At 69.6% G+C, this 227,912-nt stretch carries 211 protein-coding genes, 8 pseudogenes and 1 riboswitch (2 of these 220 only partly in view); of the genes and pseudogenes, 131 read left to right on the top strand and 88 right to left on the bottom strand.

Features of this window, described 5'->3' with window-relative positions; all coding sequences use genetic code 11:
• Positions 1–284, bottom strand: the 5' portion of a protein-coding gene (locus tag NV348_RS34760) for an AraC family transcriptional regulator (RefSeq protein WP_447150721.1). 718 nt of this gene lie to the left of the window's left edge; only the first 284 of its 1,002 coding nucleotides appear in the window; its start codon is at positions 282–284; the stop codon falls past the left edge of the window.
• Between the two features lie 458 nt (positions 285–742).
• Entirely contained in the window at positions 743–1,981 is a 1,239-nt protein-coding gene (locus NV348_RS34755) for an IS110 family RNA-guided transposase (RefSeq protein ID WP_280188929.1), read from the bottom strand.
• 245 nt (positions 1,982–2,226) lie between these two features.
• Between NV348_RS34755 and NV348_RS34750 the strand changes: the two genes are divergently transcribed.
• Both NV348_RS34750 and NV348_RS34745 read left to right on the top strand, forming a co-directional pair.
• A complete protein-coding gene (locus NV348_RS34750; RefSeq protein WP_447150720.1) occupies positions 2,227–2,643 on the top strand; it encodes a hypothetical protein in 417 nt (138 codons plus the stop codon).
• A 415-nt stretch (positions 2,644–3,058) separates the two neighbouring features.
• The gene (locus NV348_RS34745) at positions 3,059–3,964 is read left to right on the top strand and encodes a hypothetical protein (protein WP_447150719.1); all 906 of its coding nucleotides are present in this window, start codon (positions 3,059–3,061) and stop codon (positions 3,962–3,964) included.
• Here NV348_RS34745 and NV348_RS34740 read toward each other — a convergent pair.
• Positions 3,952–5,013: a fatty acid desaturase family protein gene (locus NV348_RS34740; RefSeq protein WP_447150718.1), complete on the bottom strand. Its 1,062-nt coding sequence runs from the start codon at positions 5,011–5,013 to the stop codon at positions 3,952–3,954. The genes NV348_RS34745 and NV348_RS34740 overlap by 13 nt on opposite strands.
• Before the next feature lie 219 nt (positions 5,014–5,232).
• Here NV348_RS34740 and NV348_RS34735 point away from each other — a divergent pair, with 219 nt between their 5' ends.
• Positions 5,233–5,538, top strand: coding sequence for a DUF4333 domain-containing protein (locus NV348_RS34735; RefSeq protein WP_447150717.1), 306 nt, complete (start codon positions 5,233–5,235; stop codon positions 5,536–5,538).
• Between the two features lie 2 nt (positions 5,539–5,540).
• Here NV348_RS34735 and NV348_RS34730 read toward each other — a convergent pair whose 3' ends face one another.
• Genes NV348_RS34730 through NV348_RS34705 form a run of 6 tightly spaced genes read right to left on the bottom strand, consistent with a single transcriptional unit; the run spans position 5,541 to position 11,198 of the window.
• On the bottom strand, positions 5,541–7,151 hold the full coding sequence (locus NV348_RS34730; protein ID WP_447150716.1) for an acyl-CoA synthetase: 1,611 nt from the start codon (positions 7,149–7,151) through the stop codon (positions 5,541–5,543).
• A 25-nt stretch (positions 7,152–7,176) separates the two neighbouring features.
• On the bottom strand, positions 7,177–8,427 hold the full coding sequence (locus NV348_RS34725) for a hypothetical protein (RefSeq protein WP_447150715.1): 1,251 nt from the start codon (positions 8,425–8,427) through the stop codon (positions 7,177–7,179).
• Entirely contained in the window at positions 8,421–8,972 is a 552-nt protein-coding gene (locus tag NV348_RS34720) for a Cif family virulence factor (RefSeq protein WP_447150714.1), read from the bottom strand. The genes NV348_RS34725 and NV348_RS34720 overlap by 7 nt, the downstream gene beginning before the upstream one ends.
• Positions 8,972–9,193 (bottom strand): ferredoxin, encoded by a 222-nt coding sequence (locus tag NV348_RS34715; RefSeq protein ID WP_447150713.1) that lies wholly within the window; start codon positions 9,191–9,193, stop codon positions 8,972–8,974. Before NV348_RS34715 ends, NV348_RS34720 begins: the two co-directional genes overlap by 1 nt.
• Entirely contained in the window at positions 9,190–9,993 is an 804-nt protein-coding gene (locus NV348_RS34710) for an SDR family oxidoreductase (protein WP_447150712.1), read from the bottom strand. The genes NV348_RS34715 and NV348_RS34710 overlap by 4 nt, the downstream gene beginning before the upstream one ends.
• Entirely contained in the window at positions 9,993–11,198 is a 1,206-nt protein-coding gene (locus NV348_RS34705; RefSeq protein WP_447150711.1) for a cytochrome P450, read from the bottom strand. Before NV348_RS34705 ends, NV348_RS34710 begins: the two co-directional genes overlap by 1 nt.
• A 301-nt stretch (positions 11,199–11,499) precedes the next feature.
• On the opposite strand from NV348_RS34705, the gene NV348_RS34700 reads away from it, so the two are divergent.
• The 9 genes from NV348_RS34700 (at position 11,500) to NV348_RS34660 (ending at position 20,040) form a co-directional block, all read left to right on the top strand.
• Positions 11,500–12,399, top strand: a complete 900-nt coding sequence (locus NV348_RS34700; RefSeq protein ID WP_447150710.1) for an ABC transporter permease — start codon at positions 11,500–11,502, stop codon at positions 12,397–12,399.
• Positions 12,399–13,265, top strand: a complete 867-nt coding sequence (locus NV348_RS34695; RefSeq protein WP_447150709.1) for an ABC transporter permease — start codon at positions 12,399–12,401, stop codon at positions 13,263–13,265. Before NV348_RS34700 ends, NV348_RS34695 begins: the two co-directional genes overlap by 1 nt.
• Positions 13,266–13,269: 4 nt before the next feature.
• A complete protein-coding gene (locus tag NV348_RS34690; RefSeq protein ID WP_447150708.1) occupies positions 13,270–14,184 on the top strand; it encodes an MlaD family protein in 915 nt (304 codons plus the stop codon).
• Between the two features lie 129 nt (positions 14,185–14,313).
• Entirely contained in the window at positions 14,314–15,312 is a 999-nt protein-coding gene (locus tag NV348_RS34685) for an MlaD family protein (protein ID WP_447150707.1), read from the top strand.
• 86 nt (positions 15,313–15,398) lie between these two features.
• A complete protein-coding gene (locus NV348_RS34680; protein ID WP_447150706.1) occupies positions 15,399–16,322 on the top strand; it encodes an MlaD family protein in 924 nt (307 codons plus the stop codon).
• Positions 16,316–17,422 (top strand): MlaD family protein, encoded by a 1,107-nt coding sequence (locus tag NV348_RS34675; protein ID WP_447150705.1) that lies wholly within the window; start codon positions 16,316–16,318, stop codon positions 17,420–17,422. The genes NV348_RS34680 and NV348_RS34675 overlap by 7 nt, the downstream gene beginning before the upstream one ends.
• The gene (locus NV348_RS34670) at positions 17,419–18,495 is read left to right on the top strand and encodes an MlaD family protein (protein WP_447150704.1); all 1,077 of its coding nucleotides are present in this window, start codon (positions 17,419–17,421) and stop codon (positions 18,493–18,495) included. Before NV348_RS34675 ends, NV348_RS34670 begins: the two co-directional genes overlap by 4 nt.
• Positions 18,492–19,448, top strand: a complete 957-nt coding sequence (locus tag NV348_RS34665; RefSeq protein ID WP_447150703.1) for an MlaD family protein — start codon at positions 18,492–18,494, stop codon at positions 19,446–19,448. Before NV348_RS34670 ends, NV348_RS34665 begins: the two co-directional genes overlap by 4 nt.
• Positions 19,449–19,464: 16 nt before the next feature.
• Complete coding sequence (locus NV348_RS34660; protein ID WP_447150702.1) at positions 19,465–20,040, top strand: hypothetical protein; 576 nt, start codon at positions 19,465–19,467, stop codon at positions 20,038–20,040.
• 5 nt (positions 20,041–20,045) lie between these two features.
• Here the strand turns inward: NV348_RS34660 and NV348_RS34655 are convergent, their stop codons facing one another.
• Positions 20,046–20,192: a DUF1059 domain-containing protein gene (locus NV348_RS34655; protein WP_447150701.1), complete on the bottom strand. Its 147-nt coding sequence runs from the start codon at positions 20,190–20,192 to the stop codon at positions 20,046–20,048.
• An 86-nt stretch (positions 20,193–20,278) separates the two neighbouring features.
• Here NV348_RS34655 and NV348_RS34650 point away from each other — a divergent pair, with 86 nt between their 5' ends.
• On the top strand, positions 20,279–20,935 hold the full coding sequence (locus tag NV348_RS34650; RefSeq protein WP_447150700.1) for a class I SAM-dependent methyltransferase: 657 nt from the start codon (positions 20,279–20,281) through the stop codon (positions 20,933–20,935).
• A 7-nt stretch (positions 20,936–20,942) separates the two neighbouring features.
• Here NV348_RS34650 and NV348_RS34645 read toward each other — a convergent pair whose 3' ends face one another.
• The 6 genes from NV348_RS34645 to NV348_RS34620 form a co-directional block, all read right to left on the bottom strand.
• The gene (locus tag NV348_RS34645; RefSeq protein WP_447150699.1) at positions 20,943–21,965 is read right to left on the bottom strand and encodes a prenyltransferase/squalene oxidase repeat-containing protein; all 1,023 of its coding nucleotides are present in this window, start codon (positions 21,963–21,965) and stop codon (positions 20,943–20,945) included.
• Positions 21,962–22,684, bottom strand: a complete 723-nt coding sequence (locus NV348_RS34640) for a class I SAM-dependent methyltransferase (protein ID WP_447150698.1) — start codon at positions 22,682–22,684, stop codon at positions 21,962–21,964. The genes NV348_RS34645 and NV348_RS34640 overlap by 4 nt, the downstream gene beginning before the upstream one ends.
• Entirely contained in the window at positions 22,678–23,934 is a 1,257-nt protein-coding gene (locus NV348_RS34635; protein ID WP_447150697.1) for a glycosyltransferase family 4 protein, read from the bottom strand. Before NV348_RS34635 ends, NV348_RS34640 begins: the two co-directional genes overlap by 7 nt.
• Positions 23,934–25,190, bottom strand: a complete 1,257-nt coding sequence (locus NV348_RS34630) for a cytochrome P450 (RefSeq protein WP_447150696.1) — start codon at positions 25,188–25,190, stop codon at positions 23,934–23,936. Before NV348_RS34630 ends, NV348_RS34635 begins: the two co-directional genes overlap by 1 nt.
• Before the next feature lie 43 nt (positions 25,191–25,233).
• Positions 25,234–26,586: a lanosterol 14-alpha demethylase gene (locus NV348_RS34625; protein WP_447150695.1), complete on the bottom strand. Its 1,353-nt coding sequence runs from the start codon at positions 26,584–26,586 to the stop codon at positions 25,234–25,236.
• Between the two features lie 90 nt (positions 26,587–26,676).
• On the bottom strand, positions 26,677–27,270 hold the full coding sequence (locus NV348_RS34620; protein WP_447150694.1) for a TetR/AcrR family transcriptional regulator: 594 nt from the start codon (positions 27,268–27,270) through the stop codon (positions 26,677–26,679).
• 117 nt (positions 27,271–27,387) lie between these two features.
• Between NV348_RS34620 and NV348_RS34615 the strand changes: the two genes are divergently transcribed.
• The 5 genes from NV348_RS34615 (at position 27,388) to NV348_RS34595 (ending at position 31,550) form a co-directional block, all read left to right on the top strand.
• Positions 27,388–28,857, top strand: a complete 1,470-nt coding sequence (locus NV348_RS34615; protein WP_447150693.1) for an aldehyde dehydrogenase — start codon at positions 27,388–27,390, stop codon at positions 28,855–28,857.
• Between the two features lie 31 nt (positions 28,858–28,888).
• The gene (locus tag NV348_RS34610; protein WP_447150692.1) at positions 28,889–29,638 is read left to right on the top strand and encodes an SDR family oxidoreductase; all 750 of its coding nucleotides are present in this window, start codon (positions 28,889–28,891) and stop codon (positions 29,636–29,638) included.
• On the top strand, positions 29,635–30,522 hold the full coding sequence (locus NV348_RS34605) for an NAD(P)-dependent oxidoreductase (RefSeq protein WP_447150691.1): 888 nt from the start codon (positions 29,635–29,637) through the stop codon (positions 30,520–30,522). Before NV348_RS34610 ends, NV348_RS34605 begins: the two co-directional genes overlap by 4 nt.
• Positions 30,519–30,890 carry a carboxymuconolactone decarboxylase family protein gene (locus tag NV348_RS34600; protein ID WP_447150690.1) on the top strand — a complete coding sequence of 124 codons (372 nt, stop codon included), beginning with the start codon at positions 30,519–30,521 and terminating at the stop codon, positions 30,888–30,890. The genes NV348_RS34605 and NV348_RS34600 overlap by 4 nt, the downstream gene beginning before the upstream one ends.
• Before the next feature lie 75 nt (positions 30,891–30,965).
• Positions 30,966–31,550 carry a TetR/AcrR family transcriptional regulator gene (locus NV348_RS34595; protein WP_447150689.1) on the top strand — a complete coding sequence of 195 codons (585 nt, stop codon included), beginning with the start codon at positions 30,966–30,968 and terminating at the stop codon, positions 31,548–31,550.
• A 286-nt stretch (positions 31,551–31,836) separates the two neighbouring features.
• Here the strand turns inward: NV348_RS34595 and NV348_RS34590 are convergent, their stop codons facing one another.
• Positions 31,837–33,048, bottom strand: a complete 1,212-nt coding sequence (locus NV348_RS34590; protein WP_447150688.1) for an oxygenase MpaB family protein — start codon at positions 33,046–33,048, stop codon at positions 31,837–31,839.
• Positions 33,049–33,123: 75 nt separating this feature from the next.
• Here NV348_RS34590 and NV348_RS34585 point away from each other — a divergent pair, with 75 nt between their 5' ends.
• A complete protein-coding gene (locus tag NV348_RS34585) occupies positions 33,124–33,747 on the top strand; it encodes a TetR/AcrR family transcriptional regulator (RefSeq protein ID WP_447150687.1) in 624 nt (207 codons plus the stop codon).
• Positions 33,748–33,873: 126 nt separating this feature from the next.
• Here NV348_RS34585 and NV348_RS34580 read toward each other — a convergent pair whose 3' ends face one another.
• Positions 33,874–34,248: a helix-turn-helix transcriptional regulator gene (locus NV348_RS34580; protein ID WP_447150686.1), complete on the bottom strand. Its 375-nt coding sequence runs from the start codon at positions 34,246–34,248 to the stop codon at positions 33,874–33,876.
• Positions 34,249–34,438: 190 nt separating this feature from the next.
• Positions 34,439–34,861, bottom strand: a pseudogene (locus NV348_RS34575) (AraC family transcriptional regulator ligand-binding domain-containing protein); the annotation flags it as partial.
• Between the two features lie 177 nt (positions 34,862–35,038).
• On the opposite strand from NV348_RS34575, the gene NV348_RS34570 reads away from it, so the two are divergent.
• The 7 genes and pseudogenes from NV348_RS34570 to NV348_RS34540 form a co-directional block, all read left to right on the top strand.
• Entirely contained in the window at positions 35,039–36,520 is a 1,482-nt protein-coding gene (locus NV348_RS34570; RefSeq protein WP_447150685.1) for a flavin-containing monooxygenase, read from the top strand.
• 56 nt (positions 36,521–36,576) lie between these two features.
• Positions 36,577–38,358, top strand: a complete 1,782-nt coding sequence (locus tag NV348_RS34565; RefSeq protein WP_447151213.1) for an AMP-dependent synthetase/ligase — start codon at positions 36,577–36,579, stop codon at positions 38,356–38,358.
• 73 nt (positions 38,359–38,431) lie between these two features.
• A complete protein-coding gene (locus NV348_RS34560; RefSeq protein WP_447150684.1) occupies positions 38,432–39,937 on the top strand; it encodes an aldehyde dehydrogenase family protein in 1,506 nt (501 codons plus the stop codon).
• 96 nt (positions 39,938–40,033) lie between these two features.
• Positions 40,034–41,155, top strand: coding sequence for an AI-2E family transporter (locus NV348_RS34555; protein ID WP_447150683.1), 1,122 nt, complete (start codon positions 40,034–40,036; stop codon positions 41,153–41,155).
• Between the two features lie 162 nt (positions 41,156–41,317).
• The gene (locus NV348_RS34550) at positions 41,318–42,424 is read left to right on the top strand and encodes a glutamate--cysteine ligase 2 (protein ID WP_447150682.1); all 1,107 of its coding nucleotides are present in this window, start codon (positions 41,318–41,320) and stop codon (positions 42,422–42,424) included.
• A gap of 116 nt (positions 42,425–42,540) precedes the next feature.
• Complete coding sequence (locus NV348_RS34545) at positions 42,541–42,714, top strand: CsbD family protein (protein WP_447150681.1); 174 nt, start codon at positions 42,541–42,543, stop codon at positions 42,712–42,714.
• Between the two features lie 72 nt (positions 42,715–42,786).
• A pseudogene (locus NV348_RS34540) lies at positions 42,787–43,185 on the top strand (DinB family protein); the annotation flags it as partial.
• Positions 43,186–43,251: 66 nt separating this feature from the next.
• Here NV348_RS34540 and NV348_RS34535 read toward each other — a convergent pair.
• Positions 43,252–43,632: a winged helix-turn-helix transcriptional regulator gene (locus NV348_RS34535; RefSeq protein ID WP_447150680.1), complete on the bottom strand. Its 381-nt coding sequence runs from the start codon at positions 43,630–43,632 to the stop codon at positions 43,252–43,254.
• Between the two features lie 81 nt (positions 43,633–43,713).
• On the opposite strand from NV348_RS34535, the gene NV348_RS34530 reads away from it, so the two are divergent.
• Positions 43,714–44,124: a RidA family protein gene (locus NV348_RS34530; RefSeq protein ID WP_447150679.1), complete on the top strand. Its 411-nt coding sequence runs from the start codon at positions 43,714–43,716 to the stop codon at positions 44,122–44,124.
• An 85-nt stretch (positions 44,125–44,209) separates the two neighbouring features.
• On the opposite strand, the gene NV348_RS34525 is transcribed toward NV348_RS34530, so the two are convergent.
• The 3 genes from NV348_RS34525 to NV348_RS34515 form a co-directional block, all read right to left on the bottom strand.
• Positions 44,210–44,860, bottom strand: a complete 651-nt coding sequence (locus NV348_RS34525) for a cyclase family protein (protein WP_447150678.1) — start codon at positions 44,858–44,860, stop codon at positions 44,210–44,212.
• A gap of 120 nt (positions 44,861–44,980) precedes the next feature.
• Positions 44,981–46,066, bottom strand: a complete 1,086-nt coding sequence (locus NV348_RS34520) for an NAD(P)H-dependent amine dehydrogenase family protein (protein WP_447150677.1) — start codon at positions 46,064–46,066, stop codon at positions 44,981–44,983.
• Positions 46,067–46,076: 10 nt separating this feature from the next.
• Entirely contained in the window at positions 46,077–46,868 is a 792-nt protein-coding gene (locus NV348_RS34515; RefSeq protein ID WP_447150676.1) for an SDR family oxidoreductase, read from the bottom strand.
• A gap of 90 nt (positions 46,869–46,958) precedes the next feature.
• Between NV348_RS34515 and NV348_RS34510 the strand changes: the two genes are divergently transcribed.
• The 6 genes from NV348_RS34510 to NV348_RS34485 all read left to right on the top strand — a co-directional run bounded on the left by NV348_RS34510 (position 46,959) and on the right by NV348_RS34485 (position 51,108).
• The gene (locus NV348_RS34510) at positions 46,959–47,837 is read left to right on the top strand and encodes a helix-turn-helix domain-containing protein (protein WP_447150675.1); all 879 of its coding nucleotides are present in this window, start codon (positions 46,959–46,961) and stop codon (positions 47,835–47,837) included.
• 113 nt (positions 47,838–47,950) lie between these two features.
• Positions 47,951–48,268 carry a hypothetical protein gene (locus NV348_RS34505; RefSeq protein WP_447150674.1) on the top strand — a complete coding sequence of 106 codons (318 nt, stop codon included), beginning with the start codon at positions 47,951–47,953 and terminating at the stop codon, positions 48,266–48,268.
• A 105-nt stretch (positions 48,269–48,373) separates the two neighbouring features.
• Positions 48,374–48,904, top strand: a complete 531-nt coding sequence (locus NV348_RS34500) for a VOC family protein (RefSeq protein WP_447150673.1) — start codon at positions 48,374–48,376, stop codon at positions 48,902–48,904.
• A 16-nt stretch (positions 48,905–48,920) separates the two neighbouring features.
• Positions 48,921–49,427: a nuclear transport factor 2 family protein gene (locus tag NV348_RS34495; RefSeq protein ID WP_447150672.1), complete on the top strand. Its 507-nt coding sequence runs from the start codon at positions 48,921–48,923 to the stop codon at positions 49,425–49,427.
• Between the two features lie 5 nt (positions 49,428–49,432).
• Positions 49,433–50,239 carry an SDR family NAD(P)-dependent oxidoreductase gene (locus NV348_RS34490; protein WP_447150671.1) on the top strand — a complete coding sequence of 269 codons (807 nt, stop codon included), beginning with the start codon at positions 49,433–49,435 and terminating at the stop codon, positions 50,237–50,239.
• Positions 50,236–51,108 (top strand): TIGR03619 family F420-dependent LLM class oxidoreductase, encoded by an 873-nt coding sequence (locus NV348_RS34485; protein ID WP_447150670.1) that lies wholly within the window; start codon positions 50,236–50,238, stop codon positions 51,106–51,108. Before NV348_RS34490 ends, NV348_RS34485 begins: the two co-directional genes overlap by 4 nt.
• Here the strand turns inward: NV348_RS34485 and NV348_RS34480 are convergent.
• Positions 51,048–51,686, bottom strand: a complete 639-nt coding sequence (locus NV348_RS34480; protein ID WP_447150669.1) for a TetR/AcrR family transcriptional regulator — start codon at positions 51,684–51,686, stop codon at positions 51,048–51,050. The genes NV348_RS34485 and NV348_RS34480 overlap by 61 nt on opposite strands.
• An 80-nt stretch (positions 51,687–51,766) precedes the next feature.
• Here NV348_RS34480 and NV348_RS34475 point away from each other — a divergent pair, with 80 nt between their 5' ends.
• A complete protein-coding gene (locus NV348_RS34475) occupies positions 51,767–52,528 on the top strand; it encodes a 3-hydroxyacyl-CoA dehydrogenase (protein ID WP_447150668.1) in 762 nt (253 codons plus the stop codon).
• A gap of 424 nt (positions 52,529–52,952) precedes the next feature.
• On the opposite strand, the gene NV348_RS34470 is transcribed toward NV348_RS34475, so the two are convergent.
• Positions 52,953–54,011 carry an alpha/beta fold hydrolase gene (locus NV348_RS34470; RefSeq protein WP_447150667.1) on the bottom strand — a complete coding sequence of 353 codons (1,059 nt, stop codon included), beginning with the start codon at positions 54,009–54,011 and terminating at the stop codon, positions 52,953–52,955.
• A gap of 130 nt (positions 54,012–54,141) precedes the next feature.
• Here NV348_RS34470 and NV348_RS34465 point away from each other — a divergent pair, with 130 nt between their 5' ends.
• Entirely contained in the window at positions 54,142–54,960 is an 819-nt protein-coding gene (locus NV348_RS34465; protein ID WP_447150666.1) for a cyclase family protein, read from the top strand.
• A gap of 196 nt (positions 54,961–55,156) precedes the next feature.
• Here the strand turns inward: NV348_RS34465 and NV348_RS34460 are convergent, their stop codons facing one another.
• From NV348_RS34460 to NV348_RS34450, 3 genes are all read right to left on the bottom strand, one after another.
• Positions 55,157–55,519 (bottom strand): hypothetical protein, encoded by a 363-nt coding sequence (locus NV348_RS34460; protein ID WP_447150665.1) that lies wholly within the window; start codon positions 55,517–55,519, stop codon positions 55,157–55,159.
• Between the two features lie 189 nt (positions 55,520–55,708).
• A complete protein-coding gene (locus tag NV348_RS34455) occupies positions 55,709–56,800 on the bottom strand; it encodes a PE-PPE domain-containing protein (protein WP_447150664.1) in 1,092 nt (363 codons plus the stop codon).
• 410 nt (positions 56,801–57,210) lie between these two features.
• On the bottom strand, positions 57,211–57,525 hold the full coding sequence (locus NV348_RS34450; RefSeq protein ID WP_447150663.1) for a DMT family transporter: 315 nt from the start codon (positions 57,523–57,525) through the stop codon (positions 57,211–57,213).
• A 10-nt stretch (positions 57,526–57,535) separates the two neighbouring features.
• A riboswitch (guanidine-III (ykkC-III) riboswitch) is annotated at positions 57,536–57,602 on the bottom strand.
• A gap of 6 nt (positions 57,603–57,608) precedes the next feature.
• Between NV348_RS34450 and NV348_RS34445 the strand changes: the two genes are divergently transcribed.
• Entirely contained in the window at positions 57,609–58,094 is a 486-nt protein-coding gene (locus tag NV348_RS34445; RefSeq protein ID WP_447150662.1) for a M48 family metalloprotease, read from the top strand.
• Positions 58,095–58,408: 314 nt separating this feature from the next.
• Complete coding sequence (gene ligA / locus NV348_RS34440) at positions 58,409–60,403, top strand: NAD-dependent DNA ligase LigA (protein ID WP_447150661.1); 1,995 nt, start codon at positions 58,409–58,411, stop codon at positions 60,401–60,403.
• 73 nt (positions 60,404–60,476) lie between these two features.
• Here ligA and rph read toward each other — a convergent pair whose 3' ends face one another.
• From rph to NV348_RS34415, 5 genes are all read right to left on the bottom strand, one after another.
• Complete coding sequence (gene rph / locus NV348_RS34435; RefSeq protein WP_447150660.1) at positions 60,477–63,107, bottom strand: rifamycin-inactivating phosphotransferase; 2,631 nt, start codon at positions 63,105–63,107, stop codon at positions 60,477–60,479.
• A 117-nt stretch (positions 63,108–63,224) separates the two neighbouring features.
• Positions 63,225–64,655, bottom strand: a complete 1,431-nt coding sequence (gene rox, locus NV348_RS34430; protein ID WP_447150659.1) for a rifampin monooxygenase — start codon at positions 64,653–64,655, stop codon at positions 63,225–63,227.
• A gap of 363 nt (positions 64,656–65,018) precedes the next feature.
• Positions 65,019–66,029 carry a glutathione S-transferase family protein gene (locus tag NV348_RS34425; protein WP_447150658.1) on the bottom strand — a complete coding sequence of 337 codons (1,011 nt, stop codon included), beginning with the start codon at positions 66,027–66,029 and terminating at the stop codon, positions 65,019–65,021.
• On the bottom strand, positions 66,026–67,324 hold the full coding sequence (locus NV348_RS34420; RefSeq protein WP_447150657.1) for an MFS transporter: 1,299 nt from the start codon (positions 67,322–67,324) through the stop codon (positions 66,026–66,028). Before NV348_RS34420 ends, NV348_RS34425 begins: the two co-directional genes overlap by 4 nt.
• Positions 67,325–67,378: 54 nt before the next feature.
• Complete coding sequence (locus tag NV348_RS34415) at positions 67,379–67,795, bottom strand: hypothetical protein (protein WP_447150656.1); 417 nt, start codon at positions 67,793–67,795, stop codon at positions 67,379–67,381.
• A 154-nt stretch (positions 67,796–67,949) separates the two neighbouring features.
• Here NV348_RS34415 and NV348_RS34410 point away from each other — a divergent pair, with 154 nt between their 5' ends.
• The 5 genes and pseudogenes from NV348_RS34410 to NV348_RS34390 form a co-directional block, all read left to right on the top strand.
• Positions 67,950–68,348 (top strand): TOBE domain-containing protein, encoded by a 399-nt coding sequence (locus NV348_RS34410; RefSeq protein WP_447150655.1) that lies wholly within the window; start codon positions 67,950–67,952, stop codon positions 68,346–68,348.
• 11 nt (positions 68,349–68,359) lie between these two features.
• Positions 68,360–69,139 carry a molybdate ABC transporter substrate-binding protein gene (gene modA / locus NV348_RS34405; protein WP_447150654.1) on the top strand — a complete coding sequence of 260 codons (780 nt, stop codon included), beginning with the start codon at positions 68,360–68,362 and terminating at the stop codon, positions 69,137–69,139.
• A complete protein-coding gene (gene modB / locus NV348_RS34400; RefSeq protein ID WP_447151212.1) occupies positions 69,139–69,948 on the top strand; it encodes a molybdate ABC transporter permease subunit in 810 nt (269 codons plus the stop codon). The genes modA and modB overlap by 1 nt, the downstream gene beginning before the upstream one ends.
• Complete coding sequence (locus NV348_RS34395) at positions 69,945–70,994, top strand: sulfate/molybdate ABC transporter ATP-binding protein (RefSeq protein WP_447150653.1); 1,050 nt, start codon at positions 69,945–69,947, stop codon at positions 70,992–70,994. Before modB ends, NV348_RS34395 begins: the two co-directional genes overlap by 4 nt.
• Positions 70,995–71,009: 15 nt before the next feature.
• Positions 71,010–71,930: pseudogene (locus NV348_RS34390) on the top strand (crotonase/enoyl-CoA hydratase family protein); the annotation flags it as partial.
• Here the strand turns inward: NV348_RS34390 and NV348_RS34385 are convergent.
• Positions 71,921–73,204, bottom strand: coding sequence for a sigma-54-dependent transcriptional regulator family protein (locus NV348_RS34385; RefSeq protein ID WP_447150652.1), 1,284 nt, complete (start codon positions 73,202–73,204; stop codon positions 71,921–71,923). The pseudogene NV348_RS34390 and the gene NV348_RS34385 overlap by 10 nt on opposite strands.
• A 109-nt stretch (positions 73,205–73,313) precedes the next feature.
• Here NV348_RS34385 and NV348_RS34380 point away from each other — a divergent pair, with 109 nt between their 5' ends.
• The 3 genes from NV348_RS34380 (at position 73,314) to NV348_RS34370 (ending at position 78,214) form a co-directional block, all read left to right on the top strand.
• Entirely contained in the window at positions 73,314–75,140 is a 1,827-nt protein-coding gene (locus NV348_RS34380; RefSeq protein WP_447150651.1) for an NAD(P)-binding domain-containing protein, read from the top strand.
• Between the two features lie 167 nt (positions 75,141–75,307).
• On the top strand, positions 75,308–76,513 hold the full coding sequence (locus NV348_RS34375) for a glycoside hydrolase family 76 protein (RefSeq protein WP_447150650.1): 1,206 nt from the start codon (positions 75,308–75,310) through the stop codon (positions 76,511–76,513).
• 36 nt (positions 76,514–76,549) lie between these two features.
• Complete coding sequence (locus NV348_RS34370; RefSeq protein WP_447150649.1) at positions 76,550–78,214, top strand: bifunctional 3'-5' exonuclease/DNA polymerase; 1,665 nt, start codon at positions 76,550–76,552, stop codon at positions 78,212–78,214.
• A 6-nt stretch (positions 78,215–78,220) separates the two neighbouring features.
• On the opposite strand, the pseudogene NV348_RS34365 reads toward NV348_RS34370, so the two are convergent.
• Positions 78,221–78,435 (bottom strand): annotated as a pseudogene (locus NV348_RS34365) (aldehyde dehydrogenase family protein); the annotation flags it as partial.
• A gap of 302 nt (positions 78,436–78,737) precedes the next feature.
• Here NV348_RS34365 and NV348_RS34360 point away from each other — a divergent pair.
• The 3 genes from NV348_RS34360 to NV348_RS34350 all read left to right on the top strand — a co-directional run bounded on the left by NV348_RS34360 (position 78,738) and on the right by NV348_RS34350 (position 83,021).
• Positions 78,738–80,537 (top strand): multicopper oxidase family protein, encoded by a 1,800-nt coding sequence (locus NV348_RS34360; RefSeq protein WP_447150648.1) that lies wholly within the window; start codon positions 78,738–78,740, stop codon positions 80,535–80,537.
• A gap of 166 nt (positions 80,538–80,703) precedes the next feature.
• Positions 80,704–81,942 (top strand): oxygenase MpaB family protein, encoded by a 1,239-nt coding sequence (locus NV348_RS34355; protein WP_447151211.1) that lies wholly within the window; start codon positions 80,704–80,706, stop codon positions 81,940–81,942.
• 17 nt (positions 81,943–81,959) lie between these two features.
• The gene (locus NV348_RS34350; RefSeq protein ID WP_447150647.1) at positions 81,960–83,021 is read left to right on the top strand and encodes a lipocalin-like domain-containing protein; all 1,062 of its coding nucleotides are present in this window, start codon (positions 81,960–81,962) and stop codon (positions 83,019–83,021) included.
• A gap of 7 nt (positions 83,022–83,028) precedes the next feature.
• Here NV348_RS34350 and NV348_RS34345 read toward each other — a convergent pair whose 3' ends face one another.
• Positions 83,029–83,655 carry a TetR/AcrR family transcriptional regulator gene (locus tag NV348_RS34345; RefSeq protein WP_447150646.1) on the bottom strand — a complete coding sequence of 209 codons (627 nt, stop codon included), beginning with the start codon at positions 83,653–83,655 and terminating at the stop codon, positions 83,029–83,031.
• Positions 83,656–83,758: 103 nt separating this feature from the next.
• Between NV348_RS34345 and NV348_RS34340 the strand changes: the two genes are divergently transcribed.
• Positions 83,759–84,145 carry a VOC family protein gene (locus NV348_RS34340; protein ID WP_447150645.1) on the top strand — a complete coding sequence of 129 codons (387 nt, stop codon included), beginning with the start codon at positions 83,759–83,761 and terminating at the stop codon, positions 84,143–84,145.
• 5 nt (positions 84,146–84,150) lie between these two features.
• Here NV348_RS34340 and NV348_RS34335 read toward each other — a convergent pair whose 3' ends face one another.
• Positions 84,151–85,794 carry an FAD-dependent monooxygenase gene (locus NV348_RS34335; RefSeq protein ID WP_447150644.1) on the bottom strand — a complete coding sequence of 548 codons (1,644 nt, stop codon included), beginning with the start codon at positions 85,792–85,794 and terminating at the stop codon, positions 84,151–84,153.
• A 427-nt stretch (positions 85,795–86,221) separates the two neighbouring features.
• Between NV348_RS34335 and NV348_RS34330 the strand changes: the two genes are divergently transcribed.
• A complete protein-coding gene (locus tag NV348_RS34330; protein ID WP_447150643.1) occupies positions 86,222–87,364 on the top strand; it encodes an AMP-binding protein in 1,143 nt (380 codons plus the stop codon).
• On the opposite strand, the gene NV348_RS34325 is transcribed toward NV348_RS34330, so the two are convergent.
• The 4 genes from NV348_RS34325 to NV348_RS34310 form a co-directional block, all read right to left on the bottom strand.
• Complete coding sequence (locus tag NV348_RS34325) at positions 87,256–88,098, bottom strand: acyl-CoA thioesterase domain-containing protein (RefSeq protein ID WP_447150642.1); 843 nt, start codon at positions 88,096–88,098, stop codon at positions 87,256–87,258. The two genes, NV348_RS34330 and NV348_RS34325, sit on opposite strands and share 109 nt — an antisense overlap.
• Positions 88,099–88,270: 172 nt before the next feature.
• A complete protein-coding gene (locus NV348_RS34320) occupies positions 88,271–88,552 on the bottom strand; it encodes a TetR/AcrR family transcriptional regulator C-terminal ligand-binding domain-containing protein (protein ID WP_447150641.1) in 282 nt (93 codons plus the stop codon).
• A gap of 36 nt (positions 88,553–88,588) precedes the next feature.
• Positions 88,589–89,386, bottom strand: coding sequence for an SAM-dependent methyltransferase (locus NV348_RS34315; protein WP_447150640.1), 798 nt, complete (start codon positions 89,384–89,386; stop codon positions 88,589–88,591).
• A gap of 301 nt (positions 89,387–89,687) precedes the next feature.
• Positions 89,688–90,845: an AI-2E family transporter gene (locus tag NV348_RS34310; protein WP_447150639.1), complete on the bottom strand. Its 1,158-nt coding sequence runs from the start codon at positions 90,843–90,845 to the stop codon at positions 89,688–89,690.
• 519 nt (positions 90,846–91,364) lie between these two features.
• On the opposite strand from NV348_RS34310, the gene NV348_RS34305 reads away from it, so the two are divergent.
• Positions 91,365–92,993: an alpha/beta hydrolase gene (locus NV348_RS34305; RefSeq protein WP_447150638.1), complete on the top strand. Its 1,629-nt coding sequence runs from the start codon at positions 91,365–91,367 to the stop codon at positions 92,991–92,993.
• A gap of 31 nt (positions 92,994–93,024) precedes the next feature.
• Here the strand turns inward: NV348_RS34305 and NV348_RS34300 are convergent, their stop codons facing one another.
• Positions 93,025–94,569: an acyl-CoA carboxylase subunit beta gene (locus NV348_RS34300; RefSeq protein WP_447150637.1), complete on the bottom strand. Its 1,545-nt coding sequence runs from the start codon at positions 94,567–94,569 to the stop codon at positions 93,025–93,027.
• A gap of 128 nt (positions 94,570–94,697) precedes the next feature.
• Between NV348_RS34300 and NV348_RS34295 the strand changes: the two genes are divergently transcribed.
• Both NV348_RS34295 and NV348_RS34290 read left to right on the top strand, forming a co-directional pair.
• Positions 94,698–95,189 carry a hypothetical protein gene (locus tag NV348_RS34295; RefSeq protein WP_447150636.1) on the top strand — a complete coding sequence of 164 codons (492 nt, stop codon included), beginning with the start codon at positions 94,698–94,700 and terminating at the stop codon, positions 95,187–95,189.
• 93 nt (positions 95,190–95,282) lie between these two features.
• Positions 95,283–96,872, top strand: coding sequence for an FAD-binding protein (locus tag NV348_RS34290; protein WP_447150635.1), 1,590 nt, complete (start codon positions 95,283–95,285; stop codon positions 96,870–96,872).
• Positions 96,873–96,889: 17 nt separating this feature from the next.
• Here the strand turns inward: NV348_RS34290 and NV348_RS34285 are convergent, their stop codons facing one another.
• Positions 96,890–97,222: a plasmid stabilization protein gene (locus NV348_RS34285; protein WP_447150634.1), complete on the bottom strand. Its 333-nt coding sequence runs from the start codon at positions 97,220–97,222 to the stop codon at positions 96,890–96,892.
• Between the two features lie 205 nt (positions 97,223–97,427).
• Between NV348_RS34285 and NV348_RS34280 the strand changes: the two genes are divergently transcribed.
• Both NV348_RS34280 and NV348_RS34275 read left to right on the top strand, forming a co-directional pair.
• Positions 97,428–98,063, top strand: a complete 636-nt coding sequence (locus tag NV348_RS34280) for a TetR/AcrR family transcriptional regulator (protein WP_447150633.1) — start codon at positions 97,428–97,430, stop codon at positions 98,061–98,063.
• 183 nt (positions 98,064–98,246) lie between these two features.
• Entirely contained in the window at positions 98,247–98,690 is a 444-nt protein-coding gene (locus NV348_RS34275; RefSeq protein ID WP_447150632.1) for a hypothetical protein, read from the top strand.
• 81 nt (positions 98,691–98,771) lie between these two features.
• On the opposite strand, the gene NV348_RS34270 is transcribed toward NV348_RS34275, so the two are convergent.
• Positions 98,772–100,439, bottom strand: coding sequence for an FAD-binding dehydrogenase (locus NV348_RS34270; RefSeq protein WP_447150631.1), 1,668 nt, complete (start codon positions 100,437–100,439; stop codon positions 98,772–98,774).
• 86 nt (positions 100,440–100,525) lie between these two features.
• Here NV348_RS34270 and NV348_RS34265 point away from each other — a divergent pair, with 86 nt between their 5' ends.
• Positions 100,526–101,152 carry a TetR/AcrR family transcriptional regulator gene (locus NV348_RS34265; RefSeq protein WP_447150630.1) on the top strand — a complete coding sequence of 209 codons (627 nt, stop codon included), beginning with the start codon at positions 100,526–100,528 and terminating at the stop codon, positions 101,150–101,152.
• Positions 101,153–101,311: 159 nt separating this feature from the next.
• Here NV348_RS34265 and NV348_RS34260 read toward each other — a convergent pair.
• The 3 genes and pseudogenes from NV348_RS34260 to NV348_RS34250 form a co-directional block, all read right to left on the bottom strand.
• A pseudogene (locus tag NV348_RS34260) lies at positions 101,312–101,635 on the bottom strand (DNA alkylation repair protein); the annotation flags it as partial.
• A gap of 4 nt (positions 101,636–101,639) precedes the next feature.
• Positions 101,640–104,117, bottom strand: coding sequence for an aminopeptidase N (pepN, locus tag NV348_RS34255; protein ID WP_447150629.1), 2,478 nt, complete (start codon positions 104,115–104,117; stop codon positions 101,640–101,642).
• 71 nt (positions 104,118–104,188) lie between these two features.
• Entirely contained in the window at positions 104,189–105,346 is a 1,158-nt protein-coding gene (locus tag NV348_RS34250) for an acyl-CoA dehydrogenase family protein (RefSeq protein ID WP_447150628.1), read from the bottom strand.
• A gap of 187 nt (positions 105,347–105,533) precedes the next feature.
• Here NV348_RS34250 and NV348_RS34245 point away from each other — a divergent pair.
• The 9 genes and pseudogenes from NV348_RS34245 to NV348_RS34205 all read left to right on the top strand — a co-directional run bounded on the left by NV348_RS34245 (position 105,534) and on the right by NV348_RS34205 (position 115,587).
• Positions 105,534–107,034, top strand: a pseudogene (locus NV348_RS34245) (CoA-acylating methylmalonate-semialdehyde dehydrogenase).
• A gap of 7 nt (positions 107,035–107,041) precedes the next feature.
• Positions 107,042–108,181 (top strand): acyl-CoA dehydrogenase family protein, encoded by a 1,140-nt coding sequence (locus tag NV348_RS34240; protein ID WP_447150627.1) that lies wholly within the window; start codon positions 107,042–107,044, stop codon positions 108,179–108,181.
• Complete coding sequence (locus NV348_RS34235; RefSeq protein WP_447150626.1) at positions 108,178–109,248, top strand: enoyl-CoA hydratase/isomerase family protein; 1,071 nt, start codon at positions 108,178–108,180, stop codon at positions 109,246–109,248. Before NV348_RS34240 ends, NV348_RS34235 begins: the two co-directional genes overlap by 4 nt.
• Positions 109,245–110,141, top strand: a complete 897-nt coding sequence (gene mmsB / locus NV348_RS34230; protein WP_447150625.1) for a 3-hydroxyisobutyrate dehydrogenase — start codon at positions 109,245–109,247, stop codon at positions 110,139–110,141. Before NV348_RS34235 ends, mmsB begins: the two co-directional genes overlap by 4 nt.
• Complete coding sequence (locus NV348_RS34225) at positions 110,138–110,914, top strand: enoyl-CoA hydratase (RefSeq protein WP_447150624.1); 777 nt, start codon at positions 110,138–110,140, stop codon at positions 110,912–110,914. The genes mmsB and NV348_RS34225 overlap by 4 nt, the downstream gene beginning before the upstream one ends.
• 31 nt (positions 110,915–110,945) lie before the next feature.
• Entirely contained in the window at positions 110,946–112,157 is a 1,212-nt protein-coding gene (locus NV348_RS34220; RefSeq protein ID WP_447150623.1) for an acetyl-CoA C-acetyltransferase, read from the top strand.
• A 29-nt stretch (positions 112,158–112,186) separates the two neighbouring features.
• Positions 112,187–114,352 (top strand): 3-hydroxyacyl-CoA dehydrogenase NAD-binding domain-containing protein, encoded by a 2,166-nt coding sequence (locus NV348_RS34215; RefSeq protein WP_447150622.1) that lies wholly within the window; start codon positions 112,187–112,189, stop codon positions 114,350–114,352.
• A gap of 5 nt (positions 114,353–114,357) precedes the next feature.
• Entirely contained in the window at positions 114,358–115,050 is a 693-nt protein-coding gene (locus NV348_RS34210) for a TetR/AcrR family transcriptional regulator (protein WP_447150621.1), read from the top strand.
• 39 nt (positions 115,051–115,089) lie between these two features.
• Positions 115,090–115,587, top strand: a complete 498-nt coding sequence (locus tag NV348_RS34205; RefSeq protein ID WP_447150620.1) for an SRPBCC family protein — start codon at positions 115,090–115,092, stop codon at positions 115,585–115,587.
• A 416-nt stretch (positions 115,588–116,003) separates the two neighbouring features.
• Here the strand turns inward: NV348_RS34205 and NV348_RS34200 are convergent, their stop codons facing one another.
• Entirely contained in the window at positions 116,004–116,762 is a 759-nt protein-coding gene (locus tag NV348_RS34200) for a uracil-DNA glycosylase (RefSeq protein WP_447150619.1), read from the bottom strand.
• Positions 116,763–116,842: 80 nt separating this feature from the next.
• Between NV348_RS34200 and NV348_RS34195 the strand changes: the two genes are divergently transcribed.
• Positions 116,843–118,372, top strand: coding sequence for a carboxylesterase/lipase family protein (locus NV348_RS34195; protein ID WP_447150618.1), 1,530 nt, complete (start codon positions 116,843–116,845; stop codon positions 118,370–118,372).
• Entirely contained in the window at positions 118,369–121,869 is a 3,501-nt protein-coding gene (gene car, locus NV348_RS34190) for a carboxylic acid reductase (RefSeq protein WP_447150617.1), read from the top strand. Before NV348_RS34195 ends, car begins: the two co-directional genes overlap by 4 nt.
• An 832-nt stretch (positions 121,870–122,701) precedes the next feature.
• On the opposite strand, the gene NV348_RS34185 is transcribed toward car, so the two are convergent.
• The gene (locus NV348_RS34185; protein WP_447150616.1) at positions 122,702–123,310 is read right to left on the bottom strand and encodes an FAD-dependent oxidoreductase; all 609 of its coding nucleotides are present in this window, start codon (positions 123,308–123,310) and stop codon (positions 122,702–122,704) included.
• Between the two features lie 200 nt (positions 123,311–123,510).
• Here NV348_RS34185 and NV348_RS34180 point away from each other — a divergent pair, with 200 nt between their 5' ends.
• Complete coding sequence (locus tag NV348_RS34180; protein ID WP_447150615.1) at positions 123,511–124,149, top strand: TetR/AcrR family transcriptional regulator; 639 nt, start codon at positions 123,511–123,513, stop codon at positions 124,147–124,149.
• Between the two features lie 13 nt (positions 124,150–124,162).
• Here the strand turns inward: NV348_RS34180 and NV348_RS34175 are convergent, their stop codons facing one another.
• The gene (locus NV348_RS34175; protein WP_447150614.1) at positions 124,163–125,086 is read right to left on the bottom strand and encodes an oxygenase MpaB family protein; all 924 of its coding nucleotides are present in this window, start codon (positions 125,084–125,086) and stop codon (positions 124,163–124,165) included.
• Positions 125,087–125,216: 130 nt separating this feature from the next.
• Here NV348_RS34175 and NV348_RS34170 point away from each other — a divergent pair, with 130 nt between their 5' ends.
• Positions 125,217–125,876 (top strand): TetR/AcrR family transcriptional regulator, encoded by a 660-nt coding sequence (locus NV348_RS34170; protein WP_447150613.1) that lies wholly within the window; start codon positions 125,217–125,219, stop codon positions 125,874–125,876.
• A gap of 2 nt (positions 125,877–125,878) precedes the next feature.
• Here the strand turns inward: NV348_RS34170 and NV348_RS34165 are convergent, their stop codons facing one another.
• From NV348_RS34165 to NV348_RS34155, 3 genes are read right to left on the bottom strand one after another with little or no spacing between them, the layout of a single operon-like run.
• Positions 125,879–126,487, bottom strand: coding sequence for a GDSL-type esterase/lipase family protein (locus NV348_RS34165; protein ID WP_447150612.1), 609 nt, complete (start codon positions 126,485–126,487; stop codon positions 125,879–125,881).
• Positions 126,488–126,520: 33 nt separating this feature from the next.
• Positions 126,521–127,099 (bottom strand): VanZ family protein, encoded by a 579-nt coding sequence (locus tag NV348_RS34160; protein WP_447150611.1) that lies wholly within the window; start codon positions 127,097–127,099, stop codon positions 126,521–126,523.
• A 21-nt stretch (positions 127,100–127,120) separates the two neighbouring features.
• Positions 127,121–127,684: a TetR/AcrR family transcriptional regulator gene (locus NV348_RS34155; protein WP_447150610.1), complete on the bottom strand. Its 564-nt coding sequence runs from the start codon at positions 127,682–127,684 to the stop codon at positions 127,121–127,123.
• Positions 127,685–127,777: 93 nt separating this feature from the next.
• On the opposite strand from NV348_RS34155, the gene NV348_RS34150 reads away from it, so the two are divergent.
• From NV348_RS34150 to NV348_RS34140, 3 genes are read left to right on the top strand one after another with little or no spacing between them, the layout of a single operon-like run.
• Entirely contained in the window at positions 127,778–128,248 is a 471-nt protein-coding gene (locus NV348_RS34150; RefSeq protein WP_447150609.1) for a DUF4334 domain-containing protein, read from the top strand.
• Positions 128,248–129,336, top strand: coding sequence for an NAD(P)-dependent alcohol dehydrogenase (locus tag NV348_RS34145; RefSeq protein ID WP_447150608.1), 1,089 nt, complete (start codon positions 128,248–128,250; stop codon positions 129,334–129,336). Before NV348_RS34150 ends, NV348_RS34145 begins: the two co-directional genes overlap by 1 nt.
• A gap of 28 nt (positions 129,337–129,364) precedes the next feature.
• A complete protein-coding gene (locus NV348_RS34140; RefSeq protein WP_447150607.1) occupies positions 129,365–130,003 on the top strand; it encodes a TetR/AcrR family transcriptional regulator in 639 nt (212 codons plus the stop codon).
• Positions 130,004–130,016: 13 nt separating this feature from the next.
• Here the strand turns inward: NV348_RS34140 and NV348_RS34135 are convergent, their stop codons facing one another.
• Positions 130,017–130,676 (bottom strand): TetR/AcrR family transcriptional regulator, encoded by a 660-nt coding sequence (locus NV348_RS34135; RefSeq protein ID WP_447150606.1) that lies wholly within the window; start codon positions 130,674–130,676, stop codon positions 130,017–130,019.
• A 141-nt stretch (positions 130,677–130,817) separates the two neighbouring features.
• Here NV348_RS34135 and NV348_RS34130 point away from each other — a divergent pair, with 141 nt between their 5' ends.
• From NV348_RS34130 to NV348_RS34110, 5 genes are all read left to right on the top strand, one after another.
• Positions 130,818–131,618, top strand: coding sequence for an alpha/beta fold hydrolase (locus NV348_RS34130; RefSeq protein ID WP_447150605.1), 801 nt, complete (start codon positions 130,818–130,820; stop codon positions 131,616–131,618).
• Positions 131,615–133,063, top strand: coding sequence for a flavin-containing monooxygenase (locus tag NV348_RS34125; protein ID WP_447150604.1), 1,449 nt, complete (start codon positions 131,615–131,617; stop codon positions 133,061–133,063). Before NV348_RS34130 ends, NV348_RS34125 begins: the two co-directional genes overlap by 4 nt.
• A complete protein-coding gene (locus NV348_RS34120; RefSeq protein WP_447150603.1) occupies positions 133,060–134,724 on the top strand; it encodes a GMC oxidoreductase in 1,665 nt (554 codons plus the stop codon). The genes NV348_RS34125 and NV348_RS34120 overlap by 4 nt, the downstream gene beginning before the upstream one ends.
• Before the next feature lie 20 nt (positions 134,725–134,744).
• Positions 134,745–135,278: a DUF4334 domain-containing protein gene (locus NV348_RS34115; RefSeq protein ID WP_447150602.1), complete on the top strand. Its 534-nt coding sequence runs from the start codon at positions 134,745–134,747 to the stop codon at positions 135,276–135,278.
• 79 nt (positions 135,279–135,357) lie between these two features.
• Entirely contained in the window at positions 135,358–135,681 is a 324-nt protein-coding gene (locus NV348_RS34110) for a hypothetical protein (protein ID WP_447150601.1), read from the top strand.
• A gap of 58 nt (positions 135,682–135,739) precedes the next feature.
• Here the strand turns inward: NV348_RS34110 and NV348_RS34105 are convergent, their stop codons facing one another.
• Complete coding sequence (locus tag NV348_RS34105) at positions 135,740–136,384, bottom strand: TetR/AcrR family transcriptional regulator C-terminal domain-containing protein (protein ID WP_447150600.1); 645 nt, start codon at positions 136,382–136,384, stop codon at positions 135,740–135,742.
• Positions 136,385–136,479: 95 nt separating this feature from the next.
• On the opposite strand from NV348_RS34105, the gene NV348_RS34100 reads away from it, so the two are divergent.
• The 4 genes from NV348_RS34100 (at position 136,480) to NV348_RS34085 (ending at position 139,946) form a co-directional block, all read left to right on the top strand.
• A complete protein-coding gene (locus tag NV348_RS34100) occupies positions 136,480–136,851 on the top strand; it encodes a nitroreductase family deazaflavin-dependent oxidoreductase (RefSeq protein ID WP_447150599.1) in 372 nt (123 codons plus the stop codon).
• 93 nt (positions 136,852–136,944) lie between these two features.
• The gene (locus NV348_RS34095) at positions 136,945–138,195 is read left to right on the top strand and encodes an MFS transporter (protein WP_447150598.1); all 1,251 of its coding nucleotides are present in this window, start codon (positions 136,945–136,947) and stop codon (positions 138,193–138,195) included.
• Between the two features lie 25 nt (positions 138,196–138,220).
• On the top strand, positions 138,221–138,403 hold the full coding sequence (locus NV348_RS34090; RefSeq protein WP_447150597.1) for a hypothetical protein: 183 nt from the start codon (positions 138,221–138,223) through the stop codon (positions 138,401–138,403).
• 85 nt (positions 138,404–138,488) lie between these two features.
• Complete coding sequence (locus NV348_RS34085) at positions 138,489–139,946, top strand: hypothetical protein (protein WP_447150596.1); 1,458 nt, start codon at positions 138,489–138,491, stop codon at positions 139,944–139,946.
• Here NV348_RS34085 and NV348_RS34080 read toward each other — a convergent pair.
• Positions 139,876–140,355 carry a MerR family transcriptional regulator gene (locus tag NV348_RS34080; RefSeq protein ID WP_447150595.1) on the bottom strand — a complete coding sequence of 160 codons (480 nt, stop codon included), beginning with the start codon at positions 140,353–140,355 and terminating at the stop codon, positions 139,876–139,878. The genes NV348_RS34085 and NV348_RS34080 overlap by 71 nt on opposite strands.
• A gap of 50 nt (positions 140,356–140,405) precedes the next feature.
• Between NV348_RS34080 and NV348_RS34075 the strand changes: the two genes are divergently transcribed.
• Complete coding sequence (locus tag NV348_RS34075; RefSeq protein WP_447150594.1) at positions 140,406–141,275, top strand: NAD(P)-dependent oxidoreductase; 870 nt, start codon at positions 140,406–140,408, stop codon at positions 141,273–141,275.
• 46 nt (positions 141,276–141,321) lie between these two features.
• On the opposite strand, the gene NV348_RS34070 is transcribed toward NV348_RS34075, so the two are convergent.
• A complete protein-coding gene (locus tag NV348_RS34070) occupies positions 141,322–142,425 on the bottom strand; it encodes a glycosyltransferase (RefSeq protein ID WP_447150593.1) in 1,104 nt (367 codons plus the stop codon).
• A gap of 247 nt (positions 142,426–142,672) precedes the next feature.
• Complete coding sequence (locus NV348_RS34065; protein ID WP_447150592.1) at positions 142,673–143,398, bottom strand: SIR2 family NAD-dependent protein deacylase; 726 nt, start codon at positions 143,396–143,398, stop codon at positions 142,673–142,675.
• A gap of 129 nt (positions 143,399–143,527) precedes the next feature.
• On the opposite strand from NV348_RS34065, the gene NV348_RS34060 reads away from it, so the two are divergent.
• A complete protein-coding gene (locus NV348_RS34060) occupies positions 143,528–144,265 on the top strand; it encodes an SCO6745 family protein (protein WP_447150591.1) in 738 nt (245 codons plus the stop codon).
• Here the strand turns inward: NV348_RS34060 and ppk2 are convergent.
• Positions 144,262–145,197, bottom strand: a complete 936-nt coding sequence (gene ppk2, locus NV348_RS34055; RefSeq protein WP_447150590.1) for a polyphosphate kinase 2 — start codon at positions 145,195–145,197, stop codon at positions 144,262–144,264. The two genes, NV348_RS34060 and ppk2, sit on opposite strands and share 4 nt — an antisense overlap.
• Before the next feature lie 206 nt (positions 145,198–145,403).
• Here ppk2 and NV348_RS34050 point away from each other — a divergent pair, with 206 nt between their 5' ends.
• Entirely contained in the window at positions 145,404–146,888 is a 1,485-nt protein-coding gene (locus NV348_RS34050; RefSeq protein ID WP_447150589.1) for a sugar porter family MFS transporter, read from the top strand.
• Here the strand turns inward: NV348_RS34050 and NV348_RS34045 are convergent.
• Complete coding sequence (locus NV348_RS34045) at positions 146,885–147,844, bottom strand: AraC family transcriptional regulator (protein WP_447150588.1); 960 nt, start codon at positions 147,842–147,844, stop codon at positions 146,885–146,887. The genes NV348_RS34050 and NV348_RS34045 overlap by 4 nt on opposite strands.
• A 278-nt stretch (positions 147,845–148,122) precedes the next feature.
• On the opposite strand from NV348_RS34045, the gene NV348_RS34040 reads away from it, so the two are divergent.
• Positions 148,123–149,349, top strand: coding sequence for a hypothetical protein (locus NV348_RS34040; protein ID WP_447150587.1), 1,227 nt, complete (start codon positions 148,123–148,125; stop codon positions 149,347–149,349).
• A gap of 167 nt (positions 149,350–149,516) precedes the next feature.
• The gene (locus tag NV348_RS34035; RefSeq protein WP_447150586.1) at positions 149,517–150,482 is read left to right on the top strand and encodes a metallophosphoesterase; all 966 of its coding nucleotides are present in this window, start codon (positions 149,517–149,519) and stop codon (positions 150,480–150,482) included.
• Between the two features lie 10 nt (positions 150,483–150,492).
• On the opposite strand, the gene NV348_RS34030 is transcribed toward NV348_RS34035, so the two are convergent.
• Positions 150,493–151,497, bottom strand: coding sequence for an AraC family transcriptional regulator (locus NV348_RS34030; RefSeq protein ID WP_447150585.1), 1,005 nt, complete (start codon positions 151,495–151,497; stop codon positions 150,493–150,495).
• 108 nt (positions 151,498–151,605) lie between these two features.
• On the opposite strand from NV348_RS34030, the gene NV348_RS34025 reads away from it, so the two are divergent.
• The 10 genes and pseudogenes from NV348_RS34025 to NV348_RS33980 form a co-directional block, all read left to right on the top strand.
• Positions 151,606–152,580, top strand: coding sequence for a quinone oxidoreductase family protein (locus NV348_RS34025; protein WP_447150584.1), 975 nt, complete (start codon positions 151,606–151,608; stop codon positions 152,578–152,580).
• A 25-nt stretch (positions 152,581–152,605) separates the two neighbouring features.
• Positions 152,606–153,472: a TauD/TfdA dioxygenase family protein gene (locus NV348_RS34020; RefSeq protein WP_447150583.1), complete on the top strand. Its 867-nt coding sequence runs from the start codon at positions 152,606–152,608 to the stop codon at positions 153,470–153,472.
• Positions 153,473–153,516: 44 nt separating this feature from the next.
• Positions 153,517–154,569: a beta-keto acid cleavage family enzyme gene (locus tag NV348_RS34015; RefSeq protein WP_447150582.1), complete on the top strand. Its 1,053-nt coding sequence runs from the start codon at positions 153,517–153,519 to the stop codon at positions 154,567–154,569.
• 80 nt (positions 154,570–154,649) lie between these two features.
• Positions 154,650–155,942 (top strand): MFS transporter, encoded by a 1,293-nt coding sequence (locus NV348_RS34010; RefSeq protein WP_447150581.1) that lies wholly within the window; start codon positions 154,650–154,652, stop codon positions 155,940–155,942.
• Positions 155,943–155,969: 27 nt separating this feature from the next.
• Positions 155,970–156,560 (top strand): RBBP9/YdeN family alpha/beta hydrolase, encoded by a 591-nt coding sequence (locus tag NV348_RS34005; protein ID WP_447150580.1) that lies wholly within the window; start codon positions 155,970–155,972, stop codon positions 156,558–156,560.
• Positions 156,557–157,300: a CoA transferase subunit A gene (locus NV348_RS34000; RefSeq protein WP_447150579.1), complete on the top strand. Its 744-nt coding sequence runs from the start codon at positions 156,557–156,559 to the stop codon at positions 157,298–157,300. The genes NV348_RS34005 and NV348_RS34000 overlap by 4 nt, the downstream gene beginning before the upstream one ends.
• 35 nt (positions 157,301–157,335) lie before the next feature.
• On the top strand, positions 157,336–157,941 hold the full coding sequence (locus tag NV348_RS33995) for a 3-oxoacid CoA-transferase subunit B (protein WP_447151210.1): 606 nt from the start codon (positions 157,336–157,338) through the stop codon (positions 157,939–157,941).
• 17 nt (positions 157,942–157,958) lie between these two features.
• The gene (locus NV348_RS33990; RefSeq protein WP_447150578.1) at positions 157,959–158,645 is read left to right on the top strand and encodes a DUF8020 domain-containing protein; all 687 of its coding nucleotides are present in this window, start codon (positions 157,959–157,961) and stop codon (positions 158,643–158,645) included.
• Positions 158,646–158,723: 78 nt separating this feature from the next.
• Positions 158,724–159,335 carry a class I SAM-dependent methyltransferase gene (locus tag NV348_RS33985; RefSeq protein WP_447150577.1) on the top strand — a complete coding sequence of 204 codons (612 nt, stop codon included), beginning with the start codon at positions 158,724–158,726 and terminating at the stop codon, positions 159,333–159,335.
• A gap of 393 nt (positions 159,336–159,728) precedes the next feature.
• Positions 159,729–159,848: pseudogene (locus NV348_RS33980) on the top strand (OsmC family protein); the annotation flags it as partial.
• A gap of 14 nt (positions 159,849–159,862) precedes the next feature.
• On the opposite strand, the pseudogene NV348_RS33975 reads toward NV348_RS33980, so the two are convergent.
• The 5 genes and pseudogenes from NV348_RS33975 to NV348_RS33955 form a co-directional block, all read right to left on the bottom strand.
• Positions 159,863–160,684 (bottom strand): annotated as a pseudogene (locus tag NV348_RS33975) (STM4011 family radical SAM protein); the annotation flags it as partial.
• A gap of 2 nt (positions 160,685–160,686) precedes the next feature.
• Positions 160,687–162,024 (bottom strand): STM4012 family radical SAM protein, encoded by a 1,338-nt coding sequence (locus NV348_RS33970; RefSeq protein ID WP_447150576.1) that lies wholly within the window; start codon positions 162,022–162,024, stop codon positions 160,687–160,689.
• Positions 162,021–162,857: an STM4013/SEN3800 family hydrolase gene (locus NV348_RS33965; RefSeq protein WP_447150575.1), complete on the bottom strand. Its 837-nt coding sequence runs from the start codon at positions 162,855–162,857 to the stop codon at positions 162,021–162,023. Before NV348_RS33965 ends, NV348_RS33970 begins: the two co-directional genes overlap by 4 nt.
• A complete protein-coding gene (locus tag NV348_RS33960) occupies positions 162,854–163,918 on the bottom strand; it encodes an STM4014 family protein (protein WP_447150574.1) in 1,065 nt (354 codons plus the stop codon). The genes NV348_RS33965 and NV348_RS33960 overlap by 4 nt, the downstream gene beginning before the upstream one ends.
• Before the next feature lie 6 nt (positions 163,919–163,924).
• Positions 163,925–164,905, bottom strand: coding sequence for an STM4015 family protein (locus NV348_RS33955; RefSeq protein WP_447150573.1), 981 nt, complete (start codon positions 164,903–164,905; stop codon positions 163,925–163,927).
• 155 nt (positions 164,906–165,060) lie between these two features.
• Here NV348_RS33955 and NV348_RS33950 point away from each other — a divergent pair, with 155 nt between their 5' ends.
• Positions 165,061–165,387 carry a DUF8820 family protein gene (locus NV348_RS33950; protein ID WP_447150572.1) on the top strand — a complete coding sequence of 109 codons (327 nt, stop codon included), beginning with the start codon at positions 165,061–165,063 and terminating at the stop codon, positions 165,385–165,387.
• A 17-nt stretch (positions 165,388–165,404) separates the two neighbouring features.
• Entirely contained in the window at positions 165,405–166,406 is a 1,002-nt protein-coding gene (locus tag NV348_RS33945) for a DUF6745 domain-containing protein (protein ID WP_447150571.1), read from the top strand.
• Between the two features lie 6 nt (positions 166,407–166,412).
• Here the strand turns inward: NV348_RS33945 and NV348_RS33940 are convergent, their stop codons facing one another.
• Entirely contained in the window at positions 166,413–167,267 is an 855-nt protein-coding gene (locus tag NV348_RS33940) for an alpha/beta fold hydrolase (protein ID WP_447150570.1), read from the bottom strand.
• Between the two features lie 55 nt (positions 167,268–167,322).
• Here NV348_RS33940 and NV348_RS33935 point away from each other — a divergent pair, with 55 nt between their 5' ends.
• A complete protein-coding gene (locus NV348_RS33935) occupies positions 167,323–167,928 on the top strand; it encodes a TetR/AcrR family transcriptional regulator (protein ID WP_447150569.1) in 606 nt (201 codons plus the stop codon).
• 9 nt (positions 167,929–167,937) lie between these two features.
• Here NV348_RS33935 and NV348_RS33930 read toward each other — a convergent pair whose 3' ends face one another.
• Positions 167,938–168,891: an endonuclease/exonuclease/phosphatase family protein gene (locus tag NV348_RS33930; protein ID WP_447150568.1), complete on the bottom strand. Its 954-nt coding sequence runs from the start codon at positions 168,889–168,891 to the stop codon at positions 167,938–167,940.
• 145 nt (positions 168,892–169,036) lie between these two features.
• Between NV348_RS33930 and NV348_RS33925 the strand changes: the two genes are divergently transcribed.
• Both NV348_RS33925 and NV348_RS33920 read left to right on the top strand, forming a co-directional pair.
• A complete protein-coding gene (locus tag NV348_RS33925) occupies positions 169,037–170,398 on the top strand; it encodes a M20/M25/M40 family metallo-hydrolase (protein WP_447150567.1) in 1,362 nt (453 codons plus the stop codon).
• Positions 170,399–170,425: 27 nt separating this feature from the next.
• A complete protein-coding gene (locus tag NV348_RS33920; RefSeq protein ID WP_447150566.1) occupies positions 170,426–170,953 on the top strand; it encodes a YbhB/YbcL family Raf kinase inhibitor-like protein in 528 nt (175 codons plus the stop codon).
• 58 nt (positions 170,954–171,011) lie between these two features.
• Here NV348_RS33920 and NV348_RS33915 read toward each other — a convergent pair whose 3' ends face one another.
• From NV348_RS33915 to NV348_RS33905, 3 genes are all read right to left on the bottom strand, one after another.
• Positions 171,012–172,838 (bottom strand): AMP-dependent synthetase/ligase, encoded by a 1,827-nt coding sequence (locus tag NV348_RS33915; RefSeq protein ID WP_447150565.1) that lies wholly within the window; start codon positions 172,836–172,838, stop codon positions 171,012–171,014.
• A gap of 132 nt (positions 172,839–172,970) precedes the next feature.
• Entirely contained in the window at positions 172,971–173,657 is a 687-nt protein-coding gene (gene ribA / locus NV348_RS33910; RefSeq protein WP_447150564.1) for a GTP cyclohydrolase II RibA, read from the bottom strand.
• A 73-nt stretch (positions 173,658–173,730) separates the two neighbouring features.
• Positions 173,731–175,224, bottom strand: a complete 1,494-nt coding sequence (locus tag NV348_RS33905) for a PfkB family carbohydrate kinase (protein WP_447150563.1) — start codon at positions 175,222–175,224, stop codon at positions 173,731–173,733.
• A gap of 226 nt (positions 175,225–175,450) precedes the next feature.
• On the opposite strand from NV348_RS33905, the gene NV348_RS33900 reads away from it, so the two are divergent.
• Positions 175,451–175,849: a hypothetical protein gene (locus tag NV348_RS33900; RefSeq protein WP_447150562.1), complete on the top strand. Its 399-nt coding sequence runs from the start codon at positions 175,451–175,453 to the stop codon at positions 175,847–175,849.
• 4 nt (positions 175,850–175,853) lie between these two features.
• Here NV348_RS33900 and NV348_RS33895 read toward each other — a convergent pair whose 3' ends face one another.
• From NV348_RS33895 to NV348_RS33885, 3 genes are read right to left on the bottom strand one after another with little or no spacing between them, the layout of a single operon-like run.
• The gene (locus tag NV348_RS33895) at positions 175,854–176,933 is read right to left on the bottom strand and encodes a quinone-dependent dihydroorotate dehydrogenase (protein ID WP_447151209.1); all 1,080 of its coding nucleotides are present in this window, start codon (positions 176,931–176,933) and stop codon (positions 175,854–175,856) included.
• Between the two features lie 8 nt (positions 176,934–176,941).
• Positions 176,942–177,196 carry a DUF5703 family protein gene (locus tag NV348_RS33890; RefSeq protein WP_447150561.1) on the bottom strand — a complete coding sequence of 85 codons (255 nt, stop codon included), beginning with the start codon at positions 177,194–177,196 and terminating at the stop codon, positions 176,942–176,944.
• Positions 177,196–178,206 carry a YncE family protein gene (locus NV348_RS33885; protein ID WP_447150560.1) on the bottom strand — a complete coding sequence of 337 codons (1,011 nt, stop codon included), beginning with the start codon at positions 178,204–178,206 and terminating at the stop codon, positions 177,196–177,198. Before NV348_RS33885 ends, NV348_RS33890 begins: the two co-directional genes overlap by 1 nt.
• Positions 178,207–178,368: 162 nt before the next feature.
• Here NV348_RS33885 and NV348_RS33880 point away from each other — a divergent pair, with 162 nt between their 5' ends.
• The 4 genes from NV348_RS33880 to NV348_RS33865 are packed head-to-tail and all read left to right on the top strand — an operon-like array spanning position 178,369 to position 182,029.
• A complete protein-coding gene (locus NV348_RS33880; protein ID WP_447150559.1) occupies positions 178,369–178,725 on the top strand; it encodes a hypothetical protein in 357 nt (118 codons plus the stop codon).
• A 6-nt stretch (positions 178,726–178,731) separates the two neighbouring features.
• Positions 178,732–179,265, top strand: coding sequence for a WKL family lipoprotein (locus NV348_RS33875; RefSeq protein ID WP_255588263.1), 534 nt, complete (start codon positions 178,732–178,734; stop codon positions 179,263–179,265).
• Between the two features lie 20 nt (positions 179,266–179,285).
• On the top strand, positions 179,286–181,364 hold the full coding sequence (locus tag NV348_RS33870) for an MMPL family transporter (protein ID WP_447150558.1): 2,079 nt from the start codon (positions 179,286–179,288) through the stop codon (positions 181,362–181,364).
• A gap of 44 nt (positions 181,365–181,408) precedes the next feature.
• Positions 181,409–182,029: an alpha/beta hydrolase gene (locus tag NV348_RS33865; RefSeq protein ID WP_447150557.1), complete on the top strand. Its 621-nt coding sequence runs from the start codon at positions 181,409–181,411 to the stop codon at positions 182,027–182,029.
• A 42-nt stretch (positions 182,030–182,071) separates the two neighbouring features.
• On the opposite strand, the gene NV348_RS33860 is transcribed toward NV348_RS33865, so the two are convergent.
• The 6 genes from NV348_RS33860 to NV348_RS33835 form a co-directional block, all read right to left on the bottom strand.
• Positions 182,072–182,860: an SDR family oxidoreductase gene (locus NV348_RS33860; RefSeq protein ID WP_447150556.1), complete on the bottom strand. Its 789-nt coding sequence runs from the start codon at positions 182,858–182,860 to the stop codon at positions 182,072–182,074.
• Between the two features lie 71 nt (positions 182,861–182,931).
• Complete coding sequence (locus NV348_RS33855; protein ID WP_447150555.1) at positions 182,932–183,507, bottom strand: TetR/AcrR family transcriptional regulator; 576 nt, start codon at positions 183,505–183,507, stop codon at positions 182,932–182,934.
• A gap of 48 nt (positions 183,508–183,555) precedes the next feature.
• Positions 183,556–184,455: a heme ABC transporter ATP-binding protein gene (locus NV348_RS33850; RefSeq protein WP_447150554.1), complete on the bottom strand. Its 900-nt coding sequence runs from the start codon at positions 184,453–184,455 to the stop codon at positions 183,556–183,558.
• A complete protein-coding gene (locus NV348_RS33845) occupies positions 184,452–185,573 on the bottom strand; it encodes a FecCD family ABC transporter permease (protein WP_447150553.1) in 1,122 nt (373 codons plus the stop codon). The genes NV348_RS33850 and NV348_RS33845 overlap by 4 nt, the downstream gene beginning before the upstream one ends.
• Positions 185,570–186,583 (bottom strand): heme/hemin ABC transporter substrate-binding protein, encoded by a 1,014-nt coding sequence (locus NV348_RS33840; RefSeq protein ID WP_447150552.1) that lies wholly within the window; start codon positions 186,581–186,583, stop codon positions 185,570–185,572. The genes NV348_RS33845 and NV348_RS33840 overlap by 4 nt, the downstream gene beginning before the upstream one ends.
• A gap of 17 nt (positions 186,584–186,600) precedes the next feature.
• Positions 186,601–187,578 (bottom strand): aldo/keto reductase, encoded by a 978-nt coding sequence (locus tag NV348_RS33835; protein WP_447150551.1) that lies wholly within the window; start codon positions 187,576–187,578, stop codon positions 186,601–186,603.
• A gap of 229 nt (positions 187,579–187,807) precedes the next feature.
• Between NV348_RS33835 and NV348_RS33830 the strand changes: the two genes are divergently transcribed.
• The 5 genes from NV348_RS33830 (at position 187,808) to NV348_RS33810 (ending at position 191,399) form a co-directional block, all read left to right on the top strand.
• Complete coding sequence (locus NV348_RS33830) at positions 187,808–188,749, top strand: undecaprenyl-diphosphate phosphatase (protein WP_447150550.1); 942 nt, start codon at positions 187,808–187,810, stop codon at positions 188,747–188,749.
• A 31-nt stretch (positions 188,750–188,780) separates the two neighbouring features.
• Complete coding sequence (locus NV348_RS33825; protein WP_447150549.1) at positions 188,781–189,491, top strand: histidine phosphatase family protein; 711 nt, start codon at positions 188,781–188,783, stop codon at positions 189,489–189,491.
• A gap of 50 nt (positions 189,492–189,541) precedes the next feature.
• On the top strand, positions 189,542–190,129 hold the full coding sequence (locus NV348_RS33820; protein ID WP_447150548.1) for a DUF3090 domain-containing protein: 588 nt from the start codon (positions 189,542–189,544) through the stop codon (positions 190,127–190,129).
• Between the two features lie 4 nt (positions 190,130–190,133).
• Positions 190,134–190,931, top strand: coding sequence for an SCO1664 family protein (locus NV348_RS33815; RefSeq protein ID WP_447150547.1), 798 nt, complete (start codon positions 190,134–190,136; stop codon positions 190,929–190,931).
• Positions 190,932–191,129: 198 nt separating this feature from the next.
• A complete protein-coding gene (locus NV348_RS33810; RefSeq protein ID WP_447150546.1) occupies positions 191,130–191,399 on the top strand; it encodes a hypothetical protein in 270 nt (89 codons plus the stop codon).
• Between the two features lie 68 nt (positions 191,400–191,467).
• Here NV348_RS33810 and NV348_RS33805 read toward each other — a convergent pair whose 3' ends face one another.
• Positions 191,468–192,307 carry an alpha/beta fold hydrolase gene (locus NV348_RS33805; protein WP_447150545.1) on the bottom strand — a complete coding sequence of 280 codons (840 nt, stop codon included), beginning with the start codon at positions 192,305–192,307 and terminating at the stop codon, positions 191,468–191,470.
• Complete coding sequence (locus NV348_RS33800) at positions 192,304–192,732, bottom strand: helix-turn-helix domain-containing protein (protein ID WP_447150544.1); 429 nt, start codon at positions 192,730–192,732, stop codon at positions 192,304–192,306. The genes NV348_RS33805 and NV348_RS33800 overlap by 4 nt, the downstream gene beginning before the upstream one ends.
• A 295-nt stretch (positions 192,733–193,027) precedes the next feature.
• Between NV348_RS33800 and mshC the strand changes: the two genes are divergently transcribed.
• From mshC to NV348_RS33770, 6 genes are all read left to right on the top strand, one after another.
• Complete coding sequence (gene mshC / locus NV348_RS33795; protein ID WP_447150543.1) at positions 193,028–194,266, top strand: cysteine--1-D-myo-inosityl 2-amino-2-deoxy-alpha-D-glucopyranoside ligase; 1,239 nt, start codon at positions 193,028–193,030, stop codon at positions 194,264–194,266.
• A 114-nt stretch (positions 194,267–194,380) separates the two neighbouring features.
• A complete protein-coding gene (locus NV348_RS33790) occupies positions 194,381–196,792 on the top strand; it encodes a heavy metal translocating P-type ATPase (RefSeq protein ID WP_447150542.1) in 2,412 nt (803 codons plus the stop codon).
• Between the two features lie 47 nt (positions 196,793–196,839).
• Positions 196,840–197,538, top strand: a complete 699-nt coding sequence (locus NV348_RS33785) for a dienelactone hydrolase family protein (RefSeq protein ID WP_447150541.1) — start codon at positions 196,840–196,842, stop codon at positions 197,536–197,538.
• 84 nt (positions 197,539–197,622) lie between these two features.
• Complete coding sequence (locus NV348_RS33780; protein WP_447150540.1) at positions 197,623–198,408, top strand: universal stress protein; 786 nt, start codon at positions 197,623–197,625, stop codon at positions 198,406–198,408.
• Positions 198,409–198,521: 113 nt separating this feature from the next.
• A complete protein-coding gene (locus tag NV348_RS33775; RefSeq protein ID WP_447150539.1) occupies positions 198,522–199,940 on the top strand; it encodes a DUF445 domain-containing protein in 1,419 nt (472 codons plus the stop codon).
• 3 nt (positions 199,941–199,943) lie between these two features.
• The gene (locus NV348_RS33770) at positions 199,944–200,786 is read left to right on the top strand and encodes an Abi-alpha family protein (RefSeq protein ID WP_447150538.1); all 843 of its coding nucleotides are present in this window, start codon (positions 199,944–199,946) and stop codon (positions 200,784–200,786) included.
• Between the two features lie 6 nt (positions 200,787–200,792).
• Here the strand turns inward: NV348_RS33770 and NV348_RS33765 are convergent, their stop codons facing one another.
• Positions 200,793–201,449: an enoyl-CoA hydratase-related protein gene (locus NV348_RS33765; protein ID WP_447150537.1), complete on the bottom strand. Its 657-nt coding sequence runs from the start codon at positions 201,447–201,449 to the stop codon at positions 200,793–200,795.
• A gap of 13 nt (positions 201,450–201,462) precedes the next feature.
• Positions 201,463–202,071, bottom strand: coding sequence for a TetR family transcriptional regulator (locus NV348_RS33760; RefSeq protein WP_447150536.1), 609 nt, complete (start codon positions 202,069–202,071; stop codon positions 201,463–201,465).
• Positions 202,072–202,285: 214 nt separating this feature from the next.
• Here NV348_RS33760 and NV348_RS33755 point away from each other — a divergent pair, with 214 nt between their 5' ends.
• Positions 202,286–202,852 (top strand): TetR/AcrR family transcriptional regulator, encoded by a 567-nt coding sequence (locus tag NV348_RS33755; RefSeq protein WP_447150535.1) that lies wholly within the window; start codon positions 202,286–202,288, stop codon positions 202,850–202,852.
• Here the strand turns inward: NV348_RS33755 and NV348_RS33750 are convergent.
• A complete protein-coding gene (locus NV348_RS33750) occupies positions 202,828–204,693 on the bottom strand; it encodes a Na+/H+ antiporter (RefSeq protein ID WP_447150534.1) in 1,866 nt (621 codons plus the stop codon). The genes NV348_RS33755 and NV348_RS33750 overlap by 25 nt on opposite strands.
• Before the next feature lie 48 nt (positions 204,694–204,741).
• A complete protein-coding gene (locus tag NV348_RS33745) occupies positions 204,742–205,470 on the bottom strand; it encodes a histidine phosphatase family protein (protein WP_447150533.1) in 729 nt (242 codons plus the stop codon).
• Between the two features lie 173 nt (positions 205,471–205,643).
• Between NV348_RS33745 and NV348_RS33740 the strand changes: the two genes are divergently transcribed.
• From NV348_RS33740 to NV348_RS33695, 10 genes are all read left to right on the top strand, one after another.
• The gene (locus NV348_RS33740) at positions 205,644–206,357 is read left to right on the top strand and encodes a DsbA family oxidoreductase (protein WP_447150532.1); all 714 of its coding nucleotides are present in this window, start codon (positions 205,644–205,646) and stop codon (positions 206,355–206,357) included.
• A complete protein-coding gene (locus tag NV348_RS33735) occupies positions 206,323–206,790 on the top strand; it encodes a zinc-binding dehydrogenase (RefSeq protein WP_447150531.1) in 468 nt (155 codons plus the stop codon). The genes NV348_RS33740 and NV348_RS33735 overlap by 35 nt, the downstream gene beginning before the upstream one ends.
• A gap of 70 nt (positions 206,791–206,860) precedes the next feature.
• A complete protein-coding gene (locus tag NV348_RS33730; protein WP_447150530.1) occupies positions 206,861–207,646 on the top strand; it encodes an N-acetylmuramoyl-L-alanine amidase-like domain-containing protein in 786 nt (261 codons plus the stop codon).
• Between the two features lie 28 nt (positions 207,647–207,674).
• A complete protein-coding gene (locus NV348_RS33725; RefSeq protein ID WP_447150529.1) occupies positions 207,675–208,232 on the top strand; it encodes a cysteine hydrolase family protein in 558 nt (185 codons plus the stop codon).
• Positions 208,233–208,249: 17 nt separating this feature from the next.
• On the top strand, positions 208,250–208,810 hold the full coding sequence (locus NV348_RS33720; RefSeq protein WP_447150528.1) for a class I SAM-dependent methyltransferase: 561 nt from the start codon (positions 208,250–208,252) through the stop codon (positions 208,808–208,810).
• Entirely contained in the window at positions 208,807–209,271 is a 465-nt protein-coding gene (locus NV348_RS33715) for a MerR family transcriptional regulator (protein ID WP_447150527.1), read from the top strand. Before NV348_RS33720 ends, NV348_RS33715 begins: the two co-directional genes overlap by 4 nt.
• Positions 209,272–209,284: 13 nt before the next feature.
• Positions 209,285–209,725 carry a helix-turn-helix transcriptional regulator gene (locus NV348_RS33710; protein ID WP_447150526.1) on the top strand — a complete coding sequence of 147 codons (441 nt, stop codon included), beginning with the start codon at positions 209,285–209,287 and terminating at the stop codon, positions 209,723–209,725.
• Between the two features lie 10 nt (positions 209,726–209,735).
• Positions 209,736–210,146, top strand: a complete 411-nt coding sequence (locus NV348_RS33705) for a VOC family protein (RefSeq protein ID WP_447150525.1) — start codon at positions 209,736–209,738, stop codon at positions 210,144–210,146.
• A 57-nt stretch (positions 210,147–210,203) separates the two neighbouring features.
• On the top strand, positions 210,204–212,588 hold the full coding sequence (locus NV348_RS33700) for an ATP-binding cassette domain-containing protein (protein WP_447150524.1): 2,385 nt from the start codon (positions 210,204–210,206) through the stop codon (positions 212,586–212,588).
• Positions 212,589–212,968: 380 nt separating this feature from the next.
• Entirely contained in the window at positions 212,969–213,751 is a 783-nt protein-coding gene (locus tag NV348_RS33695; RefSeq protein WP_447150523.1) for a carbonic anhydrase, read from the top strand.
• Between the two features lie 9 nt (positions 213,752–213,760).
• On the opposite strand, the gene NV348_RS33690 is transcribed toward NV348_RS33695, so the two are convergent.
• Complete coding sequence (locus NV348_RS33690; RefSeq protein WP_447150522.1) at positions 213,761–214,351, bottom strand: TetR/AcrR family transcriptional regulator; 591 nt, start codon at positions 214,349–214,351, stop codon at positions 213,761–213,763.
• Between the two features lie 78 nt (positions 214,352–214,429).
• Between NV348_RS33690 and NV348_RS33685 the strand changes: the two genes are divergently transcribed.
• Complete coding sequence (locus NV348_RS33685; RefSeq protein WP_447150521.1) at positions 214,430–215,737, top strand: YhgE/Pip domain-containing protein; 1,308 nt, start codon at positions 214,430–214,432, stop codon at positions 215,735–215,737.
• Between the two features lie 41 nt (positions 215,738–215,778).
• The gene (locus tag NV348_RS33680; protein ID WP_447150520.1) at positions 215,779–217,572 is read left to right on the top strand and encodes an AMP-dependent synthetase/ligase; all 1,794 of its coding nucleotides are present in this window, start codon (positions 215,779–215,781) and stop codon (positions 217,570–217,572) included.
• Positions 217,573–218,468: 896 nt separating this feature from the next.
• On the opposite strand, the gene NV348_RS33675 is transcribed toward NV348_RS33680, so the two are convergent.
• On the bottom strand, positions 218,469–219,707 hold the full coding sequence (locus tag NV348_RS33675; protein ID WP_447150519.1) for a PucR family transcriptional regulator: 1,239 nt from the start codon (positions 219,705–219,707) through the stop codon (positions 218,469–218,471).
• 258 nt (positions 219,708–219,965) lie between these two features.
• On the opposite strand from NV348_RS33675, the gene NV348_RS33670 reads away from it, so the two are divergent.
• On the top strand, positions 219,966–227,912 hold the 5' portion of the coding sequence (locus NV348_RS33670) for a non-ribosomal peptide synthetase (protein WP_447150518.1). The gene runs 8,247 nt beyond the window's last position; the window shows 7,947 of its 16,194 coding nt (coding positions 1–7,947); it begins with the start codon at positions 219,966–219,968; the stop codon falls past the right edge of the window.

The raw sequence follows: 227,912 nt of genomic DNA, 5'->3' as shown, positions 1-227,912 counted from the left end.
GCCAACCCGGCGCCCAGCGTCGGTGCGGAGGCGAACAGGTAGTCGTACAAGCCCAGGCTGGACAGCTGGTAGCGACGAGCGACCTGCAAGGCGACGTCCGGGCCGAGGCGATGTTCGCCGATCTCCCACAGCCGGGAGAACACCGCACTGGGCAGATGCACGTCCTGGCCGGTCATCGACCAATCCGGGACCCCGGCATCGCGGATCAGCTGCGCGCGATCGAGCCCGGCCGCATCGAACTGTGAGATGACGAAACGGTGCAGCAAGCTCTGGTCGGTAGCCAAGACGTCTCCTCATGGCGGCAGGCCGATCCGCGGACCGGTCGCGGCTACGTCAGCCGCCGACGTCGACCGATTCGGCGAATCCGAGCTGGTCAGGATTTCTCCATGCAGGAGAATACGCCGACGGGCGGCGGGCGGGCTCGGACCACGATCCGGGCTCGGACCACGATCAAGGAAGCGCCCCGATAGTGGCTGAGTGGATGGGAACGCGGGAGACCGGGCCGGTAGACAGCACTTGCTCTTGCCGCACCTCGACCGGGCCGCTTCCGCTCGGCCGACAGCGATATCCGGGCGATGGAGCGGATCACGACCGAACTTGTGCCGATCCACCGGTGGCAGGTAGACGTGTCGATCTCCAGGGCTCCCGTTCGACCTAGGAATGAGATGGCCTGATAGGGGCCGGACACACCATCCGAGGGAGGAAGCGCATGACACCCTCTGTGTCAACCCAAGGTTTGGAATCAGGCCGCTGTGGCGGTGTGCAGGTGTGGTTGCGCGCCGTTGTGGCGTGCCGGGTCGTAGGGTGTGTTGGTCTGCCAGCAGCGCCAGATGACGCGCACCCAGGCGCGAGCCAGGACGCGCACGGCGTGGGGGTGGTCCTTGCCGGAGGCGCGGGCTCGCCGGTAGACCTCTGCCGCCCACGGGTTTTGGTGGCGGGAGTTGTCGGCGAAGGTGGTGATCGCCACCCGCAGGCGTTTGTTGCAGGCCCACCGGAAATGCACCGCCCGGTGTTTGCCCGAGGCTTTGGTGACCGGCACCAGCCCGGCGAGCGCGGCGACGGCTTCCGGGCTGGTGAATGCGGCGCGGGCGTCGCCCCATTCGGCGAGGATCTGGGCGGCGTTGACGGTCCCGGCGCGGGGGAACGACGCGAACACCTCACCGTCGGGGTGTTCGGCCAGGTGCGCGGCGACCGACCGATCGAGATCCTTGATCGCGGTGCCGAGCGCGGTCAGGACGGTGACGTGGGCGATGACCGCGTCACGCAACGCCTCGGTAAGCGCGGGACCGGTGACCCCGGCCGGAGCTGCCCGGAGCCTGTCGAGCAGGGCCTGTGGGCTGCGGCGGCCGCAGTAGCCGTGTTTGACGCAGAAAGCGGCCATCCGTTTCACACCCAGGTGCGCGGCAGCGGCCGGGGTCGGGTAGCGGGTGAGGAACGCCAGGCTGATCGGGCTGGTGAGGTCAGCGAAGATCTCCTTCGCGCCGGGCCAGTGCGCGTCCAGCAGCGCCGCCAGCTGGTTGCCGGCGGCCACCCGGGCTTCGACCAGGTCCGAACGGGTGCGCGAGACGGTGCGCAATGCCTTGGTCTCGTCGCTGTAAGGCGTTGCGGGACGCAGTTTCCTGGCACGCAGCCGCAGGTATTCGGCGATCACTTCGGCGTCACCGGCATCGGACTTCGCGCCCGAGATCACCTCACCGTCGCGCCAGGTTTTGATCGCGTTCGGTTTGACCGGCACCACAGGATGCCCCGCTTCCAGCAAGGCGTCGACCAGCCGGCCGTCCGGGCGTTCGATCGCGATCGGCACCCCGGATGGATCATCGGCGAGCCTGTCCAGCTTCGCGGCCAGCGCGGCGAACCCGGCGGCTGTGTGCTCGACGGTGAACGCCGCTACCTTCCGGCCCGTCGAGTCCAGCACGCACACCGCGTGAACCTTTGCCGCCCAATCGATCCCGACGAAGAACAACGCTTCGACCAAAGACAACACGAACGCCTTTCACCACCCGATCCCGAGCAGGGACGCGACGGGCGTGGAACCGGCTGCCGAGTGGTCACTCACCGGCGCTGCCGGACGCATCCCTCTGTTGTCGGTCGGCCGATTCCGAGGAGCCGGGGGCGGCAGTGTCATGCAAGCCCTCCAAGGGCGACCACATCGGGCCGTCACCCCGGCTCCCGTCCCATCCCTACCACAGACGCTCTCTTCGCGTCCGCAAGACAAGAGGTACAGGAGTGACCGTCAACGATCTCGATGTACTGCTCGGTTCCTGGGAACTCACCGGGCGCACCCACACGTCGGACCACGACGACATCACCGGGGTTCTCACCGCGACGCGCGTCCTGGACGGCGGGCTTGTGCAGCTCGACGGCAAAATGGTGATCGGGGACACCGAGATCCTCAGCCTGGAACTTGTCTGGCCGGACGACACCGCCTCGGGCTTCGCCGCGCACGTGTACTCCGGTTCCGGTGCCCCGCTGAACTACCGGTGGAGCCGTCGGGGAGACACGCTCGTCCACGCCGGTCTCGGCATGACCTACACCGGCACCATCAGCTCCGACGGTGCCACGATCACCGGTACCTGGTTGCCCGACCCGGATCGTCCGGATATGGCCGAGGCCGCCTACGACGCCACCATGCGCCGGGTCTGAACGGGTGCGAGTAGGTCCGGCGGCTGACGGTCGCACCCTTGATGCTGGCGTGTTCGGCCGGTCCTGCCCCCAGTGCGCCCGCGACCGATTCCTGCCGGCCCGGGTAGCCGCCGCTGAACAGCGGGGGGTCGGCCGTCGACACTGGGATCGAGGTCGAGGAACCGGTGCCGATATCGCGCAGCAAGGTTCGGTCATGGCTCACCACGGCCACCGCCGAGGTGGGCAGGCGGCCGCTCGGTGAGGAAGTCGAGACCGGCGCGGTCCAGGTGGTTCGTCGGCTCGTCGCGCCGCCCCGGGCGCCGGCAAGTCGGGATACTCCTCGCGAACTGTCGCGGGGTTGACACGGCGACGACCACGGCTTTGACTGACTGGGGAGCTGGTTTTACCTCGTTCGACAATGTCTGAGGGGTAGACAATGCGCAGCATGTGGTTGGCGGGTCCTCGGCATCGGCGGTCGACTGTCCGTCACGGTTTCAGCCTGGTACCGGCACTGATCGGTGCGTTCGTACTCGCATTGGCCGGTACCCACACGGTGTCCGCCCAACCTGGGGCGAACACCGACGGCACCGGATTCGCCATCCCCTTCTCCGGTGCGCCCGCCTACGAATACTTGGCGCCGCCCCAGATGGCCAGTCCGGACCAGCTCAACCAGCCACTCGGTCAGGAGCGGGCCGACACGATCGCCGGTCAGATCGGTCTCGGCCGGGCCGACGCGTTGACCGAGCAGCAGTATCTCGACCTCACCTCCGGGGGTGGCGTCGGTGGGAACCTCGAGGCGGCCGAGGTGATCGTCGCGTGCGTCGAGATCCTCACCAACACGGTGGGCCGCCCCCTCTACTCCCAGGTCGACGGGCAGAGCATGTCCTCCGTACTGGGCAGCTACGGACTGTATGTGAACCCCGGCGGGTTGCTGGAGAGCCCGGCCAACGCGGACGCGCCGACCCGGCAGGTGAACACCCTGATCGCGCCCGGCGGTTTCGTCGGCACCTGGTTGCGGGACAACGGTGCGGTGCACGCCCTGGCCGCGCTCTACCGGTCGGCCTACACGGTGCAGGCCGTCTACGGATTTGCGGCGCAACAGATGTCGGGCGCTGCCCAGCTGGTGACCAACACCAAGGGCGGTGTCAGCACCACGGTCGGCATGTCGATGGCGCCGCCGTTGTGGATCGTGAACTTCGCCCTGATCTACGTCCTGAATCCCGCTCAGGCGGCCGAGATGCCCGCCTACTGGGCTCCGATACCGGCGCCGGTGGCCGACGCCATCAAGGCGAGTCCCACCGGCCAGGTACCGTTCGGCGACTACGCGGCCTACTTCGGGTGACGGTCGGGGGTGCGTAGGGGTGCGCCGACCCGATGTAGGTGTGTGAGTGCCTCGCGGTAGGAGGAGATCAGCCCGGTCTCGTGGTACGCGACGCCGATGTCCGCGCAGTAGTCGCGGACGATCACCTGGGCGTGACGCAGGTTCGGCGTCGGCATGCTCGGGAACAAATGGTGCTCGATCTGATAATTGAGCCCGCCGAGCGCGAGGTCGGTCACCGCGCCGCCGCGCACATTGCGGGAGGTCAGGACCTGGCGACGGAGAAAGTCGGGGCGGTCGTCACCGGTCAGGGTCGGCATGCCCTTGTGGTTCGGGGCGAAAATGCAGCCCATGTACAGGCCGAAAAGTCCCTGGTGGACGGCGATGAAAGCCACGGCTTTGTCGGCCGGTAGCACCGCGAACACTGCCGCCGCGTAGACGGCGAAGTGGCCGAACAGCAGCGCACCTTCCATGACTCGGTGTTTCATCGATCGATTGCTGAGCGCACGGACGCCGGCCAGGTGAAGATTCAAGCCCTCCAGCAGCAGCAGGGGAAAGAACAGGTACGCCTGCGCCCGTCCGATGAGGCGCGGTAGACCGCGGCTGGACCGCGCTTGCTGCTGCGACCAGACCAGAATGTCGGGCGCGACATCGGGGTCGAGTTCCTCGTGGTTGGGGTTGGCGTGATGGCGGGTGTGCTTGTCCTGCCACCAGCCGTAGCCCAGGCCGATGCCGGCATTGCCGACGAGTCGTCCCACCAGCTCCGTCGGCTGCCGGAGCCGGAAGACCTGGCGGTGGGCGACGTCGTGCATGACGAGGGCGATCTGCGCGAACGTCACCGCCAGGAAAACGGCGACCAGCAGGGTCCACCACGAATCGCCGACGAGGACGAAGGCCGCCCAGCCGGCCACGAACGCGACCCCGACGAGGCCGAGCCGGACAGCGTAGTAGCCGGGACGCCGGTTCATCAGCCCGGCGTCGGAGATCCGGCGCAGCAGGCGCGCGTAGTCACCGTCGGCGCCGCGCCGCGGTGTCGGTGGAGAGGGTGCGGGGACCAGGGAGGGCGTCGTCATGATTCCGAAGCTATCGGCGGAATTCTCGCCGCTGGTAGTCCTCCGGTAGGGCATCGAATAGGACTGCGGAGTGATCTTTTCGACGTCCCCCGCAAACCGCACGGTTCGGCAACAGCGGTCCCGAATTGCCTCCAGGAAGGAAAATCCGGGAGTAACTTTACAGCTAACCTGCTTTTCCCTCGGCAATAGTGAGGTTCGATCATGAGGACAATCCGCACTATGCCCGTCGTGCTCGCGGCATTGGCGTCGGTGGCCGCGATATCCGCCGGATGCTCGGTATCGGTCGGTACCGCCACCGTCGACAAGGACGCGGTGGCCGAGCAGATCAGCACCCAGCTCCAGGCCCAGGTGGGGGAGACACCGGACGAGGTCACCTGCCCCGAGGACCTGAAGGCCGAGGAGGGTGCCACGATGACGTGCACCCTCACCGAACAGGGCGCCACCTACGACGTGAAGGTCACCGTGACCTCGGTCGAAGGCGACAACACGAAGTTCGACATCGAGGTCGCCGACACACCCAACTAGGCTCAGTCGGCCGCGTGATCGGGCGCGCGCCCGGCGACGTACTCCGTGGCCCAGCGATAGTCGGGTTTGCCGCTGGGGGAGCGGGAGATGGTGTCGGCCACCCAGATCCGTTTGGGCACCTTGTATCCCGCGAGGTGGGCACGGATGTGGGCGCGCAGTGCGTCGAAGTCCACAGACAGTTCCGGGCCGGTGGCGATCACGGCGGCGACCTGCTGGCCCCACCGCTCGTGCGGGACCCCGACGATGACCGCGTCGTAGACGGCGTCGTGGGATTTCACGACGGCCTCGACCTCCTCCGGGAACACCTTCTCGCCACCGGTGTTGATCACCATGTTGCCGCGCCCGATCAGGGTGATCGAGCCGTCGGACTCGGCGCGGGCCCGGTCGTCGGTGACCACGACGCGGGCGCCGTCGACCGTCTTGAACAGCCGCGCGCTGCGTTCGGGGTCCTTGTAGTAGCCGAGCGGCACCGCGCCGGTCTTGGCCAGCCAGCCTTCCTCGCCCGGCGCCACCGGTCGGCCGTCGGCGTCGACGACCACCGCGCCGCGACCGGTCTGGACCCGGGGTCCCCGGGCGGGGTTGTCGTCCTTCTGCGCGAAACCGATACCACCGAAACCGGTTTCGGAGGACCCGATCGAATCCGAGACCATCGTCGACGGAAACTTTTCCAGCAGCGCGTTCTTCACCGGCTGCGACAGCAATGCTGCCCCGGAGGCGATGACCAGCAGTGAGGACGTGTCCACCGGGGTGTCGTCGAAGGCGTCGATGAGCGGACGGGCCATGGCGTCGCCGGTGATCACCATGACGTGCGGATGGTGGGTGCCGACGGCCCGCCACACCGCGGCGGGGTCGAAGCGTGGTTCGAACATCACCGCGTTGCCCGACCACAGAGCGGTGAAGGTCGGCATCATCGCCGCGGCGTGGATCAGCGGCGGGAGGACGAACCAGATGGCAGGCTCCGCCTGGGCGCCGGTCTCGGACTGCTGATACTCGTCGCGCACCGGCTCGCCGGTATAGAAGTCGACGCCGCCGCCGAGGACCCGCCACATGTCCTCCTGGCGCCACATGACACCTTTGGGTAAGCCGGTGGTGCCACCGGTGTACATCATGAACAGGTCGTCGCCGGTGCGATGCACCGTGGGACGGAACGGTTTTCCGGTCTCGACCAGCGCCTCGTAGGCGAGGGTTCCTGCGCCGGGCGCGCCGGGGAACCGGTCGTCGTCGACGCAGATCGACTGCCGCACGGTCGGTGTGCGGGTGAGTGCCGCGCCGACGGCGTCGGCGTAGCTCGCGTGGTACACCAGCACGTCGAGGTCGGCGTTGTCGTAGACGTAGGCCAGCTCGGCAGGCCCGTACCGGTAGTTGATATTGATCGGGACGGCGCCGAGCTTGAAGCAGGCGATCAGCGTCTCCATGGTCTCGATGCTGTTGTGCATCTGGAAGCCGATATGGGTGCCGCGGCGCACGCCCGTCGTGGTGAGCTGATCGGCCAAGCGGTTGGCCCGGATGTCGAGCTCACGGTAGGTCAGCCGGCGATCGCCCTGGATCAGCGCGATCCGATCGGGCATGGCGTCGGCGGAGTGCTCGAACAGGTCGGCGAAGTTGTTGGCCATCTCAGTCCATCTCTGTGCGGTCCGCTCACACGACGGTGAGCGGCAAGGGTTTCCCGCGGTCGGTGAAGGCGAAGCCCGCGCCGGTGCTGAAGCGGGTCACGGCCACCTCGGAGGCTTCCCGGAAAGGGCGGTCGGCCAGGTCGATCTCGGCGGTCCAGCCGTCCTCGTCGACCGCGGCCACCCGGGCGACGAACCGGGCATCGACGCCCCGGATCAGGGCATCGAGGGGACCCAGATCGTCCGGTGTCAGCAGGGCGGGCCACGCGCCGTCGTCCAACGCTCCACTCGCCGACGGAAAGCGCAGGCGCACACCGGAGCTCGCGACTGTGATGTCGATTCCCGTGTAGCTCAGCGGGTTCAGCGCGGGATGAACCCGCAGCACCGTGGCGAGCGCGTCCGGATCGTCACCGAGCGACAGGCAGCGGCGGAGCCGTTCGGAAGTGAGTCCGGCGATCCCGGCGAACTGTTTGCGCCCGATGTCGGCCGCGGTCGCCGGGTCGGTGCGTTCCCGGATCGCGACCAGGAAGCCGAGCGTCAGCAAATGGTGCTGCAGGCTGATCTCGTCGGCCAGCCGGCGCAGGGCCGAAGGGGAGAAGTCGGCGAAGCGCAGATCGCTGAGCAGCGGTCCGGCGTAGTCGCCCATGCCCTCCTCGGTCGGATCGATCGCGGCCAGTTCGAGGCCCGCTGCCACGGAATTCGCCACGATGGCGGCATTGCGCGGGGCGGCGGGCGGAACATGGGACGGATCGATGACGACCGTCCACGCGCATACCGGCGTGCGGTCGGCCGGCACGCGGGGTGGTCGGTGCACCGGCCGCACCTGGGCGTGCGGATTGGTGGCCAGTGCCGTCGCGTCGAAGGTGGGGTCCTCGATGTCGTGGCACATCGCGACCACGAACTCCTCGCCCATCGGCTCGACATCGGCCAGCGCGCCACAGTGATCGAGCCAGAACTCACCGTGATCGTGGTCGTCGACCCGGAAGCGGAAGTCCATGAACTGCGGTGGTGCGCCGATGTCGAGCTGCAGCCCTTTGAAGATCGTCTCGACGCCGTCGCCGGTGATGCCGAGGGCGCGCCGCATGCGCCGGGTGTAGACGGGACTGGCCAGCTGCCACTCCTCGATCGCGACCTCGGTCATGCCCGACCGCCCGAACGCGGCGATGGTGTGCGCCATGCCCGACCGGTCGATGAGGTGACCGCTCAGCAGCAGCTCCGGGATCAGCGCCGCCAGCTGGTCCCGGGACAGTGCGTCATATCTACTCACGGATGTCACCACAGTGCGGCGGGTGATTCGCCGACGGGGTACCAGCCCGGCAGCGGGTCGCTCGACACCGAGCGCTCGATGCGCTTCTGCATGCCCGGTGAGAGTGCCCGATCGGTGATCATGTCGAGGAACATCGCGGAGACATTGCCGAAGTCGAAGAAGTCACGCTGCCACGACCATCGGTAGTCGCCGCCGTACCGGAACCAGCTGCCGCCGATGCCTTCGGGCGAGTAGGGGCGCCCGTCGGCGCGCGTGCCCTCGTTGATCTGCTTCCAGAACCCGATGACGGTGCCGCTGCGATCGTCGACGACGAACTCCTGGTACGGGTAGGTCCAGCCCTCGAGACCCGCCATCTCCTGGCCGAGGGCCAGTTCGCGGATCTCCTCGCGCCCCACCGCCATGAATTCCTGTGTGGGGCCGTAGTTCCAGCCGTAGGTCGCGTCGATGGTGTACATCTCGGCGAGGGGCTTCCAGTCGCCCTTCTGCTCGCACCGCTGGTTCTCCACGACCCAGCGCCGTACCATCTCGTCGAGTTCGGCGCGCTCGAAACCTGCCATCAGTCCGTGCCTTTCGGTGGGGAGTCGGCATCGCCGGCGATCGACAATGCTCGGGTGGGGCACCAGCGGATCGCGGCCTGGACGGCACTGTGTTCCGACGGGGCGGGAGTGGGATCGGTGATCTGGACCGTGCCGCGCTTGGGCACGGTGAAGACCGCGGGCGCCTCGTCCTGGCACACGCCGTGCCCTTGGCACAGGTCCGCGTCGACGACGATTCTCATGACGAGCTCCCGCCCTCGGCGGGGAGCGGGCGCAACGGCGCCTCCGGCTGCACCTCGACCAGCACCATGTGCGCGCCGCGCGGCACGGAGACCACCGTGGCGACCGCGTCGGCCAGGTGCTCGGGCCGCAGCATGTACGGATGCCGGGCGAAGCCCCAGTCCTTCCAGTCCTGCAGCAGCGGTCCGACGACCTCGGGGGTCGAGTCCATGCCCATGCCGGTCAGTGTCGGGCCGGGGCGCACCAGCGATGCCCGGATTCCGCTGCCCTCCAGCTCCATACGTAGCTGTCCGACCATCGCTTCCAACCCGTTCTTGGCCGCGCTGTACGCGCCACTGCGTGGGCGTGGGTTGTCCGCGCAGTCGGAACTGATCACCACGAGATCGCCGCGGCGCCGGGCCGTCATCCCGGGCAGCACCCGGTGGATCAGCCGTTGCGCGCCGACCAGATGCACCTGCACCTGGTGCAGGAACCGTTCGGGGTCCATCTCGCCGACGAGCGCGAATTCGATATCGCCCGCACCGGAGACGAGGATCTCGGTCGGGCCGAGCGTGCTCTCGGCGGCGGTCACGAACGCGTCCACGGACACGGGATCGGTGACGTCGAGGTGATGGGCGAAGGCCTCGCCGCCGTCCGCGCGGATCTTGGCGGCGAGGTCCTCGCACCGCTGCACGCGGCGTGCGCCGAGGGCGACCGGATGGCCGAGGGCGGCCAGGGCGACGGCCGTCGCGGCGCCGATGCCGGACGACGCGCCCGCCACCAGTGCCGGCCTGCGTTCGGGGTTGGGTTCGAATCGGGGCACTAGCGGACCTCTACTGTGACGGGGAGTGTGGCGAAGCCACGGACATTGGTCGAATGCACGCGTTCGATGCCGCGCGGGTCGACCGCATAGGTCGCCACCCGCCGCGCGAACTCGCCGAGCACGATGCTCGCTTCGAGCCGGGCCAGATGCGCGCCGAGGCAGAAGTGCACGCCCGCACCGAAACTCGCGAGCGTGCCGCCGTCGTTGCGGTCGATCCGGTAGGTATCGCCGTCGGCGAACGCCGCCGGATCCCGGTTGGCCGAGCCGATCAGCAACAGCACCTTCGCCCCGGCCGGGATGGTGCCGCCGTGGTAGTCGAGGTCGACCGCCGCCGTGCGGGCGACGAGCTGGCTCGAGGTGTCGTAGCGCAGCGTCTCCTCCACCCAGTCCGCGACCAGATCGGGGTCGGCGGCGACCTTGGCGTACTCGGCGGGGTTGACGCCCGCCCAGTAGAGGGCATTGCCCAGCAGCTTCGTGGTGGTCTCGTTTCCGGCGACGACCATCAGGAACAGGAAGCCGATGATCTCGTCGTCGGTGAGGGTGTCGTCGTCGATCTCGGCGTCGAGCAAGGCCGAGGTGAGGTCGTCGCGGGGGTCGGCCCGGCGCTGGGCGACCATGTCGGCGTAGTGCCCGAACAGCCGGATCGAGGCGTCGATCGCGTCGGCGGGCACATCGAGGACGCCGTCCTCGCGGTGCACCACCAGATCGGCCAGCCGCCGGATCTCGGCGCGGTCCGGCTCCGGCACCCCCATGAGTTCGGAGATGACGTCCATCGGCAGCTTGCCCGCGACGTCGTCGATCCAGTCGAAGCGCCCCCGCGCGAGGGCGGGTTCGAGATGGTCGAGGGTGATCTGCCGGATCCGGTCTTCCATCTCGGCGACCCGTTTCGGGGTGAATCCCTTGTAGACGAGCCGACGCATACGCATGTGCCGTGGATCGTCCATGGCCAGGAACGACATCACCCGATGCGCGTGCGGCCCCCATGCGGCCGGGTCGAGCGAAACACCGTTGGCGCTGGAGAGCCGATTGCTGTCGCGGAAAGCCGCGATCACATCGGCATGCCGCGACAACGCCCAGAAATCGAGATCGGGATTGTGGTAGAGCGGCGCCTCGGTGCGCAATCGGTGATACGTCGGATACGGATCCTCGTGGAATCGATAGTCGTACGGATCGAAATACACGGGCTCCACAGCGGCGCTGGTCATCGCGAACACCCCGGTTCCGATCGGACGTCTCCGACAGCATCGGGACGGTGCTGACCCGAAGGAGACACGTAGCTGGACATGTGTCTGGACGGTATCACCGACGCGCACCCGGCACAACGCTTTCGTGGATGATCGGGGCGCGGCCGGCCGAGCGCCCCGCGTCGGCGAATGTCATCAAAGTTGCTGGTAATGAAGATTTTCAGACCAATGGGTCGAGCTCAGTGAGAGCCGGTCGAGAGCTGGGCAGGAATCTGGAACACTGTCTGGAATGTGGTCTAGATCATATGGTACGGTCACCCGCATGGCACGCGTAGACGGCGAAGTCGCACCGGCCGTCGGCGGTGCGGCGGGGGCCGGCGGCCTGGAATTCCCGGAGCCGGAACGGGCCGGTGCCGCGCAGATCCTGCGCCGGAATTTCTCCGACACAGTCCTTTCCAGCGTGGCCACCCTCGGGCGGGCATTGCGTATCGGCGCGAGCGCCGTCTATATCGGCACCACGGACGCTGTTCGGGGGCGATTCCAGATCCACGAAACGCTCGCCCAGGCGTGGTTTCTGATCAGGGTCACCGCGGTGCCGAGTATTTTGATGGCCATTCCGTTCGGCGTCATCGTGTCCGCGCAAGTCGGCAATATCGTGTCCGAACTCGGCGCCGATTCGATGATCGGCGCGGCGGGCGGGCTCGGCGTCATCAAACAGGGTGCGCCGATGGCGACCGCCATGCTGCTCGGCGGGGCGGGCGCGGCCGCCATCGCCGCCGACCTGGGCGCACGGACCATCCGCGAGGAGGTCGACGCACTGCGGGTCATGGGCGTCGACCCGGTGCAACGCCTGGTCGTGCCACGGATCGCGGCGATGATGCTGGTGGCGCCGCTGCTCAATATCCTGATCATCTTCATCGGCGTCGCGTCCGGATTCGTGGTGGCGGTGTCGGCGCTGAATGTCACTCCGGGCAGTTACTGGTCGTCGTTCGGTGCCTTCACGACGCCGATCGACCTGTGGGTCTCGCTGGTCAAGGCACTGATCTTCGGGTTCCTGGTCGTGGTCATCGCCTGTCAGCGCGGGCTCGAGGCTACCGGTGGGCCGCGCGGTGTGGCCGACGGTGTCAATGCCGCGGTCGTGATGTCCATCGCGGCGGCGGTCGTCCTGAACACCGTGATCACCCAGGTGGTCACCATGTTCTTCCCGGTCAGGATGGCGTGATGACGGCGGCTCCGTACTATCCCGTCGGGCTGCGCTGGGTGGGCCGGCTGCGGCGCGGCCGCCTGCACCCCCTCGGCCCGATCGACTCGCTCGGGTTCGTTCTCGGATTCGCCTGGCAGGTCATCTCGTCGGTGCCTTACACGCTGGTGCGCTACCGCCGTCAGACGGTGACGATGGTGACGGACATGACCTGGGGCCGCGGCTCGGTGATCATCGGTGGCGGGGTGGTGCCGTTGATGCTGCTGCTCGGTGCGGCCATGGGCGCCTCCATCGGCATCGAGGCCTTCAGTGCGCTGAATCTGCTGTCGCTGGGTCAGCTCAGCGGTCTGATCTCGGCCTTCGGCGTGACCCGCGAACTCGCGCCGATCGCGGCCGGGATCGGTTTCGCGGCGCAAGCCGGATGCCGGATGACCGCCGAGATCGGGTCCATGCGCATCTCCGAGGAGATCGACGCGCTCGAATCGCTCGGCATCCGGTCGGTGCCCTTCGTCGTGACCACCCGGGTGATCGCCGGGATCATCGCCGTGGCACCGGCTTTCGTCGTCGCGCTGATCCTGAGCTACACCTCCTGCGCACTGATCGTCACCACGATCCACGGCACCCCGTCGGGGACCTACGACCACTACTTCGACCAATTCGTGGTGGGCTGGGATGTCTTCGCCGCGACCGTGAAGGTGATGGTGTTCGCGGTGGCCGTCGTGCTGATCCACTGCTACCAGGGCTATTTCGCCACCGGCGGCCCCGAGGGGGTCGGCATCGGCTCGGGGCGGGCGATCCGCGCCAGCCTGGTGGCGATCATCGCTCTCGACATGGCGGCCACCATCGTGCTGTGGGGATTCCAGTCTCCCGTGACCTTCACCGGGTGACGCCGTGCCTGCCTACACACTGCCGGGAACCGACGTGGGGCCACGTCGTGCTCGCCTGCTCGGTGCGATTGCCGTCGTCCTCGCGTTGCTGGCCCTCGTCGGCTGGCGCGCCCTGCCCGGCGACCGGACCGACGGTGCGATCCGGGTGGAGCTGCTGGTCGGCCAGGTGGGCGCCGGAGTCGGGCCGGGGACCGAGGTGCGCCTCGACGGCGTGCGGGTCGGGTCGGTCGAGACGATCGACTTCGCGGGCCGGGGGACGCAGCGAATCGGCCTGACACTGAACGGGTCCCAGATGTACGGACTGTCGAACACGCTGAGCGTCGACTACGCCCCGGGCAATCTCTTCGGCATCAGCGCCCTCGAACTCCACTCCGGGGCCGGCGGTGTCGCCCTCACCGAGGGCTCGACGGTCGACCTGACCGACCGCGCCGCCGACCGGGTACACGACGCCACGCTCTCGGCCCTGCTGACCGCCACCGGCGCGCTCACCGACGAGGTGCTGACGCCCCGGCTCGCCGAGTTGCTCGGCACGATCTCCCGCGACCTCGCCGCGTTCAGCCCCCTCCTGGAGGCCATCGGCGCGACCGCGCGCTCGTTCGCCGACACCCAGCAGCTGCCACCGTCGGTGCTGTTCGACCAGTTCGGATCGGCGCTCACCGGCCTGCCGCCGATGCTGACGGGCAGTCTGACGCTGCTCTACGCCGACTACACCAACGAATACCTCAGTACACCTGAGCATCTGGAGAAGTTCGGCCGGATGTTCTCCGACATTCCAGTACCAGCTGTTGCCGACCGTCACCGAGCTGCTCAGTACGTCGCGGCAGTACTTCGGTGGGTTACTGCCGATGACGAGCCTCGTCCTGGACCAGCTGTCCGGCGCGATCAGCTCGCCGGAACGGTCCGGGCAGCAGCTGAGTGAACTGCTCGACCGACTCGACTCCGCCTTCGTCGACACCCCACAGGGTCCGGTACTGCGCGCCGCTGTCGACCTCGAGGTGGTGCCGGGACTGGCCGGGCCGCTGGCTGCTCTGCTTCCGGGGGGTCGCTGATGACGACACGGTCACTGCTCCTGCGGGTGCTCCTGGCGACGGTATCGATGGGCCTCGTGCTCGTCGGTGTGCTCCGGGTGATCGAGCGCCCGGTCGACGGCGAAACCGCCACCTACACAGCGATGTTCACCGATGCCAACGGCCTGCGTCGCGGCGACGACGTGCGTCTGCACGGTGTGCAGGTCGGCAAGGTCGGCGAGGTCGAACTGGACGGCGCGCTGGCTCGGGTCCGTTTCACGGTCGTCCGCGACCGCGCGCCCGACACCGGCACCACGATCGCGATCCGGTACCAGAATCTCACCGGGTTCCGGTATCTGGAGGTCCGGCCGCCCGACGCACCCGGAACTCCTCGCGATCCGGCTGCGGTCTTCGGGACCGGGGAGACGGTGCCCGACTTCGACATCACCCGATTGTTCAAGGGACTGCAACCCGTCCTGGCACAGCTGTCGCCCGACGACCTCAACCGGTTCGCGACCAGCATTCTCGCCGTGATCCAGGGTGATGGCACCGGCATCGGTCAGGCGCTGGGCGCCATCGACACGTTGAGCCGCTACGCCTCCGATCGGCAGGCCGTCTTGTCGACGCTCGCCGCGAATCTCGCGCAGGTCGCCGATCACCTGGGCGGGAGATCGGGCAACGCGATGAGACTGCTGACCAATCTGACCAACCTCTTCGTCACGATCACCGAGAAGCTGCCCGGTCTCGTCGATTTCGCCAACGGCATTCCGGTGGTCCTCCAGCCGCTGCGGAGCATGCTCACCGTGTTCGGGGTCACCGGTGAACGGGATCGCGATCTCGACGCCGCGTTACGGCGCGCGTTCCCCGACCCGGCCGACGCGGTGGCCGCGTTCGAGAACCTGCCCGGGCTGATCCAGGCGATGGCGCAGGCCGTTCCGGAGACCGGGCCCGGCCTGGTCTGTACCCACGGCGCGACCGACGCACCGGAACCGTTGCGCGTGCTGCTGACCGGACAGGGAGTTGTGCTGTGTCGCCGATAGTGTTGCGCGGGAACGTTATCCGGCGAAGAGTATACGATTCACGGGCCGCCGATCTGCGCTGGGGTGTCGCGGGAATCTGCGCGGCCGTGCTCCTGCTGATCGCGATCGGCGCGGTGTATGTCACCGGGACCTCGCCCGAACGGACCTATTCGGCCGAGCTCATCCAGGCCGGCTCGGTCCGTCCGGGCGACGACGTGCGCATCGCCGGTATTCCCGTCGGCAAGGTCAGCGCGCTGACGCTGCTCGCCGACCGGGTCCGGATGGATTTCACCGTGACCGCGGACGCGTTCCTCGGCGATCAGACCACCCTCGACATCCGGATGCTGACCTTCGTCGGCGGCTACTACGTCGCCGTCCTGCCCGCCGGAACGCGGCCGCTCGGCGACGCGGTCATTCCGCAGGAGCGAGTCATCGTGCCCTACAACCTGACTCAGGCGTTCCAGGACGCGATCCAGCCCGTCCGCCGGATCGACGGTGACGTCGTTCGGCAAGATCTCGGGGCGCTGTCCACCGCGCTCGAGAAGAGCCCGGACGCTGTACGCGCGGCGGTGCGGGCCGCAGGCGACGTGGTCGACATCCTGAACGAGCAGAACGCCGACATCTCGCGCACCCTGGCCATCGCCGACGAGTATCTGACGGCACTCGACGCGAACGCCGAGGTACTGGCGAGGCTGCTGACGACCCTGGGCACGCTCGAGCAGATCATCCAGACCAACAAGGTGCAGGTGGCGCAATCCCTGCGTGACCTCGCCGTGGTGTTGCGGGATGTGACGCCGCTGGGCCGGGCGTGGGACGCCTCGTTGAAGCAGCGCGCCCAGCCGCTGGCCGACGCGATTCCCTCGCTCGAGCAGCTCGGCGGCCGGCTCGGCGCGTTGCTGGATGCCGTTCGCTCGCTCCAGCAGCGGCTGGCGCCGCTGCTTCCCGCGGGTGGTGGGATCGCGATCGACCACTCCGGAGCCACCATTGAGCTACCCGCGGTGTGCATTCCGCTACCGGGAGGCGCGTGTTGATCAAGTCGATCCTGGGGTCGCGGGGGCTGATGTCGGCCGCGGTCGTGGTCCTCGTCGTGCTGGCGGGCGCACTCGGTCTGCGGCTGAGCACACCGAATCCGCCGATGCGCGCCTATTGCGCCGACATGCCCGACAGCATCGGCCTCTACGAAGGCAGCGCGGTGACCGTGCTCGGCGTCCCCGTCGGTCGCGTCACCGGGATCAGCGTCGCGGGTGCGTCGGCGCGGGTCGAGTTCACCGTGCGGGCCGACCGCAGGCTGCCGCCGGATGTGGGGGCGGTCACGGTGAGCGACACCCTGATCGCCGATCGGCGGCTCGCCCTCATCGGGGCCGAACAGGCCGGACCCGGCCTGCCCGCGGGCACGTGCATCACGAAAACCCTGACACCCAAGAGCCTCTCCCAGACCTTCGACGCCCTCGCCGGCCTCGCGGATCAGCTCAACGGTGCGGGTGATCCCGCGCAGCGGACCGCGGTCGGCGCTGGACTCGGCGCGCTCGATCGCGCCACCGCGGGCACAGGTGACGAGCTCAACGACATGATTCTGGCGCTCAGCCGGGCACTGTCGGCGCCCGATGCGGCGATCGGGCACATCGGCCGGCTCCTCGACGCTCTCAGCGCACTCGCCCAGCGCGCGCGCCACGGCTGGGCGCAGGTGGAGACCACGGTGTCGGGGCTGCCGCAGACCTTCGACGACATCGTCACCATCGCGTTCCCGCCCATCATCCAGATCGTCGCGACGCTGGCCGAGCTGCTGCCCCAGCTCAACGACGTCGTCATGATGTTCGGCTCGCCCGCGCTGCGCGCCCTGGACTCCGTTCCTGATCTGTCCCGCATGATCGCGGCCGGTGTCGCCTCGCTCGCCGACGTGATCGCCATGACTCCCGTGCTGGCCGCCGGATTCGCCGGGGCGGTCGACCCGGTCAGTGGACAACTGACCATCGGCTACGCGCCGCCGGAACTCGCACTGGCCCAGCCGGACTCGGCGCGGATCTGTGCGGCGGTACAGGCCGTCACCGGGCACGGCTGTCAGACGTCCGCCGACGGCGCGGTCACGATTCCGGCACTGCCGGTCCTACTCGCGGGGGTGAGCACACGATGACACGAGCTCCGCGCCGTGCCCTCGGCGGTCTGCTGATGGTGGGGATGACACTTGCGGGCGGGTGCGGCTTCCAGCCCGCCGACCTGCCGGTGCCCGGCACCGGTGTCGGCGGCCCGACCTATCGCCTGCGGATCGAGTTCACCGACGTACTGAATCTGCCGCAGGGCGCCAAGGTGATCGCGGCGGGTGTGCGGGTGGGCAGGCTGACGGGGGTCACGTTGGTCGACCCGGTGGCAGCCGCCCCTGACCGGGCGGCTCGACCGGGGTACGTGGTGGCCGATGTCGAGATCCGGCAGTCGGTCCGGCTGCCGGTGGGTACTACCGCCGTGCTGCGGCAGGAGACACCGCTCGGGGACGTCCACATCGCGCTGAGCGAGCCGGCCGACGCCACCGCGGCCACGCTGACCGACGGCGGAACCATCCCGCTGGCCGCCACCACCCAGGCGCCGCCCATCGAAGACATCCTGGCCGGACTGTCGACCTTCCTCGGCAGCGGCGCGGTCACCGACTTCCAGTCCATCCTGCGCACCGCCAACGGGCTGCTGCCCGAGGACCCGCGCGACACCGCCCGGATCGCCGGCGTTCTCGGCGCCGATCTGTCGGATCTGGGGGCGCACCTCGACTCGGTGGACGCTCTGCTCGACGGCATGGAGGCCACGGTCGAGGAGGGCCTGCGGCAGAACCTGCCGATGCTCGACGAACTCCTCACGCCCTACGGCGTCGACCACACCACCGACGCGGTCAACGCCCAGATCGGCGTCATCTTCGTGCTCACCGCCCTCGGTCCGGTCGCGCCCAGCGCGCAATGGCTCGGGCCGCTGCTGTCCTCGCTCGACGACGCCACTCGTGCCGTGGTGCCCGTGCTGTTCGGCAGCAGCCCCCTCGACACCACGGCACCGTCGACTATGAAGACCCTCGTCGATCTGATCAACACGAAGCTCGTGCCGTTCGCGACGCGCGGGCCGAAGGTGGATCTGGTCGACATCGGCATCGCCGGGCCGACCGCGATCACCGGCGAGGAACGCACCGGCCGCATCGTCGACACCCTGCGGATGATCGGGGCGGTGCGATGAATATCCGTGCGGCGGTGTCGCTGTCGGCGATCGCAGCGGTCCTGATCCTCGGCGTCGGCTATATGTCGGTCGGGGTGCTCGGATTCGACCCGCGGCGGGATTTCCTCACCGTCGAGATGAACCTGGACCGCACGGGCGGATTGGGGCCGAACGCGCCGGTGCTGCTCGCCGGGGTCCGGGTCGGCCGGGTCGAATCGGTGCGCAAGCAGGCCACCGGCGTGCGGGTGGGGTTGCGGATCGACAGCAGGCAGCGGATCCCGCTGTCGTGCACTGTCCGGATCGAGCAGCTGTCGGCGCTGGGGGAGCCCTACCTGGCATTCGCGCCCGATTCCGGTGCCGGGCCGTATCTCGAAGACGGGCAGGTGATCCCGACCGACCGGATCCACCTGCCGATGACGATCACCGCCCTGTCCACGAAACTGGTCGCGTTGCTCGAGCAGATTCGGCCGGAAGCGATCGCGCATCTGGTGGACACCTTCGATCGCGCGCTCGCGGGCACCGACGCGGCGCGGCAGACGCTGCAACGGTCCTCGACCCTGCTCGCCGCGACGCTGCTCAGCCGCACCGAGGCCATCCGCGCGCTGTTCGCCGACATCCAGGCACTCGGCGGCGACATGGACTGGCTGGGACCGTCGTTGGGCGCCGCCGGTCCGAAGTTCGGCGAGTTCGGCGTCACCTTGAGCGCGATCGTCGAGTCGGGATCGGCGCTCGTGGAAAGCCGTCCACTCGACGACTACGTCACCGGCGACGGTCTCGTCCCGTTCCTCGCCCGTCTCACCGAGCTGCTCACCGAGATCGGGCCGAGTATCGAACCCCTGGGTCAGGTGCTCGGCCCGGTGGTGGCCGACGCCGTGCGGCGCGCGCCCGCGATCGACATCAGCACCCTGATCGACCAAGCCCTGCAGAGCGTGGGCCCCGACGGCACGGTGCACTTCCGCATCGCCGTCAAGTAGCGACGAAGGACAGCGCATGAGCACAGCGACAGCGGAAGCCACCACGACGGACAGCGGCGAGCGGTCGCCGCGCACGGTGTCGCTGCGGCTCTCGAGCGTCCTGACCGCCGCCACGATCGGGATACTCGCCGTCGCGACGGTCACCTTCGGGGTGCTGTACTTCGCCGCCCGGTCGACGATCGCCGACCGCGACGCCCGCGCGGCCGACGATCGGCACGCCGAGCGGATCGCGACGGACTACGGCGCGGGCGCGTCGACGATCGACTACCGCGACGTCGACGCCTGGTTCGCCCGGCTGCGCGCCGGTACCGCGCCGCAGCTGACCGCGAAGTTCGACGCCACCGCGCCGCAGCTCGAGCAGATCCTGCTGCCGCTGCAATGGACCTCCACCGCGACCCCGCTCTCGGCGACCGTGATCTCCGAATCCGGGGGAATCTACAAGGTGAACGCGTATTTCACAGTCGTCTCCACGAGCGCTCAGAATCCCGGCGGAGCCGCGACCACCGTCACCTATTCGCTGACCATCGATCGGAACGCGGGCTGGACGATCACCGAAGTGGGCGGGCTGCAGAACACCTTGCCGACGAAGTAGTCCGGTCAGTAGGCGATGAAGAGGATCTCGTCGCGGGTGTAGTCGTGATCGGGATGGTTCTCGGCCAGGTGCGCCTGGGTCTGGGCGACCAGGTCGTCCTCGTCGGAGGCGTTGATCTGGGTACCGCAGGGGCAGTTGAGGCGAGTCTTCATCGAGGTTTCTCCTGTGCCGCTCACTGTCCGGCGATCTGCTGGACAGTAGTCCGGAGTCTATTCCAATTGCTGTGTTAGCGTGAGTCATGGGACCCGTAGACGAGCTCTCCGCCGAGGCCGATGCGCTGTTCGCGCTCGCCGAGCAGGTCACCGGATTCATGCCGGCGGACGAAGGGCGCGCGCTCTACGCCGCCGCCCGCGACTACGCGGGCACAGGAACCATTGTGGAAATCGGCACCTACTGTGGCAAGTCGGCGATCTATCTCGGCGCCGCGGCGCGCGAGACCGGCGCCACCGTCTTCACCGTCGATCATCACCGTGGTTCGGAGGAGCACCAGCCGGGCTGGGAGTATCACGACACCGGTCTGGTCGACCCCGAGACAGGGGTGTTCGACACGGTGACGGCCTTCCGGCGCACCATGATCCGGGCCGGGCTGACCGACACCGTGGTCGCGATCATCGGATCCTCCACCGCCGCCGCACGGATCTGGCGTACCCCGCTGAGCATGCTCTTCGTCGACGGCGGCCACACCGAGGAGGCCGCCCAGCGCGATTACGACAACTGGGTGCACTGGGTCGCGGGCGGCGGCCTACTGGCGATCCACGACGTCTTCCCCGATCCCGCCGACGGCGGGCAAGCCCCGTTCGGCATCTACCGCAGGGCCCTGGACAGCGGCAAGTTCCGTGAGCTCTCGGTAACCGGCTCGCTGCGCATCCTGCAGCGGGTCGCCGCGTGCGGCTGAGCCTGGGTCAGTGGTCGACGGCGTCGCGGAAGATGCCGTTGGCGGCGCTGGTGCGGTTCAGGGCGTCGGCGGCGAGCACGACGGCGGCCGCGGTCCAGGTGGTGCGTTCCTCCGGCCAGCGCTTGCCGTCGGTGAACACCAGTCCGGTCCAATAGGACCCGTCGGAGTCGCGCAGATGCTGCATCGCGGTGAACAGGGCGGTGGCCGTGGCGGTGTCGCCGATGGCGTCGAGCGCGAGGACCAGTTCGCAAGTCTCCGCGCCGGTGACCCAGGGCGCGTCGGCCACGCAGCGGATGCCGAGATCCGCGACCACGAACTCGTCCCAGTGCCGCGCGATCCGCGCGTGGGCGGCTGGACCGCGTAGCGCGCCGCCGAGAATCGGGTAGTACCAATCCATGGAGTAGCGGCTCTTGTCCAGGAAGACCTCGGGGTGGTGACGCAGGGCCCGGCCGAGCTTGCGGCGAGCGAGGATCCAATCCGGGCGGGGGTCGCCCACCCGCTCGGCGAGGGTCACCGCGCAGCCCAGGCTGTGATAGATGCTGGCGCATCCGGTCAGCAGCGCTTCGCCGGAGGTCCCCGATTCGCCTGCCGACCAATGGATCTCACCGTGCGCGCCCTGTTGCAGGCCGAGTACGAAATCGATACCGGCCCTGACCGTCGGCCACAGCTCGGCGGCGAAGCCCGTGTCGCCGGTGATGGTGAGCGCGTGCAGGACACCGGTGGCGAGGTAGGCGCAGAAGTTGGCGTCGGCGTCGTGGTTCTCGATCACCCCGCCACGAATCTGCATCGGCCACGACCCGTCCGAACGCTGGGACTTGGCCGACCAGATGTAGGCCTCGCGCGCCTGCTCCCAGAGCCCGGCCACGGTCAGCGCCATCGCGGATTCGACGTGGTCCCACGGATCGGTGTGACCGCCGGTGAACCAGGGGATCGCCCCGTCGGGTTCCTGTGCGGCGGCGATGGTTTCGGCGGTGAGCCGCAGCGCGCGCGCCGACACGACGCCCGGGACGGCGGGTAGAGCTGTGGTCATCGGCGCACCGCGGGCTTCGTGAAGTAGAGGGCGACGGACTTGCCGACGAGCGGGTTCAGCAGGCGTTCGGCCGTGCGGGTGAGCGCGGGGGCCGACATCATGTCCCACACCAGCAGGCGGTGGTAGGCGCGCACCAGCGGATTGTCGTCGTCCCGCACGCCCACAGCGCATTTGAGCCACCAATAGGGCGAGTGCAGGGCGTGCGCGAACTCCTGGTGGACGTAGCGCAGACCACGCGCGGTGACCTTGTCGCGGAGTTCGTCGGCACGATAGATCCGCACGTGGCCGCCCTCGTTGGCGTGGTACTCGTCCGAGAGCGCCCAGCAGATACGTTCGGGCAACCAGCGTGGCACCGTGACCGCCAGCGCCCCACCGGGTTTCACGATCCGGGCGAGCTCGGCGATCACGCGATCGTCGGCGGGGACGTGCTCGAGGATTTCCGAGGCGATGACCACGTCGAATTCGCCGTCGCCGTAAGGCAGATCGAGAGCGTCACCGCGCACGGTCTCGGCCTTGGCGTACACGGGCGCCTCGCCCGCCGTGGCCATGGCCTCGAACATGGCGTCGACCTGGGCCAGATCGTCCGCGTTCTGGTCGAAGGCCACGATGTCGGCGCCGCGGCGGTAGGCCTGGAACGCGTGCCGTCCGGCTCCGCAGCCGACATCGATCACCCGGGAACCGGGTCCGACGCCCAGGCGGTCGAAGTCGACGGTCAGCATGGGTCCTCCTGGTGATGGCCGAAGCCGGGGGAGTGGAAGCGTTCGATCGCCCGCTCGTAGACCGCGACGGTCTGTGCGGCGACGGCGGCCCAGCTGAACAGGTCGACGGCGCGCCGCCGCCCCTGCTCACCCATCCGGTGCCGACGTCGAGGGTCCGCGAGCAGTTCGCCCAGGACCTGGGTCAGCGCGTCGATATCGCCGGGTGCGGTCAATTCCGCGCAGTCGCCGACCACCTCCGGCAGCGCCCCGGCCCGACTGGCGACCAGGGGCGTGCCGCTGGCCATGGCCTCGACCGCGGGCAGCGAGAACCCTTCGTACATGGACGGAATGCAGGCGACCTCGGCCGAGGCGAGCAACGCGGCCAGCTGTTCGTCGCTCAGCCCGCTGACCGGCGTCACGATATCGGCCAGGCCGAGTTCGGCGATGAGTTTCTCGGTGGGCCCGTTCGGTTCCAGCTTGGCGACCAGGCGCAGCTCCACCTCGTGGTGATGGCGCAGCCGCGCGAGCGCGTGGAGCAGGTGCGCGATGCCCTTGAGCGGCTTGTCGGCGCTGGCGACCGCCACGATCCGCCCACGGACCCGGGGTGTCTCGCGGGGCCGGAACAGTGCCGTGTCCACGCCGAGGGGGACAGTGCGCAACTGTCCGGGCGCGACGCCGAAGTCCGCGGCGATATCGGCGGCCGAGGAGGCGGACACCGTGATCAGGTCCGGAATCCGGCGGGCCACCCGCTGCTGCATGCCGAGGAATCCGTACCAGCGCCGGACGAAGGGCCGGCGCCGCCACGGTGCCGCGGCCAGATCCACCGCGCGATCACGGGTGATCGGATGGTGGATCGTCGCCACCAGCGGCAGTACACGAGCGATGTCGAGCAGTCCGTAGCCGAGGCACTGATTGTCGTGCACGACATCGAAATCCGCTGCGCGCGCGGCCAGTAGCCGGGCGGCCCGCACGCTGAAGGTGCGCGGCTCCGGGAATCCGGCCGTCCACATGGTGGCGAGTTCGAGCAGGTCGATCCGGTCCCGGATCTCGCGGGGGTGCGGGGTGCGGAAGGGGTCGTCGTCGCGGTAGAGGTCCAGGCTCGGCACCTCGGTCAGTCGCACCCGCGGATCGAGGTCCTCGGGATAGGGCTGGCCGGAGAACACCTCGACCCGATGACCCAGCTCCACGAGCCCCTGACTCAGATACCGGACATACACTCCCTGCCCGCCGCAGTGGGCCTTGCTCCGGTAGGACAGCAGCGCGATCCGCATCAGCGCACCCCGGTCCCGTAGTCGACCTGCCAGTGTTTGATGCCGTTGATCCACCCCGAACGCAGCCGCTGTGGCTCGCTCACCTGGGACAGCCTCGGCATCACCTCGGCGATGGCGCCGAAGACGAGATCGATCTCGAGCCGGGCCAGATTGGCGCCGACGCAGAAATGCGGGCCGGTGCCACCGAAGCCCAGATGCGGATTGGGGTCGCGCAGGATGTCGAAGCGGAACGGCTGCTCGAAGGCGTCCTCGTCGAAATTGGCCGAGCTGTAGAACAATCCGACGCGATCGCCGGCCCGGATGCGCTGCCCGCCGAGCTCGGTATCGGCGGTGGCGGTGCGCTGGAACACCGTCACCGGCGTCGCCCATCGCACGATCTCGTCGGGCGCGGTGGCCGGTCGGCGCGCACGGTAGAGCTCCCACTGCTCCGGGTGATCGACGAAGGCCTTCATGCCGTGGGTGATGGCATTGCGGGTGGTCTCGTTGCCCGCGACCGCGAGCAGGATGACGAAGAACCCGAACTCGTCCGAACCGAGTGCCTCACCGTCGAGGTCGGCGTGCACGAGCTTGCTCACGATGTCCTCGCGCGGGTCGACGCGACGCTGCTCGGCCAGGTTCCAGGCGTAGCCGAGGATGCCCGCCGCGGCGGCCGAGGAGGCGTCGGTGGTGGTGGCGTCACCATACTCCGGGTCGTCGTAGTTGAGCATCTGATTCGACCAGTCGAACAGCTTGCGACGATCCTCCTGCGGCACCCCGACGAGTTCCGCGATCGCTTGCAGGGGCAGCTCGCACGCCACCTGCTCGACGAAGTCGCCACCGCCGGTCGCAGCGGCCGCGTGCACGATGGCGGCCGCCCGCTCGGCCAGTGCCGCGCGCAACCCCTCGACCGCGCGCGGCGTGAATCCCTTGGCGATGATGCGCCGGATCTTGGTGTGCTTGGGCGGGTCCATGTTCAGCAGCAGCGCCCCGGTCAGCTCGATCTGCTCGGGCGTCACCTCCCCGGGCAGCCGGATGACCGAACCCTTGCGCTGCGAGGAGAACAGCTCGGGATTGCGCGAGATCTCCTTGATGTCCTCGTGTTTGGTGACGACCCAGTAGCCGCCGTCCCGGAAGCCGCCCGACTGCGCGTCGGTCTGCGTGTTCCACCACACCGGCGCGGTCCGGCGCAGTTCGGCGAATTCCTGGACGGGGTTACGGGCTTGCCAGAGAGCGGGATCGGTGAAATCGAATCCGGCTGGTAGCGATGGCGCTGACACGGGTTCCTCCTGGATGCCGACGGCGGTGTGGGGCCCGGGATGGTCAGCGATGCCGGCGACGGTAGCGGACGCGACAGGGCTGCTGCAGCTGGACGACCATCTTCGAATGGTCGTTGCGATAGGTTCGCGACGGCTGCGCGAGTTCGAACTCCCAGTCCCGCAGCAGGATCGAGAAGATCGCTTTGAGCTGCATGAGCGCGAACGGCGCCCCGACGCAGCGATGCCTGCCCGCACCGAAGGGGATCCAGGTCCAGCGGTTGACGATGTCGTCCTGGCGCGGATCGAGGTAGCGGGCGGGATCGAAGGCGTCCGGGTCGGGGAAGTCCTCCGGGATCCGGTTGGAGATCGCGGGCGTGGCGGCCACCATGTCGCCGGGTGCGATCCGGTGCCCGCACACCTCGAACTCACCGCGCGCCAGGCGCATGAGCACGATCAGCGGCGGATGCAGGCGCAGCGTCTCCTTGAGCGCGGCTTCCAGCTGCGGGATCTGGCGCAGCGCGTGGTGGCTGACCTCCGAGCCGTCGGTGAACAGCTCGTCGAGTTCGGTGACCACGGCGCGCAGCGTGCCGGGGTGGCGCAGCAGCTCGATGATGGTCCAGGCCGCGGTGCCCGAGGTGGTGTGGTGGCCGGCGAACATCATCGAGATGAAGATGCCGGTGATCTCGGTCGCCGGGAACCGCGGTTCGCCGTGCTCGTCCTGGACGGACATGAGGACGTCGAGCATGTCGCGGTCGTCCTTGCCCGCGGGCGGATTCGCCGCGCGCTGATCCATGATCGCCTGCACCAGCTCGACCAGCGCGGCCCTGGCGGCGTCGCGCCGGGCGAAACTCTCGATCGGTGCGTACGGGTCGACGTAGGCCAGCGCGTCGGTGCCCTGCTCGAGCTCGTGATAGAGGTGCGCGAAGCGGGCGTCGAGCTGGTCGCGGAACTTCACCCCGATCAGGCAGGCCGAGGAGGTGTAGATGGTCAGCTCCGCGAAGAACTCGAGCAGGTCGATCTCGCCCTCGTCGTCCCAGCTCGCGATCATCCGGTCGACCTCGCGGGCGATGGTGCCCGCGTGGGCGCGCATGTGGTCGGCCCGCAGCGCCTGATTGTGCAGCATCTCCTTGCGGCGCTCCGGCGGCGCGTCGAACACGACGCCTTCGCCGAAGATCGGCTTCATGAACGGGTAGGCCGCTCCCTGATCGAGGTCGTCGTCGGCGGCCCGGAAGAAGAACTCGTTGGCTTCGGCACCGGAGAGCAGGACGACAGTGCGTCCCGCGAGGTCGAAGGTCCCGACATCGCCGCATTCGGCGCGGACGCGGTGCATCAGCGCGATCGGATCGGTGCGGAATTCGGTGAGGTGCCCGTGGCTGTCGTCGCCTCCGGACACGCGCCGCGGTATGGCCAGCGTCATGGGGAATCCTTCCCGGAATACTGTCCAGACGTCATATGGACATGTGTCTGGACAGTACTACGGTTGGCGCCGCGCGACAAGGAGGAGCTGTCAGCCGTCGAGTGCCGGATCGGCCAGCATGCGTCGCGCGCACACCTCGAGCAAGTCGGCGACCTCGGCGTAGGACAGCAGTCCCATGCCGCCCTGCAGCAGTGCTCCGGAGTACAGGAGTTCCAGCGCCGCAAGCTGTTCGGGGTCCCTGGTGCCCAGAGCCTGTGCGAGCCGGTGGCGGATCTCCTTGCCGATGCGTAATCGCAGGTGCCGCACATCGGGATCGTCACCGAGCAGGGCGCTGCTGACCGCACCGGCGAGGGCGGGCTCGTCGGCCACCAGCATCGAGACCTCGCGCAGGACGGCGACCACCCGCGTGGTCGGGTCGGCGTCGTGATCGTCGAGTGGGGGCAGGGCGATCAGGCGCCGCCAGAAGACCTCGGAGATCAGGTGTTCCTTGGAGGAGAAGTATGTGTACGCGGTGGCGGTTCCGACGCCGGCCGCCGCGGCGACGAGCCGGATGGTGGTCCCCGAGTAGCCCGCCGTGGCCAGCACCTCGACCGCGGCCACGGTCAGGCGGTCCACGGTGTCGGCCTGTTTCTCCGTCAAGCGTCGTCGAGTTGCTTCGATGCCGGTAGGCGCGATTTCGGACATGTGTCTGGATGCTACTACAGCAAGGTGTATGGACGAATGACGCGCATTCCCTTGCGGCCGTTCCGGAATCCGAACTATATTCCGTACACCTGTCCAGACAAGTATCGGAGACCTGCCATGAACGGCCTCGTCCCTGCCGGCGGCACGCCCCTGCTGATCGGCGGCAAGCTGATCCCGGGCGGCTCCGGCGTCTTCGCGACGATCAACCCGGCGACCGAGGAGGTGCTCGGTCACGCCGCCGATGCCTCGGCCGCCGACATGGACGCCGCCATCGGGGCGGCGCGCACCGCCTTCGACGAGACCGAGTGGTCGCGGGACCCCGCGTTCCGTGCCCACTGCCTGCGTCAATTGCGTGACGTGCTGGGCGAGCACCTCGAGGAGCTGCGGGCGATCACGATCGCCGAGGTCGGCACCCCGGTCATGCTCACCAGCGGGCCGCAGCTCGAGGGCCCGATCGCCGATCTGTCCTACGCGGCCGACCTGGCCGAGAACTACGCGTGGGAAACGGATCTCGGCACGAGGGACCTCATGGGGGTCGCCTCCCGCCGGGTGATCCGGCGCGAGGCCGTCGGGGTCGTCGGCGCCATCACACCGTGGAACTTCCCGCACCAGATCAACCTGGCCAAGATCGGTCCCGCGCTGGCGGCGGGAAACACGGTCGTGCTCAAGCCCGCGCCGGACACACCGTGGTGCGCCGCGGTGCTGGGCCCGCTCGTCGCCGAGCACACCGACATTCCCGCCGGCGTGCTCAATATCGTCACCTCCGCCGATCACGCGATCGGTGCGCAGCTGGTCGACGATCCGCGCGTGGACATGATCACCTTCACCGGCTCGACGCGGACCGGCCGCTCGGTGATGGCGGGTGCCTCGGCCACGCTCAAGCGCACATTTCTCGAACTCGGCGGCAAGTCGGCGGCGGTCGTGCTCGACGACGCCGATATCGCGGCGGCCGCGAGCTATACCGCGTTCACCGTCGCCGTCCACGCGGGCCAGGGCTGTGCCCTCACCACCCGGCTGCTGGTGCCGCGTGCGAACTACGACGCCGCGGTCGCCGCGGCGGCCACAACGCTGTCCGGGCTGGCGGCCGGTGATCCGACGAACGCCGGAACCGTCTGCGGGCCGGTGATTTCCGCGCAGCAGCGGGCGCGGGTGGAGCGATACCTCGAGCTCGCCAGAGCCGAGGGTGGGCACGTCGTGGTGGGCGGTGGCAGGCCGGCGAACCAGGAACGCGGCTTCTTCATCGAGCCGACGCTCATCAGCGGTCTCGCCAACACCGCGACCGTCGCCCAGGAGGAGATCTTCGGACCGGTACTCGTCGTGATTCCGCACGACGGCGACGACGACGCGATCAGGCTGGCCAACGCTTCGCCCTACGGGCTGTCGGGCTCGGTCTGGGGCACCGACCCGGAGCGGGTGGAACGGGTGGTCGCGGGGGTGCGGACCGGGACGCTGAGCGTCAACGGCGGGCTCTGGTACCACGCCGACGCACCGTTCGGCGGCTACAAGCAGTCCGGCATCGGCCGGGAGATGGGCGTCGCCGGATTCGAGGAATACCTCGAGACCAAGCTCGTCGCCACCCCCGCCTGACCGCACCACCACTCACAGGAGCTGAACAACCATGGCACGTTTCACCGGTCGCACCGCGATCGTCACCGGCGCGGCACAGGGCATCGGCGCGGTCTACGCCAGCGCTCTCGCCGCGGAAGGGGCCAATGTCGTCGTCGCCGATCTCAACGCCGAGCGCGGCGCGGAAGTCGCGGCGAAGATCGTCGCCGAGGGCGGCACCGCCGCGTTCCATCGGGTCGACGTCGCCGATCCCGAATCCGCCACGGCGCTGGCGGAGTTCACCGTCGCCGAGTTCGGGGCCATCCACCATCTGGTGAACAACGCCGCGATCTACGGCGAGATGAAGCTCGACCTGCTGCTCACGGTGCCCTGGGACTACTACAAGAAGTTCATGGGCGTGAATTTCGACGGCGCGCTCAATGTGACGCGCGCGGTCTGGCAGCCGATGGTCGCGGCGGGCGGCGGGTCCATCGTCAACCAATCCTCCACGGCCGCCTGGCTGTACTCCGGGTTCTATGGGCTGGCCAAGGTCGGGATCAACGGGCTCACCCAGCAGCTGGCGACCGAGCTGGGCGGGTCGAAGATCCGGGTGAACGCCATCGCGCCCGGCCCGATCGACACCGAAGCCACCCAGACCGTCACGCCGGGAAATCTGGTGAAGGACATGGTGTCCCGCATTCCGATCAAACGGATGGGCACGCCGCAGGACCTCGTCGGCGCCTGCCTGTATCTGCTGTCCGACGAGGCGAGCTGGGTCACCGGGCAGATCCTGAACGTCGACGGCGGGCAGATCATCCGATGACGACCGAAACCGATTGCCTTCCGGTCGGATTCGTCGGACTGGGCAATATGGGTACACCGATGGCCCGGCGACTGCTGGCCTGGCCGGGCGGGCTCACCGTCTGTGACGTCCGCGCCGAGGCCACCGCGCCGTTCGTCGAGGCGGGGGCGCGGGCGGCGGCCGATCCGGCGGCGCTGGCGGCGGACGCGCGCGTCATCTGTGTGACCGTCGTCGACGACGCGCAGGTCACCGAGGTCCTCACCGGGCCGACGGGCATTCTGCGCACCGCGGTGCCCGGCACCGTCGTCGCGGTGCATTCGACCATCGGGGACCGGACCGCCGAGGCACTCGCCACGCGATGCGCGGAGCAGGGGGTCGAGTTCGTCGACGCGCCGGTGAGCGGTGGGGCGCCGGGAGCCACCCACGGCAGCCTGGCCGTCATGATCGGCGGGAGCGCTGCCGCGGTGGACCGGGTCCGGGCGCCGTTCGGCTGCTTCGCCGACCTGATCGTGCACGCCGGGGACGTCGGCGCGGGCACGCGAATGAAGCTGGCGCGCAATCTGTTGCACTTCATCTCCTTCACCGCCGCGACCGAGGCGCAACGGCTGGCCGATGCCGCCGGGCTCAGTCTCACCGCCCTCGGCAAGGTCGTGCGCCACTCCGACGCGGTGACCGGCGGGCCGGGCGCGATCATGCTGCGCGGTACCACCGCGCCGCTGGACCCCGACGACTTCTGGTTCCCGATCCTCGGCCATGTGCGCGATCTCGGTGAGAAGGACCTGTCGCTGGCCCTGGAACTCGGCGACCGGCTCGGCGTCGATCTACCGCTCGCGCAACTCGCCATCGCCCGGCTGGCCGGGGGGCTCGGCGTAGCCGGGTCCGTTCTCGACAAGGAGACATCATGAGCACCACCGACGACAACGTCAGACAGCGCGGGCTGGCCAAGATGAGCGAGGTCTACGGCTGGGACTTCGCCGACGGCCCCGGCGACTACTTCGCGGTCACGGCCGACCACCTGTTCGGCGACATCTGGTCGCGTCCCGCGCTGACCGTGCGGGAACGACGACTGCTGCTGCTCGGCGCGCTGACCGCGCAGGGGCACCTGGATATCGCCGAGATCCAGATCGGGGCGGCGCTGCGCAACGGCGAGCTGTCCGAGGAACAATTGCGCGAGATCGCGCTGTTCCTCTGTCATTACGTGGGCTGGCCCGCCGGCACCAAACTCGACGGCGCCGTCGGCAAGGTGATCGCCCAGGAACGCCGCACGAAGTAGCCGACGGGCGGCGATACACGCCCACCCGGGCGTGGTCGGCGGGCGGGCCGGACCGGCGGAGTAGCATCCAGACGCATGTCCGAAAGCAATTCCATCAGCCTCGAGGCGACCCGGCGGCGGTTGACCGACAAGCAGGCCGACACAGTCGACCGGCTCACCAAGGCGGCACTGCGGGTGCTGGCCCGTGATGGCTTTTCCGGCATGACGATCCGGCTGGTGGCGGCCGAGGCAGGCGTCGGCACGGCCACCGCGTACACCTACTTCTCGTCCAAGGAACACCTGGTGGCCGAGATCTTCTGGCGGCGGTTGCTCGCCTCGCCGTCGCCCGCCAGCCAAGACCCGGATCCGTCCGTCCGGGTGCTGGCCGAACTCCGCACCATCGCGCTGCTGGTGGCCGACGAGCAGGAGCTCTCCGGTGCGGTCACCAGTGCGCTGCTGGGCGGCGACCCGGACGTCGAACACCTGCGCACCCGCATCGGTATCGAGATCCGCGGCAGGATCTCACGCGCACTCGGCCCCGACGCCGACACCGAGGTCGTCGAGTGGCTCGAACTGATCTACGCGGGCGCGCTGGTCCGCGCCGGGATGGGCTACGAGTCCTACGAGAAGATCGCCGACCGCATCGAACGCGCCGCTCTGCGCATCCTGCAGGCCCCGTAGCTCGCGCTGGAATCGGCTGACGTACCAGCGGACCGAGTCCGCTGCCACCACCGGTGGGTTCGCTTCGCGAGGCAATCAGCTGACGAGGGAAGGGGCGGCGCGCGACTATGGCTGACCGGCTTCGACCTCGACGAGGTCACGAGACTGCGCTACTTGCGCGCCGCACTGTTGATCCGCGCGCACCGCGGATCGGACAAGCCCGACGACCGTCACCCCGACAACGAAACACGCTCTCGCGCGGGGTGATTCACCCGATTCCGTCGCCGGGGCAGGGTGGACAGCCGGACTAGGCGGCGTGGGTGAGCTGGGCGGCGGACGCGCCGATGGCCGGGCGGGCGCCGACCAGCGTGCGCATGAATCGATCCTGTTCCCGCGCACCGCGAGTCGCCGCGCGGTCCAGGCCGCCGGGGAGTACGCGGGTGGCCGAGCGTACGAGATTGGTGGGGATTCGCATCGCCGGATACCAGGGGACCACCACCGTCGGGAGGCCGAGCGCGCGCATCGTGTGGCGGCCGAGGAAGGTGCCCGTGACCGACAGGTGCTGGGCGTAGGCGAGCCGGCGGCGCACGGCAGGCAGCCGGTCGTAGTTCCACGACAGCGGATCCCGTGACATCGGGACCGCGAGCTGGCGGGTCGACTCGTCCGGGTCGGCCAGCGCCGACAGCGTGTGCACCAGTACCCGCACGCCGTCGCGGAACGACTGCGGCAGCCAGTGCTCCTCGACGCCGAGCAGGCTGCCGACATAGCGGACGACGTGCGCGACGGCGTCGGCTTCCGACGGCGTGAGCAGCACGCCCATCCCCATCGCCCCGATCGCCGGCGCGATGAAGGCGCCGACCAGCGTGGCGGCCATATCGGTCTGGTTGATCGGCAGGCCCCAGTCCTCGGCTCGCCAGTCCGGCATCGCGGCCACGTGGCGGCGCACGAACGCGTGGATGAGCCGCACCCGGATCGTGGACCGGTAGCCCAGGCCCAGCGGCGACAATCCGTCCTCGGACACGACGTCCATCGCCCACTGCATCGTCTCCGCCCAGCGCTGATTGGAGCCCTTCTCGAGGGCGCCCGTGCGCAACAGGGTCTTGTTGAAGCCGGAGAACTGGTACCCGCCGAGCATGGCGACGTCGCGCGCGATGTACATGCCGTCGGACCCGCTGCTGAGCAGTACTTTGGCGCCGCGCACGAGCTTGTCCGGATCGACCCACGCGGGCACCGTCTCGACCTCGGCGAAGAACTCGCGCAAGGGTTCCGGCGCGTCCGGCACGGCGGCGATGCCGTGGGTGAGTGCCCGATCGAACAGTGGGCGCATCTGCTTGCTGCCGGCGGTGACCATCCACTCGACCAGCCGATCCATCGGGTCGTCGCCGACGAGCAGTCCCTCGCCGAGGCGGCGCCACTGGTCCGCGTCGGGGCCGTGGACACCCAGGGTCGCCGCGAAGCCGCCGACGATCGCCGGGGTGCGGTGGGGACGGTCCGGGTGTCGGGTGGGAACGGTACGCATCGGCACTCCTCGTTGAGCGTCGGAAATTGGATAACAACCGATATCCAAAATAGGCCGCCTGCTAAAGTGCTGTCAATGGCGCGTGCGGAGGTGGTCCGGCCCTACAAGGGGATGAGCGCGGCGAATCGACGGGACGAACGCCGCGACAAGATCCTCGCCGCCGGTCGGCAGGTGTGGGGTGAAGCCGGACTCGCCGAAGTGACCGTGCGCCGCGTCTGCGCCGCATCCGGATTGACCCCGCGCTACTTCTACGAGCAGTTCGCCACCCGGGACGCACTGGTGCTCGCCGTCGCCGAGCAGGTGCACCAGGAACTGGCCGCCACCCTGGTCGAGGCCAGCCAGGCCGAGCCGGGCGGCCTGAAACGCAAGCTGCTGCGGGCGCTGACGACCTACCTCGACGCCATCGCCGCCGACCCGCACCTGCACCGCATCCTCACCAGTGACACCCACGGCACCGCGGGCCTCGAGGAACTGCGTACGCGCTCGGTCGGCATCGTCACCGATCTCGTCGTGCAGTACAGCGCGGAATTCCTCGACGCCCCCGCGACGCCGGAGAATCGGCGTCAGGAAGCGCTGTTCGTCGTCGGCGGGATCAATCAGCTCATCGAGGCATGGCTGCGCGACCCCCGCCAGTCGAGCACCGAATTGGCCACGCTCTGTACCGAACTCGCTCTCGCTGTGGCGACAAGAGCGGGCTGACAGCGGAAGCCGGTCGTCGTTCTGCTCCGGTCGGCGAACGCGTCGGCGAGGGTTCGCGGGCTCTTCGCGGTCGGGACGACCACCTGCCGCACCGGTCGGCGTCGGCGCTCTGACGTGAGGCCGACTTCAGCGGGCGCGCTTGCGTCGGTAGGCCGATGGTGTGGTGCCGGTCCAGCGCTTGAAGGCGTGGATGAACGGCGTCGCCTCGGCATAGCCCAGCCGCACGGCGATGTCGTCGATCGAGAGCGGGGTGCCGGTGAGCATCTCCTCGGCCAGGGTGCAGCGGACCTCGTCCACGAGTGCGCGATAGCCGGTGCCCGCTGCGGTGAGGCGTCGCCGGAGGGTGCGGGGGCTCGTGCCCAGTTCGCGCGCGACGACCTCGATGGTCGGCGGCGAGGGGATGCTCGCGGTGTCCCCGCCGGGCAGGATCAGTTCGCGCACCTCCGCCGTGATGCCGGTGCGGGCGCTGCGCCGTTGCAGCAGATCGGCGCACTGCGCCACGCACAGGCTCCAGGTCTGGGCGTTCGCCTGTGGCAGGGTCTGCGCCAGGACGGCCGGGTCGAGGGTGAAGACAGTGTGCGCGCGGCCGAACTCCGGCGGGACGCCGAGGATCTCGTGCAGGCGGTCGGCGCTGTCGCCGGGCGGCGAAGTCGAACTCGATTCGCGCGACGGCGAGTTCGTGACCGAGCAGGTCGCCCATCACCCGGTGCATGGCGACGATGTCGCGTTCGACGAGGAATCGCGCCACATCCGCGGGAACGAGATCGTGGTGGATCCACGCCAGCACGCCGCTGTCGGTGGATTCGACGACCGGGGTGCAGAAGCCGTAGCCCAGCTGGTAGTAGCGCAGCGCCAGCGATATCGCTTCGCGCAGTGTCGGACTGGTGACGCACGCGAAGCCGAAGATGCCGAAGGTGGACAGTCGGTAGCGGCGTCCCACCTCCACGCCCAGGGCGGGAACATCGGGGAGCTCGCGCACAAGATTGCGCACGACGACGAGTTCGGTCGCGGCCGATACCTGCAGATCGGGAGACGTCAGGGCGGCCGGCGCGAGGTCGGTATCCGCCAGGACGCGGCCGGCGGTGACGCCGTGCTCGGCGGCGAAGTCCGCCATGATCGCGATGCTGGCGATACCGCGCGGGAAGTCCCAGGTCCGGATGTCCGGCTCTTCGACGGTGCGCATCCGCCCATTATGGCCGAAAGTATTGATTCTCTGGCCGTCGTTGTTTGTGATCGGCGTTCGCGCAGGTCGTAGCGTTGACGGTGGCAGCAGCGACAGAGGAGTCCTGGCATGAGCGCACGCACCACCCCGTCGATCGTCATCATCGGGACCGGCTTCGGCGGTCTCGGCATGGCGATGGAACTGCAGAAGGCCGGGTTCGACGTGACCCTCCTGGAACGGGCCGCCGAGGTGGGCGGTGTGTGGCGGGAGAACACCTACCCCGGCGCTGGGTGCGACATCCCCTCGCCGCTGTACTCGTACTCCTATGAACCCAGGACCGACTGGCCCAAGCGGTTCTCCGAGCAGCCGGACATCCTGGCGTATCTGCGCGGGGTCGCCGAGAAGCGCGGCCTGATCTCGAAGATCCGGTTCGGCGCCGAGGTCACCGCCGCGGAGTTCGACGATGCCACGGGCACCTGGACGGTCAGCACGGTGGACGGCGCGACGATCACCGCCGATGTGCTCATCCCCGCGGTCGGTCAGCTGTCGCGCCCGGCCTGGCCGAACATCCCCGGCATCGACGACTTCCAGGGCGAGTCGTTCCACTCGGCCGAGTGGAATCACGACGTCGACCTGACGGGCAAGCGAGTCGCGGTGATCGGGACCGGCGCCAGCGCGATCCAATTCGTGCCCGCCATCCAGCCGAAGGTGCGGCAGCTCACGCTGTTCCAGCGTTCGGCCGCGTGGGTCCTGCCCAAGCCGGATATCGAGTACCGGTCCTGGCATCACACCGTGTTCGCGAACGTGCCGCCGGTCCGGCTGGCGGAGCGGTTCGCGTTCTGGGCGCTGTGCGAGTTCCTGTCGCTGGGCATCGTGGATGTCCCCGCGATCCGGCCGCTGGTGACCGGCATCGCCACCCGGCACTTGGCGAACCAGGTACCGGACCCGACGTTGCGGGCCGCGCTGCTGCCCGACTATCCGGCCGGATGCAAGCGGGGACTGTTCTCCAACAACTACTTTCCGGCCCTCACCCAGCCGAACGTGCACGTCGAGACGAGCGCCATCAGCGAGATCCTGCCCGACGGCATCCGCACGGCCGACGGCGTGGTGCACGGCGCGGACGTGATCATCTACGGCACCGGGTTCAAAGGCACCGAATTCCTGTGGCCGATGCGGATCGCCGGACGTGGCGGTCGCAAGCTGGAGGACGCGTGGGAGGGTGGCGCCCGCGCCTACCAGGGCATGTCCGTGCCCGGGTTCCCGAACATGTTCCTGATCTACGGCCCGAACACCAATCTCGGCGTGGGATCGATCGTGTACATGATCGAATCCCAGGCCCGCTACATCCGCCAGGCCGTCCAGCAGATCGCGCGGCAGCCCGGGCGCGTGCTCGACGTGCGGGCCGAGGTGGCCGAGGAGTACGACACCCGGGTGCAGCGGCGGCTGGAACGGACTCCGTGGACCCGGTGCTCGAGCTGGTATCGCACCGCGGCTGGACGCATCACCAACAACTGGCCGGGCACCGTGTCCAGCTACCGCCGCCGAACGCGCACCTTCGCGTTGTCGGACTACCGGGTGGTCCCCACCGCGGGTGACCGCCCCGGGCTGTGACGAACAGCCGATCGACACCATTCACCGACGAGAACAGCCGGAGCCGACCGATGACCATTGCCCTGCCGCCGACCCTGTGCGCGGCGTTCCAGCGCACCGCCGACCGCATGCCCGACGCCGTCGCCCTGCGCACGCCCGGCGAGACGACCCGGATCACCTGGGGCGAGTACGCGCGCCGCGTCGAGAAGATCGCCGCCGGCCTGGCGAATCTGGGAGTCGCGGCCGGTGACACGGTGGCGCTGATGCTGACCAACCGGCCCGAATTCCATCTCGTCGACACCGCCGCGATGCACCTGGGCGCGATCCCCTTCTCGATCTACAACACCAACCCGGTCGAGACGATCGCCTATCAGCTGGCGAAGACCGAGAGCCGGGTGATCGTCTGCGAGGAGCAGTTCCTGCCGCAGATCGCGGCGGCCCGTGCCGTCGACCGGACCGTGCAGACGGTCGTGGTTGTCGACTCCGGCCCCGCCGACACCGTGTCGCTGGCCGAGCTCGAGTCGAACCCACTGCCCGGCTTCGACTTCCGGGCCGCCTGGGAGCAGGTGCGTGCCGATGACGTGCTGACGATCATCTTCACCTCCGGCACCACCGGAACGCCCAAGGGCGTCGAGCTCACCCACGCCAACATCCTGAGCAATATCGACGGCGTCCGCGCGATGCTCGATCCGTGGTTCGAGCATCGGACCGTGTCCTACCTGCCGGACGCGCACATCGTGAATCGCTGGACGTGCCATTACTTCCCGATGATCGGCGGGGGACCGGTCACCGATCTGGCCGACCCGAAGCAGATCGTGACCGCGCTGGCCGATACCCGGCCGACGGCGTTCGTCGGCGTGCCCCAGGTCTGGTACAAGATCAAGGGCGCGCTGGAAGCGCAGCTCGCCGCCGAAACCAGTCCGGTCAAGCGGACTCTCGCGCACTGGGCCATCGACATCGGCCGGCAGCGAGTGCGCGCCGAGCTGAGCGTGCCCGGCGGCCGGGTCTCGCCGTGGCTGGCCGCCCGGCATCAGGTGGCGGATCGGCTGGTACTGGCCGAGATTCGGCACCGGCTCGGGCTCGACGAGCTGCTCGTCGGAGCGACCGGCGCGGCGCCGATCGCCCCGGAAGCGCTCGAATTCGTCCTCGGGCTCGGGCTGTCGGTCGGTGAGGTGTACGGCATGTCGGAACTGTCGGCCATCGCGACCCTGAACCGGCCCGGCCGGATGCGGCTCGGCACGGTCGGGGTCGCCGCGCGCGGCGTCGAGGTATCGGTCGCGGCGGACGGCGAGATCCTGGTGCGCGGCCCGATCGTGATGAAGGGCTATCTCGGCGACCCGGAACAGACCGCCGAGGCGATCGACGCGGACGGCTGGGTGCACACCGGCGATATCGGCACCATCGACGCCGACGGGTTCGTCTCGATCGTCGATCGCAAGAAGGAACTGATCGTCAATTCCGGCGGAAAGAACATGTCGCCCAGCAAGATCGAGGGCTACCTCAAGGTGGCCTGCCCGCTGGCCGGGTCGGTGGTCGCCATCGGCGACGCGCGACCCTACGTCACCGCGCTGATCGCCCTAGACGCCGATGCCGCCGCCGCGTACGCGACCGCGCACGGTCTGACACCCAGCCCGGCGGAGCTGGCCGAGAATCCGGGGATCCGGGAGATCATCGACGCCGGGATCCGTGCCGCCAACTCGAAGCTGGCCCGAGTCGAACAGATCAAGAAATTCGTTGTCGCGCCGGTCTTCTGGCTGCCGGGTGGCGACGAACTGACGCCGACGGGAAAGCTGAAGCGCAAGCCGATCACGGCAAAATACGCCACCGAGATCGACCTGATGTACAGCGCCGCGCGCTGACCCACCCGAATCGACGGCGAGCAGAACAACAGACCGCACGAGTCGTTCCGTGCGCAGGTGAGTGGAGTGGACTATGAGTACAACCGAGCAAGCGCCGGTCACGGCCGAGGTTCTGGTGTCGCTGGATCCCGCGACCGGTCAGCCGATCGGGGAGTACCCGATCGACGCCCCGGAACAGGTCCAGCGGACGGTAGCGAAGGCGCGCGTCGCCGCGGAATTCTGGGCGGAACAACCGTTCTCGGTGCGGCGCAAGGCGCTGCTGCGGTGGGCGTCGTACCTGACCGGCCACGCCGACGAGTTCACCGCGCTGATCCGGCGGGAGAACGGCAAGCCGCTCGACGACGCCTTCCTCGAACTCACCCTGGCGCTGGGCCACATCGACTGGGCCGCCCGCCACGGGGGGCGGGTCCTGGCGTCCCGGCGCGAGCGTCCCGGCCTGTTGATGGCCAACTTCGCCGCCACGGTCGAATGGCGGCCACTGGGTGTGGTCGGGGTGATCGGGCCGTGGAACTATCCGGTGTACACCCCGACCGGCTCGATCGCCTACGCCCTCATCGCCGGAAACACCGTGGTGTTCAAGCCGAGTGAGTACACCACCGGCATCGGCAACTACTTCGCGACCGCGTTCGCCCTGGCGAATCCCGAACTGCCGCAAGGCATCCTGCAGACCGTCAACGGCTACGGTGCCACCGGCGCTGCCCTGGTGACCGCCGGGGTCGACAAGGTGGCCTTCACCGGGTCGACCGCGACCGGGAAGAAGATCATGGCCGCGGCCGCCGATTCGCTGACGCCCGTGCTGCTGGAATGCGGCGGCAAGGACGCCGCGATCGTCGCCGGTGACGCCGACGTCGAGGCCGCCGCCCGCGACATCGCGTGGGGTGCGTTCGCCAACAGCGGCCAGACCTGCGTCGGCGTCGAACGGGTGTATGTCGTGCAGTCCGTGCGCGACCGGTTCGTCGCGGAGTTGCGCAAGAACCTCGACGGCGTGCGCGCAGGCAGCGATCCCGCGGCCGACTACGGCCCGATGACCATGCCGAGCCAGATCGACGTGGTGCGCGGCCATATCGACGACGCGCTGCGTGACGGCGGCACCGCGGTCGTCGGCGGACCCGACTCGGTCCGGGCCCCCTTCATCGACCCGGTCGTCCTGCTCGACGTCGACGAACAGTCACCGGCGGTGCAGGAGGAGACCTTCGGCCCCACCCTCACCGTGCGATCGGTCGCCGACATCGACGAGGCGGTGACACTGGCCAACGGCACCCGCTTCGGGCTGGCCTCCACGGTCTACTCCCAGCGGCACGGAGTGGAGATCGCGCGTCGCCTGCGCGCCGGAGCGACCTCGATCAACGCGGTCCTCGCCTTCGGCGCCATCTCGTCGCTACCGTTCGGCGGGGTGGGGGAATCGGGCATCGGGCGCATTCACGGCCAGGAGGGCCTGCGCGAGTTCGCCCGTCCGCATTCGCTGGCCCGGCAACGATTCGCGATTCCCGGCATGGCGCTACTGACCTTCGACCGGACGGCGGCGACCATGGCAATCGTCCGGCGCGCGGTCCGGTTCCTCTACGGACGGGAGCGCTGACGGCGGCGCGCGTGTCAGACTGGCGGCGTGAGTGGGCCGGTGAAAGAGACCAGTGAGGCGCGACCGAACGGAAAGCCACCGCGTGACCGCGGGAACGTGATCGGGGGCGGGCTCCTGTGGCTGGCCAAATGGTCACTGTGCATCGTGGCGATCGCGGCGGGGGCCTGGGTGCTCGGTACGATCGCCGCCCGGCTGTGGGTGGTGATCCTGCCGGTCGCGCTGGCGATCGTGGTCGCCACGATCCTGTGGCCGCCGACCCGCTGGCTGACCCGGCACCGGTGGCCGCCCGCGCTGGCCGCGTCGACGACCCTGCTCGGGTTCCTCGCGCTGGTGGCCGGGGTCGTCGCACTGATCGTGCCCTCGGTGGCTGATCAGGCCCCCGAACTCGTCGACAAGTCCACCGCCGGGGTCAATCAGGTCCGCGACTGGATTCAGGGACCGCCGTTGCGGATCCGCGACGAGCAACTCGATTCCGCGGTCGACGCGATCGTGACGCGGCTGCAGTCCAGTGGCGCGCAGATCGCCAACGGCGTGTTCACCGGGGTCTCCACCGCGACATCGGTGCTGATCACCGTGTTCCTGGTGTTGGTGCTGGTGTTCTTCTTCCTGAAGGACGGGACCCGGCTGCTGCCGTGGATGCACGGCGTGTTCGGCAATCGCAGCGGCAGGCACGTCGAGGCCGTTCTGGAACGGGTGTGGGCGACCCTGGGCGGATTCATCCGGACCCAGGCGGTCGTCAGCATGGTCGACGCGCTCCTGATCGGTACCGCGCTGTTCATCCTCGACGTCCCCCTGGCGCTGGTGCTGTCGGTGATCACCTTCATCGGCGGATTCGTGCCGATGGTCGGCGCGTTCGTCGCCGGTGCGCTCGCCGTGCTCGTCGCGCTGGTCGGCAACGGGTTCACCACCGCGGTCATCGTGCTCGGCATCGTCATCGCGGTGCAGCAGCTGGAAGGCAATGTGCTGCAACCGGTTCTGCAGAGCCGCAGCATGGAACTGCACGCCGTGATCGTGCTGCTCGCGGTGACCGCGGGCGGCTCGCTCTACGGCATCACCGGCGCCTTCCTCGCGGTGCCGGTCGTCGCGATGGTCGCCGTGGTCATCCGGTACATCGGCGAGCAGATCGACGCGGCTACCGGAACGCCACCCGTGGAGGCGGAAGAATCGGACAGCGATGAGTCCGCGGTGGTCGCCCCGTCACCCGACCCCGCCACCTGACCGGGCTCCTCGACGATCTTCGTGCGGCCGTCGGGGTTGCCGGCCCGACACCAGGTCATCGGGGTTCACCTCGGCGATGACCTGGTCTACCGTGAAGATGTGCCGCTGTTCCGTGGTCGCGGCGGGAAGTACCTCGTCGAATCTCTGCGAAGGAGGCGGGCGGTGGGCAGGCACGCGGACGTACTCACGGTCGGTGTCGAAGAGGAATTCCTGTTGACCGACCCAGTGACGGGCGCGCCGGTTCCGAAGAACCGCCAGGTGGCCGCCACGGCGCGGCGGGCCGGGATCGACCTCCAGCTGGAGCTGACGCGCTGCCAGGTGGAAACCAGCAGCTGTGTGCACTCCGACATCGGTGAGCTGCTGGGGGAGCTGCGCACGTCCCGGCGGCAGGTCGCCGAGTGCGCTGCCGAGCACGATGCGCGGTTGCTGGCGGTGGCGATCCCGCCGACCGTCCCCGAGCGGTTTCCGGTGACCGATACCCCACGCTATGAGCGGATCGCGCGCACGTTCGGGATGCTCGCCCACGAGCAGGGGCTGTGCGGTTGCCATGTCCACGTCGGCGTGCCGGACCGGGAGACGGCGGTGCTCGTCGGCAACTATGTGCGGCCATGGCTGCCGGTCCTGCTCGCCATGACGGCGAACTCGGCGATCTATCGCGGCAGCGAGACCGGGTACGCGAGCTGGCGCAGCATTCTGTGGCGCCGCTGGCCCAGCGCCGGCCCACCGCCGTATTTCGCCTCGCTCGACGACTACGAGGCGATTGTGGCGACGATGCGGGCCAGCGGCAGCATCCTGGACAACAAGATGATCTATTGGGACATCCGTCCCTCGGAATCGTTCCCGACCGTGGAAGTCCGGGTCAGTGACATCCCGGCCACCGCGGCGGAATCCGCGCTGCTGGCCGCGTTGACCCGGGGGATCGTGAGCTCGGGACTGCGGTCGATCGCCCGGCGTGAACCCGCGCTCACGGTGTCGGGCGAGGTTCTGCGGGCCGCGTACTGGAACGCGGCGCATTCCGGCTTGGACGGCGACGGCCTCGATCTGACCGAAGGTCGGGTGGTCCCGCATCGGGAGCTGCTGGCCCGGCTCGTCGACGACATCGAGCCCGCGCTCTCCGACAGCGGCGACCACGAATTCGTCGTGGCGGCGATCGACGCGCTGATCAGCCGCGGCAACGGTGCGCGGCGCCAGCTCGAGGCGTTCCGCGGACGACACGACATCGCCGACGTGGTCGCCGAATCGGCGCGGGCGACGCTGGAGGGATGCTGACGACGCCCGGCGCATCGTTGTTTGTCGCGGCGCGACCCGGGTAACGCCGCTATGGGTCCCCAGGACGGCCCACGGCCACCGTGGTGGCCGAGCGAACGTCTGAAAGGAATGCCGCGATGAGCTTTGCGGACAAGGCGAAGAACAAGGCCGAGGAATTGGCGGGCAAGGCCAAGGAAGCCACAGGTAAGGCCACCGACGACCGGGATCTGGAGAACGAGGGTCGCGCCGATCAAGCCAAGTCCGATCTGAAGGACGCCGGCGAGAAGGTGAAGGACGCCTTCCGGGACTGACTCCGGTCCGCGGGGCACCGGGCGCGAAGCCGGTGCCCCGCGCTCCGGCTCGCCGCTGTCCCCGCGGTAGCGCGGACTTCGATCGCCGCGAAAGTCGAAGGCGCGCCGGAACCGCAGGTGCGCACGGCCGCCGTCCCCTCGGGCACGAATCTGCTCGGGTTGCTCGAGCATCTGACGTTCGTCGAACGCTCGGTGTTCCTCGGCGACACGGTGACCGACTGGCGGGCGACATTCCAGGTCTCGCCGGACGACGGTGTGGCCGATGTCCTGGCTCGCTACCGCGCCGCGGTCGAGCGCGCGAACGACATCCTCGACGGCTGTCCCGATCTCGGTGCACCGATTCCCCGGGCAGGGAATCGTCCCGCCCCCAGCGTCCGCTGGGCGCTCACCCACATGATCGAGGAGACCGGCAGGCACGCGGGCCACGCCGACATCCTCCGCGAACTGATCGACGGCACCACCGGCCGCTGACGCCCCCCGGACAGGGAGCCCGCATGCATTCCGTGACCGGTGGTAGCGGCTCGCCGGTGGTCGGCGTCACGAACTCGACGTCGCGGCGTCCTCGCGGGCATCGTAGGTGTCGCGGGCGCGGTCGATCGCGGGCATGTGTTCGGCGGCCCATGCCAGCAGTGCGTCGACAGGGCGGCGCAGGGTCTTGCCGAGTGGGGTGATGCGGTACTCGATGGCGACGGGGCGGGTGGCGATGACTTCTCGTGCGATGACACCGTTGCGCTCGAGTCTGCGCAGAGTCGCGGTGAGCGATTTCTGGGTGACCGCGGGGATGGCGCGGCGAAGTTCGTTGAATCGGCACGGGCGTTCGCAGAGTTCGTTGAGCACGCTCAGCGACCACTTGTCGAGTACTTGATCGAGCAGGTCGCGGTGGGCGGTACCGATGCGGATCTCGTCGGTGGTATCCATGCTGAAACCTGGTTTCGTTGAAGTGTCCTCTTGCCACTAAGTATCGTAGCGATACCTAGACGAAATGGAGGAGATTCGATCATGAGTGTCGAGTACTTCACGCCCGAGGGCCTGCCGCAGCCGACCCCGTATCACCATGTGGCCGTAGGCATCGGTTCGCGGCACGTACACGTCAGCGGGCAGGTCGCCCGTCTCGCCGACGGAACGCCGGTTGCGCCCGGTGACCTCGCCGGGCAGGTCGCTCAGGCGCTGCGCAACACGGCGCTCGGATTGGCCGGGGCGGGCGCGTCGTTCGCGGATGTGCTGCGATTGACGTTCTATGTCACCCGATGGAGCCCCGAGCAGATCGGTGACTTCATGGCTGGTGTGGAGTCGGTCGCCGCGGAGATCGGCCTGTCGATGCCGATGCCGCCGGCGTCGCTGATCGGGGTCGACTACCTCTTCGAGGCGGACGTGCGGGTGGAGGTCGAGGCGACGGCGATTCTCGACTGACCCGACGGTCGCCGCGCCGCAGGGAATACGCGGGATCTGGACCGGGGGGGGCAGTGCTGGCGACCGGGTGGCGACGAGCGAATCGCTACCGGTCGCCCACCCGGGCCACCGCCCTGATCGGGGCCCCGTCCGCTGCGCTGAGTCGCAGTGGGAACAGTGAGATCTCGATCGTCTGCCCTGCGGTCTGGGCGGCCAGTAGCCGGTCGAGCCCGGTGAGGTTCTCGGCGATCACCGCGTGCGCGCCGCACAGGATCCGGTGCGCCGGTAGGGCGAGATCGTCGGTCTCGGACGGGTCGATGCTGGGTGCGTCGATCCCGACGGTGCGGATTCCACTGTCTACCAACGCTTGTGCGGCTTCGGGAGACAGGTAGGGGTGGGCGAGATAGTCGCCGGAACCCCAGCGGGCCGACCAGCCGGTGACGATCAATACGACAGAACCGGGGACCGGATCGATGTCGAACAGCTCGACCCCGATCGCGCCCCGCGCCGGGACGGACCGGGCATCGACGATCAGCGCGGGCCCGGTGAAGCGTTCGAGCGGTAGCTCGTCCAGGGTGGGCAGGCTGTCGTCGAGATGAGCCGGCGCGCACGGCGAAAAAATCGTTAGCCCATCACATCGTTCCCGGATAGCCTGGTGAGACCCGCGGATGAGCTCTGGGGAGGGGCGAAACGATGTGGAACTGGGGAAAATCCTTCGCAGAACATGCGGCTGCCGCCGCCTGGACGACCTGGCCACCCGCCGATGCGCGACCGACCATCGTGGACCCGGCGGCATGGGATCAGGAAGCAGTCATCGCCGGACCGGGTGAGGAGAAGTGAGCGGCCGATGGTCGGGTCGGCCGTATTCACCGTGCGGTCAGGGCTTTCGGCCCGGATCGGCCAGACCCACACCGGTGACGAGGGGAAGATCGAGCGTGGTGCGGATGCCCGGCGGTGCGGCGATGACGGCCGGGATGGCATTGACCACCCGCATGGCCGTGCCGACCAGGCTGGCGTGGTTGTGGTCGCCGCGGTCGCTGAACATCGCCAGATCCAGGGTGTAGTTCGGCTCGCCGGTGATCTCGACGCGGTAGGACCCGCCGGCGCGGGCGGGCTGTGGCCAGTCGGGGGCGATGTCGGCGCGCAGGCGGGTGACGTGCTCGAGCACGGTGACGGCCCGGTCGCCGACCATGCCGCGGACCTCGAACCGCAGGGCGGCCGCCGTGCCCGCCGGGATGGTGCCCGAGTCGATATCGAAGGTCTCCGGGGCGGGCAGTCGCTCGAAATGCTCGGTGACGCTGTCGAGTTCGATCTCCAGGCCCGCGGCGAGCTGGCGGACCACGCTGCCCCACGCCAGTGACAGCACACCGGGCTGCAACAGCAACGGGGTCTCGTCCATCGGCCGGCCGAAGCCCATGATGTCGAACATGACCGCGGGATTGTCGTAGGTCGAGTAGTCGACGATCTCGAGGCAGCGCACCTGCTCGACGTAGCGGCAAGTGCCCAGCAGGGCCAGCGGCAGCAGATCATTGGCGAAACCGGGGTCGATGCCGTTGACGAACAGGGAGGCATTGCCCTGCGCCGCGGCCTGTTCCACCGGTGCCAGCAGGTCGGTCGGCAGCACGTGCCACGGGTACTGGAGGAATACCGGTGCGCTGGCCACCACATTGATCCCGGCGGCGAGGAGCGTGCGCAGATCGGCCAGCGCCTCCATCAGCCGGTTGTCGGTCATGGCGGTGTAGACCACGCAGTCGGGCCGCAGCGCGAGGATATCGGCGGTCTCGGTGGTGGCGAGGATGCCGGTGGGGGTCGGTGTTCCGGCGAGTTCGGCGGCGTCGCGCCCCGCCTTGCCGGGCCCGGAGACGTGCACGCCGACCAGGTCGAACCGGGGATCGGCCAGCACTCCCGCCAGCGCGTGCCGCCCGACATTGCCCGTGCCCCAATGCACTACGCGGTGAACCATGATGTCGACCTCACAGATCCGGAAGGGGGATGGTCAGATTCGGCGCGATGAGCCCACCGTCGACCTCGAGCACCTTCCCGGTGAGGAAGGAGCCCGCGGGCGAGGCGAGGAACAGCGCGGCCGCGGCGATATCGGTGGGCTCGCCGAGGCGGTGCAGTGGCGTCGCCTGCTCCATCGCCGTGCGCATCTGCTCGTTGCCCGCGACGATGTCGAGCGCGGAGGTCAGGATCGAGCCGGGCGCGATCGCGTTCACCCGGATCCGTGGGCTGAGATCCATGGCGGCGCTGCGGGTGTAGTGCGCCAGCGCGGCTTTGGCGGTGGCGTACGCGGCGAACGCGCGTCCCGGCAGTCTGCCCATCGTCGAGGTGATGTTGATGATCGAGCCGCCGCTCGCCGTCTCGAGCATCGTGGGCACCGCCGCCCGCACCAGGGCGTGTGCTGTCCCGACATTGAAGGCGAAGGCCTCGGCGAGATCGTCGGGGGAGGTGTCGAGCAACGGTCTCGGCAGCGCCCCGCCCACATTGTTGACGACGATGTCGAGGCGGCCGAACTGCGCGGTCGCGGCGTCGGCCAGCGCGGTGACGGCCTCCGGGTCGGCCAGGTCGGCGACCACGACGTGCGCGCGCCGGCCGGTCGCCTCGACCTGGTCGGCGACCCGCCGCAGGTCGGCCTCGGTGCGCGCGGCGATCACCACGTCGGCACCTGCCTCGGCGAAGCCGGTGGCGATCGCGGCGCCGAGGCCGCGACCCGCCCCGGTGACTATGGCTACCCGGTCATCCAGACGGAACTGGTCGAGGATCATGATCACCTTTCGTTCGTCGAATATTCGACTAATATGTGGCGAATAGTCGAAGCAGTGTAGGGCGGGCCGCACCCGCAGACAAGGGGTGTCATGCCGGAATCCGCGTCGCCGCCGACTCGCCGGGTCGTCGAGGTGATGGAGCTGCTGACCCGCAGCGACCGAGCGCTGACCGCCTCGGAGATCGCGTCGGCACTCTCGCTGGCCCGCGCCACCATCACCGCCGTTCTCACCGAACTCACCGACGCCGGCTGGGTCCGCCGCGACCGCGACCGCCGGTTCGGCCCCGGTCCGGCACTCGCCGCGCTGTCGCCCGCCGACCCCGGGATCCCGGCTGCCACGGTGAGCGCCGCACTGCGGGAGATGGCCGTGGCCGCGCACTGCGGGGTGACCCTGAGCCGAATCGCCGACGGCCGGCTCACCGTGGTGGCCAAGGAATACGCGCTGGGCGCGCGCATCGTGCCCGGACTCGCTGTGGGACAGTCCATTCCACTGGCCTATCCGGCGGGTGCCGCGGTGATGCCGTGGCGCGGGGAGCCCGAACGGCGCGCGTGGCTGGCGACGGCGAACGGCCCGGCCCGGCGGGGCGCACCGGCACTGCTGCGGTTCGTCACCACGCACGGCTGCGCGATCTTCCGTCCCGCCTCCGACGACGCGGGACTGGTCGAGGTGCTCGCGGAGCTGCTCGGCGCGGTCGGTGGCGAAGTGGTCCAGCCGGAACTGCGCGCACGGGTACTTCGGCAGCTGGTACGTCTGACCGCGCGCCCCTATCGGGAAGCCGACCTCGCTGACGAGCAGCCGCTGCCCGTCAGCTACCTGTCGGCGCCGGTGCTCGCCGACACCGGTGCGCCCTACGAGGTCCAGATCGGTCCGCTGCGCTCCACGGTCAGCGAGACCGAACGCGGTGAGTACATCGACACGATCCGCGCCGGGGCCGCGGCGCTGTCGGCGGCGCTCGAGCGGCGCGCATGACCGTCCCCGCGGTGTGGTGAGCTTCCGGCAAGCTGATTACCTTCGTCCATCGTGGTTAAGCCTCCTGTGTCGGGCCCTGGTGGCTCGCATCCGCGACAGGAACGAGAGTGATCATGTATTGGCGAACGACGATCGTGACGACAGCGCTGATCCTGGCCGTGATGGGCGGGTCCACCGGGTGCGCGGAGCTGGAGAAAGCTGTCAACAAGGGCGGTGACACCCGGTGCAGCGAGTACCTCGCCCAGGACTCCGCCAAGAAACACACCACGGTGACGAAACTGCTCGAAGAAGAGGGCCAGGGTGATGCGGCGGCCGATCAGAACGCGGTCGACCTCGCGGTCGCCGCGATCAACCTGATGTGCGGCGCGCAGGCGAATCCGGATACGCCGATCCGGGACGCGGATCTGTCCGGGGTGCTGGTGCCGAAGTGAACTTCCGGTCCGCGTGTCCCACTCGCCGGGCACCCGATATTGCCCGGAGACGGTTCCGTGGGACTGTGAGGGTCGAGAACTGTCCACCCCAGGAGGTCGCCGGGCATGCGGGGAATCAACCACATCGTCCTGTTCGTCGCGGATCTGCCGCGCAGTATCGCGTTCTACGAGGACGTGCTCGGATTCGAGCGGCTCGCCGAAGGGTTCCCCGGCGGCGCGTTCCTGCGCCACCCCGGCTCGGCCAACGACCACGACCTCGGGCTCTTCCAGGCCAGGACGCCCGCGGCGGGGCAGGGCTCGGTGGGGCTCTATCACGTTGCGTGGGAAGTGGATACGTTGTCCGAGCTGGCCGCTGTCCGTGACGGCCTGGTTGCCGTGCACGCGCTGACCGGCGCCGGCGATCACGGGTCGACCAAGGCGCTCTACGCGCGCGACCCCGACGGCATCGAGTTCGAGGTGTGCTGGCTGGTACCCGACGAGCACGTCGAGGACGCACTGGCTCCCGGCACCTCGCTGACCGCGCCCCTGGATCTCGACGCCCAGATCCGCCGCTACGGCGCCGACACCCCGGGCGGTCCGCGCACCGATCCGCAGGTGTGGGCACGCGTCGCGGCGCGTCGGGCCGCACTGTCCTGAACAACGAGAGGCACCCATGACACAGACACCCGGGGACATCGAGGCACTGCTGCGGCGGGTCGAGGTGATGGAGGACAAATGGCAGATCCTCGAGCTGATCGCCGCCTACGGTCCCGCCGTGGACAGTGGATCCGCCGACGGCACGGCCGCGCTGTGGTCCGAAGACGGTGAGTACGACGTCGATTCGGGAATGCTGCGCGGGCGCGAGGAATTGCGCGCGATGGTCGGCAGCGCGCCGCATCAAGGTTTCATCACCAACGGCTCGGCGCACCTGCTGGGCCTGCCCCATATCGAGGTCGACGGGGATCGCGCGGTGGCCATCGGACATTCGCAGCTGGTGCTGAAGGTGCCGGGCACTACCGCCGACTTCCAGGTCGCCCGGATCACCGCGAACCGCTGGGAATTGGTGAAGGCCGACGGGCGCTGGCAGGTGGACCGCCGTGTGGCCCGCCTGCTGGACGGCAGGCCCGACGCCCGTGAGCTGCTCGGTGGCGTCGTCAGCGGATCCGAGGGGCGGAGCTGAGATTGATGAATATCGCCAAGTACGGCCCCTGGGCGGTGATCGCGGGCGGGTCGGAAGGCGTCGGCGCCGAATTCGCCGAGCAACTCGCTCGCGCGGGCATGAATCTGGTTCTGCTCGCCCGCAAGGAAGAGCCCTTGCTGGCGACCGCCGAGGTCTGCCGCGCCCACGGCGTCGAGGTGCGCACGCTGTCGGTCGATCTCCTCGCCCCGGACGCGCTCGACCGCATCGCGGTACTCACCGACGACCTGACCGTGGGCCTGCTCGTCTACAACGCGGGCGCCAACACGTACGGCCACGAGTTCGTGACCGGCGACTTCGACCGATTCCGCGTCGTCGTCGACCTCAATATCACCGCCCAGCTGAGACTGGTTCAGCACTTCGGCGCGCCCATGCGTGCGCGGCGTCGCGGCGGCATCCTGCTGGTCGGCTCGCTCAGCGGCTACCTGGGGTCGGCGCGGATCAGCGTCTACGCGGCGGCCAAGGCGTTCCTGCGCACCTTCGCCGAAGGGCTGTGGCTGGAGATGCGCGACTACGACGTCGACGTCGTGCACCTGGTGCTCGGTGTGACCCGCACGCCCGCTATGGCTCGGGCCGGCCTGCGGATGGACCGCCCCGGCCTGCGGGTGTCCGAACCGCACGATGTGGCCGCGCAGGGGCTGGCGAGTCTCGCCGACGGCCCGGTGGTCGTGGTGGCGGAGTTCGCGGCGGTCGCCGAGAAGAACAGTGGAACCAACCGCGCGGAGCTGCTGCTGGCGGCGAGCGCGGGTACCCGGAAATTGCTGCCACCCGGTCGCCAGGAGGTGGCGCGGTGAGGATCGGGATCGACACTCCGGTGGTCACCCGGGTGCCGGGCGCGCACAGCCCGTGGGAGGAGTCGGCGGGGATCGCCGAACTCGCGCGGATCGCGGTCGCCGCGGACCGGCTCGGGTTCCATCACCTCACCTGCAGCGAGCACGTCGCGGTGCCGACCGCCGTCGCCGCGGTGCGTGGCGCGACGTACTGGGACCCCCTGGCCACCCTGGGCTATCTGGCCGCGCGCACCGAACGGATCCGGCTGGCCACGAAGGTGCTCGTCCTCGGTTACCACCATCCGCTCGAGATCGCCAAGCGCTACGGCACGCTCGATGTCGTGAGCGGTGGGCGGCTGGTCCTCGGTCTGGGTGTCGGCTCCCTGCAGGAGGAGTTCGAGCTGCTCGACGTTCCGTTCGAGGACCGCGGCGCCCGCGCCGACGCCGCGCTGATCGCCCTGCGTGCGGCGCTGTCGCAGCGGGTCCCGCGGCACGACGGCCGGTACCACCGGTTCGCGGACATGGTGGTCGAACCGCACGCGGTCCAGGATGCCGTACCGCTGTGGATCGGTGGCCGCACGGCCCGATCGCTACGGCGTGCGGTGGACCTGGCCGACGGCTGGGTCCCGTTCGGTCTGACCTTCGACGAGATCGGCACGCTGCTCGCCCGCCGGCGGCCTCCCGCCGGATTCGAGGTCGTGCTCTCGGCCGGATCCCTGGACCCTCTCGGAAACCCCACGCGGACCAGGGCGAAGCTCGCGGCGGCGGCCGGCGCGGGCGCGACCGTGGTCGGCGCCGCGCTGACCGCGACCTCGGCCGAGCACTACTGCGATCAGCTCGGTGCGCTGGCCGAGATCCGCGACGAGGACTCCGCGGCGGACGCCGGAAGGTGACCGTCCATCCACCGCAGCATCCGATCGACCGAGTCGGCGCAGTCGTCCACCGCGCCGGACTCGGCCCACTCGATCAGGGCGGCGAAGGTGGCTGACTGGTAGGCGGTCGCCAGCGCCCGGCAGATGGCGGCGGGGGAGCCGGGCAGCCGCCGGGCGAGATACCCCGACAAGGTATCGATCCAGGGCTGATAGATCCGGGGAGCGGTCGCGGCGAGCTCGGGCTCCGAGGAGATCAGCCGCAGCCAATCCCGCGCGAGCTCGTGGATCAGGGGATCACGGGACACCGATTCGACGATCGCTGCCCGGACCACCACGGCGGGCGCTGCGTCGTCGGCCGCGCCGGTGAGTACGTCGCGCAGCCGGTCCGTCGCGGGCGCGACGCCCAGCCACGCGATCTCGGCACGGGAGGAGAAGTGCCGCAACAGCGTTCGCGTGCTGATTCCCGTGGCCTCGGCCAGGTCGTTCCAGTTGGTGGTGGCGAATCCGCGTTCGGTCCACAGGCGCAGCGCCCCCGCGGAGACGGCCCGGGTATCCAGCACCGACGGGCGGCCGGGGCGGCGGGGAGCGGGCTGTGTCACGGCGAAAGCCAACCAGTTTTGGCGAAGTGTGTCAATATTGCGCCGACCACGAGTCATCTCATCGAACAGGAGTAATTGGTATGGATTTCGTCAATGCGTCCGCGATCGTCACCGGCGGTACGTCGGGTCTCGGCTTGGCGACCGTGCGGGAGCTGCACGCCCAGGGCGCGAAGGTCGTCATCGTCGACCTGCCGTCGTCCAACGGTGCGACGATCGCGAAGGAGCTGGGCGAGGGCGCGGCCTTCGCGGCGGCGGACGTGACCGACGAATCGGCGGTGTCCGCGGCGCTCGATGTTGCCGAGTCGCTGGCACCGCTGCGGATCGCGGTGAACTGCGCGGGCATCGGCAACGCGATCAAGACGGTCGGCAAGAAGGGTGCGTTCCCGCTCGCCGACTTCACCAAGATCATCAACGTCAACCTGGTCGGCACGTTCAACGTGATCCGGCTGGCCGCCGAGCGCATGGCCGCCACCGAGCCGGTCGGTGAGGAGCGGGGCGTCATCGTCAACACCGCCTCCGTCGCCGCCTACGACGGCCAGATCGGCCAGGCCGCCTACTCCGCGTCCAAGGGCGGCATCGTCGGCCTGACCCTGCCGGTCGCACGTGACCTGGCGAGCTTCAAGATCCGGGTCGTCACCATCGCGCCCGGCCTGTTCCGCACCCCGCTGTTCGAGACGCTGCCCGAGGAGGCGCTGCAGCGGCTCGGCGCGCAGGTGCCGCACCCGTCGCGCCTCGGCCAGCCCACCGAGTTCGCCGCACTGGCTCGCCACATCGTGGAGAACCCGATGCTCAACGGCGAGACCATCCGCCTCGACGGCGCGATCCGCATGGCGCCGCGCTGATCTGCTCGGTACTCACGATCCGGCCGGGCTCGATGCCCGGCCGGAGGGGCGGGACAGAGTTCGAAGCGAGCCCCAGCCCGCCCGGATCGCGTTTCGCCGTCGCTCTCACCGGTTCGCCACACTGTCCGCGCGAATTCCGCGCGGTGGCGGCAGCGGCAGTGCCGGACGGTGCCGACGACTACTACGGGAGTCCGCTGCCGAGCCACCTGTGTTTCGTGTCGGCGAACTGCAAGGTCGCGGTCATCGGCACCAGCGGGGGGCACCCGGTGCGTTTTGTGCCCGACCATGTCGGAATCCCTGACGGTGCAACGGGTTACGCCCACTTTCGCGGGTCGCCCGGTCCTGGCCCCTACGACGGGTTCGGTGATCCGATCTGCCCGACCGTGGAGCTGTCAGCCGGATGGTGGTGGCTCGGCGGCTGCCCCTAGTCAGCAGGTCGGACGAAGTGGCGAACGTCGGTGGCGAGAAAGTCGCGGATCGCCGCCCAGCTGGAATCGCGGGCACCGGGACCGGCGATGATGCCCAGGTGGCTCCCGTCGACTTCGGCGAAGCGAACCTGCGCACCGGTGAGCACCTCGGCGCCCGCGGCGACGGAGGCAGCCGAGGCGAGTTTGTCGCGGCGGCCGCCGATCAGCAGGACCGGGACCGTGATCGCGGCCAGTTCGATCGCGTGGCGCGGGCTCAGATGCACTGTGCCCTTCCACATCTCGTTGCGCACGATCAGCTGGCGGTAGACCTGCCGGTAGAACCGGCCGGGATATCCCGGCATCTCGTCCATGAACCGGTCGACGGCCTGCATGCGCGCCAGCGCTTCGACATCGCCGGCATTACGGGCGATGTACCACGGTTTGGCCAGCTCGCGGTCCAGCGCCTGGGCGCGGAAACCGGCGCGCACAGCATGTTTCGGGATGCCGCCGAGGAGCCGCACGGGTTCGGTGACGATCCGGCCCGAGGCCAGGCGGCCGACCGAGCGTGCCAGCGCCATCGGACCGTTGCGGCGCTGATCGAACGGCGTGCCGACCGCGGTCAGGGAGGCGAGCGGGAGGCCGGGGTCGGCGGCCGCGGTGAGCAGGCCGATCGTTCCACCGAACGACCAGCCGATCAGATCGACCGGGGCGTGCGCGTGTTCGGCGCTGACCCGGCGGACGGCGGTGGGCACGATGTCGTCGACCCACTCCTCGAAACCGAGGTTCCGGTCGGCGTAGCCGATCTCGCCGTAATCGATGACATACACGTCCCGGCCCAGGTCCAGGAGGTACTCGACGAGGCTCTGACTGGGCCGCAGGTCGTAGCAGGAGACCGTCACCGCCAGCGGCGGTACCAGCAGGATCGGGTTCCCGGTGCTCGCGCCGGTCCGGCGGTAGCGGCGCAACAGCCGATGCGGCTGGTCGTAGACGACGTCCGACGGGGTCGGCACATACGGCTCGATTCCGGGGCCGAGTAGCGCACCCACATTGCGCACCGCGTTGTCCCAGCTGACCATCACATACCTCCACGACCCGTGCCCGGTTGGATATTTTACCTAGACATCGTGTCCGACTAATCTCGGGTGGGCACATCGCGTCGGCGCGTGGATCGGCGCCCGGCCCGGGTCGCTCGGCTATCTTGGGCCGATGTGCTCGCCGGAGATCGTTCGTCTCGCCCATGACGATGCGCCGCGTCCCAGCCGCCGGGCACTGTTCGGTCTCGCGGGACTGACCGCGCTCGCCACCGTGGCGCCCGCGCCCGCGCTCGCCGCACCGGGCGCCGGGGCGGTGGTCGACCTCACCCACACGCTCACCCCGCAGCTGCCGGTCTGGCCGGGCAATCCGCCGATCGCCATGGTGCCGGTGGCGTGGCACGCCTCCGGCGGCTTCGGGCAGTTCTCCCTCGGCTACTGGGAACACACCGGTACGCACCTCGACGCGCCTGCCCATCGGATACTCGGCGGTGCGACGACGGAGACGCTGGCCGTCGATGATCTGGTCGCACCGCTCGTCGTCCTCGACATCAGCGCGAAGGCGGTCACCGATGCCGACGCGGTGGTCACCGTCGCCGATATCGACCGGTGGCGGTCGCAGCACGGTGAGATCCCCGAGCGGGCCTTCGTCGCGATGTATTCCGGGTGGGAGCGGCACCTCGCCGAACCGTCGATGTTCCTCAATCTGGACGGCCAGGACAGGCCGCACGCGCCGGGCTTCTCGGCCGACGCCGCGGAATACCTTGTGGCGCAGTGCGGAATCGTCGGCGCTGGCGTCGATACGCTCAGCCTGGACTGCGGCGCGGACCCCGACTTCGGCGCGCACACCGCGCTGCTCGGCGCGGGCCGCTACGGCGTGGAGATGCTCGCGAACCTCGCGGCGGTCCCGCCGGCCGGGGCGAGGGTGGTCGTGGGCGCGCCGAAACACGAGGGCGGCACCGGCGGGCCGTGCCGGGTACTCGCCCTCACCTGATCGGTGTCACCGGTCCGGTCTGCCGATCGGCATCCTTTCGCCCACCCGACATCGAGTCGAATCTGCTCGGACACCAGCCGAACCCGCTCGCCGCGTACGGGACGCTGCGGAGCGGATCGTCGACGAGAACGAAGCGGCGTGCGCTGTGCGTGGTGATCACCGCACAGCGCACGCCGCTCGTTCGGAGCGGAGTTCGCTAGCCGCGGTAGATCTCGACGTAGGCGTTGGTGGCGGCAGCGACAACGCCAGGGCCCATTCCGGTACAGGCTGCCGAGATGCGCTGGCCCATGGGCTCGAACGGGTAGCTCAGGACGGTGTAGCCGCCGATCGTGTACATCGGGAACGGGCCGTTGGCGTAGAGACCGAAGCAGTCGACGTGCAGGACGTAGTTGCTGCCCCCGTCGGGCTGGCAGGTCGCCGATGCGCCGAAGAGGTCCCGCTCGACGCGGCAATCCTGAGGTGCCGCCTGTGCGGTGCCGGATCCGATGACGGCGACGAACGCCAGACCGGAAACCCCGGCGGCCGCGACGCGGGCGGCGGCGGCGAGTGTCTTCTTCATGGAACTCCTCTGTTCGGGACGATCTTCGGTGGGAAGCGCTGACGTCCTGGCCATGGATGACGTGCGGGTGACCGGTGGTGGACGTGCCGCGCCGGGTTCGTCTCCCGACCGTAGCGCGGGGCGAGTAGCAGTGCCTGGACCAGCGCGGGTCCCGTGCAGTATCAAGCACCAGGCATTTCGGGTGTGCCCTTATGGGGCGGGTGTGAGGAAGTCGTGGAGGAGCGGTGCTATCGGGTTCGGCGGGAGGAGATCGTCGAGATCGGCCAGCGCTGCCGCGGGTGGCAGGGTGCGGTCCGGGGTGTGTGACGGGTTGTCGATTTCTGCGACGGCGTCGGCGATGCCTTGGTCGATGGCGGCGGGCAGGTCCACCGGCAAGGTGGCGGTCTTGCTCGGGTCGAGTGGGTGATCGAACCGCAGCGGCGTCGGCGTCGCGTAGTCGGTGCGGTCGTATCCGGTTTCGATCAGAACCCGCAGTGCCGGTTCCAGCAGGGCGGCGGCGGGTTCGGTGACGTTCGTGGCGTTCGTGTGCTGCCCGACCGCGCGCAGCGGATACAGCAGTGGCAAGGTGCCCTCGGGACTGGGGATCGTCTTGTAGAGGGTGCCACCGTGGATCTGGCAGTTCTCCGGGTATTCATCACAGTTCTGCTGTGCGATGTAGTCGGCCGGGTCCCGGTATCCGTAGATCGCCGCGCCCGCCTCGGGTTCGCTGCCCGCGCCGTTGCCCTTCGGCTGCAGATACGAAGGGTGGATCAGCAGGGTGCCCAGCAGGGCGTTCGCGTCGGCGAGGACATTGAGCGGATAGGCCGGAAAGTCCGAAATGCCGTCGTATTGCATGGCGATATCGGTGGTCGCGATGCCCGTGTCGGTCGGAGTGGGCGGCCCGAAGCTGATGTCGGCGACCGGGATTTCGCCGAAACGCACCGGCCGCTCGATGATCCCGCCGTTGGGGCGGTTCGGATTGGCGATGAGGACGAAGGCCAGCCGGTTCTTGTCCTGGGGCGTCAGCCCCGCCAGGGCGGCTTTCTCCGCGCTGGCAACCGTCCCGCCTTGCGACGAGATGACCGGCCACAGCGACGCGTCGTACGGGACGGGAACGAAAACTACTCCGGGACACGCGTTGTCGGTGCAACCTCGCGCGCCGGGGTCGATGAAGTTCTGATAAGCGTTGCTTTCGAAGTTGTGGGCCACCGACGGGTCGCTGGTGCCGGTGCCGGGAACGATCAGCACCGTCGTCGCGGCCACTGCGACCGCGCCGACACTCTGCACCTCGAGCCATGCCACACCCAGTGCCGTGAGAATCGCGGCAGACGCGCTCCCGCGTGCCGCTGAACGGCGTTTACCGGCTCTTGCCTCGGCCGACCGTGCGGTCTTTCGCGCCTTCGATGTCTGCGGCATGGACTACCCTTCAGCGGGAGGGAAGAGCGAGACCTCGGCAATTTCGGAGCAATTGTGCCAGCGGTTGCGCTGTGCCACAAGGACGCAACGCGGAGACGAATTGCAGTCACTGCAGGAAATGCATGCGATGCGTGATCGAGAAGAACGTGAATTGCTTGCCGACGTGACCGGAATTCGTGGTCCGGGGAATCCGAGCGGATCACTGATCGCGGCGATAAACCCTCTCCCGATGCCGCCCGACCGGTGCCGGCACGGTTCGCGTCGAGGCGGCATCCGGGCAGCCAGGAGCGTCGTGATCAGTGGGCGAGTTTGAGCCCGACCACGCCGGTCACGATCATGGTCAGAAACACGAGCTCGAATATCGTGACGGGCTCTTCGCCGGTGGCCATGGCATAGGCGACGGTGAGGACCGCGCCGATGCCCACCCAGACCGCGTAGGCGGTGCCGATCGGAAGTTCGCGCATCGCGATGGCCAATCCGGCCATACTCGCGAGCAGCGCGGCGAAGAACACCACCGACGGCAGGAGCCGGGTGAAGCCTTCGGATTTGCCCAGAGCGGTAGCCCACACGGCTTCCAGGAAACCGGACACGACGAGCAGAATCCATGACATGACAGCCCTCCTCGGGCCGTCTTGTCGCGCTCCGGGTACGGCACCCCTCGTCCGGAAGCCCGATGTCCGGGCTCGTTTCCACCATGGCACGCCAGTTACTCGGCGGCAAGCGATGGTGGTTCGTCTCACCGCGCGGCGTGTCGATGGGTATCCGTAAACTCGGCCGGGTGGGGAGGATTCGCGAATACACCGGTGGATTTCTGCTGACGCTGCCGAGTGTGGTGCTCAATGGTGTGCTGGTGTACGTCGCCGGAATCGGGGTCGGTCTCTGGGCGGCCGTGGTCGTGCTCGCGCTGTGGTTCGTGATCGGTTGCGCAGTGGCGAGTGCGACGTGGTTCCATCCGAATCGGGGACAAGCGGCGGCACGCTCGCGGTGGGCGGAGTTCGCCGCCGACCGGATGGCGGTCGACCTCGGGTACGGTCGCGATCTCCATGGCGCACTACGGAAGTGGCTTCCGTACGAGTCGTCGCCGGCCTCGACACTGCTCGCGGCGCGGGGCCGGTGGCTGGGCACGCATCCGCCGACAACGGAACGGCTGCAGGCGATTCGGCGCACCGCCCCGGCCTGACCGCATCGAATGCGGGGGAAGAGGCGCACCCGCCAGGGGTTTCGGTCGGCGGGTGCGCCGGATCAGGGGGCCGCGACCACCGAGCGATCCGCACTGCGCGGGCAGCTCGGCAGTGCGGGCCCATGGTGCGCGAGGAGGCGCCATGGGCGTCGGGTTGCTCGGTCAGGGTGGCCGGGCCTTGATCCGCCGCTGATACTGCCGCCCGTACCGTGAGGATTTCGTGAGTGGCCCGCCATGTGGTCGCCGGTCGGCGCGCACTGCTACGAAGCCCTGCTCGTCCGAGGTGTCGGTGGGAATCGGTAGCGTCGCGTGCTGTGGAAACAGGGGAACGTATCCAGGAACTCGCCGATCGCATCGTGGCGCTGCGCGACGCCTACTATCAGGGCTCGCCACTGGTCGCCGATGCCGAGTACGACACGATCGAAGACGAGTTGCGTGCGCTGATCGCGGCGCACCCCGAGCTCACGCCCGACCCGAATCCGCTCGAGGAGGTCGGCGCGCCCGCGGTACTGCATGCGCCGATCCGGCACTCGCGGCCCATGCTGTCGCTCGAGAAGGCCACCAAACCCGAGCAGGTCGAGGCGTTCTTCCAGCGTTTCCCCGGGCAGCCGGTGGTGGTGATGCCCAAACTCGACGGGTTGTCGCTGGCGCTGGTCTTCGAGGACGGACGACTGGTGCGGGCCGTGACCCGGGGCGACGGCACCACCGGTGACGACGTGACCATGCTGGTCCGCGCGCTGGTCGACGGGGTTCCCGAGCGGATCGAGCACCCCGGGCGCGTGGAGGTGCGTGGCGAGGCGGTGATGCTGCGGTCGACCTTCGCCGCCTACAACGCGGCGCACCCGGACAAGCCACTGATCAACCCGCGCAATGCCGCGGCGGGCACGCTGCGGGCGAAGGACCCGGCCACGGTCGCCGCGCGCCGCCTGCAATTCTTCGGCTTCGACCTCGACACCGCCGACGACCGCGCCGCGCACGACCTCGGCGCGGGGTTACAGGCGCTGGGCGTGGAGGGCGCGCGGATGCGCGTATGCGCCGACGCCGCACTGGCGCAGGCGGCGATCACCGAGATCGAGCAGGGCCGCAACGACCTGGATTACGACATCGACGGCGCGGTGCTGCGCCTGGCCGACCGGGATGCCTACGCGGCGGCCGGAACCCGGTCGAACTCGCCCCGCGGGGCGCTCGCGTTCAAGTTCGCCGCCGAGGAGAAGACCACGCTGCTGGCCGACGTCGTCTGGGACGTCGGCAAGACCGGCAAGATCGTGCCTGTCGCGTGGCTGGAGCCGGTGTTCGTCGGCGGCACCACCGTCACCAAGGCGACGCTGGCCAACCAGGAGGTGATCCGTGCCCGCGACATCAAGATCGGTGACACCGTGCTGGTGCGCCGCGCCGGTGATGTGATTCCGTTCGTGGCCGGCGTGCTCGACGCGGCGAAGCGCACCGGCGCGGAGCGCGAGATCGTGCCGCCGACCGTCTGCCCCTCGTGCGGGCAGCCGGTGACCGAACAGGGCAACAGCCGAGAGCTGTTCTGCACCAATGTCGCCTGTCCCGCCCAGACCGTTCGCCGGTTGATCCACTGGGCGTCGCGCGCGGCGGCCGACATCGATGCCATCGGGCAGGTGTGGATCGAACGGCTCGCCGAGGCGGGCATTCTGGAACACCCGTCGGACTTCTACACGCTCACCCAGGAGCGCCTGCTCGAATTCGATCGCATCGGCGAGGTGTCGGCCGCGCGGATGATCGAGTCGATCGACGCGAGCCGCCGGGTCGGCCTGCGCCGCGCACTGATCGGCCTGGCCATCCCGATGGCCTCCGACGGCACCGCCGCTCGTCTGGCCCGCGCGGGATTCGGCTCCCTGGAGGAGGTCGCCGACGCGGGCGAGGAACGCCTCGTGGCGGTGGAGGACATCGGGCCGAAGGTCGCCGCCTCCCTGGTCGCCCACCTCACCCGCCTGCGCCCGGAGCTGGAGCGGTTGCGTGCGGCCGGTGTCGATCTGGACGTGCGCGAGGAAGACCTCGCCCCGGTCGTCGCGGCCGGTGCGCCCCTGGAAGGCAAGACGGTGGTGATCACCGGCGCCATCAGCGACCCTCGGTCTGGGGAGAAGGTGGCCCGCCCGACCTTCCAGCGCCTGTGTGAGCAGGCGGGCGCGACGACGGCCTCCTCGGTCTCGGCCAACACCGATCTGCTCATCACCGGTGCGGGGGTCGGCGACAGCAAACTGGCCAAGGCGGACAAGCTCGGCGTGGAGGTCGTCGACCAGGGCGAGATCTGGAACCTGCTGATCACCGCCAAGGTCGTCGTCTAGACCGCGCGGCGGCGGCCCGCAGGGGCGGGCCGCCGACCCGGCGGTGTGGGTACCGAAGGCCGCGTCGCCGCCGTCACTCGTCCGGCGTCAGGATCTCGACGTAGCCGTCGGTACCGTGCACGCGGATGCGCTGCCCGTCCCGGATCAGCTCGGTGGCGTGTTCCACGCCGACGACGGCGGGCAGGCCGTATTCGCGGGCGATGACGGCACCGTGGGTCATCAGGCCGCCGACTTCGGTCACCAGGCCCCGGATCGCGACGAACAGCGGAGTCCAGCTGGGGTCGGTGTAGGCGGTCACCAGGATGTCGCCCGGGTCGAGGTCGGCCTGCCCGATATCGGACACGACGCGCGCGCGGCCCTCGACCGTTCCGGCCGAGACCGCCATCCCGGGCAGCGCGCCCGGTGGCAGGTCCTCGCGCCGGTACGCGCCGCTGAGTGCCGCACCGTCGGAGGTGAGCACTCGGGGTGCGGACAGCGACTGATACGCGCGGAACGCGTTCTTGCGCTCGTCGATGAGCTCGGCACTCGCACGCCGGGTGCGGACCACGTCGCCGAGTTCGTCGAATCGGAAGTAGAAGATGTCCTCGGGTTCGCGCAACACGCCGTCGCGCACCAGCCGGCCGGCTTCGCGCAGCAGTGCCTGCTTGTAGACGAAGTAGCGGCTCACCATGCCGTATTTCGGGTACTCCCGATAGCCGGAGTAGGTGCGGAGGCGGTCGATCATCGCCGCGGTCTGCTCGGCCTTCGCGGCACCGTCCGGCAGGGCGCGCACCCGATCCAGGAGCTGCTGCTTCGCCTGTTCGGCCTCGCGCAGGCCGTCGTCGAAGCGCTGCTTGCCCGCGCCGGGGCCGAAGTTCCGGATATTGCCGAGGATCGTGGGCACGAGCGTGGTGGGGCTTTCGCGCCAGCGCGGCCTGGTGATGTCGATCTCGCCGACACAGCGCATGCCGTAGTTGTCCAGGAAATCCTCGATCGCGGCCCGTGCTTCGTGGCCGCCGGAACGTTCGGCCAGCTCCGGCAGGAAGCCGGCCGGACCCGGACCCGCCTGTTCCACCTCCTGGAGGTAGGCCACCACCTCCGGGTGCGGACGGATCGCATCGGCGACATCGAGCAGCGCCAGCCCCATCTCCGAGGTCACATTGCCCGGGACCGACTGCAGGAGGACGTCGGCGGCGTTCTTCTCGCCGAGCCATTCCCACATCCGGTCGTTGAGCCACTCGGTGGCCTCCATCGCGGACATGATCGCCCGCAGGCTGCGTGGCGCGAACACCGTCCGCTGCAATTCCTGGATGTCGGCCCGGACGAAATCGATCAGCGCCGGGCCCGAGTAGTTCGGAATCTCGCTCCGCAGTGTGGCGATGGAGGCATCGATGTCGGCGACCAGTTCGGCGACGAGGTCGGGATCGGCCGCGATCGGCGCGGGCGCCGCGCCCGGTGCCGGGAGACCGGCGGGTGCACGCCCGGCGGCGGCCTCCGCCGCCGGGCGGAGGAAGTCACCTCGATCGACGACGGACCGCAGTGCGTCCCCGATCAGCGGATCGGACTTGCCGAGCCCGTCGATCAGACCGGTGCGGATCGCCGGTGACGACAGCATCTCGGTGACGTCCACGAACAGCCGGCCGCCCGCGTCCCGCATGGGCGCGCGACTGGTCAGCTGCCACATCGAGATCCCCAGCGGTTTCATCGCGTCGGTCATCATCTGCTGATGGCCCACCGACACATAGACGCGGTTCTCGTCGTCGGCGGCCACGGGAATCGGGAACAGCGTGGTGATCGGCCTGCTCTGGACGATCCGGAGATCCGGACCGTCCAGGCACCATTCGATGTCCTGCGGACTGCCGAAATGCGCTTCGATCCGGCGGCCGAGCCGGGCCAGCCGCAGCACCTCGGCATCGGACAGCACCGGTTCGTCGCGGCGCTCCTCGGGAATCTCACGTACCCGCGTGCCACCCGCGGGCGCGGACTCGACGGCGAGCTTCTTGGTGGCGATCGTCCGGTCGGTGACGGCGTCGTGGCGGACCCGGTAGAGGTCGGCGTTCACCAGACCGGAGACGAGCGCCTCACCGAGTCCGAATCCGGCGTCGACGGAGACGACCGTTCGATCGGAGGTGACGGGGTCGGCCGTGACGAGGATGCCCGAAGCGCGCGGGAACACCATCCGCTGCACGACCACCGCCATCCGAATCGACTTCTCGTCGAAATGGTTTCGCAGGCGATAGGTGACGGCTCGTTCGGTGAACAGGGACGCCCAGCATCGGCTGACGTGCTCGAGGATCGCCGCGGGCCCCGCGATGTTCAGGAAGGTGTCCTGCTGGCCCGCGAACGACGCGGTCGGCAGGTCCTCGGCCGTCGCGCTGGACCGGATCGCGTAGGCGCCGCGCACACCGAGCCGGGCATGCGCGGCCAGGATCTCGGCCGCGATGTCCTCGGGAATCACGAGGCCTTCGATCGCGCGCCGCACGCGGGCGCTGACGGCGGCGATCGCCGCCCGATCGTCGGCCGCGAGGCGCGATACCTCGTCCAGCAGGTCGTCGATCGAGGGTGCGCCCGCCACCGCGCGTGCGAAGGCATCCGTCGTCACGCAGAAGCCGTCCGGCACGTCGACGCCGTCGATCCGGGTCAGCTCACCGAGGTTCGCGCCCTTGCCGCCGACGAGCGCGCCCCGGGTGCGATCGATCTCCCCGAATTCCAGTACATAGGCCATCCCCGCTACTCCTCACCTGGTGGTTTCGGTATTTCGCGAGCGATTATGGACCACAATTCGGCGCCTCATGAGGACCCGGATTCGTGTATACAGTAGAAGGGGGAGGGAAGCAGCCGATCAGTCGGCGGGCTCGCCGAACCAGCGGGCGAGGTGGTCGTTCAGTTCCTGCTGGTGCTCACCGATCCAGGCCACATGGCCGTCGGGACGCAGCAGTACCGCCGGAACATCCAGTGCCGCAGTGGGATCGGCGATGAGATCGACCCGGTCCGTCCAGCCGTCGACGGTCAACCGATCGGTGCGGTCGAGTACCAGGCCGCGGCCTCGATGGAGCCGGTCGTAGAGCAGGCCCTGTGTCAGGTCGATATTTCCCAGTCGGCGGCCGAGCAGATCGGGGCCGTCGCCGAAGTCGTAGCGGATGCCGATCGCGGTGATCTTCTCGATGAGATAGCGGTTCACCTCGTCGAAATCCATCAGTTCGGTGAGCAGCCTGCGGACGGCTTGCGCGCCCGGTTCGGTCGAGTTCAGTTCCACCTGAGCACGGGTGTTGTCGAGCACGGCGGCGGCGACCGGATGACGTTCGGCCTCGTAGGTGTCCAGTAGCCCTTCCGGTGCCCAGCCGTGCAGCTGTGCGGCCAGTTTCCAGCCGAGATTGACGGCGTCCTGAACGCCCAGGTTGAGGCCCTGACCGCCGGCGGGCGGATGGATGTGCGCCGCATCGCCTGCCAGCAGCACCCGGCCGACCCGGTAGTGTTCGGCCAGCCGGGTGGCATCGCCGAAGCGGGACAGCCAGCGCGGGGAGTGCACGCCGAAATCGGTTCCGGCGATGGCACGCAACGCCTGCTCGACATCCGCGAGGGTGGGCGGTGCCGCGCGATCTTCGCTGATTCCCACGGCGGGGACCACGACGCGATAGACGCCGTCACCGAAGGGGCCGAGGCTGAATACCCGGTTGGTCGGCTGGATCTCGGCGACCGTGGCGCCGATCTCCGCCTGTGGCACACCCACTTCCAGCTCGCCCATGAGCGTTTCGGTACGCGAGGGTTCGCCGGGGAAGCCGACGCCGAGCAGTGCGCGCACCGTACTGCGCGCGCCGTCGCAGCCGACCAGGTAGCGCGACCGCAGCCGCTGCCCGTCGGCGAGTTCGACGGTCACACCCTCGTCGTCCTGCTCGAAACCGGTGACGGGACAACCGCGCCGGACCTGCGCACCCACCGCGATCGCGTGGTCTCCGAGCAGCCGATCGAGGATCGGCTGCGGGATGCCCAGCAGATAGGGGTACGCGGAATCGAGGTCTTCGGGCGCGGGTGTGGGAATGGCGGCGAAGATGCCGCCGACCGAGCGCTGTCGCCCGCGTTCGAGCAGGCGATCCAGCAGTCCGCGCATGGCCATCAGTTCGAGACTGCGCATATGCAGGCTGACGATGCGCACGAACGACGACACGGGTTCGGGTTCCTTCTCCAACACGAGGACCCGCACCTCGTGCAGCCGCAATTCGGCAGCCAGCATCGCGCCGGTCGGCCCGCACCCGGCAATGATCACGTCGAACATGAACCACCCTCGTCCTGCTCTCGCCCGGTACATCGCCGCGCGCCCGGTCGTCGGACCGCTTTGTGCAGGTCCTGGCATCGGCCGCTCATTGTTCGCACCCCGGGGTCTTGTCGCAACCGATATTTCCCGAGAGGGGAGAGGGCGCGCTCGATCGCGAGTATTCAGCGGCCGCCGGGCGATCGGTGCGCAGCCGGGCGTGCAGGTGCATGTCTCTCGGTCCACGGCCGCAATGTCAGGTCGTCGATACCGAGGAGCGTCGGTTGCGGTGTCGCGGTGAATCGGTCGGCGTCCACCACGGGCGGCAGAAATTCGGGCATGCCGATAGTGTCCGCTCGCCCCGGTACCGGTGTGGCGCAGTCGATCTCACACGACCGGCGGTACCTGCTCGGCGGGCAGGGGCGGCGGTGGCGGGGTGCCGTCGCCGAACGGGCGCCCGCCCAGTTCCTCGCGGTGGTGTGGCGTCAGCCAATTCGACAGGTCCGGCCCCGCCGGGACGATACCGGTGGGGTTGATGTCGCGATGGACGACGTAGTAGTGCTCCTTGATCTGGCCGAAGTCGATGGTGTCGCCGAAACCGGGGGTCTGGAACAGGTCGCGGGCGTAGGCCCACAGCACCGGCATCTCGGTCAGCTTGCTGCGATTGCATTTGAAATGGCCGTGATAGACGGGGTCGAAGCGGGCGAGCGTGGTGAACAGCCGCACATCGGCTTCGGTGATGGTGTCGCCGACCAGGTAGCGCTGGGTGCTCAGCCGCTCGGTCAACCGGTCGAGGGCGGCGAACAGACGAGCATAGGCGGCGTCGTAGGCGTCCTGGGCGCCGGCGAAACCGCAGCGGTAGACGCCGTTGTTGACGTTGCGGAAGATGTCGAGGTTGATCTCGTCGATCTGCTCACGCAGCGGTTTCGGATACAGCTGTGGCGCGCCCGGGCGATGGTAGGCGGTCCATTCGGTGGAGAAGTCGAGGGTGAGCTGGGCGTAGTCGTTGGTGGCCACCTGGCCGGTCGGGATGTCGACCACCGCGGGCACGGTGATGCCGCGCGGATAGTCCGGGAACCGGGCCAGATACGCGTCGCGCAGGTGGTGGATGCGCAGAACCGGGTCGATCCCGCCCGGGTCCAGATCGAAGGTCCAGCTGAGCTTGTCGTGGGTGGGGCCGCACAGCCCGAGCGAGAGCACCGGTTCGAGACCGAGCAATCTACGCACGATCAGCGTGCGGTTGGCCCAGGGGCAGGCCCTCGCCGCGACGAGCCGGTAGCGACCCGGCTCGACCGGGTAGCCGTCGCGGCCGTCGGCGGTGATCCGCGTCGTGATGTAGTTGGTGTCGCGACGGAATTCGCCCGGTTCGACATAGGTTCCCGCATCGGCATCGCTCACCGGCCCAGTCTCGCAGACGTCGCGGCCGTCGGCTCCGGGTCCGGACACGGAGCCGCGCCGGTGTCCGCGAGCGCCTGCCGCACGCCGGCCGGCCCCATCCCGCGGGACAGACCGAGAATCAGTGCGGCACAGCCGAGTCCGGACAGGACCAGGCTCGTCGCGAACAGCGCGGGATAGCCCGCGAGATCCCCGATCACCCCCGCCGCCAGGCCCGCCACCCCTTGGACGACGACGATGGCGCAGGCGAGCAGCGTGTAGTCGCTGCCCGCGTGGTCGGTGTCGGTGGCATCCATCATGAGCGCGAACACCGCGACGGTGGCGGCACCGCCGAACACATGCTCGGCCAGAGTCGCGGTGACCAGCAGTTCGAATCCGCCGATGCCGAGAGCGGCGAACAGATACAGCGCGATGCTCGCCGTCTGGGTGACACCGCCGATCAGCAGCGCGTGCCGACGACCGAAGCGGTAGGCGAGCCAGCCTCCGAGGCCGGCCCCGGCGAGGGCACCCGCCGAGGCGAGCACCCCTTTGATCAGCGCGATCTGGCCGAGATCGAGCCCGGCGTCGGACAGGAAAGGGCCGGTCAGTGCGGACGCCATCGAGTCGCCGAACTTGAACGCGCCGAGGAGCGCGATGACAGCCAGAATGCCCGGCCGGCGCAGACGGGTCAACCAGGCGCCGAGCAGGCGGGCCGGATGCGGCCGCGGCGGACGGTCGGCGACGGGTTCGCGCAGCAGCCATACCGGCACCGTGGTCAGCGCGATCAGCACGGCCATGGCGAGGAACAACACCCGCCACCCGGCCAGGGCGAACAGCCACAGCAGGGCGCCGCCGCCGACGATCATGCCGACCCGATACGCGCCGACCTGGATACCGTTGCCCAGCCCACGTTGGCGGGGACCCAGCAGGCGCACGGCGAGACCATCGGTCGCCACGTCCTGGGTCGCCGACAGCAGATTCACCACCACGATGCCGACGAACAGCCACCGCAGCGACGACGACAGGTCCAGGCAGGCCAGCAGCATCGCGATCGCCGCCGCGGACAGCTGCAGCACCAGCAGCCAGGTGCGCCGGGTGCCGTACCGGTCGACGTAGGGCGCCCACAGGAATTTCAGCGCCCACGGCAGGAACAGCACACCCGACGCGCTGATCACCACCAGCGAATAGCCCGATTCGCGCAGCACCACCGGCAGTGCCTGGGTGAAGAAGCCGAACGGCAGGCCCTGCGCGAAATACAGCGCGGACAGCAGAACCAGCGTGCCGGTCGTGAAAACACCCGGTCGGGCGGCGGTGCTCATGTCGACATCGTCGCAGAGACCCCGCCGGCACACAGGTCCCCGGCACCGCGGTGACTACTGCGCGGTGCGCAGGAATTCGAAGGTGCCCGGCTTGTGCGGTGCGTCGGTGGTGAGCGTGCCGGTGATCCGGCCCGGGCCGGGATCGAACGAGATCTGCGTGCCGCCGGTCCCGTAGACCTGCTGCCGCACGGTGCCGGTGGCCCCGGTATCGAGATTGCGCCAGGTGACGGCGACCTCCACCGCGCACGGACCGATGCCGTGCAGGGCGCTGACCAGTCCGAAATACGGAGTGTTCGGCCCGAAGACCGTCGCGAAATGGACGTGCCCGACGCACCGGCCGCCGCTGGTGAGGGTGATCGCGTCGTCGAGCAGGCCGCGGTCGGCCGCGGCGAGCGGCGCGAGGGCGCACAGTGGTGCCGCGACGACGGCCGTCGCGATCAGGGCCCGGATGGTCGTACCGCCGAGGTGCATGGCATGCCCCTTCGTGTCGGTTGGCTGAGGAACCCGCGCGAGGTCACCACGACCACGCCACTGGACCCTACCGCGGCGGTGGCACGGTGTTGGTTCCGGAAGTTCGGTACCTATCCGCTATCTCTACCGTAGATGCGCCGCCTACACTCCCGTTGTGTCGAATTTGCGGATCAGTGAAGTGGCGGCGTTGATGGGTGTCAGTGATGACACCGTCCGCCGGCATATCGACCAGGGCCGGCTCACCGCGATCCAGCTCGACAGCGGCCGCAAGGGTATCGACGGGCGCGAGCTCGCGGAGTTCCTGCAGCAGAACAGCGAGCCGGCCCCGCCGGGCACCACCGTCGCCACCTCGGCGCGCAACCGGATGCGCGGGATCGTCACCCGCATCGTCAAGGACACCGTCATGGCGCAGGTCGAGATCCAGGCGGGACCGTTCCGGCTGGTGTCGCTGATGAGCCGTGAGTCCGTCGACGAGCTCGGGCTCGAGGTCGGCAGCATCACCGTCGCCTCGGTGAAGTCCACCCATGTGGTCGTGGAAATCCCGGAAAGTTGATGAGGTCGAGGATGATTCGCAGTATCGGCGTGGCGCTGTTGGTCGGCGCGGTCGCCCTGACCGCCGGCGGCTGCGGCGACGACACCGCCGCCGAACAGGCGCCGGGCGACGAGATCGGCGGCACGGTCACCGTGTTCGCCGCGGCGTCGCTGACCGGGACGTTCACCGAGCTCGGCAAGCAGTTCGAGGCGGCCCATCCCGGAACGAAGGTGGTCTTCGGTTTCGGCGCCAGCTCCGCGCTGGCCGAGCAGATCAAGCAGGGCGCCCCGGTCGACGTGTTCGCTTCGGCGGCGCCGAAGAACATGCAGCAGGTGGTGGACGCGGGCGAGATCACGGCGGAGCCGGTGACCTTCGTGCGCAACCGCCTCGAGATCGCCGTGCCGAGCGGCAACCCGGGACAGGTCACCGGATTGGCCGACTTCGCGAAGCCGGAGGAGAAGATCGCCCTGTGCGCCGAGCAGGTGCCGTGCGGCGCGGCGGCGAAGACGGTGTTCGAGGCCGCCGGGATCACCCCGCGGCCCGATACTCGCGAAGCCGATGTCAAGGCGGTGCTGACCAAGGTCACGCTGGGTGAGGTCGACGCCGCGCTGGTGTACCGCACCGATGTGCGGGCCGCCGGCGACAAGGTACAGGGCCTGGACTTCCCGGAGTCGACGACGGCGATCAACGACTACCCGATCGCCTCGCTGGCGAAGGCCCCCAATGCCGCGGCCGCGGCGGCGTTCGTCGCGTTCGTCGGGTCCGACGCGGCGCGGGCCGTGTTCGCCGGAGCCGGGTTCGACTCGCCGTGATCGGGACGACGCGACGGCGGGCGGTACGGGGACGGCGACCGCTGATCCTGGTGCTGCCCGCCGTGTGCGCGCTGGCCTTCCTGGTCCTGCCGATGATCGGGCTGCTTCTGCGCGCGCCCTGGCGCACGCTGCCCGAGCGGCTGACGAGCGCCGAGGTCGGGCAGGCGCTGCGCCTGTCGCTGGTGTGCGCGACCTCGGCGACGCTCGTGTGCGTGGTGTTCGGCATTCCGCTGGCCTGGCTGCTGGCCCGTGGCGAGGTGCGGGGGCGCGGCATGATCCGGGCCCTGGTGACGGTTCCGCTGGTGCTGCCGCCGGTCGTCGGCGGTGTCGCGCTGCTGCTGGTGCTCGGCCGTCGCGGCGTCATCGGGCGGTATCTCTACGAATGGTTCGGTTTCTCGCTGCCGTTCACCACCGCCGGTGTGATCGTCGCCGAGGCCTTCGTGGCGATGCCGTTCCTGGTGATCTCCGTCGAAGGCGCGCTGCGGGCGGCCGACCCGCGCTACGAGGAAGCCGCCGCGACACTCGGCGCGTCGCGGTGGCTGACCTTCCGGCGGGTGACACTGCCCTCGGTCATGCCCGGCGTGATCGCCGGGGCGGTGCTGTGCTGGGCCAGGGCACTGGGGGAGTTCGGTGCCACGATCACCTTCGCGGGCAGCTTCCCCGGCACCACCACGACGATGCCGCTGGCGGTCTACCTCGCGCTGGAAACCGACCCCGAGGACGCCATCGTGCTCAGCCTGGTGCTGCTCGCGGTCTCGGTGGCGGTGCTCGCCGCGCTGCGTGACCGATGGACGCGAGGACCACTGTGACACTGGATGTTTCGCTGCGGGTGCGGCGGTCGCGGTTCACTCTCGACATCGCCTTCGAGGTCGCCCCCGGTGAGGTCGTGGCGTTGCTCGGACCCAATGGCGCGGGCAAGACCACGGCGCTGCGCGCACTCGCCGGGCTGGCGCCGCTCGACGACGGATTCATCCGGCTCGGCGATCACGTCTGGGATACCCCGCCGCGCCGATTCGTTCCGGCGGAGCACCGGGCGGCCGGGGTCGTGTTCCAGGACTATCTGCTGTTCGCGAACATGAGCGCGCTGGACAATGTCGCCTTCGGCCTCCGCGCGCGCGGCGTGCACCGGCGTACCGCGAACGAGCGTGCCGCGCGCTGGCTCGAGCGTGTCGGCTTGGGCGAGTACCTGGCGGCCAAGCCCCGGGCGCTCTCGGGCGGCCAAGCCCAGCGTGTCGCGCTGGCCCGCGCGCTGGCCACCGAACCCGAGCTGTTGCTGCTCGATGAACCCCTGGCCGCGCTCGACGCCGCCACCCGGCTCCAGGTGCGGGCCGAACTCGCCCGCCATCTGGGCGACTTCGCCGGCCACACCGTGCTGGTGACGCACGATCCGCTGGACGCGATGATCCTGGCCGACCGGCTGGTCATCATCGAGAACGGCCGCGTCGTGCAGGAAGGGCTGCCGAGCGAGGTCGCCCAGCGACCACGCACCGACTACGTCGCCCAGCTGGTCGGGCTCAACCTCTATCGCGGTATCGCCGAGGGCACCACGGTCCGGCTGGACGGCGGCGGCGTGCTGACGATCGCCGAACCCACCGCCGGCGCTGTCCATCTCGCGTTCGCGCCGCACGCGGTGAGCCTGTACCCCGAGCCGCCCGTCGGAAGTCCGCGCAACACCTGGCAGACCACGGTGACCGGGATCGAACAGCACGCGCACCTCACCAGGGTGCGTCTCGACGGCGCGCCACCGGTACTGGCCGAGGTCACACCCGCGACCGTCGCGGAATTGCGCCTGCACGGGGGGACGGCACTGTGGGCGTCGGTCAAAGCGACCGAGATCCGCACCTACCCGGCGTAGTCGATATTCGGCAGGCCGCGGGAGTACCGCACGCTGACCTATGAGCGGGACGGCCGGATCGCCCGGATCACCTTCAACCGACCCGACAAGGGCAACGCGATCACCCCGGATACGCCGGTGGATCTCGCGCACGCCGTCGAGCGGGCCGATCTCGATCCCCGCGTGCACGTCATCCTGGTCTCGAGGCGCGGCAAGGGCTTCTGTGGCGGCTACGACCTGGACCTGTTCGCCGAGCAGGGTTTCGCGAGCGCGGGTGGATCCGACGAAGTCACCGGCACCGTGGTGGACCCGATCGCGCAGGCGGTCAACCACAACCCGTGGGGCACCTGGGATCCGATGCTCGACTACGCCATGATGAGCCGGTTCAATCGCGGCTTCGCCAGCCTGCTGCACGCGAACAAGCCGACCGTCGCCAAACTGCACGGCTTCGCCGTGGCGGGTGGTACCGATATCGCCCTCTACAGCGACCAGATCATCTGCGCCGACGACACCAAGATCGGCTATCCGCCCACCCGGGTCTGGGGCATCCCGGCCGCGGGCATGTGGGCCCACCGCCTCGGCGACCAGCGCGCCAAACGCCTGCTGTTCACCGGCGACTGCCTGACCGGCAAGCAGGCCGCCGAGTGGGGCCTGGCGGTGGAGTCCTGGCCCGCCGACGAACTCGACGAACGCACCGAAGCTCTGGTGGAACGGATCGCGCGGATGCCGGTCAACCAGCTCATGATGGCCAAACTGGCGCTCAACTCCAGTCTGCTGGCCCAGGGCGTCGCCAACTCCGGCATGGTCAGCACCGTCTTCGACGGCATCTCCCGCCACACCCGCGAGGGCTATGCCTTCCAGCTCCGTGCGGCCACCGTCGGATTCCGTGCAGCCGTCCGTGAACGCGACGAGCCCTTCGGCGACCACAAACGGGGCACGCCCGGGAATCAGGACTGAGCCGCGGACCGCGGAGCACACCGGGCACGCAGCGCCGGGCCCGCGGTGTGGCGCACGAAATCGCAGTCCGACAGGTGCTCGGCGTTACCGAGTTCGATGGTCAGCTGGACGGATTCGGTGAAGCGGTAGGGGCGACTGGTCAGCACGGCGCCGAGCACCCGGCGCAACCGGGAGACCTCCGCCCGGACCGCGACGGCATGGTCGGGATCGCCGAACAGGGCGTTGCTCAGCTGGACGACGGTCATGCCGCATCGGCCGGACAGGTGCAGGAGCAGCAGGATCTCGGCGTGGCGGGCCGACAGCGCACTGCGCCACCCGGATTCGCCGCCGGGCACGCTGATGGTCGGCGGCCCGGACAGGTCGAGCTCGAGCCGGGTGCTGCGGGAACCGGTGTCCGGGCGGATCAGCCAGCCGTCGGCGAGCTGTTCGGCGACGCACGGTCCGAGCCCCGGGACGGCGATCGCGCGGTCGGCGTGCGGTACCGCGACGCGGCGGGTGGCGGCGACGCCGATCGCCTGGGCGACCCAGCCGTGCTCGTCGACCAGCACGGCGGGGCCGGTGAGGGCGACGAGGGCGGGTGCGGCGGCCGCGCGCAGCCGGGCGAGTCGGTCCTCGTGATGACGCCACAGCTGCGACTCCGCGAGTCGCACACCGGTGGCGACCAGCGCAGCGATGGCCGGATGCAGGGTCAGCGCCGGTCCGCTGATGTCGACGATGCCGAGGAGTTCGCCGGTGCGCGGGTCGTGGATCGGGGCCGCGGTGCAGTACCACGGGTGCTGGAACTGTTCGAAATGTTCGCCGGAGAACAGTTGCACCGGAGCGGCTTCGGTGAGCGCGGTGCCGATCGCGTTGGTGCCGACCGCCTCCTCGGTCCAGCGCGCGCCCTCGCGGAAACCCAGTGAATCCGCGCGATGGCGGACCTTCGCCGACCCGTGCCGCCACAGCACGACGCCCTCGGCGTCGGTGACGACGAGCATCAGCTGCGATGACGCGTCGGCCAGGCACGACACCGTCTGCGTCAGCTCCGTGATCACGGCGGCGAGCGAGGATTCGCGACGGCGCCGCTCGACGTCGTCCACGCCGAACATCGTGCGGGCCCGGGGACGATCGGGCACGAGACCGGCCGCCAGCACCCGCGACCACGAGCGCGCGACCAGCGGCCGCGGCCGCAGCGGCGACCGGCCACCGCCGATGACGGCGTCGTGCATCCGGATGAGGTCGCGCGCGTAGCCGGACAGATCGGTCCCGGGTTCGACGGCGCCGAAATCGCTCACGCTTCTCACCCCTTCATCCGGTCGAACGCTGGTGCAACGCACTGCAACGATTGTGCCATCGACCCCCGGTGGCGTGTGCTCTAGGTCACAGATTGTGGAGGAGGATTCGATGACCCAGACACTCGATCCCGCGCTGCGCGGATCGGACGCGGCCGGACCGCAGCAGCGGGTGGACGCCTGGCTGACAGCGTTCGAGGCGGCGCTGGCCGCACGCGATATCGATACCGCGGCAGGCATGTTCGCCACCGACAGCTTCTGGCGCGACCTGGTCGCGTTCACCTGGAACATCAAGACCGTCGAGGGCCGCTCGGGCGTGGCCGACCTGCTGGCGGCCCAGCTCGCCGATACCGATCCGTCCGGATTCCACACCACCGAACCGCCCACCGAGGCCGACGGGGTGATCAGCGCGTGGATCGGTTTCGAGACCGGCGCGGGCCGTGGCGCCGGTCATCTGCGACTCACCGACGAGGGCGCGTGGACGTTGCTGACCGCGCTACAGGAGCTGAAGGGCCACGAGGAGGGCAAGGGCACGCGCAGGCCCAAGGGCGTGCGGCACGGCGCCGACCGGGACCGGGTGACCTGGTCCGAGCAGCGCGAACGTGAACAGCGGGAACTCGGCTACGCCCGGCAGCCGTATGTCCTGATCGTCGGCGGCGGGCAGGGCGGTATCGCCCTCGGTGCGCGGATGCGGCAGCTCGGGGTACCCGCCCTGGTCGTCGACAAGCACGACCGGCCCGGTGACCAGTGGCGCAAGCGCTACAAGTCGCTGTGCCTGCACGATCCGGTCTGGTACGACCACCTGCCGTATCTGCCGTTCCCGGACAACTGGCCGGTGTTCGCGCCCAAGGACAAGGTCGGCGACTGGCTCGAGATGTACACGAAGGTGATGGAGGTGCCGTACTGGTCCAAGACCACCTGCACCTCGGCCCGCTACGACGAGGCCGCGGGCGCCTGGACGGTCGAGGTCGAGCGCGACGGCGAGCGGGTGGTGCTGCGACCACAGCACCTGGTGCTGGCGACGGGCATGTCGGGCAAGCCGAACATCCCGGATTTCCCCGGGATGGAACGCTTTCGCGGGGACCAGCACCACTCCAGCCGGCATCCCGGACCGGATCGGTACGCCGGCAAGCGCGCGGTGGTGATCGGCGCCAACAATTCGGCGCACGACATCTGCGCGGCCCTGTGGGAAGCCGGTGCCGAGGTCACCATGGTGCAGCGATCGTCGACGCACATCGTGAAGTCGGATTCGCTGATGGAGCTCGGTTTGGGCGACCTGTACTCCGAACGGGCGCTCGCGGCCGGAATGACCACGCAGAAGGCCGATCTCACCTTCGCCTCGCTGCCGTACCGGATCATGCACGAATTCCAGATCCCGATCTACGACGCCATCCGTGAACGCGACGCCGACTTCTACGCGCGCCTGGAACGCGCCGGGTTCGACCTGGACTGGGGCGACGACGGCTCCGGGTTGTTCATGAAGTACCTGCGGCGCGGCTCCGGCTACTACATCGACGTCGGCGCCGCCGAATTGGTCGCCGACGGCGAGATCGGGTTGGCGCACGGTCAGGTCAGGGAACTCACCGAGGACGCGGTGATCCTGGACGACGGCACCGAACTGCCCGCCGACCTCGTTGTCTACGCTACGGGCTACGGCTCGATGAACGGCTGGGCCGCCGATCTGATCGGCCAGGATGTCGCCGACGCCGTCGGCAAATGCTGGGGGTACGGTTCCGGCACAGCGAAAGATCCCGGACCATGGGAAGGGGAACTTCGCAATATGTGGAAGCCGACCCAGCAGCGGGGCCTGTGGTTCCACGGCGGCAATCTGCACCAGTCCCGGCACTACTCGCTGTATCTCGCGCTCCAGCTGAAGGCCCGATTCGAACAGATCCCGACCCCGGTGTACGGAAAGCAGGAGGTCCATCACCTGAGCTGACCGACCCGTCCGGGACTGCGCGGCCGACACCGGCCGGGCAGCCTCCGGCTCCGCCGAACGTTCTCGCGGTACACCGGAACAGTTCAAGTTCCGGCCATCGCGGACCGACGCCCCAGCGGTACGGTTTCCGGCTCGGACGTCGTCGTGCGGAAGGAGAGTCCGAGCGGATGGTTCGCCGGAACGAGGGGATCAGCCGGCGCGGTGCGCTGATCGCGGCGGGTGCCGCGATCGGAGTCGGGGTGCTGGGGCAACCGCCGCGGGCCGGCACGATCCGGCGGCCCGCGAGCGCCGGTGCGCTGGCGTCCGGGCAGCGTGCGGAGCTGGCGGAACGGGCGATCGTGGCCCGGCACGTGCGCTCGCTGTGGGGTCTGCCGCAGCGCGCCCTCGGGGCGCTGGTCTGGCCCGCGTCGCCGGTGGAACAGTCGTTCGGGCGCTGGTGCTACTGGTGGCAGGCCCACCTGGTCGACTGCGCGGTGGACGCCGCCCAGCGCGACCCGACGCCAGCCCGCAAGGACCGGGTCGCCGCCCTCGCGCTCGGTATCCGCACCCGCAACGTCACCGGCTGGACCAACCGGTACTACGACGACATGGCGTGGCTGGCGCTGGCCCTCGAACGCGCCGACCGGCTGCTCGACCTCCGCTTCGGTGCCGCGATCGATGACCTGCGGTCGGGCCTGCTCGACGGCTGGAACGCGGAGGTCGGCGCGGTGCCGTGGCGGGCAGGCGACGGCTACTACAACACGCCGGCGGTCGGTCCCACCGGAATCGCGCTGGCCCGGTTGGGTGATCTCACCCGCGCGCGGCGACTCGCCGACTTCCTGCACACCCGCCTGCGCGACTCCGACACCGGACTGACCCTCGACGGTGTCCACCAGCCCGACGGACGGGTGAACCGGACCGTCCACACCTACTGCCAGGGCGTCGCGATCGGGCTGGAGACCGAACTGGCCGTGCGCACCGGCGAAGCCGCGCACCGTGACCGCGCGGCGGCGCTCGTCGCGGCAGCCGGGACCGAGCTGACGAACGCGGGCGTGATCCTCGCGGCCACCGCGAACGATTCCGGGCTGTTCATGGGTATCCTCGCGCGCTACCTGGCCGAAACCGCGCTGGCCCTGGGCGATACCACCGCCGCGGCCATCGTGCACACGTCGGCACGGGCGGCGTGGGCGCATCGCGCCGAGGTCGACGGGCTGCCACTGTTCGGTATGGATTGGAGCCGCCCGATCGCCGAGGCGGAGTATCCGAGCTCGCTGCTCCATCTCGAGGGGCCGGGCACGGCGTCGGCGGCGAACCTGAGCCGCGATCTCTCGGTGCAGCTGAGCGGGTGGATGCTGCTGGAAGCCGACCACCAGCTCACCGCCGCCGGACGGTGACCGCGGTGTGTCGGACCCCGATGCCAGACTCGGCACGTGCGATGGGCAGTGGCGGAGACGGGTGACGGTGGCGCTCGCCTGTGTCCGCTGGACGGTGAGGGCAGACCCGCGGGCCCGATCCTCGACGAGCCGTCGCTGGCCGAGGCCGTGCGCTCGCGTCCCGAGGTCGAGCGGTGGGTGTGGCGATCGACCGCCGAGATCTACCGAACCCTGCTCGCCGCCGGGGTGCGGGTCGAACGCTGTTACGACGTGGAGGCCGCCGAGGCGCTGCTGATCGGGCACGAGGAAGGACAGTCCGGCCAGGCCCGCTCGCTGGCTGCGGCGTGGGCGCGCCTGCACGGTCTGGCCGTCCCGCCGGACGCTCCCGTCCGCGCCGCCGAGACCCAGCCCTCCCTGTTCGAATCGGGCCCGGTGCCGCTGCCGCCCGGCACCGACGAATTCGCCGCGCTGGTCGCGGTGTACGAGCGCCAGGTCGCCAGGACCGCACGGACCGAGCATCCGGAACGGATGCGCCTCCTGCTGGCGGCCGAGTCGGCGGGCATGCTGGTCGCCGCGGAGATGGCGCGGTCCGGGATTCCGTGGCGCGCCGACATCCATCGCGCGCTGCTGGACACGATGCTGGGCGAACGATTTCCGGGCGCGCTCGAACCCCGCCGGATGGCCGAACTCGCCGACGAGGTGTCGCGGGCCTTCGGCGGCGGAGTGCGGGTGCGGCCCGATCTGCCCAACGACATCGTCAAGGCCTTCTCCCGGGCCGGAATCATGGTGTCCTCCACCCGGAAGTGGGAACTCCAGCAGATCGACCACCCCGCGGTCGCGCCGCTGCTGGCCTACAAATCCCTCTACCGCGTGCACACCGCGCACGGCTGGTCCTGGCTCGAACAGTGGGTGCACGGCGGCCGCTTCCGGCCCGAATATCTGCCCGGTGGCACGGTGTCGGGCCGCTGGACGACCAATGGTGGTGGCGCCCTGCAGATTCCGAAAGTGATCCGGCAGGCGATCCGCGCCGACCCCGGCTGGTCGCTGGTCGTCGCCGACGCCGATCAGATGGAACCGCGCATCCTGGCCGCGATCTCGCGTGACCCGGCCCTGATGGACGTGGCCGGTCGCGGCGAGGACCTGTACGCCGACCTGGCGGCCCGTGGCTTCGGCGGCGACCGCGCGCAGGCCAAACTCGCGCTGCTGGGCGCCATCTACGGTCAGACCTCCGGCGACGCCCTCACCCACATGGCCGGTCTGCGCAGGCAGTATCCCGCCGCGGTGGCCTACGTCGACGACGCGGCACACGCGGGGGAGGAAGGCCGCCTGGTCCGCACCTGGCTGGGCCGCACCTGTCCACCGGTAGCGGCCACCTTGCCGGATATCGCCGAGGAGAACGGCGCGGTCTTCGTGGGGACTCCCGCGGCGCGAGCGCGAGGCAGGTTCACCCGGAACTTCGTCGTCCAGGGCAGCGCCGCCGACTGGGCACTGCTCGTCCTGGCGGCCATCCGCCAGGCGATCGCCAGTGCGGGGCTGCGCGCCGAAATGGTCTTCTTCCAGCACGACGAGGTGATCGTGCACTGCCCGGAGGAGGAGTCCGCGATGGTCGTCGAAGCGATCGCCACCGCCGCCGACACCGCGGGCCGGTTGGCCTTCGGCGCGACTCCGGTGCGCTTCCCCTTCACCACAGCGGTGGTGCAGTGCTACGGCGACGCCAAATGAGGTGCCGCCGCGGCCGGAGCGGCCGAAGCCGCCCCATTTCGCGGCCGGGGTGTAGACACCGAAGTCGTTGAGCCAGACCGTGCCGTGCCGAAGGGCGCGGACCACACGTTCGCCGCGGGCAGGTCGGTGGTGCGGACACCGGCGGCCGGACCGTAGGCGGTGTCGTGGCCGAGGGCGATCGTCTGGGCCTCGCTGGTGAAGCGTTCCACCGTCGCGCGAGGCTCGGGCCGCCCGGCTCGCGATCCCCGCCCCGGTGCAGGGATTCCGGTCCAGTGGACCGGTCGTCTGCACCGCACCGGCACCTGATGCGACGAGAGAGCTGCCCGTGTCCACGCTACGACCGGCTGATGCGCCCGAGCCCGGAAAGCGGCCGATCAGTCGGGCGCACTGTCCGGTGACGCGGTGATCTCGCAGGCAGGGGATCGAACCGCCCGGCAACATCCAAGCGGGTACTGGCAACTGTACCCAATGGTATGTTCGCCCGGCGGTGCGTGCGACGGTGCAGCCCGGAAAGGGCTCGGCCATGGGATATCCGATCGAACGCCGTGGTTTCCTGCGTGCCGCCGGGGCAGGACTGCTCGGCGCGACGCTGTTCGAGGCGACTGCCGCGGCGACGCCGCCGGTGCGCAGTCCGCTGCTGTTCCATTCGCCGGCGGTCGAGCCGTTCGTCGACGAGATGCGCCGCTCGCCGGTGGTGCGCGGTGACCGGCTCGACCTCGTCGCCTCGACCACCTCCCATCGCTTCCACCGCGATCTGCCGGAATCGCAGGCGCTGGGATACAACGGGATGACCTACCTGGGCCCGATCATCGAGCATCGGGCGGGCACACCGCTGCGCCTGCGTTTTGCGAACCGGATGGCCACGCATCCGCTGGCCGCCGACATGGACACCAGCCTGCACGGCGTCGACGAGAGCTTTCGGACCGCGCCGCCGTCCTCGCTGCACCTGCACGGTGGGGTGACACCGCCCGGCAGTGACGGGCATCCCGAACAGCTGGTCCATCCCGGCGGCGATATCGACCACGACTTCCCGCTGGCGCAGGACGCCGGTCACCTGTGGTACCACGACCACGCGATGGGCATCACCCGCGTGAACGTCTACGCCGGACTGGCCGGAATGCTGCTGCTCCGAGACGAATTCGACACCGGTGCGCCCGGGAATCCGCTGGGCCTGCCCGTCGGTGAGTTCGAAGTACCACTGGTATTGCAGGAGAAGCTGTTCACCGCCGACGGGCAGCAGTCGGTCCGGTCGACGCCGGTCGTTCCGCAAGGGGGCTGGGAAGGCGGAGCCGTCGGGGACGTCGGAGTGGTCAACGGCACGATCTGGCCCTACCTGCCGGTCGCCCGCGGTCTCTACCGCTTCCGGTTGCTCAACGCGGCGTCGTTCAGCGTGTGGAACCTGTTCTTCGGTAACCGGATGCGGTTTTGGGTGATCGGGAACGACCACGGACTGCTGGACGCACCGGTCGCGGTGCACGAGCTGCGGTTGTCGCCGGGGGAGCGGGTGGACGTGCTGGTCGATTTCGCCGAGCTCGCGCCGGGGGACACCGTCGAGCTGCGCAACGACGAGGCCCCGGTCTTCCAGGCGGCGATCCTCGGCGAAGTCGCGATGCCGGTGTTCTGCCAGTTCCGGGTACAGGATCGGCCCGGCTTCCCGGGTGGCGTGCCGGAACGGTTGCGCGGCGGAGCATCTCGGCCGCCGATGCTGCCGCCGCTCGCGACGCCGACGGTGCGGCGCGACGTCACGGTGAGCCAGCCGTACGAACTACGGGTGCCGCCCGCGATCATGTCGCTGAACAATCTCACCTTCGCCAGCCCGGAGATCGAGCGGCCGCGGCAGGGCACCGTCGAGCAGTGGAACATCATCAACATCACGCCCGACCCGCACCCGATCCACCTGCACCTGGTCACCTTCCGGATCCTCGGGCGGGCACCCCTGCGCACGGTCGACTACCAGCTGGCGCATCCGCAGCCGCCGATCGGGCAGAAATGGGCGCCCTCGGCCGAGGGGTTCCTGGCCGGTCCGATGGTGCCGCCACAGCCGTGGGAAGCCGGGTGGAAGGACATCGTGCGGGTCGACGGCGGTACCGTCACCAGCATCATCGTCCGGTTCCCGACCGCGGCGGAACTCGGATTCGATCCCGACGCGACCTTCCCCCGCCGGATCGCGACCGAGCTCGGCACCGCGGATCCCCACGGTGGGCACCGCACCGCCGACCACGCGGGCCGATCGCACGACGAGTTGCAGGGCTATGTGTGGCACTGTCACCTGCTCGATCACGAGGACCACGACATGATGCTGAAATACCGCATCGTGCCGTGACCGCCGCTTTCCATACTTTCAGGTACGGACCTATGTTCTTCATAGTATGGTCGGCCTATCGCGACACCCGGTGAGCGAACTTCACGTCAGGAGACCGGCATTGGCCGAATTCGTCGAAAGTCAGGTCCGGCCCGGCTCGTCCCCGTCGACGGTCGAGCCGTCACTGGTGAAGTGCCCCACCGCCTTCCGCTACTGGGAGGCGCGCGGCAGTGCGACGGTGCGCCGGCTCGAGCGGGTCTTCACCACGGTGACGCGGCAGCCACTGTTTCCCAGCGACGAACAAGCCGTGGCGCTGTGCGCGGACCTGTTCACCGGTGACCCGGTCGCGGAACGGTTCGTCGCCGAGGTGATGCACGGCGAGATCGGGGCGAAGGCGGGTCGCCGGATGCTGGACCAGGCGCTGGCCGAGGGCATCGACGCGGTGCCCGACGCCCCGGAATCCATGCGTGCGCTGTTCGCCGAGTTCGAGACGGTGCCCGACTGGGTGGTGCCCGAGCTGGTGGAACAGGGCGCGGCGATCTGGCGGCGCTGGGGCACCATGCTGTTCAGCTTCGCCGGCGCCGAGACCCTCGAGATGTACACCGAGGCGGCGGTCGCGACCCCGCTGTCGCTCGCGGGTGGATACGCCGGGGACAGTGCGCTGCGCCGGTTCCTGGAGACCACCCGCTTCTGGATGGACGTCTCGGCGCGCGACGCGCTGCTCACCCCGGGCTCGGCGGGCCGTGCCACCGCGCTGAAGGTGCGGGTCATGCACGTCTCGGTGCGGGCGAAAGTCGCCGAGCACCCCGAATGGGACATCGAACGCTGGGGCCTGCCGATCAGCCAGACCTACCAGATGCTCACCCTGCTGGGCGGCAGCGTGACACCGGGCCTGGGACTGTGGGCGCTCGGCTACCAGACGACACCGTCGGAAATCCGTGCACTGCTGCACTTCCAGAAGTACATGGGCCATCTGCTCGGGATCCGGTTGCGCTGGTACCCCGAGACCGTCCTGGACGCGCTGCGGGTGCTGGCCATGACGATCGTCTCGCGCTCCTACGACGCGGGACAGCACGGTAAGGAACTCATCGAGTCCTATCCGGCCGCCTTCGCGCCGCGCGATGGTCATCGCGGTCCGACCCGACTGCGCGAAATGTACAACTACCGGATCAATTCCGTGTACTCCGCGATGTACATGGCGCCCGGCACGCGCCGTCGCTACACGATGCCGCCCGCGTTCCCGTGGATCGTCGTCCCGATCGTCCGGTTCCCGCTGATCACCGTCATGGAGGTCGCGCGCCGGATCTGCCCACCGTTCGCGCGGGCGCACGAGAAACTGATGCTGTGGCATCGCGAGAACTGGTATCGCGCCCAGATGCAGGGCCGGGAAGCGGCCTTCGACGCCAGCGGTGCCCTGCGCCGATGAACCGAGCGGAAGCAGCCATGAGTACCGACATCGTCGAAGTGTGGAACGGACCGGGACGCCGCGACGGTGTCCTGACACCGGTCGAGCCCCGGCACAACGGACTACATCCCTCGGCCAGCAGACTCGCCTTCGAACACTGGTATTTCGACGCCCACCTCGACACCGGGCACGTCGTGATCGGCTTCCTCACCAAACGCAGGCCGGAGGATCTGCCCACCGCACGGCCATGGGTGGAGATGATGGTCTACGCGCCCGACGGCACCCGCCGTCAGGTGTCGCGGCGCTATCCCCGCTCCGCCACGTCGTTCTCGGCCGACGCCTGCGATGTGCGCGTCGGCCACAACACCGCCCGCACCGAGGCCGGGCCCGACGGCCTGCCGATCCATCACCTGCGGATGGCCGAGGACGGCATCGTCTTCGATCTGCGGTTCCACAACGAAGTGCCCAGCTGGATGCCGGGCAAGGGCGAAACCCGTTTCGGCACAAGGGATTCCTTCGGCTGGATGGTCGGCGCCCCGCGGGCGAGGGTGAGTGGCGCCATCGAACTCGACGGCGTGCGTCACGATGTCACCGGACGTGGCTATCACGACCACAACTGGGGCGTCGGCGACATGAAGAAGATCATCGAGCGCTGGCACTGGGGACGGCTCTACGTCGAGGACTACTCTCTGCTGTTCGCCTCGGTCCTGACCCAGCGGCGCCGCGGCGGGCACGAGATCAGCCCGCTGATGCTCGCCCACCACGCCGAGATCGTGCTGTCCACCGGCGAGACCGTTCTTACCGAGGGCCCTGCGCGCTTCGACCCCACCGCAGGCCGGACCTACCCCGAGTGGGTGGAGCTGACGGTGCCGGGCAGCCTCGACCTGCGCCTGGACGTGGTGCGCGTCATCCACGCCCACGACCTGCTCGACGATGTCCCGGTGGCACGTTCGCGGCTGATCAAACCGCTCGTGCACCGGCTGGTCGGTCACCCGGGCTACTTCCGGTTCGAGTCCACCTTCGCATTGGCCGTGCACACCGCTGCGGGAACGGAGCACCGAACCGGGTCGACGCTGCACGAATTGGTCGCGCTGACTTGACCCGGTGTCAGTCGGCGGACTCCTTGCTGGTGACGAATCGGAAGAACTCCCGGCGCTGATCCTCGGTCGGCACCGGGAGATTCTGGTTCCCGTGCACGAAGCCGATGCCGGCGAAACACATCAGGCCCGCGCGCATCTCGGCTTGATCGGCGGAGAAGCCCATGTCGACGAGGGTGTAGGAGAGCGCGTGGAAGATCCGCTGATCCAGCGCCTTCACCGCCTCGGCCACCTCGGCGTTCGTGCGCGCCCAGTCCCGCACCGCGAGCTCGATCTGCCAGACGCGCTCCGCGGTGAGCAGCTCGCCCATCCGGGCAAGTCGCTCCCGCGGCGGCAGCTCCTCGAGACCCTGGAACCCGCGAGCCGCGTCGTTCTGATCAGCGCACCAGAACTGCGCCGTGGTCTCCAGCAGCTGATCGATGCCGTCGAAGTGCCAGTAGAAGCTGCCCTTGGTCACCCCGAGCTCTTCGCACAACTTGGCGATCGTGAGGCCGGCGACCCCGTCGCGCAGGAGCACGCCGAGCGCCGCGTTCGTCCAGTCCTCGACTCCGAGCCTGCGTGCCGCGCGGCCGGCCGACGCCGCTTTGCGCTTGGACACCGGCGCGGTCGGTCGCGGGTCCTCGGCCCTGGGGGTCATGGTCGCCTTCCTGTCGCACTCACGCGTCAGTTTATCGCCCCGCCCCCCGACGCCCGGGTGTCGTCCCTGGTCGTGCGGCCGCCTCGCGCGTAGGGTCGCACGCATGGCCTGCAGGATCACCGAATTCGTCCTCGACTGCGCCGATCCGCAACTGCTGGCGGACTTCTGGTGCGAAGTACTCGGCTACGTCGAACTCGACCGCGACGAGGGCGACATCCAGATCGGCGCTCCCGGAACAGTATTCGGTGGACCTGCGCCCACCCTGCTGTTCAGTCGCAGCTCGGAACCGAAGCTCGAGAAGCTGCGACTGCATCTGGACGTGAATCCCACCGACCGTGATCAGGACGCGGAACTGCGACGCCTGCTCGCGGCGGGGGCGCGCCCGGTCGAGATCGGGCAGACCGGCGCCGAGTCCTGGCATGTCCTGGCCGACCCGGAAGGGAACGAATTCTGTCTGCTGCGCCGCCGGATCGAGGCCGGGCAGAGCTGACGCGCTCAGGCGGTCCCGGCGACGCCCTCCGGCACGGCGGCGAAGATCGCGCCGAAGTAGCGGGCGAGATCGTGCGCGGACGCCGGGCACGCGGCATACCCGAGGTAGCCGTCGGGCCGGACGACGTAGACCGCGCCGGCTCCGGCATGGTACCGACGGGCGAAGTCGCCGTCGCGGTCGTGGATCACCGGCAGGACGGTCGGCCCGACGGCGGCATCGGGCGCGGCGATGAGATAGGCGTCGAGCCGGTCGTCGGTCAGTTCGCGGAGCAGGTCGACGCGGCTCTCGATCTCGTCGAGCATCGCGGCGTCGCAGGTACTGTCCGCGTAGCAGAGGACGGTGTGGTCCGGGCCGGTGAGCAGCGGGAACAGCCGGAAGGTCGACGCCACCGCGTCCCGGGCCAGGCCGGTCGCGTCCGGAGCGCGGCTGCCCGCGGTCGGCGCGGGTGAACCGACGGGCGAGTCGAACACGATGGGACTGTCGCGGTAGTCGATGAGCAGCTGGGCTTCGCGTAGCAGAACCTGTCCGGGGTCGGCGTCCTCGGTGCCGATGCCGTCTCTGGCATGACGCACAGTGCGGCCGACGACCTCCTCGCCGACCGGTCTGCGCTCGGCGTCGTAGCTGGCCAGCAGCGGCGGTGCGGCCAGATCCGCGACCGCCAGGGCCAGCTTCCAGGCCAGGTTGTGCGCGTCCTGGATGCCGGTGTTCATGCCCTGGGCGCCGGTGGGCGGATGGATATGGGCCGCGTCGCCTGCGACGAAAACCCGGCCGCGACCATAGGAATCGACGATGCGGTGACTGACCCGGAACACCGAGGACCAGCGCAGGTGGGAGGCCGTCGTCGGCTCGGGCGCCAGCCGGTCCAGCACCGCCTGGATATCCGCCAGTTCGGGTGCCGGACCACTGCCGAAGCCGTGCGCCACGCCGTCGCCGCCCGCGCCGATCTCGAGGTGCGGAGGCACCCGCATCGAGACGCGGTATCGGTTGCGGCCGGGGAGCGGGATGCACACCAGGACGTCGTCGGTGACGCCGTCGGTCTGGTGCATCGCCCGGATGCCGTACTCGCGCGGCTGCGACCAGTCCAGTTCGACATCGCCGAGCATGTACTGCTCGGTGAAGGCCGCGCCCTCGAAGCTCAGGCCGAGGGTCTTGCGGACGACGCTGTGCGCGCCGTCGCAGCCGACCAGGTACCGCGCCCGCACGGTGTGCTGGCCGTCGGGGCCGGCGAGTACCGCGTCGACCCCGTCGTCGTCCTGGGTGAACCCGACCAGCCTGACCCCGCGTTCCACCCGCGTGCCCAGCGACGCCAGGCGCTGCCAGAGAATCCGCTCGGTCTCGTACTGGGGCAGCCCGACGAACCTGAACGGCACCTCGGGCGGCAGCGTCAGATCGAGCCTGCCCGACTCGACGCCGTTGACGTAGACGAGCTGGCCGCGCATCAGGATCGAGGCGTCGAGAACGTCGCGGAGAATGCCCATCTCCTCGAACAACTCCAGCGTGCGGGGCTGAATACCGACCGCTTTCGCGTATCTCGGTGGGTGGGCCTGCGCGTCGATGATCCGGCAGCGCACCCCGCGCCGGACCAGTTCGACAGCGGCGGCCGTGCCCACCGGACCGGCACCGACGACCAGGACATCCGTCTCGACCATGCGACATCACCTCGTTGGACTACCCCGCCTCAGTGTGTTCGCTGATCGTACGCCCGAGCGTCGCGCAGCAGGAGCCTCGTCAGTCGAAGGGCAGCGTGGTCGCCGTTCCTCGGTACTGTTCGGTGACGCGTATCGGCAGGGGCGCCGCGCGTTCGATGGGGCACGGCAGGAGCGGCCCGGTCGACCTCGGATCGCTGGGCCCGCTGCCGCTCCTCGGGGAGGCCGTGCCCGCACCGCAATACCGTCCGCGATCGGCCGCGGGTTTGGTCAACGCGTGGCTGCGCAATATTCGCGCCGATCCGCGCGTCACCCTGGACCGGCGCGACGGTACCCACCGCGGGACGGCCAGGGAGATCACCGATCCGGCGGAGCTCGACGTCGCGCGGGCTCTGCTGGGCGACACCGTCGTCCCGGTCGACTTCGGGGAATGCGCGAGCCACCTGCGCGGTGTGCCGTCGCGCGCGAAGATCCGTGCGCTGCACGGATCTTCGCGCACACCGAGTTCGTCGCCACTGTCGAAGCCGCCCGCGTCCGTGCGGGCAGCACGGCCCGGATCGTCGAGATCGCCATGCCCGACGAAACGCTCACCGAGGCCGGGCTCGACCCGGCTCTGTCCGTGCCGACAGGTCGGTACCCGCTGCTCGAACAGTGGATCGCTGATCACGACGAGCCGGTCGGCTATCTCGACGGCGCCGTGGCCGATTCGATGGGACTGATCTACACCTCCGGCACCACCGGCACGCCCAAGGGCATACTGCGGGAACGGATGACGCCGCACCAGCTGCTGTCCATCGCGGGGGGCATCGCCGGGCGGATGGGGCTGGCGCCCGGCGGCCGGATGCTGGTGGCCGGGCCGATGTATCACACCTCGCCGAACGCGGTCGCCGTGCTCGCGCTGCGGATGGGCACCGACATCACCATCATGCCGCGCTGGGACAGCGAACGGTTCCAGCGACTGGTGCACCGGCACCGCATCCAGCAAGCCAAGATCGTACCGACGATGCTGTCGCGGCTGCTGTCGCTGCCCGCCGAGGTGCGCGACCGCTACGACACCGGCAGCCTCACCCACCTGATCCACTCGGCGGCGCCGTGCCCACCCGCGATCAAACGGGCGGCGATCGACTGGTTCGGCGACGCGGTGATCGAGTACTTCGGCAGCACGGAGACCGGCACCATCACCTGGATCAGCGCCGCGGAGTGGCTCGCGCGGCCCGGCAGCGTCGGTCGCCCGGCCGACGGTTCGGCGGTCGCGATCCTGGACGAGGCCGGCACGGAGCTGCCGGCCGGGCAGCCGGGGCGGGTGTTCGTGCGGGCGATCCGGACCGAGTCGCGGCCGCGCTGTCCGAGCAGCTGGCGTCCTACAAACTGCCGTCGCGGATCAGCGTCGTCGCCGAGCTTCCGCGCGACGACTCCGGCAAGCTGTACAAGCGTGAACTGCGCGCCGACGCGGTCCGGAACGGATCAGCCCGCCACCTGCGCCAGCGTCCCGATGACACTCAGATCGGCGGCGCCACGCGCATTGGCCAGTGAGCTGACCGTCGTGGTGCCGAACACGCCTTTGCGGTCGTAGACGGCGGCCGTGCCGATCGCGATGCCGTCCTCGGCCAGCCGATCGAGACAGATCAGCCCGGCCTCGTTGCCTTCCGGCAGGCGGGTCAGGGTGAGCGTGGCGTCGGCGTTGATGTACTCGAGGCCGTTGCTGCCGAGATTGGCGATCACATTGGTCACGTCGGCCAGTCCGGCGACGAACTGGAACGGCGTCGGTTCCTCGCCGGCGACGACCGCGATCGGATGGTGCCAGATGCCCGTGCGGCCCACGTTGTGGTGGGTGCGCGGGTCCGGTCCCCAGCCCGCGTCCTCGCTGAAGTAGACCCGGTCCCGGCCGGGTTCGGGAAGCCGATCGGTCGGTGGGGGATCGGCGGTGGTGCCGGCCGACCAGCAGACGCCGGCCGGGTCGGCGCCGGGCCGCAGGTACAGCGCGCCGGCGCGGGCGACCGGGCGGCCGTCCTGGATCAGGACGGCGTCGACGAGCGAGAGCCTGCGGCCGTCGCGCACCACCGTGACGCGAATCCGGCAGGGGCGCAGGAACACCGGACGGAACAGATCGAGCGTCCACCGGACCGGCCGCAGATCGGAGCGGCCTCGGGCGGCGACCTCACGTTCGACCGCGCGTGCCAAGGCGGCGCCGACGGCCATTCCCCGCAACTGTCCGCCCTCCCAGCCGGCGACCGCTGCGGGCTCCGGGGTCAGGATCTCGGTCTGCGTGCGCGTCTCGGTCGTCGCACGAAAGAATGCTTGGCTCACCGGCGGGCTCCCTTGCGGCATAGGCGATCTCGCTCCACACGCGGCATCGGTGACGCTCGACTCGCGATCCCCGTGGGCGAGTCGGCGGTCTCCTCATCTTTGCGTTCGCCGCTCGCCGTTCGCTACCCCGACCAGCCGATGTCACATGAATGTTTCTGTGCTGAAACACAATTCAGCCGAGGCGCTCGGGTCGGCAGCGGAACACGACCAGTTCCTGGCCCAGCGTGGCGGCCGGAGTAGCGACGGCCTTCGGCCGGATCTCACCCGCGGTGGCCGCGGCGCGCGACAGGGTGCGCAGCTCGGCGGCGCGGGGGTCGAAGTGCGACTCGGGCAGGGCCGCCGGCAGCGCGGGGCGGCGGTGGGTCTCGTTCAGGACGGCGCGCAGGACGCCGTCGCCGGGGCCCGCCGAGCCGAAGGCCATCCCGCGCAGGACCATCCCCGCCCGCACCGGCACAGCGGCTGGTGTCGCTGTGCCGGTGCGGGGGCGTGATCAGGGTTTGCGGGCCACGGCGCCGTAAGCGGAGATGGGCAGCACTTCGCCCACCTCGACGGCGTCCTGGCGCCACTGGGTGATCGACACGAAGCCGGGGTCGATCAGCTCCAGGCCGTCGAACACGGCGCGGATCTGCGCCTGCGGCCGGGGGATGTAGGGGGTGCCGCCGGTGCCGGTGTAGTTCTCGCACAGCGTGACGTAGGCCTGACTGTCGTCGGTGCCGTCCCACATGATCAGGTAGCTGCCCGAGGGCACCTCGCCGACCACGGTCCGCACGATCCGGAGCAGGTCGTCGTAGGTGCGGGCGTGGCCGAGCACGCCCATGAACATCACCGCGATCGGTTCGTTGAAATTGAGGACGTTGCGCGCGTCGGCGACGATTTGTTCGGGGTTGTGGAAATCGGCGTCGATATAGGTGGTGACGCCTTCGGGAGTGGTGCTGCGCAGCAGGGCACGGGCGTGGGTCAGCACCAGGGGGTCGTTGTCGACGTAGACGATGCGCGCGTCGGCGGTGATGCTCTGGGCGACCTCGTGGGTGTTCTGCATGGTCGGCAGGCCGGTGCCGATGTCGAGGAACTGCCGGATGCCGCGCTCGCGGGCGAGGAAGCCGACAGCGCGGATCAGGAACTGGCGCGATTGCACGGCCATGGTGGAGATATCGGGGTCGACGGCCAGTCCGGCGTCACCGGCGATCTGGTCGATTTCGTAGTTGTCCTGTCCGCCCATCCAGTAGTTCCAGATCCGGGCCGAGTGGGGGATGTCGGTCCGGATCACCGGGGTTTCGGTTTCGGTCATGAACCTGGCTCCTCAGCAGAGTTCGACGGCGTCAGCCACCCCGGCGAGCAGCGCCGGCGGTGGGCAGCTTCTGATGTGTTGTGACAGTACAAGATTCATCCTGCTCCATGGCCGCCAACTGTGCAGATCAGGCATCGACCACCAGGAGTGGGTCGCGGGAGCGGGAGACGCACGGATGGAAGATCCCGCGCTGATGCGCACCGGGGCGCCCGCCGCCGGCGCGTGGATCTCCAGGGAGGCGCCGCGTCCGTCGTCCTCACGCGGGCGACGCGTAGCCGCTTGACCGCCGTCGTGAGTGCCCCTACTCGGTGTCCTGATCGGCCTTCGGAGTCGGCGCCCGCTTCCGGCGCGACGTTGTCTGCTCGATGCGTGGATCCTCGGTCACCGCATAGTGTTCGACGTATTCGGACAGGAAGGCCTGCACCGTCGCGGTCGCCGGGATCGCCAGCAGCGCGCCGACCACGCCGAGCAGTGCCCCGCCCGCCAGGACCGCCAGCAGCGCGATCGCGGCGTTCACATCGACGGTGCGCGCGGTGATCCGGGGCTGGAGCAGGTAGTCCTGGAACCACTGGTACAGCACCGCGAACAGCACGATCCAGACCGCGTCGAGCGGGTCCACCGTCAGGGCAACGAAGACCGGGAGGATCGCGGCGATGTAGGTGCCGATCGTCGGGATGAAGGCGGAGATCACGCCGAACCACACGCCGAGGGCGATGGGATTGGGAATACCGAGAACAGCCAGGAAGACCCCGTGCGCGAGCGCGGAGACGATGGCCAGCAGCACCCGCGAATACAGGTAGCCGCCGGTCTTGTCGATCGCGAGATCCCAGGCGTGCAGGAAGGTCTGCTGCCGCGACGGCGGCAGCAGCGAGCACACGGTGCGCCGGACCCGGGGTCCACTCGCGGTGAGGTAGATGCTGAACAACGCGATGGTGAGGATCTGGGCGAGCCCGCCGAGCACGGTCGTCGACACACCCCAGGCATTGTCGGCGGCGGTGCGGGCGTAGCCCTCGATCAGGGCGGACTCGTGCAGTAGCCGCTGGCTCAGGTCGTGCATGGTGAACTGCTGGCCGAAGGATCGGTTGACCAGGTCGATGCCTTCGTCGAGCAGCCGTGGCGTCTCGTGCGCCAGGTTCGTCGTGGTCTCCACCAGCAACGTCACCAGCGCGGCGAGGAAGGCCAGGACACAGGCGAAGGTGGCCAGGAAGACCAGCGCGGTGGCGAGTCCGCGCGGCACGCCCCGCCGGGCCAGCGTGCCGACGGCCGGTTCCATCGCCAGCGAGATGAAGAACGCGACCAGCAGGATGATCAGCAGCCCGAGCAACCGGTGGAACGCCCAGTCGGCGAGCAGGAACAGCCCGAACAGGACCAGGGCCAGCGCCATCGCCCGCGGTAGCCACTCGGGCATCCCGGCCCGAGCGGCGGGGTGCGCGGCGTTGTCCGGGGGGTCGGTGTCCACGGATCCCAGTGTCGCCCCGGAGTCGCCCACATCTCGGCACCGACGCGGCCTGTCTCGCGTCGTCGCCGGCGAGCACGAAGTACCTCCGCCGCCGCGACCGACGACATGCCCATCGCACAGGGCACCGCCGTTGCGACGACGACCCGGAACAGCACCTGCTGATCGCCCACACCGTCGATCTCGGCTGGGCGGTCAGCGTTGTTCGGCGGTCGGCCCCGCGAATTCGACCGCGCCCGACCCGAGCAGAATCCACAACGATCCCCTGACCTCAGTGTGTCCGACGGCCAGTGAACTCCCGGCGACGACGCGCCACCACCGGCCGTTCCCGCGCTCGACGGCCGGGGCCGGGGCCGGATCACGATTCGGAGCAGCGTCGCAGCGGATCCGGTGGTCTCGCTGTCGCCGGTCGTACAGTTTCAGGTGTCCGTGCGGAGAGCGGTGTGTCCTCCGTACCGGTGAACGTGCAGCACCCGGGTGCGCAGCGGCGGGTGGTCGCTGATCGAACCGTAGGGGACACAGATGAATTCCACGCCACGAGGGCACGGGTTCGGCGGGCTCACCGGTGCGCTGATCCTGGTGTGGCTGTCGTTGACCCCGTCCCTGCTGCCGCGCGGGCCGCTGTTCCAGGGCGTCGTCTCCGGTGCCGCCGCCGCGATCGGCTACGGCCTGGGCGCCGCGATCGCCGCGCTGCTGTGGTGGGTGCTCGAGCGCGAACCGGTGCCCGTGCCGCGCGCGCTGCGCTGGGGTCTGGGGATCGTGGCGCTCGCGGGCACCGTCGTCGCGCTGATCTGGTACGCGGACTGGCAGCGGGAGCTCCGCGAGCTGATGGGCGTGGCGGGACTGTCGTGGTCGGCGTACCCGATCATGGTGGTTATCGGGGTGATCGTCTTCGGGCTACTGGTCGGGATCGTCCGGGTGTGCCGGGCGCTGGCGGGCTGGGTCGGCGGTCTGCTCGGCCGGATCCTGCCCCCGCGGGTGTCCGCGCTGCTGGGTGGGGTCGTCGTCGTGGCGGTGGTGATCGCGCTGCTCAACGGGGTGGTGGCGAGCGCGGCGATGTCGATGCTGAACGCGACGTTCAAGACGGTCAACCAGGAGACGTCCGCGGACACCCCGGAACCGGTGTCCCCGGAGCGATCCGGCGGCCCAGGCTCGCTGGTCAGCTGGGACTCACTGGGCAGACAGGGCCGGATCTTCGTGTCGAACGGCCCGACCGACGTCGATCTGAGCGCCTTCACCGGACGGCCTGCGCGGCCGCCGATCCGGGTCTACACGGGCCTGGAGTCCGCCGAGAACGTCGAGGCCGAAGCCGATCTCGCGGTCGCCGAGTTGCGGCGGGCGGGCGGATTCGAGCGGGCCGTGCTAGGCGTGGCGACCACGACGGGCACCGGGTGGATCAACGAATCCACCGCATCGGCCGTGGAATACCTCGCCAACGGCGACAGCGCGCTGGTCAGCATGCAGTACTCGTTCCTGCCGAGCTGGCTGTCGTTCATCGTCGACCAGGAACGGGCCCGCCATGCCGGCCAGGCCCTGTTCGAGGCGGTGCACGCGGTGTGGGACACCCTGCCGCCGGACCGGCGGCCGAAGCTGGTGGTCTTCGGCGAGAGCCTCGGCTCCTTCGGCGGTGAAGCGGCGTTCTCGAGCGTGCAGGACATGGCCGCCCGCACCGACGGCGTGCTGTTCGTCGGACCGACCGCCACCAACCCGGTCTGGCGCGACGCCACGATGCGCCGCGACCCGGGCTCGCCGGAATGGCTGCCGATCTACCGTGACGGACACACCGCGCGATTCGTCGCGAGCGCACCCGACCTGGCCCGTCCCGACGCGCCCTGGCCGCCCGCGCGGGTCGTCTACCTCCAGCACGCCTCCGACCCGATCACCTGGTGGACGCCGAAACTGCTGTTCCAGAAACCGGATTGGCTGCGTGAGCCACGCGGTCCCGACGTCCTGCCCAGCACCCGCTGGATCCCGGTGGTGACGTTCCTGCAGGTGTCGGCCGACATGGCGGTCTCGACCGACGTGCCCGACGGGCACGGACACACCTTTCAGGCCGACATCGCCGACGCCTGGGCGGCGATCCTGTCACCCCCGGGCTGGACCGCGGCCGACACCGAGCGGCTGCGGTCCGTCCTGCGGGACGGGGAGTGAGGGTGCGGGCAGGTCCTCCGCCCGCACCGGATCACAGCGGCAGCAGGTGGTGCTTGCGCGGGTAGCGCACGACCTGCTTGTCCCGCAGGAGATGCAGGGCGCGCCGGATCTCGAGGCGGGTGGTCGACGGCTCGATGACGCGGTCGATGTAGCCACGCTCGGCCGCGATCCACGGCGTCGCGATGGTCGCGTTGTAGAAGTCGATCATCTGCTGGCGGATCGCGCCGCGCTGCTCCTCGGGCGTCGCCTCGAGGACCTTGCGCTGGGTCAGGCCGACCGCACTCTCCGCGCCCATCACCGCGATCCGCGCGGTGGGCCACGCCAGGTAGGCGTCGCAGCCCAGCGCCTTGGCGCCCATCACGGCCCAGCCGCCGCCGTAGGCCTTGCGGATCACCACGGTCACCTTGGGCACGGTCGCCTCCACGTAGGCGAACAGGAACCGGCCGCCGCGCTTGATGACGCCCGCCTTCTCCTGCTCCACGCCGGGCAGGAAGCCCGGGGTGTCGACGACGAGCACCAGCGGGATCTCGAAGGCGTTGCAGATGTGGATGAAGTGCGAGGCCTTGTCGCTGGCCTTGGCATCGAGCGCGCCCGCCAGCACCGTCGGCTGGTTGGCGACGACGCCGACCGGCCTGCCGTCGACACGGGCGAAACCGGTGATGATGTTCTCGGTGGCGGCAGCGCCGATCTCGTGGAACTCGCCGTCGTCGAAGATCCGCAGCAGCACGTCGTGCATGTCGTAGACCATGTTGTCGGAGTCGGGGACCAGCTTGTCCAGCATGAGGTCGGACTCGGTGAGCTCCGGCTCCAGGCCGGGGTTGACGACCGGCGGGAGCTCGGTGGAGCTCGACGGCAGGTAGCTCAGGTAGGTGCGGACCCACTCGAACGCGGCGGGCTCGTCCTTGGCGATATGGTGGATGTTGCCGTAGGCGGCCTGGTTGTAGACACCGCCCAGCTCCTCCATGTCGACCTTCTCGCCGATGGCGTCCTCGATGACCTTGGGGCCGGTGACGAACATGTGCGCGCTCTCGGTCGCGACCACGACGTCGGTGCAGATCGGCTGGTACACCGCACCCGCGGCGCAGTTGCCGAGGATGAGCGAGACCATCGGCACCGCGCCCGACAGCGGCTCCATCATGGTCGCCAGCTCGCCGTACCAGCGCAGCGAGGACACCGCCTCCTGCACACGCGCGCCGCCCGAGTCGTTGATGCCGATCAGCGGGCAGCCCATCTTGCCCGCGAGGCCCATGATCGCGGCGACCTTGCGGCCGAACATCTCGCCGATGGTGCCGCCGTAGACGGTCTGGTCGTGCGAGAACACCGCCACCGGCCTGCCGTCGACCAGACCGTGTCCGGTCACCACGCCGTCGCCGTAGAGGGCGTTCTTGTCGGTCGGGTTGCGCACGAGGGCGCCGATCTCGACGAAGGTGCCCGGGTCCATGAGCATGTTGATGCGGTCGCGGGCCGAAGGTATGCCCTTGCGCGCTCTCTTGGCGGCTCCCGCCTCTCCGGCCGGTTCCTGCGCGAGCTCCAGCTTCTCTCGCAGGTCGGCAAGCTTTTCGGCAGTAGCACTCATCGATTACATCCAGGTTGTCGCAGTGGAACGCCGACACCGCGTCCGGTGGGCGCTAGCCACAGTACCGGTGCCCACCACCTGCCGGTGTTGTCCGGGTTTGTGATCGACCACGAATTGCCCTTCCGCCGTTGGACGTGCGGCTGTCGTCCGCTCCCGAAGGGCCTCCTGGCAGTGCCTGCAACGGGGCAGTTCGTGCATCGCTTGCGGTGATTTTCGGTGTCGACGGCGTGGTCAAGCTTCGTCGGCGGGATCGGTTGCGCACGACCTGGCAGACGATGGGCGTCGCGCCGGCGGCGATGCGTCTGTCACCTGCTGGACTCCGGTTGAGTATCGATGCCGCACCGGACTCGATCTTCCTGCCGTGGGAGACGGTCCGGGGTCTGCGCCTGCACCGGCGGCCGGGCGCCCACCTGCTCGTCGTCGACCTGTTTCCGGGAGTGGGACGGGGAACGCGCGGTGTGTCCGGGCTCGACCATGCCGATGTGCGGCGGGTGTTGGACAGGCGAGTCGGCGGGGTGCAGGGCCTGCGGACCGCCGTGCATCTGCTCGATCAGCCGGTGGCGGCGATCGACCACGTGGCGGCGCAGCTGACCGGTGGGCGTGTGCGCGTGCACGGGTAGGGCGGCGACCGGCACGCTCGCCGAACTTCTAGAACACGTTATAGTCGATCTGATGGCGACGATGGGGTCGGCGTCGGTTCGGAAGGTGGACGAGTGCGGGCCTGGGATCATGCGGCCGATGTCGTGGTTGTCGGCTACGGCGGCGCGGGTGTGTGCGCGGCATTGGCGGCGCGCGAGGCGGGCGCCGAGGTGCTGGCGGTCGACCGCTACCTCGGTGGCGGCGCGACCGCGCTGTCCGGGGGCATCGTCTACGCGGGCGGCGGCACCTGGGTGCAGCGCGACGCGGGCATCGACGACGACGTCGACAACATGCTGGCCTACCTGCAGGCCGAGGTCGGCGACGCGGTCGACGCCGAGACGCTGCGAAGGTTCTGCGAGGAATCCCCGGCGATGATCGACTGGCTGACCGGCCACGGCGTGCCGTTCCAGGCGTCGGTCTGCCCGTACAAGACGTCCTATCCGTCCGACGACTACTACCTGTACTACTCGGGCAGCGAGAACTCCGGCGGCTACCGGGAACTCGCGAAGCCGCGGCAGCGCGGACACCGCGCTCACGGCCCCGGCGTCTCCGGCAAGGCGTTGTTCGGCCCACTCGCGGAGTCTGCCGCGGCGCATGGCGTCCGGGTGCGGACCGGGACCAAAGCCACCCGGCTGGTCGTCGAGGACGGGCGCGTCACGGGCATCGAGGCCGTGACGATCGACGGCGCGCCCGCCGGCGTGCTGCGCCGGTTCGCCGCGCTGGCCCGGATCTCGGCGAAACCCGGTGTCTACCACCAGGGTCTGCGACGGGTCGTGGAAGTCCTGCTGTCCCGGATCGAACGCAAGTACGGCACGCCGGTGCGCATCCAGGCGAGATCCGGCGTGGTCCTCACCACGGGTGGGTTCATCGCCAATGGGGCGATGGTCGCGCGGCACGCCCCCGACTATCCGTGGTCGCAGGGCCTGCCACTGGGCACGGCGGGTGACGACGGCAGCGGTATCACCATGGCGCAGGACATCGGCGCCGCGAGCGGCAAGCTGGACGCGCTGTCGACGTGGCGTTTCATCGCGCCGCCCAGCGCGCTTTTCGGCGCGATCGCCGTGAACTCCCTGGGGCAGCGGATGATCGACGAATCCCGTTACGGTGCCGCACTGGGCGCGGCGATCGCCACCAGCCCCGGCAACCGGGGCTGGCTGCTGGTCGACGCCGCACTCGAAGCCGAGGCCCGCGCGCAGCTCGGCCCGCAGTCGGTGTGGTTCCAGCGGATGCAGACCGAACGACTGCTGCGGATCGGCCGCAGCCGCGGCCGCACCGTCGACGAGGTCGCCACGCGCGCGGGGATCGACCCGGCCGCCCTGCGCGATACCGTCGACGCGCACAACCGCGCCATCGAGCACAACCTCCCCGACCCGCTCGGCAAGCCCGACGACATCCGCCGCCCGCTGCGCACCGGCCCCTTCACCCTGCTCGACATCTCGTTCAGCGCGCGACTGACCTACCCGATGCCGATGCTCACCCTCGGTGGGCTGCTGGTGGACGAGGACACCGGCGCGGTCCGCGCCGAGGCGGGCGGCGTGATTCCCGGCCTCTTCGCGGCGGGCCGCGCGGCCGTCGGTGTCTGCTCGAACTCCTACGTCAGCGGACTGTCCCTGGCCGACTGTGTCTTCTCCGGGCGCCGCGCGGGGAGCCACAGTGTGGCCTGACCCGGCCGGTTCGGCTGTCAGTCCCGACCGAGCGCGTGGGCCAGCTGCTCCTTGTTCATTGTCGAGCGGCCTTTGATATTGCGGTGCCGAGCTTCCTCGTAGAGCTGGTCGCGGGTGAGTCCACGAGGTCCCTTGCGATGGGCGCGCTGCCCGCCGCGTCGCCCGGAGGACATATCCGTGCGTGACAATTTGCTCGACGTCGTCGACTCGCCTCTGCGGGCGCGCTCCTTGTTGACGGTGCGGGCCGCGATCTCCTCGGCCCTGTCCTCGCCGACGCCGCGCTCGCGCTGGGACTCCTTGATGTGCTTGTACTGGCGTTCGCGCTTGGTACTCCACGCTTGCTGCGGCATGACCGGTACCTCCTCGTTTCGGATCGGGTCTCGTTCCTGGACGCGTTACCCGCCATCGGCGCGGGAAAACAGGTCCCGCGCGAACGCCTCGACGCCACCGGAGGCGGCCTGGGCGGAGGAGCGCCCGCGCATCCGGTGAACCCCACGGCCCGCTTTTTGCACACCTTTGCGCAGGTGTGGGAGTGTGGTGGGTGAAAGGATGTCCGTGACTGCGACGACGCACTCGACCACCGCCGGCCTCGGCCCGCGCGCACTGGCCAATCGGCAACGTATCGTCGCCGTGGCCGGGGACGAGTTGTTGCGCAATCCCCTGGCGAGCATGGAGGACATCGCCGCCGCCGCGGGCATGGTCCGGCGCACCCTCTACGGCCATTTCCCCACCAGGGAAGCACTGATCGACGGCATGCTCGACGACGCCTTCGAACAGGTGGGCCGGGCGCTGGTCAGTATCGATACCGCGCAACCGCCCGCCCGGGCGATCGCCGATATGACGGTCGCGCTGTGGGCGGTCGGCGACGAATTCCAGTTGCTGCTGCGGCTGGACGAAGCCGGGTCGCGCGCCCGGATGACCGACCGGCTCGCGCCCGTCCGCGCCCGGCTGGTCACCTTGATCGCCGCTGGTCAAGCCGACGGGACCTTCGCCGATCACCTGCCGCCCGCTGCGGTGGCCAGGGTGCTCACGGCGCTGGTGCTCGCGCTGCTGAACGCGCACAGCGACGGGGAATGGGTCGACGCGGACGCCGCGCGCGACGCCGCCCTGGCCTGCCTGATCGCGGTGGGTGTCGACCGCCGCGCCGCCGCCGAGATCGCCCGGACCGCCGTGGAGTCCGCGCAGCACTGATCGCCTGCTTCGCCACAGCTCGTCGAAACGCTGTGTCCGCGAGGGGTTTCGGGTGTGCTGTCCGGCACGAACCCGGGCGTCTGTGAGTCCCCCCACGACTGCTTGCACACCGTTGTGCAACGCGCGTAGTTTCACACTAGCGTGCAATTGCACGACGGTGTGAAAATGTCGAAGGAGCGGGATATGACCAGCCAGGTGGCAACCGTGCGCATGGCGTACGCGACCCAGACTTCCACCGGGGGTACCCCCGTCGATGTGTCCTCGTGGACGCTGCGCGGTGTGGGCGCGATCCGCGTCCTGTACGGCCTCGTCCCCTTCGCCGCGCTGATCCTGGGCACCGACGTCGGTACCGGAACGGCCGTCCCCGTCTTCGTCGCGGTCGGGCTGGTGTCGGTCCTGCTCGGCCTGGCCACCGTCGCGTTGACCCCGCGCTTGCTGGGGCGTGACGACATCGTGCTGGCCGCGGTGGTCGTCGACGCGGCCGTCGTGATCCTGGGCGTGGCGGCGCTGATGATGGGCTGGGATCAGTTCACGGTCTTCGCCGCCGCGGTGGTCCTCGCCGGGGTCGTGATCGCCGCGCTGTCCGCGGCGATGGTCGCGATCGTGACGGCGGTGCGCGACGCCTGATCCGCTGACGCGGTAGCAGCTGCCCGAACGGCGCCCCGGAACACCGGGGCGCCGTTCGTGTTTCGCTGCCCGGGCCGCCGATCAGGCGTCGGCCGCCGCCCGTCCCGCCGCGCGCCCGGAGAAGACACACCCGCCGAGGAAGGTGCCCTCGAGCGCGTTGTAACCGTGCACGCCACCACCGCCGAATCCGGCCGCCTCGCCGGCCGCGAAGAGGCCGGGGATCGGGATGCCGTCGGCGCCGAGCGCCCGGGAGTCGAGGTCGGTCTGCATGCCGCCGAGCGACTTACGGGTCAGCACATGGAGTTTCACGCCGATGAGCGGTCCGGCGGCCGGGTCGAGGATGCGGTGCGGCGCGGTGGTGCGGGTGAGGCGATCGCCGAGGTAGCGGCGGGAATTGTGGATGCCCTGGATCTGGGCGTCCTTGCTGAAAGCGTTGTCGACCTGGAGATCCCGGGCGACGATCTGCGCACGAAGGCGGTTCGGGTCGAGCAGGGGCTGCGCGGTGAGCGTATTCATCTTCGCCACCAGTCCGTCGAGGGTATCGGCGACCACCCAATCGGCTCCGTGCTCCTTGAACGCCTCGACCGGCGCGGGAGCCCCCTTGCTGAAGACGCGCTCCCGGATCATGCCGACGCGGTTCTTCGCGGTGATGTCGGGATTCTGCTCGGACCCCGACAGCGCGAACTCCTTGGCGACGATCCGCTGCGTCGTGATGAACCAGGAGTGGTCGTGTTCGGCCAGCTCGGGCGTGGTGCGCAGGTAGCGCAGCGTGCCCAGGGTGTCGTAGCCGGGCAGGTACGGCGCGGGCAGGCGGCGGCCCAGCGCGTCGAACCACATCGGCGACGGGCCGGGCAGGATCCGGATCGCGTGGTCGGGCCAGATCGGGTTCCAGTTCCGGATGCCCTCGGTGTAGTGCCACATGCGATCCCGGTTGACCAGCCGGACCCCGGCGTCGGCCGCGATATCGAGCATGCGCCCGTCGACATAGGCGGGGACGCCGGTGATCATGTTCGCCGGCGGCGCGCCGAGACGTGCGGGCCAGTGCCGTCGGACGGTCTCGTGATTGCCGCCGATGCCACCCGTGGCGAGAACGACCGCGGCAGCGGCGAACTCGAACTCGCCGGTCACGTCGCGGTTGGACGGTGCGCCGCGTTCGGCGTCGTCGTCGGCCAGGATCGCCCCGCGCACGCCGGTGACCGCGCCGTCGGTGAACACCAGATCGTCGACCCGGTGCCGATGCCGGAAGGTCACCAGTCCCGTGTCCGCGGCACGCAGCGCGGACTCGGTGAACGGCCCGACCACGCCCGTGCCGGTACCCCAGGCCACGTGGAACCGGGGCACCGAGTTTCCGTGGCCCTCGGCGCGCAGATCGCCGCGCTCGGCCCAGCCGACCGACGGCACGAACCCGATACCGAGATCGGTGAGGTACGAACGCTTCTCGCCGGCGGCGAACTCGACGTAGGCGCGTGCCCAGCGGGCGGCCCAGCTGTCTTCGTCGTCGAGCCGGTCGAATCCGGCGCTGCCGGTCCAGTCGTTCCAGGCCAGCTCGAACGAGTCCCGGATGCCCAGCCGGCGCTGCTCGGGGCTGTCGACCAGGAAGATCCCGCCGAAGGACCAGAACGCCTGCCCGCCGAGGTTGGCGGCATTCTCCTGATCGACCACCAGGACGCGTTTGCCCCGGCGTGTCAGCTCGTGGGTCGCGACCAGACCGGCCAGGCCCGCGCCGACCACGATGACATCGGCATCCATCAGGACTACCTCCACTCTCCGCAAACGCTTCATCCCTGCATCGGATACATTACTGCATCGAATAGGGGGGGAGGTATCGTCGATCCGTGAACACGACCGAGACGGCCAAGCCACCCCGCGTGACCCGGCGCCGGGCCGAGACCAGGGCGCGGCTGCTCGAGGCCGCGTTCTCCGTGTTCGCCGAGAAGGGTTTCGGGCTGGTCCGCATCGAGGAAGTGTGCGGCGCGGCGGGATACACCCGTGGCGCGTTCTACTCCCAGTTCGACAGCCTCGAGGAGCTGTTCTTCGTCCTCTACGACCAGCGAGCCACCCTGATCACCGAGCAGGTGCGCGCGGCGCTGGCCGCCGTCGACGACCCCACCGATGTCGCCGGTTTCGTCGATCGCCTGTCGGCGACCCTGCTCCTCGACCGCGACTGGCTGCTGGTGAAGACCGATTTCCTCACCCACGCCGCGCGCAGACCGGAGATCGCTGCCCGGCTGATCACCCACCGCGCCCAGCTGCGCGCGGCCATCGCCGACAAACTCGCCGCGAGCGGGTTCACCGTGCCCCCGGAGCTGGGCTCGATCGCCGAACTGGCCCACTCGGTCGTCGCCGCCTACGACGGCGTCACCGTGCAGCTCCTGCTCGACAACGACCAGCCCGCCGCCCGGGACTGGCTGTCCCGCTTGATCACCCGCCTCGGCGTGGCAAGCCCGCGCCCGGCCGGGTGACCGATCTGCCGAGCGCACGACGGCGTCAGCACCAGCGGGAATAGTCGACCGCATCATCGGCGAGGTCGCGCACGCGCGCGAGCTCGGCTGGACCCGCGACCGCGGCGATGACATGAGCGCGCCCGATCGTGCGAGCTGCACCGCCGGATGCCCCAACCCGTCGAGACGGTGTGGCAGGTCGAGTCCGTCGGCGGACTCGGCCACGCGGTCGCTGGTCAGCGCCCAGCCCGCACCGGCGCCGACGGGGTCGGGGTCGGCGAACCAGGCGAGGCGGAGTTCCTCGACGTGGGGGCTCTTCTCGACCACGTAGCTGAGGAGCCAGTCGTGCACCTTGGGGACGCGGGCGTCGCGCAGCATGGCGTCGAGTCCGGCCGCGGTGTAGGCCTTCGGCCTGCAGATCAGGATCGCGACGAGCCGGGCCGCGGTGTCACCGGTCACCCACAGGTGACCGGCGAGCTCGTGTTGGGTTTTGAGCGCCTTCGCCGCGCTACCGGCCGCCTGCGCGCACCCGCAGATCGCGGGCGAGATGGTCGCGCTGTTCGACCACCAAGCGGCGCAACGCGCCCGGCGCGTCGGCGTTCTCGGCGAGCCAGGCGTCGACCTGGTCGAGGGAGTCGGTGGCGGGGAAGAGCCCGAGGACGATGCGCCGCGCGATCTCGATGCTGCGCTGATCCCACACCTCCCGCAGCACCGCGAAGTACTCGCCGTCGTAGCGGGAGATGAGATCACGGTGCTGTCCCGCGCGGAACCCGTCGATGACGGCGTCGAGGTGATCGTTGGTCAGCGTGGTGTCGCCGAGCGCCGAGGCCCAGGCAGCGGCCTTCACCTCGTGGTCCGGGCGGGCCGCCAGTGCCCGGCGGTGCGCGGTCCGGCCCGAGGCGGTGCTGTCCCCGGCGAGCACGGTGTCCAGGTCGGCCTCCGTCGCGGCGCCGGTCGCGGCGAGTGCGGTCCACAGCAGCCAACGCAGGTCGGGGTCCAGGGCCAGCCCGTCCGGTGCGGGCGCCGTGCCGAGGAGGATGCCACGGATATCGGCGGCTCGACGACTGTCGACGGTGGCGGCGGTCGCGGTCGCCCGCGCCAACGCCAGCTGGCCGCCGGAGCCCGGCGCCGCGGAATGCAGGGTGGCCCAGCATGATTCGAGCCAGTCACCGCGCCACCGGTCCCGGGCCGACGCGGGCAGGTAGTGGCCGATGGCGAACGACGCGTTGGCCAGCACGGCGGCGAGCAGTGCCGTGTTCGATTCGGCGGGTGCGAAGTCGCGGGCCATCCGCAGATACCGCTCGACGTCGAGTTCGCCGTCCCGCGCCGCGTTCCACAGCGCCGACCAGATCAATCCGCGGGCCAGCGGGTCGGTGACCCGGTCCAGCGACCGTTCGACTGTGGCCAGCGAATCGGCGTCGAGGCGAACCTTGGCGTAGGTGAGGTCGCCGTCGTTGAGCAGGCGCAGCGGCGCGGGCTCCAGGGTGACCGGGGTCCGATCGGCCACGAGGTCGAGTTCTACCCGATCACGGCGCACCAGATCACCCGCGGCGTCGTAGTCGTAGAGCCCGACGGCGAGCCGATGCGGGCGCGGGTCGGTCTGCACGATCGCGCCGCTGTCGAGCGTGAGTGTCGACATGCCGGTCGTCTGCAGCCAGGCCCGTGCCCAGCCGGCCAGATCGCGGCCCGAATCCGCGGACAACTCGGCCAGCAGATCGGCCAGGGTCGTATTGCCGAACGCGTGCGTGCGGAAGTATCGGCGCACGCCGGTGAAGAACTCGTCGCGCCCGACGTAGGCGACCAATTGCTTGAGCACACTGGCGCCCTTGGCGTAGGTGATGCCGTCGAAGTTGAGTTTGGCGGCCTCGAGGTCGCCGATGTCGGCGACGATCGGGTGCGTCGTCGGGAGCTGATCCTGCGAATACGCCCACGCCTTTCGGCGATTCGCGAAGGCCACCCAGGCATCGGTCCACTCGGTGGCCTCGGAGCTCGCGAGCGCGCCCATGTAGTCGGCGAAGGACTCCTTGAGCCACAGATCGTCCCACCACACCATGGTCACCAGATCGCCGAACCACATGTGCGCCATCTCGTGCAGGATCGTGTTCGCCCGGCCCTCGTACTGCGCGGCGGTGGCCGCGCCACGGAAGACATAGGCCTCGGTGAAGGTGACCAGGCCGGGGTTCTCCATGGCTCCGAGGTTGTATTCGGGCACGAAGATCTGGTCGTACTCGCCCCAGGGGTACGGATAGGCGAAGTGCTCGGCGAAGAAGTCCAGACCCTGCTTCGTCACCTCGAGGATCGTGTCGGCATCGAGGTAGCCCGCCAGGGAGGCACGGCAGAGGACGCCGAGCGGGACCGTGAGTTCGTCTCGCGTCCACGCGGATTCGACGCGGTGGTACGGACCGGCGGCGATCGCGGTGATGTAGGTGGAGATCGGCAGGGTGGGGGAGAACTCGACCCGTTGCCAGGACTCGCCGTCTTCGACCTTCGCGACCGACCGGTTCGACACCACCTCCCAGCCGGCGGGCGCCGTCACCACGAAGGTGAAGGGCGCCTTCATATCCGGCTGTTCGAAGCACGCGAACACCCGACGCGCGTCCGCGGGCTCGTACTGGGTGTAGAGGTAGGTTGCGCCGTCGACCGGGTCCAGGAACCGGTGCAGGCCCTCCCCGGAGCGGCTGTACCGGCCGGTGGCGCGCACGACGACCGTATTCGTCTCGGCGAGATCGCGAATCGCGAGCCGGGCGCCGTCGTAGTCGACGGGCGCGTCCTGCCCGTTCACCGTCACCGATTCGACCGAGGCGCCGAGGAAATCGAGCCAGGTCCGGTCCACGGTCGCGTCGAACTCGACGGTCGTCGTGGTGGCGAAGGTGTCCCCGGCGTGGTCGGAGGCGCCGGACAGGTCGAGGTCGACGCGGTAGTCGCGGACGGTGACCGCGGCCGATCGCGCGGCGGTCTCGGAACGGGTCAGGTTCGCGGTAGTCACGCGTCGATCCTGCCAGCCCGAGGCCCGTGACGCCGCCGGTCGGCGTCACGGGCTCGATCAGGCTCCGGGTGTCAGAGGAAGCGGGCGATGAGGTCCTTCATGACCTCGTTGGCGCCGGCGTAGATCCGCGAGATCCGGCCGTCGGCCCACATCCGGGCGATCGGGTACTCCTCCATGTAGCCGTAGCCACCGTGCAGCTGGACGCAGCGGTCGATCACCTGGGTTTGCTGATCGGTGGTCCAGTACTTGACCATCGCGGCGGTCTTGACATCCAGCGCGCCGCGCAGGTGCTTCTCGACCGCGGAGTCGACGAAGGTGCGCACCACCTCGGCGATCGTCGCGCACTCGGCCAGCTCGAAGCGGGTGTTCTGCATGGCGAACAGCGGCTTGCCGAAAGCGTTGCGCTGCTTGACGTATGCCAGCGTCTCTGCGACGGCGGCCTCGATCGCCGCGGCGGCCGCGACGCCGCAGATCAGCCGCTCCTGGGGCAGCTGCTGCATGAGCTGGATGAAGCCCTCGCCCTCGGCGCCGAGCAGGTTGGCCTGCGGCACGCGCAGCCCGTCGAAGAACAGCTCGGTGGTGTCCTGGCCCTTCTGGCCGATCTTCTTGAGCAGCCTGCCGCGCTCGAAGCCGGGGGTATCGTCGGCGACCTCGGCGACCACCAGGGAGACGCCCTTGGCGCCCAGGGTGGGATCGGTCTTGACGGCGATGATCAGCAGGTCGCAGTTGCGGCCGTTGGAGATGAACGTCTTCGCGCCGGTGATGAGGTAGTCGTCGCCGTCCTTGACCGCCTTGGTGGCGATGTTCTGCAGGTCGGAGCCGGTGCCGGGCTCGGTCATGGCGATGGCGCCGATCCACTCACCGGAGGCGAGCTCGGGCAGCCAGCGCTTCTTGTTCTCCTCCGAGGCGTAGGCCAGGATGTAGTGCGGCACGATGCCGGTGTGCACGCCGAGCTGCATGGCGGAATCGCCGCCCTTGACCTGCTCGGTGAACAGCACCGCCTCGTGGGCGAAAGTGCCACCGCCGCCGCCGTATTCCTCGGGAATGGACATGCACAGCAGCCCGAGTTCGCCGGCCTGCCGGTAGACCTCCCGGCTCGGGAAGCCCTGCGCGGCGAACTCCTCGCGGTGCGGCGCGACTGTGTTCGCGAAGAAGTTGCGGGCCAGTTCGGCCAGGCCTTGCAGCTCCGACTCGGCGTCGGTGCCGTGGTCGGTTTCGGCGGTGGTCATCGGGTTCCTCTCTCTGATGTCGATGGGCTGCGCACCAGCGTGAGCAGTTGTTGGCGTTATGTCAATAGAATGATCAGATGTTGACAAACCGCCAATAGTGCTGCCATGGTATCAATTGATTGGACATCCAACTATTGGAGCTCCATTCACCTGCGCCTCGGCGCACCGACCCACGACAAGGACTGGCATGGTTCGCGAACTCACCCACTTCATCGACGGACAGCACGTCAAGGGCGCTTCGGGCGCGTTCGGTGAGGTATTCGATCCGAACACCGGGCAGGTGCAGGCCACGGTTCCGCTGGCGAACGCCGCCGAGGTCGAGGCGGTCATCGCCAACGCGGCCGCCGCGCAGCCGGTGTGGGCGGCGTTCAACCCGCAGAAGCGGGCCAGGGTGCTGATGAAGTTCCTGACCCTGGTCAACGACGAGATCGACAGCCTGGCGGCCCTGCTGTCGTCCGAGCACGGCAAGACCATCGCCGATGCCAAGGGCGACATCCAGCGCGGCCTGGAAGTCATCGAGTTCGCCGTCGGCATCCCGCACCTGCTCAAGGGCGAGTACACCGAGAGCGCGGGCACCGGCATCGACGTGTACTCGATGCGGCAGCCGCTCGGCGTCGTCGCCGGCATCACCCCGTTCAACTTCCCGGCCATGATCCCGCTGTGGAAGGCCGGTCCGGCGCTGGCGTGTGGCAACGCGTTCGTGCTCAAGCCCTCCGAGCGCGACCCGTCGGTGCCGCTGCGCCTGGCCGAGCTGTTCCTCGAAGCGGGTCTGCCGCCGGGGGTGTTCAACGTGGTCAACGGCGGCAAGGAAGCCGTCGACACGATCCTGCACGACCCGCGGATCAAGGCCGTCGGCTTCGTCGGCTCGACCCCGATCGCGCAGTACATCTACGAGACCGCGACCGCGAACGGTAAGCGCGCCCAGTGCTTCGGCGGCGCGAAGAACCACGCGATCGTCATGCCGGATGCCGACCTCGACGATGTCGCCGATCAGCTGATCGGCGCGGGCTACGGCTCCGCGGGCGAGCGCTGCATGGCGATCTCGGTGGCGGTGCCGGTGGGGGGAGGAGACCGCCGACCGGCTGGTCGCCAAGCTGACCGAGCGGGTGCACAAGCTCAATGTCGGCCGGTCCGACGATCCGGGCGCCGACTTCGGTCCGCTGGTCGGGCGCGACGGCGTGGATCGGGTGAACAACTACGTCCAGATCGGTGTCGACGAGGGCGCGGAGCTGGTCGTGGACGGCCGCGGCCTGGTCGTCGAGGGCGCCGAGGACGGCTACTTCGTCGGCGCGAGCCTGTTCGACAAGGTCACCGCCGACATGCGGATCTACCAGGAGGAGATCTTCGGTCCCGTGGTGACCGTGGTCCGCGCCCAGGACTACGAGGAGGGTCTGCGCCTGGCCAACGAGCACGAGTACGGCAACGGCGTGGCCATCTTCACCCGCGACGGCGACACCGCCCGCGACTTCGCCGCGCGCGTGCAGGTCGGCATGGTCGGCATCAATGTGCCGATCCCGGTGCCGATCGCCTACTACACCTTCGGTGGCTGGAAGCGTTCGGGCTTCGGCGATCTCAACCAGCACGGCCCGGACTCGATCCGCTTCTACACCAAGACCAAGACGGTGACCCAGCGCTGGCCGGCGGGGCAGAAGGAGTCCAACGCCTTCGTCATCCCCACGATGGACTGAGGCGGCGGTGTTCATTCTCAACGACGACGAACGCGCGATCGGCGAGACCGCGCGCCAGTTCGCCGACGAATTCCTCGCGCCGAACGCGCTGGAATGGGACGAGCGCAAACACTTCCCGGTCGACGTGCTCCGCAAGGCGGGCCCGGTCGGCTTGGGTGGCATCTATGTGCGCGAGGACGTCGGCGGTTCGCAGTTGCGCAGGCTCGACGCCGTGCGGATCTTCGAGGAACTGGCCACCGGGTGCCCTGCGGTGGCGGCCTACATCTCGATCCACAACATGGCGACCTGGATGATCGACGCCTACGGCACCGACGAACAGCGTCACCGCTGGGTGCCGGGGATGGCGTCGATGGAACTGCTCGGCAGTTACGCCCTCACCGAGCCGGGCGTCGGGTCCGACGCGGCGGCCTTGAGTACCAAGGCCGTGCGGGACGGCGACGACTACATCCTCACCGGTGCCAAGCAGTTCATCTCCGGTGCCGGCGCCAACGACGTGTACGTGATGATGGTGCGCACCGGTGGTGAAGGCTCGCGCGGCATCTCGGCTCTGATCGTCCCGGCCGACACTCCCGGCCTGACGGTGGGACCGAACGAGCGCAAGATGGGCTGGAACGCCCAGCCGACGCGCCAGGTGATCCTGGAGGACGCGCGCGTGCCGGTGGCCAACCGGCTCGGCGCCGAGGGTGACGGCTTCGCCATCGCGATGAACGGGCTCAACGGCGGCAGGCTCAATATCGCGGCCTGCTCGATCGGCGGCGCGCAGGCGGCGCTCGACAAGACCGTGCCCTATCTCGCCGAGCGGCACGCCTTCGGCAAGCCGCTGGCCCGCAACGAGGCCCTGCAATTCGACCTGGCCGACATGCGCACCGAGCTGGAAGCTGCCCGGACCCTGCTGTGGCGGGCCGCGGCCGCGCTCGACGCCGGGGCGCCGGACAAGGTCGAGCTGTGCGCGATGGCCAAGCGCTTCGCCACCGACGCCGGCTTCGAGGTCGCCAACAAGGCGCTGCAGTTGCACGGCGGCTACGGCTACCTGCACGAATACGGCCTGGAGAAGATCGTCCGCGACCTGCGGGTGCATCAGATCCTCGAGGGCACCAACGAGATCATGCGGGTGGTCGTCGCCCGCACCCTGACAGGAGCGGCATGACCGACGAACCCGAAGTGCTGATCGCCGTCGCCGACGGACTCGGCCTCATCACCCTGAACCGGCCCAAGGCCATCAACGCGCTGAATCATCCGATGGCACTGGCCATCACCGACGCCCTGCGGGCGTGGGCCGAGGACGACACCGTGCGCGCGGTCGTCGTCACCGGCGCCGGTGAGCGTGGACTGTGCGCGGGCGGCGACATCGTCGCCATCTACGCCGACGCGAAAGGCGGTGCGGCGAACGCCGATTCACCGACCGGGGTGTTCTGGCGCGACGAGTACCACCTCAACGCGCTGATCGGCCGCTACCCCAAGCCGTATGTGGTGATCATGGACGGCATCGTGATGGGTGGCGGTGTCGGCCTGTCCGGGCACGGCAGCCACCGCATCGTCACCGAGCGGTCCCGGATCGGGATGCCCGAAGTCGGTATCGGTTTTATTCCCGACGTCGGTGGCACCTATCTGCTCTCGCGGGCGCCGGGGGAGATCGGCACGCACGTCGCGCTGACCACCGCGCGGATGAGCGCGGGCGACGCGATCGCGGCCGGCTTCGCCGACCACTACGTCCCGTCGGCCGCGATCCCGGCACTGCTCGACGCGCTGCGCACGACCGATGTCGACGCGGCGATCGAGAAGTTCGCCGAACCCGCGCCGTCGTCGGATCTGCTCGCCCAGCAGAGCTGGATCGACGCCTGCTACAGCGCCGACACCGTCGAGGAGATCGCGGCTCGCCTGCAGACCGCCGACTCACCCGAGGCGGCCAAAGCCGCCGCGGATCTGCTGGCCAAATCGCCGGTCTCGCTGAAGGTCACGCTGCGCTCACTGCGCGCCGCGCGGGACCTGCCGAGCCTGGAAGCGGTGCTGGATCAGGAATACCGGGTCTCGATCGCCTCGCTGCGCTCGCACGACCTGGTCGAGGGGATCCGCGCCCAGGTCATCGACAAGGACCGCACTCCGCGGTGGCAGCCCGCGACCCTGGCCGAGGTCGACGACGCGCAGGTGGCGGCGTATTTCGCCGAACTGGGCGACAAGGAACTCGGCGCGACCACTCAGGAGGCACAGCGATGACCAAGAAGATCGGTTTCCTCGGGCTCGGCCACATGGGCGCGCCGATGGCGGCGAACCTGGTGCGCGCCGGCTACGACGTGTTCGCCTTCGATCCGGTGCCCGCGGCACAGGACCAGGCGCGCGCCGACGGCGCGACCGTGGTGGCCCTCGCCGCCGACGCGGCCGTCGACCGCGACGTGGTGATCACCATGCTGCCCAACGGCAAGCTCGTGCTCGACGTGTACGCCGAGCTGCTGCCCGCCGCGACCCCGGGGACGCTGTTCATCGACTGTTCGACGATCGACGTCGCCGATGCGAAAGCGGCTGCCGCGCAAGCGGTGGCGGCCGGTCACCGGCCGCTGGACGCCCCGGTCTCCGGCGGAGTGGCGGGCGCGACGGCAGGCACCCTCACCTTCATGGTGGGCGGTGCGGCCGCCGACTTCGCCGAGGCGCGCGAGGTCCTCGACGTGATGGGCGGCAAGGTCGTGCACTGCGGTGACGCCGGTGTCGGCCAGGCCGCCAAGATCTGCAACAACATGCTGCTCGGGATCTCGATGATCGGGCTGTCCGAGGCGCTCGTGCTCGGTGAGCGGCTCGGCCTGAGCCACCAGTCGTTCTTCGATGTGGTCTCCACGGCATCGGGGCAGAGCTGGGCGCTGACCAGCTACTGCCCGGTCCCCGGTCCGGTCCCGGCGAGTCCGGCCAACAACGACTATCAGCCCGGTTTCGCGACCGCGCTGATGTCGAAGGACCTCACCCTGGCCGCGAACGCCTTGCGCGCCAACGGCATCGACGGGCAGCTCGGCGAACTCGCCGCCGCGATCTACGAGCGGTTCAACCAGACCGACGCGCGCCGCGACTTCTCGGCGATCGTCACCGACATCCGGGACCGTTCCGGGGAGGGCACCGAATGACCGAGTACGAGACGATCCTGCTCGAGCGCAAGAACCGGGTCGGCTGGATCACCCTGAACCGGCCCAAGGCGCTCAACGCGCTCAACACCCAGGTCCTCGACGACATCGTCGCCGCCCTGGACGAACTCGAACGCGACGACGAGATCGGCGCGGTGGTGATCACCGGCTCCGCCAAGGCGTTCGCGGCGGGCGCCGACATCAAGGAGATGCAGCCCAAGTCCTACATGGACATGTTCATGGACGACTTCTTCGCCCGCTGGGACCGGCTCGCGCAGTTCCGCAAGCCCACCATCGCCGCGGTCGCCGGCTACGCGCTCGGCGGCGGCTGCGAACTCGCGATGCTCTGCGACATCCTGATCGCCGCCGACACCGCGCAGTTCGGGCAGCCCGAGATCAAGCTCGGCGTGATCCCCGGCATCGGCGGTTCGCAGCGGCTCACCAGGGCGGTCGGCAAGGCCAAGGCGATGGACCTGGTGCTGACCGGCCGGAACATGGGCGCCGAGGAAGCCGAACGGGCCGGACTCGTCTCGCGCATCGTGCCCGCCGACGACCTGCTCGACGTCACCGCCGAGGTCGCCGAGACCATCGCGGCCAAGTCGCTGCCGGTCACCATGATCGCCAAGGAAGCGGTGAACCGGTCCTTCGAGACCACCCTCGCCGAGGGCATCCGCTTCGAGCGCCGTGTCTTCCACTCGCTGTTCGCGATCGAGGACCAGAAGGAAGGCATGACCGCCTTCGTCGACAAACGCGCCGCACAGTTCACCCATCGCTGACCTGTCAAGACGACACAGTTTCGAGGAAACCATGACCGAGGCATTCATCTACGACGCGATCCGCACCCCGCGCGGTCGCGGCAAGAAGAACGGCGCCCTGCACGGCGTCAAACCGCTCGACCTGGTGGTCGGGCTCATCGAGGAGCTGAAGGTCCGGTATCCCGGGCTCGATCCGGCAGCGATCGATGACATCGTCCTCGGCGTGGTCTCCCCGGTCGGTGACCAGGGTGCCGACATCGCCAAGACGGCCGCGCTCGCGGCCGGACTGCCCGACACGGTCGCCGGGGTGCAGCTCAACCGGTTCTGTGGGTCGGGCCTGGAAGCGGTGAACACCGCGGCGCAGAAGGTGCGCTCGGGCTGGGAACAGCTGGTGATCGCCGGTGGCGTGGAATCGATGTCGCGGATTCCGCTGGGCTCCGACGGCGGCGCGTGGGCGATGGACCCGGTCACCAACTACAGCACCTATTTCGTGCCGCAGGGTGTGAGCGCGGACCTGATCGCCACCATGGAGGGTTTCACCCGCGAGGATGTCGACGCGTTCGCGGTGCGGTCGCAGCAGAAGGCGGCGGCGGCCTGGTCGGGTGGCTACTTCGCCAAGTCGATCGTCCCGGTGACCGACATCAACGGCGCGGTGCTGCTCGATCACGACGAGTTCATGCGCCCGGACACCACGGTCGAGAGCCTGTCGGGGCTGACTCCGTCGTTCGCGGCGATGGGGGAGATGGGCGGGTTCGACGCGGTGGCCCTGCAGCGCTACCACCAGGTCGAGAAGATCGATCACGTCCATCACGCCGGTAACTCCTCGGGCATCGTCGACGGGTCGGCGCTGGTGCTCGTCGGCAGCGAATCCGCCGGTGTCGCGGCAGGTCTCACGCCGCGGGCCCGGGTCGTGGCGTCCGCGGTGAGCGGCGGCGACTCGACGATCATGCTCACCGGTCCGGTCCCGGCGACCCAGAAGGTGCTGGCGCTGGCGGGGCTCACCGTCGACGACATCGACCTGTTCGAGCTCAACGAGGCGTTCGCGTCGGTGGTGCTCAACTACCAGAAGAAGCTGGCCATCCCGGACGAGAAGCTCAATGTCAACGGCGGCGCCATCGCCATGGGGCACCCGCTGGGCGCCACCGGCGCCATGCTCACCGGAACCATGGTCGACGAGCTCGAGCGCCGGGGAGCGCGGCGCGCGCTGATCACGCTGTGCATCGGCGGCGGCATGGGCATCGCCACCATCATCGAGCGCGTCTGAGCGCCGGATCCGGATACAGAGGAAAGACCATGACAGAGAACATGATTGCCTGGGACCTCGGCGCCGACCGGGTGCTCGTGCTCACCATCGACGATCCCACCCAGTCGACCAACACCATGACCGAGGCGTTCGCGCGTGACCTCACCGCCACGGTCGACCGGCTCGAGACCGAGCAGGACACCTACGACGGTGTGATCCTCACCTCGGGTAAGGACACCTTCTTCGCCGGTGGTGACCTGAACCTGCTGATGAACGCGACGCCGGCGACCGCACCCGACATCGCGCTCGGCCTCGACACCTACAAGGCCGCGTTCCGGCGGCTCGAGCGGCTGGGCAAGCCGGTGGTCGCCGCGATCAACGGCACCGCGCTCGGCGGCGGCTTCGAGGTCGCCCTCGCCACCCACCATCGGATCGCGCTCGACGCCAAGGGCAGTCTGCTGGGCCTGCCCGAGGTCACCTTCGGGCTGCTGCCCGGCGCGGGCGGCGTCACCCGAACGGTGCGGCTGCTCGGCATCACCAACGCGGTGCTCAACGTCGTCGGCCAGGGTCAGCGGATGAAGCCCGCGAAGGCCCTCCAGGTCGGGATCATCCATGAGGTCGCCGCGACCCGCGAGGAGATGTTCGACAAGGCCCGCGCCTGGATCGCGGCCAACCCCGACGCGGCGCAGCCGTGGGATGTGCAGGGCTACAAGATCCCCGGCGGCACCCCGTCGAGCCCGGCGCTGGCGGCCAACCTGCCCGCGTTCCCGGCCAACATCCGCAAGCAGCTCAAGGGCGCGCCGATGCCGGCGCCGATCGCGGTGCTGGCCACGGCCGTGGAGGGCGCGCAGGTCGACATCGACACCGCGTTCGCGATCGAGACCCGCTACTGCACCAACCTGATCTGCGGCCAGATCTCCACCAACATGATCAAGTCCCTGTTCTTCGATCTGGGGACGATCAACAAGGGCGGCAGCCGCCCCGCAGGCTTCCCCGTGCGCACGCCGGAGAAGGTCCTCGTGCTCGGCGCGGGCATGATGGGCGCGGGCATCGCCTATGTGCAGGCCCGCGCCGGCATGCAGGTCGTGCTCAAAGACGTCACGCCCGAGGCGGCCGAGCGCGGTAAGGACTACTCCCGCAAGCTGCTCGACAAGGCGCTGCGCAAGGGCGCGATCACCCAGGACTCCTACGACGAGATCCTGGGCCGCATCCACCCGACCGCCGACCCGGCCGACGCCGCGGGCTGCGACTTCGTCGTCGAGGCCGTGTTCGAGGATCCGGGCCTGAAGCGGAAGGTGTTCGGTGAGATCGAGGCGCTGGTGAACCCGGACGCCCTGCTCGGCTCCAACACCTCCACGCTGCCGATCACCGAGCTGGCCGACGGCGTGCAGCGGCAGCAGGACTTCATCGGTCTGCACTTCTTCTCGCCGGTGGACAAGATGCCGCTGGTCGAGATCGTGGTCGGCGAGCAGACCAGCGACGAGGCCATCGCCCGCGCCATCGACTACACCCTCGCGATCAAGAAGACCCCGATCGTGGTGAACGACAGCCGCGGCTTCTTCACCAGCCGGGTCATCGGCCAGTTCATGGACGAGGCGATCGCGCTGGTCGCCGAGGGCGTGCACCCGGCGTCGGTCGAACAGGCCGCCACCCAGGCCGGCTACCCGGTGGGCGCGCTGGCGCTGGCCGACGAGATCAATATGAAGCTGGCGCAGAAGATCCGGCGCAGTCTGAAGGAGAACCTGCTCGCCGAGGGCAAGCGCTGGACCGACTCGAAGGCGTACCCGCTCGTCGACGCGATGGTCGACGACTTCGACCGGCCCGGCCGGCTCGAGGGCCGCGGCTTCTACGAGTACGACGCCGACGGCAAGAAGCTCGGGCTGTGGCCCGGACTGATCGAGAAGTACACCCGCGACGATCACGGCATCCCGTTCGCCGACATGCAGGAACGGATGCTGTTCGCCGAATCGCTCGACACCGTGCGGTGTTTCGACGAGGGCGTGCTGCGCACCGTGCCGGACGCGAACATCGGCTCCATCTTCGGCATCGGGTTCCCGGCGTGGACCGGTGGTGTCGTCCAGTACATCAACCAGTACGCGGGTGGCCTGGCCGGATTCGTCGCCCGTGCCGACGAGCTGCGGGCCGCCTACGGCGATCGTTTCGAGGTGCCGGAGTCGTTGCGGACCAAGGCCGCCGCCGGGGAAACGCTCGGCTGAGCGCCATGACGACGGACACGACTTCCCGGCGTCCGGCGCTGCCGGGTGCCGGGATCGCCTCCGCCCGCGGGGTGCGTGGCGACGGCAGACGCGCGCACCGCAGGCGCGCCGTGGTGGCCGCCGCACGGGACGTGTTCGTCGCCAACGGCTATCACGGCGTGCGTATGGAGGAGATCGGTGCGCGCGCCGGGATCAGCAAACCGGTGCTGTACGACCACTTCGCGAACAAGCTCGACCTGTATCTGGCGGTGCTGCAACAGTATCTGGACCGGATGGTCGACGGGGTCCGCGCTGCGGTCGACGCCGGCAGCACACCTCGCTCCCGGGTGCGTGATGCCGTGTCGGTGTATTTCGACTTCGTCGACGACGATCCGGGCGGTCACGTGCTGGTCTTCGAATCGCCGGTGCCCAGCGAACCGAGCATCGAATGGCGGGTGCGCAGCGCACTGCGCGCGTGTGCCGACCTCGTCGCCACCGAACTCCGCGCGGTCGGGGTACCGACCGCACCCGCCGACATATATGCCTGGAGCCTGGTGGGCTCCAGCCACCTGGCCGCCCGCCACTGGCTCGACGCCGGACGGCCGATACGTAAACAGGACGCCGTCGAGGTCGCCGTCGCCCTGTGCTGGAACGGATTGGCCGGGTGCGAGCGCAGGCTCGACCACCCGAACACGCACTGCGACAAGCGCTCGGCGTGAGCGATCACCGTCGCCACCGACTGAACGGACCGAACACCCATGTCACCGTCCTTTGCCCTGCACGAATCCGATGACGTCTTCCTCGCGACCGCCCCGAATCGCTACGTGCACGTGGTCGATATCGCGGCACCGCCGAGCGCCGTCTGGGGCGCGCTGACCGCCGACGACGCGCTGGTGTCGTGGTCGGCGGCCGTCACCGGGATGCGCTGGACCTCACCGCCGCCCTTCGGCATCGGCTCCACCCGGGTGGTCACCCTCGCCGGCGCGGCAGCCCTGACCGAACGGTTCTACCGCTGGGACGACGAGCGCCGCATGACCTTCACCGTCGACTCTGCGTCCATCCCCGGCCTCCGCCGCTTCGCCGAGGACATCCAGCTCACCCCCACGCCCACCGGCACCCGCCTGACCTGGACCTTCGCCGTCGAGGGCGGTCCGGCGCTGCGGCCACTGCTGCGCCTGTCCGCCCCGGTGACGAACCGGCTCACCGCCTCCATCGCCCGCGGCATCGTGCGCAAGGTCGAGGCCCCGGTGCCCTGAGCCCATCGCCGCTACCTGCCTCGCGCACCGATGGTGGGGCGGGTAGCGGGGGAGATGGCTTCGAAATGGGTACCTACTCGTTTTGTGGGGGAGGGGCTGGGCCGACTGCCTGGGAGATCATCGGCCGGTGGGGGAGTGCGGTCGAGCGTAGGCAGCGATACCAGGTAGGGGAGGAGCTGTCCAGCGATTCGAGAACACCACCTGACCGCGGCAATGATCCGCTCTGAGCCTGGCAGAGAGATACTATTAGGAGACGTAGATATGCGCATTTAACTATGAATGACCTCACCTTAAGTCGCCGGCACCTCACCACGCCTACATCTCAAAAAACGCTCAGGACGGGGGAGCGAGGGCGCGATTCTGCTCCGGTCCGGGTGGAATGGCCGATCGTGTACGCGGTCAGTGGCGGTCGGATGTCAGGCGAGCGTGTGCCTGGATTCAGCGATCGTCTGGGCCGTGCGGAAGACGTCTTCGAGCATGGCCGGGGTGAGTCTGCCGGTGAACGTGTTGTGCGGGCTGACGTGATAGCAGCCGAGGACGGTGATCGTACGGCCGTCCGGATGGGTGAGGGTGGCCTCGGCGCCGTGGCCGAATCGTGGTCGTGGCCGGGGCACGGTCCAGCCGCCCTCGGCGAGCACCGTGAACAGGGCCTGCCAGCCGAAGGCGCCGAGTACGACGATGACTTGCACCGTCGGTGCCAGCAGTTCGAGTTCCCTGCTGAGGAAGGGGGCGCACCGGTGGCGTTCCTCGCTGGTCGGCTTGTTCTCCGGTGGCGCGCAGTGCACGGGAGCGGTCAGGCGGGTATTCACGAGCTGGATGCCGTCGTGGACGCTGACCGGGTGCGCGCCGGTTGCCAGTCCGACGGCATGCAGGGCGGCGAAGAGTACGTCGCCGCTGCGGTCGCCGGTGAACATCCGGCCGGTGCGATTGCCGCCGTTGGCGGCGGGCGCCAGGCCGACCACCAGGATCTCGGCGTCGTCGGGACCGAATCCGGGCACGGGGCGGGCCCAGTAGTCCTCGTCGCGGTAAGCGGCGCGTTTGACGCGGGCCACTTCCTCCCGCCAGGCGACGAGGCGGGGGCAGGCGCGGCAGGTGCAGATGAGACTGTCGAGGTCGGCGACGCACCGGGCGTCTGCTGCCGCGAGCGGTGCGGTTTCCGGGGCGTCGCCGGCCATCGGTTCAGTCTAGTCCGCGTCGATCGGCGGACGGCCGAACCGCCTGCGCGGTACCGCTGGTACCACGTACTGTGGGGTGCATGGTGTCCACCGAGATCGTGACCGCCGACGGAGTCGTGCGCGGTCGTGCGGGCCGTCGAGTCCTCAGCTGGCGAGCCCTTCCTTACGCGGCCGCGCCCGTCGGCGAACTACGGTTCCGCGCGCCCCAGCCCGTGCAACCCTGGACGGGGGTGCGCTCGGCGACGGAGTACGGCTTCGCGGCCGTGCAGCACCCCAACGGTGCCCGCACCGGCCCACGCACCTGGCAGCCGACCGGCGAGGACTGCCTGGCCCTGAACGTGACCGCCCCGGCGACGCCGTCGGCGACGCCGCGGCCGGTGATGGTCTTCATCCACGGTGGCGGGTATGCGATCGGCGCGGCGAGCATGTACTCGGGTGCGCGGCTGGCGGTGCGCGGCGATGTGGTCGTGGTGTCGGTGACGTACCGGCTCGGCGCGATGGGCTATGTCGATTTCAGCGAGTTCTCTACGCCGGAACGGCCTTTCGACTCGAATCTCGGTCTGCGGGATCAGGTCGCCGCGCTCGAATGGGTGCAGCGCAATATCGCCGCGTTCGGTGGTGACCCCGGGAACGTGACCATTTTCGGCGAGTCGGCGGGCGCGCACGCGGTGGTCGCGTTGCTGGCGACGCCGGCCGCGGCCGGTCTGTTCCATCGGGCGATCGCGCAGAGCGCGCCGGCGGATTGGACGGCGCAACCGGAGGAGGCGCGCCAGTTCGCGCGGAGCTGCCTGGAACGACTGGGCGCCGAACCCGCCGCCGCGGCGACCGTGCTGGCGACGACGCCGGCGAGCGAGCTGTGCCGGGCGGCCGATCGTGCGCTGTACCGGACGCTGCGGGAACGGCCGGGCAGTTTCCCGTACACCCCGGTGGTCGACGGGGAGTTCCTGCCGGAGACGCCGATCGATGCGATCGCCGCGGGTCGTGCGCATCGGGTGCCGCTGATCATCGGCACGAATCGGGACGAGGCGACGCTGTTCCAGCGGTTCATGAAATCGGTGCCGCACACCCCTGAGCAGCTCACGACCACCTTCGGGCGCTGTGATCCGGGCGCGGAGCAGCGGGTGATCCGGAGCTATCCCGGCTATCCGGCCGCGCGGACCGCGGTGCGGATCGGCGGTGACTTCATGTTCCTGCGGCCGACGCTGGCCGTGCTGGAAGGGCACAGCCGGTACGCGCCGACCTATGCCTATCGCTTCGACTATGCGCCGCGCGCGGTCAAGTTGGCCGGGTTCGGCGCGACGCACGCGCTGGATCTGGTGCCGGTGTTCGGCTGGGTGGACAGTCCGGTCGGCCGGGCGATGACGGCCGCGGGCGGGCGGCGGGCCTTCCGCGCGGTGCAGGACCATGTGCAGGACAACTGGCTGAGTTTCGCCCGGACGGGTGAGCCTCTTCCGGCATGGGCGCCCTACACGGCCGAGCGCAGGGCGACCTGCATCATCGACCATCCGCCCCGGGTGCTGGTCGATCCCGAGTCCGCACGCCGGGAAGCCTGGCGCGATGTCCGGATCTCCGCGCTGGGTGGTCCTGTCGATCGGCAGCGCGAGGCATGACCGTCGAGCTGGACGCAGGTCGGCTGGCGGAGCGGATCAGGGCGCTCTACGCCGAGGACGAGCAGATCCGGGCGGCGACGCCGCTCGCGGATGTCCACGCGGCGGTCACCACGCCGGGATTGCCGCTGGCGCATATCGTCTCGACGGTGATGACCGCCTACGCGGATCGGCCCGCGCTCGGTTTCCGCCGCACCGAACCGGTCGTCGACGGCGGCCGGGTCACGCGGCGGCTGCTGCCGGAATTCGAGTTGGTGACCTACGGCGCGGTGTGGGAGCGGGCTCGTGCGCTGGCCGCCGCGTGGCACGGCGAGGGCATCGGGTCGGGCGATTTCGTCGCGACGCTGGGGTTCACCGGGGTCGATTACACGGTGCTCGATCTGGCGACGATCCATCTGGGTGGGGTCGCGGTTCCGCTGCAGTCGGGAGCCGGTCTCACGCAACTGCGTTCGATCCTGGACGAGACCGGGCCGCGGGTGTTCGCCGTCGACACGGCCCATCTGGCGATCGCGGTCGAGGCCGTGCTGGCCGGTGCGGCGCCGCACTCGCTACTGGTGTTCGACCATCACGCCGACGACGACGATCACCGTGAAGCGCTGACCGCCGCCCACGCCCGGCTGACCGAAGCGGGCTCGACGGTCGCGCTGCACACCATCGACGACGCGATCACCCGCGGCCGCGTGGCCGAGCCCGCGCCGCTGACGGTGCCCGAACCGGGCGACGATCCGCTGGCCATGCTGATCTACACCTCCGGCAGCACGGGCACGCCGAAGGGCGCGATGTACACCCATCGGCTGGTGGCGGTGGGCTGGCAGCCCGCGCGTCCGGTGGCCGTGCTCAACGTGAACTTCCTGCCGATGAGTCATATCGCGGCGCGGTTGACGCTCACCGGTGTGCTCGCGCGCGGCGGCACGGCGTATTTCGCGGCGGCGCCGGACATGTCGACGTTGTTCGAGGACATCGCGCTGGTGCGGCCGACGGAGATCTTCCTGGTGCCCCGGGTGTGCGACATGATCCTGCAGCGTTTCCGGCGCGAGGTGGATCGGCGGTCGGGTCCGGGCGTCGACCCGCAGGTGCTGGCCGACGAGGTGAGAACCGAGCTGCGGGAACAGTTCCTGGGTGGCCGGTTGATGACGGTGCTGTGCGGGAGCGCGCCGATCGCGCCGGATCTGCGTGAGTTCGTGGAGTCGGTGTTGCGGCTGCGGTTGCACGACGGCTACGGCTCGACCGAGACCGGGGGCGGGGTCATCTTCGATACCAAGGTGATGCGGCCGCCGGTGCTGGACTACAAGCTGGTCGATGTGCCGGAGCTCGGCTACTTCGGGACCGACAAGCCGTATCCGCGGGGCGAGTTGCTGCTCAAGACGACCACGATGATCGCGGGCTACTACCGGCGTCCCGAAGTCACCGCGGAGGTGTTCGACGAGGACGGTTTCTGCCGCACGGGTGATGTGGTAGCCGAGCTGGCGCCGGATCGGCTGGCCTATGTGGATCGCCGAAACAATGTCTTGAAGCTGTCGCAGGGTGAGTTCGTGACGGTGTCACGGCTCGAGGCGGTGTTCGCCGGGGCGGATCTGGTGCGCCAGATCTTCGTGTACGGCAGCAGTGAGCGGGCGTATCTGCTCGCGGTGGTGGTGCCGACGGAGGAGGCGCTCGCCGGGTCCGCCGCGGAGGTGCGGGCCGCGGTGAGTGCGTCGTTGCACCGGGTGGCGGTGGCGGCCGAGCTCGAGCCGTATGAGATTCCGCGCGATTTCCTGGTCGAGACCGAGCCGTTCTCGATCGCGAACGGGCTGCTGTCGGGAGTCGGGAAGTTGTTGCGGCCCCAGGTGAAGCAGCGCTACGCCGCGCGGCTGGATGCGCTGTACGACGATGTCGCGCGCGATCAGGAAGCGGAATTGCGGCGGTTGCGCCGGGACGCTCCCGGTCTGCCGGTGTACGAGACGGTGGCGCGTGCCGCGCGGGCGGTGCTCGGCTGTGCGGTCACCGAGGTGCGACCCGAAGCGCGATTCGGTGATCTGGGTGGGGATTCGCTGGCGGCGCTGTCGTATTCGACGCTGCTGCGGGAGCTGCTCGCGGTCGAGGTGCCGGTGAATGTGTTGCTCGGACCGGACAGTGATCTGGCCCGGATCGCCGACTATGTCGGTCGGGAGCGCGAACCGGGGGCCCGGAGAACCGATGTCGAGACGGTGCACGGTGTCGGCGCGATCGAGATCCGCGCGGCCGATCTGACGCTGGCGGAGTTCCTCGACGCGGCGACATTGGATCGCGCCACGGAGCTACCAGCCGCCGCGGTGCCGCCGTCCACGGTGCTGATCACCGGGGCGAACGGCTACCTGGGCCGTTTCCTTTTGCTGGCCTGGCTGGAGCGGCTGGCGCCGCTGGGTGGCCGGGTGATCTGTGTGGTCCGGGGTGGCGACGCTGCCGCCGCTCGGGCGCGCCTGGATGCGGCGTTCGACACCGATGCGGCATTGCGCGAGCACTTCCGCGCACTCGCCGACGGTGCTCTCGAGGTGCTGCCGGGCGATATCGGTGAACCGAATCTCGGTCTGTCGGCCTCGGCATGGCAGCGGCTGACCGAGGACGTGGATCTGATCGTGCACTCGGCAGCCCTGGTCAATCATCTACTGCCGTATGGGCAGTTGTTCGGGCCGAACGTGGTCGGCACCGCCGAAGTGATCCGGCTGGCGCTCACGGCGAGACGGAAGCCGGTGAGCTATCTGTCGACCGTGGCGGTGGCGGCGCAGGGGGAGTCCTTCGCCGAGGACGGTGATGTGCGGGTGATGAGTCCGGTTCGGCGGTTGGACGCGGGCTATGCCAATGGCTACGGCAACAGCAAGTGGGCGGGTGAGGTGCTGCTGCGGGAGGCGTCGGATCGGTTCGGGTTGCCGGTGGCGGTGTTCCGGTCGGACATGATCCTGGCGCACAGCGACTATCGCGGTCAGCTCAATGTGCCCGACGTGTTCACCCGGTTGCTGTTGAGCGTGCTCGTAACCGGCCTCGCGCCCGCGTCGTTCTACCTGACCGACGCGCGGGGGCGGCGGCTGCGCGCGCACTACGACGGGCTGCCGGCCGATTTCGTCGCGGCGGCGGTCGCGGGGCTCGGTGCGGCGGCGGTCGAGGGTTACCGGACCTTCGATGTCGTCAATCCGCACGATGACGGCATCTCGCTCGACAGTTTCGTCGATTGGCTGATCGAAGCGGGTCATCGGATCGATCGGATCGACGACTACGCGGACTGGTTCGGGCGCTTCGAGACCGCGTTGCGCGCGCTGCCGGAGGAGCAGCGCAAACACACGCTGTTGCCGCTGTTGCAGGCGTATCGGCGTCCCGGGCGGCCGCTGGCCGGTTCGGCGTTGCCCGCCGACGGGTTCCGGGCGGCGGTGCGCGCGGCGGGGATCGGTGCGGAGCGCGATATCCCGCATCTGGGTCGGGAGTTGATCGGCAAGTATGTCAGCGATCTGGCCGGGCTCGGGCTGCTCGGGCGGCCGGGGCGCGGCTGACCGCTGGGCGGCCCGTGGTCAGCCGGAGTGGGACTCACCGTGGGCCGCTGAGAGTAGCGGCGTGCGGGGAGCCGCTGGTGGCGTGGGCCGGGAGATGGTGCCGCGCAAGGTGGTTCGGGTGACCAGTGCGTTGCGTGCGGCAACGCGGATCTCGCGGGCGATGTCGGCGAGGACGGCCGGTGCGTTGCCGCGCTGATGGCGGAGCGCACCGGCGACCAGCCGCAGTGCGAGGACGGGGGTGTGCAGGTCGGCCGGTGGCCGGGTGCGGGAGAAGATGCCGGTGGTGATGCGGGCCAGTTCCGGGTCGCCGGTGGCGCGACGGTAGAGCTCGATTTCCAAGGGGTGCATGGCTTCGCCGCGGGCGAGGCGGTTGGTCCAGTGGAAGATGGCGCGGCAGTCGATGATGCGGCGGCGTTCCCAGTCGTGCAGAGCCCGGTCGAGGGCGGCGGGGTCGTCGAGGGTGTCGGCCGCCGCCTCCCCGAGTAGTCGGCCGTAGCGCAGGGCGTCGCGGATGCCCTGGGCGGTCACCGGATCCTTGAAGTGGCCGGAGTCGCCGGGTAGCGCCCAGCCGGGGCCGGTGGATCGGCGGAAGTAGGAGGCGATACCGGTCGCCGCGCGTACCCGTCCGACGCGTTCGCAGCCGTGGAGGCGGGCGGCGAGCGCGGGAATCCGTTCGACGGCTTCGGTGTAGCGGCGTTCGGCTTCGCCCGGACCGGAGCGTTCCCGGGTCGCGGGTGGCTGGACGAGGCTCAGGACCAGGCCGTCGTCGCAGGGGAACGCGGTGCCGAGATCGGCGCCTGATCGCCATTGCGCGGCGGTGTCTCTCGGGGTGTCACCGGTGTCGCGCCAGTAGGCGTAGTAGCAGTCGCGTCCACTGGGAACGGTGAGGAACGGGTCGTCGGCGCCGACGGCGCGGGCGATGGTGCTGTCGTCGGCCGTCGGCGCCGACGACGAGTGCGGCGCGGATCTCGACGACGGCGCCGGAGCGGTCGGTGTATCGGACGCCGGCGCAGCGATTGTCCGCCCAGAGGACCGAGGTGACCCGGCAGCGCCGGCGGACATCGGCACCGGCGGCGACGGCGGCGCGCACGAGGACACCGTCAAGCCCGGTGCGGCGTACGCACATGGCGTAGTCGATGCCGTCGACGGTGGGGAAGGCGGAGGTGATGCCGTAGCCGGCGCCTTCGGCGTAGGCCTGGGTCAGCCGGGGGGCGCCGAGGGCCTCGACGTCGGCGAGCACGCCGAGTCGCTGGAGTTCGGCGAGTCCGGCGGGCCAGAGCAGGTGGGTGGAGAGGGTGTCCGACGGCAGGGCGGCGGAGTCGAGGACGACAACTTTGCGGCCCGCTCGCGCCAACGTCACGGCGGTCGCCGAGCCGGCGCAGCGCGCGCCGACGATGACGACGTCGGCCGACTCGGCCGAGGTGACGGGGGAATCGAGCATGGGTACCGCCTCGGTCATCGAGTCTCGGACAGGGTGTCCGAGAAGATGATGCGGTCGGTGGTGACCACTGTCAACAGCACACGGTGGCACAGGGATTCGCGGCCGCTCGCCCGTTGCCGATCCCCGGCCGGGGTCGAGGGGCACAATGGGCGCATGGTCGACGCACGTGGGCTCGCGGCCGAGCTGTCGTGGAGCCGCCGATGCCCTCGCTGACCCGTGTCCCGCGGTCGGCCCGGAAACCGTCCGACGACCGTCGCACCGAGTTCGAGCCGCGGGTGTTGCGTGCGGTGGAGGATCTGCTCGCCGACGGCACCCCGTTCACCGAGCTGGCCGTGCAGCGGATCGCCGCCGCGTCCGGGTCGGCCAGATCCACGTTCTACCGGTACTTCCCGGACAAGAGCAGTCTGCTGGTTCGGCTGGGTGAGCTGGCGACCGCCGATCTGTTCGCGGCCGCGGAGCGTTGGTGGAGCGCTGAGCACACCGAACAGCAGGCCGGTGTCGTCGGTGCCGCGGCGGCGATGATCGACGGTGTCCGCGCGCACCGCTATCTGTTGTTGGCCCTGAGCGAGGTCGCCGCGTACGACCGCGAGGTGGGTGTCTTCTGGCGGGCGCGGGTCGCCGCGTTCACCGAGCTGGTCGGGGCGCGGCTGGCGGCGGATCGTGCGGCGGGCCGGGTCGCCGCACAGCTGGATCCGCGCGCGACCGCACTGATCCTGACTTCGATGGTCGAGCGCACGATGGCCGTGGCCTGCTCCGCCGACACCGGGGTCGCGGACGGGGAGCTGGCCGAGGCGCTCGGGCGGGCCATCTGGCTGGTCGTGTACGGCGACGCGCCCTGATCGGTGACGTCGGTCAGCGGAGTGCGGCGTCGGGGGCGAACGAGGTGAGTCCGACGTCGCGGTATTTGGTGACGAGCTGCTGGTACTTGCGCCGGTTGCGCGCCATGGGGGAGTCGGTGACCGTGGCGGGCAGGCGGTCGAATGCCACGCGCAGTGTCGTGGTGATCGCCTGGAATTCGCGGTCGTGGCGGCGGGTCCAGGGAAAGGGCATGCGGGCACGGACGTCGGGATGCATGATGCCGCAGCCGAGCACCATCAGCACATGGCCGAGCCCGGGGGAGCTCACTCGCCACAGTGGTCCGGTGGCGGCGGGCAGGAAGTACGGCAGTGGGGCGTGGCGGACCGATGCGACGGCGGCGTCGAGGGCGGGCGTCGACCGGAGTTCGGTGGCCGCCACGTGTGCGTAGTGGGCGACCAATTCGGTGTAGTCCTCGATCGGTCGCGACTTGCCGGGCAGGTGCAGGCCGGCGGTCTTGTGCCGGTAGTGGTCCCAGATGGCCTGGTTCTCGGCGAGGGTCGGTTCGGTGCCGGTGAGGGCGATATAGGCGCCGCGCTGGACGAAGAAGGTGGAGTACAGGATCCAGTTCCACGATTGTGGGTTGAGCGCGGAGTACCGCTGCCCGTCCGGGCCGATCCCTTTGACGTCGCGGTGCAGGACCATCAGACGTTGCGCTTCGGTCGCGCGGTCGGGGTCTTCGCCGTGGTAGATCAGCTGATCGGCGGCGGCGGTGCGGACCGCGCGTGCCCACGGCTGGTTGCGCGCTCGGCCGGTGTCCTCCAGGGCGGCGGAGACGGGCGGCAGCATCGCCTGGTCGAACAGGCCGACTCCGAAGAGGCTGAACAGCACAGAGCCGCCTACCCGTTCGAAGCGGGCGACGGCGTCGGAGACGTGGCCGGGTGTCGCCGCGTTCGCGATGTGGGGCACAGGACAGGTCATCGGGGAACTCCTTTGTTCCGGTGTCGAGGACCACCGGCCCGGTCGACACTATGGCGCTATTCTGGTGCCGTGCGACTCCAGAAATTCGTGTGGTGTCAGAGTGCACCAGAATGGTGGGATGGTCAAGAGCATGGGTGAAGATTCCGCGAACACGGCCGCGCCGCGCGCCTACGCGGGCGTGGCGGCCGACGAGCGTCGGTCCCGCCGCCGGGCCGCCCTGTTCGAGGCGGCGCTCGATCTGCTGGCGGAAGGTGGCGCGCCGGCGGTCACCAAACGGGCGGTGTGCGCGCGGGCGCGCCTGAACGACCGCTACTTCTACGAGCAATTCGCCGATCGTGACGTGCTGCTGACGGCGCTGGCCGACGACCTGACGACCGAGGGTATCGCGGCCGTCGTCACCGCGACCCGCGCCGCCGCCCCCGATGTCGACAGTCAGGTTCACGCGGCCGCCGACGCCGCACTGGGCTTCCTGGTCGCCGACCCACGACGGCACGCCCTGTTGTTCGCCGGCCACAGCACCGAGGCGTTGCAGACCGCTCGGGTGTCCACTCAGCACGCGATCGCCCGCGCGATGGCCGTGGTCGGCCGTGAGCTGTTCCCGGACTCGGCGACCGCCGAACTGGACTCCGAGATGGCCGCCTACACCGTGGTCAGCGGCACGCTCGAGCTGGTCACGGCGTGGATGCGCGGGGAATTCGACACCACCCAGGCACACCTCACCGAGGTGATCGCCCGCCAGCTACTCCAGATCAGGTTCGCCGACAGTCCGCGCGCGACTTCCGCCGGCTGAGATCAGCGGCGCGGCTGGGCGATCCACTCGCGCCAGCCGCCGTCGAGCACGAGGTCGGCCAGTCGGCGGTAACCACCGCTGCCCGGATGCGCGCCGTCACCGGCCAGGACCTCCGCGCACCAGGTCGGGTCGTCGGCCAAGGCCGCGGTGGTGTCGATGAACGGCACGTGCTGCGCGTGGCAGAGCGCGCTCATCTGTTCGGCCAGCTTCGTGACGCGGGCCAGATGCGCTTCGCCCGCCTCGATCACCGGCGGCGGGCCCACGACCAGTGGTGCGAACGCGCGTTGCCGGGCACCGTCGAGGATCGTGGCGAGATTGTCGAGGCTGCGGCCCGGATCGACCCGGACCGCGCCGTTCTCCTCGACCGCGTCGTTGGCGCCGAAGGACAGGGCCAGTCGCTGGTCGGCGTCGGTCGCCTCGCGCGGTTCGATCTCGGCCCAGCAGCGGCGCAGCACGTCCTCGGAGGTGTTGCGCCGGATCCCGAGGTTGAACGCGGTCGTCCCGGCGCCGGTGTCGGCGAGGACGCGCCCCACCCAGCCTCGGTACTCGGGGTCGCCGATGCCCTGGACGAAGGAGTCACCGAAGAAGAAGATGCGAAGGTCTGCACTCACCCGGATGACAGTACGAGCCCGCGCGACGCGGTATCAGCTCGCCCAGCCGAGCCGGACCAGCACCCGATCGCTGCGCGACGACCCGGATTCCCTGCGGGCGACGTGCCTCCGCGCCAGCGCGGCGCCGATCCCAGCGCCGGCCGCGTTGAGGAGGACGTCGTCGACCGAGGACACCCGGCCCAGCTCGAGGACGTACTGCAGGACCTCGAGCGTGGCCGACACCAGCGCGCCGACCGCTGTCATCCGTCCGACGCCCGAGGCGCGCGGAAACCGCAGCGGGAGCAGGAAACCCAGCGGTACGAACAGCACCAGATTGGCGCCGACCTGGACGAAGGCGGTGGCAGGCGCCGCGCCGAGAGTGTCGAGGAGATCTCGCAGCGGCACCAGGCTGACCGCTCGCGTTCCGGCGGTGGGCGTGAGGATCATCCACACCCACGGCAGCGTCGCGCCGACGATCCCGACTTCGGCGATCGAGTATCGCAGCGCGATACGGCGCGGCAGCCCGGCACGGAGCCTTCGGCGGACGAGCAACGCGGTACCGGCCGCCAACGCGGGCACCGCCACCATCCAGACGATCAGTACCTGCCCCCACGACGCCCACACGTTCCCCACGGCTCCCACGATAGGGCGACTTCAGGGCGCGACGATGCGGGCGGCGGCGAAGACGGTGGCGGCGCGGCGGGTCGAGAGTTGCTCGGTGTCGCCCCGCTCGACGGCGAAGCGGGCCTGCATCGCGTTGGTGCGGGTCAGATCGGAGAGCATGCGCAGCAGGATGACCGGTGGCACGGCGTCGGTGAGCAGACCTTCGCGCTGACCGCGACGCAGTTCGGCGAGTTTGGCCTCGATGGTGCGGCGCAGCAGCGGGCCGACGTGCGCGCCTTCGGGTTCCAGATCCGACCAGGCTTGCAGCCGCGCGTTGTCGGGGTGGGCGACGAAGTGATCGAACAGGCGGCCGACGTAGGCGGGCACGTCGTCGGCGCGCAACGCGGTCTCCTCGGCCGTTTCGGTGGTCCAGCGCTCGGTGACGGCCGCGTAGAGCTCGTTCTTGCCGGGGAAGTAGGCGTAGAGGCGGTCTTTACTGGCGTGGGCGGCGTCGGCGATGCGGTTGATCCGGGCGCCCGCGATGCCGAATTCGGCGAACTCCGCCTTCGCGGCAGCGAGTATTCGCTCCCGGGTTGCCTCACCTGCCGCGCGCATGGCCGGAATGGTACCCCCTTGCCGAACCAACTGGTTCGGAACTATGGTCCGTTCGGAACCAGATGGTTCTGGAATCGGCGAGACGAGGACACCATGGGCGCGGACAAGCCACGCTGGCAGCAACTCCGGGAGCAGACCGAGGGCGTCTCCACCGCCGAACTGGACGCGCTGTGGACCCGGCTACGCCCGGCCCGCACCGACGACATCCTCGGTGAGTGGCGCGGCGCCGCCTTCCAGACCGGCCACCCGCTGTGCCGGGCGCTGCCCGCGAGCCGCTGGTACGGCAAGACCTTCGTCGCCGTCGACGACGCCAAGCCGCTGATCTGCCGCGCCGAGGACGGCACCCTGTTCTCCAATGTCGAACTGGGGCAGGGCGAGGCGACGCTGTGGAACATCGAGTTCCGCGGCGAGGTGACCGCGACGATGGTCTACGACGGCCGCGCGGTGTTCGACCACTTCAAGTGGCTCGACGCGAACACGCTGATGGGCATCATGAACGGGCGTCCGGAACTGGTCCTCGCCAAGGGCGAGTACTTCTACTTCCTGCTGGAACGGGCGGCCTGATGCGCACCACGGCAGTCCTGTCGCGCGATCCGGCCGCGGCGTTCTCGGTGGAGGATGTCGAGATCGACGAGCCGCGCGGCGGGGAGATCCTGGTGCGGATCGCCGCGGCCGGTATCTGTCACACCGACCTGGTGACGCGGCGCGCCGGCGCGGCGGACCGGCCGATCCTGCTCGGGCACGAGGGCGCCGGTGTCGTGGCCGCGGTCGGGCCGCAGGTACGTACGGTCCGGCCCGGCGATCATGTCGTGCTGACGTTCCGGCACTGCGGCGAGTGCGCGACGTGCGTGGACGGGCGTCCCGCCTACTGTCAGCGCTCGGTCGCGCTCAACCAGTTCGGTCGACGCGCGCACGACGCGCCACGGGTACTGCGCGACGGCGCCCCGGTCCTGGACGGCTTCTTCGGCCAATCGAGCTTCGCCGGGTACGCGCTGACCACCGAGGACAACACGATCGTCGTCGATCCGGCGCTCGACCTGGCCGTGGCCGCGCCGTTCGGCTGTGGTTTCCAGACCGGTGCGGGCGCGGTTCTCAACGCGTTGCGGCCGACCGCGGGGGCGTGGCTGGCGGTGTTCGGTGCCGGCGCGGTCGGGATGGCCGCGTTGCTCGCGGCACGCACGATCGAGGGCGTGCGGGTGCTCGTCGTCGAGACCTCGGCGGCGCGCAGGGAATTGGCGCTCGAGCTCGGCGCGGCAGCCGCGCTGGATCCGGCCGAGGGGCCGACCGTGCCGAGGCTGCGCGAACTCACCGGTGGCGGCGCCACCCACGCGATCGACACCACCGGTGTGCCCGCGGTGCTCGGTGACGCCGTGGCCGCGCTGGCCACGGGTGCGACCGTGGTCGCGGTCGGGCTCGGTGCGGGGACGCCGCCGGTGGATGTCAGCGATATCGTGCTGCGCGGCAAGACGATTCGTGGGTGTCTGGAGGGTGACAGTGTGCCCTCGACGTTCCTGCCGCACCTGCTCGCGCTGTACGCGGACGGCCGGTTCCCGGTCGATCGGCTCATCGGCCGGTACCCGCACACCGAGGTCGGCACCGCGCTCGCCGATCAGCGTGCCGGGCGTGTGGTGAAGCCGGTGCTGACATGGTGAACGACTACCCCCGCGAACGGTCCCGCTCATGACGATCCTGCACAGCGACATCCTGCGCACCGAGGACGAGGACGCCCCGCCGAATTCGGCGACGGTCGCGGCGCGCGCCGAACGGTTGCTCGCGGCGTTGAACGCGGCGCGTGAGGTGTTCGTCGCGCACGGCTATCACGGCGCGAGCATGGATCAGATCGGTCTGCGCGCGGGCATGAGCAAGCCGGTGCTGTACACGCTGTACGCGAACAAGCTCGATCTGTATCTGGCGGTGCTGCAGCATCATCTGGACCGGATGGTCGGCGGGATCCGCAGTGCGCTGGCCGGTGCGACCGGGCAGGAGGACAAGGTCCGGCGCGCGGTGCTGGCCTACTTCGACTTCGTCGACGAGGACCCGGACGGGCACGTGCTGATCTTCGAGTCGCCGGTGCCGAGCGAGCCGAGTGTGCGGTGGCGGTCGCGGCACGCGTTCGGTGAGTGCGCGGTGCTGGTGAGTGCCGAGTTGCGTGCGGCCGGGATGGACGACGCGCGGGCCTTCACCTGTGCGTTCGGTGTGGTCGGCGCCAGTCATCTGGCGGCGCGGCAGTGGCTGGACACGGGCAAGCCGATCTCCAAGCGGGACGCGGTGGAGACGACGGTCGCCCTGTGCTGGAACGGTTTGGCCGGGATCGGCTGACCCGGCGCCGGTGTCAGTCGACGACGGCGGGTAGGGGGCTGCCGTCGAGGAGCTCGTCGCTGGGTAGCCGGCCGATGAGCACGGCCAGCGCGCGCTTCCAGCGGCGGACGACCGCTTCGCGTTCGCCGAGGGTGCCGGTGAGCATGGCCGTCATCGACAGGCCGGTCAGCAGGTCGATGGTGAACTCGACGAGGACTTCCGCGCGGGGGTCCGAGGCGTAGGGTTCGCCGACGACGTCGAGGTAGAGCCTGCGCATCTCGGTGAAGACGCGCCGCTCCTCGTGGACGAGGCGTTCGCGGAGCTCGGCGTCGGTGCGGGCGGCGACCCACAGGTCCAGCGCGGTGAAGAAGGCGGGACTGTTCAGGTCGCGCCAGGCCAGGTCGACGATCGATTGCAGCCGGTCGCGGCCGGACGGCAGGAGTTCGGCTTCGCGCTGGAACTGCTCGAGCCGTAGATCCACGACGCGGGTGGTGGCAGCGATGAGCAGTTCCGCGCGGGTGGGGAAGTGATGCTGCACGGTGCCGCGGGCGAGTCCGGCGCGTTCCTGGACGGCGCTGACGGTGGTCGCCGCGTAGCCGCGTTCGAGCAGGCATTCCGCCGTGCAGGCGAGGATCAGGGCCCTGGTCGAGGCGCGGCGTTCGGCCTGGGTGCGGCGCGGTTGTTGCAGGGTCACCCAACAAATCGTACGCGGTGACGGTAACAAGGGCGAGCGGCGGGCGAATCGGTGTGCGATTGCCTATTGACGCAGGGCCAGCGACCTGATGCAATCAAGAAACCGTACGCAGTAACTGTTTCTTCTGAGTGAAGGGCTGCGATGACGCAGATCTCTCATATTCGCCGGGGCGCCGGCTCGCCGATCGTGCTGGTGCACGGGCTCGGCAGCCGCTGGCAGATCTTCGCGCCGGTGATCGATCTCCTGGCCGAGCGGCACGAGGTGATCGCGCTCGACCTGCCGGGATTCGGCGCCTCGCCGGCGCTGCCCGGCGTGCTGCCCGGCCCCCGCGGGTATGCCGACTGGATGGCGCAGTGGCTCAGCGACAACGACATCCGGCGCCCGCATGTCGTCGGCAGCTCCATGGGCGGTGGGATCGCCCTCGAGCTGGGGCGTTGCGGTGTCGCCGCCGCCGTCACCGCCTTCTCGCCCGTCGGCTTCTACGGCCGGCCCGGCCTGCGCTGGGTCCAGGGGTCGCTGACCGCCATGCGCGCGGTCGCGCGATTCGCCGGTCCCGCGTTGGACAAGGCGGTCGAGTATCCCGCCGGGCGTGCGGCACTGCTGGCCGTGATGTTCGGGCATCCGAGTCAGGTGACCCCGGACGCGGCCCGAGTCGACCTGGCCGGCCTGGCGGGCGCGACCTCTTTCACCGATGCCCGCGACGATTTCGCCACCTATGTCCTCGACGCGAGCGACGACCCCGGCGCGCTGACCACGATCCCGGTGACGATCGCCTGGGGCACCCGCGACGTCGTGCTCACCCACCGCACCCAGAGCGCCCGCGCGCGAGCGGTGTTGCCGTTCGCCCGCCACACCGACCTGCCGGGCTGCGGTCACCTGCCCTTCAGCGACGCCCCTGACCTCTGTGTCCGGACCATCCTCGACAACCGGAGTGCGACATGAAACCTTCGATCGCGGTCATCGGCAGCGGATTCGGTGGCCTGGCCGCCGTGATCGCGTTGAAGAAGCGGGGCTTCGACGACATCGTCGTGTTCGAGAAGGCCGACGAGGTCGGCGGCGTCTGGCGCGAGAACACCTATCCCGGCGCGGCCTGTGACGTGCCCTCGCCGTTCTACTCGTACTCCTTCGAGCCGAATCCGCGCTGGCCGCACCGCTTCTCGCGGCAACCGGCGATCCTGGACTACATCCGCGACGTCGCCGAGAAGTACGACGTGCGCCGCCACATCCGCTTCGGCACCGAGGTCACCGGGGCCGCGTTCGACGACGCGAGCGGTAAGTGGACCGTGCACCTGGACTCGGGCGACGCCGTCGAGGTCGATGTCGTCGTGCCCGCGGTCGGCCAGCTCTCGCGGCCCGCGCTGCCCGCCATCGACGGCCGGGAATCGTTCGCGGGCACCGCCTTCCACTCCGCGGAGTGGAACCACGACATCGATCTGACGGGCAAACGCGTCGCGGTGATCGGCACGGGAGCCAGCGCGGTCCAGTTCGTGCCCGAGATCCAGCCGCGCGTCGGGAAGCTGACTCTGTTCCAGCGCACCGCGCCCTACATCGTCCCGCGCCCCGACCGCGAATTCAGCGACCTGCACCATCGGGTGTTCGAGAAGCTGCCGGTGACCGAACTGGCCGAGCGTGGCACCTGGTACAGCGTGGTCGAAGGACTCAGTCTGGCCTGGGTCTACGCCAAACCGCTCGCCGCCACGATCAGAGCGATCTCCCAGTGGCACATGCGCAGACAGACCGCGGCCAAACCGGGCCTGTTCGAGCAGGTGTGGCCCGACTATCCCATCGGCTGCAAGCGGATGCTGTTCTCCGACAACTACCTGCCCGCGCTGACCCAGCCGAATGTCGAGGTCAGCACCGACAAGATCACCGGGATCACGCCCACCGGGGTGTGCACCGCCGACGGGCGCGAACACGAGGTCGACGTCATCATCTGGGGGACCGGGTTCAAGTCGACCGAATTCCTCGCGCCGATGGCGATCACCGGTACCGGCGGGCTCGCGCTCGACCAGGAATGGCGCACGGGCGCACACGCCTACTACGGCATGACGGTGCCGCGGTTCCCGAATCTGTTCATCATGTACGGGCCCAACACCAATACCGGTGGCGGCTCGATCATCTACTTCCTCGAGGCCCAGGCCGAGTACCTGGGTGACTACGTCGCCCATCTCGCCGCGACCGGGAAACCGCTGACGGTGCGGCCCGAGGTCGAACAGGCCTACGACACCCGGATCCAGGCTCAGCTCACCGACAGCGTGTGGAGCCGATGCTCGTCGTGGTACCGGCAGGCCGACGGCCGGATCACCACCAACTGGCCGCTGCTCGGAATCCAATACAAGAAACAGGCGCGATTCGACGCCGCCGACTACGAGGTGATCTCCGCATGACTGACTACGACTACGACGTGATCGTCGTCGGCTCCGGATTCGGCGGCAGCGTCACCGCGCTGCGCCTGACCGAGAAGGGGTACCGGGTCGGCGTTCTCGAATCCGGCCGGCGCTGGAACGCCGAGGACTATCCGAAGACCAACTGGAACATCCCCAAGGCCATCTGGGCGCCGCGGCTGGGTCTGACCGGGCCGCAGCGGATCAGCGTGCTCGGCAAATGCCTGGTGTTCAGCGGTTCCGGGGTCGGTGGTGGCTCGCTGATCTACGGCAACACCCTTTACGAGCCGCTGCCGGAGTTCTATCAGGACCGCGCGTGGGCGCACATCACCGACTGGAAGAGCGAACTCGCGCCCTACTACGACCAGGCCAAGCGGATGCTCGGCGTCGTGGAGAACCCGCGGATCGGCCCGAAGGACGAGGTGCTGCTGCAGGTCGCGCGCGGCATGAACGTCGCCGACACCTTCCATCGCACCCAGGTCGGGGTGTTCTTCAACGAAGGCGAGGAGGGCGTCGAGGTCGAGGATCCGTACTTCGGTGGCGCGGGGCCGCGGCGGGCGGGCTGCATCCACTGTTCGGACTGCTTCACCGGCTGCAAGCACAACGCCAAGAACACGACCACGGTCAACTACCTGCATCTGGCGGAAAGCCGTGGCGCGCAGGTGCATCCGCTGACCACGGTGACCTCGGTGGCACCCGACGGCGACGGCGGGTACCGGGTGGAGACCGTCGCGTCGAACGGGTGGCTGCGCAAGGAGCGACGCACGTTCACCGCTCAGCAGGTGGTGTTCGCGGCCGCGGCGCTGGGCACCCAGAAGCTGCTGCACAAGCTGCGCGCCGACGGCACGCTGGCGCAGCTCTCGCCCCGGGTCGGTGAGCTGACCCGCAGCAACTCCGAGGCGATCATCGGCGTCACCAGCAAGTCCCGCAAGGACTTCTCCCAGGGCGTGGCCATCACCTCCTCCATCCATCCGGAGCCGCAAACCCACGTCGAGGTGTGCACGTACGGCACCGGGCAGAACGCGCTGTTCCTGCAGACGGTGCCGATGGTCGACGGAGGCGCGTTCCGGTTCCTGCGCCTGCTGCTGACGATACTGCTGCACCCGATCCAGTTCCTGCGGTCGCAGAACGCGCACGGCGCCTCGAACCGGTCGGTGATCCTGCTGGTCATGCAGTCGCTGGACAACTCGCTGACCTCGTACCTCAAGGGGCGCAGGCTGGTCACCGAACAGGGCAGCGGCGAACCGAATCCGGAGTGGATTCCGCTGGCGCACGAGATCGCCCGCAAGTACGCCGACGAATGCGACGGTGTCAGCGGCAATATCGCCACCGACATCTTCAACATTCCCGCCACCGCGCACTACATCGGTGGCTGCACGATCGGCGACTCGCGCGAGACCGGCGTGATCGACCCGTACCAGCGGATCTACGGCTACCCCGGCCTGCACATCGCCGACGGCAGCGCGATCACCGCGAACCTCGGCGTCAACCCGTCGCTGACCATCACCGCACAGGCCGAACGGGCGATGGCGTACTGGCCCAACAAGGGCGAGGCCGACCCGCGCCCGGCACTGGGTGCCGGCTATCAGCGGATCAGCCCCGTCGCGCCCACCCATCCCGTGGTGCCCGCCTCGGCGCCCGGCGCGCTGCGCCTGCCCGCGTGAACCGTTCCGGAGAGGATTCCATGACCGCCACCGATCAACTCGCCGCGCTCGGGCCCGCCTGCAGCAGGGCGGCGGCGCTGGCACTGTTCGACAGCCTCCCGCCGGTGTCGCCGGCCGAGCTGACCGGCCGATGGCACGGGCGCGAGCTGGCCACCGGGCACGGGCTCGACGGGTTGCTCGAGGCGTCGGGCTGGTACGGCAAGCAGTTCGACGGCGTCGACAACGTGCATCCGCTGCTGTTCTGCGATCCCGCGGGCGAGATCTTCGCCGTCGATCCGAAGAAGGTGCCGCTCGGGGTGGCCGACAAGGTGCCGCACGCGCTGGTGCGGCGTGGCCGTGGCCTGCTCGGGGTGTTGAAGCCGGCGTTGCGCACCCGCAAGTACCGGGCGCGGTTGCGGCCGGTGGAACATCGCGGGGTCGTGACGGCGGCGATGGTCTACGACCATTTGGCGATCATCGACGTATTCCGCCGGGTCGACGAGGACACCGTGTTCGGTCTGATGGACTTCCGTGACCTACCCGATCCCTATTTCTTCGTTCTCGGTCGGGACTGACACACAACACGGCTGGTAGTTCGGCGCGATCAGGGGTAGGCATGGGATATGGAACGGCTCGTCGAAAGGACGGCAGGCCATGGCTACACACCGCGATCCGTGGGCTGACCACCACGATCCGCACGTACACAGGTTCCCTGATACCGAACGCACGTTCCGCTCGCACGCGGGGGAATCCATCCAGGACTCCCTCAACTGGCCCGGTTTGTTCCTCATCGGTGTCGGCATCGTCTTTCTCGCCGCGACCTTGACGGCCGCGGGTTCCGGCTTCGCCGGGTGGGCAGTGATCGCAGGGGTGATCTGCGGCGTGTGCCTGCTGTCGGGAGTGACGATCGTGCTGGCCGAACATCGCCGGATCAAGGTCGGTGAGGGACTGCACCTGACAGATCCCGGCGGTCACTGAAAGGCGGGCGGTAGTCCACGTCCGGGCGGGCAAACCCCGCCCGGCGGTGGTCGCTGTGTCAGGTGCGGCGTTTGTCGAGTGCGTCCAGGATCAGGTCCAGCCCGTAAGCGAACTCGGTGGAGTGGTCGTAGCCCGGGCGCAGCGCGTGGTCGACGATCAGCTCGGTGAGATAGGGCAGTTCGTCGGCGGGCAGATCGGCGAGGATGTCTCCTGCGACGTCCTCGACCTCGCTCGGTGTCCGCACCGGCAGGTTCGCCTCCTGCAGTACATAGCCGCCGACGTAGCTGTCGATGAGTGAGACGGCGTGCGCCGCCATCGGCAGGGTGAATCCGGCGGTGCGCAGCACCCCGAGGACGGCATCGTGGTGGCGCAGCGTCGCCGGGCCCGGATGGCGACGGGAGTCCATGAGGCCGAGTGCCCACGTGTGCTGAGACAGGACGCGGTGCGCGGAGGTCGCGCGGGCGCGGATCGCGTCGCGCCAGTCGTCGCGGTCGGTGGCGGGCAGGTCGATCGCGGCGAATACCGCGTCGACCACGCCGTCGAGGATCGCGTCCTTGTTCGGCACGTGGTGATACAGCGACATCGCCTCCACTCCCAGTTCCTGGGCCACCCGCCGCATCGTGATCGCTTCCGCGCCGGCGCGGTCCGCGACGCGGATGGCGGCGTCGAGGACGCGTTCCCGGTTGAGGGGTGGTCGGGTCACGGCAGCTCCTCGGCTCGACAGTGTTGACAAGCTTACAGTCGTAAGTCAGCCTTACATGTGTAAGACCAGCCGGGACGCACAGTGAGGAGAGCCCGATGCCGATGCCGCGGTGGTGGGGTCACATCAACAAGCGCGTGTTCAATCCGCGCGCGATCAAGGGCGGGAAATGGCCGGTGCTCACCCACGTCGGCCGGCGTTCGGGGACGACGTATCACACGCCCCTGGACGCCTATCCCGTCGACGGGGGATACCTGTTCGTCCTCGTCTACGGCGCGCGCTGCGATTGGGCGCAGAACGTGCTGGCCGCGGGCCGGGCCCGGCTGCGGGTCGACGGGCGGGAACTCGATCTCACCGCACCGGTCGTCGTGGGGGAGGCCGAGGCGTTCCAGGCGCTGTCCGACGACGTGGCGCGGCCACCGAAGCTGCTGCGCATCACCGAGTTCCTGCGGATGGACCTGGCCGCCTGATCCGCTCGCGCTGATCGACCTCCTGGACAGTTCCGATCGTGCGCGGAGGCAACGATTGGACCGGCGTCCATCTTTGCCGCACTGTTGACCCTCATGAGTGAACATCCGGCCCAGCGGCGCACTCTCGCCGTGCTCGTGGCCGCCCAGATCTTCAGCGGGGCGGGTCTCGCCGCGGGCATCACGGTCGGTGCGCTGCTGGCGCAGGACATGCTCGGATCGACCGGCCTGGCCGGTCTGCCGAGCGCGATGTTCACCGTCGGGTCCGCGGCGGCCGCGGTCGGCGTCGGCCGGATCTCGCAGCGCGCCGGGCGCCGGGCCGGTCTGACCGTCGGCTACCTGGTCGGAGCGCTCGGCAGTTTCGGTGTCGTCGTCGCGGCGGTCACCGGGAGTATCGGGCTGTTGTTCGCCTCGCTGATCGTCTACGGCGCCGGTACCGCGACCAGCTTGCAGGCCAGGTACGCGGGCGCCGATCTGGCCACCCCGGCGCATCGGGCCCGGGCGATCAGCACGGTGCTCGTCGCGACGACGGTCGGCGCCGTGGTCGGACCGAATCTGTTGCACCCCATGGCGAGTCTGGCCACCGCCTGGGGAATCCCGCCACTGTCAGGGCCGTTCGTGCTCTCCGGGACGGCCTATCTGCTCGCCGGTCTGGTGCTGTGGGTGCTGCTGCGGCCCGATCCGCTCATCCTCGCCCGCGAGCTCACCGCCACCGACGAACCCGCCCCGACAGCCACCGCTGCCAAGACCTGGTCGGCGCCGATCGTGGCCGGCGCGACCGTCATGGTGGTGACCCAGCTGGTGATGGTGGCGGTCATGACCATGACCCCGATCCACATGCAGCACCACGGCCACGACGTCGGCGCGGCAGGCATCGTGATCGCCGTGCACGTGGCGGGCATGTATCTGCCCTCGCTGATGTCGGGCATGCTCGTCGACCGGATCGGCCCGGGCCCGGTCGCCGTCGTCGCGGCGGGCACCCTGGTCGCGGCCGGCCTGGCGGCGGCGCTGGCACCACCGAGTTCGGTCCTCGCGCTGGCCGCCGCCCTCGGCCTGCTCGGGCTCGGCTGGAACCTGGGCCTGATCGCGGGCACCACGATGATCGCCGACGCCACTCCCGTCGCGACCCGAGCCCGCACCCAGGGCACCGTCGACGTCGGTATCGCCGTCGCCGGAGCGGGCGGCGGCCTCGGCTCCGGCCTGATCGTCGCGGCGGCCGACTACCCCGGCCTGGCCTACCTCGGGGCGGCGATCGCCTTGCTGATCGTCCCCGCGTTGGCCTGGAGCGCCCGGCGGCCCCGCACCGGTGCGCAGGCACGTCCGGTCGATGCCCGTGTCGACGGCTGACCGGCGGTTATGCGATGATCGCCGGATGACCGGCCCGGCGAGCACCACCCGCATCCTCGGCCTGCTCGGTGGCGTCGCGGTGGTCCTGCTGCTCACCAACTGGAGCCCGATGCGCGCGGTCGCCTACGCCGTCATCTGGTCGCTGGCCGCCGTCGTCCTCGTCGTGCGCGACCGCCGACGCCCCGCCGAGCAGTCCACCCCGGAGTAGCCGGGCACACCGGCAATCGTGTGGACCGGACGATGCGGCGACCCTAGGATCGTCGGATCGTGTCCGGGCAGTGGGGGTAGTGGTCGTGTCAGCCGTACGCAGCGGTGCCAGCTGGGTAGCCTCGTTCGTCCCGCTGCTCTCGCTCGGCCTGCTGACCTGGCCGCTGTTCGCCGTCCTGGCCCTACGCGCACGGTCGTGGCCGCTGGCCGGTGCCGCGCTCGGCTACCTGGGGCTGTTCGCCCTGGAAGTGTGGGCGACCGAGCCGGATCCGGTACGCGACACCGTCTTCGACATCTGCCTGTTCCTGCTGATGGTGGGCGGCACCGCCCATGCGATCGCGGTGCGGCGGCGATGGTTCAGTCCCACACCCGTGGCGGCGAATGTCCAGATGGGGGCCGCCGAATACGCGGTGGTGGCCGCCGGGACGGCCGAATCCACCCGCACGGCCGAATCCGAACCGGTGCAGCGGTTGCTCGACGAGATCGACCAGCTCGTCGACGCGAGCCTGCGCGACGGTGAACCCCGCGTCGGCTACGACTACGACGACCCCACCTATCCCGACTGCCCGAACCCGCACTGCGGCGAACCGTGGCACGGACTGGCCATCACCCAGCAGATGGAGCTGATGCGCGACTACGGCGAGGTCGACATCGGCTACGACTACCGCGCCGACGACAGCCTCGTCCTGTGCCCGGGCTCGGCGTTCGAGGGGCAGTGGCCGACCCCACCCCGGGTCGGGGCCGCCACGCGGTGGGAGCCGGAACAAGGTGCGGTGCACACGGATCCGTCGCCGGAGCCCGATCCGCTGGCCGAGGCCAGGGCCCGGGCCGACAGACTCTGGACCGCGCTCGCGCGACCGGCGGTCCTGCTCGTGGTCACGAGCTGGCTGCTCGCCCTCGTGTCGATGTTCCTGGCGCCGGCGCACTGGCGCTGGCTGACGGTGCTCGTCGGTGCCGTCGCGCCGATGTGTGTCGGCTGGCTGTACGGGCGGCGCGGTGACCTCTTTCCCGCCGGGTATGTGCGCGCGCGGTTGCGGGCCCGGCCCGCCACGGTCCTCGCCGTCGGTCTCGTGGTGTGCGCGGGCTGGCTACCGTTCCGCTGGGCGCGTAACCCGCCACTGGACCCGCGGCAGGGGTACGTCGCGCTGATCATCGCCTGCGCGGCGGCCTGCGTCGGACACGCGGTCGTCCAGATCGGCCGGGTGCTGCCGGTGGGCGCGGCCGAGAACGAGACCGACGCGAAGGCGCACGGCGAGAACCTGGTGGTGCTCGGCTTCGGCTGGATGCTGTTCGGCCTGCCCAGCACCCTGCTGTTCGGGTGGATCACGAGCTACTGGGCGTATCAGCCCGGCGCGATGTGGGCGGCGGTCGCGGTCAATACCCTGATCGTGCTGAGCTTGTTCCTCGAAGCCGGCGCGATCAAGATCATCACGAAAGCCCGTGACGACGGCGACATCCCGATGATCGTGTTCTTCACGGTCGGCGCGGGCGCACTGCTGGTGTGGTCGGTGCTGCGGATCGCGGCGACCACGTTCCAGCCATGAGGTCGGCGGGCACCGGTTCGCGGCCGGAACCGTCCAACGGCGGATAGCTGTCGCCGCCGGTGCGCTCGGCCGCCGCGATGTAGTCGGCGAGCGCGTCCCGGGACCGGGCGAGCCGATCGATCTGCTCGGTGATCCGGCGCATCCGGGACCGCATGGCGCCCAGCAGCTCCGGGCACCCGGGCAATTCGGGGACCTCGCCCTGCGCGCACGGCAACAGATAGGCGATGTCCTCGGAAGACAGCCCCGCGCCCAGCAGATGCCGGATCTGCTGGACCCGCAGCACCGAACCCTCGTCGTAGACGCGATAGCCGTTCGCGCTCCGCTCGGCCGCCAGCAGACCTTGCGCCTCGTAATAGCGCAGCTGGTGGGCGTTGACACCCGTCCGATGACTCAGTTCCCCGATCCGCATCCGAATCCTCACTTGACCTTCACACCGGTATGAACGTTGACGATGCTGCCATGGACAACACCACCGACACACCCGTCACCGTCATCGGACTCGGCCTGATGGGCCGCGCGCTCGCCGGCGCGCTGCTCGACGCCGGGCACCCCACCACCGTCTGGAATCGCACCGCCACCAAGGCCGACGAGCTGGTGGCCCGCGGCGCACACCTGGCCCCGACGGTCGCCGAAGCCGTCGCCGCCGGGACTCTCACAATCGTCTGCGTCACCGACTACCCGGCCGTTCGTGACCTGTTCGGCGACGCCGTGCCCGCCGGCGCGACGCTGCTGAATCTGACCTCGGGTGACTCGGCCCAGGCCAGGGAAACCGCGCGCTGGGCCGCGCAGCAGGGTGTGCGCTACCTCGACGGCGCCATCATGGCCATCCCCTCGACCATCGGCACCGCCGACGCGGTGATCCTGGTCAGCGGAGCGCAGGACGACTTCACCGAGCACCGATCGACCATGGCAGCACTCGGAGCCGTCAGCTTTCTCGGTGCCGACCACGGACTCGCGTCGCTGTACGACGTGGCCGGGCTGGCCATGATGTGGAGCGTGCTCAACGCCTGGCTGCAGGGCACGGCGATGCTGCGCGCCGCCGGGGTCGACGCGGCCACCTACGCACCGTTCGCCCAGCAGATCGCGAGCGGTGTCGCGACGTGGCTGCCCGGTTACGCCGCCCAGATCGACCAGGGCGCGTACCCCACCGAGGTCGCGGCCCTGGAGACCGATGTGCGGTCGATGGCGCACCTGATCGAGGAGTGTGAGTCGCTGGGCGTCAACGCCGAGCTGCCGAAGTTGATCATGGCGATGGCCGATCGCGCGATCGTCGCCGGGCACGGTGGGGAGCAGTATCCCGTGCTGATCGAGGAATTCGGCAAGCCGTAGCACGAACCGGCAGAGCCCGTGGGACGCAATCGCTGTCGCCCATCGCTCAGCGGGCGGCCGCGAGCGTGACCACATCGTCGGCGACGTCGGCGATGCCGGGCATCGCGGCGATCTCGGCCGCCACCGACCGTGCGGCGGTGGCGAGGTCGCGATCATTGATCAAGGTCGTGAGGTGGTCGGCGGTGATCGACCGGGCGGACACCGCGATGCCCGCGCCCCGGCGTCGCACCGCGGTGGCGTTCCAGGCGCGATCGCCGGGGGCGGGGGTGGCCAGCTGCGGGACGCCCGCCTGCAGGGCGGCGAAGACCGAGCCCGCGCCCCCGTGGCCGACCATGGCCGTGCAGTACGGGAGGGCTTCGTGCAGGGCGATCCAGTCCGTCGTCCGGACGCTGGCCGGAAGCGCGGTGGCGCGCAGAGTCTTTCGATCGGGACGGACGATGACGATCTCGGCGTCGACCTCGGGTGCCGCGCGCACGATCGCGCGCAGCATCGCGTCGGGACCGTCGCCGAGCATCGTGCTGCGGGTGACCAGAATGCGGGCGCGCGTGGGTGGTTCGCGCAGGAACGGTGGCGTGCGGACAGCGGGTGGGGCATACGGGGTGTAGCGCAGCGGTCGCCCGCTCACCTCGACGATGCTCGGCGGGGCGATCGACAGGGTCTGCGCCGGCGCGGGAACATCGGCGTCGGAGAGCAGCCGCAGCAGTTCCCGCCGGATGACGATGCCGTCGTCGAGTGCGATGTTGTGCAGGATCGCGGGCACACCGAGCCGCTCGGCCACGATCGCGGCGACCGAGGCGAACGGTTCGTGCACGATCAGCTCGGGCCGGAACTCGCGGGCCGCCGCGAGCAAGGGGGCGAGCATCGGCCGGTTGGTGACGGCGAAGACCCGGGCGCCACCCGGCGCATCGGCCATCCCGCGCGCCGAACGCACGGCCAGCAGGGGATGGGCGCCGAGACCGCGCACCACCGAACGGACGTAGTCGATCGGTGGTGCCACCTCGACGACCGGAAGTTGCGTACGCACCGCGGTGGCGGCCGCACCGCCCGTGGCGACGAGGACCCGATACCCGTGCCGGTGGAGCTGGGTGGCCAGCGGCATCATCGGGAACAGATGCCCGAGCAGCGGCATGGCCACGAACATCACCCGCATCAGGCCTCCGTCGCTAGCGTGGCCACGTCGGCCGGTCCAGCTATACGGAACAGCGGCGCGCCGGGTTCATCGGAACCCGGCCGCCGCGCCGAGCGGCACCGAGAGCCGGCTGCCGGACATCGGATGCGCGACGCCGATCGCGGCCGTTCTGGCAGGCCACCACTGCCGTCCCCGAATACCGGCGCGTACCAGTGGAACCGGTCGTGGACCCGACACCAGCCGGGCCACGATCACGCCGGGACCGGAATCAGCCGAGGGTGGCCAGCAGGGCGGGCAGGGCTGTCCCGATGGGCTCGCGGATCACCTCGTCGGCGAGGGCGTCGTAGGGCGTGGGCTCGGCGTTGACGATGATCAGCCGGGCGCCGTGCTCGGCGGCCACCCCGGCCAGCGAGGCGGCGGGCTGCACCTGCAGGCTCGTGCCGACCGCGATGAACACGGTGCATGCCTGCGCGATCGCCATCGCGTGACCGAGAACGTCGGGATCGAGGGCCTGGCCGAACATCACGGTGGCCGTCTTGAGAATGCCGCCGCACCGCAGGCAGGCCGGATCGTCCTCACCCGCCGCGATCCGCTCCAGGGCGGCCTCGGTGGTGGTGCGGTCACCGCAGTCGGTGCAGACCGCCGTGCGGGCGTTGCCGTGAAGTTCGACGACCTTGCGGTCGGGCAGGCCGGCGAGCTGGTGCAGACCGTCGACGTTCTGGGTGATCACCCGCACCGCGACCCCGCTCGTCGCCAGCGCGGTGACCGCGTGGTGAGCGGCGTTCGGCTGGGCCCGCCAGGCCGGGTGTTCGCCGCGCATGAGCCAGGAGCGGCGACGGATGTCGGGATCGCGCATGTAATAGTCGTAGGTGACCAGCTTCTGGGCGTCGGGATCGCGCTGCCACAGGCCCTGCGGGCCGCGATAGTCGGGGATCCCGCTGTCGGTGGAGACACCGGCGCCGGACAGGATCGCCACGAGGGGTCGGCTGGTCATGCGGTTCAGCCTAGGTCGGCCGGTCGGTGTGGTCGACGAGATTTTCCGCTGCCGATCTCGACGAGGGGGTGCCGAATCTGGCTATTGCACGCTAAAGTCTGCCTGAGTGTACAGAGCGGAAGGTGGACGATGGCGTCGACAGCAGTGAAACAGCAGGTACTCGAACTCGGTGGGGCGTTCATGATCTCGCGCGAGGCCAGGGAGTTCGGGCAGGCGGTCGGAGTCCCCGGCTTCCACGGCGCCTACACGCGCGGACGGGGCGGCGTGCTCGGTGACGTCGATGCCGATGTCGTCTCCGCGGCCTTCGGCTTCTTCGAACCCGGATGTGTCCGGGCTGCCTGGGAATCCGTGCCGCTGCCCGCCGCCGACGCGGCCGTGGCCTACCTCGCCGCCTGCCACGACTTCGGGCGGCGCAAGCTCGCCGCCTTCGGCGACGCCGACCGGCTCGCCGAACTGCTCGGCAGGGTCGTCGCCGCGGCACCGTCGACCGGGCTGGCGCTGTTCGCCGGCTGGCGCGCGATGCCGCTGCCCACCGACGGCAGGGCCGCCGCGCTGCAGCTGACCCACGTCCTGCGGGAACTGCGCGGCGGCCTGCACCTGGTCGCGATTCTGGCCAACGGGCTCACCCCGCTGCAGGCGATCCTGATCGCGGGTTCGCCGATGTCGGACGGCCCGACCCACGCGCGCACGCTCGGCTGGTCCGAACCGTTCGAGCAGATCACCGACGATCAGCGGGCCCGCTGGGAGGCCGCGGAGTCGTTGACCGACGAGCTCATCGCGCCCTGTTTCGATGCCCTCGACGCGGCCGAACGCGACGAGCTGGCCACCTTGATGTCCGCCGCGCACACCGCCGCCCTGGTGCGTTAGGACCCGATCACGTCGCGACCGCGGCCCACGATCAGTGGGTCCGCGGTACCGACGATCTCGGTGTCCTTGTTGTCGTACTCGAAGCGATTGAGCACGTGCCGCATCGCGTTGAGCCGGGCTCGCTTCTTGTCGTTGCTCTTGACCACGATCCACGGCGCGTGATCGGTGTCGGTGTGCTCGAAGTTCTGTTCCTTGGCCGCGGTGTACTGCTCCCACTTGTCGAGCGAGGCCAGGTCCATCGGCGAGAGCTTCCAGTGCCGTACCGGGTCGACCTGGCGGATCGCGAAGCGGGTGCGCTGTTCCAGCGGAGACACCGAGAACCAGAACTTCACCAGGTCGATGCCGTCGTCGACGAGCATCCGCTCGAACAGCGGCGCCTGCGCGAGGAACCGCCGATGCTGTTCGGGCGTGCAGAAACCCATCACCCGCTCGACCCCGGCCCGGTTGTACCAGGACCGGTCGAACAGCACGATCTCACCGGCCGCGGGTAGGTGCTCGACGTAGCGCTGGAAGTACCACTGGGTGGATTCGCGGGCCGACGGCTTCTCCAGCGCCACCACCCGCGCGCCGCGTGGATTCAGATGCTCCATGAATCGCTTGATGGTGCCGCCCTTGCCCGCGGCGTCGCGGCCCTCGAAGACGATGACGATGCGGCGCCCGGTCGACTTGGTCCAGTTCTGCAGCTTCAGCAGCTCGATCTGCAGCAGGCGTTTGTCCAGCTCGTACTCGGTGCGCGACAGCCGTTCGTCGTAGGGGTAGCCCTCGCGCCAGGTGTCGACGATCAGCCCGCCGGGCGCGGTGAGCAGCACCGGATCGTCGTCGTCGCTGTCGTCGACGGTGAACGCCGTGGTGTCGGCGAGGTTCACGGCGGTGGCGAGATCGGCGATCTCGCTGACCGCACGGGGGATCGGACGCGTCTCGACATCGGTCATCTCGCGGACGCTAGACGACGAGCGTGTCGCCGAGGTGAACGTGCGGTGTGGCGCCGCCGCGCAGCGAATCGTGTACCGGCCCTTCGGGGCACCGTCGGCGCTGTGCGTGTCTCGACGAAGCGGACCCGCAGGCCGGGGCATACTGCGACCACACCACACAGCGACCAGCGTGGCACGAGTGCCGCGCCGCGGAGAGGACGACGCCGATGTCCGACGGAGGTTCTTTCACCGATCATTCGGCTGCGCCCGACGAGGAGAGCGCGGCGGGCAGCCACATCATCCGGATCGCCTCCGTCGCGGCACTGGGTGGTCTGCTGTTCGGTTTCGACAGCGCGGTGATCAACGGCGCGGTGTCGGCGATCCAGGGCGAATTCGGTGTCGATGACGCGGTTCTCGGCTTCGCGGTGGCCTCGGCGCTACTCGGCGCCGCCGCGGGCGCGATGACGGCGGGCCGGATCGCCGACCGGATCGGCCGGATCAAGGTCATGAAGATCGCGGCCGTGCTGTTCTTCATCAGCGCGGTCGTCACCGCGCTGGCGCCCAGCGTGTGGATCCTGGTGATCGGCCGCATCATCGGTGGTCTCGGCGTCGGCGTCGCCTCGGTCATCGCCCCCGCCTACATCGCCGAGACCTCACCGGCGCGCATCCGCGGCCGGCTCGGATCGCTGCAGCAGCTCGCGATCGTGCTCGGTATCTTCCTGGCCCTGCTCGTGGACTATGTGTTCGCCGAGATCGCCGGCGGGGCGAGTGAGACGCTGTGGCTGGGCCTCGAGGCGTGGCGGTGGATGTTCCTGTCGATGATGGTGCCCGCGGTCGTGTACGGCGTGCTGGCCTCGACGATTCCGGAGTCGCCGCGCTACCTCGTGGCCACCCATCGCATTCCCGAGGCTCGCAAGGTGCTGGCGCTGCTGTTCGGCGAGAAGAACCTCGAACTGACGATCGGCCGCATCGAGGACAGTCTCAAAGGCGATGTGAAGCCGTCGTGGAAGGATCTGCGCCGCCCGGCGGGCGGGGTCTATCCGATCGTCTGGGTCGGTCTGCTGCTGTCGGTGTTCCAGCAGGCGGTCGGCATCAACGTGATCTTCTACTACTCGAACGTGCTGTGGGAGGCGGTGGGATTCGAGGAGTCCCAGTCGTTCCAGATCAGCGTGTTCACCTCGGTGGTCAATATCGCCACCACGATCGTCGCGATCCTGCTCATCGACCGGATCGGGCGCAAGCCGCTGCTGCTGATCGGTTCGATCGGCATGACGGTCACCCTGGCGACGATGGCGGTGTGCTTCGGCACCGCCGAGCAGGTACCGAACGCCGAGGGCACCTTGGAGCCGCAGCTGACCGGGGCGAGCGGGCCGATCGCGCTGGTCGCGGCGAATCTGTTCGTCGTGTTCTTCGGCATGAGCTGGGGCCCGGTCGTGTGGGTGCTGCTCGGCGAGATGTTCCCGAACCGGATCCGCGGCGCCGCGCTGTCGCTCGCGGCCGCGGGCCAGTGGGCGGCGAACTGGGCGATCACCGTGTCCTTCCCGAGCCTGAAGAGCTTCTCGCTGGGCGTGGCCTACGGCATGTACGCGGCGTTCGCGCTGCTGTCGCTGCTGTTCGTGGCGCGATTCGTGCCCGAGACCAAGGGCATGTCGCTCGAGGACATGGACGCCGCGACCGGTGTCGGTCGGCCCGCGTCTCGGCCTGATCGCTAGGGCCGCACCATCTGCCGGTAGTCGGCCGGTGTCGCGCCGACCGTCTCCCGGAACGCGCGGTGGAAGCCGGACTCGCTGCCGAAACCGCAGGCGGCGGCGATCGCGCCCATCGACTGGTAGCGCTCGCGTTGCAGCAGCTTCTTGGCGCGATCGATGCGGATCACCTTGATGTGGTGGGCGATACCGCCGCCGCCGACGATGCGGTACAGCGTGCGCCGGGAGACCCCGCACGCCGAAGCGACCATGTCCGCGGTGAGTTCGGGGTCGCACGCGTTGGCGCGCAGGAAGTCGAAGACCTGCTGCCGCAGCAGCGCGGTGATCTCCTCCGGTTCGCTCCTACGGCGGGCCGCGGTCGCCACGGCGGCACCGAACAGACCCAGCGCGTGCGGAACCAGCGGGGCCGCCTGCGCCGGGTCGGTAGCGACGAGGTCGAACAGCGCGGTGAAGCACGAGGTGACGGTCGGTGCGACGGTGCCGGGACCGAAGGCTTTGGCGGTGAGCGAACGGGTGTCGGCGACCGAGATCCGGCGCGTCGGCACCTGCACGACCAGTTCCTCGAAGGTGGAGGTCCAGGTCGCGCAATAGGGGCGGGTGCTGTCGAGGAAGACCAGGGTGCCGGGCTCGGCTTCGACGGTGCGGCCGTCCTGTTCGAGGACAGCGCGCCCGTCGAGGGTGATGACGCCCAGCACACAGTCTTCGGCGTCGGCGCTCAGGTCGACGTGGCGGCGGCGGGCCCGCTGCGCGTCGGCGCGCACCCGGGAGAGGCCGACGGCGTTCTCCAGCGTGGCGTACTCGATCCGCGCGTGGTAGTCCGCGGTGGTCATCGGATCGACCTGCATGCGGAAGTACATCGCGCACACGCTGTCGCGCCAGTAGTCGAAAGCCTCCCTGGGGGAGACGCTCTCGGTGCTGAGCACCAGGGGAGACAACCGGTCGACCATCGGCCCAGTATCCATCGGGCAACCGTCGTTGTCGCCCAATCGTGGTGACGTCCACGATCGGGCGCGTGTCGGTCCGGCACAGCGCGGTGCGGGCTCGGCACCCCAGGCCGCTACCTCGTGGCGAACACCCATGTTCGGTGAATTCAGATTAACTGAACGTACGTCCAAATTGGTCGGGTGTTCATGTAAATGACACTGTTTCGGAAACCGCGCGGCCCTAGGTTCGTCTCGCACCTTTCACCCGATGCCCTCGGCGGTGTGCCGAGCGGCCGCCCAGCCGGAGATCACTGCGCATGCGTCTGCCCCTGTCCCGCCTCGCCACACCCTGCGTCGGTTCCCTCACCGCGCTCACCGTGGCCGCCGGTGTCCTGCTCGCTCCCGGAACCGCGCAGGCGAGTACCGAGGACACGCTCGCGGCCACCCCGATCGGTGACGCGGCGGCGCTGTGCGTCACGGGCGCACCGACATTCGACGACGTGGTGACCGCGGCCGCGTCGATCCTGCGCGGCCTGGTCGGGCCCGCGCAGCTGGCCGCCTACGACCAGCAGGTCGCCGAATTCCGCGCCGGGATCGCCGCGGTGCGGGTGCACCGCGACGGGTTGCCGATGCGGCCGGAGCTGGTCGGCACCCGGCCCGCCGAACTCGATGACCCGATCGTCACCTACCTGGTCAACGGCCTGGACGCGGTGCGCACCGGCCGGATCGATCAGACGATGTCGGTCTCGCAGCTGACCGTCAACGACGCGATCGAGGTCTTCATCCTCGCCACCGGCATCGTGAAGATCCCGGCCAAGCTCGCCGCGGGCATGGTTCCCACGGTCGGGATCTTCCTCAAGCCGATCGTCGGCGCGGCGTTCTCCGGCACCAAAGCCTTGGCTCGGGCGGTCCAGAATTCGATCGATGCGGGTTGTGTGGCCCCGAACGTGTACCCGCCGCTGGACCTCGGCGCGGCCACGACCGAACCCGTCGACGTCCCCCAGCCGATCGAGGACCTGGCCGCCCTGGTCATGACCGCCGACGGCACCTGCACGCCGGTCGCCGACCTGACCATGGCCGCCGTCGTGGAACGCTCGCGGGCCTTCCTGACCAGCGGCGCCGTACAGATCGACACGGCCGCGGTCGATCAGGCCGCCGCGGACCTGCAGTACTTCCTGGCGGGCAACCGGGTCGCCAAGGTGATGCTGATGCGCCGCGCCGACGACCTCGGACCGCTGGTCGAAACCCTCGACCTGGGTCCGCTGACCTTCCTGGCAAACCTCGGCGCCGACGTCGCCGCGGGCACCGCGCTCGACACGGTACCGCTGGCCCAGGTGGAGGTGGAGAACGCCTTCGACCTGGCCACGCTGACCCTCGACATCACCAGCCTGCTGTTCTCGGCGGGTAGCAGCGTCGCCGGGTACGCCGGGGTCGCCGACACGGTCCTCACGCCGCTGTCGATCGTGCAGAAACTGGTCTTCGCGCCGACCGACTACGGCGCCCCCATCGTGCGCGGCGTCATCCAGTCGATGTGCGCGGTGTAAGTTTCCAGCGATCCCAGACCAGAAGGTGAGTATCCACGTGTCGCACTCCACCCCAGGTTCCGCCCCGGACGGTATCGGCAGGCGGGAAGTTCTGGCCGAGCGCGGCGGGCGTCGCCGCCGGAATCTCCCTCGTCGGGCTGACGCCCGCCGCGGCGGTCCCGGCCGAGGTGCCGAAGTTCGCGCCCGGCGCCACCGGTCGCACCGCCCGGATCCTGATCACCGGTGACGCGGGCACCGGCAGCCGCACCCAGTGGGCGGTCGCCGACGCGGCCCGCGCATTCCACGCGCGCGAGCCGTTCACGATGGCGCTCGGTCTCGGCGACAACATCTACGACACCGGCCCGAACGGCCCCGACGACGCCCAGTTCGCCACGAAGTTCGAGGATCCCAACGCGGGCCTGGACTTTCCGTGGGCCATGGTCCTCGGCAACCACGACACCTCCGCGGTGTTCCCGGGCGACGGCGGCTGGCTGACGCGCGGCAATTTCGAGGTCGAATACCACGCCAAGTCGCGCCGCTGGTGGATGCCGAGCCGCTACTACTCGGTGCGGGTGCCCGAGGAGAACCCGGTGGTGGAGTTCTTCGTGCTCGACGTCAACCCGCTGGCGGCCTACATCCCGCCGCTGCTCGACCCCTACTGGTCGGTGGACGGTCAGTACATGAACGAGCAGCGCGCCTGGTTGGACCGGGCGCTGGCGGAGTCGACCGCGCCGTGGAAGATCGCCTGCACCCACCACGCCTACATCAGCAACGGGCCGCACGGCGACGCGGGCAACTACGAGGGTCTGCCGATCGAGCCGATCAACGGCGTGCACGCCAAGCGGTTCTTCGAAGACCATGTGCTGGGCAAGGTGTCGTTCCTGCTGTCGGGCCACGACCACACCCTGCAGGTGCTCGAGCCGACCGCGGCGATGAAGGGCACCCGGCAGCTCGTCTCGGGTGCGGCGGGCAAGACGGCCTCCGGCCAGCCCGCGGCGCCCAAGGGTTCCGCGCATCCCGCGCTGTACGAGACCCAGCACGAACTGGGCTTCATGGTGATGGATGTGAGCCAGGAGAAGGTGAATCTGCGAGTCGTCACCGTGGATGCCGCCGCCGGTGCGGGCACCCAGGTGTTCGACCGTCGCCTGGCCTGAGCGCGGCCGGTCAGTGGTGTGGGTTCAGCTCACGCCACTGCCGGGGGCTGGTGCCGTAGTGGGCGCGGAACCAGCGGGAGAAGTTGCTCACCGAGGAGAAGCCGAGCAGATCGGCGACCTCGGTGAGGGAGTGGCGGCGGTGGGCGACCAGGCGTTCGGCCAGTGCGGCGCGGGTGTCGTCGACGATCGCGGTGAAGCTGGTGCCGTCCTGGGCGAGTCTGCGGTGCACGGTGCGCCGGTCGACGCCCAGACTGCGGGCCACCTGGTCGACGGTGCAGCGCCCCGTCGGTAGCAGCAGTTCCACGAGTTCGCGGACCCGGTCGGTGACCGTGGCTTCCCGCGTCGGCGCCAGCGTGCCCATCAACTGCTGCGTGTAGGTGCGCAGCAGTGGGTCGGCCATCGCGTTCGGGGCGTCGAGATCGGTGCTGTAGGTGAGGATTCCGTCGAAGTCCTGGTCGAACTCGACGTGCGGACCGAACATCTTGTAGTAGGTGGCGCGATCGCGCGGCGCGGGGTGCGAGAAGCAGATCTGCATCGGCCGCCAGGTGGGCCCCACGAAGCCGCGCAGCAGTCCGTGCAGTACCCCGGTGGTGAGCTCGACGGCCTGGCGGACCGGCGCGGGCCTGCCCACATCGACCGAGATCCGCAGCGTGGCCACACCGTTGGCCTCGACGATCTCGGTGTGCAGTGCCTCGTTGTACATGTGCTCGTGACGCGCGAGCAGTCGCAGCGCGCTGCGCACATCGGGCTCCTCGCGGATGACCAGGCTCAGCGGGCCGAGGTTGGCGAAGCGCCGCAGCTGCGCCATCCGCAATCCGAAGTCCTCCCGGCCGGATTCGGCGGCCGAGCGTTCCAGCAGTTCGGCGACGGCCTCGGCCGGAATCCAGCGGTCCTGGGTGCCGAAACCGGCCGGATCCAGGCCGCAGTCACGGATCAGCCGCGCGGGCTCCAACCCGAGTGATCGGGCCAGTTCGAGGTAGTCGTTCAACGACGCGTACCGGGACAACGGCTTCACTCGACCACCTCCTCGATGTCCCGAGATGAATAGTTTTCTGTCCCGTCAGGATAAGCACTGATCGGGGCGCGTCCCTACTGTTATGTCCATCACACCGAAGGAGATGCAGTGGCACACGCAATTCGTTTCGCCGAGATCGGCGGCCCCGACGTGATGCGGTGGGAGACCACCGAGGTCGGCGATCCGGGGCCCGGCCAGGTCCGGCTCCGCCACGAGGCCGTGGGACTCAACTTCGCCGACACCTACTTCCGTACAGGTCTCTACCCGGCCGTCCTGCCCGCCGGGCTCGGCGTCGAGGCCGCCGGGGTCGTCGAGGCGGTCGGGCCCGGCGTCGCCGGTTTCGCGCCGGGCGACCGGGTCACCTACACCGGTAGTCCGCTCGGCGCCTACAGCACCGAACGGGTCATGCCCGCCGAACACCTGATCGCGCTGCCCGACGGCATCGCGTTCGACATCGCGGCCGCCACGACCATGCGCGGTCTCACCACCGCCTACCTGCTGCGGCGCATCCATCCGCTGCGCGCGGGCGACACCGTCCTGCTGCACGCCGCGGCCGGCGGGGTCGGTCAGCTGTTCACCCAGTGGGCCAAGCTGCTCGGCGTCCGGGTGATCGGCACCGTCTCCAGCGAGGAGAAGGCGGCCGTCGCCCGCGCGAACGGCTGTGACCACGTGGTGATCTACACCAGGGAGGACGTCGCGACCCGGGTCCGCGAGATCACCGACGGCGCGGGCGTCCCCGTGGTCTACGACAGCATCGGCAAGACCACCTACCAGTCCTCGCTGGACTCGCTGGCCCGGCGCGGCCTGCTGGTGTGCTTCGGCACCGCGTCGGGTCCGGTGCCGCCGATCGAGGCGATGCAGCTCGCCGTCAAGGGCTCGCTGTTCGTCACCCGCCCCGCCCTCGCCGACTACATCGCCGACCCGGCCGAACGCGCCGAACTCGCCGGTGAACTGCACGACCACCTCACCGCGGGCCGCCTGCGGGTCGAGATCAACCAGCGCTACGCACTCGCCGACGCCGTCCAAGCGCACCGCGACCTCGAAGCGGGCCGCAGCGTCGGCGCCTCGGTTTTCACGCTCTGACGCGTCCACCGGAAAGGAACCAGCCATGACCGTCCGTACCGCGATGAAGGCGGAACCGCTGACCGCCACCATCGGCGCCGAACTGCACGGGGTGGATCTCGCCGAAGTCGCCGCCGAGGACACCCTGTTCGCCGAACTGCGCGCGCTGCTGCTGCGCCACAAGGTGCTCTTCGTCCGTGACCAGGACATCACCCGCGCCGAACACGTCGCGCTCGCCGAACGTTTCGGCCCGCTCGAAGGTCACCCGGCCCTGGGCAGCGACCCCGACCATCCCGGCCTGGTCCGCATCTACAAGGACCTCGACAGCCCGGCCGAGCACTACGAGAACGCCTACCACTGCGATGCCACCTGGCGAGTGAATCCGCCGATGGGCTCGGTCCTGCGGTGCGTGGAATCGCCGCCCGTCGGCGGCGACACCATCTGGGTGAACATGGTCGAGGCGTACAGGCGGCTGCCGCAGGAGGTGAAATCGCGGATTGCGCATCTGCGGGCCCGGCACAGTATCGAAGCCAGTTTCGGTGCCGCGCTCCCCGACGAGCAGCGCCTCGAACTGCGCGAGCGTTTCCCCGACGCCGAACATCCGGTCGTGCGGATTCACCCGGAAACCGGTGAGGACATTCTGTTCGTCAATTCCTTCACGACCCATCTCGTCAATTACCACACACCGGAGAACGTGCGATTCGGCGCCGATTACGCGCCGGGTGCGAGCGAACTCCTCAATTACCTGATGCGCCAGGCGAGTATCCCCGAGTACCAGGTGCGCTGGCGCTGGACCGAGAACAGCTTCGCGATCTGGGACAACCGCTGCACCCAGCACTACGCGGTGCAGGACTACTGGCCCGGCGTCCGCAAGATGGAGCGCGCGGGAATCATCGGCGATCGCCCCTACTGACTCCTTCTTTTCCTTTCATCTGCAATTCCGATCGGAGTACCCCCATGCATTTTCACGACGACGCGCTGTTCCCCGAGAACCAGGAAAAGCTGGTCATCACCGCTGCGCCCTACGGCCCGGAATGGGAACTCGACGATTTCCGGGAAGACCTTCCGCTGACCATGGACGAGCACGTCCAGCAGGCCGTCGACTGCTACGAAGCGGGCGCCACCGTGCTGCACATCCACGTGCGCGAACTCGACGGCAAGGGGTCCAAGCGGCTGTCGAAGTTCAACGAACTGCTCGGCCGGCTGCGCGAGGCGGTGCCGGACATGATCCTGCAGGTCGGCGGATCGATCTCGTTCTCGCCGGAAGGTGAGGGCGCCGACGCGCTGTGGCTGTCCGACGACGCCCGTCACATGCTGGCCCAGCTCGACCCCAAGCCCGACCAGGTCACCATCGCCATCAACACCAGCCAGATGAACATCGTCGAGCTGATGACCGAGGACGACATCAAGGGCACCTCCTTCGAGCGGCCCGAGGTCTATGAGGCATACCGGGAGATGTATGTCCCCGCGGGCCCGACCTGGGTCGCCGAACACCTGAAGCGCTTGCAGGCCAACGGCATCCAGCCGCACTTCCAGCTGTCGAGCATTCCCCAGCTGGAAACGGTCGAGCGGCTGATCCGGCGCGGCCACTACACCGGCCCGCTCATGCTGACCTGGGTCGGCATCGGCGGCGGCTTCGACGGCCCCAACCCCTACAACATGATGGAGTTCATCCGCCGCACCCCCGACGGCGCGGTGCTCACCCTGGAGACGCTGATGCGCAGCGTCCTGCCGGTGAACACGATGGCCATCGCCATGGGCCTGCACGCCCGCTGCGGCAACGAGGACACCCTGTGGGGTCGCAAGGGCGAGAAGATGACCTCGGTCCAGCAGATCCAGCAGTTGGTCCGGATCGCCGGTGAACTGGGCCGCGAGGTCGCCACCGGCAAGGAAGCGCGCGAGATCTACAAGCTCGACGAGCGCTACGCCGACGCCGACGAGACGCTGGCCAAGATCGGGTTCGCCCCGAACCGCAAGCCCGGCCAGGTCGGGTTCACCCACCACGCCTGACCCCTCCCGGGGATCGGCTTCCCTGTCTCGACAACCCGGTGGACGTCAGCGACGACGTCCACCGGTTCGCAGGAGCACCCATGGACCACACCACGACCGCCGTCGCGGCGACGTATCGAACGCTGTCCGTCTCCCGTACCTATCCCTGGCTGGTGTTCGCGCTGGCCTTCGGCCTGCTATTGGCCGACTACATGTCGCGCCAAGTGCTCAGCGCGGTCTTTCCGTTCCTGAAAGCCGAATGGGCGCTGTCGGATTCGCAACTGGCGTCGCTGAGCAGCGTCGTCGCCCTGATGGTCGGGCTGCTGACCCTGCCGCTGTCGGTGCTGGCCGACCGGTGGGGCCGGGTCAAGAGCCTGGTGCTGATGGCCCTGGTGTGGAGCGCCGCGACACTGGTGTGCGCGCTCGCCGACAACTACCCGCAGATGCTGGCCGCGCGTTTCTTCGTCGGTGTCGGTGAGGCCGCCTACGGCAGCGTCGGTATCGCGCTGGTGCTCAGTGTGTTCGCCGCGCGCAGGCACGCCGCGCTGAGCGGGGCGTTCATGGCCGGCGGCTCGTTCGGGTCGGTGCTCGGGGTCGCCGCGGGCGGCGTGATCGCGGTGCACCTGGGCTGGCGGTGGTCGTTCGCGACCATGGCGATCTTCGGGCTGGTGCTGGCGGTGGCGTTCCGGGCGGTGGTCACCGAGGAGCGCACCGCCGGCCACGTCACCGATCCCGCGCCCGAGATCGCCTACCGCGCGCCGCTGTCGACCCTGTTCACCAATCCGGCGGTGCTGTGCGCCTACGTGGGCAGCGGCTTGCAGATGTTCACCGCGGCCGTGCTGCTGTCGTGGATGCCGAGCTTCTTCAACCGCTACTACGGGCTGGCGCCCGATCGGGCGGCGGGGCTGGCGGCGGTCATCGTGACCCTCGTCGGCACCGGCATGGTGGTGTGCGGGGTGATCACCGATCGGGTCGGCCGCGCCGACATGGGCCGCAAATGGAGCACCGCGATCGTGTTCTGCCTGATCTCGCTCGTCAGCCTCGGGCTCGGGTTCAGCCTGGACACCGGTGTGCCGCAGCTGGTTCTGCTCGGCATCGGCGCCTTCTTCTCCGGTGGTTCGGCGGGCCCGACCGTCGCGATGGTCGCCAATCTCACCCACGCCTCCGTGCGCGCCTCGGCGTTCGGCACCCTCACCCTGGCCAACAGCTTGCTCGGCCTCGCCCTCGGCCCGTTCGTCGTCGGAGTGCTCGCCGACCACCTCGGTCTGTGGGACGCGCTGCGCGTGACACCGGTGGTGTCGGTGCTCGCCGTCGTGGCCCTGCTGCTTGGCCGCCGTGTCTACCCGCTGGGGCTGCGCAAACTCGCCGCCGTGCACGCCGCCGCACCGCATTGATTCTCGTCGAAAAGGATGACCGCACCGATGAATTCCCTTCCCACCCCGACGGTCGTGATCGTGCCGGGTCTGCGTGATCACGTCGCCGACCACTGGCAGACCCTGCTGGCCGCGACCCTGGACGAGGTGGCCATCGTGCCGCCGCTGGAACACGACGGGCTCAGCCTGCCCGCGCGGATCGCCGCCCTGGACGCGGTACTCGCCGAGATCAACGGACCCGTCGTCCTGGTCGCGCACAGCGCGGGCGTGATGATCACCGTGCACTGGGCTCAGCAGGCCACCCGCCCCGTGCGCGGCGCGCTGCTGGCGACGCCCCCCGACTTCGAAACACCGCTACCGCCCGGCTATCCCAGCGCCGCGGACCTCGCCACGCACGGCTGGACCCCGGTGCCGCGCCGCCGGTTGCCGTTCCCGAGCATCGTCGCCGCGAGTAGCACCGACCCGCTGGCCACCGCCCGGCGGGTGTCCGGGATGGCCGAGGCGTGGGGGAGCAGCCTGGTCGAGCTCGGCGATGTCGGGCACCTGAATCCGGCCGCGGGCTACGGCCCGTGGCCGCGCGCGCAGGAACTCCTCGACGACCTGCTCGCGATGACCGACAGCGCGGAGCTCGCCCGATGACGACGGTCATGGCCACCGCCGCCGAGGCGATCGCCGATATCGGCTCCGGTGCGTCGCTGGCTGTCGGCGGGTTCGGGGTGTGCGGCATTCCGGACACCCTGATCCGCGCGCTCGCGGCAGGCAGCGCAGACGAGTTGGAGATCTTCTCCAACAATTGCGGCACCGACGACCACGGGTTGGGAATTCTGCTGGCGCAGAAGCGGATCCGCCGGGTCACCGCGTCCTATGTCGGCGAGAACGCCGAGTTCGCCCGCCAATACCTGGCCGGGGAACTCGAGGTCGAACTGACGCCACAGGGCACCCTGGCGGAGAAACTGCGGGCGGGCGGCACCGGGATTCCCGCGTTCTTCACCGCCGCGGGCGTCGGCACACCCATCTCCGAGGGTGGGCTGCCGTGGCGGTATCACACCGACGGGTCGGTGGCGGTGGCCTCCCCGCGCAAGGAGGTCCGGACCTTCGCGGGCCGCCGGTTCGTGCTCGAGGAGTCGATCACCGCCGACTACGCCCTGGTGCACGCCCTGATCGGCGACACCGCGGGAAATCTGGTGTTCAACAAGGCGGCCCGCAACTTCAACCCGCTCGCCGCGATGGCCGGGAAGGTGTGTATCGCGCAGGTCGAGACCCTCGTCCCGGCGGGCACGCTCGATCCGGCGCAGGTGCACCTACCCGGGGTGTTCGTCGACCGCATCGTGCACACGGGCCCGCAGACCAAACCGATCGAAAGGCGGACCGTCTCGTGACCTCGACTGTCACAGCCGGCTGGACGCGTACCGAGATGGCGGCCCGCGCCGCCCGGGAACTGCGCTCCGGCGAGTACGTCAACCTCGGGATCGGCCTGCCCACGCTGATCCCCAATCATCTGCCCGTCGATGTGGCGGTGACGTTGCACTCGGAGAACGGGATCCTCGGCACCGGCCCCTACCCGCACGCCGACGACGTCGACGCCGACCTGATCAACGCGGGCAAGGAAACGGTCACCGTCGCCGACGGCGCCGCCTTCTTCGACTCCGCGCTCAGTTTCGGCATGATCCGCGGCGGCCACATCGACACCGCCGTGCTGGGCGGCATGCAGGTCTCGGCCACCGGGGACCTCGCCAACTGGATGGTGCCCGGGCAGATGGTGAAGGGCATGGGCGGCGCGATGGACCTGGTCCACGGTGCCCGCCGGGTGATCGTGCTGATGACCCACACCGACAAGGCGGGCGCGTCGAAGATCGTGCCGCGCTGCACGCTGCCGCTCACCGGGGTCGGTGTCGTGCACCGCGTCATCACCGAACTCGCCGTCATCGATGTCGAACCGGCGGGGCTGATGCTGCGCGAATGCGCGCCCGGCGTCAGCGAAGACCACGTCCGCGCCGTCACCGCGGCACCCCTGCACTGAAGATGAGGAACCACACCATGCTGATGAAGACGCTGACCGCCGCCGCGCTCACGGTGGTCGCCGCGACGGGTACCGCGCACGCGGATCCGGCCGATCCCAGCCCGATCGGGTTCACCGCGCACGCCACCGAGACGGCCTCGATCATCGAGATCGATGCCGGCACCCTCACGGTCGAGAACGGGGCGCTGACGGCGAAGGCCGACAACGGCACCGTCGTCGCCGCGGCACCACTGCGCTTCGCCGTCGACGACTTCGTCTTCCCGATCGCCGCGCACATCGATGGCCGCACCGCGACCCTGACGCCTGAACTGTCCATGGACAAGGCGGTCTACCGGCCGGTCGCGTTGCCGTTCGAGGACAAGGCGCCGTGGAAGACCGAATACGACCGCGAACAGGCGGCCTGGGCGCGCATGACCACCACCATCTCCACCGGCGCCGCGGTCGGCACGCTGATCGGCGGACTCGGTGGTGCCGCCGTCGGGTGTGTCCTCGGTGGCGTCGTCGGCGCGACCGTCGCCGCGGCGACCATCGTCGGCCTGTTCGGACCGTTCCTGCCCGCGGCCGCCGTCGGCTGTCTCGGCGGCATCCTCGCGGTCGGCGCCCTCGGTACCGTGGCGGGTCAACTGCTGGTGACCGCACCCGTCGCGGTCGGGGCCGTGATCCAGTACTTCACCACGATCACCGCGCCGTTCCCCGCGAAGTAAGGCAGCGCCGCCCGGTCGCCGTGTCCCGGCGACCGGGGTTCGGCGGCGCGATGCGGGCATACAGGGGATGATCGAGGGATGGGCTTCTATACCGAGCGGATCCTGCCGCACATCGTCGACACGGTGTGCGGGGTGGCGAACAACGATCCTCTGCGCAGGCGCACCTGCGCCGGTCTGCACGGGGCTGTGCTCGAAGTCGGGTTCGGGTCGGGGACCAATGTGGAGTTCTATCCGGACGCGGTGGAGCGGGTCAGCGGAGTGGAACCGGCGGATACCGCGTGGAAGATCGCGGCCAAGCGGGTGGCGGCGAGCCGGGTACCGATCGAGCGGGCCGGCCTCGACGGGCAGGCGCTGCCGTTCCCGGACGCGACATTCGACACCGCGCTCTCGACCTTCACGTTGTGCACGATTCCCGATGTCGAGACCGCGCTGGCCGAGATCCGCCGCGTGCTCAAACCCGGCGGCACACTGCACTTCGTCGAGCACGGGCTGGCCCCCGACGCCTCGGTGCGGACCTGGCAGCATCGGCTCGACCCGATCCAGCAGCGCATCGCGGGCGGATGCCACCTCGATCGCGATATCCCCGGCCTGATCGCCGGCGCCGGATTCGAGACCGTCGAACTCGACCGGTTCTACCAGCCGGGCGCGCCGAAGGCCTTCGCCGCCTTGTCCTTGGGTGTCGCGCGCTGACCACGGTCGGCCTGTCGACGCTGATGCCGGCACAAGGAAATCCTGGATGACCACGCCGCGGCGATACTGGATCGAATTCGACCGGCAGGAGTGCTCCGACGCACGGCTCTGGGAGGGCGTCGGCGTGACCGGATCCGACGTCCCGGATTGCCTGTCACCGCGGCACGCCCGATGCGGCCCGGCGAGACTCCGCGCACGAAGACGGTGTGGTGGGACGAGATCCCGCACATCGAAGATCGACCGCACGGCAACGACTCGCACTGAGGTGCCGCTCCGGCCGAGGTTGGAATCAGGCCGAACGTATGGGTGGGCGGGACGTCGGCGCGGCGATAGCGTCCCGGCATGACCAGTCAGCTCACCACGCTCAACGAGATCTCCGACGCGACCGCGCGGGCCGGGCCCGAGACCGCGCAGCGCTACGCCGAACTGCAGCAGGCGGTCGACGCGCACTGCCCGGTGCTCGACCTGTCGACGGGCGTCACGCCGGTGAATACCACACTCGACGTCGGCTGAGTGGGAATCCGTTCCAGCACACCACCGGCGAAGACGTCGTAGAGCGGCAGTGTCTCCAGGTGGACATAGCCGATGTGGCAGTCGCACACCGACAGTGGGCACGGACGCGGAGTCAGTGCCGCACGGTAGGAGCCGTCGTAGAGGTTGCCCAGTGGGGTGCGGACGAAGTGGCAGCGGCGGACCTCGCCGTCACCGTCGACCGAGATCACCGACGACCCGGTGCGGCACGGTGATCCGGCCGATCGGTGCGGGTGCCTGCTGAACGGGAAGAGCGCGTCGATGGCGGTCCAGCGCGCGGCCTCGTCGTCGGTGTAGGTGTGGCCCTCGGCGGCGTTGACCCACAGGTACACGTGGTCGGGCAGGTCGGCGCGCAGGCGGCGGGCATGGTCGAGATGCTCGGGCAGGCCGACGATGCCGACGCTGAACCGGATTCCGGCCTCGGCCAGCCGTTCGGCCTTGTCCAGGAAGCGGCGATAGGGCGTCTGGCCGGGATGGTAGGTGCACCAGAGGGCGAGGGTGTCGCGGTCGGCGTCGGCGGTCCAGTCGATCCGGCCGCCGAGATTGGTCTGGATGGCGACCCGATCGACGTGCGGGCGGTGCGACAGCTCGACCAGTGCCGTCCGGTACCACGAACGCACCAGGCCCTCACCCCACGGCGTGAACAGCACCGACAGGCGGTCCTCGGTCTGCGCGTGCGCCCACTCGGTGAAGCGGCGCAGCGCGGCCCGATCGGCGCGCAGCTGGTCGGTGGAGTCGCGGCGCTTGGCGAACGGGCAGTACGGGCAGTCGTAGTCGCAGGAGGCGAGCGGGCCGCGATACAGGATGGTCAGGTCCACGGTCAGCGCAGTTCGTAGGCGGCCATGGCGGCGCGCACGGCGGGGGAGAAGAAGCCGGGGCCGATCGCGTCGGAGTACGCCAGGCCCTCCGGTGACAGGCGCAGTAGGCCGGATCCGGTGTCGGCAAGCCAGCCACGGTCGGCCAAGGCGTGCAGTTCGACGCCGAAGTCGTCCCAGGGGTCGGTGCCGAAGCGGGCACGGTAGTCGGCGACGGGGAGTCCGTCCGCTTGCAGCAGCGACTGGAGCAGGTGCCTGCGGGCGGCTTCGTCGCCGTCGATCACCCGGCCGTGCAGCGCCGTGGCGAAATCCGTCGTCGCGACGTAGCTGTCGATGATGCCGCGCACTTCGCGCAGGTCGACGGCGTAGTCGAAGGAGTAGTGCAGCGTGCTCGTGTAGGAGCGGGCGCCGCAGCCGAGCCCGATCATGCCGTCGGTCTGGCAGGCGTAGTCGTCGGGGCCCTGGGGCGGCGCATCGGCGCGGCGGAACATGCGCATGGATACCTGTTCGTAGCCGGCGGCGCGCAGATGGTCGCGGCCCTGCGCGTACAGCGCGAGCCGGACGCGGTCCCAGTCCTGTTCGGCGACAGCGGGATCGGCGTGTCGGGCCAAACCGGTCAGTGGGCGCACGTAGAGCGGGTAGAGGTAGATCTCCTCCGGTCGCCAAGCCAGTGCCGCGTCCAGTGAGACCCGCCAGCTCGCGGCGGTCTGACCGTCGATGCCGTAGATGAGGTCGATATTGAGCACGGGGATGCCCGCGTCACGGATCCGGCCCAGGGCCGCTTCGACCTCGGAGCGGCGTTGCGGCCGCACCGCCGCTCTGGCTTCCTCGTCGATGAAACTCTGCACGCCCAGGCTCAATCGGGTCGCCCCGCGATCGGCCAGTACCGCCAGCCGGTCGGCGGTGGCGGTGGACGGCGACGCCTCCACCGACAGCGGGATCGCGCGCAGGTCGGCGCCCATGATCCGCTCGGCGATATCGCAGAGCCTGGTCAGCTCGTCGGCGGTGAGGAAGGTCGGGGTGCCGCCACCGAAGGCCGCGTTGGCGAAGTGCGATGGTTCGGCATCGCCGAGACCGTCGCGGACCGCGGTGGCCTGGCGGGCGAGCGCGTCGAGATAGCGGCCGGTGAGACCGTCCGGTGCGCCGACCCGGGTGAACAGATTGCAGAAGCCGCAGCGCACCTCACAGAACGGGATGTGCAGATACAGCGAGAGCGCCGACCGGGATTCGCCCGCCCACACTCGCGACAGCGGCGGCCGGTCCGGCAGCGGCCGGTAGGCCGTCTTGTGCGGATAGGCGTAGACGTAGTTCTGGTACGGGCGCGGTAGCGCGGTGTCGATCATGCGTCGGGCTCCAGGAAGAAGTGGCTGTAGGGGACCGTCCACACCGACTCGTGGCCGAGCCGGTGACCGGTGTACCCGTCGTCGCCGTACGCGGTGCCGTGATCGGAGCACACGATCGCGAAACACCGTCGGCGCGACCGCATCGCGTCGAACAGCCTGCCGACATGGGCGTCGATGTATTCCAGCGCCGCTGCGTGGGTGTCCCGGCTGTCCCCGGCGTCGTGCGTCGCGCCCGGTAGATGGAACCAGTTCGGCTGGTGCAGTGCCGAGGCATTGAGGAACAGGAACAGCCGCTGATCGGCGGGCACAGCGGAGACCGCACGCTCGGCGCAGGCCACCTGTGCCGCGAACGAGGTCGGGGACGCTACGGAGAACTCCGGTGCCCAATGGCTTTCGGTGAACAGTCCGGGCAGCACGCTGCCGAGCGCGCCCCGCTTGTTGAAGAAGCCGACGCCGCCGATACACACCGTGTGGTAGCCGCGGGCCGCCAGCGCCGTCACCAGATCGGGCTCCTCGAAGACGAAGGTGCCCTCGGCGGTGGTCTCGCTGCCGGCGAACCGGGCCGCGAACAGCCGTGGATGCGGGCCGGGTGCGGCCGGAGTCGGCAGGAAGCCGGCGAAGATCGCGTGGTGGGAGGCGTAGGTGAAACTGCCCGGCGCGTGGCGCTTTTCCCATTGCCCCTGCGGCAGATACGTGGACAGGGTGGGCAGCCTGCCCGCCGCCGCGAGTTCGGTCGCGATGTCGTAGCGCAGAGTGTCGAGGGTGAGCAGCAACAGGTCGTCGCGGCCGACGACCTCGGTCATATCGGGGCGGGCGGGTGTCGAGGCGGTCATCGGGACGCTCCGATCGCGTCTGCGGCGGTGAGCTGCGCGGTGTAGGTGTCCAAGCCCTCGGCCGGAGTTCCGGGCAGTCCGGTCAGTCCCGGCAGCAGGTCACCGAAGGCGTTGACCTCACCGACGGTGAACCGTCGCCAGTCCACGCCGGGCAGGAGATCGACCCCGACACACAAGGTTGCGGGGAAGCAGGCAGCGGCGCTCTCACAGATCTCCATCGCCTCGGCCCAGCGCGCACCCGTCGCGGCACGGACCTGAGCCAGGTCACCGCGGGCACCACCGAGATGCAGGTTGGTCAGCGGGCCGCGGCTCGTGCGGACGACAACGTGGGTCGCCCGGCCCGCGATCACGACGACCCGCAGGTCCGCGGAGCGGCCGCCGGTGGTGGCCTTGGGAATCCAGCGTTCGACGTGCAGCCCGTCGGGAGCGAGCCGGTCGACGATGGCGGCGATCTCGCGCTCGTCGCGATACCGGCGCACCCGCAGCGAATTGTGCAGGGCGCCCTCGGCACTCACCTCGACCGAGGTGGTCGCCTGCCAGCGGCCCGAGGCGGTGGATTCGATCGCCAGCACCCCCGACGCCGACGATCCGTGCGCGAGCTTCACGAACACCCGCGCCATGCCCGCCGCGCGCATCTGCGCCCGGACCTCGGCCCAGCCGTGCAGGGGGCCGGTGACCGGCGACGGCGGGACCGGAACACCGGCCGCGGCGAGGCGGGCATGACAGCGCCGCTTGTCGAACAGCACCGCGAGCTCGGCCGGATCATCGAGCCTGCGCCCGCCGCGCAGTGAGCCCACCGCCGCGAGGAAGCGGGTGTACCAGCGGGCCGAACCCTCCACGCGGGTCGGATCATTCACGCCACGCAACACTGCATCGACTGCCATATTCTCGCCCGGCGAGTCCAGCCGGACGACCTCGTCGTCGGCGAAATCATGACCACCGTCGGTCAGCACCGACAGCCATGCCACGACCCGCGGCGCCGGATATCCCGCGGCGCGCGCCGCGTCGGTGAACAGCCGGACCCGCCGGTTCTCGGCGTTGCCGACCACCACCCAGCGCACGTCGGGTCACTCGCCGACCGCGACGAACCGCCACACCGAACCGTCGTCGTCCGCATCGGACTCGGCGTCGTCGGTGTCGAGGTTCACGGCCACGCCCGCCGGGGCGAGGGTATCGGCGAAGCGGGCGCCGATCTCCTTGCTCACGTAGTTGTAGTGCAGGTCCAGCGATGTCAGGTGGGTCAGGGGCTGGCCGCCGAGCAGCGCGGCGGCGCCGTCGTCGGTGAGCACACCCATCGACAGATCGAGCTCCTCGAGCCGGGCGACCACCGGAGCCGAGGCCACCGCGGCGCACACCGCGTCCTGGATCTCGCTGTTGCGCAGGGCCAGGCGTTTCAGGCTGGGCAGCTGGTCACCGGACAGGATCGGCGCGAGGTCGCTGACATCGGCGTCACCGCCGTATTCGGAGGTGCCCAGCCACAGTTCCAGATCGTGCAGCGCGGGCAGGTCGCTGGCGGCGATGCCGCGGACCACGGCGACCGGCAGGCCACCGGCCTGCACCTTCAGCGTGCGCAGGTGCTCGTGGCGGACCGCGGGGAACTCGAGCTGCATGCCACCGCGCACGCCGAGCTCCTCGAGCCGCGGGAACGCGTCGAGCAGCCGGGTGACCTCGCCCTGGTTGATCCAGGAGATCTCGCACTCCTCGCCGATGATGTCGCCGACGAACAGCGCCCGCAGCGCCGGAAGCCGCTCGCGGGCAGCGATGATGGCATCGATGACATCGTCGGGGCGGTTGTCGTAGGCGTCGGCCCACGAGCCGACGACGATCGCGCGCACCCGCGCCGGATCGACGGTGTCGAGGAACCGGGCGAACGCCTCCGGCCAGGTCTCCGCGGCGTCGTAGGCATCGACGCCGATCCGCCACGCCACACCGTCGGCAGCGGGCAGCAGCCGCACGGCCGCCTCCCGCGCTTCGGCGTCCTTCTCCGGGCCCGGGAACGAATAGGTGGGCAGACCACCCCACCCGCGCAGATGTTCTCCGATGGACATAGCTGTGCCCGCCCCTTCTGGCGTAGTGACCCCGTGGTGACAGCTGTGTTTCTACCAAGCGGCACCGACAATCCGCGCGGCGGGCCGAGTTGTCGGCACCTGCCGCTACCGTCCACGCCACGGCAGCGGTCGCGGGCCGTGACGGGAGGAAATTCATGTATCGACAAGGCGATGTCCTGATCGTGCCGCTGGCCGAGACGGCGGTACCCGGCAGTGCGCCGGCGGCACGGGGCGAGAACCGTGACGGGCGGGGCAGGCTCGTGCTGGCGCTCGGGGAGGTGACCGGGCATGCGCATGCGATCGCGGCGCCCGGCCGGTTGATCAGGGAGGCAGGGGCTTTCGGCCCGATGCTGCTGCACCTGCCCGAAGGCGGGCGGGTGGTGCACGAGGAGCACGCGGCCATCGGCCTGCCCAAGGGCTGGTACAGGGTGGTGCGCCAGCGCGAGTACATCCCCGGCTCCGTCCGGGTGGTAGCAGACTGATGACCGGGGAGACGACGATGACGGACAACCACTGGCGGACGATCGCCGCCGCCACCGGACCGGGCGACCGTGCGGCCGCCGAAGCGGGCGTGCGCCTTGCCTATTCGCGCGCGGGGCTGCCCGCACCGGACCAGATCCGCTGGGCGCGTTCACCGCTGGAGGCCGTGCGGATCCTGACCTCGGGGATCGACACGGGCGCACCGGTGCGCGAGGCGGTGCGCAGCGGTCCATGGGCGGCCGAGCGTGCCCGGTTGCACGCCGAACTGGGTGCGCACGGCTACAGCGCGCATTGGCGCGCCACCGGCGCCGACCTGTGGGAGGTCACCGGCATGGTGATCGACCGGATCCGCGCCGGCGTCGTCGAGGCCGCGGCAGGTGATCGCAAGCAGGAGCGGCGGATCCGGGTACTGCTGCTCGATGCCGTGCTCGGCCAGCACGAGGCGGCCTGGCTCAGTGCCTACGACGCCACACCGGGGCGTCCGCTCGACGGGGTCGCCGCGGTGGCGCGGCACGCCGGCTGGTGGTGGCCCTACGAGAAGGTCGCGGTGATCTCCGAACGCCCCCTTGCCCTGCACCGCGACGAGGCCGGGCGGCTCGACCGCGCCGACGGGCCCGCCCTGGCCTATGCTGATGGCTTTGCCTTGCACGCGTGGCGTGGCATGCCGGTGCCTGCCGAATTCCTGGACAGTCTGAACTCGCTCACGCCGCAGCGGATCCGCGACGAGGAGAACGCCGAGCTACGTCGGGTGATGCTCGAGCACTACGGCTATGACCGCTACTTGACCGAATCCGATGCCCGTCCCGTCCATCGCGACGAGACCGGCATCCTGTGGCGGATCGATCTCGTCGGCGACGAGGACGTGGTCATGGTCGAGGTCGTCAATTCGACGCCGGAGCCCGACGGCACGAATCGCGTGTACTGGCTGCGCGTGCCACCCACCACCCGCACCGCGCGCGAAGGCGTCGCGTGGACGTTCGGGCTCGGTGCCGACGCCTACCACCCCGTGCAGCAGACCTGAGCGACCTCAGCGCTCGGTCGGCTGCGCCGAGGTGGCGGCGAGGAAGTCCGTGACAGCGGCGGCGACCGCGCTCGGCTGGTCGAGCATCGACAGGACGTAGGCGTCGTCGATCTCGACCAGCCGGGCGCGCGGGATCAGCTCGGCCAGGCGGCGGCCGTGCTCGCGCGGCATGACCTTGCCCGCCGACGACCACAGGATCAGGGCCTCGCCCCGGAAATGCCGCAGCGCTTCGGTATTCGCGACGAGGTCGGACTTGCGGAAATCCGAGCGGGCGTAGGCGAGCAGGTCGGTCCGGATACCCCGATCGCGCAGACCCGGCTCGGTCCAGCCGTGGACGAGGTCGTCGGGGAGGGGGAACTTCGCCATCCAGCCGAACATCAGCGGGCTGTCGCGCAGCAGGCGGATGCGGAGCTGGCGCAGTGCGAGGGTGATGCCGCCGGGCAGATAGGCGGCCAGGGTCGCGGTCTTGCCGGGCAGGCCGGGTGGGAAGTTGTCGAACGCCTCGCTCGGGAAGACGATCAGCCGGCCGACGCGGTCGTCGAGCCCGAAGGCGGTGAGGAACAGGGCACCGCCCCAGTCGGAATGGACGAGGGTGACCTCGCGCAGGTCGAGGGCGGCGAGGAAATCGGCGACGAGCTGGTTGAGGCCGCGCAGGCTCAGGTCGGTGCCGGGCCGCAGCGGTTCGGGGTGCGCGCCCAGCGGCAGATCGGGCAGCACATAGCGGAAGCCGGTCGGGAGCAGGTCGAGGACGGAATCCCAGACCGTGTGGTTCATCAGCAGGCCGTGCAGCAGCACGACCGGTGGGCCGTCGCCGCGTTCGCGGTAGTGGATGCGGCCCGCGGGCAGATCGACGGTCGGCATGAGGACCTCCAGCGTTAGAGTGTTCGCTCTAGTGTGTTTGCTCTAGTCTGGAACGGTGAGCGAGAAGATGTCAACGGCTACCCGGGATCGGCTGGTCGTCGCGGTCGCCGAGCTGATGCGCACGCACGGGTACAGCGCGATCACCGTCAAACAGATCACCGCGGCCGCGCAGGCGCCGATGGGGTCGCTCTACCACCACTTTCCGCACGGCAAGGTGCAGATCGCGGCGGAGGCGCTGCGGACCTCCGGCGCCGCCTACATCCAGCTGCTGCCGCTGCTGATGGACCCGCACCCTGATCTGCGGGTGGCGGTGCCCGCGGCGTTCGACGATGCCGCACGCACGATGGCCGAGTCGGGGTGGATCAATATGTGCCCGGTCGGCACCGTCGCCGGGGAGATCGCCGACAGCGAACCGGAGCTGCGGGCGGTCGCCGCCGAGGTCGTCGCGGACTGGATCGACCAGGGCACCGCGTATTTCATGCGGCGTGGGCTGGACGCGGGCGAGGCGCGCGACCTCGTCATCGGCCTGCTCAGCGCGCTGGAAGGCGCGTTCGTGCTGGCCAGAACCTTGCGCTCGGCCGAACCACTGCACGCGGCGGGGCGCGCGGTCGGCGCGCGGATCGACGCCCTGGTCGCCGCCCGCGAGCAGGGCGGCGGCTGAACGATGCCGCTAGCGGCGGTCGAGCACGACCCGGGCCACGAGCGCCTTGTGATCGGCACCGGGCAGCGCGACGGTCTCCACCACGGTGGCGTGCGCGCCGGCCAGCAGCACGTGGTCGATGCCGACCAGCGGCGGCAGGCGCTTGTCCGTCGGATAGGTGACCAGATGCCCGGCACCGGCCTGAGCGGCGGCATCGGCGAAGCGGCCCGACGCCAGCGCCCGGAACCGCGCGTGGTCGTAGGTGGCGTTGAAGTCGCCGCCGACGATCACCGGGCGATCGGCCGGGGACCGGCGCAGGATGGCGGCGAGCCGGGACAACTCGTCGGCCCAGACTCCGGCGTCGTAGACCGGCGGGACCGGATGCACCGCGTAGATCGCGACCGGTCCGACCTCGGGAATCGTGGCGGTGGCCGAGATCTGGTTGAGGACGTAGCCGTCGTATTCGACGGTGTCCGACAGCGGGTACCGACTCCAGATCCCGGTCCCGCTCGCGGTCTGACCGGGGGCGAGATAGCGGTACGGCAACACCTCGTCCAAGCCGGCGCGCCCGAGCTCGGTGACGGCCACGCGGGTGAGCTCGTTGACGGTGAGTACCGCGACGTCCCGCGACCGGACCTGGGCCACCAGTGCGGCCGGGTCGGCGCCGTCGAACAGCAGATTCGCCTGCATCACCGTGATCGCGGGACCGGCGCCCCCACCGTCGGCGAAATACAGCGGCGCCTGTGTCGCCACACCGAGTCCCGCGACGACCACCGCGGCACCGGTCGCGACCCACTGCCGGGTCGCCGCGAAGCCCACCGCGCCGAGGATCGCCCCGCCCATCAGATAGGGCGCGCCGGACGCGGCGAGCACCAGTGGCTCCGCCGGCCAGCCGACGTAATGCAACGCCACACCGAGTGCGCCCGCCGCCGTCGCGGCACCCGCCAGCAGCCGCGTCCCGACCCGAACGACCTGCGATCTCATCGCCACAGCCAAACACGCCGGGCGGCGGACGCGCGAATGCGGGGGAATTCGGCTCAGCCCGAGCAGTAGTCGCCGGCAGCGGCGGAATCCGTGCGAGCCAGGGGAGCTGGCGCGGGGCACAGCGCCGGGGTGGTAGGAAGGGGACGTGTCGGCATCTGGCGAGAGTTCTGGTTCGAGCGAACGGTCCCGCGCGGTGGACGAGGTGGTGGAGCTGGTCAGTGCGCTGATCCGGTTCGACACCTCCAACACCGGTGAGTTGGCGACCACGAAAGGCGAACGTGAGTGCGCCGAGTGGGTGGCCGCGCAGTTGCGGGAGGTCGGGTACGAGACGGAGTACGTCGAGTCGGGCGCACCCGGCCGCGGCAACGTGTTCGCCCGGCTGAAGGGCGCCGACTCCGGCCGTGGCGCGCTGATGATCCACGGCCACCTCGACGTCGTGCCCGCCGAGGCCGCCGACTGGAGCGTGCACCCGTTCTCCGGCGCGGTCCGCGACGGGTACGTCTGGGGTCGCGGCGCGATCGACATGAAGGACATGGTCGGCATGACGCTGGCCCTGGCCCGCCAGTTCAAGGCCGAGGGCACCGTCCCGCCGCGCGATCTGGTGTTCGCCTTCCTCGCCGACGAGGAGAACGGCGGCAGATGGGGGTCGCAGTGGCTGGTGGACAACCGGCCCGACCTGTTCGACGGCGTCACCGAGGCGGTCGGCGAGGTCGGCGGCTTCTCACTGACGGTGCCGCGCCCCGACGGCACCGAACGCAGGCTCTACCTGGTGGAGACCGCCGAGAAGGGCCTGGGCTGGATGCGGTTGCGGGCCAAGGCCCGCGCCGGGCACGGCTCGTTCCTGCACCACGACAACGCCGTCACCATTCTCGCCGAGGCCGTCGCCCGGCTGGGCAGGCACACCTTCCCGGTGGTGCTGTCGGACTCGGTGGCCGAATTCCTCGCCGCGGTCAGCGAGGAGAGCGGATTGGAGTTCGACCCCGAGGGCCCCGACATCGAGGGCCAGCTCGCCAAACTCGGCACCATCTCCCGCATCATCGGCGCCACCCTGCGCGACACCGCCAATCCGACGATGCTGCAGGCGGGCTACAAGGCCAATGTCATCCCGCAGACCGCCGAGGCCGTGGTGGACTGCCGCGTGGTGCCGGGGCGGCAGGCCGCGTTCGAACGCGAGGTCGACGAGCTGATCGGCCCGGACGTCGAGCGCGAGTGGATCACCGAGCTCGACTCCTACGAGACCACCTTCGACGGCCATCTCGTCGACGCCATGAACGACGCGGTGCTCGCCCACGACGCGAACGGGCGCACCGTGCCCTACATGCTCTCCGGCGGCACCGACGCGAAAGCGTTCGCGCGGCTGGGTATTCGCTGCTTCGGCTTCGCGCCGCTGCAGCTGCCGCCGGACCTGGACTTCGCCGCCCTGTTCCACGGGGTGGACGAGCGGGTGCCGGTGCAGTCACTGGAATTCGGCACCCGGGTACTGGAACACTTCCTCCTGCACAGCTGAGCACCGACGCCACGAATCGGAGAACCCATGAGCTACAACCCGTATGACGCACTGCCGCAGGTTCCGTCGTTCACCGTCACCTCCGCCGACATCACCGATGGCCGACCGCTGGCCAACGATCAGGTCTCGGGTGTGTTCGGCGCGGGCGGCAAGGACATCTCGCCCCAGCTGAGCTGGTCCGGATTCCCGGAGGGTACGCAGAGTTTCGCGGTCACCGTCTACGACCCGGACGCGCCGACCGCCGCGGGCTTCTGGCACTGGGCTGTCGCCAACATCCCCGCCTCGGTCACCGAGCTCGACGCAGGCGCGGGCAGCGAAGGCGGCACCCTGCCCGCCGGCGCGGTCACCCTGCGCAACGACGGCGGCTTCCCCGGCTTCGTCGGCGCCGCCCCGCCGCCGGGCCACGGCCCGCACCGGTACTTCGTGGTGGTGCACGCCGTCGACGTGCCCGAGCTCGAGGTCGGCCCGGACGCGACACCCGCCTTCCTCGGGTTCAACCTGTTCTCCCACTCGCTCGGCCGGGCCACCCTGATCGGCACCTACGAGCAGAACTGAACAGAAGCGGCGGTGGCCCCGGGAGTCGGCACTCCCGGGGCCACCGCCGTTGTCGTGCCTACTTCACAGTGACGACGTGATCGGCCGGCGTCGCGGCGTAGAGCTGCTCGATCTGCTCGGCGTACTTGGCCGCGATCGGGGTGCGCTTGAGCGACATCTTCGGGGTCAGCTCGTCACCGCCCGGCTCCCACAGGGTTTCCACGATCACGAAGCGCTTGATCTGCTCCACCCGGGACAGCTTGCGGTTGCCCGCCGACACCGCGGCCATGACCTCCTCGACGATCTCGCTGCGCCGGGTGAGCTCGGCGTGGGTCGCGTCGGTGGCGCCGAACTCCTTGGCGCGCAACGCCACGACATCGGGGTCGAGCATGATCAGCGCGGTGATATAGGGGCGGGCCTCGCCGATCGCGACGGCCTGACCGATCATCGACGACGCCGCTTTCATGGCGTTCTCGATGTTGGAGGGGGCGATGTTCTTGCCCGCCTCGCTGATGATCAGTTCCTTCTTGCGGTCGACGATGCGCAGGTAGCCGTCGGCGTCGAGGGTGCCGATGTCACCGGTGTGCAGCCAGCCCGCGTCGTCGATCGCCTCGGCGGTCTTGTCGGGCATGTTGCGGTAGCCGGGGGTGACGATCGGACCGCGGATGAGCACCTCGCCGTCGGCGTCCAGACGCAGCTCGACACCGTCCATGACGCGACCGACCGAGCCGGGGCGCGGCTTGTCGATATCGGTGAAGGTGCCGACACCGGTGGTCTCCGACATGCCCCACACCTCGCTGACCGCGAACCCGAGGCCGAGGAAGTACTCCAGGGTCTCCGCGGGCACCGGGGCGGCGCCGGACGCGGCGACCTTGAGATCACCGAAACCGAGCGCTTCGCGCAGCTTCGACAGCACCAGCGCGTCGGCCACCTTGTGCTGCACGCCGAGCAGCAGCGAGCCGCCCTCACCGGACAGCTTCGCCTTGGCCTGCGCGACCCCGACCCCGATCGCCCAGTTCGCCAGCGCCTTCTTCACCGGGCTCGGCTCGACCGCGAGCTTGTTCTCGATGCCTGCCTTGATCTTCTGCCACACCCGCGGCACACCGAAGAACACGGTGGGCCGGGCGTCGGGCAGCGCGGCGGCGATCTCGCGCGGGTCGGGCACCGTGGTGATCTGGATGCCGGTGAGCAGGCTCATCGCGTGCGCGGAGATGCGATCGGCGACGTGCGCGGCGGGCAGGTACGACACGGCACGGTCGTCGAAACCGACCGGCAGCGGACCGGAGACCAGGCCGACGACCTGGGCGATCACATTGCTCTGGGTGAGCTCGACGCCCTTGGACGGGCCGGTGGTGCCGGAGGTGTAGATCAGGGTGGCCAGATCGCCCGGCTGCACGGCCTGCCACGCGGCGTCGAAGTCGAAGCCGGGCTCCGGATCGGACTCCAGCTGGGCCAGGCCGATGGTGCCCTCGGCGGTCCCGTCGACCAGGACGGTGTGCTCGACCTCGGCGCCGGATTCCCGGATGACGTCGAGGAACGCCTGCTCGGTGACGACGACCTTGTTGCCGGCGTTGGCGAACACGTGCGCGATCTGTTCGGGGGAGCTGGTGTTGTACACCGAGAACGGGGTCGCGCCCAGGTGCAGGGCCGCGGTGTCGATCAGGTTGAACTCGGGGCGGTTGGTCAGCATGATGCCGACCGCGTCACCGTGGCGCACACCGAGTTTCGCCAGGCCGGCGGCCAGCGCCCGCACCCGCGTCGCGTACTCCGCCCAGGTGATCTGCTGGGTGCCGCCGACCGTCCGCAAGGCGATCTGGTCGGGCCGCAACGCGGCGGTCTGCTGGAAGGCGGCGGGCACGGTGTGCACCGTGACGCCCGAGGCGTGCGCGAAACCGATGTCTGTCATATCCCTGTTCCCGAATAGGCCGTTCCGGATGCTGAGCCGATGCGAGTGAATCCTTCTCATCATCTCGAGAGATGGGCGTCACAGTGGCGCAGCTCACTCATCGTAACCGGACATACGGGATTGTGGCGTGGGTTACCGCCGACGACGTGGCCGCCACCAGGACGGCGACGCGGTGCTCGGGGCGGCGTCGGCGAGCGGATCGGCCGGGATGGTGTGGGCGCGCTGTCGCCGCTTGGCCTGCAGGTATTGCCTGCCGCGGGCCGTGTGCAGGGTGATCGTGAGTGCCACGGGGTCGACGGTGATCCCCGCGCGGTCCAGGGCGTGGCACTTGTCGGGGTTGTTGGTCAGCAGCCGGACCCGGGTGAGCCCGAGTTCGCGCAGCGCCGCCGCGGCGGCGTCGTAGCGCCGGGTGTCGGGGTCCAGGCCCAGGCGCTGATAGCTGTCGAAGGTGTCGGCGCCGGAGCGTTCGCTCTCCCGATACCCACGGGCCTTCCACAGCAGCCCGGCGCCGCGACCCTCCTGTTCGAGGTAGGCGAGCACGCCCGCACCCTCGGCCTGGATACGGTCCATCGATGTCGCCAGCTCGGCACCGCAGTCACAGTCGTCGGATCCGAGGCCCTCGCCGTAGAGGCAGCGCGAGTGCACTCGGACCAGGCAGCCGTCGTGTGGTTCGCCGAAGACCAGCAGGTAGCCGCCATCGGTGGGGTCCGCGATTTCGATGACCCGGACCGGGAGGTCGCTGCCGCGGCGACTCAGTCGGTGCGCGGTGTCGGCACCGGCACGCCCGGTTCTGGCACTGCCGAACGACAGTATGGTCAACGATCCTCCGTGCGGGAACAGGGCGGCGCGACCGCCGGCGTCGGACTGGGCGTGCGAGATGAACGCCGCGACTTTACCCCTGGTCCGGTCCAGGGGCCGCGTACAGCCGGACGATGCGGTCGATCTCGTCGACGCTCGGCATCGAGACCGCCACCGCGCCGAGTTTCTGCGTCGGGATCATCGCGGCCGTCGTCCATACGTAATCGGCTGCGACCAGCGGGGTTCGGGCATTGACGAGCCGGTACGCGAGGGCAGCGGTGAAGGCCGCCGCGGCACCCACCGACGCCTTGAGCACCTGCGGAAAGTGGTCGACGACGGTCTCCACCGTGTCGGAAGAGACCGCGCACCGGAAGTTCTCGACCGTGCACACGGTGCCGACACCGAGGCCGCGCAGCAGCCGCGCGATGTCGTCGGCGGACTCGGTGGGGACATCGGGCAGCAGCGCGGCCAGCTGGCCCGCGGTGCCGACGAGGTAGTCGACCACGCCCAGATACTGGTAGAGGCCCTGCGGCACCGCCATCGACGGCGTCGGGCACACGATGACCGGCGGTTTGGGATGCATCCGGGCCACCACCGACAGCACCTGTTCGATGATCGCCGGCGGCGGCTCGAAGCTGAGGATCACCACGTCGGAGGCTTCCAGCGCGGACCGCAGCTCGGGGCGGTGCACGTCCTCGTCCTGGAGCTGGACCCGGCTGTCGCGGCAGCCGATCATGCGGGATTCGCCGTTGGGTGTCAGCACCACCGCCGTCACCAGTGACGGTGCGAACGGGACCACCTTGATCAGGTCCAGCCGGACCCGTTCGGCCTCGATGAATTCCAGGATCCGGCGGCCGTATTCGTCGCCGCCGACCGCGGAGACCAGATGCACGTCGATACCGAGGCGCGCGGCGGCGACGGCCCGGTTGAGGCCCTTGCCGCCGGGATGCCCGGTGAAACTGCCGTTGGACGCGCCGTCGGGGGCGGGAAACGCGTCCACCCGGTAGAGGTGGTCGATGACCGCGTCGCCGAGGACGGTCACGACACCGCGCGGCGCAGGCACCGCCTCCGCGGGCTGACCGGCCGCCGGTCCGGCCATGGGATAGCCGGAGTCGGTGGCCAGCAGGCCGGCCAGGGCGGTGAAGGCGCCGTGCTCGGACACCGTGCGCAGGCGTTTGACGGTCGGGGTCTCGGGGACCGGGTCGACGTCGAGCTGGGTGTGCAGCGCGACCCACTGCTCGGTCAAGGCCTCTCGACGTTCGCCGAGGTTGTCCGCATACAGGCGTTCGACATCGATACCGACGCCGGGGCGGTCACGAAACAGACCGAGCGAGAGCGCGGCGTCCACGATCAGCCGGTCGGTCGGGGGCAGCCACTGCGCGACTTCGCGCACCACCGGCAGAATCGACGCTTCCGGACTGTCCCCGGTCCGCCGGGCGTGTCGGCGCACCGACAGCAGCTCGAGCAGGGGCGCAGCGTCGATCTCGGTGTGCCGCAGCCGTTCCGCGCTCAGGCCCGAGTACTTGCCCAGCCTGGTCAGGATGCTGCGAATGGCGGCGACGCGAGCATCCTGGGGGACCATCGGCATGCTGCCTCCCATGACCTGACGGCGGCCCGAGCGCCTCGGCGAGGCGGCGGACGCCGCACTGCGATCGCCACAATGCCGGGTTTGCCGCGCCCGGTTTGCGGCAATTACCTCTCTACAATGGCAATTGACCGCGACAAAAGGCAAATGCCACACTGGGATACGGGGAGCGCATGCCCCGCCAGACTCTCGGAGGGTGCGACTCCCGGCCGGGGAAGGCAGGTCCGCGATGACTATTCACAGCACCGACGACACGCTGCGCAGCGACCGCACGCCGGAATTCGCGCAACGCGTCGGACCCGATACCTGGCGGTTGAGCTGGCTGCCCGAGTTCACCGTCACCAGGGAGCAGGCGTGGGCGGGGATGGAACTCGACGAACTCGTCAGCGACCTCGCGGCCGCCCACGATCGCCTCGCGCACGCCGAGATCAGCGCCCGCGCGGACGTGCTCGGGATCATCTGGCAGCAGGCGCTGATCAAGCTCGCCAAACGCGTCGACGAGCGCGCCCGTGACGACGGCGATTCCGTGCACGACCCCCCGGCGCCCGCGCACTTCCCGAGCCGGCTCCGGCCGACGCGTCTGCTGGGCGGACGCGACGACCGGGCACCACGGGCGTACTACGGATAGATCCTCAGGCCGACGGCGTGCGGTGCTCGGCGCCGACCGCGTCGGCCAGCGAGCGGAAGCCACCCGCACGCAGGTTGGCGGCGATACCGCGGTGGATCCGGGTGGTCCAGAACGGGCCGCCGTAGATGAAACCGGTGTAGCCCTGCAGCAGGGTGGCGCCGGCCAGGATGCGGGCCCAGGCCTGCTCGGGGGTCTCGATACCGCCCACCGAGATCAGCACCAGCCGGTCGCCGACGCGGGCGTAGAGGCGGCGCAGGACTTCCAGGGACCGCTCGGCGACCGGCGCACCGGACAGGCCGCCCGCGCCCATCGCCTCGACCTCGGCGGCGGGAGTCGCCAGGCCGTCACGGCGGATGGTGGTGTTGGTGGCGACGATGCCGGCCAGGCCCAGCTCGACGGCGAGGTCGGCGACGGCGTCGATGTCGTCGTCGGACAGGTCGGGGGCGATCTTCACCAGCACCGGGACGCGGACGCTGTCCAGCACGGCCTGCAGGATCGGGCGCAGCGATTCGACCGCCTGCAGGTCTCGCAGCCCGGGGGTGTTGGGGGAGGAGACGTTGACGACCACGAAATCGGCGAGCGGGCCGAGCAGCCGGGCGCTGGTGGCGTAATCGCCTGCCGCGGCCTCGGGCTCGGTGACCTTCGTCTTGCCGATGTTCGCGCCGATCGGGACCGTGGGGTGCGCGCCGTGCAAGCGGGCGGCGGCCGCAGCGGCGCCGTGGTTGTTGAAGCCCATCCGGTTGATCAGGCCGTGGTCGGCCGGCAGCCGGAACAGGCGCGGCGCCGGGTTACCCGGCTGCGCGTGCGCGGTGACGGTGCCGATCTCGGCGAAACCGAACCCGAGCGAGCCCCAGGTGTTCGCGCCGTCGGCGTTCTTGTCGAAACCGGCGGCCAGCCCGAGCGGGGCGGGGAAGTCGACGCCGAAGGCGGTGGTCGCCAGGATCGGATCGTCGACGACGGTGAGCTTGCGTGCCAACCAGCGGGTCGGCGGGAACCAGGTGGCGAACCGCAGGGCCGAGAACACCAGGTGGTGCACCCGCTCCGGCGGGATCAGGAACATCAGGCGTAGTAGCAGGGCGTACATGGGTCGGCTCACATTCCGGGCTCGGGCACAGGCAGGACGGCATTCTTGCGGCGGCGCAACAACACCCGGCGGCTGCCGTCGGTGTAGGCACGCACGCGCGACAACTCCCAGCCACCGAATTCGGCCTGGATGGCCAGCCGCATCGAGGCGGTGACCCGATTGACCTCCGGTGGCAGACGCAGGGGCACGTATTCGTAGTCGTCGTTGCTGGTTTCCCAGCTCGGCGGTATCGCCGAGCGCGCACCGCAAGATCTGGCGGCCATCACTGCCCTCTCTTCCGCTCGTCCGCGCCGATCCGCTGCAGACCGTCGCCCGCGGCCGAGGCCACGAACAAGTCGCCGGTGCGGGGGTCGACGGTCACCGCGTCGGGCTGGCGCAGGGTCGGGAATCGTCCCACCTCGACACCGATCCCGGTCGACAGGTCGTAGCCGACGACCTCGTTGCTCTGCGTGCAGGTCACCCACACCGTGCTGGACCGCGGATCGTAGGCGAGCGCGTAAGGCGATGATGCTACCGGGAATCGCTGCCGCAGCACGAGCGGCCCGGCCGAGTAGACCAGCAGTTCGCCGCCCGCGGTATCGGTGACGATGATCCGTCCCTCCGGGTCGGCGATCGCGTTGGCCGCGCCGTCGCCCGCGCGCAGCATCAGCCCGAGCGCGTCGTCGCGCACGCTGACGACGGCGGTCTGCTTGCGGTCGAGGACGGTGATGTTCTCGCCGGTCAGGGCGATCGCGTCGGCCGAGACCAGGCCGGTGACGGTGCGCGCGACGCTGCCGTCGGGCCGCAGTTCGACCACCTTGCCATCGGCCGTGCCGATCACCAGATTGCCGTCGGTGCGTGTTTGCACACTGTGCACGTCACCGTCGACGGCGACCTCGGTGATGGTGCCCGCGGTCGCGTCCACCCGCAGCACGCGGTTCGGCGCCGCGACGAGCACTTCGCCCGGCGTGCCCTGGGCGAGCGCGGCGCCCGCGGCGGGCAGGGCGACAGTCCGTGCGGTGGCGGGCGCGGCGGGGTCGATCAGCGAGAGTGTGGTGCCCGCGGTGTCGAGCGCGGCGAGGCGACCGGTCTCGCGTTCGGCCAGCAACGCTTTCGTCGCGGTGGCGGGGACGACCTGTCCCGCCGGGGCGGTAGCGGTGGCGGGGGAGACGGCCGCGGTGGCGGGTTCCCTGGTCGGCACATCCGGGGCGCCGTCCTCACCGGCGCATCCGGTCAGCAATACCAGTGCCGCCGCGCCGACCAGCGCTGAGGCGACCGAGCCGCGAGGGCGCATGCACCGAACTCCTAATCTCACGAGGTGACCGCTGATCACCATCTGACCATGATGACTCACCGGTAGCTCCGACCGGGTGGCGCGCGTCGGGCCTGTCGGTGACCCGGGTTACTGTTGACATGTCGACAATCCGTCACCGGCGAACGGCAGGAGATCAGCGCGATGACCGACCGGACAACCGCGGGTTTCGGCATCGATGACATCTCCGTCGGCCCCTTCGCCCACGGTTTCGGCACCACCGACGACGGCCGCCCCTTCACCTTCCGCACCCGTCGCGCCACCCTCACGGTGCAGATCTACCGGCCCGACCTGGGCGAAGCAGTGCCCGGCACCGACGATGTGGTCGCCGTCGCGCAGGCTCAGGTCACCGATATCGATCTCTGCGACGAACGCAGCGTCACCGCGTTCGTGCGCGACCTGATCCACGACGCGATCCCGGTCCGGACGGCCGCGCCGCGGGACACCACCACGATGCGCAGCATCCTGGGCCGGATCAGCGCGGTCATTGATGGTATGTAGATGGTGATGTCTTCCACATTTTTCGCCAGGGCCGCTGCGGCCACCGCCTGCCTCACGGCCCTCGTCGCTCTCACCGCCTGCGGTGGGGGCACCGACGAGGCCTCGGTCGACGCCGCACGGTCTTCGGCCAACGCCTCCCTGTCCGCCTCCATCGCGGTTTCGTCGAGCAAGGCCAACGTGCCGCTGCCGAGCGCCGCGGAACTCGACGCGCAGATCAAACGCGCGCTCGATCCGAACCTGCCCGATGTCGAACGCACCGATCTGATCGAGGACGGCGCCGCGTTCAAGGACGCGATCCCCGACATGTACAAGGCGCTGCGGGACAATCCGCACGCGGTGTACGGCGTCGTCGACCCGGTCTTCGACAATCGTGACGGCACCCTGACCGCCACCATGCGCCTGGACAAGGACGGTTCGGGCACCAATATCCGCACCACCATCGTGCATTTCGTGCTGCTCGACGGGAAGTGGAAGATCTCGCGCACCGATCTGTGCGGCATTCTGCGCTCGGCCGACTACCGCACCGCCGCCTGCGGCTGACGATGCGGGAATCGCGTTCGATGCGGTGGGGCCGATTCGTCCACCGCCACTGCTACCTCGTGCTCGGATTGTTCGTCCTGACGGTGCTCGTCTCCGGCTGGTTCGGCCGCGATATGGCGGGCCGCTACACCCAGGAGGGCTGGTTCGACGAGTCCAGCGAGTCGGTGGCGGCGTCGAAGCTGGCCGACGACATCTTCGGCCGGGACACCGACGGCGATTTGATCGTCATCTACACCGCGCCGCCGGGCACCACCGTCGACGATCCCGCGGTGCGCGGGCCCGTCGTCGCCGCGCTCGCGGACCTGCGCGCGCGCTACGGCGAGCGCATCCACAAGATCGACAGCTATTGGGACAGTCCGTTCTCGGCGAACGCCTCCGATCCCACCAAGCAGCACGCGTTCGCCAGCATCGGCCTGGCCGGCGGCGGCGGAACGGCCACCGTCAACAACTATCTGGCTCTGAAGCCGCATCTGAACGCCGACGTTCCCGGTGCCGGACCGGGCGGCACGACCGTGCAGCTGGCCGGGCTGCAGCCGGTGGTCGAAGGCATCAATATCGGGATGCAGCACGACATCCGGCGCGCGGAGATCATCGCGCTGCCCATCGTGGCGATCCTGCTGTATTTCGTGTTCGGCGGGGTGATCGGGGCGCTGCTGCCGGTGATGATCGGCGGGCTCACCGTCCTGGGCACCTCCGGCATCCTGCGGTTGCTCACCGCCCATATCGAGGTCAACGTGTTCGCCAGCGCGGTGATGACGCTAGTCAGCCTGGGCTTGGCGATCGACTACGGGCTCTTCACCGTCACCAGGTTCCGGGAGGAGCTGGCGGCGGGCCGCAGCGTGGAGGAGGCGACCGCGCGCACAGTCGCGACCGCGGGCCGTACCGTGCTGTTCTCGGCCGCCATCATCGCGATCAGCCTCGGCGCGCTGTTCATCTTTCCCAACGGCGTCCTGCGGTCGGTGCCCTACGGCGGCATCTCCGCGGTGATGCTGGCGGCGCTGCTGTCGGTGACGGCACTGCCCGCCGCGCTGAGCATCGCGGGCAGGCGCATCGACTGGCTGGGCTGGAAACGGTTCTCCCGCAGCAAGACCGAGGCCGAGATCGATGCCGGGTTCTTCTCCCGGCTGGCCCAGTGGGCGATGCGGCGGCCGTGGGCGGTCGTCATCCCGATCGTGCTCGGCCTGCTGGCATTGAGCATTCCGTTGCGGCATATCGAGTTCGGTGGGATCAGCGAGAAGTATCTGGCCGCGGACAATCCGGCGCGCGTCGCGCAGGAAGACTTCGACCAGCTCTTCCCCGGATTCCGCACCGAACCGCTGAAGCTGGTCGTGGTGAACGCGACACCGCAACAGCTCAGCGACATCCGCTACGAGGCCAACCAGGTGCCCGGGCTCACCGGCCGGTTCGAGCCCGCCGCGCCGACCAAGGACGGCGTCAACGTGCTCTCGGCCGGGCTCGGCGACAAGCGCGACGCCGACCAGGTGATCGACACCCTGCGGGCCCTGCCCGAGCCGCCGGGCGTGCAGATCATGGTCGCCGGTATCCCGGCATTGGAGCGAGACAGCATCAACGGACTCATCGACGGACTGCCACTGCTGCTGGCGATCCTGATGGCGGCCGCGCTGGCGATGATGGTGATCGCCTTCCGGTCGGTGATCCTGGCCGTGAAGGCTGTCGCGATGAGCGCGCTCAGTCTGGTCTCGACGCTGGGCGTGCTGACCTGGATCTTCGTGGAGGGACACGGGTCGGGGACCTTCCAGTTCACCCCCGGCCCGCTGATGTTCGCGGTGGTGGCGTTGATCGTCACCGTGATCTTCGGATTGTCGACCGACTACGAGGTGTTCCTGCTGTCACGGATCGCCGAGAAACGGGCATCGGGCGCCGACGCCACCGAATCCATCCGCTACGGCGTCGCCCACACCGGCGGCGTGATCACCTCGGCGGCGGCGATTCTCATCGTGGTCACCGGCGCCTTCGGATTCTCCGATCTGGTCCTGATGAAGTACATCGCCTACGGCATGATCGTGGCACTCATCATCGACGCGACGATCATCCGCATGGTCCTCACCCCAGCCTTACTCAAGATCATCTGGCGCTGACCACTATCTCGCCGGCACCTTCCTGCGGGTGTTTGGATGGTGCCGTGCCGAAACCGTCGCATGCCTACCGATTCCTCGCCGGTACCGACACCGCTCGTGCTCCGCTCGTCCTGTTCCACGGCTCGGACGGCACCGAAGCCGATCTGCTGCCGTGGGCGGAGGACATCGCGCCGGGAGCTGCGAGGCTTGGCGTCCGCGGAACCGTCGTCACGCAAGGTGGATACGCGTTCTTCCGTCGATTTCCGGATCGCCGGGTCGACGAGGCGGACCTGGATGCCCGGGTGCCGGTGCTGGCGGAGTTCATCGAAACATCGTGCGCCCGGCTCGGTTTCACCCGGCCGCCGGTCGTGGTCGGGTTCTCCAACGGCGCGATCATGGCCACGGCGCTACTGATGGCCCACCCCGGGTTGCTGGCGGGGGCGATTCTGTTCCGGCCGCTGTCGCCGTTCACCGACGATGCTCGCTATCGGTCGGATCGCACGCCGGTGCTGATCGTCGACGGCGCGAACGACGACCGCAGGTCATCCGGCGACGGTCGGCGATTGGCCGAACGGCTGCGGCGGGCAGGTGCACCGGTGACCCATCGCGTGCTGCCCGTCGGTCACGCGATGACCGCGGAGGACATCACCCTTGCCTGCGAGTGGCTTCGAGCGTGCGAACTGTGAACCCGGCGCCAGGACTCGGTGAGTGCTGGCGCCGGGGCGGGGTCAGGTGGTCTTGATGATGCCGCCGTCGATGACGAAGTCGGCGCCGACGATATTGGTGGCGTTGCCGGAGGCGATGAACGCGATCAGGGCGGCGACTTCCTCGGGTTCGGTGATGCGGCGCGAGGCGATGTCGAACTGGGTCGGCAGCGCGTCGAGAAACTGTTCTTGTGAGACGCCCTGGACGGAGGCCAGTTTGGCGCCGATGCGGTGCTCGTCACGCCAGATCCGGGTGCCGACCGGGCCGGGGGAGACGGTGTTGACTCGCACCCCTCGGGGGCCGAACTCTTCGCTGAGGCGCTTGCCGAAGGACGACAGCGCGGCCTTGGCCTCGCTGTAGCCGACCGGGCCCGAGTTGGGGACGTGGGCGTTGATCGAGGACACGTTGACGATGGTGCCGCGCCGGTCGAGGAGGCTGGGCAAGGCGGCGCGGGTGGCCCAGATCGCACTGAACAGGTTGAGGTCGAGGTAGTGGCGCCACTGGTCGTCGGTGCTGTGGAGGAAGCCGTCCAGGCCGAGCCACTCCGGGTCGCCGCCGCCGACATTGTTGACCAGGATGTCGATCCCACCGAGTGTCTCGAGGGCGGTCTCGATGACCGAGACCGCGCCCGCAAGCGTGCTGAGGTCGGCCGAAACGGTAGCGGCCGAGACTTTGTCGAGTTCCGGGGTGATGGTGCGGGCCGCGCCGACGACGCGGACACCTGCCTCGGCGAAGGCTTCGGCGACGGCGAGACCGATGCCGCGGGAGGCGCCGGTGACGACGGCGGTCTTGCCGGTGAGTGCGAGATCCATGGAAGTACTTTTCTTGAACTGCAGGTCAAAAATATGGACAGGCGGATGCCGCTCGATGGCGGAGTGGGAATTCAGAGGACGGTCAGCGCGACGTCGACGAGGCGGTAGAGCTCCGGGGTGTCGTTGGTCTTGGCCATGATGCGCAGGCCGGCGCTGGTGGTGAACAGCAGTGCAGCGACCGCGGCCGGGTCGATGCCGGCATCGACGTCACCGTCGCGGCGGCCCTGGTCGATGCGGGCGGTCAACGTCGCGACGATGCGGCGCTCGATGCCACGTAAGGTTTCGGTGATCGCGGGGTCCTGGCCGCCGAACTCGGCCGCGGTGTTGACCGCCAGGCAGCCGCGCCGGATCGGGGTGGTGAAGTCGAGATCCACGGCAGCCCGCAGATAAGCGCGCACGCAGTCGCGGGTGGAACCTGGTCGGGACATGTAGTCCTCGGCCATGGCCACGCCCTGCCGTCCGTAGCGCTCGAGCGCTTGATCGAACAGGGCGCGCTTACTGCCGAAGGTGTTGTAGAGACTGCCTTTTCCGATGCCGGTGACATCGGCGAGCTGGGCAGGGGAGGTGTTGGCGTAGCCGTGGGACCAGAACTGGTCCATGGCGCGATCGATCACCGTGTCGGCGTCGAAGTTGCGCGGTCTGGCCATGATTCGACCGTAGACGTTTTATACCTAGAGGTCAATAACTAACCCGGATCAGTGGTGGCCGCGCTCGGGGAGGACGAGTTGGGCGCCGGTGATCGGGTGGTCGAAGACATCGACCGGGTGGCGGTAGACCTCGGTGAGCAGTTCGGGGGTGAGGACCGTGCGCGGTGGGCCGTCGGCGGCGACGCGACCCGCGTCGAGCACGGTGACCCGGTCGGCGTAGGCGGCGGCGACACCGAGATCGTGGACGACGACCACCACGGCCGCGCCCTCGGACGCACGGGTCGCGGCCAGGCGCAGGACGGCCTCCTGGTGGCCGAGATCGAGCGCGGCGGTCGGCTCGTCGAGCAGGAGGGTGGCGGTGTCCTGGGCGAGGACTCGCGCCAGCGCGACCCTGGCGCGTTCGCCGCCGGACAGGGACGGGAAGATCCGGGTGGCCAGGTGACTGACGTCGGTGGCCGCCAGTGCGGCGGTGATCAATTCGGCATCGTTGTCGGCGGCGGTCGTGTGCAGCCACGGTGCGCGACCCATCGCGACGACCTCGCGCGCGGTGAACGGGAATCCGACCGCGTGCGATTGCGGCAGTACCGCACGGCGGCGGGCCATCTCGGCGGGGGACCAGTGCGAGAGCGCGTGGCCTTCGAGTTTCACGGTGCCGGAGTCGGGTTCGAGCTCACCGGCCAGTGCGGCGAGCAGGCTCGACTTGCCCGCTCCGTTCGGGCCGACCAAGGCGACGATCTCGCCCGCTGCCACCTGGAAGTCGACGTTCTCGAGAACGGTCCGGCTACCCCGTCGAACGGTCAGACCGGCCGCGCGCAGGGTGACCGCGCCGCGTTCCGGCCGACTCGGGACCTCGGGTGTGCGGGCGAACAGGCCGCGCCACGATCGGGTGCGACGCGGGGGAGTGACCGGCGTGGCCACAGCCGGATCGTGGGGTCGGATATCGGTCATCCCCAGCCTCCCGCACGGGCCCGGGTGCGGCGCAGCAGCCAGAAGAAGAACGGACCGCCGATGAGCGAGGTCAGCATGCCCAGCGGGAGGTCGGCATTGTCGACCAGGGTGCGCGCGACGACATCGGCGCCGAGCAGCACCACCGCGCCCAGGATCGCGCTCAGCGGCACCAGCACACGATGGCCCGGCCCGACCAGCATGCGCACCACGTGCGGCACGATCAGCCCGACGAACAGGATGATGCCGCTGAACGCCACGCCCGCCGCGGTCAGCACGGCCACCACCACGATGACCTGCCTGCGCAGCCGCTCGACGTCGACACCGAGGTGCCGGGCCGCGGAGTCGCCCAGCGCGAGCAGATCCAGGCGCGGCGCGATCAGGACGGCGGCGAGCACACCGGCCGAGGCGAGGACGGACACGATCGCCACCGACGACCAGGTGGCACCGTTGAGACTGCCCAACTGCCAGAACACGATCTGGTCGCGTGCGGCGGGGGTGGCCACGAACAGCAGCAGGGCGATCAGACCGCCCGCGAACGCGTTGATCGCGACACCGGTGAGGATCAGGGTCACCACCTCGGTCCGCCCGCCCGACCGGGACAGCAGATACACGAGCACGGTGGTGAGCAGTCCGGCGGCGAACGCGGCCGCGGCCACCGACCAGGCCGCGACGAACGCACCGCCGACGACGATGACCGTGCCTGCGCCGACGGCCGCGCCCGCCGACACCCCGATCACGCCGGGTTCGGCGAGCGGGTTGGCGAACACGCCCTGCAACAACGCCCCCGCCGTCGCCAGCGAGGCCCCGACCAGGATCGCGAGGATCACCCGCGGGAACCGCACCTCCCACAGCGTCACCTCACCGGCCGGATGGGCGGTCATCGGACCCAGATCGAGCCCGATCCGGTGCGCGACGCTGCCCAGCACCTCGGCCGCGGTGGTCGGCACCTGACCCAGCACCGCCGACACCAGCGCCAGTACCACCAGGGCGAGCAGCGCGACGGCGAAGACGACGGCCACCCGGGTGGTCCGGTGCCGCGGGTCCGGCAGCGGGTCCGGCGTCGCGTCGTCGATCCGCGGGGCGTCCGCGGACTTCGTCAGGTCGGGCGCATCGCTCATGCGGGCTTGCCGTAGACGGCGTCGGCCAGAGCGGTGATGACGCGGCCGGTGTTGGGGCCGAAGCTGAGCACCACCGCGTCGGCCATGTCGACCACCCGGTGATTGCGTCCGGCGGGCGTCTGGGCGATGCCGGGCACCTTCACCAGTCCGTCGACCCCGCCGACCGACGTCAGGCCGTCCGACATGACCAGCAGTACGTCGGGCGCCGCGGCGATCATCGCCTCACTGGTGATCGCGGTGAACTGTTCGCTCACCCCGGACGCGGTGCCCGCGTCGATCCCGCCGATGGCGGTGATCAGCGAGTCCGCACCCGATCCGGGGCCCGCGATCATGGTGATCGCGCTGCTGCGCAGGTACAGGAAGGCGATCTTGGGCTGCGGGTCCTGCTTCGGCACCCGGGCCGTGGCGGCGGCGATCTCGTCGCGGGTGCGCTGCCCCAGCCGGGTGCCTGCCTCCGGCACGCCGAGCGCGGCGGCGACCGCCTCGATCTGCGGGACCACGCCGTCCATGGTGCGTTGCGGGTCGAAGTAGACGACGTTGACGCCCGCCGCGCGCAGCTGCTCGCGGACGGCCGGTGCGGCGCTGGTCGTGTCGGTGAGGAACACCGACGGGCGCAACGCGAGCACGGCTTCGACACTCAGGCTGCCGTTGCCGCCCGCCACGTTCGGCACGTTCGCGACGGCGGGGAAGGACGCGGAGGTGCTGCGGCCGACGAGGTTCGCGCCGAGCCCGAGCGCGTACACGGTCTGGGCGAGGGTGCCGTAGCGGTCGACGGCGATGATCCGCGAGGTGTCGGTGATGGTCACCTCGCTGCCGTCGAAGGATCGCGCGGTCACGGGTAGCTGCGGCGTCGGTGCTGTGCCGATCGGGACCGGGTCGAGGTCGGTCAGCTGTGCGGTCACCGGGCCGCCGGTGGTGGCAGTCGATGCGGTATCGCTCCCGGTGCAGGCGACGGCGCCGGTCAGCACCGTCGCCGCGAGCATCGCCGTCAGCACACCACGCAGTTTCATGAAGGTAAGGCTAGCCATCATTCGGAACGGGCGCTCACATCGTCCAGGGCCGCCGCGATCGCGCGGGGCAACTCGAGGGTCTCGGCGGCCAGCACGCCGGTGAGCTGACCGATGTCACGGGCACCGACGATCATGCTCGCGATGCCGGGCCGGTCCCGGATCCAGGCCAGTGCCACCGCCAGCGGCGAGGTGCCGAGGCCGTCGGCCGCGGTGACCAGCGCGTCCACCACCCGCGTCGCCCGCTCGTCGTCGAGTCTGCGCCGGATCTCGGCGGCGGTCGCCTCGTCCGCGCCCCGCGAGTCCGCGGGTACCCCGTCACGGTACTTGCCGGTGAGAATGCCCCCGGCCAGCGGCGCCGAGGCGATGATGCCCACCCCATGGTGGCGGGCGGCCGGGATCACATCGGACTCGGTGCCCCGCGCAAGCAGCGAGTACGGCGTCTGCGCCGCGGTGATCGGTGCGATGGCCGCCAGACTGGCCAGCTGCCAGGCCGCGAACCCGCGCACTCCCGCATAGCGGGTGCGGCCGGTCCGGACCGCGATCTCCAAGGTCGCCGCGACCTCGTCGAGCGGGGTGTAGGGGTCCCAGGCGGCGATGCTCCAGATATCGAGGTGATCGGTGCCGAGCTCGCGCAGCGTGCGGTCGAGCTGAGCGAGCAGGGTCCGCCGCGACGCGTCGACCACCGGACCAGTAGCCGCCGGTGCCGGGACGGAATCGCCGACCCCGGCGCCGGGCGCGTGCAGCACGACCCCTGCGCTGCCGCTGAGCACCAGCTCGTCGCGCGCGACCAGATCGCCGAGCAGATCGGCCAGGATCCGCTGCGCCGCGCCGTTGCCGTAGACGGGGGAGAGATCGACGAGCGTGCCACCGGCCTCGGTGAACGCCGCCAACTGCACAGACGCCTCGTCGGCGTCGGTATGGGTCCCCCAGGTATGGGTCGCCAAGCCGATTCGCGACACCCGAAGGCCGCTGCGTCCCACCGTCCGCTGTTCCATCACCGCGCCCGCGTTTTCGTCACGACGACCAGCCTAACGGGCAGCCCTCGGCCGCCTTCGCCGACGACCCGTGGCGTCGCGCACTCTCAGCAGATCCCTAGGTGGGCGGGCGGCACCGGCGGAGCCGGGCGGGTAGGGTCGCTGCGGGATCGCGGCCCCATACGGCCGCAAGTGAAGCAAAAGCTCAGGAGGACGCGGTCTTTCGGGCACTAGTTAGCAGGAGGACGCGGTGGGCGAGTCGATGACCTGGATACAGGCATTGGTACTCGGGCTTGTGCAAGGACTCACCGAGTTCCTGCCGGTCTCCTCTTCGGGGCATCTGCGCATCGTCTCGGGCGTGTTCTTCGGCGACGACGCGGGCGCCTCGTTCACCGCCGTCACCCAGCTCGGCACCGAGGCCGCTGTCCTGGTGTACTTCGCCAAGGACATCTGGCGGATCATCGTCGCGTGGTTCACCACCCTCGGCATGCGCTGGCGCGAACGGTCCCAGCGCGAAGTCGCGGTCGCCGACCGGGTCACCACCAGACTGCCGGTGATGGATCGCAGTGCCCGCGACGCCTACGAGCGCGACACCCAGCGCGAACTCGACTACCGCATCGGCTGGTACGTGATCATCGCCACCATCCCGATCGGTGTGCTCGGATTCCTGTTCAAGGACGAGATCCGCACCGGCGCCCGCAATCTGTGGCTGGTGTCGTTCATGCTGATCGCGTTCGCGCTGGTGATCGCCGCCGGTGAGTATTTCGGCAGCAAGACCCGTCCGATCGAGCAGTTGACCACCCGCGACGGCCTGATCATGGGCCTGGCGCAGTGCCTGGCGCTGGTACCCGGCGTCTCGCGCTCCGGCGCCACCTCCACCGCTGGTCTGTTCCTCGGCTTGGAGCGCGAGGCGGCCGTCCGGTTCTCGTTCCTGCTCGCCATTCCCGCGGTCACCGCCTCGGGCCTGTTCAGCCTGCCGGATGCTTTCGAGCCCGCCGGTGAGGGCCTCAATGCCAGCGGCGCGCAGCTGCTGGTCGCGACGATTCTCGCGTTCGTCGTCGGCTACGCCTCGGTCGCCTGGTTGCTCAAGTTCGTCGGCAAGCACTCGTTCTACTGGTTCGTGGGTTACCGGATCATCCTCGGCCTGGTCGTGATGGGCCTGCTCGCCGCGGGCGTCGTCTCGGCGACCTGAGCCGTCGGACACTGATGGTTAGGCTGGTCCCATGACGGTGATCCTGCTCCGGCACGGAGTGTCCACGTCGAACACCGCGCGGACCCTGGCCGGCCGCACTCCCGGTGTCGAACTCACCGACCGCGGTACCGAGCAGGCCGCGGCGGTCGCCGACCGGCTGGCGACGCTGCCGATCGAACACATCGCCAGCTCACCGTTGTTGCGTTGTCAGCGCACGGTCGCCCCGCTCGCCGAGAAGCTCGGCCTCGAGCCCGAGCACGACGAACGGCTCATCGAGGTCGACTACGGCGAGTGGACCGGCCGTGCGCTGGCCGAACTGCTCACCGAACCGCTGTGGAAGGTCGTGCAACGGCACGCCTCCGGTGCGGTGTTCCCCGGTGGGGAGGGCCTGGCCCAGGTCCAGCAGCGTGCGGTCGCCGCGGTCCGCGACACCGAACGCCGGCTGTCCGAGCAGGCCGGCCGTGACGTGCTGTGGGTGGCCTGCGCGCACGGCGACATCATCAAATCGATCCTGGCCGACGCACTCGGCCTGCATCTGGACAGTTTTCAGCGGATCGCGGTGGAACCCGCCTCGATCAGCGTCGTCCGGTACAGCCCGGTCGGGCCGTCGGTGTGGAAGTTCAACGACACCGGCGCCGACCTGTCCGCCCTCGCCGTCATCGCGCCGCCGACTCCCGGTGGAGAGGTGGCGAATGCCGCGGGCGCGGATAATGGGAATGCGGGACACCGCGATTCTCCTTAGAGGGAGGGTGTTCGTGAGTGTCGAACAGGGTCACGTATCAGGAGGTGCATGTGTCACGCGCAATCCATGTATTTCGCACCCCCGATCGTTTCGTCGCCGGTACCGTCGGTGAGCCGGGCGATCGTTCGTTCTACCTGCAGGCCGTGCAGGAACCGCGCGTGGTCAGCGTGCTGCTGGAGAAGCAGCAGGTGAAGGTGCTCGCCGACCGGATGGGCCTGCTGCTCGACGAGGTGGCCCGCCGCTTCGGCGCCGAGGTGCCGCCGCAGGGCGAGGACGTCCGCGATGTCGCGCCGCTGGTGACCCCGATCGACACCGAGTTCCGGGTCGGCACCATGGGTCTGGGCTGGGACGCCGACGCGGGCGCCGTGGTGGTGGAACTGCTGGCGATCACCGAGACCGAGGTCGACGAATCGGTGGTGCTCGACGACACCGAGGAGGGCCCCGACGCCGTGCGGGTGTTCCTGACGCCCATCCAGGCCCGCGAATTCGCGTTGCGGTCGGCGCGGGTGATCGCGGCGGGCAGGCCGCCGTGTCCGCTGTGCGGTGAACCGCTCTCCGCGCGTGGGCACATGTGCGTGCGCACCAACGGCTACAAGCGCGGCGAGATCTTCGGCACGGCCGAGCTCGAAGAGGAGTGATCCGGTGACCGCACTCACCGAAGGCGAGCTGGACATCGTCGGCCGGGTCGGCGTCGCCAGCAACCTGACGCTGGTGTGCGAGATCGCCGCGCCCGAACCCGACGGGGCGCCGCTGCGCGTGGTGTACAAGCCGGTGCGCGGGGAACGTCCGCTGTGGGACTTCCCGGACGGCACGCTCGCCGGCCGGGAAGTCGCCTCCTATCTGATCTCCGAGCAGCTGGGCTGGGGTGTCATCCCGGAGACGGTGTTGCGGGACGGGCCGTTCGGGCCCGGCATGGTGCAGCGCTGGGTGACCTCGGTCGACCACCACACCGAGACCAAGCCGCGCCTGGACCTGGTCGACCTGTGCAGGCCGGGCACGGTGCCCGACGGGTTCTGCGAAGTGCTGCGCGCCCTCGACGGCGAGGGCAACGAGGTGGCGCTGATCCACGCCGACGATCCACGCCTGCAGCGGATGGCGGTGCTCGACCTGCTGCTCAACAACGCCGACCGCAAGGGCGGGCACGCGCTCGAAGGCGTCGACGGGCAGGTGTACGGCGTCGACCACGGCATCTGCCTGCACACCGAGCCGAAACTGCGCACGGTGCTGTGGGGCTGGGCCGGACGCCCGGTGCACGACTCACTGATCACCGACATCGCCGCGTTCGCCGCGAACCTGCCCGGCGCCGTGGCCGATTCGCTGGCCGAGCACATCACCGACGCCGAGATCGCCGCGCTGACCGAACGCACGAAGGAGCTGCTCGAGCATCCGGTGATGCCGATCCCGAACTCGTCGCGCCCGATTCCCTGGCCCGCGTTCTGATCCCGGAGTGGCCCTGACCCGGTCTGCCTGCGCGTCTCCGAGTACGCCCTGGGCGCCACGCGTTTCGACGACCCTGTCGACGATTCCGGCCCACGGATCCGCTGACGTCGGGTATCTTGAGGCTGCTTTTCCGGGTCGGGGCCGGTGCTAGTGTGCTCCAAGCACTTTCGTCATTCCACGCAAGATCAGAGGAAATCTATGTCGACCCGATCGATCGTCACCACCTCCGCCGCCGCGCTGCTGCTCTCCGGCGCTGTCGCCGCCGTCGCCGCGCCCGCGCAGGCTTTCCCCAGCGGCTGGTGGAGCGAGAAGACCTACGTGTGCACCGCCACCGACCGCAACACCGGTGCCCCGCTGCCCGACGTCACCGTGCAGGCCGCTGATCAGGTCGGCGCCTCCTTCTACGCGCTGCCGCAGTTCGGCCCCGACGTCGACGGCGCCAACGTGCAGTGCTACCTGCAGGCGTGATTCTCCGATGAGCTCGGTGTCGCCGCTCCCGACGCGCGGCGACACCGAGCCGTCGCCCCGCACCCGGTTCAGCCGGAGTGCGCGCTGAGAAAACGCTCGACCTCCGCGGTCTGTCCGAGCACCGCGTGACCCACCTCGGGCAGCACGCGCACCTCGCCTCGCGCGAAGCAGGCCCGCGCCCGTTCGGCGGTGCGCGCCGAATCGAAGAGCACGTCACGACCGCCCACGATGACCAGCACCGGGATGTCCACGGTGCGCAGGTCCGTGTCGGCGAAGATCGGCAGCCGGCCGGTGCGCGGCGAGAAGTGCCGGAAGGTCGACTCCACCTCGTCGAGGACTTCCGCGTCGTCGATGCCGAGCACGAGGCGCGCGGAATCGCGCACGCTCTGCCTGCCGATCAACCGCAGAGCCATGCCCTTGATCAACCACCCGAATCGCTGCCCGCCGAGGCCGCCGGGGCACAGCAGTGCCAGCGCGCCGACCCGGCCGGGCCTGCGGAGCACGAAGTCCAGCGCGGTCCATCCGCCCAGGGACATCCCGACGAGGGCGAACGTGGTGAGCCCGAGCGCGTCGACGGTCTCGGTCAACCAGCTCGCGGTCTCGTCGCTGGTCAAGGCCAATCGGCGGGGCGCGCTGAATCCGGGCTCGCCGGGCAGATCCACCGCGTAGACGCGGTAGCGGGTCGACCAGTCTGCGATATCGCCACGCCACGCGCTCGCGTTGGATCCCGATCCGTGTAGCAGGACCAGCGGAGGCGCGTCCACCGGCCCGGAGGCCACGACGAATGTCTCGCCCGCGGCGGTCGGGATCCGGAGCTCCTCGTGCGGGACCGGCCAGGCGTCGAGGTGGGCGCGGTAGCGCGCGGCGATGGACCGGCGGCCGGTCTCGGAGGTGTAGATGCCGGTCATGGGGTGAGGACTCCGTCCATGTAGTCGAGCAGCCGGGCGGTGTCGGCGAGGCCGCCGAGCAGGATGACCTTGAGACGCGAGCGCCCAGGGTCGTAGCTGGTTTCCACGCGCAGGGGCCTGCCACCGGGCCCGCGCGTGCCCGCCGCACTGGTGAGCAGGGTGGTGATCCGGTCCGCGGTGGCGCGGTCGACGGCGTCGATCTCGACGATGCAGGACGCGTCGGCGTGCGTGTCGGTGGTCTCGGGCGCGCGCGGCGCGGTGATCGGCAGGCCGGTGAACGCCTCGAGGTCGTCGTGGGCGATGCGGTACTGCTTGCCGATGCGCGCCGCGGGAAGTTTGCCGTCGCGGACATAGCTGCGCACGGTGCGGACATGCAGTCCGAGCACATCGGCGACCTGTTCCACCGAGTAGAGGCGATCCGTCATGAAACAACCGTAAACGAACCTGTGCATAGGTAGCAATAGGGATGTTTAAGTAAGTGCAATGTGTGACAATGATCGCGAAGTGCCCGTATCGACAACCAGGTGCGCAGGTGAGGGGCGTCGTGACCGGCAATTCGTCCGCCACCGCCGTGACCAGCGGATCTGGCTGAACACAACCCTTGACGAAACCTCCGGAACACGTTTGTGTGCAGGTAGCGGGCCGTCCGGGCGGCACCGCGAGCAACCGCGTGACCGGCCCGCGGACCGGCCGCCCCGGCGGGGGCTCTACCCTCGAATCATGCAGTCCTGGTCCGATATCGCCCTACCGACCGTCCCCGGAGCAGGGCCGCCGTTGCGGTTGTACGACACCGCCGACCGCCAGGTCCGCCCGGTCACTCCCGGCGCGACCGCGAAGATGTACGTCTGCGGCATCACTCCCTACGACGCCACCCACCTCGGGCACGCCGCCACCTACCTGACGTTCGACCTGGTGAACCGGCTGTGGCGCGACGCGGGCCACGACGTGCACTACGTGCAGAACGTCACCGACGTCGACGATCCGCTGTTCGAGCGCGCCGCCCGCGACGGCGTCGACTGGCGCGACCTCGGCAGCTCCGAGATCGAGCTGTTCCGCGAGGACATGGCCGCCCTGCAGGTGCTGCCGCCGAAGCACTACATCGGTGCCATCGAGTCCGTCGAGGAGGTGGTGGAGCTGGTGCAGAAGCTGCTCGCCGCCGGCGCCGCCTACATCGTCGACGATGCCGAGTACCCGGACATCTACTTTCGTGCCGACGCCACCGAGCAGTTCGGCTACGAGTCCGGCTACGACCGGGCCACCATGGAGGAGCTGTTCGCCGAACGCGGCGGTGACCCCGATCGCCCCGGCAAGCGCGACATCATCGACGCGCTGCTGTGGCGGGCCGAGCGTCCGGGCGAACCGTCCTGGCCGGCGCCGTTCGGCGCGGGCCGCCCCGGCTGGCACATCGAGTGTGCGGCGATCGCGCTCAACCGTATCGGCACCGAGTTCGACGTCCAGGGCGGCGGCTCGGACCTGATCTACCCGCACCACGAATACTCCGCCGCGCACGCCGAGGCGATCACCGGCGCCCGCCGCTTCGCCCGCCACTACGTGCACGCCGGGCTGATCGGTCTCGACGGCGAGAAGATGTCGAAGTCCAAGGGCAATCTGGTGCTGGTGTCGAAGCTGCGCCGCTCCGGCGTCGACCCGGCCGCCATCCGCCTGGGCCTGCTCGCCGGGCACTACCGCCAGGACCGGATGTGGACCGACGACGTCCTCACCGCGGCCCAGGCCCGGCTGGCCCGCTGGCGCGAAGCCGCAGGCCTGGCCACCGGCCCGTCGGCCGCCGACACCGTCGCCCGGCTGCGTCAGCACCTGGCCGACGATCTGGACACCCCGAAGGCGCTCGACGCCATCGACAACTGGGCCGCGCAGGCCCTCACCTATGGTGGCGCCGACCCGGCCGCGCCCGCGCTGGTCCGCGACGTTGTGGACGCGCTGCTGGGCGTCACGCTCTGACGGTCGCGGGTCACCCGGCAACGTCGGTCGTCTCGTGACCCGCGCCGGGTACTGTCGCCACGTGAGGCGCGGGGCGCTGTCGCGTCGTGCGTTCTACCGGCGACAGGAGCGTCGATGCCCGACCCGCACCACCCCGCCACCGCTTCGGCGACCACCGTCCTGCATGTCGGCGGACTGCATCGCGGGGGCTCCCGGCAGACCTTCGCCGGGGCGCTGCGACATCGGCCGGGTGTCCTCGCCGTAGACGCCAACCCGCTGGCGCAGACCGCCACCGTCACCTACGACCCGGCGCTGACCTCGGTCGCCGACCTGCGCACCTGGATCCGTGACTGCGGCTACCACTGCGCGGGCCGCTCGGTGCCCACCCACCTGTGTGACCCGGTGAGCGAGCCTCCGGCGTCGGCGCACGCCCCTGCGCCTCCGGCGGACACCACCCCACCTGCCGTGCACGACGGCCACCACGACGTCGACTCCACCTCCACCCACGACATGGCGACGGCAGGCCACCAGCACGGCGGCGACGCGGCCATGTCCATCGACGACATGGCCCGCGACATGCGCAACCGCTTCCTGGTCGCGCTGATCTTCTCCACCCTGGTGATGCTGTGGTCGCCGATGGCCACCCACATGCTCGGCCTACACCTCGCGGTCCCGTTCGGCCTGCGCATCGACGTGTGGACGTTGATCCTGAGCCTGCCGGTGATCTTCTACTCCTCGACGATCTTCTTCACCGGCGCGTGGCAGGCGCTGAAGGCGCACACCCTCGACATGATGGTGCTGGTCTCGGTCGGTATCGGCACCGGCTGGCTGTACTCGCTGTACGTGACGCTCACCGGCGGCGGCGAGGTGTTCTACGAGGCCTCCACCATGCTGGCGACGTTCGTGCTGCTCGGGCACTGGTTCGAGATGCGGGCGCGCGGCGGCGCCAACGACGCGGTCTCCACGCTGCTCGATCTGTCGCCGCCGAAAGCCGTTGTGCTGCGCGACGGCAACGAGGTCGAGATCCCCACGGCCGACGTCGCGGTCGGTGACGTGCTGCTGGTGCGCCCCGGCGCCAAGATCGCTGTCGACGGCACCGTGCTCGACGGCGCCGGCGAGGTCGACGAGTCGATGGTCACCGGCGAAAGCCTGCCGGTGCACAAGGAACCCGGTTCCCCGGTCATCGGCGCGACTATCAACACCACCGGCAGTCTGCGGGTGCGGGCCACCAAGGTCGGTTCCGACACCGCGCTCGCCCAGATCGTGGAACTCGTCCAGCAGGCACAGAATTCGAAGGCGCCGGGCCAGCGGCTGGCCGACCGGGCGGCGTTCTGGCTGACCCTGGTCGCCCTGGTCGGCAGCCTGACCACGCTGGTGGTGTGGCTGCTCGTGGGTGCCTCGCTGAGCCGGGCGCTGCTGTTCGCGATCACCGTGGTCGTGGTGACCTGCCCCGACGCGCTGGGTCTGGCGACACCGACCGCGATCCTCGTCGGCACCGGTCTCGGCGCGAAACGCGGTGTGCTGTTCAAGAACGCGACGGCACTCGAGGACGCGGCCCGTGTCGACGTGGTGGTGATGGACAAGACGGGCACGCTCACCAAGGGCGCGCCGGAGGTCACCGATGTGGTGGCGGCACCCGGCATCGACACCGACCGGATGCTCGCCCTGGCCGCGGCGGTGGAACGCGAGTCCGAACATCCGCTGGCGAAAGCGATCGTCGACTACGCGAAAACCCATGACGCCCCGGCCCTCGCGGCGACGGAGTTCCGGAACGTGCCGGGCCGCGGGGCGATCGCCACCGTCGACGGTCATCGCGTCGTCGTCGGCAATCGCGGGCTGCTCGACCAGGAGCACATCACCCTGGGCGAGCTGGCGACCCGGCGAGACGAACTGGCCGCCTCGGGACACACCGCCGTCCTGGTCGCCGTCGACGGCACCGCGGCCGCGGTCATCGCCCTCGCCGACGCCCCGCGGCCCACCTCTGCAGCCGCGGTCGCCGCCCTGCACGATCTCGGCGTGGACGTGGTCATGCTGACCGGCGACAACCACGCGACCGCGCGACGCATCGCCACCGACCTCGGGATCGACACCGTGATCGCCGACGTCCTCCCCGGCGACAAGGCCGACCGGATCGCCGAGCTGCAGCGGGCGGGCAAGAAGGTCGCGATGGTGGGCGACGGTGTCAACGACGCGCCCGCCCTCGCAGGGGCCGATCTGGGCATCGCCATCGGTGCGGGCACCGACGTCGCCATCCAGACCGCCGACGTCGTGCTCATGCGTTCGGACCCGTTCACCGTGTCGACCGCGCTGCGCATCGGCCGCGGCACCGTCCGCAAGGAACACCAGAACCTGGCCTGGGCGGTCGGCTACAACGGCCTCGCGCTGCCGATCGCCGCCGGGGTGTTCGAACCGTGGGGCCTGACCATGCGACCGGAGATCGCGGCGATGGCCATGTCGGGATCGAGCCTGATCGTCGCCCTCAACGCGCTGCATCTCAAACGCCTGTCGCTGCCCGAACCACCTGGCCGTCGACGCGACGAGCGGTAACCGGCCGACTTGCCGCGAACCGCGCGTCGAGCATCTAGATTCGAGCGATGGAATCGATCGAGATCGATACTCCGACCGGGCGCATCGACGCCCTGATCGCCCGTCCGCAAGGCGAGGGCCCGTGGCCGGGCGTGGTCGTCCTGCACGATGCCCTCGGCGTGAACGCCGACCTGCGGCGCCAGCTCGATATCGTCTCCGGCGCGGGCTATCTGGCGATCGCGCCGAACCTGTTCGCGCGCGGCCGGGCCCGCTGCATCCAGCAGGCGTTCCGCGCGGTCGCGTTCACCGGGAAGGGCCCCGCGGTGGGGGAAATCCTCGCCGCCCGCGACCGCCTCGCCGACGACCCCGGCTGCACCGGCCGCATCGCGGTGCTCGGCTTCTGCCTGGGCGGCGGCTTCGCGCTGCTCACCGCGCCCCAGGGTTTCCACGCCTCGGCACCGTTCTACGGCAGCCTCTACGGTGATTACAAGACACTGCTCGACGGCGCGTGCCCGGTGGTTGCCAGCTACGGCCGCCTCGATCCGGCACTGCCGGGTGCCGCGCGCAAACTCGAGGCGGCGCTGATCGCGGGCGGGGTCGAGCACGATATCAAGACCTACCCGAACGCCACCCACAGCTTCGCCAATGTCCTACCCGGAAACGCCGTGCTGGAACGCATCGGCATCGGCTACGACGCGGCGGCCACCGACGACGCCTGGCAGCGCATCTTCGCCTTCTTCGACCGGCATCTGCGCACCGGAGAGTGAGCCGCGCACCACGGTTGCCGGGAGTGTGCGGCGCTTATACTGTGGCCAAGCGCAGCTGACCTGCCGTCGATCGGAGAGCGTCACATGGGGTACCAGCGCATCATGGTGGGGACCAACGGCTCGGAGTCCGGGCAGACGGCGGTCGCCGTCGCGGGAGAACTCGCGGTCAAGCTCGCTCTCGGGGTCACCGTCGTGAGCGTCTGGAAGGAAGCGACGCTGAAGGCGGGCACCGACGCCGCCTGGGCCGAGGAGATCACCGGGGCCGCCGCCGACGTCCTCGCCGCGGCGGGGGTCACCGAGGTGCTGCGCAGCGAACTGCCCGGCACGGCGGGCGCGGTCCTGCTCGAGATCGCCGCCGCCGAACCCGGCACGCTGCTGGTCATCGGCGGCGGCGGGCTGGGCAGTTCGAAGGCGCGCCTGCTCGGATCGACCGCCAATCACGTGTCCCACCACAGCGACTCCGATGTGGTGTTCACCCACAAGATCCCGAAACGGTGGACCACCGTCGGTCTCACCACCGACGGGTCGGCGAGCTCGATCACCGCGGTGCGCCGCGGCTACGACGTCGCCGTCGCCCTCGGCGCGCGCCCGTTCCTGGTGACCGCCGCCAAGACCGACGACGACGGCGCCGACACCCTGATCGAGGTGGAGGGCCTGGCGCAGGTCGAAGATCCGGAACTGTTCGGCCGCGACGTCCTCACCGGGGTGCCCGCGGCCGAGGCGATCTGCAACGCGGCCTGGAAGTACGACCTCGTCGTCATCGGTAATCGCGGAATGAGCGGTCCCGCACGGCTGTTGGGCTCGGTCGCCAACAAGGTCACCCACGACATCGACACCAACCTGCTGCTGGTCAACACCACCCACGTCTGACCGGGTTTGCTAAGGTTTAGCCGGTAACCGCGAAAGCTGCCCGAAACCACCTGGTCGGTCACTTATGATGACCCGAACGCGCGAGGTTCGGAACACGACGGAGTGGACGCCGGATGAATGCTGGGATCGAAGCGGCGGGCTTCTTCGGCCTGCTCGACTGGGAGAAAACGACCGGCCTGAGCAAGTTCTGGGTCGACATGATCAGTATTCCGATCTTCAGCGCCATGGCCGGTCTGATCACCAACTGGACCGGCGTGATCATGCTGTTCGCGCCGGTACGGTTCACCGGGTTCTATGTGCCGGGCCTGAAGACGATCTTCCCGCTGCTGCCGCGCAAGGTGCAGATCCTGCCCACCTTCGCCCCCGGCGGCATCCTCGGCTTCCAGGGATTCATCCCGGCCCGTGCCGAGAAGATGGCGAGCCTGATGGTCGACAACGCCGTCGCCAAGATCGGCACGGCCAAGGACTTCTTCGATCAGATGGATCCGCGCAAGATCTCCGCGCAGGTCGCCCAGGTGGCGCTGCCGAACGTGCGGTCGATGGTCGACGAGATCATGGACACCGAGCATCCCCAGCTGTGGGCCGACATGCCGCCGCGCGCACGCGAAGTCGTGTACTCGCGGGTGGAGGCGGAACTGCCCGCGATCACCGACCGCGCCTTCGACTTCATCGGCGCGAACATCGATCAGCTGCTCGATGTGAAATTGATGGTGGTCGGCTATCTGCGGCGGCGCCCGGAACTGCTCAAGGACGTCATCTACGGGCTGGGCGCGCCGGAGTTGCGGTTCATGACCCGCAGCGGGGTGATCGGGTTCCCGTTCGGGGTCGTGGTCGCGTTGTGGTTGTCGTTGCTGCACTACAGCACCCCGCACGGCGACACCCCGGCGGTGATCTCCCTGCCCGGCTGGCTCTACGACATCCTGCACTTCCTGCCCGCGTGGGCGTGGGTGCTCCTCGGTGGTGCGGTGGTCGGTGTGCTGGTCAACATCATCGCCATCAAAGTCGTCTTCGAGCCGGCCACCCCGCAACCGCGCTACAAATACCCGTGGCGGGTCGCGAAATTCGCCAAACGCCAGCATCAGGCGGCGGCCGACCTCGGGCACGCGATCGGGTATCAGATCGTCACCCTCGACGTCGTCACCGAACAGCTCCTCGACGGGCCGAGCGGCGACAAGACCCGCGCGGTCATCGCGCACTTCCTCGAGGCCGAGATCGACCGGGTGCTCGGGCCACTGCGGTCGGTGACCCGGCTGGCGGTGGGGCCGCGCCAGTTCGACGCCATCCAGGCCACCGCGGGGGCGAACCTGGCGACGGAGATGAAGCCGTGGCTGGTCGAGGACGTCGAGTTCTCGCAGACCACCGCGGCCAGCGTGGACCGCCTCGCCACCGAGAAGCTGCGCGAACTGCCGCCGGAGGAGTTCGTCGAAATGCTCTACACCGCCATCGAACAGGACGCCTGGCTGCTCTACGCGCACGGCGGCGCGCTCGGTGTGATCGTCGGCGCTCTGCATCTACTGATCTTCGGAGTGTGAGCAATGGACGAGCGCGAGAACCTCCCCGAACCGACCCCCGAGCCCGGGATCCCCACCGACCTGGCCGGGTTGGCGCGCATCGCGGGACTGTCGTTGCGCCACATCGTCGGCGCGGTCACCAAGGGGGCATTGCACACCGCCACCGACCTGGCCGAGGACATCCGCGCGGGCGCGCCGATGTCGCAGATCATCGACGAGCGCATCGACTCGCTGCGCAAGATCGCGCTGGGCGCGCTCGGCCTGACCAGTACCGCCTCGGGCGTGTACGGGCAGTCCGAAACCAGTGTCGGCGCCGAGGATCTCAAGGCCATGGGTGATGCGATGATCACCGAGGGCTGGGATTCGGCGCAGCAGCCGCGCGACCTGCATCCCTCGTTCGTGCCGATCCTGCACGACCTGACCCCCGACGAGGCGCGCATCCTGCGCTTCCTGGCCGTCGCCGGTCCGCAACCGGCGATCGACATCCGCACCAAGGCGCCGTTCGGGATCGGCTCGCAGCGCCTGGCCGACGGCATCAACATGATCGCCTACATGGCAGGTTGCGCGCTGCCCGAACGCGATCACCACTACCTGGGCAACCTCAGCAGGCTGGGGTTGGTGCGGTTCTCCACCGAACCGGTCGCCGATTTCCGCCGGTACGCGTTCCTGGAGGCCCAGCCCAGCGCCCAGGCCGCCTACAAGTCGGTGAAGATGCGCGCGATCAGCTCCTACCGCAGCATCTACCTGTCGGTGTTCGGCACGCAGTTCTGCGACGCGTGTTTCGTGCACGGCGACTACACCGGGGGCGGCTGGGCCAGCGACGATCGAGGTGACGTCTATCTGGGCAAGGGCCCCCGGTTGCCGTGAACCGCGTCAGTCCTTGCCGCGCAACGCATCCAGCACGCCGGCGAACATCACCGACTTGATCGCGGTCAGCGTCGGCTTGTCCTTGCCGCCGAATGGGGCGACGGTCGCCAGCGCGGTGTCGAGGACCTCGTCCGCGCCGACTGCGGCGTCGACCAGGTCGTAGGCCAGCGCGTCGGTGCCACCGAAGCGCCGTCCGGTGGTCATGGCGGCGATCGCGGTCTTCGGCGGCACCTTGGCCTGAATCAGCGCGGCCATGCCGTTGGTGAACGGGATGCGGATGTCGGCCTCAGGGAAGCAGAAGAAGCCGCGATCGGCGCGCATGACCCGGTAGTCGTGGGCGACGGCGAGCATGGCGCCCGCACCGAAGGCGTGGCCACCGATGGCGGCGGCGGTGGGCATCGGCAGCGTGAGCATCCGGCCGAACAGGGTGTGCACGGCTTCGACGTACTCGGCGGCGCGATCGCTGTTGGCGGACAACCAGTCCAGGTCGAGGCCGTTGGAGTAGATCTTGCCGGTCGCGGTGGTCACCAGCGCGGCCGCGCCCTCGGAGACGACGGTGTCGAGATGGGCGTGCATCTCGGTGATGAAGTCGGGGGAGAAGCGGTTCTCCCCGTCGCCGAGGTCGAGGATCGCGATCGCGTCGTGGTGGCGCAGGGTGGGCATGGAGGGTTTCCTTTCAGCGGGGGCCGAGTTCGAGCACGGCACGGACAGCGGCGCGCAGATGTCTGCGGGCCAGGGGATCGGTGAGCCGGTCGCGCCGCAGCAGCAGCGCGGTCGGCAGATCGACCAGGCAGGTGGTGACGGTGGCGACGCCGCGCCGGTCGGCCCGGCCCCACAGCGCCCGCGCGACCCGCGACAGCGCGGTCAGCAACGCCTTCTCGGTGTCGGCGATCTCCCGGGCGAGGTCGGCGGGCAGGGCGCCGTCGAGCAGTTCGGTCCGGTCGACGAGCAGCAGCAGCCGGGCCGAACCGGGGTGGGCGTCGGCCAGGCGCGCCGGGGTCTCGGCGGCGTCGACGACCGCGTCGATGCGCGCGTCCGGGTCGGTGGCGGCGACGGCGCGGTCGATGTCGGCGGCCTGCAGGGCCAGGAAGCGGCGGGCGGCGCGTAACCAGGTGCGCGCCAGCACTTCCTGGCGGGAGCCGAACGTGTGGTACAGCGCGCCGTTGGACACTCCGGTCGCGGCGGCGACGGCGCGCACGGTCACCGCGGCGGGACCGGAGCGCGCGGCGAGGTTCTCGGCGGCGTCCAGCACGGTCTCCGGGTCGTGAGTTCGCGGTCTCGGCATGAACAAAAGTTTACAGAGCGTCTGCTCTGTTATTCCGTTCGGATGCTCTTGTCACCTGGTAGCGCACGGATTTTGTTCCAGCACTTGGTATTTCGATCTCACATTCGGCGGTTTCGGCACAGCATAGACTTCGTTACGTTCGCGCGAGCCCTCGTTACGATCGGGTACTGTTCGCATTCTTCGGTCCTGCCCGCACGAACAGATCGGCATCGCGATGTCCCGAGTGGTCACCAAGGAGCAGTACTACGACACCGCCGTGGCGGTGCTCGCCGAGTTCGGCTTCAAAGGCCTCAACATCGGTGTGCTGTGCCGTCGCCTCGGGGTCACCAGTGGCTCGTTCTACCATCACTTCGGTTCATGGCAGGGCTTCGTCGACACGCTGCTCGAGCACTGGGAGAACCGGCAGATGATCGAGCTACGCGCGCTCGATGTCGGCCACGGCGATCCGGACGCCGACGTGCGCGCCATGTCGGAACTGGCCGGCGGCCTCGAACACGGCGCCGAAGCCGCGCTGCGTGCGTGGGCGGCCAATGACGAGTCGGTGCACGTGGCGGTCAAGCGGGTCGACGAATCCCGTCGCCGCACCGTGCATCGCGTGATCGACAGTGTCGTCGGCGACACGGCCACCGCCTCCGTCGTCACCGAATTCGGCATGGCGATGCTGATCGGCTACCAGCAGCTCGCCGCCACCGGCGAACCCACCGAACTGGACCAGCTGCTCGCCGAGTACGCGCGCCTGATCTACTCGCACCGGCCTCAGCCGAGCAACTCGTCCACGTAGCACCAGCGCCACACCTCGCCGGGCTCGACGCTGCGCATCACCGGATGCGCCGAGGTCCGGAAGTGGGCGCTCGCGTGGTTGCCCAGCGACGACTCACAGCAGGCGATGTTGCCGCAGCCGGTGCACATCCGCAGATGCACCCAGCGCAGCCCCTCGGCGACGCAATCCCGGCACACCAGTGCCCCGACCGGCTCGCGCAGCAGCGGCGCGTGTTCGAGGTGGGTGCAGCCGTCGGCAGGCGCGGCGCCCGAGAGCGGTTCGGTGCCGGGGTCCTCGTCGGCCTCGTCGAAGCGGTCGATCATCGATTCCTCGAGGTCGAGGCGCGCCAGAACATGCTGGAGCACTTCGTAATCCACCGCGCCCGCGTCCCGGACCGCCAGCACGGCATCGCGTTCGGCGGCCAGCATCGCCAGCCGCAGGCGCCGGTACTCGGCGGTGGGTGTCACCAGTTCGGCTTCGGGGCGGCCCAGGCGTTCCCAGGCCGCGTTGGTGCGCCAGATCAGCCGTTGCCGCAGCGATTCGATCACCGGCTCGGGGGTGTTGGGGCCGATCCGCTTGTCCAGCTCGGCCAGACCCGCGCTCGACGCCTGTTGCAGCAGATCGGCTTTCGCGAGCGCGTCCTCGGCGCGGCTCGGTCCGCGCAGCCGCAACAGGCGCACCAGCCACGGCAGGGATGTGCCCTGCACCAGCAGTGTGCCGCCGACGACTACCAGCGCCAGCAGCTCCAGCACCGGCAGCTGCGGGGTCGACTCGGGCAGCAGCAGCACCGCGGCCAGGGTCACCACCCCGCGCATCCCCGCCCATGACACCACCGCGGCATGACTCAGCGGCTCGGTCTCGCGCCCGAACAGGCGCGCCACCAGCACCGGCGTGAACACCCAGATCGGGCGTGCCAGCATCACCGCGGCGAGCACCGCCACCGCCGCGATCAGCAACGTGCGACGGTCCAGCCCGCTGCGCCAGGCGCCCTCGACGATCCAGCGCACCTGCAGGCCGATGATCAGGAAGACCGCGCTCTCCAGGATGAACTGGATGGTCCGCCAGTTCGTCGACTCGGCGACCCGGGAGGCCGCGCCCTGCCAGCGTTGCGCGCCGTGGCCGAGGATCATCCCGCACGTCACCACCGCGATCACACCGGAGGCGTGGACGTGCTCGGCGGGCAGATACGCCACGAACGGCGCCAGCAGCGACACCGTGGTGTCGAGCACCGGATCCTTGATCCGCTTGCGCAGCAACACCAGTGCCGCAGCGATCACCCCGCCGACGACCGCGCCACCGACGGCGGCGAGCAGGAAGTCCCCGCCGATCTGCCACACCGTCACCGCACCCGCCATCGCGGCGATGGCGCCGCGCAACGACACCAGCGCCGTCGCGTCGTTGAACAGCGATTCGTCCTCGAGGACGGTCACGATGCTGCGCGGCATGCCGGTGCGGCGGGCGATCGCCGTCGCCGCCACCGCGTCCGGGGGTGCGACCACCGCGCCCAGCGCGACCGCGGCCGCGAACGGGATCGGCAGCAGCCACCAGGCCACCAGCGCCACCGCGAACGTGCTGAACAGCACCAACCCGACCGACAGCGACGCGATCGTGCGCAGATTGTCCTTGAAGTCGACCAGCGAGGTCCGCAACGCGGCGGTGTAGAGCAGCGGCGGCAGCAACCCCAGCAGCACCACCTCGGGTTCGAGATGCACCTGCGGCACCATCGGCAGATAGGAGGCGGCGACGCCGGCGACCGTCAGGACGAGAGGCTCGGACACCCCGAACCGCCGCGCCAGCGCCGCGAGCGCGGTCGCCGACCCGACGAGCACCACCAAGCCGATCGCCACATGCACGAGCAGCATTCTTCCATCGCGGTCACGGCGACGACGGCCGCGGCGCCACCACCGGGCTCAGCCGACCTGCTCGGCGCCCCCGAGGTGGCCGACCTCGCCCCACACCCGCAGGCTCAGCTGACGGCCCTCCCGCCGCCACTGCGATACCGACGCGTTCGGGACGGGCTCGAGGGTATCCGGGACCGCGGCGCCCATGCCCTCCAGGATGTAGCGCATCGACATCACCACCGCGTCGTGGGTCACCGCCAGCACCTGCTCGCCGGCCGCGACCACGTCCAGTTCGTCGAGGAAGCTGCGCACCCGCACGGCGACATCGGCCAGCGACTCGCCGCCGGGCGGCCGGTAGACCCAGTTCCCGATCCGTTCGCGCCGGGCCGCCTCCTCGGGGGAGCGTCGCCGGATCGCCTTGTACGGGTGTAGTTCGAAGACGCCCATCTCACGGTCGCGCAGCCGTTCGTCTACCAGGGTGCGGATCGGGCGCAGATGCCGGTTGCGGGTGACGGCGGCCTCGGCCATCACCGCCCAGGTGAGCCGGGTCCGCAAATAGGGGGAACAGACCACCAGCCCGGGTCGCTGCACACCGGCGAGACCGGCCAGCCACTCGCCCAGGCAGTGCGCCTGCCAGTGTCCCAGTTCGGTCAGTTCTACCTCGGCGTCCGTGCCGCGCATCGGGCGCAGTTCGGTCGCCGGGTCCGCGTACCAGGCATTGGCCGCGCTCTGGGCGTGCCGCACGGCCCACAGACCGTCCAGTGCGCGCGGCACCGTCAAGCCTTCGGGCACCTGCACCCACCCCCTCCGCTGTTCGAACCCCATCGATGTCCTTCGTGCTCGTCCTGTCGTGCCCGGACGCGCCAGGGAATAGCGGCTTCGTCGCCGGCGTTGTACCCCCAGAATTTGAACGCCTGTCCAGATACTTCCGGCGGACCGCCGCCGGATTTCGTGTGCCGGAGGAGGCCCGCTTGACCACCAGAGTAGAGATCTGGACCGACATCAACTGCCCGTTCTGCTACCTCGGGAAGGCGCGCTTCGAACAGGCACTGGCCGAGTTCGACCATCGCGACGATGTCGAGGTCGTGCACCGGTCCTTCGAACTCGATCCCGGCCTGCCCGCCGACGAGACCGGTCCGGTGATCCCGCGCATCGCCGCCAAATACGGCATCAGTGTCGACCAGGCCGCCGCCAACGAGCGCGGCATCGGCGCCCAGGCCGCCCAGCTCGGTCTGCCCTACCAGATCTCCGGTCGCGACTACGGCAACAGCTTCGACATGCACCGGCTGCTGCACTTCGCTCTCGGGCAGGGCAAGCAGGACGCCCTGCTCGACGCCCTCTACGCGGGCAACTTCGCCGAATCCGAGCCGGTCTTCGCCGACACCGAACGCCTTGTCGCCCTTGCGGTTCGCGCCGGACTGGACGAGACCGCCGTGCGGGCGGTGCTCGCCGACCCGCAGGCCTATGCCGACGCCGTCCGCCAGGACGAACGCGAAGCCGCTCAGCTCGGCGCCACCGGCGTGCCGTTCTTCGTCTTCGACAACAAGTACGCCGTCTCCGGTGCCCAGCCCACCGAGATCTTCACCCACGCCCTGACCACCGCGTGGAACGACCGCCCGGCGCCGCTGGTGCTCGCCACCGACGCCGACGGTGACACCTGCGGCCCGGACGGCTGCGCGATCTAGCGAACTACAGGCACCCGATCGAGCCCGGGGTGTTGAGCTGCATCAGCTGCAAGGCGACCGCCGTCGCGCCCGTCGCCGACCGCAACCGCGCGCTCACCGACGGGGAGGGCGGCAAGTCGTTCTCGACTTCGTCGGGGCGCCACCCACGACCGCTACCGCGTCCGCCGCGGCGGGTACCGCCGCCGACATCACCGTCGTCGGGCTCGGTGGTGGCACGGTCGCTGTCGGCTTCGGTTCGCTGCCCTCCGAGACCACCGTGACCTCGCCCTACTGGGGCACCCGCACCGAGTTCATCGAAGTCCTCGACATCGCCCGCCGCGGTGAGGTTTCGGTCCACGTCGAGACGTTCACCCTCGACGAAGCTCCGCTGACCTATGAACGCCTGCACGCCGGGCAGATCACCGGCCGCGCGGTCATCGTTCCCAACGCCTGAGGTATCGGCCCCCGGGTCGGCTACCGTGGAGACCGCTCGCACCGATCGACCGTTGCTGCTGGGAGGCGTCTTGCGCATCATCGTCCGGATCCTGCTCGTGCTCGCCGCCCTTGTCTGCGCCGCCGCGCCCGCCCTGGCCACCCCGGCCATCGACGACACCACCAGCCGCAAGATCGACGAACTCCTCGCCGTCCGCGCAGAAGCGGGCGCGATCAGCCGGGCCGACCTGCTCGCGCGGCTGTCCGCCCGCATGCTCGGCACCCCCTACGGCGCGAACATGCTCATCGGATCGGCCACCGAGCCCGAACAACTCGTCGTCGACCTGCGTCGCGTCGACTGCTTCACCTACCTCGACTACCTCGACGCCGCGTCCCGCTCGGCCGACCGCGACCAGTTCGTCGCCAACCTCGTGGCCACCCGCTACGTCGACAGCCGCGTCGAATTCACCCAGCGCAAACACTTCTTCACCGACTGGGCGGCCACCGGGCGCATCGCCGCCGCCGATGTCACCGCGAGCCTGAGCCCCGCCGCTGTCACCGTCACCAAGCACCTCAACGCCACAGCCGACGGCGGCACCTACCTGCCCGGCCTGCCGGTCGTCGACCGCGCGATCACCCACATTCCCGCAGCCGCCGTCGACGGTGCGGTGGTGTCCGGCCTGCGTACCGGTGACTTCGTCGGCGCGTACACCCCCGACGCCGGCCTCGACGTCACCCATGTCGGCATCATCGTCCAGACCGCCGACGGCCCGATGTTCCGCAACGCGTCCTCGCTGGCTGCCTACCAGGTCGTCGACACCCCGCTGGCCGACTACGTCCGCACCACGCCGGGCATCGTCGTCCTGCGCCCGCTCTGAACACCGCACCGCCACCGAGGAATTCGCTGTGACCACACTGCCCGACCGTCCCAATACCGCCCTGCTCGTCGTCGATGTCCAGAACGGCGTCGTCGACGAGGCACTGCGCCGCGACGAGGTCGTCGCCAATATCGCCGCACTCGTCGACCGGGCCCGCGCCGCGTCGGTGCCGGTGATCTGGGTCCAGCACTCCAGCGACGATCTCGTCACCGGCACCGACGCCTGGCAGTACGTCCCCGAACTCACCCGCACCGACGACGAACCCCTGGTGCACAAGCGCTACGGCGACTCCTTCGAGGACACCCCGCTCGAAGCCCTGCTCGCCGCGACAGGCACCGGGCACCTCATCGTCACAGGCGCCGAGTCCGACGCGTGCATCCGCTCGACCATCCACGGCGCGTTCGTGCGCGGCTACGACGTCACCCTCGTCGCCGACGCCCACACCACCTTCGACAAAACCCTGTGGGGCGCACCGCAACCTGCCGAAGTGATCGCCCACACCAACCTCTACTGGCAGTACCAGCGGGCGCCCGGCCGCACCGCCGACGTCCGCCCGACCGCAGAGCTTGACTTCAGGTCGACCTGAGGCGGCACGGTGGTCCCATGACCACCTTCGACCGCGCCCAGAGCCTCGGCTACGACCGCCGCGCCACCCGCTTGCTCGGCAGCCTCTACCGGCGCATCGCCACCGACATCGACACCGCGACCAGCCCCGCCGCCACCGTCGCCGACATCGGCACCGGGCCGGGGAAAATGCTGTCCTGCCTGGCGCCCCGGCGACCCGACCTGCGCCTGCACGGCATCGACCTGTCCCCGCACATGATCGAGATCGCCGGCCGCAACCTGCACGGCCACACCGCCGAACTGACCGTCGCCGACGTCACCGACCTCCCGTACCCAGACGCGAGCATCGACCTCGCTGTTTCCAGCCTCAGCATGCACGAATGGCCCGACCTCGACCCGGCCGCCGACGAACTGCACCGCGTCCTCCGGCCCGGCGGCATCCTCGCCGTCTACGACTTCCGGTTCACCCGCGCCGACCCCATTCGGGACACGCTGCGCGCCCGATTCGGCACCGTCGACGCCACCACGATCCGGCTGCCGTGGCATCCCGTCGCCCTCGTCACCCGCTACCGCGCGCCACCGCCTAGGCTCGACGAATGACCGGTGAGCACACCACGATCGGCGCGGCGGCGGCACAGTTCGGTCTCGCCACCCATGTCCTCCGGCACTGGGAGGGCCGTGGACTGCTCACCCCGGACCGCGACGCGGCAGGCCGCCGCCGTTACCGCGACACCGACCTCGACACCATCGCCATGATCGTCCTCGGCAAGAAGGCCGGGCTGTCCCTGGACGACCTGGCCCTGCTGTTCACCGAGGCACCCGACCGCGCCACCCGTCGGCGGATACTCCACGCCCACCGGGCCCGCCTCGCCGACCAGCTCGCCCGCACCCGGGCCGCCCTCGACGCCGTCACCCACGTCCTGGACTGCGACGCCGAGGACTTCCGCACCTGCCCGCACTTCCTCGATCAGGTCGCCACCGTCCGCCCGCCTACCGCACGTGCGCGCCGATCGCCGACGACTGCCCACCCGGCCCTGCTGGGCATGCCTGCCCCGGCATGAGACGATCGCGCATGTGACCAGCACGCCGGAGCGACCTCAGCACCTGCGCGACCTCGCCCTGCTGCGCCGCGTCCGCGACCGCATCGACCGCGAGTACGCGCAACCGCTCGACGTCGAAGCGCTCGCCCGCGGCGTGCACATGTCCGCTGGGCACCTGAGCCGGCAGTTCCGCCTCGCCTACGGTGAATCGCCCTACTCGTACCTGATGACCCGCCGCATCGAACGCGCCATGGCCTTGCTGCGCCGCGGCGACCTGAGCGTCACCGAGGTCTGCTTCGCCGTCGGATCCTCCTCCCTGGGCACCTTCAGCACCCGCTTCACCGAACTCGTCGGCGTCCCGCCCAGCGTCTACCGGCAGCAGGCGCAAGCGACCCAGGGCATACCGTCGTGCGTGGTCAAGAAGGTGACCAGACCGATCAGGAATCGAGAAGCGCCGGTCTCCCGCGACAATTAGCGTGGTCGCCATGAACATCACCATTCACCAGACCTACCTGCCCCAGGACGACCCCGACGCCGCCCTCGCTTTCTACCGCGACGCGCTCGGCTTCGAAGTGCGCAACGACGTCGGCTACGACGGCATGCGCTGGATCACCGTCGGCCCGGCTGGCCAGCCCAGCACCTCCATCGTGCTGCATCCGCCCGCCGCCGACCCCGGCATCACCGACGAGGAACGCCGCGTCATCACCGAGATGATGGCCAAGGGCACCTACGCCGGCGTCAACCTCGCCACCGACGACCTCGACGGCCTGTTCGCGAAGCTCCAGGCAGGCGACATCGAAGTCGTGCAGGAACCCACCGACCAGCCCTACGGCATCCGCGACTGCGCCTTCCGCGACCCCGCGGGCAACATGGTCCGCATCCAGCAGACCAAGTAAGCACCACCGCCGGTAGATTCGGGAAACCGGCGACGCCGACCGACCTGAGGGAGATCCATGAGCACGGCCAACAAGTCCAGCACGGCGACCGTGGAGCCGGCCGACGCCCACGACTTGATCCGGGTGCACGGCGCCCGCGTGAACAACCTGCGCGACATCAGCGTCGAGATTCCCAAGCGCAGGCTCACGGTCTTCACCGGCGTCTCCGGCTCCGGCAAGAGCTCGCTCGTCTTCGGCACCATCGCCGCCGAATCCCAGCGCCTCATCAACGAGACCTACAGCGCCTTCGTGCAGGGCTTCATGCCCAGCCAGTCCCGCCCCGACGTCGACGTCCTCGAAGGCCTCACCACCGCCATCCTGGTCGACCAGTCCCGCCTCGGCGCCGACCCGCGCTCCACCGTCGGCACCGTCACCGACGCCAACGCCATGCTGCGCATCCTGTTCAGCCGCCTCGGCGACCCGCACATCGGCTCCTCGCAGGCCTTCTCGTTCAACGTCGCCTCGATCAGCGGCTCCGGTGCGGTCGCGGTCGAAAAGCACGGCGTCACCGTCAAGGAACGCCGCAGCTTCACCATCACCGGCGGCATGTGTCCCACCTGCGAGGGCAAGGGCACCGTCAACGACATCGACCTCACCCAGCTCTACGACGAGAACAAGTCCCTCGACGAGGGCGCGCTCACCATCCCCGGCTACAGCATGGACGGCTGGATGGGCCGGATCTTCAAGGGCAGCGGCTTCTTCGACCCCGCCAAGCCGATCAAGAAGTACACCAAGAAGCAGCTCGCCGACCTGCTCTACAAGGAACCGACCAAGATCAAGGTCGACGGCATCAACCTCACCTACGAGGGCCTGATCCCCAAGATCCGCAAGTCCATGCTGTCCAAGGACGTCGAAGCGCTACAGCCGCACGTGCGCGCCTTCGTCGAACGCGCCGTCACCTTCGGCACCTGCCCCGACTGCGACGGCACCCGCCTCAGCGCCGAAGCCCGCTCGTCCAAGATCGACGGCATCAGCATCGCCGACGCCTGCGCCATGCAGATCACCGACCTCGCCGAATGGGTGAAGGGTATCGAGGACCCCTCGGTCGCCCCGCTGCTGGAATCGCTGCGCCAGACCCTCGACTCGTTCGTCGAGATCGGCCTCGGCTACCTGTCGCTGTCGCGTCCGTCGGGCACCCTGTCCGGCGGTGAAGCCCAGCGCGTCAAGATGATCCGCCACCTCGGCTCCTCGCTCACCGACGTCACCTACGTCTTCGACGAGCCCACCGCGGGCCTGCACCCGCACGACATCCAGCGCATGAACGACCTGCTGCTGCGCCTGCGCGACAAGGGCAACACCGTCCTGGTCGTCGAACACAAGCCCGAGACCATCGTCATCGCCGACCACATCGTCGACCTCGGTCCCGCCGCGGGCTCCAAGGGCGGCACCATCTGCTTCGAAGGCAGCGTCGACGGCCTGCGCGTCAGCAAGACCGTCACCGGCCGCCACTTCGACGACCGGGCCGCCGTCAAGGACACGGTGCGGACATCCACGAGCGCCTTGCAGATCCGCGGCGCCACGGCCAACAACCTGCGCGAGGTCGATGTCGACATCCCGCTCGGCGTACTCGTCGCGATCACCGGTGTCGCGGGGTCGGGCAAGAGCTCGCTCGTCCACGGCTCCATCCCGATCGACGAAGGCGTCATCTCCGTCGACCAGGCCCCCATCAAGGGCTCCCGGCGCAGCAACCCCGCCACCTACACCGGCCTGCTCGACCACATCCGCAAGGCCTTCGCCAAGGCCACCGGCGCCAAGCCCGCCCTGTTCAGCGCCAACTCCGAAGGCGCCTGCCCGAACTGCAACGGCGCCGGCGTCGTCTACACCGACCTGGCCATGATGGCCGGCGTCTCCACCGTGTGTGAGGTGTGCGAGGGCAAGCGGTTCATGGCCGAGGTCCTCGAATACACCTTCGCGGGCAAGAACATCAGCGAAGTGCTGTCGATGCCCGTCGACGAGGCGCGTGAGTTCTTCGGCGAGGGGGAGGCCCGCACTCCCGCCGCCCACAAGATCCTCACCCACCTCACCGAGGTCGGCCTCGGCTACCTCACCATCGGTCAGCCGCTCACCACGCTGTCCGGCGGTGAACGCCAGCGCCTGAAGCTCGCCACCCACATGTCCGACAAGGGTGGCGTCTACATCCTCGACGAACCGACCACCGGCCTGCACCTGGCCGACGTCGAACAACTCCTCGGCCTGCTCGACCGGCTCGTCGACGCGGGCAAGTCCGTCATCGTCGTCGAACACCACCAGGCCGTGATGGCCCACTCCGACTGGATCATCGACCTCGGCCCCGGCGCCGGTCACGACGGTGGCCAGATCGTCTTCGAAGGCACCCCCGCCGACCTCGTCGCCGCCCGCTCCACCCTCACCGGCGAGCACCTCGCGGACTACGTCGGCGCCTGAGGCGCCCAGTGTCCTCCCTCAGGACAGTGGTTCCTGGGGGAGGACAACGACTTCGGCTCCAGGCACACGCGTGCCTGGCTGTCCTGCTCTGGGCCGCCGCCCCAGCACCTCGGCGCACAGTCTGACGCCTCCATCCACCGTCCGATGTGACGTATCTCGCCGCCACATGCTCTAGTCCACACCGCGCTCACCGGCCTAGCCTGAGAATCCGTTGCACGCGAAATCACCTGCACCAGAGGGATATTCGGTACCAATCGGACATTCCGGGGAACGTCGGTGACTCGCTGATTTCGGCGTGCGCTCTGATCGTTCCGCCGCTCCGGACAGGTCGACTCTTCGGCACCAGTCCGGTGGCCGAATCGTGGCAAGGAGTCGCGCCGGTGACACATCGAGTCGTCCTGAACCGCCGAAAGGCGTTCGCCGCCCTGGCATTGCTCGCGGTCGCCGGATGTGGAGCCGCCGACACCGCCGCCACCGCACCCCACTGGGACTACGACGCCGACGGCCCCGATCACTGGGCCGACCTCGACACGCACTACGCCACCTGCCGAAACGGTCACGCGCAGTCGCCGATCGATCTGCCAGACGCCGCCGAGGCCCACCCCGCCGACCACATCGAGATCCTCTACAGGCCGACCTCTACAGCCGCCCTCACCAACACCGGCCACACCATCCAGGCCACCGTGCCCGCCGACTCGGGCAACCGGATCATCGTCGACGGCACTCCGTTCACCCTGACCCAGTACCACTTCCACCTACCCAGCGAACACACCGTCGTCGGCGCCGAGACCGCCATGGAACTCCACCTCGTGCACACCGACCGGGCCGGACGACTGGCCGTGCTCGCGGTCATGTTGCGCGCCCAGCAGGAGCCGGCGCCGGTGAGCCGAATCCTCACCGCGTCACCGGATCGCGTCGGCGCCACGTGCACCCTGAGCGATATCGACCCGCGCACGTTCCTGCCCGGCAACCTCACACAGTTCCGCTACCAGGGGTCACTTACCACGCCACCGTGCACCGAAGGCGTGGCATGGATCGTGCTGCGCACACCGAGTCCCGTCGCGGCCGCCGACGTCGACCGGTATCGCGCGCTGTTCCCTCACAGCAACAGGCCGACGCAGCCACGCAACGGCCGCCCGGTCATCCTCGCCGGCACCGACTAGCGGGCCTGATCAGGACCGGGGGAGTAGCCCCAGGGTCATGTGCCGGACCAGGTCGTCGAGGAGCTGTTCGGCGTCGTAGTCGGCGGTGTACCCCGACCCGACGAAGGTCGCCAGACCCTGCACGGCCGCGAGTGCGGTGACACCGAGACGTTTCGGGTCGCCGGGCACGATCTCGCCCGCGGCCTGGCCCTCGGCGATCAGCGCGATGGGGATGGCGAAGGCGCGGTCCGCGGCCGCCTGGATCTCGGTGTCGGTGGAGCTGTGCCTGCGCGCGAACATCAGCGGGAGCAGTTCGGGGTTGTCCAGGGCGAACCGCAGATAGGCCTGGGCGAACGTCTGTAGTCGCATCGTGATCGGACCGGTGGTCACGGCCTGTTCGAAGCAGGCGCCGAGCCGTTCCAGGCCGGTGACGGCCAGCGCGTCGAGCAGCGCCTGCTTGTCGCGGAAATGCCGGCTCGGGGCCGCGTGGCTGACACCGGTGTCGCGTGCCAGCTGACGCAGCGACAGCCCGTCCGCGCCGACCGTGCGCAGCGCCGCCTCGGCGTGCTGCAGCAGCGCGGCGCGGAGGTCTCCGTGGTGGTAGCGCGAATGCATGGACATGGTGGTAGCAGGATATCCGACACGTCGACCAATGTTTGCATTGACTACTTTGTAGTCGGTGACTACATTAACGATGCCATGACTGACAACACCGCGCCGCCGCGCCCGCCGAGCAGCATGCCGATCCGCGAGTGGTTGGCACCGATCACGCTGGTCACCGTGCTGGCCGCACTCCTGGGCACCATGTACCTCGGCTACACCGCCGACCCCGAGAAACACCTGCACGACTTCCCGATCGCCGTCGTCAACCAGGACGTCGGCGACACCCTCGCAGGCAAGCCCACCAACCTCGGCGCCCAGATCAGCACCGCGCTGGGGGAGAACATCCCCGCCGACAAGATCGACCTGCGCACCGTCGGCCTCAACGAGGCACAACGTCAGCTGCGCAACGGCGAGGTGTACGGCGCCATCGTCATCCCCGGCGACTTCACCAAACGCGTCGCCATCCTCGGCGCCTCGTCGATCGTCCCCGGCGACGTCGAACGGCCGATCATCTCCGTGCTGACCAACCCCCGCGCAGGCACCCTCGCCGCGCAGATCATGGAAACCATCGCCGACCAGGCCATGACCCAGGTCAACACCACCGTCGGTACCCAGCTCGCCGACCAGGTACGCGGCGCGATCGGCACCGCGCCCCTCAGCGGCGCGGCCCAGCTGCAGCTCACCCAGCCCATCGACGTCGTCGTCACCCCGTACCACCCGCTGCCCGAAGGCACCGGCCAGGGACTGGCGGCCTTCTTCTACACCCTCGTCCTGCTGATCGTCGGCTTCAGCGGCGCGATGATGATCAACTCCCTCGTCGACGGTTCCCTCGGCTTCGTCCCCGCCGAATACGGCCCCTGGCACAAGGCAGCCACCCGGGCCCGGATCAGCCGCTGGCGCACCCTGCTCATCAAATGGGGGATCGCCGCCATCAGCGCACCGCTGGCCTCCGCCGTCTTCCTCGGCATCGGGGCCCTCCTGAATATGTCCATCGAGCGACCGCTGATGCTGTTCCTCTACGGCACCCTGGCCATCGCCGCCATCGCCGTCACCGGACTGTCGGTCATGGCCGCCTTCGGCACCGCGGGCCTGATGATCAACCTCATCGTGTTCGTCGTCCTCGGCATCCCCTCGTCCTCGGGCACCATCCCGCTCGAGGCCACCCCGCGCTGGATCGCCGACCTGGCCGCCTTCGAACCCATGCACCAGATCTACCTCGCCGTCCGCGCCATCCTGTTCTTCGACGGCCACCTCGAAGCCGGCATGAGCCAGGGCCTGTGGATGACCCTCGTCGGCCTGGCGATCGGACTCGTCCTCGGCGCCGTCGCCACCCACACCTACGACCTGCGCGGCCTGCACCGGCTCGGCCACGACCACCGCCAGGAACCAGCCGCCGCGCAGTAGCGGACACCTCGAATCGACACACCCACGTGGAAGGGCACCTGATGCGCGAGTTCGAAGCCCCGGCTTCCTACACCGTTCCGGAACACGCGAACAATTCCGACAGCGTGTTCCGGCACGCCGAACACTCGCCGGACACGGTGCTGTTCAACGTCGCGACCGGCGCCGGCGAACTCGCCGACGTCACCGCCGCCGAATTCGCCAGGACCGTCACCGATGTCGCCAAGGGCCTCATCGCCTCCGGCGTCGGACTCGGCGACCGGGTCGCCATCATGGCCCCCACCCGCTACGAGTGGGTAGTGCTCGACCACGCCATCTGGGCCGCGGGTGGTTGTACCGTCGCCATCTACGACAGCTCCGCCGCCGAGCAGGCCAAATGGATCCTGCAAGACTCCGCGACCCAGCTGCTGGTGGTCGACAGCGCCAAACACCGGCGGGTCATCGACCAGATCGACCGCGACGCACTACCCGAACTGACCGAAATCCTGCAGTTCGACCAGGGCGCCGTCGACGAGCTGACAGCGCGCGGCGCCGAACTCGACGACGAGGCTGTCCACACCCGTCGTGCGCAGGTCTACGCGACCTCCCCGGCCACCCTGATCTACACCTCGGGCACCACGGGACGGCCCAAAGGCGTGCTTCTGTCCCACGCGAACCTCTACGCGGAGTCGAAGTCCGACCGTATCGCCCTGGCGGACTTCGTCGTCGAAGGCCACAAGTCGCTCATGTTCCTGCCGCTCGCGCACGTGTTCGCGCGCGCGGTCACGCTGGCCGCGCTCGATGCCAAGGTGATCGTGGCGTTCAGTTCCGATTGGTCCACCCTCGTCGACCAATTCGGCAGCTTCCGGCCGCATTTCATTCTCGCGGTGCCGCGGGTTTTCGAGAAGGTCTTCAACGGCGCGAAGCAGAAGGCGCATGCCCGCGGCAAAGGCTGGGTCTTCGACCGCGCCACCGAGACCGCCATCGCCTGGAGTGAGTCACTGGACAACGGCGGGCCCGGCCTCCTGCGCAAGCTCGAGCACACCCTGTTCGACAAGCTGGTATACCGGCAGTTGCGCGGCGCGCTCGGCGGACGCTGCGGGGCAGCCGTTTCCGGCGGGGGGCCGCTCGGCGCCCGCCTCGGTCATTTCTTCCGCGGCGTGGGCATTCCCATCTACGAGGGCTACGGACTCACCGAGACCACCGCCGCGATCACCGTCAACACCCCACGGGACACCCGGGTCGGCACGGTGGGCCGCCCGACCGACGGGCACGGTATCAAGATCGCCGACGACGGCGAGCTGCTGCTGCGCGGCCCCGTGGTGTTCCACGAGTACTGGGGAAACCCCGACGCCACCGCGGATGCCTTCGCCGACGGCTGGTTCCGCACCGGCGACCTCGGTGCCATCGATCGGGACGGCTACCTCACCATCACCGGCCGCAAGAAGGAAATCATCGTCACCGCGGGCGGTAAGAACGTCTCACCGGGCCTGCTCGAGGATTCGTTGCGCGCGCATCCACTGATCGGTCAGGCCATGGTCGTCGGTGACGGCCGCCCGTTCGTCGGCGCGCTGATCACGCTCGACCCCGAGGCTCTGCCGGGTTGGCGGCAACTCCACAACCTGCCCGCCGACGTTCCGGTCGAGACCCTCCTCGACAATCCCGACCTGGTCGCCGAGATCGATGCGGCGATCGCCGACACCAATACTCAGGTGTCCCATGCCGAGGCCATCAAGAAGATCCGTATTCTGTCGGCCGATTGGACCGAGGCGACCGGTGAGCTGACTCCGAAGATGTCGTTGAGGCGGGCGGAGGTCATGAAGAAGTACGCCGCCGACATCGACGCGATTTATTCTTGAGTTCCCCAGTGCCCTTATTTCGTCACTGTGACGAAATAAGGGCACTGGGGAAGTGGAGGGGGAGTGCGAACCCTGCCGCCGCACGTCCGGTGAACCTTGCATTTCTGCACACCCGGAGCCGTAAGGCGCATATTCGGGCATTCATTATGGGCGTTCATGAATTGACCGGCATACGAGAATTGTCGAATTCGGCGCCACCTGTCCAAGGGCTGGAATCAGCGTCGCAAATGGTTCCTTGCACACGGCAAGGCCGCGCGAGTTCGGCGACGACAGTGGAACGGCAGCCGATTCGCGCAGAGGACGCAACTCGGCAGACTCTGCATCAATAATGCACAACACCCCGCCCGACCGGCGCCGTTCAAACGCCGATAATGCACATTATGTCAACCAACCCTCGCACTGATTACCGTGGCGTCAGCGTGATGGCGCCGACCACCACTCCACCCAAATACGATGGGCCCGTGTACCCGCCATGTCCGTCGCTGATCAGTACGACTCGGTGGCCGGGAAATAGGTCGACGTAACCACCGTCGGGAGTCGAATGAATTGGGTATCGCCCTATCAAGACCAGGTCCCCGCCCGCGACGCGCGCGTCGCGTTGCAGAAGCACGATGCCAGACGACCACGTCGTGGACGTATAGGCGCCGGGTTCGACGTCGGCGAATGCTTGACCGACCGTGCCAACGAGTGTGGCGGCACCCACTGCCACAGCGATCGCAGCAGTCCGGACTATCGCTGGTCTGGCACGTATGACCACCGTCAACTCCTGTCACCTCGGGCAATCAACTCTACGCCTTCCAACTCCGGCTGATCCGGCCGAACACCGCACGAGCAAAGGTGGTCACCGAACAAGCCTCGATGTCCGAGACTGTGCGTCGGGCACAAACAACAGGGAGTCAGAATGTCCGAAAAAGCACGTGACGATACCAGCGGCAGACACCGAGGGCGAACCGCAAGCGGAAGTTGTCCGTATCCAACGTGATTCCGTAGCGGCCGGTGATCTGCTGGATGCGGTACTGGACGGTGTTGCGGTGGACGTCGAGGACGCGGGCCGTGCTCGAGTAGCTCCCGCCCTCGGCGAGAAAGATCTCCAGGGTGTGGCGGAGCATGGCCATCTTGGTGCCGTCCTCGGCGAGCGGACCGAGGACGCGCCGGACCAGTCCGGCGAGCTCGTCGGGTTCGTCGGACAGGAGGGCGAACGGGGCGACGGTGTCGAAGTCCACCACCGGTGGCGCGTCCGGTCCGGCGGTCACGGCGAGGTTCTTGGCCCGGGCCGCGCTGCGGGCGGAGTTCCGGAATCCCGGGAGTCCCGCGCCGGCGGTGCCGAGCGCGACCCTGACGGGTAGGCCGGACGCCGCGATCTGGTCCGCGAGGTCGTCGGGTGCCGTGCGGTGGTCACCCGTGCACGGGAACCAGATACGTAGTGCGCGCTCACCGGTCGCCGCTGCCAGTTCCGCTCCCCTGGCGCCCATCGCCGTCGACAGGAGTTGTCGGGCCTGGTCGAGCGCGCGTGCCGCGTCCGCTCCCGTGGTGTCCGATGGGGTCCAGACCTCCGCGGCCCGGTGTCCCTGGTCCAGTCGATAGCCGAGGGCTTCTTCGGCGGCCCTGAGGTCGACGTCGTCGCTGTCGAGGAGTCGGGCGATCCACTGCTGGCGGGCGGCCTGGCGGCTGCTGAGCCAGCGGTCACGCTCGGTTTCGTAGATCCGGCCCATGGACGAGTTGAGGCGGTCCAGGTAGGTGCTCGCGAAGCGGAGCAGTTCGGCGATTCTGGCGGCTTGGTCCGGGCCGGGGACGGCGAGGATCAGGCCGATGGCCGCGTCGAGGAGGCGATACTGGCCCAGGCCGTAGGCGCGCAGGAGGACGGTCAGCGGTACGCCGCGCCGGGCCAGGCGCTGGGCGTAGGCGGCGGCGCCGGCGGGTGGGCTGACGGTGGCCGGGTCGATGTTGTTGGCCAGGACGTACTGCACGACGGCGATGTTCTCAGCGATGCTGGCGGCGCGCAGGTCGGCCAGGTCGAAGGCGATGTCGGTCACCGGGATCATCTGCTCGGTGACGCGGATCAGGTCCTCGGTGATCGTGTCGGTGAGTGGACCGAGCGCCTGGCCGACCCAGACGAGGGATCCGTACGCCGCCACCGTCCGCTCCGTCCGTTGTACAAAAACCGCCGACGATATTGTGCCATGCGCACAAATTCCCGCTCGGGAAGACCTTCGCCGTGGTTGTTGTGTGGTCGTGACAGGGTGACGTGTGGTGTCATGGTCGCCGAACGCCCCGATATCGACTCCTTCTTGCTTGTTCGACACTGGTCCGCCACCTGGTAGGCCCAGAATCCGACAGGGTTCGTGGGTCATCGCAGAGCTGTGGGCCGGACGGATGAAGGATGTTGTACAAGGATGGGTGAGGTTCGTCGTGCGGCGCGAGGTCGAGGCAATCGCAAGGCGAGCACTCCCCTCTTCGCGCAGCTGCTGACGGCGGCGGTCGACACGGCGGGCGACGCGATCGCCCTGATCTCCTCCCCCGCCGACGGCGACCGGATCGACCTGACCTACACCCAGCTCGACGAGTCGTCCTCTCGTCTGGCCAGGGAGCTGCTGGACCGCGGTATCGGGCCCGGTGATGTCGTCGCGCTCGGTTTCACCCGGTCGATCGAGTCGGTGCTGGCCGTGTGGGCGGTCGCCAAGACCGGCGCGGCCTATGTCCCGGTCGATCCCGGTCTGCCCGAGGAACGGATCGCCTACCTGGTGGCCGACTCGGGTGCCGTCCTCGGGCTCACCGCGACGTCGCACCGGACCGCCCTGGACGACTCCCTCGATTGGATCGAGGTCGATGCGCCCGAGCATCGGGAGCGGATCGCGGCGCGTCCGTCGCATCCGGTCTCCTACCTCGATCGGGTGCGTGCGCTGACCGATCAGCACCCGGCCTACGTCATCTACACCTCGGGGTCGACCGGACGGCCCAAGGGCGTCGTGGTCACCCACGCCGGTCTGGGCACGCTGGTCACGGCGGCGCGGGACCGGTACGCGGTGAACGCGGGCGACCGGGTGCTGCACGTGTGCTCGCCGAACTTCGACGTCTCGGTGCTCGAGCTGCTGGTGACCTTCCAGGCCGGTGCCACCCTGGTGGTGTCGCCGCCGACGGTCTTCGGCGGACCCGAGCTGGCGGCGCTGCTGCGCCGGGAACGCGTGACCCATCTGCTGATCACGCCGGCCGCGCTGGAGTCGGTCGATGCCGAGGGGCTCGACGAGCTGCGGGTGGTCGTCGTGGCCGGTGACGCGTTCGGCCCGGCCCTGGTCGATCGCTGGGCGGTCGGCGAGCGTGCCTTCTTCAACGGGTACGGTCCGACTGAGGCCACGATTCTCGCCACGGGCAGCGCCGGACTGCGGCCGGGCGAGCCGATCACGATCGGTTCGGCATTCCCCGGTATCGGGGCGATGGTGCTGGACGCGCGGTTGCGGCCGGTCCCGGCGGGTGTGGCCGGTGAGTTGTACCTGTCGGGTCCCGCGCTGGCCCAGAGTTATCTGGGCAGGCCCGGACTCACCTCGGAGCGGTTCGTCGCCGCGCCGTTCGCGGGTACGGCGGGCGCCCGGATGTACCGGACCGGTGATCTGGTCCGTCGCACGAGCGAGGGTGACTTCGAGTATCTCGGCCGTTCCGACTTCCAGGTGAAGATCCGGGGGTTCCGGGTCGAGCTCGGGGAGATCGATGCCGCGCTCACGGCCCATCCGGACCTCGAGTACGCCGTCACCATGGGCGTGAAAGCCGACTCGGGTGCGACGGTGCTGGTTTCCTACGTGCTCCCCCGCCAGGGTGTGTCGGTCGATACCGAGGAGGTGACGCGCTTCGCCGGCGCCTCGTTGCCCGGTCACATGGTGCCGACCGTGCTCATCGTGCTGGACGAGATCCCGCTGACGCCCAACGGCAAACTGGATCGCACGGCGCTGCCCGCGCCGGTGTTCGGCGCGGCCTGTTCCCGTGCGCCGGAGGGCCCGCTCGAGACCGCGATCGCCGAGCTGTTCACGCAGGTCCTGGGTGTGCGGGAGATCGGCGCCGAGGATTCGTTCTTCGCTTCGGGTGGCGACAGCATTCTGTCCATCCAACTGGTCTCGCGGGCACGGACGGCCGGTATCTCGTTCACCCCGCAGGAGGTGTTCGAGCATCGGACGGTGGCGGGACTGGCCCGCGTCGCGGTGGTCGGGGTGGAGTCGGTCCCGACGTTGGCGGAGCTTCCCGGTGGTGGTGTGGGGACGATGCCACTGACGCCGGTGCTGGCGGCTTCGCTGGCGGGTGGACGGGTGTTCGGCCGGTTCAGCCAGCAGATGGTGTTGGCGCTGCCCGCCGGTATCGATCGGATCGGCTTGGTGGACACCCTCACCGCGGTGCTGAACCATCACGACATGCTCCGCGCCTGCCTGCGGGAGGTGGACGGGAGGTGGGAGCTCAACGCGCTGCCACCGGGCTCGGTGGAGGCACACCAGCTGCTCACCCGGGTCGACGTTCCCGCGGGCCGGACCGACGCGGAGCTCGCCGAGATCGCGAGTACGGCCATGGATGCCGCGCTGGCGTCGCTGGATCCGCTGGCGTCGCGGATGGTCGCGTTCGTGTGGCTGTGCCGCGAGGACGGCCCGGATGGTCTGATCGTGGCGGCCAACCACGCCGTGATCGACGGGGTGTCCTGGCGAATCCTGTTGTCGGACTTGGTGGCCGCGTGGGCCCAGTACGCGGCTGGGCAGCGGGTCACCCTGCCTGCCGTCGGTACCTCGTTCCGCCGGTGGGCGCACGGTTTGACCGAGGCGGCGTCCGGGCGTCGGGGCGAGCTGGACCACTGGCGGCGGACCCTGGCGGTCCCTGATCCGCTGCTGGGCGGGCGTCCATTGGACCGCTCGGTCGATACCGCGTCGACTGTGCGGACTTTCAGTGTCACGGTGCCCGCCGACGTCACCCGGGCGGTGCTGACCGACCTGCCGACGATGTATCGCACGGGTGCCGAGGACGGCCTGCTCGCCGCGCTGGCCCTGGCGGTGCGGACGTGGCGGGCCCGCCGTGGCGTGGATGCTTCGGCGACGCGCATCCGGCTGGAGGGCCACGGCCGTGCGGAGTCCGCGGTCGGCGGCGCCGATCTGACCCGGACGGTCGGCTGGTTCACCAGCATGTATCCCGTGGCGCTCGATCTGGGCGGGATCGACGCTGAGGACGCGTGGCGTGGTGGTGCGGCGACCGCGTCGCTGGTCAAGGCGGTCAAGGAGCAGCTGCTCGCGGTGCCGCACAAGGGCATCGGTTTCGGCATGCTCCGGCATCTGGACATGGATTCGGGCCCGCAGCTGTCCGGCGCGCTGGGCCAGGTCGGCTTCAACTATCTGGGTCGGGTGTCGGCCGGTGATGTGCCGGATTCGCTCGCCGATCACGGCTGGCTGCCCACCGACGCGTGGGGTGAGCCCGTCGCCGACCAGGATCCGGCGCTGCCCGCGGCCGCCGTGGTCGATATCAACGCGCTGGCGGCCGGCTCCGGCGACGGTGTGCTGCTGCGGGCGTCGTTCTCGTATGCCTCGGGGATCATCGACGAGGCGTCGGTGCGTGCGCTGGCCGAGTGCTGGACAGAGGCGTTGGCGCTGCTCGCCGACCATCTCCGTGATCCGGCGGCCGGTGGCCTCTCCCCCGCCGATGTCGCGCTGGTGCGGGTGTCCCAGGGGGAGTTGGATGAGTGGCACCGTGCGCTGCCCGGGCTGAGCGATGTGGTGCCGTTGGCGCCGTTGCAGCTCGGCTTGCTGTATCTCGCGCAGGGCTCCCCCGATGCGGATCCGTATCTGGTGCAGCTGGCCGTCGAGTTGGCGGGTGCGGTGGATCTGGAGCGGTTGCGGCGGGCCGCGCAGGTGGTCCTCGATCGGCACGCGATCCTGCGCACGTCGTTCGGGTCGGCGGCGTCGGGTACGCCGGTGGGTTTCGTGGCCGAGGGTGTCGCGGTGCCGTGGCGGATCGTCGACACCACGGTGCGCGACCCGCGGGAGTTCCTGGCCGCTGAGGCGCGGGCCGGTTTCGATCTATCGTCGCCGCCGTTGCTGCGGTTCACGGTGTACCGCCGTGGTTCCGGTGATCTGCATCTGGTGCTGACCGCGCATCATCTGCTGGTGGACGGCTGGTCGATGCCGTTGCTGATGAAGGAACTGCTGGTCTCCTACGCCACCGACGGCGGCCCGTCGATGCTGCCGCGCGTGCGGCCCTATCGTGACTATCTCGCGTGGCTGGACGGCCGGGATCGGTCGGCGGCGCTGCGCGGTTGGCGCGTGGCATTGTCCGGGCTCGAGCCCACCGTGCTCACGGCGGCGGTCGCCCCGCCTGTGGATGCGGGGGCGGGATACGGGATGTGCGCGGTCGAGCTGTCGGCGGCAGAGGCGGAGGTCCTGTCGGCGGCCGCCGCGGCACACGAGGTCACCCTGAACACGCTGTTCCAGACGGCATGGGGATTGGTGCTGGCCGGTGCCGTCGGCCGGGATGATGTCGTGTTCGGTGCGGTGGTGTCGGGGCGACCGCCGCAGCTGGACGGTGTCGACGGCATGGTCGGTCTTTTCGCGAACACGATCCCGGTGCGGGTCCGGTTCGACGGTGCCGCGCCGCTGCGTGCGGTGTTGTCGCGGGTGCAGTCCGAGCAGGTCGCGTTGCTCGACGGGCATTACTTGGGGCTGGCCGAGATCCAGCGGTCCGCGGGCGCGGGTGAGCTGTTCGACACGCTGATGGCCTACGAGTCCTATCCGGTGGATACCGAGGGGATGCGGCGCGCACACGGCTCCATCGATGGTCTGGAGATCGTGGACGTCGAGGCGGCCAACGCGACGCATTATCCGGTGGCGGTCGGGGTCGAGGTGGGCGACGGCATCCGCGTCGGCCTGCAGTATCGGCTCGATGTCGTCGGCAGCGACGTCGCCGATGCGCTGGCGTACCGGCTCCGCGTGGTGCTCGATGCTCTCCGGGATACGCCGGATCGCCCGGTGTGCGATGCGCTCGAGGTGCTCGCCCGGCACGACGATCCGGTGGCGCGGTTCGCCTATTGGCGTGCGGTTCTCACGGATCTGCCCGAGGAGCTGAATCTTCCGTCGGATCGACTCCGGCCCGTCGCGCCGGTGGTCGTCGACGATCAGGTGCGGTTCGAGATCCCGGCCGATCTGGCCGGGCGGGTGCGGGATGTCGCGGAGTTCCGGCAGACCTCGGTGCGGACCGTCGTCCATGTCGCGTTCGCGGCGTTGCTGGCGCGACTGTCCGGTAGTGCGGACATCGCGATCGATGCGTTGGGCCCGCAGGATTCGGCAGTGCTGCTGCGACTATCGGTGCCGGGCGACCGAACCGTCGACGCGCTGCTGTCAGACGCCGCCGCGATCGCACGGAAGGCCTTCGCACACGCGGAGTTGTCCGCGGCGGAGGCGGCGGCCTTGGGTGTCGCCGAGCGAGCGTCCAGCCGGTTCGCGCTGCTGACGGAGCCGCGACCGGAGGCGACCCACTTCGACCTCGCGCTCTCCGTCTCCCCCGGTGCGGCGGACACGCTGTCCGCCGAGTTCGCTTTCGCCAGCGCTCTGTTCGACCGGGAGACGGTCTCGGTGTTCGCCGAACGGCTGGTCCGGCTACTGACGGCGATCACCGAGTACCCCCAGTCTCCGGTCGGTGACCTGGTTGTTCTCAGTGCGGCCGAACAGCTGACCGAGCGTGCTGCCGACCCCGTCGCTCTTGCGCTGCGGTTCCCGGATCTCGTCTCGCGTGGTGTCGCGCTCGGCCCCGACCGAGTGGCGATCCGGTACCGGGGACATTCGATGTCCTATGGCGAACTCGACGCGCGGACTTCCCGCTTGGCCCGTGCCCTGATCGCGCGGGGCGTTGGCCCCGAAGTCGCTGTCGCGGTGGTATTCCCGAGGTCGGTGGAGATGGTCGTCGCCGCACTCGCGGTCGCGAAGGCCGGTGGCCTGTTCGTGCCGATGGACCCGGCTCAGCCGTCACAGCGTCTCGACCACTTGGTCGCCGACTCGGGCGCGGCACTGGGTCTCACCGCTCCGGAGCATCTCGATCGGGTGCCGGCGGGCGTGGACTGGCTCACCGTGGACGCGGCTGAGAGCTCCGCCGCGACGCCGATCACGGACGCGGATCGTAGTGCGCCACTGCGGGTGGACCACCCCGCGTATGTCATCTACACCTCCGGTTCGACCGGCGTCCCCAAGGGCGTCACGGTGACCCACGCCGGCCTGAGCACCCTGGTCGAGGAGGCCGTTCGCCGCTACGACCTCACCGGGGGCCACCGGTTCCTGCACATCTGCGCTCCCTGGTTCGACCCGTCGGTCCTGGAATGGTTGTGTGCCTTCACGACGGGGGCGACGCTCGTCGTCGTGCCGGCGGAGATCCTCGGCGGTGTCGAGCTGACCGAGCTGCTGGCCGCCGAAGCCGTCACCCACGCGATCATCACTCCCGCCGTGCTCGGCACGCTCGATCCGGCGGGTCTCGATGCGCTGGAGCTGCTGTCCGTCGGCGGCGACGTGACCACGCCGGAGTTGCTGGCGAAGTGGCAGCCGGGTCGCCGCTATCTCAACGGGTACGGCCCCACCGAGACGACGATCATCTCGGCTTACGCCGAACTCACCGCCGGTCACCCCGTGTCGATCGGTGTGCCGGTTCCGGGCACGCACGCGATGGTCCTGGACGAGCGGTTTCATCCGGTGCCGCCGGGTGTCACCGGTGAGCTCTATCTGGCCGGTCGCGCGTTGGCGCGCGGCTACCGCAATCAGCCGGGGACGACGTCGGCCCGGTTCGTCCCCGATCCCTGGGGCGCCCCGGGTGCGCGGATGTATCGCACCGGTGATCTCGTGCGAGTACGCGACGCGGAACTGCACTATGTCGGTCGCGCGGACACGCAGCTGAAGGTGCGCGGGTTCCGGATCGAACCGGGCGAGGTCGATGCGGTGCTCGCCGGCCGCGCCGAGGTCGATGCGGCCGTGACCGTGGGCCGGTCGACAGCGTCCGGGTCCACTGTCCTGGTCACCTATGTCGTTGCCGCGCAGGGGCGGACCGCCGATCCGGCGGCGCTCACCGAGTACGCCGCGCAGCGCCTGCCGTCGTACCTGGTGCCCTCGGCGATCGTCGTGCTCGAGGCGCTGCCGCTGACTTCCAACGGCAAGCTCGACCGGTCCGCTCTCCCGGAGCCGGTCGCCGCGACGGCGGTCGATCGGGCGCCGTCGACTCCGGCGGAGACGGTGTTGTCCGGGCTGTTCGCGCGGGTGCTCGGGGTCGAGGCGGTAGGCGTGAACGATTCGTTCTTCGCCGTGGGTGGCGACAGCATTCTGTCGATCCAGCTGGTCTCGCTGGCCCGTGCGGCGGGCCTGACGTTCACGACCCGGGACGTGTTCGAGCACCGTACTGTGGCGAAGCTGGCCGAGATCGCCGCTGTCGACAGTCCTGCCGTCACCCTGGCCGAGTTGCCCGGTGGCGGGATCGGTGAGGTCGCGCTGACCCCGGTGCTGGCGGAGTTCCTGGCCACCGGCTCGAGCGATCGTTTCGCGCAGACGATGGTCCTGGCGCTGCCGGACGGTATCGATCGGGCCGGTCTGGTCGCGACCGTGGCCGCGGTGCTGCGCCGGCACGACATGCTGCGTTCACGGTTGCGCCACGACGGCGTCCGGTGGCGGTTCGAGGTGCTGGGGCCCGAGGCCGTCCACGCGGACGCGCTGATCTCCGAGGTCGACGCGGCCTCTGCCGAGGGCGACGACCTGACCCGTCTCGGTAGCGCCGCCATGGATTCGGCGCTCTCGGCGCTCGATCCGGGATATGGCCGGATGATCGCGTTGACGTGGGTGCGCAGGAACGACGCCCGGGACCTGCTCGTGGTGGCTGCCCATCACTATGCAATCGATGGGGTGTCGTGGCGGATCCTGCTGCCGGACCTGGTCGTCGCGTGGGCACAGCACAGCGCCGGGCAAGAGATCGTCGTGCCGCCGGTCGGTACTTCGTTCCGCCGCTGGGCGCACGGTCTGGTCGAGGCCGACCGCACCGGCGAACTCGACTACTGGCGGCAGCTGCTGTCCACCCCGGATCCGCTGCTCGGCGCACGGGCACTGGACAGCGCGGTCGACACCGAGGCGACGATGCGGTCGATCACGGTGCAGGTGCCAGCCGAGGTCACCGAACCGCTGCTGACCACGCTGCCCGCACAGTACCGGGCCGGCGCCGACCACGCCCTGCTCGCCGCGCTCGCGCTGGCCGTGCGCGAGTGGCGCGCGCGTCGTGGTGTGGAGGCTGACACTCTGCGCGTCAGGGTGGAAGCGCACGGTCGCCAGGAAGACGTCGTTCCCGGCGCCGATCTGACCCGCACCGTC

The organism is Nocardia fodinahabitans (assembly GCF_052983615.1).
Note: the sequence above shows the minus strand (reverse complement) of the source record. Positions and strands in the feature narration are given on the sequence as shown.

Bases quoted from the DNA above. Each gene is read 5' to 3' on its own strand.
- NV348_RS34745 (WP_447150719.1), top strand. From the start codon at position 3,059: ATGCGCAGCATGTGGTTGGCGGGTCCTCGGCATCGGCGGTCGACTGTC.
- NV348_RS34740 (WP_447150718.1), bottom strand. From the start codon at position 5,013: ATGACGACGCCCTCCCTGGTCCCCGCACCCTCTCCACCGACACCGCGG.
- NV348_RS34735 (WP_447150717.1), top strand. From the start codon at position 5,233: ATGCCCGTCGTGCTCGCGGCATTGGCGTCGGTGGCCGCGATATCCGCC.
- NV348_RS34730 (WP_447150716.1), bottom strand. From the start codon at position 7,151: ATGGCCAACAACTTCGCCGACCTGTTCGAGCACTCCGCCGACGCCATG.
- NV348_RS34720 (WP_447150714.1), bottom strand. From the start codon at position 8,972: ATGGCAGGTTTCGAGCGCGCCGAACTCGACGAGATGGTACGGCGCTGG.
- NV348_RS34715 (WP_447150713.1), bottom strand. From the start codon at position 9,193: ATGAGAATCGTCGTCGACGCGGACCTGTGCCAAGGGCACGGCGTGTGC.
- NV348_RS34705 (WP_447150711.1), bottom strand. From the start codon at position 11,198: ATGACCAGCGCCGCTGTGGAGCCCGTGTATTTCGATCCGTACGACTAT.
- NV348_RS34700 (WP_447150710.1), top strand. From the start codon at position 11,500: ATGGCACGCGTAGACGGCGAAGTCGCACCGGCCGTCGGCGGTGCGGCG.
- NV348_RS34695 (WP_447150709.1), top strand. From the start codon at position 12,399: ATGACGGCGGCTCCGTACTATCCCGTCGGGCTGCGCTGGGTGGGCCGG.
- NV348_RS34685 (WP_447150707.1), top strand. From the start codon at position 14,314: ATGACGACACGGTCACTGCTCCTGCGGGTGCTCCTGGCGACGGTATCG.
- NV348_RS34670 (WP_447150704.1), top strand. From the start codon at position 17,419: ATGACACGAGCTCCGCGCCGTGCCCTCGGCGGTCTGCTGATGGTGGGG.
- NV348_RS34665 (WP_447150703.1), top strand. From the start codon at position 18,492: ATGAATATCCGTGCGGCGGTGTCGCTGTCGGCGATCGCAGCGGTCCTG.
- NV348_RS34660 (WP_447150702.1), top strand. From the start codon at position 19,465: ATGAGCACAGCGACAGCGGAAGCCACCACGACGGACAGCGGCGAGCGG.
- NV348_RS34655 (WP_447150701.1), bottom strand. From the start codon at position 20,192: ATGAAGACTCGCCTCAACTGCCCCTGCGGTACCCAGATCAACGCCTCC.
- NV348_RS34650 (WP_447150700.1), top strand. From the start codon at position 20,279: ATGGGACCCGTAGACGAGCTCTCCGCCGAGGCCGATGCGCTGTTCGCG.
- NV348_RS34645 (WP_447150699.1), bottom strand. From the start codon at position 21,965: ATGACCACAGCTCTACCCGCCGTCCCGGGCGTCGTGTCGGCGCGCGCG.
- NV348_RS34640 (WP_447150698.1), bottom strand. From the start codon at position 22,684: ATGCTGACCGTCGACTTCGACCGCCTGGGCGTCGGACCCGGTTCCCGG.
- NV348_RS34635 (WP_447150697.1), bottom strand. From the start codon at position 23,934: ATGCGGATCGCGCTGCTGTCCTACCGGAGCAAGGCCCACTGCGGCGGG.
- NV348_RS34625 (WP_447150695.1), bottom strand. From the start codon at position 26,586: ATGACGCTGGCCATACCGCGGCGCGTGTCCGGAGGCGACGACAGCCAC.
- NV348_RS34620 (WP_447150694.1), bottom strand. From the start codon at position 27,270: ATGTCCGAAATCGCGCCTACCGGCATCGAAGCAACTCGACGACGCTTG.
- NV348_RS34615 (WP_447150693.1), top strand. From the start codon at position 27,388: ATGAACGGCCTCGTCCCTGCCGGCGGCACGCCCCTGCTGATCGGCGGC.
- NV348_RS34610 (WP_447150692.1), top strand. From the start codon at position 28,889: ATGGCACGTTTCACCGGTCGCACCGCGATCGTCACCGGCGCGGCACAG.
- NV348_RS34605 (WP_447150691.1), top strand. From the start codon at position 29,635: ATGACGACCGAAACCGATTGCCTTCCGGTCGGATTCGTCGGACTGGGC.
- NV348_RS34600 (WP_447150690.1), top strand. From the start codon at position 30,519: ATGAGCACCACCGACGACAACGTCAGACAGCGCGGGCTGGCCAAGATG.
- NV348_RS34595 (WP_447150689.1), top strand. From the start codon at position 30,966: ATGTCCGAAAGCAATTCCATCAGCCTCGAGGCGACCCGGCGGCGGTTG.
- NV348_RS34590 (WP_447150688.1), bottom strand. From the start codon at position 33,048: ATGCGTACCGTTCCCACCCGACACCCGGACCGTCCCCACCGCACCCCG.
- NV348_RS34585 (WP_447150687.1), top strand. From the start codon at position 33,124: ATGGCGCGTGCGGAGGTGGTCCGGCCCTACAAGGGGATGAGCGCGGCG.
- NV348_RS34570 (WP_447150685.1), top strand. From the start codon at position 35,039: ATGAGCGCACGCACCACCCCGTCGATCGTCATCATCGGGACCGGCTTC.
- NV348_RS34560 (WP_447150684.1), top strand. From the start codon at position 38,432: ATGAGTACAACCGAGCAAGCGCCGGTCACGGCCGAGGTTCTGGTGTCG.
- NV348_RS34545 (WP_447150681.1), top strand. From the start codon at position 42,541: ATGAGCTTTGCGGACAAGGCGAAGAACAAGGCCGAGGAATTGGCGGGC.
- NV348_RS34535 (WP_447150680.1), bottom strand. From the start codon at position 43,632: ATGGATACCACCGACGAGATCCGCATCGGTACCGCCCACCGCGACCTG.
- NV348_RS34530 (WP_447150679.1), top strand. From the start codon at position 43,714: ATGAGTGTCGAGTACTTCACGCCCGAGGGCCTGCCGCAGCCGACCCCG.
- NV348_RS34520 (WP_447150677.1), bottom strand. From the start codon at position 46,066: ATGGTTCACCGCGTAGTGCATTGGGGCACGGGCAATGTCGGGCGGCAC.
- NV348_RS34515 (WP_447150676.1), bottom strand. From the start codon at position 46,868: ATGATCCTCGACCAGTTCCGTCTGGATGACCGGGTAGCCATAGTCACC.
- NV348_RS34510 (WP_447150675.1), top strand. From the start codon at position 46,959: ATGCCGGAATCCGCGTCGCCGCCGACTCGCCGGGTCGTCGAGGTGATG.
- NV348_RS34505 (WP_447150674.1), top strand. From the start codon at position 47,951: ATGTATTGGCGAACGACGATCGTGACGACAGCGCTGATCCTGGCCGTG.
- NV348_RS34500 (WP_447150673.1), top strand. From the start codon at position 48,374: ATGCGGGGAATCAACCACATCGTCCTGTTCGTCGCGGATCTGCCGCGC.
- NV348_RS34495 (WP_447150672.1), top strand. From the start codon at position 48,921: ATGACACAGACACCCGGGGACATCGAGGCACTGCTGCGGCGGGTCGAG.
- NV348_RS34490 (WP_447150671.1), top strand. From the start codon at position 49,433: ATGAATATCGCCAAGTACGGCCCCTGGGCGGTGATCGCGGGCGGGTCG.
- NV348_RS34475 (WP_447150668.1), top strand. From the start codon at position 51,767: ATGGATTTCGTCAATGCGTCCGCGATCGTCACCGGCGGTACGTCGGGT.
- NV348_RS34470 (WP_447150667.1), bottom strand. From the start codon at position 54,011: ATGGTCAGCTGGGACAACGCGGTGCGCAATGTGGGTGCGCTACTCGGC.
- NV348_RS34465 (WP_447150666.1), top strand. From the start codon at position 54,142: ATGTGCTCGCCGGAGATCGTTCGTCTCGCCCATGACGATGCGCCGCGT.
- NV348_RS34460 (WP_447150665.1), bottom strand. From the start codon at position 55,519: ATGAAGAAGACACTCGCCGCCGCCGCCCGCGTCGCGGCCGCCGGGGTT.
- NV348_RS34450 (WP_447150663.1), bottom strand. From the start codon at position 57,525: ATGTCATGGATTCTGCTCGTCGTGTCCGGTTTCCTGGAAGCCGTGTGG.
- NV348_RS34445 (WP_447150662.1), top strand. From the start codon at position 57,609: ATGGCACGCCAGTTACTCGGCGGCAAGCGATGGTGGTTCGTCTCACCG.
- rph (WP_447150660.1), bottom strand. From the start codon at position 63,107: ATGGCCTATGTACTGGAATTCGGGGAGATCGATCGCACCCGGGGCGCG.
- rox (WP_447150659.1), bottom strand. From the start codon at position 64,655: ATGTTCGACGTGATCATTGCCGGGTGCGGGCCGACCGGCGCGATGCTG.
- NV348_RS34420 (WP_447150657.1), bottom strand. From the start codon at position 67,324: ATGAGCACCGCCGCCCGACCGGGTGTTTTCACGACCGGCACGCTGGTT.
- NV348_RS34415 (WP_447150656.1), bottom strand. From the start codon at position 67,795: ATGCACCTCGGCGGTACGACCATCCGGGCCCTGATCGCGACGGCCGTC.
- modA (WP_447150654.1), top strand. From the start codon at position 68,360: ATGATTCGCAGTATCGGCGTGGCGCTGTTGGTCGGCGCGGTCGCCCTG.
- NV348_RS34380 (WP_447150651.1), top strand. From the start codon at position 73,314: ATGACCCAGACACTCGATCCCGCGCTGCGCGGATCGGACGCGGCCGGA.
- NV348_RS34375 (WP_447150650.1), top strand. From the start codon at position 75,308: ATGGTTCGCCGGAACGAGGGGATCAGCCGGCGCGGTGCGCTGATCGCG.
- NV348_RS34360 (WP_447150648.1), top strand. From the start codon at position 78,738: ATGGGATATCCGATCGAACGCCGTGGTTTCCTGCGTGCCGCCGGGGCA.
- NV348_RS34350 (WP_447150647.1), top strand. From the start codon at position 81,960: ATGAGTACCGACATCGTCGAAGTGTGGAACGGACCGGGACGCCGCGAC.
- NV348_RS34345 (WP_447150646.1), bottom strand. From the start codon at position 83,655: ATGACCCCCAGGGCCGAGGACCCGCGACCGACCGCGCCGGTGTCCAAG.
- NV348_RS34340 (WP_447150645.1), top strand. From the start codon at position 83,759: ATGGCCTGCAGGATCACCGAATTCGTCCTCGACTGCGCCGATCCGCAA.
- NV348_RS34335 (WP_447150644.1), bottom strand. From the start codon at position 85,794: ATGGTCGAGACGGATGTCCTGGTCGTCGGTGCCGGTCCGGTGGGCACG.
- NV348_RS34330 (WP_447150643.1), top strand. From the start codon at position 86,222: ATGCGCGAGCCACCTGCGCGGTGTGCCGTCGCGCGCGAAGATCCGTGC.
- NV348_RS34315 (WP_447150640.1), bottom strand. From the start codon at position 89,386: ATGACCGAAACCGAAACCCCGGTGATCCGGACCGACATCCCCCACTCG.
- NV348_RS34305 (WP_447150638.1), top strand. From the start codon at position 91,365: ATGAATTCCACGCCACGAGGGCACGGGTTCGGCGGGCTCACCGGTGCG.
- NV348_RS34300 (WP_447150637.1), bottom strand. From the start codon at position 94,569: ATGAGTGCTACTGCCGAAAAGCTTGCCGACCTGCGAGAGAAGCTGGAG.
- NV348_RS34285 (WP_447150634.1), bottom strand. From the start codon at position 97,222: ATGCCGCAGCAAGCGTGGAGTACCAAGCGCGAACGCCAGTACAAGCAC.
- NV348_RS34275 (WP_447150632.1), top strand. From the start codon at position 98,247: ATGACCAGCCAGGTGGCAACCGTGCGCATGGCGTACGCGACCCAGACT.
- NV348_RS34270 (WP_447150631.1), bottom strand. From the start codon at position 100,439: ATGGATGCCGATGTCATCGTGGTCGGCGCGGGCCTGGCCGGTCTGGTC.
- NV348_RS34250 (WP_447150628.1), bottom strand. From the start codon at position 105,346: ATGACCACCGCCGAAACCGACCACGGCACCGACGCCGAGTCGGAGCTG.
- NV348_RS34235 (WP_447150626.1), top strand. From the start codon at position 108,178: ATGACCGACGAACCCGAAGTGCTGATCGCCGTCGCCGACGGACTCGGC.
- mmsB (WP_447150625.1), top strand. From the start codon at position 109,245: ATGACCAAGAAGATCGGTTTCCTCGGGCTCGGCCACATGGGCGCGCCG.
- NV348_RS34225 (WP_447150624.1), top strand. From the start codon at position 110,138: ATGACCGAGTACGAGACGATCCTGCTCGAGCGCAAGAACCGGGTCGGC.
- NV348_RS34220 (WP_447150623.1), top strand. From the start codon at position 110,946: ATGACCGAGGCATTCATCTACGACGCGATCCGCACCCCGCGCGGTCGC.
- NV348_RS34215 (WP_447150622.1), top strand. From the start codon at position 112,187: ATGACAGAGAACATGATTGCCTGGGACCTCGGCGCCGACCGGGTGCTC.
- NV348_RS34210 (WP_447150621.1), top strand. From the start codon at position 114,358: ATGACGACGGACACGACTTCCCGGCGTCCGGCGCTGCCGGGTGCCGGG.
- NV348_RS34205 (WP_447150620.1), top strand. From the start codon at position 115,090: ATGTCACCGTCCTTTGCCCTGCACGAATCCGATGACGTCTTCCTCGCG.
- NV348_RS34200 (WP_447150619.1), bottom strand. From the start codon at position 116,762: ATGGCCGGCGACGCCCCGGAAACCGCACCGCTCGCGGCAGCAGACGCC.
- NV348_RS34195 (WP_447150618.1), top strand. From the start codon at position 116,843: ATGGTGTCCACCGAGATCGTGACCGCCGACGGAGTCGTGCGCGGTCGT.
- car (WP_447150617.1), top strand. From the start codon at position 118,369: ATGACCGTCGAGCTGGACGCAGGTCGGCTGGCGGAGCGGATCAGGGCG.
- NV348_RS34185 (WP_447150616.1), bottom strand. From the start codon at position 123,310: ATGCTCGATTCCCCCGTCACCTCGGCCGAGTCGGCCGACGTCGTCATC.
- NV348_RS34180 (WP_447150615.1), top strand. From the start codon at position 123,511: ATGCCCTCGCTGACCCGTGTCCCGCGGTCGGCCCGGAAACCGTCCGAC.
- NV348_RS34175 (WP_447150614.1), bottom strand. From the start codon at position 125,086: ATGACCTGTCCTGTGCCCCACATCGCGAACGCGGCGACACCCGGCCAC.
- NV348_RS34170 (WP_447150613.1), top strand. From the start codon at position 125,217: ATGGGTGAAGATTCCGCGAACACGGCCGCGCCGCGCGCCTACGCGGGC.
- NV348_RS34155 (WP_447150610.1), bottom strand. From the start codon at position 127,684: ATGCGCGCGGCAGGTGAGGCAACCCGGGAGCGAATACTCGCTGCCGCG.
- NV348_RS34150 (WP_447150609.1), top strand. From the start codon at position 127,778: ATGGGCGCGGACAAGCCACGCTGGCAGCAACTCCGGGAGCAGACCGAG.
- NV348_RS34145 (WP_447150608.1), top strand. From the start codon at position 128,248: ATGCGCACCACGGCAGTCCTGTCGCGCGATCCGGCCGCGGCGTTCTCG.
- NV348_RS34140 (WP_447150607.1), top strand. From the start codon at position 129,365: ATGACGATCCTGCACAGCGACATCCTGCGCACCGAGGACGAGGACGCC.
- NV348_RS34130 (WP_447150605.1), top strand. From the start codon at position 130,818: ATGACGCAGATCTCTCATATTCGCCGGGGCGCCGGCTCGCCGATCGTG.
- NV348_RS34125 (WP_447150604.1), top strand. From the start codon at position 131,615: ATGAAACCTTCGATCGCGGTCATCGGCAGCGGATTCGGTGGCCTGGCC.
- NV348_RS34120 (WP_447150603.1), top strand. From the start codon at position 133,060: ATGACTGACTACGACTACGACGTGATCGTCGTCGGCTCCGGATTCGGC.
- NV348_RS34115 (WP_447150602.1), top strand. From the start codon at position 134,745: ATGACCGCCACCGATCAACTCGCCGCGCTCGGGCCCGCCTGCAGCAGG.
- NV348_RS34110 (WP_447150601.1), top strand. From the start codon at position 135,358: ATGGCTACACACCGCGATCCGTGGGCTGACCACCACGATCCGCACGTA.
- NV348_RS34100 (WP_447150599.1), top strand. From the start codon at position 136,480: ATGCCGATGCCGCGGTGGTGGGGTCACATCAACAAGCGCGTGTTCAAT.
- NV348_RS34095 (WP_447150598.1), top strand. From the start codon at position 136,945: ATGAGTGAACATCCGGCCCAGCGGCGCACTCTCGCCGTGCTCGTGGCC.
- NV348_RS34090 (WP_447150597.1), top strand. From the start codon at position 138,221: ATGACCGGCCCGGCGAGCACCACCCGCATCCTCGGCCTGCTCGGTGGC.
- NV348_RS34080 (WP_447150595.1), bottom strand. From the start codon at position 140,355: ATGCGGATCGGGGAACTGAGTCATCGGACGGGTGTCAACGCCCACCAG.
- NV348_RS34075 (WP_447150594.1), top strand. From the start codon at position 140,406: ATGGACAACACCACCGACACACCCGTCACCGTCATCGGACTCGGCCTG.
- NV348_RS34070 (WP_447150593.1), bottom strand. From the start codon at position 142,425: ATGCGGGTGATGTTCGTGGCCATGCCGCTGCTCGGGCATCTGTTCCCG.
- NV348_RS34065 (WP_447150592.1), bottom strand. From the start codon at position 143,398: ATGACCAGCCGACCCCTCGTGGCGATCCTGTCCGGCGCCGGTGTCTCC.
- NV348_RS34060 (WP_447150591.1), top strand. From the start codon at position 143,528: ATGGCGTCGACAGCAGTGAAACAGCAGGTACTCGAACTCGGTGGGGCG.
- ppk2 (WP_447150590.1), bottom strand. From the start codon at position 145,197: ATGACCGATGTCGAGACGCGTCCGATCCCCCGTGCGGTCAGCGAGATC.
- NV348_RS34050 (WP_447150589.1), top strand. From the start codon at position 145,404: ATGTCCGACGGAGGTTCTTTCACCGATCATTCGGCTGCGCCCGACGAG.
- NV348_RS34045 (WP_447150588.1), bottom strand. From the start codon at position 147,844: ATGGATACTGGGCCGATGGTCGACCGGTTGTCTCCCCTGGTGCTCAGC.
- NV348_RS34040 (WP_447150587.1), top strand. From the start codon at position 148,123: ATGCGTCTGCCCCTGTCCCGCCTCGCCACACCCTGCGTCGGTTCCCTC.
- NV348_RS34020 (WP_447150583.1), top strand. From the start codon at position 152,606: ATGACCGTCCGTACCGCGATGAAGGCGGAACCGCTGACCGCCACCATC.
- NV348_RS34015 (WP_447150582.1), top strand. From the start codon at position 153,517: ATGCATTTTCACGACGACGCGCTGTTCCCCGAGAACCAGGAAAAGCTG.
- NV348_RS34010 (WP_447150581.1), top strand. From the start codon at position 154,650: ATGGACCACACCACGACCGCCGTCGCGGCGACGTATCGAACGCTGTCC.
- NV348_RS34005 (WP_447150580.1), top strand. From the start codon at position 155,970: ATGAATTCCCTTCCCACCCCGACGGTCGTGATCGTGCCGGGTCTGCGT.
- NV348_RS34000 (WP_447150579.1), top strand. From the start codon at position 156,557: ATGACGACGGTCATGGCCACCGCCGCCGAGGCGATCGCCGATATCGGC.
- NV348_RS33995 (WP_447151210.1), top strand. From the start codon at position 157,336: ATGGCGGCCCGCGCCGCCCGGGAACTGCGCTCCGGCGAGTACGTCAAC.
- NV348_RS33990 (WP_447150578.1), top strand. From the start codon at position 157,959: ATGCTGATGAAGACGCTGACCGCCGCCGCGCTCACGGTGGTCGCCGCG.
- NV348_RS33985 (WP_447150577.1), top strand. From the start codon at position 158,724: ATGGGCTTCTATACCGAGCGGATCCTGCCGCACATCGTCGACACGGTG.
- NV348_RS33970 (WP_447150576.1), bottom strand. From the start codon at position 162,024: ATGATCGACACCGCGCTACCGCGCCCGTACCAGAACTACGTCTACGCC.
- NV348_RS33965 (WP_447150575.1), bottom strand. From the start codon at position 162,857: ATGACCGCCTCGACACCCGCCCGCCCCGATATGACCGAGGTCGTCGGC.
- NV348_RS33955 (WP_447150573.1), bottom strand. From the start codon at position 164,905: ATGTCCATCGGAGAACATCTGCGCGGGTGGGGTGGTCTGCCCACCTAT.
- NV348_RS33950 (WP_447150572.1), top strand. From the start codon at position 165,061: ATGTATCGACAAGGCGATGTCCTGATCGTGCCGCTGGCCGAGACGGCG.
- NV348_RS33945 (WP_447150571.1), top strand. From the start codon at position 165,405: ATGACGGACAACCACTGGCGGACGATCGCCGCCGCCACCGGACCGGGC.
- NV348_RS33940 (WP_447150570.1), bottom strand. From the start codon at position 167,267: ATGCCGACCGTCGATCTGCCCGCGGGCCGCATCCACTACCGCGAACGC.
- NV348_RS33930 (WP_447150568.1), bottom strand. From the start codon at position 168,891: ATGAGATCGCAGGTCGTTCGGGTCGGGACGCGGCTGCTGGCGGGTGCC.
- NV348_RS33920 (WP_447150566.1), top strand. From the start codon at position 170,426: ATGAGCTACAACCCGTATGACGCACTGCCGCAGGTTCCGTCGTTCACC.
- NV348_RS33915 (WP_447150565.1), bottom strand. From the start codon at position 172,838: ATGACAGACATCGGTTTCGCGCACGCCTCGGGCGTCACGGTGCACACC.
- NV348_RS33905 (WP_447150563.1), bottom strand. From the start codon at position 175,224: ATGCCGATGGTCCCCCAGGATGCTCGCGTCGCCGCCATTCGCAGCATC.
- NV348_RS33900 (WP_447150562.1), top strand. From the start codon at position 175,451: ATGACTATTCACAGCACCGACGACACGCTGCGCAGCGACCGCACGCCG.
- NV348_RS33895 (WP_447151209.1), bottom strand. From the start codon at position 176,933: ATGTACGCCCTGCTACTACGCCTGATGTTCCTGATCCCGCCGGAGCGG.
- NV348_RS33890 (WP_447150561.1), bottom strand. From the start codon at position 177,196: ATGGCCGCCAGATCTTGCGGTGCGCGCTCGGCGATACCGCCGAGCTGG.
- NV348_RS33885 (WP_447150560.1), bottom strand. From the start codon at position 178,206: ATGCGCCCTCGCGGCTCGGTCGCCTCAGCGCTGGTCGGCGCGGCGGCA.
- NV348_RS33880 (WP_447150559.1), top strand. From the start codon at position 178,369: ATGACCGACCGGACAACCGCGGGTTTCGGCATCGATGACATCTCCGTC.
- NV348_RS33875 (WP_255588263.1), top strand. From the start codon at position 178,732: ATGTCTTCCACATTTTTCGCCAGGGCCGCTGCGGCCACCGCCTGCCTC.
- NV348_RS33870 (WP_447150558.1), top strand. From the start codon at position 179,286: ATGCGGTGGGGCCGATTCGTCCACCGCCACTGCTACCTCGTGCTCGGA.
- NV348_RS33860 (WP_447150556.1), bottom strand. From the start codon at position 182,860: ATGGATCTCGCACTCACCGGCAAGACCGCCGTCGTCACCGGCGCCTCC.
- NV348_RS33855 (WP_447150555.1), bottom strand. From the start codon at position 183,507: ATGGCCAGACCGCGCAACTTCGACGCCGACACGGTGATCGATCGCGCC.
- NV348_RS33850 (WP_447150554.1), bottom strand. From the start codon at position 184,455: ATGACCGATATCCGACCCCACGATCCGGCTGTGGCCACGCCGGTCACT.
- NV348_RS33845 (WP_447150553.1), bottom strand. From the start codon at position 185,573: ATGAGCGATGCGCCCGACCTGACGAAGTCCGCGGACGCCCCGCGGATC.
- NV348_RS33840 (WP_447150552.1), bottom strand. From the start codon at position 186,583: ATGAAACTGCGTGGTGTGCTGACGGCGATGCTCGCGGCGACGGTGCTG.
- NV348_RS33835 (WP_447150551.1), bottom strand. From the start codon at position 187,578: ATGGAACAGCGGACGGTGGGACGCAGCGGCCTTCGGGTGTCGCGAATC.
- NV348_RS33825 (WP_447150549.1), top strand. From the start codon at position 188,781: ATGACGGTGATCCTGCTCCGGCACGGAGTGTCCACGTCGAACACCGCG.
- NV348_RS33810 (WP_447150546.1), top strand. From the start codon at position 191,130: ATGTCGACCCGATCGATCGTCACCACCTCCGCCGCCGCGCTGCTGCTC.
- NV348_RS33805 (WP_447150545.1), bottom strand. From the start codon at position 192,307: ATGACCGGCATCTACACCTCCGAGACCGGCCGCCGGTCCATCGCCGCG.
- NV348_RS33800 (WP_447150544.1), bottom strand. From the start codon at position 192,732: ATGACGGATCGCCTCTACTCGGTGGAACAGGTCGCCGATGTGCTCGGA.
- mshC (WP_447150543.1), top strand. From the start codon at position 193,028: ATGCAGTCCTGGTCCGATATCGCCCTACCGACCGTCCCCGGAGCAGGG.
- NV348_RS33790 (WP_447150542.1), top strand. From the start codon at position 194,381: ATGCCCGACCCGCACCACCCCGCCACCGCTTCGGCGACCACCGTCCTG.
- NV348_RS33785 (WP_447150541.1), top strand. From the start codon at position 196,840: ATGGAATCGATCGAGATCGATACTCCGACCGGGCGCATCGACGCCCTG.
- NV348_RS33780 (WP_447150540.1), top strand. From the start codon at position 197,623: ATGGGGTACCAGCGCATCATGGTGGGGACCAACGGCTCGGAGTCCGGG.
- NV348_RS33775 (WP_447150539.1), top strand. From the start codon at position 198,522: ATGAATGCTGGGATCGAAGCGGCGGGCTTCTTCGGCCTGCTCGACTGG.
- NV348_RS33770 (WP_447150538.1), top strand. From the start codon at position 199,944: ATGGACGAGCGCGAGAACCTCCCCGAACCGACCCCCGAGCCCGGGATC.
- NV348_RS33765 (WP_447150537.1), bottom strand. From the start codon at position 201,449: ATGCCCACCCTGCGCCACCACGACGCGATCGCGATCCTCGACCTCGGC.
- NV348_RS33760 (WP_447150536.1), bottom strand. From the start codon at position 202,071: ATGCCGAGACCGCGAACTCACGACCCGGAGACCGTGCTGGACGCCGCC.
- NV348_RS33755 (WP_447150535.1), top strand. From the start codon at position 202,286: ATGTCCCGAGTGGTCACCAAGGAGCAGTACTACGACACCGCCGTGGCG.
- NV348_RS33750 (WP_447150534.1), bottom strand. From the start codon at position 204,693: ATGCTGCTCGTGCATGTGGCGATCGGCTTGGTGGTGCTCGTCGGGTCG.
- NV348_RS33720 (WP_447150528.1), top strand. From the start codon at position 208,250: ATGACCACCTTCGACCGCGCCCAGAGCCTCGGCTACGACCGCCGCGCC.
- NV348_RS33715 (WP_447150527.1), top strand. From the start codon at position 208,807: ATGACCGGTGAGCACACCACGATCGGCGCGGCGGCGGCACAGTTCGGT.
- NV348_RS33705 (WP_447150525.1), top strand. From the start codon at position 209,736: ATGAACATCACCATTCACCAGACCTACCTGCCCCAGGACGACCCCGAC.
- NV348_RS33700 (WP_447150524.1), top strand. From the start codon at position 210,204: ATGAGCACGGCCAACAAGTCCAGCACGGCGACCGTGGAGCCGGCCGAC.
- NV348_RS33690 (WP_447150522.1), bottom strand. From the start codon at position 214,351: ATGTCCATGCATTCGCGCTACCACCACGGAGACCTCCGCGCCGCGCTG.
- NV348_RS33685 (WP_447150521.1), top strand. From the start codon at position 214,430: ATGACTGACAACACCGCGCCGCCGCGCCCGCCGAGCAGCATGCCGATC.
- NV348_RS33680 (WP_447150520.1), top strand. From the start codon at position 215,779: ATGCGCGAGTTCGAAGCCCCGGCTTCCTACACCGTTCCGGAACACGCG.